The organism is Haloarchaeobius sp. FL176 (genome assembly GCF_024609245.1).
In the GTDB taxonomy this organism is placed as follows: domain Archaea; phylum Halobacteriota; class Halobacteria; order Halobacteriales; family Natrialbaceae; genus Haloarchaeobius.
In genome coordinates this window covers 272,048-453,165 of the sequence record NZ_JANJYH010000003.1, presented here as the reverse complement: position 1 = coordinate 453,165, position 181,118 = coordinate 272,048, and the positions used below count along the sequence as shown (strand labels likewise).

192 protein-coding genes and 2 pseudogenes (1 of these 194 cut by a window edge) are annotated in these 181,118 nt (G+C 68.5%); 90 read left to right on the top strand and 104 right to left on the bottom strand.

From position 1 onward, the window contains the following. From rpl10e to NO978_RS08490, 3 genes and pseudogenes are all read right to left on the bottom strand, one after another. Positions 1-184 (bottom strand): annotated as a pseudogene (rpl10e, locus tag NO978_RS08500) (50S ribosomal protein L16); the annotation flags it as partial. A 110-nt stretch (positions 185-294) separates the two neighbouring features. Beyond that, a complete protein-coding gene (locus tag NO978_RS08495) occupies positions 295-525 on the bottom strand; it encodes a helix-turn-helix domain-containing protein (RefSeq protein WP_257299134.1) in 231 nt (76 codons plus the stop codon). A gap of 615 nt (positions 526-1,140) precedes the next feature. Next, the gene (locus NO978_RS08490) at positions 1,141-1,335 is read right to left on the bottom strand and encodes a cold-shock protein (protein WP_089732034.1); all 195 of its coding nucleotides are present in this window, start codon (positions 1,333-1,335) and stop codon (positions 1,141-1,143) included. 106 nt (positions 1,336-1,441) lie between these two features. Here NO978_RS08490 and NO978_RS08485 point away from each other — a divergent pair, with 106 nt between their 5' ends. The 3 genes from NO978_RS08485 to NO978_RS08475 all read left to right on the top strand — a co-directional run bounded on the left by NO978_RS08485 (position 1,442) and on the right by NO978_RS08475 (position 2,514). Continuing rightward, positions 1,442-1,663, top strand: coding sequence for a hypothetical protein (locus NO978_RS08485; protein ID WP_257299133.1), 222 nt, complete (start codon positions 1,442-1,444; stop codon positions 1,661-1,663). 23 nt (positions 1,664-1,686) lie between these two features. Beyond that, entirely contained in the window at positions 1,687-1,926 is a 240-nt protein-coding gene (locus tag NO978_RS08480) for a hypothetical protein (protein ID WP_257299132.1), read from the top strand. A gap of 63 nt (positions 1,927-1,989) precedes the next feature. Next, complete coding sequence (locus NO978_RS08475; protein WP_257299131.1) at positions 1,990-2,514, top strand: hypothetical protein; 525 nt, start codon at positions 1,990-1,992, stop codon at positions 2,512-2,514. A gap of 3 nt (positions 2,515-2,517) precedes the next feature. Here NO978_RS08475 and NO978_RS08470 read toward each other — a convergent pair whose 3' ends face one another. From NO978_RS08470 to NO978_RS08450, 5 genes are all read right to left on the bottom strand, one after another. Next, positions 2,518-2,997 carry a cupin domain-containing protein gene (locus NO978_RS08470; protein ID WP_257299130.1) on the bottom strand — a complete coding sequence of 160 codons (480 nt, stop codon included), beginning with the start codon at positions 2,995-2,997 and terminating at the stop codon, positions 2,518-2,520. A gap of 62 nt (positions 2,998-3,059) precedes the next feature. Further along, the gene (locus NO978_RS08465; protein ID WP_303647249.1) at positions 3,060-3,515 is read right to left on the bottom strand and encodes a YbhB/YbcL family Raf kinase inhibitor-like protein; all 456 of its coding nucleotides are present in this window, start codon (positions 3,513-3,515) and stop codon (positions 3,060-3,062) included. 186 nt (positions 3,516-3,701) lie between these two features. Further along, the gene (locus NO978_RS08460) at positions 3,702-3,827 is read right to left on the bottom strand and encodes a hypothetical protein (RefSeq protein ID WP_257299128.1); all 126 of its coding nucleotides are present in this window, start codon (positions 3,825-3,827) and stop codon (positions 3,702-3,704) included. A gap of 58 nt (positions 3,828-3,885) precedes the next feature. Further along, the gene (locus NO978_RS08455) at positions 3,886-4,122 is read right to left on the bottom strand and encodes a hypothetical protein (RefSeq protein WP_257299127.1); all 237 of its coding nucleotides are present in this window, start codon (positions 4,120-4,122) and stop codon (positions 3,886-3,888) included. An 86-nt stretch (positions 4,123-4,208) separates the two neighbouring features. After that, entirely contained in the window at positions 4,209-4,601 is a 393-nt protein-coding gene (locus tag NO978_RS08450) for a methylglyoxal synthase (RefSeq protein WP_257299126.1), read from the bottom strand. Between the two features lie 81 nt (positions 4,602-4,682). On the opposite strand from NO978_RS08450, the gene NO978_RS08445 reads away from it, so the two are divergent. Continuing rightward, on the top strand, positions 4,683-6,113 hold the full coding sequence (locus NO978_RS08445; protein ID WP_257299125.1) for a right-handed parallel beta-helix repeat-containing protein: 1,431 nt from the start codon (positions 4,683-4,685) through the stop codon (positions 6,111-6,113). Positions 6,114-6,292: 179 nt separating this feature from the next. Here the strand turns inward: NO978_RS08445 and NO978_RS08440 are convergent, their stop codons facing one another. The 8 genes from NO978_RS08440 to NO978_RS08405 form a co-directional block, all read right to left on the bottom strand. Beyond that, complete coding sequence (locus tag NO978_RS08440) at positions 6,293-6,994, bottom strand: cytochrome c biogenesis protein CcdA (RefSeq protein ID WP_257299124.1); 702 nt, start codon at positions 6,992-6,994, stop codon at positions 6,293-6,295. Beyond that, positions 6,991-7,497: a thioredoxin family protein gene (locus NO978_RS08435; RefSeq protein WP_257299123.1), complete on the bottom strand. Its 507-nt coding sequence runs from the start codon at positions 7,495-7,497 to the stop codon at positions 6,991-6,993. Before NO978_RS08435 ends, NO978_RS08440 begins: the two co-directional genes overlap by 4 nt. Positions 7,498-7,618: 121 nt before the next feature. Further along, positions 7,619-8,758 (bottom strand): acyl-CoA dehydrogenase family protein, encoded by a 1,140-nt coding sequence (locus NO978_RS08430; protein ID WP_257299122.1) that lies wholly within the window; start codon positions 8,756-8,758, stop codon positions 7,619-7,621. A 66-nt stretch (positions 8,759-8,824) separates the two neighbouring features. Continuing rightward, a complete protein-coding gene (locus tag NO978_RS08425) occupies positions 8,825-9,523 on the bottom strand; it encodes an ABC transporter ATP-binding protein (protein WP_257299121.1) in 699 nt (232 codons plus the stop codon). Continuing rightward, positions 9,520-10,332, bottom strand: coding sequence for an ABC transporter ATP-binding protein (locus tag NO978_RS08420; RefSeq protein ID WP_257299120.1), 813 nt, complete (start codon positions 10,330-10,332; stop codon positions 9,520-9,522). Before NO978_RS08420 ends, NO978_RS08425 begins: the two co-directional genes overlap by 4 nt. Beyond that, a complete protein-coding gene (locus NO978_RS08415; protein WP_257299119.1) occupies positions 10,329-11,522 on the bottom strand; it encodes a branched-chain amino acid ABC transporter permease in 1,194 nt (397 codons plus the stop codon). The genes NO978_RS08420 and NO978_RS08415 overlap by 4 nt, the downstream gene beginning before the upstream one ends. Further along, positions 11,519-12,382 (bottom strand): branched-chain amino acid ABC transporter permease, encoded by an 864-nt coding sequence (locus tag NO978_RS08410; RefSeq protein WP_257299118.1) that lies wholly within the window; start codon positions 12,380-12,382, stop codon positions 11,519-11,521. Before NO978_RS08410 ends, NO978_RS08415 begins: the two co-directional genes overlap by 4 nt. Positions 12,383-12,384: 2 nt before the next feature. Continuing rightward, on the bottom strand, positions 12,385-13,728 hold the full coding sequence (locus tag NO978_RS08405; protein WP_257299117.1) for an ABC transporter substrate-binding protein: 1,344 nt from the start codon (positions 13,726-13,728) through the stop codon (positions 12,385-12,387). Positions 13,729-13,889: 161 nt separating this feature from the next. Here NO978_RS08405 and NO978_RS08400 point away from each other — a divergent pair, with 161 nt between their 5' ends. The 8 genes and pseudogenes from NO978_RS08400 to NO978_RS19950 form a co-directional block, all read left to right on the top strand. After that, positions 13,890-15,824, top strand: a complete 1,935-nt coding sequence (locus NO978_RS08400) for an acetate--CoA ligase (protein WP_257299116.1) — start codon at positions 13,890-13,892, stop codon at positions 15,822-15,824. 158 nt (positions 15,825-15,982) lie between these two features. Next, positions 15,983-17,632, top strand: coding sequence for a bacterio-opsin activator domain-containing protein (locus tag NO978_RS08395; protein ID WP_257299115.1), 1,650 nt, complete (start codon positions 15,983-15,985; stop codon positions 17,630-17,632). A gap of 219 nt (positions 17,633-17,851) precedes the next feature. Further along, positions 17,852-19,840, top strand: coding sequence for an acetate--CoA ligase (gene acs, locus NO978_RS08390; protein WP_257299114.1), 1,989 nt, complete (start codon positions 17,852-17,854; stop codon positions 19,838-19,840). A gap of 76 nt (positions 19,841-19,916) precedes the next feature. Continuing rightward, a complete protein-coding gene (locus tag NO978_RS08385; RefSeq protein ID WP_257299113.1) occupies positions 19,917-20,336 on the top strand; it encodes a DUF4212 domain-containing protein in 420 nt (139 codons plus the stop codon). After that, a complete protein-coding gene (locus NO978_RS08380; protein WP_257299112.1) occupies positions 20,333-22,054 on the top strand; it encodes a VC_2705 family sodium/solute symporter in 1,722 nt (573 codons plus the stop codon). The genes NO978_RS08385 and NO978_RS08380 overlap by 4 nt, the downstream gene beginning before the upstream one ends. A 2-nt stretch (positions 22,055-22,056) precedes the next feature. Next, positions 22,057-22,521, top strand: coding sequence for a universal stress protein (locus tag NO978_RS08375; protein WP_257299111.1), 465 nt, complete (start codon positions 22,057-22,059; stop codon positions 22,519-22,521). A gap of 1 nt (position 22,522) precedes the next feature. After that, the gene (locus NO978_RS08370) at positions 22,523-22,741 is read left to right on the top strand and encodes a hypothetical protein (RefSeq protein ID WP_257299110.1); all 219 of its coding nucleotides are present in this window, start codon (positions 22,523-22,525) and stop codon (positions 22,739-22,741) included. Positions 22,742-22,797: 56 nt separating this feature from the next. Continuing rightward, positions 22,798-22,929 (top strand): annotated as a pseudogene (locus tag NO978_RS19950) (MFS transporter); the annotation flags it as partial. On the opposite strand, the gene NO978_RS08365 reads toward NO978_RS19950, so the two are convergent. Then, positions 22,918-23,505, bottom strand: coding sequence for a hypothetical protein (locus NO978_RS08365; RefSeq protein ID WP_257299109.1), 588 nt, complete (start codon positions 23,503-23,505; stop codon positions 22,918-22,920). The pseudogene NO978_RS19950 and the gene NO978_RS08365 overlap by 12 nt on opposite strands. Before the next feature lie 104 nt (positions 23,506-23,609). Between NO978_RS08365 and NO978_RS08360 the strand changes: the two genes are divergently transcribed. Next, positions 23,610-24,599 carry a VOC family protein gene (locus tag NO978_RS08360; protein ID WP_257299108.1) on the top strand — a complete coding sequence of 330 codons (990 nt, stop codon included), beginning with the start codon at positions 23,610-23,612 and terminating at the stop codon, positions 24,597-24,599. 3 nt (positions 24,600-24,602) lie between these two features. Further along, positions 24,603-25,289 carry an alpha/beta hydrolase gene (locus tag NO978_RS08355; RefSeq protein WP_257299107.1) on the top strand — a complete coding sequence of 229 codons (687 nt, stop codon included), beginning with the start codon at positions 24,603-24,605 and terminating at the stop codon, positions 25,287-25,289. Between the two features lie 58 nt (positions 25,290-25,347). Here the strand turns inward: NO978_RS08355 and NO978_RS08350 are convergent, their stop codons facing one another. Then, positions 25,348-26,058: a TIGR00266 family protein gene (locus NO978_RS08350; protein ID WP_257299106.1), complete on the bottom strand. Its 711-nt coding sequence runs from the start codon at positions 26,056-26,058 to the stop codon at positions 25,348-25,350. A gap of 99 nt (positions 26,059-26,157) precedes the next feature. After that, positions 26,158-27,363 (bottom strand): CaiB/BaiF CoA-transferase family protein, encoded by a 1,206-nt coding sequence (locus NO978_RS08345; protein ID WP_257299105.1) that lies wholly within the window; start codon positions 27,361-27,363, stop codon positions 26,158-26,160. Here NO978_RS08345 and NO978_RS08340 point away from each other — a divergent pair. Then, positions 27,362-27,568, top strand: a complete 207-nt coding sequence (locus NO978_RS08340) for a hypothetical protein (protein ID WP_257299104.1) — start codon at positions 27,362-27,364, stop codon at positions 27,566-27,568. The genes NO978_RS08345 and NO978_RS08340 overlap by 2 nt on opposite strands. A gap of 29 nt (positions 27,569-27,597) precedes the next feature. On the opposite strand, the gene NO978_RS08335 is transcribed toward NO978_RS08340, so the two are convergent. From NO978_RS08335 to NO978_RS08325, 3 genes are all read right to left on the bottom strand, one after another. Then, the gene (locus tag NO978_RS08335) at positions 27,598-28,824 is read right to left on the bottom strand and encodes a molybdopterin molybdotransferase MoeA (protein WP_257299103.1); all 1,227 of its coding nucleotides are present in this window, start codon (positions 28,822-28,824) and stop codon (positions 27,598-27,600) included. A gap of 54 nt (positions 28,825-28,878) precedes the next feature. Beyond that, on the bottom strand, positions 28,879-29,301 hold the full coding sequence (locus NO978_RS08330; protein WP_257299102.1) for a hypothetical protein: 423 nt from the start codon (positions 29,299-29,301) through the stop codon (positions 28,879-28,881). 136 nt (positions 29,302-29,437) lie between these two features. Then, positions 29,438-31,108 carry a uracil-xanthine permease family protein gene (locus tag NO978_RS08325; protein WP_257299101.1) on the bottom strand — a complete coding sequence of 557 codons (1,671 nt, stop codon included), beginning with the start codon at positions 31,106-31,108 and terminating at the stop codon, positions 29,438-29,440. A gap of 282 nt (positions 31,109-31,390) precedes the next feature. On the opposite strand from NO978_RS08325, the gene NO978_RS08320 reads away from it, so the two are divergent. From NO978_RS08320 to NO978_RS08310, 3 genes are all read left to right on the top strand, one after another. After that, the gene (locus NO978_RS08320) at positions 31,391-33,313 is read left to right on the top strand and encodes a CocE/NonD family hydrolase (protein WP_257299100.1); all 1,923 of its coding nucleotides are present in this window, start codon (positions 31,391-31,393) and stop codon (positions 33,311-33,313) included. A gap of 80 nt (positions 33,314-33,393) precedes the next feature. Beyond that, on the top strand, positions 33,394-33,681 hold the full coding sequence (locus tag NO978_RS08315) for a DUF211 domain-containing protein (RefSeq protein WP_257299099.1): 288 nt from the start codon (positions 33,394-33,396) through the stop codon (positions 33,679-33,681). Positions 33,682-33,683: 2 nt separating this feature from the next. Beyond that, a complete protein-coding gene (locus tag NO978_RS08310; RefSeq protein WP_257299098.1) occupies positions 33,684-34,265 on the top strand; it encodes a VIT1/CCC1 transporter family protein in 582 nt (193 codons plus the stop codon). Here NO978_RS08310 and NO978_RS08305 read toward each other — a convergent pair. From NO978_RS08305 to NO978_RS08295, 4 genes are all read right to left on the bottom strand, one after another. Next, positions 34,243-36,936: a cation-transporting P-type ATPase gene (locus NO978_RS08305; protein WP_257299097.1), complete on the bottom strand. Its 2,694-nt coding sequence runs from the start codon at positions 36,934-36,936 to the stop codon at positions 34,243-34,245. The genes NO978_RS08310 and NO978_RS08305 overlap by 23 nt on opposite strands. 267 nt (positions 36,937-37,203) lie before the next feature. Beyond that, positions 37,204-37,698, bottom strand: a complete 495-nt coding sequence (locus tag NO978_RS08300; RefSeq protein ID WP_257299096.1) for a metallophosphoesterase family protein — start codon at positions 37,696-37,698, stop codon at positions 37,204-37,206. Between the two features lie 71 nt (positions 37,699-37,769). Beyond that, a complete protein-coding gene (locus tag NO978_RS19945; protein ID WP_369684127.1) occupies positions 37,770-37,949 on the bottom strand; it encodes an alcohol dehydrogenase catalytic domain-containing protein in 180 nt (59 codons plus the stop codon). Positions 37,950-38,036: 87 nt separating this feature from the next. Continuing rightward, a complete protein-coding gene (locus NO978_RS08295) occupies positions 38,037-38,801 on the bottom strand; it encodes a cyclase family protein (RefSeq protein WP_257299095.1) in 765 nt (254 codons plus the stop codon). Between the two features lie 153 nt (positions 38,802-38,954). Between NO978_RS08295 and NO978_RS08290 the strand changes: the two genes are divergently transcribed. Both NO978_RS08290 and NO978_RS08285 read left to right on the top strand, forming a co-directional pair. Then, positions 38,955-39,860, top strand: a complete 906-nt coding sequence (locus tag NO978_RS08290) for a xanthine dehydrogenase family protein subunit M (RefSeq protein WP_257299094.1) — start codon at positions 38,955-38,957, stop codon at positions 39,858-39,860. Further along, a complete protein-coding gene (locus tag NO978_RS08285) occupies positions 39,857-40,372 on the top strand; it encodes a carbon monoxide dehydrogenase subunit G (RefSeq protein WP_257299092.1) in 516 nt (171 codons plus the stop codon). Before NO978_RS08290 ends, NO978_RS08285 begins: the two co-directional genes overlap by 4 nt. Before the next feature lies 1 nt (position 40,373). On the opposite strand, the gene NO978_RS08280 is transcribed toward NO978_RS08285, so the two are convergent. Beyond that, positions 40,374-41,006, bottom strand: coding sequence for a hypothetical protein (locus tag NO978_RS08280; RefSeq protein WP_257299091.1), 633 nt, complete (start codon positions 41,004-41,006; stop codon positions 40,374-40,376). 134 nt (positions 41,007-41,140) lie between these two features. Between NO978_RS08280 and NO978_RS08275 the strand changes: the two genes are divergently transcribed. Beyond that, positions 41,141-42,493, top strand: coding sequence for an NAD(P)/FAD-dependent oxidoreductase (locus tag NO978_RS08275; RefSeq protein WP_257299090.1), 1,353 nt, complete (start codon positions 41,141-41,143; stop codon positions 42,491-42,493). A gap of 18 nt (positions 42,494-42,511) precedes the next feature. Here NO978_RS08275 and NO978_RS08270 read toward each other — a convergent pair whose 3' ends face one another. Both NO978_RS08270 and NO978_RS08265 read right to left on the bottom strand, forming a co-directional pair. Next, positions 42,512-44,962, bottom strand: coding sequence for a xanthine dehydrogenase family protein molybdopterin-binding subunit (locus tag NO978_RS08270; protein WP_257299089.1), 2,451 nt, complete (start codon positions 44,960-44,962; stop codon positions 42,512-42,514). Next, positions 44,963-45,508: a (2Fe-2S)-binding protein gene (locus tag NO978_RS08265; RefSeq protein ID WP_257299085.1), complete on the bottom strand. Its 546-nt coding sequence runs from the start codon at positions 45,506-45,508 to the stop codon at positions 44,963-44,965. Between the two features lie 229 nt (positions 45,509-45,737). On the opposite strand from NO978_RS08265, the gene NO978_RS08260 reads away from it, so the two are divergent. Both NO978_RS08260 and NO978_RS08255 read left to right on the top strand, forming a co-directional pair. After that, complete coding sequence (locus NO978_RS08260) at positions 45,738-47,162, top strand: dihydroorotase family protein (protein WP_257299083.1); 1,425 nt, start codon at positions 45,738-45,740, stop codon at positions 47,160-47,162. Positions 47,163-47,167: 5 nt separating this feature from the next. Next, positions 47,168-47,770, top strand: coding sequence for a nucleotidyltransferase family protein (locus tag NO978_RS08255; RefSeq protein WP_257299082.1), 603 nt, complete (start codon positions 47,168-47,170; stop codon positions 47,768-47,770). A gap of 169 nt (positions 47,771-47,939) precedes the next feature. Here NO978_RS08255 and NO978_RS08250 read toward each other — a convergent pair whose 3' ends face one another. After that, positions 47,940-49,085 (bottom strand): XdhC family protein, encoded by a 1,146-nt coding sequence (locus NO978_RS08250; RefSeq protein WP_257299081.1) that lies wholly within the window; start codon positions 49,083-49,085, stop codon positions 47,940-47,942. Positions 49,086-49,191: 106 nt separating this feature from the next. On the opposite strand from NO978_RS08250, the gene NO978_RS08245 reads away from it, so the two are divergent. Both NO978_RS08245 and NO978_RS08240 read left to right on the top strand, forming a co-directional pair. Further along, complete coding sequence (locus NO978_RS08245; RefSeq protein ID WP_257299080.1) at positions 49,192-49,770, top strand: hypothetical protein; 579 nt, start codon at positions 49,192-49,194, stop codon at positions 49,768-49,770. Position 49,771: 1 nt separating this feature from the next. Next, entirely contained in the window at positions 49,772-50,986 is a 1,215-nt protein-coding gene (locus NO978_RS08240) for a glycosyltransferase family 87 protein (protein ID WP_257299079.1), read from the top strand. Positions 50,987-51,090: 104 nt separating this feature from the next. On the opposite strand, the gene NO978_RS08235 is transcribed toward NO978_RS08240, so the two are convergent. Continuing rightward, positions 51,091-51,336 (bottom strand): UPF0058 family protein, encoded by a 246-nt coding sequence (locus NO978_RS08235; protein ID WP_257299078.1) that lies wholly within the window; start codon positions 51,334-51,336, stop codon positions 51,091-51,093. Between the two features lie 85 nt (positions 51,337-51,421). After that, entirely contained in the window at positions 51,422-51,616 is a 195-nt protein-coding gene (locus NO978_RS08230; protein ID WP_257299077.1) for a DUF5800 family protein, read from the bottom strand. A gap of 103 nt (positions 51,617-51,719) precedes the next feature. On the opposite strand from NO978_RS08230, the gene NO978_RS08225 reads away from it, so the two are divergent. Next, positions 51,720-52,574 (top strand): polymer-forming cytoskeletal protein, encoded by an 855-nt coding sequence (locus tag NO978_RS08225; RefSeq protein WP_369684123.1) that lies wholly within the window; start codon positions 51,720-51,722, stop codon positions 52,572-52,574. A 233-nt stretch (positions 52,575-52,807) separates the two neighbouring features. Beyond that, complete coding sequence (locus tag NO978_RS08220; RefSeq protein WP_257299076.1) at positions 52,808-53,230, top strand: hypothetical protein; 423 nt, start codon at positions 52,808-52,810, stop codon at positions 53,228-53,230. A 137-nt stretch (positions 53,231-53,367) separates the two neighbouring features. Here the strand turns inward: NO978_RS08220 and NO978_RS08215 are convergent, their stop codons facing one another. Beyond that, the gene (locus tag NO978_RS08215) at positions 53,368-53,877 is read right to left on the bottom strand and encodes a hypothetical protein (RefSeq protein ID WP_257299075.1); all 510 of its coding nucleotides are present in this window, start codon (positions 53,875-53,877) and stop codon (positions 53,368-53,370) included. Positions 53,878-54,042: 165 nt separating this feature from the next. Here NO978_RS08215 and NO978_RS08210 point away from each other — a divergent pair, with 165 nt between their 5' ends. The 4 genes from NO978_RS08210 (at position 54,043) to NO978_RS08195 (ending at position 56,929) form a co-directional block, all read left to right on the top strand. Beyond that, complete coding sequence (locus tag NO978_RS08210; protein WP_257299074.1) at positions 54,043-55,224, top strand: redox-regulated ATPase YchF; 1,182 nt, start codon at positions 54,043-54,045, stop codon at positions 55,222-55,224. 65 nt (positions 55,225-55,289) lie between these two features. Next, positions 55,290-55,745 carry a hypothetical protein gene (locus tag NO978_RS08205; protein WP_257299073.1) on the top strand — a complete coding sequence of 152 codons (456 nt, stop codon included), beginning with the start codon at positions 55,290-55,292 and terminating at the stop codon, positions 55,743-55,745. Positions 55,746-55,838: 93 nt separating this feature from the next. Next, the gene (locus tag NO978_RS08200; RefSeq protein ID WP_257299072.1) at positions 55,839-56,219 is read left to right on the top strand and encodes a hypothetical protein; all 381 of its coding nucleotides are present in this window, start codon (positions 55,839-55,841) and stop codon (positions 56,217-56,219) included. A gap of 47 nt (positions 56,220-56,266) precedes the next feature. Then, positions 56,267-56,929 carry a hypothetical protein gene (locus NO978_RS08195; RefSeq protein WP_257299070.1) on the top strand — a complete coding sequence of 221 codons (663 nt, stop codon included), beginning with the start codon at positions 56,267-56,269 and terminating at the stop codon, positions 56,927-56,929. A gap of 90 nt (positions 56,930-57,019) precedes the next feature. On the opposite strand, the gene NO978_RS08190 is transcribed toward NO978_RS08195, so the two are convergent. The 4 genes from NO978_RS08190 to NO978_RS08175 all read right to left on the bottom strand — a co-directional run bounded on the left by NO978_RS08190 (position 57,020) and on the right by NO978_RS08175 (position 61,747). After that, complete coding sequence (locus tag NO978_RS08190; protein ID WP_257299069.1) at positions 57,020-57,871, bottom strand: UbiA family prenyltransferase; 852 nt, start codon at positions 57,869-57,871, stop codon at positions 57,020-57,022. 111 nt (positions 57,872-57,982) lie between these two features. Then, complete coding sequence (locus NO978_RS08185) at positions 57,983-59,689, bottom strand: bacterio-opsin activator domain-containing protein (protein WP_257299068.1); 1,707 nt, start codon at positions 59,687-59,689, stop codon at positions 57,983-57,985. Positions 59,690-59,803: 114 nt separating this feature from the next. Beyond that, positions 59,804-60,925, bottom strand: coding sequence for a pyridoxal phosphate-dependent aminotransferase (locus NO978_RS08180; protein ID WP_257299066.1), 1,122 nt, complete (start codon positions 60,923-60,925; stop codon positions 59,804-59,806). An 84-nt stretch (positions 60,926-61,009) separates the two neighbouring features. After that, positions 61,010-61,747 carry a proteasome assembly chaperone family protein gene (locus NO978_RS08175; protein WP_257299065.1) on the bottom strand — a complete coding sequence of 246 codons (738 nt, stop codon included), beginning with the start codon at positions 61,745-61,747 and terminating at the stop codon, positions 61,010-61,012. 95 nt (positions 61,748-61,842) lie between these two features. Between NO978_RS08175 and NO978_RS08170 the strand changes: the two genes are divergently transcribed. Both NO978_RS08170 and NO978_RS08165 read left to right on the top strand, forming a co-directional pair. Next, on the top strand, positions 61,843-62,769 hold the full coding sequence (locus NO978_RS08170; RefSeq protein ID WP_257299064.1) for an RsmB/NOP family class I SAM-dependent RNA methyltransferase: 927 nt from the start codon (positions 61,843-61,845) through the stop codon (positions 62,767-62,769). Further along, complete coding sequence (locus NO978_RS08165) at positions 62,766-63,269, top strand: hypothetical protein (RefSeq protein ID WP_257299062.1); 504 nt, start codon at positions 62,766-62,768, stop codon at positions 63,267-63,269. Before NO978_RS08170 ends, NO978_RS08165 begins: the two co-directional genes overlap by 4 nt. 165 nt (positions 63,270-63,434) lie before the next feature. On the opposite strand, the gene NO978_RS08160 is transcribed toward NO978_RS08165, so the two are convergent. Then, positions 63,435-64,958 (bottom strand): DUF790 family protein, encoded by a 1,524-nt coding sequence (locus NO978_RS08160; protein WP_257299061.1) that lies wholly within the window; start codon positions 64,956-64,958, stop codon positions 63,435-63,437. Between the two features lie 89 nt (positions 64,959-65,047). Between NO978_RS08160 and NO978_RS08155 the strand changes: the two genes are divergently transcribed. Then, on the top strand, positions 65,048-65,518 hold the full coding sequence (locus NO978_RS08155) for a hypothetical protein (RefSeq protein ID WP_257299060.1): 471 nt from the start codon (positions 65,048-65,050) through the stop codon (positions 65,516-65,518). On the opposite strand, the gene NO978_RS08150 is transcribed toward NO978_RS08155, so the two are convergent. Continuing rightward, positions 65,469-66,833 (bottom strand): DEAD/DEAH box helicase family protein, encoded by a 1,365-nt coding sequence (locus NO978_RS08150; RefSeq protein WP_257299059.1) that lies wholly within the window; start codon positions 66,831-66,833, stop codon positions 65,469-65,471. The two genes, NO978_RS08155 and NO978_RS08150, sit on opposite strands and share 50 nt — an antisense overlap. A 122-nt stretch (positions 66,834-66,955) precedes the next feature. Between NO978_RS08150 and NO978_RS19940 the strand changes: the two genes are divergently transcribed. From NO978_RS19940 to NO978_RS08130, 4 genes are all read left to right on the top strand, one after another. After that, entirely contained in the window at positions 66,956-67,960 is a 1,005-nt protein-coding gene (locus NO978_RS19940; RefSeq protein WP_369684122.1) for a nucleotide exchange factor GrpE, read from the top strand. A 149-nt stretch (positions 67,961-68,109) separates the two neighbouring features. Continuing rightward, complete coding sequence (gene dnaK / locus NO978_RS08140; protein WP_257299058.1) at positions 68,110-69,993, top strand: molecular chaperone DnaK; 1,884 nt, start codon at positions 68,110-68,112, stop codon at positions 69,991-69,993. Between the two features lie 156 nt (positions 69,994-70,149). Continuing rightward, on the top strand, positions 70,150-71,322 hold the full coding sequence (gene dnaJ / locus NO978_RS08135) for a molecular chaperone DnaJ (RefSeq protein ID WP_257299057.1): 1,173 nt from the start codon (positions 70,150-70,152) through the stop codon (positions 71,320-71,322). Positions 71,323-71,604: 282 nt separating this feature from the next. Then, positions 71,605-72,321 (top strand): hypothetical protein, encoded by a 717-nt coding sequence (locus NO978_RS08130; RefSeq protein ID WP_257299056.1) that lies wholly within the window; start codon positions 71,605-71,607, stop codon positions 72,319-72,321. Positions 72,322-72,424: 103 nt separating this feature from the next. Here the strand turns inward: NO978_RS08130 and NO978_RS08125 are convergent, their stop codons facing one another. Continuing rightward, positions 72,425-74,428: an AMP-binding protein gene (locus NO978_RS08125; protein WP_257299055.1), complete on the bottom strand. Its 2,004-nt coding sequence runs from the start codon at positions 74,426-74,428 to the stop codon at positions 72,425-72,427. A 225-nt stretch (positions 74,429-74,653) separates the two neighbouring features. Between NO978_RS08125 and NO978_RS08120 the strand changes: the two genes are divergently transcribed. Continuing rightward, positions 74,654-75,724: a glycosyltransferase gene (locus NO978_RS08120; RefSeq protein ID WP_257299054.1), complete on the top strand. Its 1,071-nt coding sequence runs from the start codon at positions 74,654-74,656 to the stop codon at positions 75,722-75,724. 3 nt (positions 75,725-75,727) lie between these two features. Here NO978_RS08120 and folP read toward each other — a convergent pair whose 3' ends face one another. The 3 genes from folP to NO978_RS08105 all read right to left on the bottom strand — a co-directional run bounded on the left by folP (position 75,728) and on the right by NO978_RS08105 (position 79,692). After that, positions 75,728-78,202 (bottom strand): dihydropteroate synthase, encoded by a 2,475-nt coding sequence (folP, locus tag NO978_RS08115; protein ID WP_257299053.1) that lies wholly within the window; start codon positions 78,200-78,202, stop codon positions 75,728-75,730. Between the two features lie 146 nt (positions 78,203-78,348). After that, a complete protein-coding gene (locus NO978_RS08110; RefSeq protein ID WP_257299052.1) occupies positions 78,349-79,215 on the bottom strand; it encodes a hypothetical protein in 867 nt (288 codons plus the stop codon). Between the two features lie 45 nt (positions 79,216-79,260). Further along, complete coding sequence (locus tag NO978_RS08105; RefSeq protein WP_257299051.1) at positions 79,261-79,692, bottom strand: hypothetical protein; 432 nt, start codon at positions 79,690-79,692, stop codon at positions 79,261-79,263. A 124-nt stretch (positions 79,693-79,816) separates the two neighbouring features. Between NO978_RS08105 and NO978_RS08100 the strand changes: the two genes are divergently transcribed. From NO978_RS08100 to NO978_RS08090, 3 genes are all read left to right on the top strand, one after another. Then, positions 79,817-80,158, top strand: coding sequence for a winged helix-turn-helix domain-containing protein (locus NO978_RS08100; protein ID WP_257299050.1), 342 nt, complete (start codon positions 79,817-79,819; stop codon positions 80,156-80,158). 2 nt (positions 80,159-80,160) lie between these two features. Next, positions 80,161-80,478 carry a DUF5985 family protein gene (locus NO978_RS08095; protein ID WP_257299049.1) on the top strand — a complete coding sequence of 106 codons (318 nt, stop codon included), beginning with the start codon at positions 80,161-80,163 and terminating at the stop codon, positions 80,476-80,478. A 78-nt stretch (positions 80,479-80,556) separates the two neighbouring features. After that, entirely contained in the window at positions 80,557-81,174 is a 618-nt protein-coding gene (locus NO978_RS08090; protein WP_257299048.1) for a GNAT family N-acetyltransferase, read from the top strand. Between the two features lie 146 nt (positions 81,175-81,320). Here NO978_RS08090 and NO978_RS08085 read toward each other — a convergent pair whose 3' ends face one another. The 3 genes from NO978_RS08085 to NO978_RS08075 form a co-directional block, all read right to left on the bottom strand. Beyond that, the gene (locus tag NO978_RS08085) at positions 81,321-81,557 is read right to left on the bottom strand and encodes a hypothetical protein (RefSeq protein ID WP_257299047.1); all 237 of its coding nucleotides are present in this window, start codon (positions 81,555-81,557) and stop codon (positions 81,321-81,323) included. 413 nt (positions 81,558-81,970) lie between these two features. Continuing rightward, the gene (locus NO978_RS08080) at positions 81,971-82,264 is read right to left on the bottom strand and encodes a hypothetical protein (protein WP_257299046.1); all 294 of its coding nucleotides are present in this window, start codon (positions 82,262-82,264) and stop codon (positions 81,971-81,973) included. A gap of 173 nt (positions 82,265-82,437) precedes the next feature. Next, the gene (locus NO978_RS08075; RefSeq protein ID WP_257299045.1) at positions 82,438-83,136 is read right to left on the bottom strand and encodes a hypothetical protein; all 699 of its coding nucleotides are present in this window, start codon (positions 83,134-83,136) and stop codon (positions 82,438-82,440) included. A gap of 96 nt (positions 83,137-83,232) precedes the next feature. Between NO978_RS08075 and NO978_RS08070 the strand changes: the two genes are divergently transcribed. Further along, positions 83,233-84,915 carry a methylmalonyl-CoA mutase gene (locus NO978_RS08070; protein WP_257299044.1) on the top strand — a complete coding sequence of 561 codons (1,683 nt, stop codon included), beginning with the start codon at positions 83,233-83,235 and terminating at the stop codon, positions 84,913-84,915. 9 nt (positions 84,916-84,924) lie between these two features. Here the strand turns inward: NO978_RS08070 and NO978_RS08065 are convergent, their stop codons facing one another. The 5 genes from NO978_RS08065 to NO978_RS08045 all read right to left on the bottom strand — a co-directional run bounded on the left by NO978_RS08065 (position 84,925) and on the right by NO978_RS08045 (position 88,824). Beyond that, positions 84,925-85,239, bottom strand: a complete 315-nt coding sequence (locus NO978_RS08065) for a YbjQ family protein (RefSeq protein WP_257299043.1) — start codon at positions 85,237-85,239, stop codon at positions 84,925-84,927. Positions 85,240-85,317: 78 nt separating this feature from the next. After that, on the bottom strand, positions 85,318-86,244 hold the full coding sequence (locus NO978_RS08060; RefSeq protein WP_257299042.1) for a hypothetical protein: 927 nt from the start codon (positions 86,242-86,244) through the stop codon (positions 85,318-85,320). Between the two features lie 90 nt (positions 86,245-86,334). Continuing rightward, a complete protein-coding gene (locus NO978_RS08055) occupies positions 86,335-87,321 on the bottom strand; it encodes a hypothetical protein (protein WP_257299041.1) in 987 nt (328 codons plus the stop codon). An 87-nt stretch (positions 87,322-87,408) separates the two neighbouring features. Beyond that, positions 87,409-88,521: an aminotransferase class V-fold PLP-dependent enzyme gene (locus NO978_RS08050; RefSeq protein ID WP_257299040.1), complete on the bottom strand. Its 1,113-nt coding sequence runs from the start codon at positions 88,519-88,521 to the stop codon at positions 87,409-87,411. Positions 88,522-88,584: 63 nt separating this feature from the next. Further along, the gene (locus tag NO978_RS08045) at positions 88,585-88,824 is read right to left on the bottom strand and encodes a DUF2892 domain-containing protein (protein WP_257299039.1); all 240 of its coding nucleotides are present in this window, start codon (positions 88,822-88,824) and stop codon (positions 88,585-88,587) included. 117 nt (positions 88,825-88,941) lie between these two features. Here NO978_RS08045 and mce point away from each other — a divergent pair, with 117 nt between their 5' ends. Beyond that, on the top strand, positions 88,942-89,328 hold the full coding sequence (gene mce, locus NO978_RS08040; protein ID WP_257299038.1) for a methylmalonyl-CoA epimerase: 387 nt from the start codon (positions 88,942-88,944) through the stop codon (positions 89,326-89,328). Between the two features lie 24 nt (positions 89,329-89,352). On the opposite strand, the gene NO978_RS08035 is transcribed toward mce, so the two are convergent. The 3 genes from NO978_RS08035 to NO978_RS08025 all read right to left on the bottom strand — a co-directional run bounded on the left by NO978_RS08035 (position 89,353) and on the right by NO978_RS08025 (position 91,214). After that, on the bottom strand, positions 89,353-89,922 hold the full coding sequence (locus NO978_RS08035; protein ID WP_257299037.1) for an NUDIX hydrolase: 570 nt from the start codon (positions 89,920-89,922) through the stop codon (positions 89,353-89,355). Then, on the bottom strand, positions 89,919-90,503 hold the full coding sequence (locus NO978_RS08030; protein ID WP_257299036.1) for an NUDIX domain-containing protein: 585 nt from the start codon (positions 90,501-90,503) through the stop codon (positions 89,919-89,921). Before NO978_RS08030 ends, NO978_RS08035 begins: the two co-directional genes overlap by 4 nt. A 72-nt stretch (positions 90,504-90,575) precedes the next feature. After that, on the bottom strand, positions 90,576-91,214 hold the full coding sequence (locus tag NO978_RS08025) for an FAD-dependent oxidoreductase (protein ID WP_257299035.1): 639 nt from the start codon (positions 91,212-91,214) through the stop codon (positions 90,576-90,578). A gap of 124 nt (positions 91,215-91,338) precedes the next feature. Here NO978_RS08025 and NO978_RS08020 point away from each other — a divergent pair, with 124 nt between their 5' ends. Together NO978_RS08020 and NO978_RS08015 are read left to right on the top strand one after the other, a co-directional pair. Beyond that, positions 91,339-93,093, top strand: coding sequence for a 2-oxoacid:acceptor oxidoreductase subunit alpha (locus tag NO978_RS08020; protein ID WP_257299034.1), 1,755 nt, complete (start codon positions 91,339-91,341; stop codon positions 93,091-93,093). Continuing rightward, complete coding sequence (locus NO978_RS08015; protein WP_257299033.1) at positions 93,090-93,953, top strand: 2-oxoacid:ferredoxin oxidoreductase subunit beta; 864 nt, start codon at positions 93,090-93,092, stop codon at positions 93,951-93,953. Before NO978_RS08020 ends, NO978_RS08015 begins: the two co-directional genes overlap by 4 nt. Before the next feature lie 109 nt (positions 93,954-94,062). On the opposite strand, the gene NO978_RS08010 is transcribed toward NO978_RS08015, so the two are convergent. The 4 genes from NO978_RS08010 to NO978_RS07995 all read right to left on the bottom strand — a co-directional run bounded on the left by NO978_RS08010 (position 94,063) and on the right by NO978_RS07995 (position 98,354). Continuing rightward, positions 94,063-95,796: a hypothetical protein gene (locus tag NO978_RS08010; protein WP_257299032.1), complete on the bottom strand. Its 1,734-nt coding sequence runs from the start codon at positions 95,794-95,796 to the stop codon at positions 94,063-94,065. A gap of 663 nt (positions 95,797-96,459) precedes the next feature. Beyond that, positions 96,460-96,933 (bottom strand): hypothetical protein, encoded by a 474-nt coding sequence (locus NO978_RS08005; protein ID WP_257299031.1) that lies wholly within the window; start codon positions 96,931-96,933, stop codon positions 96,460-96,462. Between the two features lie 82 nt (positions 96,934-97,015). Continuing rightward, positions 97,016-97,672 carry a DUF6517 family protein gene (locus NO978_RS08000; RefSeq protein WP_257299030.1) on the bottom strand — a complete coding sequence of 219 codons (657 nt, stop codon included), beginning with the start codon at positions 97,670-97,672 and terminating at the stop codon, positions 97,016-97,018. Positions 97,673-97,721: 49 nt separating this feature from the next. Continuing rightward, a complete protein-coding gene (locus NO978_RS07995; protein WP_257299028.1) occupies positions 97,722-98,354 on the bottom strand; it encodes a rubrerythrin family protein in 633 nt (210 codons plus the stop codon). 110 nt (positions 98,355-98,464) lie between these two features. Between NO978_RS07995 and NO978_RS07990 the strand changes: the two genes are divergently transcribed. Both NO978_RS07990 and NO978_RS07985 read left to right on the top strand, forming a co-directional pair. Beyond that, the gene (locus tag NO978_RS07990) at positions 98,465-99,625 is read left to right on the top strand and encodes a rhodanese-like domain-containing protein (protein WP_257299027.1); all 1,161 of its coding nucleotides are present in this window, start codon (positions 98,465-98,467) and stop codon (positions 99,623-99,625) included. A gap of 66 nt (positions 99,626-99,691) precedes the next feature. Then, on the top strand, positions 99,692-100,558 hold the full coding sequence (locus NO978_RS07985; RefSeq protein ID WP_257299026.1) for an aminoglycoside N(3)-acetyltransferase: 867 nt from the start codon (positions 99,692-99,694) through the stop codon (positions 100,556-100,558). Here the strand turns inward: NO978_RS07985 and NO978_RS07980 are convergent. Further along, entirely contained in the window at positions 100,555-100,893 is a 339-nt protein-coding gene (locus tag NO978_RS07980) for a 2Fe-2S iron-sulfur cluster binding domain-containing protein (RefSeq protein ID WP_257299025.1), read from the bottom strand. The genes NO978_RS07985 and NO978_RS07980 overlap by 4 nt on opposite strands. A 109-nt stretch (positions 100,894-101,002) precedes the next feature. On the opposite strand from NO978_RS07980, the gene NO978_RS07975 reads away from it, so the two are divergent. After that, positions 101,003-102,373, top strand: coding sequence for a geranylgeranyl reductase family protein (locus tag NO978_RS07975; protein ID WP_257299024.1), 1,371 nt, complete (start codon positions 101,003-101,005; stop codon positions 102,371-102,373). 5 nt (positions 102,374-102,378) lie between these two features. On the opposite strand, the gene NO978_RS07970 is transcribed toward NO978_RS07975, so the two are convergent. From NO978_RS07970 to NO978_RS07950, 5 genes are all read right to left on the bottom strand, one after another. Beyond that, positions 102,379-102,939, bottom strand: coding sequence for a hypothetical protein (locus NO978_RS07970; RefSeq protein ID WP_257299023.1), 561 nt, complete (start codon positions 102,937-102,939; stop codon positions 102,379-102,381). 215 nt (positions 102,940-103,154) lie between these two features. Continuing rightward, positions 103,155-103,583, bottom strand: coding sequence for a hypothetical protein (locus NO978_RS07965; protein ID WP_257299022.1), 429 nt, complete (start codon positions 103,581-103,583; stop codon positions 103,155-103,157). Positions 103,584-103,656: 73 nt separating this feature from the next. After that, positions 103,657-104,097 (bottom strand): hypothetical protein, encoded by a 441-nt coding sequence (locus tag NO978_RS07960; RefSeq protein ID WP_257299021.1) that lies wholly within the window; start codon positions 104,095-104,097, stop codon positions 103,657-103,659. A gap of 81 nt (positions 104,098-104,178) precedes the next feature. Further along, on the bottom strand, positions 104,179-105,450 hold the full coding sequence (locus NO978_RS07955) for an amidohydrolase (protein WP_257299020.1): 1,272 nt from the start codon (positions 105,448-105,450) through the stop codon (positions 104,179-104,181). A gap of 219 nt (positions 105,451-105,669) precedes the next feature. Further along, positions 105,670-106,002: an uS10/mL48 family ribosomal protein gene (locus NO978_RS07950; protein WP_257299019.1), complete on the bottom strand. Its 333-nt coding sequence runs from the start codon at positions 106,000-106,002 to the stop codon at positions 105,670-105,672. Between the two features lie 101 nt (positions 106,003-106,103). Here NO978_RS07950 and NO978_RS07945 point away from each other — a divergent pair, with 101 nt between their 5' ends. After that, a complete protein-coding gene (locus tag NO978_RS07945; protein WP_257299018.1) occupies positions 106,104-106,550 on the top strand; it encodes a bis(5'-nucleosyl)-tetraphosphatase in 447 nt (148 codons plus the stop codon). Positions 106,551-106,637: 87 nt separating this feature from the next. On the opposite strand, the gene NO978_RS07940 is transcribed toward NO978_RS07945, so the two are convergent. Beyond that, on the bottom strand, positions 106,638-107,543 hold the full coding sequence (locus NO978_RS07940; protein ID WP_257299017.1) for an alpha/beta fold hydrolase: 906 nt from the start codon (positions 107,541-107,543) through the stop codon (positions 106,638-106,640). Between the two features lie 85 nt (positions 107,544-107,628). Between NO978_RS07940 and NO978_RS07935 the strand changes: the two genes are divergently transcribed. After that, on the top strand, positions 107,629-108,273 hold the full coding sequence (locus NO978_RS07935) for a helix-turn-helix domain-containing protein (protein WP_257299016.1): 645 nt from the start codon (positions 107,629-107,631) through the stop codon (positions 108,271-108,273). Between the two features lie 37 nt (positions 108,274-108,310). Here NO978_RS07935 and NO978_RS07930 read toward each other — a convergent pair whose 3' ends face one another. Next, a complete protein-coding gene (locus tag NO978_RS07930; protein WP_257299015.1) occupies positions 108,311-108,928 on the bottom strand; it encodes an HAD family hydrolase in 618 nt (205 codons plus the stop codon). 137 nt (positions 108,929-109,065) lie between these two features. Here NO978_RS07930 and NO978_RS07925 point away from each other — a divergent pair, with 137 nt between their 5' ends. The 3 genes from NO978_RS07925 to NO978_RS07915 all read left to right on the top strand — a co-directional run bounded on the left by NO978_RS07925 (position 109,066) and on the right by NO978_RS07915 (position 111,309). Beyond that, positions 109,066-110,127: a DUF5787 family protein gene (locus NO978_RS07925; RefSeq protein ID WP_257299014.1), complete on the top strand. Its 1,062-nt coding sequence runs from the start codon at positions 109,066-109,068 to the stop codon at positions 110,125-110,127. A 133-nt stretch (positions 110,128-110,260) separates the two neighbouring features. Then, on the top strand, positions 110,261-110,602 hold the full coding sequence (locus tag NO978_RS07920) for a glutaredoxin (RefSeq protein ID WP_257299013.1): 342 nt from the start codon (positions 110,261-110,263) through the stop codon (positions 110,600-110,602). 116 nt (positions 110,603-110,718) lie between these two features. Then, complete coding sequence (locus NO978_RS07915) at positions 110,719-111,309, top strand: hypothetical protein (protein WP_257299012.1); 591 nt, start codon at positions 110,719-110,721, stop codon at positions 111,307-111,309. Between the two features lie 37 nt (positions 111,310-111,346). Here NO978_RS07915 and NO978_RS07910 read toward each other — a convergent pair whose 3' ends face one another. Continuing rightward, positions 111,347-112,543 carry a DUF6498-containing protein gene (locus NO978_RS07910; protein WP_257299011.1) on the bottom strand — a complete coding sequence of 399 codons (1,197 nt, stop codon included), beginning with the start codon at positions 112,541-112,543 and terminating at the stop codon, positions 111,347-111,349. A gap of 143 nt (positions 112,544-112,686) precedes the next feature. On the opposite strand from NO978_RS07910, the gene NO978_RS07905 reads away from it, so the two are divergent. The 4 genes from NO978_RS07905 to NO978_RS07890 all read left to right on the top strand — a co-directional run bounded on the left by NO978_RS07905 (position 112,687) and on the right by NO978_RS07890 (position 115,089). Next, positions 112,687-113,517, top strand: a complete 831-nt coding sequence (locus NO978_RS07905; RefSeq protein WP_369684121.1) for an aldo/keto reductase — start codon at positions 112,687-112,689, stop codon at positions 113,515-113,517. Between the two features lie 55 nt (positions 113,518-113,572). Then, positions 113,573-114,295, top strand: a complete 723-nt coding sequence (locus NO978_RS07900; protein ID WP_257299010.1) for a hypothetical protein — start codon at positions 113,573-113,575, stop codon at positions 114,293-114,295. Between the two features lie 155 nt (positions 114,296-114,450). Continuing rightward, entirely contained in the window at positions 114,451-114,642 is a 192-nt protein-coding gene (locus NO978_RS07895; protein WP_257299009.1) for a hypothetical protein, read from the top strand. Between the two features lie 57 nt (positions 114,643-114,699). Next, positions 114,700-115,089 (top strand): hypothetical protein, encoded by a 390-nt coding sequence (locus NO978_RS07890; protein ID WP_257299008.1) that lies wholly within the window; start codon positions 114,700-114,702, stop codon positions 115,087-115,089. Here the strand turns inward: NO978_RS07890 and NO978_RS07885 are convergent. From NO978_RS07885 to NO978_RS07875, 3 genes are all read right to left on the bottom strand, one after another. Beyond that, positions 115,086-115,406 (bottom strand): transcription factor S, encoded by a 321-nt coding sequence (locus NO978_RS07885; protein WP_257299007.1) that lies wholly within the window; start codon positions 115,404-115,406, stop codon positions 115,086-115,088. The genes NO978_RS07890 and NO978_RS07885 overlap by 4 nt on opposite strands. Before the next feature lie 87 nt (positions 115,407-115,493). Then, on the bottom strand, positions 115,494-116,126 hold the full coding sequence (locus tag NO978_RS07880) for a DsbA family protein (protein ID WP_257299006.1): 633 nt from the start codon (positions 116,124-116,126) through the stop codon (positions 115,494-115,496). A 91-nt stretch (positions 116,127-116,217) separates the two neighbouring features. Beyond that, positions 116,218-116,487, bottom strand: coding sequence for a hypothetical protein (locus NO978_RS07875; protein ID WP_257299005.1), 270 nt, complete (start codon positions 116,485-116,487; stop codon positions 116,218-116,220). A gap of 91 nt (positions 116,488-116,578) precedes the next feature. On the opposite strand from NO978_RS07875, the gene NO978_RS07870 reads away from it, so the two are divergent. Next, entirely contained in the window at positions 116,579-117,085 is a 507-nt protein-coding gene (locus NO978_RS07870) for a DUF5797 family protein (protein ID WP_257299004.1), read from the top strand. 16 nt (positions 117,086-117,101) lie between these two features. Next, positions 117,102-117,920 (top strand): hypothetical protein, encoded by an 819-nt coding sequence (locus tag NO978_RS07865; protein ID WP_257299003.1) that lies wholly within the window; start codon positions 117,102-117,104, stop codon positions 117,918-117,920. Positions 117,921-118,064: 144 nt separating this feature from the next. On the opposite strand, the gene gfcR is transcribed toward NO978_RS07865, so the two are convergent. Together gfcR and NO978_RS07855 are read right to left on the bottom strand one after the other, a co-directional pair. After that, positions 118,065-118,712: a transcriptional regulator GfcR gene (gene gfcR, locus NO978_RS07860; RefSeq protein WP_257299002.1), complete on the bottom strand. Its 648-nt coding sequence runs from the start codon at positions 118,710-118,712 to the stop codon at positions 118,065-118,067. Further along, a complete protein-coding gene (locus tag NO978_RS07855) occupies positions 118,709-119,779 on the bottom strand; it encodes a glucose 1-dehydrogenase (protein ID WP_257299001.1) in 1,071 nt (356 codons plus the stop codon). Before NO978_RS07855 ends, gfcR begins: the two co-directional genes overlap by 4 nt. A 209-nt stretch (positions 119,780-119,988) precedes the next feature. On the opposite strand from NO978_RS07855, the gene NO978_RS07850 reads away from it, so the two are divergent. The 3 genes from NO978_RS07850 to NO978_RS07840 all read left to right on the top strand — a co-directional run bounded on the left by NO978_RS07850 (position 119,989) and on the right by NO978_RS07840 (position 122,942). Further along, positions 119,989-121,239 carry an HAD family hydrolase gene (locus NO978_RS07850; protein ID WP_257299000.1) on the top strand — a complete coding sequence of 417 codons (1,251 nt, stop codon included), beginning with the start codon at positions 119,989-119,991 and terminating at the stop codon, positions 121,237-121,239. Positions 121,240-121,357: 118 nt separating this feature from the next. Then, a complete protein-coding gene (locus NO978_RS07845) occupies positions 121,358-121,612 on the top strand; it encodes a hypothetical protein (protein WP_257298999.1) in 255 nt (84 codons plus the stop codon). A gap of 91 nt (positions 121,613-121,703) precedes the next feature. Beyond that, on the top strand, positions 121,704-122,942 hold the full coding sequence (locus NO978_RS07840; protein ID WP_257298998.1) for a mandelate racemase/muconate lactonizing enzyme family protein: 1,239 nt from the start codon (positions 121,704-121,706) through the stop codon (positions 122,940-122,942). Positions 122,943-122,953: 11 nt separating this feature from the next. On the opposite strand, the gene NO978_RS07835 is transcribed toward NO978_RS07840, so the two are convergent. From NO978_RS07835 to NO978_RS07825, 3 genes are all read right to left on the bottom strand, one after another. Further along, complete coding sequence (locus NO978_RS07835) at positions 122,954-123,544, bottom strand: hypothetical protein (RefSeq protein WP_257298997.1); 591 nt, start codon at positions 123,542-123,544, stop codon at positions 122,954-122,956. After that, positions 123,537-124,670 (bottom strand): DUF3179 domain-containing protein, encoded by a 1,134-nt coding sequence (locus NO978_RS07830; RefSeq protein ID WP_257298996.1) that lies wholly within the window; start codon positions 124,668-124,670, stop codon positions 123,537-123,539. Before NO978_RS07830 ends, NO978_RS07835 begins: the two co-directional genes overlap by 8 nt. 111 nt (positions 124,671-124,781) lie before the next feature. Continuing rightward, positions 124,782-125,750, bottom strand: a complete 969-nt coding sequence (locus NO978_RS07825; RefSeq protein WP_257298995.1) for a phosphoadenosine phosphosulfate reductase family protein — start codon at positions 125,748-125,750, stop codon at positions 124,782-124,784. Between the two features lie 502 nt (positions 125,751-126,252). Between NO978_RS07825 and NO978_RS07820 the strand changes: the two genes are divergently transcribed. The 3 genes from NO978_RS07820 to NO978_RS07810 all read left to right on the top strand — a co-directional run bounded on the left by NO978_RS07820 (position 126,253) and on the right by NO978_RS07810 (position 128,903). After that, complete coding sequence (locus tag NO978_RS07820; RefSeq protein WP_257298994.1) at positions 126,253-126,381, top strand: hypothetical protein; 129 nt, start codon at positions 126,253-126,255, stop codon at positions 126,379-126,381. 133 nt (positions 126,382-126,514) lie between these two features. After that, complete coding sequence (locus NO978_RS07815) at positions 126,515-128,320, top strand: S9 family peptidase (protein ID WP_257298993.1); 1,806 nt, start codon at positions 126,515-126,517, stop codon at positions 128,318-128,320. Between the two features lie 61 nt (positions 128,321-128,381). Further along, a complete protein-coding gene (locus NO978_RS07810) occupies positions 128,382-128,903 on the top strand; it encodes a hypothetical protein (RefSeq protein WP_257298992.1) in 522 nt (173 codons plus the stop codon). 69 nt (positions 128,904-128,972) lie between these two features. Here NO978_RS07810 and NO978_RS07805 read toward each other — a convergent pair whose 3' ends face one another. Then, positions 128,973-129,197: a hypothetical protein gene (locus NO978_RS07805; protein WP_257298991.1), complete on the bottom strand. Its 225-nt coding sequence runs from the start codon at positions 129,195-129,197 to the stop codon at positions 128,973-128,975. 136 nt (positions 129,198-129,333) lie between these two features. Here NO978_RS07805 and NO978_RS07800 point away from each other — a divergent pair, with 136 nt between their 5' ends. Further along, positions 129,334-130,419 carry a lysylphosphatidylglycerol synthase transmembrane domain-containing protein gene (locus tag NO978_RS07800; protein WP_257298989.1) on the top strand — a complete coding sequence of 362 codons (1,086 nt, stop codon included), beginning with the start codon at positions 129,334-129,336 and terminating at the stop codon, positions 130,417-130,419. A 1-nt stretch (position 130,420) separates the two neighbouring features. Here the strand turns inward: NO978_RS07800 and NO978_RS07795 are convergent, their stop codons facing one another. The 6 genes from NO978_RS07795 to NO978_RS07770 all read right to left on the bottom strand — a co-directional run bounded on the left by NO978_RS07795 (position 130,421) and on the right by NO978_RS07770 (position 136,776). After that, the gene (locus NO978_RS07795; protein WP_257298988.1) at positions 130,421-131,470 is read right to left on the bottom strand and encodes an NAD(P)-dependent glycerol-1-phosphate dehydrogenase; all 1,050 of its coding nucleotides are present in this window, start codon (positions 131,468-131,470) and stop codon (positions 130,421-130,423) included. A 301-nt stretch (positions 131,471-131,771) separates the two neighbouring features. Further along, on the bottom strand, positions 131,772-132,689 hold the full coding sequence (locus NO978_RS07790; protein WP_257298986.1) for a dihydrodipicolinate synthase family protein: 918 nt from the start codon (positions 132,687-132,689) through the stop codon (positions 131,772-131,774). A gap of 35 nt (positions 132,690-132,724) precedes the next feature. Continuing rightward, positions 132,725-133,363, bottom strand: a complete 639-nt coding sequence (locus tag NO978_RS07785; RefSeq protein ID WP_257298985.1) for a VTT domain-containing protein — start codon at positions 133,361-133,363, stop codon at positions 132,725-132,727. Positions 133,364-133,438: 75 nt separating this feature from the next. Beyond that, complete coding sequence (locus tag NO978_RS07780; RefSeq protein ID WP_257298984.1) at positions 133,439-133,852, bottom strand: EamA family transporter; 414 nt, start codon at positions 133,850-133,852, stop codon at positions 133,439-133,441. 58 nt (positions 133,853-133,910) lie between these two features. Next, entirely contained in the window at positions 133,911-134,783 is an 873-nt protein-coding gene (locus tag NO978_RS07775) for a hypothetical protein (protein WP_257298982.1), read from the bottom strand. A 64-nt stretch (positions 134,784-134,847) separates the two neighbouring features. Next, complete coding sequence (locus tag NO978_RS07770) at positions 134,848-136,776, bottom strand: beta-CASP ribonuclease aCPSF1 (RefSeq protein WP_257298981.1); 1,929 nt, start codon at positions 136,774-136,776, stop codon at positions 134,848-134,850. Positions 136,777-137,084: 308 nt separating this feature from the next. On the opposite strand from NO978_RS07770, the gene NO978_RS07765 reads away from it, so the two are divergent. Genes NO978_RS07765 through NO978_RS07750 form a run of 4 tightly spaced genes read left to right on the top strand, consistent with a single transcriptional unit; the run spans position 137,085 to position 139,155 of the window. Continuing rightward, positions 137,085-137,567, top strand: coding sequence for a hypothetical protein (locus tag NO978_RS07765; protein WP_257298980.1), 483 nt, complete (start codon positions 137,085-137,087; stop codon positions 137,565-137,567). A gap of 44 nt (positions 137,568-137,611) precedes the next feature. Beyond that, complete coding sequence (locus NO978_RS07760; RefSeq protein WP_257298979.1) at positions 137,612-138,097, top strand: hypothetical protein; 486 nt, start codon at positions 137,612-137,614, stop codon at positions 138,095-138,097. Next, entirely contained in the window at positions 138,094-138,630 is a 537-nt protein-coding gene (locus NO978_RS07755) for a hypothetical protein (RefSeq protein WP_257298978.1), read from the top strand. The genes NO978_RS07760 and NO978_RS07755 overlap by 4 nt, the downstream gene beginning before the upstream one ends. A 21-nt stretch (positions 138,631-138,651) precedes the next feature. Then, positions 138,652-139,155: an 8-oxo-dGTP diphosphatase gene (locus NO978_RS07750; RefSeq protein ID WP_257298977.1), complete on the top strand. Its 504-nt coding sequence runs from the start codon at positions 138,652-138,654 to the stop codon at positions 139,153-139,155. Positions 139,156-139,160: 5 nt separating this feature from the next. Here NO978_RS07750 and NO978_RS07745 read toward each other — a convergent pair whose 3' ends face one another. Then, entirely contained in the window at positions 139,161-139,850 is a 690-nt protein-coding gene (locus NO978_RS07745; RefSeq protein WP_257298976.1) for a hypothetical protein, read from the bottom strand. Between the two features lie 526 nt (positions 139,851-140,376). Here NO978_RS07745 and proS point away from each other — a divergent pair. The 5 genes from proS to NO978_RS07720 all read left to right on the top strand — a co-directional run bounded on the left by proS (position 140,377) and on the right by NO978_RS07720 (position 150,829). Then, positions 140,377-141,867 (top strand): proline--tRNA ligase, encoded by a 1,491-nt coding sequence (gene proS, locus NO978_RS07740; RefSeq protein ID WP_257298975.1) that lies wholly within the window; start codon positions 140,377-140,379, stop codon positions 141,865-141,867. A 134-nt stretch (positions 141,868-142,001) separates the two neighbouring features. Next, positions 142,002-143,510 (top strand): ATP-binding protein, encoded by a 1,509-nt coding sequence (locus NO978_RS07735; RefSeq protein ID WP_257298974.1) that lies wholly within the window; start codon positions 142,002-142,004, stop codon positions 143,508-143,510. 110 nt (positions 143,511-143,620) lie between these two features. Next, positions 143,621-148,168: a glutamate synthase large subunit gene (gltB, locus tag NO978_RS07730; RefSeq protein ID WP_257298973.1), complete on the top strand. Its 4,548-nt coding sequence runs from the start codon at positions 143,621-143,623 to the stop codon at positions 148,166-148,168. A 63-nt stretch (positions 148,169-148,231) separates the two neighbouring features. Continuing rightward, entirely contained in the window at positions 148,232-149,770 is a 1,539-nt protein-coding gene (locus tag NO978_RS07725; protein WP_257298972.1) for a hypothetical protein, read from the top strand. A 69-nt stretch (positions 149,771-149,839) separates the two neighbouring features. Continuing rightward, positions 149,840-150,829 carry an NAD-dependent epimerase/dehydratase family protein gene (locus NO978_RS07720; protein WP_257298971.1) on the top strand — a complete coding sequence of 330 codons (990 nt, stop codon included), beginning with the start codon at positions 149,840-149,842 and terminating at the stop codon, positions 150,827-150,829. Here the strand turns inward: NO978_RS07720 and nth are convergent, their stop codons facing one another. Further along, complete coding sequence (gene nth / locus NO978_RS07715) at positions 150,830-151,654, bottom strand: endonuclease III (protein ID WP_257298970.1); 825 nt, start codon at positions 151,652-151,654, stop codon at positions 150,830-150,832. A 90-nt stretch (positions 151,655-151,744) separates the two neighbouring features. Here nth and NO978_RS07710 point away from each other — a divergent pair, with 90 nt between their 5' ends. Beyond that, on the top strand, positions 151,745-152,338 hold the full coding sequence (locus NO978_RS07710) for a DUF2391 family protein (RefSeq protein WP_369684120.1): 594 nt from the start codon (positions 151,745-151,747) through the stop codon (positions 152,336-152,338). Position 152,339: 1 nt separating this feature from the next. Here the strand turns inward: NO978_RS07710 and NO978_RS07705 are convergent, their stop codons facing one another. Then, the gene (locus tag NO978_RS07705) at positions 152,340-152,753 is read right to left on the bottom strand and encodes a DUF371 domain-containing protein (protein ID WP_257298969.1); all 414 of its coding nucleotides are present in this window, start codon (positions 152,751-152,753) and stop codon (positions 152,340-152,342) included. A gap of 25 nt (positions 152,754-152,778) precedes the next feature. Next, positions 152,779-152,931, bottom strand: a complete 153-nt coding sequence (locus tag NO978_RS07700; RefSeq protein ID WP_257298968.1) for a hypothetical protein — start codon at positions 152,929-152,931, stop codon at positions 152,779-152,781. Between the two features lie 219 nt (positions 152,932-153,150). On the opposite strand from NO978_RS07700, the gene NO978_RS07695 reads away from it, so the two are divergent. The 5 genes from NO978_RS07695 to NO978_RS07675 all read left to right on the top strand — a co-directional run bounded on the left by NO978_RS07695 (position 153,151) and on the right by NO978_RS07675 (position 159,313). Then, on the top strand, positions 153,151-155,040 hold the full coding sequence (locus tag NO978_RS07695; protein WP_257298967.1) for a hydrolase: 1,890 nt from the start codon (positions 153,151-153,153) through the stop codon (positions 155,038-155,040). A 248-nt stretch (positions 155,041-155,288) separates the two neighbouring features. After that, complete coding sequence (locus NO978_RS07690; protein WP_257298966.1) at positions 155,289-156,179, top strand: coiled-coil protein; 891 nt, start codon at positions 155,289-155,291, stop codon at positions 156,177-156,179. Positions 156,180-156,363: 184 nt separating this feature from the next. Continuing rightward, positions 156,364-157,356 (top strand): signal peptide peptidase SppA, encoded by a 993-nt coding sequence (sppA, locus tag NO978_RS07685; protein ID WP_257298965.1) that lies wholly within the window; start codon positions 156,364-156,366, stop codon positions 157,354-157,356. A 42-nt stretch (positions 157,357-157,398) separates the two neighbouring features. Continuing rightward, positions 157,399-158,559 (top strand): DUF373 family protein, encoded by a 1,161-nt coding sequence (locus tag NO978_RS07680; RefSeq protein ID WP_257298964.1) that lies wholly within the window; start codon positions 157,399-157,401, stop codon positions 158,557-158,559. A gap of 31 nt (positions 158,560-158,590) precedes the next feature. Continuing rightward, positions 158,591-159,313, top strand: coding sequence for a diphthine--ammonia ligase (locus NO978_RS07675; RefSeq protein WP_257298963.1), 723 nt, complete (start codon positions 158,591-158,593; stop codon positions 159,311-159,313). A gap of 171 nt (positions 159,314-159,484) precedes the next feature. On the opposite strand, the gene NO978_RS07670 is transcribed toward NO978_RS07675, so the two are convergent. After that, entirely contained in the window at positions 159,485-160,453 is a 969-nt protein-coding gene (locus tag NO978_RS07670; RefSeq protein WP_257298962.1) for an NDP-sugar synthase, read from the bottom strand. Between the two features lie 96 nt (positions 160,454-160,549). On the opposite strand from NO978_RS07670, the gene NO978_RS07665 reads away from it, so the two are divergent. Then, positions 160,550-160,840, top strand: a complete 291-nt coding sequence (locus NO978_RS07665; protein WP_257298961.1) for a transcriptional regulator — start codon at positions 160,550-160,552, stop codon at positions 160,838-160,840. Positions 160,841-160,988: 148 nt separating this feature from the next. On the opposite strand, the gene NO978_RS07660 is transcribed toward NO978_RS07665, so the two are convergent. Next, complete coding sequence (locus NO978_RS07660) at positions 160,989-161,411, bottom strand: Rieske 2Fe-2S domain-containing protein (RefSeq protein WP_257298960.1); 423 nt, start codon at positions 161,409-161,411, stop codon at positions 160,989-160,991. Between the two features lie 81 nt (positions 161,412-161,492). On the opposite strand from NO978_RS07660, the gene NO978_RS07655 reads away from it, so the two are divergent. Continuing rightward, positions 161,493-162,548: a trans-acting enoyl reductase family protein gene (locus tag NO978_RS07655; protein WP_257298959.1), complete on the top strand. Its 1,056-nt coding sequence runs from the start codon at positions 161,493-161,495 to the stop codon at positions 162,546-162,548. Between the two features lie 106 nt (positions 162,549-162,654). Here the strand turns inward: NO978_RS07655 and NO978_RS07650 are convergent, their stop codons facing one another. The 6 genes from NO978_RS07650 to NO978_RS07625 all read right to left on the bottom strand — a co-directional run bounded on the left by NO978_RS07650 (position 162,655) and on the right by NO978_RS07625 (position 167,929). Beyond that, a complete protein-coding gene (locus tag NO978_RS07650) occupies positions 162,655-163,578 on the bottom strand; it encodes an aminotransferase class IV (protein WP_257298958.1) in 924 nt (307 codons plus the stop codon). Further along, positions 163,563-164,186, bottom strand: a complete 624-nt coding sequence (locus NO978_RS07645; protein WP_257298957.1) for an aminodeoxychorismate/anthranilate synthase component II — start codon at positions 164,184-164,186, stop codon at positions 163,563-163,565. Before NO978_RS07645 ends, NO978_RS07650 begins: the two co-directional genes overlap by 16 nt. Continuing rightward, positions 164,179-165,684 (bottom strand): aminodeoxychorismate synthase, component I, encoded by a 1,506-nt coding sequence (gene pabB / locus NO978_RS07640; protein WP_257298956.1) that lies wholly within the window; start codon positions 165,682-165,684, stop codon positions 164,179-164,181. The genes NO978_RS07645 and pabB overlap by 8 nt, the downstream gene beginning before the upstream one ends. Before the next feature lie 41 nt (positions 165,685-165,725). Next, positions 165,726-166,151, bottom strand: a complete 426-nt coding sequence (locus NO978_RS07635; protein ID WP_257298955.1) for a helix-hairpin-helix domain-containing protein — start codon at positions 166,149-166,151, stop codon at positions 165,726-165,728. A 35-nt stretch (positions 166,152-166,186) separates the two neighbouring features. Next, on the bottom strand, positions 166,187-167,002 hold the full coding sequence (locus tag NO978_RS07630) for a shikimate dehydrogenase (protein ID WP_257298954.1): 816 nt from the start codon (positions 167,000-167,002) through the stop codon (positions 166,187-166,189). 90 nt (positions 167,003-167,092) lie between these two features. Continuing rightward, on the bottom strand, positions 167,093-167,929 hold the full coding sequence (locus NO978_RS07625) for a universal stress protein (RefSeq protein WP_257298953.1): 837 nt from the start codon (positions 167,927-167,929) through the stop codon (positions 167,093-167,095). A 155-nt stretch (positions 167,930-168,084) separates the two neighbouring features. Between NO978_RS07625 and NO978_RS07620 the strand changes: the two genes are divergently transcribed. From NO978_RS07620 to NO978_RS07600, 5 genes are all read left to right on the top strand, one after another. Next, on the top strand, positions 168,085-169,494 hold the full coding sequence (locus NO978_RS07620; RefSeq protein WP_257298952.1) for a sodium:calcium antiporter: 1,410 nt from the start codon (positions 168,085-168,087) through the stop codon (positions 169,492-169,494). A gap of 45 nt (positions 169,495-169,539) precedes the next feature. Continuing rightward, on the top strand, positions 169,540-170,859 hold the full coding sequence (locus tag NO978_RS07615) for a D-aminoacyl-tRNA deacylase (RefSeq protein ID WP_257298951.1): 1,320 nt from the start codon (positions 169,540-169,542) through the stop codon (positions 170,857-170,859). Positions 170,860-170,977: 118 nt separating this feature from the next. Beyond that, entirely contained in the window at positions 170,978-172,132 is a 1,155-nt protein-coding gene (gene ftsZ / locus NO978_RS07610) for a cell division protein FtsZ (protein WP_257298950.1), read from the top strand. A 66-nt stretch (positions 172,133-172,198) separates the two neighbouring features. After that, on the top strand, positions 172,199-172,366 hold the full coding sequence (locus NO978_RS07605; RefSeq protein WP_257298949.1) for a protein translocase SEC61 complex subunit gamma: 168 nt from the start codon (positions 172,199-172,201) through the stop codon (positions 172,364-172,366). 3 nt (positions 172,367-172,369) lie between these two features. After that, positions 172,370-172,807, top strand: coding sequence for a transcription elongation factor Spt5 (locus NO978_RS07600; RefSeq protein WP_257298948.1), 438 nt, complete (start codon positions 172,370-172,372; stop codon positions 172,805-172,807). Positions 172,808-173,250: 443 nt separating this feature from the next. Here NO978_RS07600 and NO978_RS07595 read toward each other — a convergent pair whose 3' ends face one another. The 7 genes from NO978_RS07595 to trpC form a co-directional block, all read right to left on the bottom strand. Further along, the gene (locus NO978_RS07595; protein WP_257298947.1) at positions 173,251-173,553 is read right to left on the bottom strand and encodes a C2H2-type zinc finger protein; all 303 of its coding nucleotides are present in this window, start codon (positions 173,551-173,553) and stop codon (positions 173,251-173,253) included. A 62-nt stretch (positions 173,554-173,615) separates the two neighbouring features. Further along, positions 173,616-174,134 (bottom strand): hypothetical protein, encoded by a 519-nt coding sequence (locus NO978_RS07590; RefSeq protein ID WP_257298946.1) that lies wholly within the window; start codon positions 174,132-174,134, stop codon positions 173,616-173,618. Positions 174,135-174,174: 40 nt separating this feature from the next. Then, positions 174,175-174,747 (bottom strand): SprT-like domain-containing protein, encoded by a 573-nt coding sequence (locus tag NO978_RS07585; RefSeq protein WP_257298945.1) that lies wholly within the window; start codon positions 174,745-174,747, stop codon positions 174,175-174,177. A 32-nt stretch (positions 174,748-174,779) separates the two neighbouring features. Next, positions 174,780-175,577, bottom strand: a complete 798-nt coding sequence (locus tag NO978_RS07580; protein ID WP_257298944.1) for a 2-amino-3,7-dideoxy-D-threo-hept-6-ulosonate synthase — start codon at positions 175,575-175,577, stop codon at positions 174,780-174,782. Between the two features lie 27 nt (positions 175,578-175,604). Next, positions 175,605-176,426 carry a tryptophan synthase subunit alpha gene (gene trpA / locus NO978_RS07575; RefSeq protein ID WP_257298943.1) on the bottom strand — a complete coding sequence of 274 codons (822 nt, stop codon included), beginning with the start codon at positions 176,424-176,426 and terminating at the stop codon, positions 175,605-175,607. Beyond that, positions 176,423-177,727 carry a tryptophan synthase subunit beta gene (gene trpB, locus NO978_RS07570; protein WP_257298942.1) on the bottom strand — a complete coding sequence of 435 codons (1,305 nt, stop codon included), beginning with the start codon at positions 177,725-177,727 and terminating at the stop codon, positions 176,423-176,425. The genes trpA and trpB overlap by 4 nt, the downstream gene beginning before the upstream one ends. Continuing rightward, positions 177,724-178,476, bottom strand: a complete 753-nt coding sequence (gene trpC / locus NO978_RS07565; protein ID WP_257298941.1) for an indole-3-glycerol phosphate synthase — start codon at positions 178,474-178,476, stop codon at positions 177,724-177,726. Before trpC ends, trpB begins: the two co-directional genes overlap by 4 nt. Positions 178,477-178,587: 111 nt before the next feature. On the opposite strand from trpC, the gene NO978_RS07560 reads away from it, so the two are divergent. Beyond that, a complete protein-coding gene (locus NO978_RS07560) occupies positions 178,588-179,067 on the top strand; it encodes an MGMT family protein (RefSeq protein WP_257298940.1) in 480 nt (159 codons plus the stop codon). Here NO978_RS07560 and NO978_RS07555 read toward each other — a convergent pair. The 3 genes in view from NO978_RS07555 to lonB are tightly spaced (at most 52 nt apart) and all read right to left on the bottom strand, a layout consistent with a single transcriptional unit that may run on beyond the window. Further along, complete coding sequence (locus tag NO978_RS07555) at positions 179,064-179,780, bottom strand: hypothetical protein (protein ID WP_257298939.1); 717 nt, start codon at positions 179,778-179,780, stop codon at positions 179,064-179,066. The genes NO978_RS07560 and NO978_RS07555 overlap by 4 nt on opposite strands. 52 nt (positions 179,781-179,832) lie before the next feature. Then, positions 179,833-180,783, bottom strand: coding sequence for a CPBP family intramembrane glutamic endopeptidase (locus NO978_RS07550; RefSeq protein WP_257298938.1), 951 nt, complete (start codon positions 180,781-180,783; stop codon positions 179,833-179,835). 6 nt (positions 180,784-180,789) lie between these two features. Continuing rightward, a protein-coding gene (lonB, locus tag NO978_RS07545; RefSeq protein ID WP_257298937.1) for an ATP-dependent protease LonB crosses the window boundary here: on the bottom strand, positions 180,790-181,118 show its end. Its footprint extends 1,843 nt past the window's final position; only the last 329 of its 2,172 coding nucleotides appear in the window; the start codon falls outside the window, past its right edge; the stop codon is at positions 180,790-180,792.

The following is a 181,118-nucleotide window of genomic DNA, read 5'->3' as shown; positions in this document are numbered from 1 at the left end:
GACGGAGCTGGCACTCCTCTTCGAGGACCAGCGAGATCTGGACGGGCCAGTCGTCGGCGTCGCTGGCGGTGTCGCCCATCTTGTGCTGTGCGATCTTCGAGCCGGGGATGCCGGTGATGTACTCACGCCGGGTGTACGCGGGCTTGGAAATCTCCCGGTACATCGACGCCGGTTTGTCGGACATGGTTATTACGGGCAACTGAGGCCGAGCGCGCGAATAAAGGCTTCGAAGCGCAGTCACAGCGAAAAGCAATCGGTCGCAGAGTCGCAGAAGACGGAACCGGAACGGCGGGCTCAGCTGGCGGCGTAGCAGCCGCCGTCGCATTCGACGAGCCCGGAGTCGGTCAGCGAGCCGAGGACCGAGAACAGTGCGAGCTTCGGGATGTCGAGCGACTGCTGCATCTCGTCGACGGTCGACTGCCCAGTGGTGTCGAGGTAGAGGTAGATCAGCTTCGCGGTCGGCGAGGTCAGCTGGGTCGGAATCGGTTCGGTGGTCTGTCTGAGGACGGCGCGTTGGGTGCTCATCGTACTACAAGCGACGTCTGCATCGAATATAAAGTTATGCCCTATGCGATGAAAATACCTAATACTACCTTCGATACATAATGATACACTTTCTCACGAGCGGGTGTGTATCACACAGTAGCCGTCGGAAACTTCGAGGCCACAAGACGCGGTCGCTCGTCGATGTGTAGGACACGGGGACGGCGGCCGTGCAGCCACTCACGGCCGCCGTCAGAGCATGAGTGACGGCAGCACACGGAGACCCTGCGGACTCGCGTCGGCAGGTGCACTCCAGCGCACAGCGGGTCACCGCTGCACTCGACGATATGTGCCGGTGTATTAAAATCTTGCCCAATAGCGCAAGTTTGGACACTTATATTCCTATAATAGTTCTGGGACCGGGGGTAAAATCTACTAAATCTGGGTAAATGTGTCTGTGTGGGGTGCGCGAACTCGAGAAACTGTCCGTTCGTGTAGGAGCCCGGCGTGCCCGCCGTCGAGTGTCGTCACTCGCGGTCGAGCAGCCGTGCGGAGGATGGATGCGAGGAGCGGTGCTCCTCGTGGTCGAAGTTGTGGCTCGCGCCGAAAGAGGCGCGAGCGTGAATCGAATCGTGGTCGTCCGTTAGGAAGCGACGCTCAGAGACGGGTTACGTTCTTCGCGCGCGGGCCCTTCGGGGCGTCCTCGATCTCGAATTCGATCTCCTGTCCCTCTTCGAGGTCCGGTCCGCCAACGTCCTCCATGTGGAAGAAAACGTCCTCGTCCGCGTCCTCAGTCTCGATGAAACCGTAGCCGCCTGTGTCGTTGAAGAAGTCAACCTTGCCTTTCGCCATTGCAACCGGACCAACGAGCGGGAGACCGATAAGGCTTCCGCGTTCGGTTCGAGCGACCAGCTGGCCGGAGACCGGCTGATTTCGGGCGATTGAGTGCCTCTCGGCGATGTTCGTGCCGGAGACTGCCGCGAGTGACCGGCCGGAGGAGTCAGTAGGGGCCGGGACCGCCGGCGGTCGTCGTGCCGGTGGTCGTCCCCGTCGGCCGGACCCGGGAGCCATCGCTCGCGAGCTGGTTGGCGTTGCACGGCTGCTCGTCGAGCGCGCGGACGGGAAGGAGCCGCGTTCTGCCTCGCCGTGGAAAGGTCTCATCGACGACACATTTAAGTGACTAGTCTCTGATTTGAGCCCTGTATGGAGACGACATCCGAATTCGACGGAAGCATGGCCGGGCTAATCGTGGGGCTGCTGATCTGCCTGCCGGTTGGCATATACTACTACATCAGCAACAAAGAGGAGATGTGGGTCTGTCCCGAGTGCCGCGAGGCCGTCCGGATGGGTGCAGGTACCTGTCCGAACTGTGGCGAGAACCTCGACGATGTCGGTGGCATGGGCCACGAGCACGGCACCGAGAACGAGACAGAGGAGTTCTAGGACCGCCCGTCCGGCGTAGTTTTTTGTCGGTCGCCCTCCCGGTCAGTAACGGATACCACTCACATGTCGAACCCACTCGAACGGCTCGTGCAGTACGTCTGGCAGCGAAAGCCCATCGTACTCGCCCACCACCCGTCCTGTGCGTACTACTCGCACCACACGTTCGAGCTCTACGGCGCACAGCTCTGTCTGGGTTGCTTCGTCGTCTACCCGGTCGGTCTCGCCTCGCTCTCGCTCCTGTCGCTGCTCTACCTGATGGTCCCGAGTGTGTTCGTCGTCCCGACTGTCGCGCTGTACGCCGTCGCGGGGGCGCTGGCCGCCCCCCTGCTCGTCTCGAAGGCGCTGTTCGACGTCCGGAGCATCCGCTGGCAGATGGTGACGAAAGCACTGCTGGCGGTCGGACTCGCCGTCGCCGCCCTCCCGTTGCTCTTCCGGCCCGCCGACCGGCTGGTCGGTGCCGTCCTGTTCGTCGGCTTCCTGGTTCCCTACGTCGGCTACAAGGGGCTGACCGCACTCGACGACTGCCAGGGCTGTCCCGAACTCGAGGACCGGCCGCACTGCTCCGGGCTGGAGTTCGAGTGGGACTAGGCCTCACTCGCCCTCCCAGTAGTCCACGTCGTCGCCGACGCGGTAGTAGCCGTGGACGCTACGCTCGCCCGATCCGCCCGGCGGCGAGCCGGCGTACACGCCGATCTTCTCGGAGTCGGGGTACACCGTCACGTCCGGCTCCGTCATGGTCGACATCGCGAGGTACCTGACAGGTCCCTCGCTGTCGTTGACGACCCTGTGGGCGCCGCGTTCGTCCGCCGGGAGCGCCACGTAGTTACCCGCCTCGAGCGGGACCATCTCGCCGTCGAGCCGGAGCGTGCACTCTCCGTCGAGGACGTACATCGCCTCCTCGTTGCCCGTGTGGTAGTGGTAGGGCCACGACTTGCCGCCTGCGGGTAGCTCGTAGAGGCTGCAGCCCAGCGACTCGCCCCCGGCCGGCTCGGCCAGCTTCTTCCGCCGGAGGGCCTCCTCGCCGTCGCCGACCATCGTCCACTCCATGTCGTCGCCGTTGACGATTGGCATAGGTCGACGTTCTGGCAGTACCGGGGTAAGCGTTCGGACGACCGACGGGGGTCGTCCCGAACTCAGGCGGGGTAGGTCCCCTCGAGCTGGGTCTGCCCGACGATGTGGTCCGCCATCGCCTCGCCGAGCGCGTCGGCGTCGGTGTCGACCGGTAGCGACAGCGCCGAATCGAGCGCGAACAGTTTGAACCGGTAGCGGTGCTCGCGGTCCGGCGGGTTCGGGCCACCGTAACCCACCTCGCCGTAGTCGTTCGTGCCCTCCATCGCGTCGCTTGGCGTCCAGTCTTCGGGGACCTCCCGGCGGTCCGGCGGGACGTTCCAGACCACCCAGTGGTCCCACACCTTCCCCGCGGGCTCGACCGCGTCGGGGTCGTCCATCACTAGCGCGAGCGTGACCGCCTCGTCGGGCACGTTAGCGATGGCGAGCGGCGGGTTGACGTTCTCGGCTCGGTAGCCGTACTTCGCTGGAATCCGTTCACCGTCGTCGAACGCTGGGCTCGTGAGTTCGAGTGCTGTCATTTTGGTCACCTCTCCACGCGCGGGATTCCCGGGCGACGAGCCGTCGAGACCGATACAGCCGGTCGCGAGCGCACACGCTCCCGCGACGAGCGCTCGCCGCGTGACCGGTCGGTCGCGCCGCTCCTGCACGGTCGCCAGTTCGTCGTACTGGTACAAAAATACAGGAGCGTGTGTCGCGCGCGGGGGTTACGACCCGAGCCAGCGCGCGAGACCGCCGGCCAGCACGACCAGTGCACCGGTGATGAACGTACCGGGAATCGGGAGCACGAACAGTCCGAGACCAGCTGCGATGGCGACTGTGGATGCGTTCATGTTGTTGGACGGGTGGACGGCCGCGTGACAGTGACTACGGCCCGACACGAGCTACTCGCTACGACTGGAACGGCTCCCCGTCGCGGTGATTGTCGGGGTTCTCCTGCTCACTCGCCTCCTTCTCACGGAGTTCGGACTCCTGCTCGATATCGTGTTGCTGCTGTCGTTCCTCAGCTCGACGCTCCTCCTCGCGAGCCTGGGCCGCGGCCGCTTCGCGTTCCTCCTCGTCGGCGTCGTCGGCCGTCTCCAGGTCGGTGTCTTCCTCGATGTCGATGCCGTGGGATTCCTCACTCATGCATCGGAGGGACGGCTGCGAGCCGATTCAAAGCCGGGCCTACACAGAAAGCCACGGGAGCCCCGGCTGGAGAACCGACGACGCGTTCACCCGTCGAGGTCCACGCCATCCTCCTCGGCGACGCCGGCGAGCAGGTACTCCGCGCCCGACCGGGTCGTCGCCAGCGGCGTGTCGTGCACGTCACAGATACGCAACAGCGCCGAGATGTCGGGTTCGTGCGGCTGTGCGGTGAGTGGGTCGCGCAGGAAGACGATGCCGTCGAGGCGTTCGTCGACGACCTCGGCACCGATCTGGAGGTCGCCGCCCATCGGGCCGGACGCCTTGCGTTCGACTTCGAGCCCGGTCTCAGCCTGGATACGCGTGCCGGTCGTCCCGGTCGTCACGATGTCGATGGTCTCCAGGTACTCGCGGTGCGTGCCGGCGAAGTCGAGCATCTCCGGCTTCTCGTCGTCGTGGGCGATGAGCGCGATGCGTGTCATGTCTCCCGTGACGGGCGCTGCCGGCAAGAGCGTTCCTCCGACGGCGAAAACAGCTATACCCCGGACGCGACAGAGAGGCCCATGGGCAGAGATGTCACACGGCGGCGGCTGCTCGGCGCGGGAGCCACCATCGGACTGGGGAGCATCGCCGGCTGTTCCGGCGATGGCGACGCCGGGACGGCGACCGAGACGGCCGACCCGACCACCCGGGCGACGACCGCGCGGACCACCGAGGAGACGACGACGGAAGACGAGGAGCCAGTCGTCGCGGACGGCTCCGGGCTGCTGCCGGCCGCGTACGTCGTCACGAAGGAGGACGGCGAGATACGCGCCTACGACGGGCAGACGCTGGCAGTCGCGTTCAGCGGCGAGGCCGGCGCGGAGGACGGGCGCGTCCTGCAGGCGACGTTCGACGCGCTGGCGGACGCCCCCACCGAGGGCGGTCGGGTGTTCATCCGCCGCGGCGAGTACACGCCGGACCGCCAGCTGGACGTGGCCAGCAGCTACACCGAGGTCCGCTCGGAGTTCGCGAAGCTGACGTTCCAGGACCACCCCAGGGACGACGGCGAGTCCCAGACCGACTTCGCCATCGAGGCACGCGACGGACCCATCGAGCACGTCACGATTCAGGGACTCGTCCTCGACGCAAACAAGGACGAACGGTCGACCCGGACCCGGACGGCGGACGTCCGGGCCGACGTCAGTCACGTGACGTTCCGCGACTGCATCGTCTTCGGCGGCAGGAGCGTCGACGGCGACGGCGGCTACGGCATCGGCGAGGACGACGACGCCGACTACGTCACCATCGACAACTGCGTCGTCCGCGACAGCGACCGCCACGGCTACCACACGTCCGCGCCCCACCTCCGCATCGTCAACTCGACGTTCCTGAACAACGCGAGGGAGACCGGCGACGTGTTCGACCTCGCCGCGACCGACGCCGTCGTCGCGAACAACCACTTCGAGGGCAACGGCCACGGCATCAAGATCGACGACTCAGACCGGGCGGGCGGCAACATCGTCGTCACGGGCAACGTGTTCGTCGACAACTACCTGCCCGACGTCGCCTCCGGCCAGATAGAGTTCACCGACACGACCGTCGAGTCGGTCCAGATCTCGGACAACACGTTCGTCCTCCCGGACGTCGCCGCGAGCGAGACGTCGGCGCACGTCCTCTTCGACTCCGACGAGTCGCTCGGGAGCGTCCACATTCGGAACAACCACTTCGAAGGTGGCGGCCCCCAGACACTCACCTGGTTCCGGGAGACCGGCCGTCGGATTCGGACGCTCGTCGTCGAACACAACACGTTCGAGCGGATCCCTGACGACGTGGGGCTGCTCGCCAGCGCGGAGCGCCTCCTCGTCCGCGACAACCTGTTCGCGTGCAGCGGTGGCAGCGGGACGCTGGAGATCAAGGAGTGCTCGACGGGCGTCGTCTCCGGGAACGTGAGCTACGACGCCAGCATCGACGTGCGGGCGGAGCTCGTCGTCGAGCGCAACCACGAGTTCTGACGGCCGCGAAAAAATACAGTCGAAGGTGTTCTGCGAGCGTTACCCGGTGCTCCGGGGAATGGTTCGGCTGCCGGTCCCGGTCGCCGTGGGCAGGCAGTCGTGCCCACCGACGACCGTCGTCGCGTGCCACCAGGTCCTCGCGGGATACATCGTCGTCCGCCGTGACGTGTTCCGGCGAGTCACAGCCCAAACGTCGCCAGCCCGTCGAACACGAAGAGGTAGTAGTAGAGCTGGACGACGCCGGCGACGACGAGGACGACGCCAGCGACGCGGGTGAGCCGCCCCGTCGAGGCGGAGAGCCGCCGGAGGATGGCGGCCCGCCCAACTGCGGCGAGCAGCGTCACCGCGAGCATCAGCAGGCTCATGCCGGTCGCGTACGCGCCGAACAGGAGCACCGCGCCGGTCGGGCTCGCGTTCAGCGCGACCCCCGCGATGGCGACGAACAGCGGCGCGGTACAGCCGGCCGCGGCCGCGGCGTAGACGACGCCGAAGGCGAAGAAGCCGCCGACCGACCGCCGTCGCTCGGGCAGCGGGAGGTGCATCGTCGGCTGGAACCGGCCGGTGGCCATCCCCAGCCCGAGGCCGATCAGCACCACGCCGACGACGAGTTCGAGCGTACTCACGTTCGAGAGCGCGCTCGCTCCGAGGGCCCCGGCGACCCCGGCGAGGAGGGCGTACACGAGGAAGAAGCCGAGGCTGGTGACGCTCGCGACGACGACGGCCCGGCGCAGGCGGGTCGCGAGCGAGCGCGTGGTCGACTCCTCGTCGCCTTCGCCGAGGAAGTACGCGACGTAGCCGGGGAGCAGCGGGTACGCACAGGGGGCGAGGAACGTGAACACTCCGGCGCTGAACGCGAAGGAGAGCTGCGAGACCCCGATCACGACCGGGCACGCTCGACGGCGGCGGCGATGTCCTGCGAGCGGGCGAGGCCGGTGTGGTCCCACACCTGCTCGCCGTCGGCGTCGAACACGAACAGCGTGGGGAACCCGCGCGGGTCGTAGGTGCTCGACGCCTGCAGTTCGGGGTCGAGCAACACGGGCCAGTTCCCGTCGTGCTCGCGCCAGAACGTCCGGACGGCGTCGCGGTCCGACTCGGTCGTGATGGAGCGCATCGGGAGGTCGGGGAACTGCTCGCGGACCGCCCGAAGCTCGGTCATCTGGGGCTTGCACGGCTGGCACCACGTCGCGAAGAAGTCGAGCACGACCGTGTTGCCTGCGGGCTGGACGACGACCTCGTCACCGGGGGAGCCGTTGACGTCCACCGACGCCAGGGCGAGGTCGTCGCTCGTCCCGCTGCCGGGACGGAGCGAGTCGAGGCAGCCGGCCAGCCCGGTCGCCAGACCGAGGCCACCGGCGCGGAGGACCGACCGACGGGATGGCTGCATACGCGACAGTAGACGGAGCCCCCATCAATAGCCTTGCGCCGGTCGTGGGACGATATCTCACGACCGCGTTGCGGTTACGTCGCTGTCGTGCCCGCCGCCCACTCCGGGCTGGTAGGGTAGGCTACAGCAGCTGGTCGGCGATGATGTTCTTCTGTATCTCGCTGGTGCCCTCGTAGATCTTCGTGATGCGGGCGTCGCGGTAGAACCGCTCGACGGGGTGGTCGGTGACGAAGCCCGCGCCGCCGTGGACCTGGATGGCCTCGTCTGCCACGTCGACGGCGTGCTCGCTGGCGAACAGCTTCGCCATGCTGGCGAACTTCGCGGCCACGTCGTCGTCGCCCGACTCGACGTGGGTCGCGGCGCGGTACGCGAGCGACCGGGCGGCCTCGACGTTCGTCGCCATCTCGCTTATCTTGTGCCGGATGGCCTGGTACTCGCCGATGCGCTGGCCGCCCTGCTCGCGCTCGCCGGCGTAGTCGACGGCGGCGTCGAGGGCGGCCTGGGCCGTACCGATGGCCTGTGCGGCGACGTTCGTCCGGCCGTCGGCGAAGAAGGCCATGAGCTGGTAGAACCCCTTGCCGACCTCGCCGATGACGTTCTCGGCCGGAATCCGCACGTCGTCCAGCACGATCTCGGCGAGGTCCGATGCGCGGATGCCGAGCTTGTTGTCTATCTTCGTCGTCTCGAACCCGTCCAGCCCGGTCGGGACGAGGAACGCAGTGATGCCCCGGTGACCCGCCTCGGGGTCGGTCTTGGCCATGACGACGGCCACGTCGGCGACGGTCCCGTTCGTTATCCACATCTTGTTGCCGTTCAGGACCCACTCGTCGCCGTCCTCTTCCGCGCGCGTCTCGATGCCGGCGACGTTCGATCCGTGGGCCGGCTCGGAGATGCAGGAGCAGGTCGCGGACTCGCCCGACGCGACCCGGGGGAGCCACTCCTCTTTCATCCAGTCGTCGCCGAACTCCTGTATCATCGTCGAGCCGAAGCCCCGGGAGCCGATGGCGCTCCCGATGCCGGGGTCCGCCCGCCACAACTCCTCGGTGACGACGACGCTCTCGAGCAGGTCCATCCCGGCACCGCCGTACTCGGGGTCGATGGTCGGCGCGACGAGGTCGTACTCGGCGGCCTGCTGGACGAGGTCGTGCGGGTACTGCTTCTGCTCGTCGTGTTCGCGGGCGACGGGCCGGATCTCGTTCTCGCCGAACTCGCGGACCGCGTCGCGGATGGCCCGCTGTTCGTCGGATAGCTGGAACGACATACCGTAGCATGGGGTTCCATCGTAAAGAATCTGTGCCAAAAAGTTACGACTGTTAAACCCCCTGGCTCAGGTCCCGAGGTACACCTCGCGGACGTACTCGTCGTCGCGGAGCAGGTCCGGGTCGCCGTCGCGCTGTACCTGCCCGTTCTCCAGCAGGTAGACCCGGTCCGCGTGTCTGAGCGCGAACGTGACGTTCTGCTCGCAGAGCAACACGGCGACGCCGTCGTCGCGGATGCGTTCGAGCCCGTCGCTGATGTCGTCGAGGACGACGGGTGCGAGCCCCAGCGTCGGCTCGTCGAGCACGAGCAGTTCCGGGTCACCCATCAGTGCCCGACCGATGGCGAGCATCTGCTGCTCGCCGCCGCTCATCGTCCGCGCGGGCTGGTCGCGGCGCTCCTCGAGGCGCGGGAACAGCCCGTAGACGGCGTCGAGTCCTGCCCGCGCGTCCGAGCTTCCGTAGGCTCCCAGCGTGAGGTTGTCCTCGACGGAGAGGTAGCCGAACAGGTCCCGCGACTCGGTGCAGTGGATGAGGCCGCGCCGGACGAGGTCCTGCGTCGACAGCCCGGCGATGTCCTCGTCCCGGTAACTGATGCGCCCCGAGTAGGGCAGGAAGCCCGAGACGGTGTTGGCGAGCGTCGACTTCCCCGCGCCGTTCGGCCCGACGACGGCGACCATCTCGTCGTCGCCGACGGTGAGGGCCACGTCGCGCAGCGCGGTGATCTGCCCGTAGCGAACTTCGAGGTCCTCGACGGCGAGGGTCGTCACAGCCCGTCACCTCCGAGGTAGGCCTCCTGCACGGTCGGGTCGTCCCGTATCTCCTCCGGGGTGCCCTCGGCGATCTTCGCGCCGAACTGGATGACGACCGCGCGGTCGATGAGCGAGAGGAGGCCCCGCATGTTGTGGTCGACGACGACGAGCGTGATGCCTTCCTGGCGGAGCGACTCGAACAGCTCCGACAGCTCCGCGACCTCGCTCCCTGCGAGGCCGGCGAACGGCTCGTCGACCAGCAGCAGGTCGGGGTCGGTCGCGAGCGCACGGGCTAGCTCCAGCCGGAGCATCCCCGCGTGGGGCAGCTCCGACGGCGTCTGGTGGAGCCGGTCGCCGAGCCCGACGCGCTCGCACATCTCCACGGCGCGCTGGCGGGTCGTCCCGCGCAGCCCCGACAGCGAGAACAGCCGGTCGGGCGTCAGCGCGAGCGTGACGTTCCCGACGACGGTGCGGTCGCGGAGCGGTCGGAACGACTGGAACGTCCGTGCGAGGCCCCGGCCGACCAGCTGGTGCGTCGCGACCCCGGTCACGTCCTCGCCGCGGTACCAGACGGTGCCGCTCGTCGGTCGATAGGTGCCGGTCACGCAGTCGAACGTCGTCGACTTCCCGGCACCGTTCGGCCCGATGAAACCCAGTATCTCGCCCTCCTCGACGGCAAAGGAGAGGTCGTCGACGGCGGTCAGTCCGCCGAAGCGCTTCGTCAGGTTCTCGATGACGAGCAGGCCGTCGTCCGGGCCGTACGTGTCGGCCGCGTCGTCGCTTGCGTCGTCCCAGTCTGTCTCGGGGCCCTCGGAGTCCGTGCTCATCGGCGGTCACCTCCGGCGGACTCGTCGGGCCCGGGCTCTGCGCCGGGCACACGGGCCTGCATCGCGGCGACGTCCTCGCGCCACGACTCGCGGACGGCGGCGAGAGCGTCGCGGTCGGGCGGGTCGCGCCCGCCGTCGGTCGCCGTATCGCGTCCCCTGATGTTGTCCAGCGCCGCGCCGCCGCCGTGGACGGCCCAGCGGACGATGCCGCCCGGCAGCGCGAACAGCAGGACGAGCGTCACGAGCGAGAACAGCAGCAGGTCGACGTCGGCGACGGCGGTGTCGACGACGGGGACGACGTACTCGACGGTGCCGAGGTAGAGCTGGAACAGCCGCAGGAAGATGCCTGCGATGGCCGCGCCGACGATGGTGCCCATCCCGCCGAGGATGGCGGCGATGATGACCTCGATGCTCACCGTCAGTGCGAGCAGCTGTGAGGGGTTCGGGTTCCCGACGGGCGTGTGGACGAACACCGCGCCGGCGAGGCCGCCGACGGCGGCGCTCAGTGCGAACGCGAACACCTTGAACTTCGCCGGGTTGAGCCCGGAGGCGGCGACGGCGTCCTCGTCCTCGCGGATGGCGGTGAACACCGCCCCGGCGTCCGACCGGGTCACCGCGAGCAGCACGGCGAGGATACCGACGAACAGCGCGAACGCGAGGTAGTAGTTCGCGACCAGCGTGACCGCGAGGTCGTCGAAGTCGAGGATGGGAGCCGGCGAGTCCAGCCCGAGCTCGCCGCCGAACGTGTCGCTGAACAGGATGAACACGTTCAGGAGGATGGTCGGCGCGACGAGGGTCACCAGCGAGAAGTACGGCCCGCGCAGCCGCAGTGCGGGGACGCCGACGAGTAGCCCGGCGACGACGGTGACGACGACGGCGACCGGCACCGTCACGACCGGCGGCAGCCCCAGCTCGAGGTTGAGCAGGGCCGACGAGTAGCCGCCGATGGCGAAGAAGAAGGCGTGCCCGAAGCTGATCTGGCCGGTGTAGCCCGACACCACGTCCCAGCTCATCGCGAACATCGCGAAGAACAGGGCGATGGTGAGGTTGCGGACCCAGACCGTCGGCACGAGGTAGGGTGCGACGGCGAGCAGCACGAGGCCGACCACGCCGGCCTGGTGGCGGATTCCGTAGCGTCGCGGGTCGAGCAGCCCGACGAGGCCGCGGGTGGCGGTCGCGTCGGCGCTCATTCGGCGAGCTCCCTCCCGAACAGGCCCTCCGGTTTGACGAGCAGGACGAGGATGAGCAACAGCAGCGGGACGAGCCCGGTCAGGCGCGTGTTGATCGCGCCGGTCACCACCTCGGCGGTCCCGATGACGTACGCGCCGACGAGGCTGCCCTTCACGCTCCCGATGCCGCCGATGACGACGATGGCGAAGGAGAGCATCAGCGGCCCGCGGCCCATCGCGAAGTTCGCGGTCTGGAACGAGCCGAGGAACAGGCCGGCGACGCCGGCGAGCCCGCCCGCGACGACCCACGTGTAGAGGTTGACGCGGTCGCTCTCGATGCCGACGAGTGCGGCCCCCTTCGTCGTCATGCTCGTCGCGAGGATGGCCTTGCCCGTTTCCGTGTTGTTGATGGTGTAGAACAGCCCGGCGATGATGACCCACGAGAGCGCGAACACGACGAGCAGGTTCGTCTGGAACTTGCTCCCGCCGAGCGCGACCGTCCCGTCGAGCAGCGACGGGATGGACTTCGGCTGCGTGCCCTCGGCGACGAGGAACACCTGCTCGACCGCGATGGCGACGACCAGCGTCAGTATCATCACCATGACTGGCTGGTCCTGGATGCGCTCGATGAGCCCCTTGTAGACCGCCGCGCTGAACAGCGCCGGGACGACGATGGCGGCGAGGACGGCCCCGCCGACGCCCGCCTCGACGATGCCGCCGCTCGCGTAGTAGGCGGCGAACGCGCCGAGGGTGATGGTCGCGCCGTGGGAGAGGTTGAGGACGCCACCGACGCCGAAGATGAGCGTGAACCCGATGGCGACCAGCGCGTACAGCGCGCTGATGATGACCGAGTTCACGGCCAGTGTAGCCACGTCGACCATGCTCAGATCCAGGGCGGGCTGGCGTAGTCGGCGGTTGCGAGGTTCTCGGGGTAGATGACCTCCTGGCTGCCGTCCTGCCACTGCTGGAACAGCGGCCAGACCGTGTCCTGACCGTACTTCACGTCGTGGGCGTACTCGTGGTCGGGGCCGTAGTACTCGATGGTGCCCGCGGTGCCCCGGTAGGAGCTGTCCTCCAGTTCCGTGACGACCTCGTCGGAGCTGACGTAGCCCGCACTGGAGACCGCCTGTGCGTACTGCTTGACGGCGTCGAACGTGATGTAGCCGGTGTAGACGGGGGCGCTCCCGAACTCGGACTGGTAGGCGTTCGCGAACGGCACCGTCTTTTCGGTGACCTCGGACTTCGGGGTCGCCGAGTTCTGCGTGATGCCGAACTGGCACGCGCCCTCGGTCGCCGCCGAGTACGAGGGCAGCTGCATCGGCACGTGGATGCCGCCGAACTCGAAGCCACGCTGCTGTCGCGCCCACTGGACGACGGCGGGCGTTCCCGTGTGGGCCATCGCCGTCAGTACCGCGTCCGCCCCGGTCGACTCGACCTCGTCGTAGATGGGCGTGAAGTTCTCCGTGCCGCTGGCGTAGCGCTCGCGCATCACGACCTCGACGCCGGTGTCGCCCAGCTGGTCGTCGAGCGCCTGCGAGACGGGGCGGGTCCACTCGTAGTCCTCGACGAGGACCGCGATCTGTTCCCAGCCCATCTCGTCGAACATCGCCTCGCCGAAGTCGACGAGGTTCGTGCCGAGGTGGTAGGCGTTGATGGGCCCGGTCCGGAAGTGGTACTTGTACTCGTCGTAGTTCTCGTGGACCCGGGCACTCGCCTCGGGTGTCGCCGCGCCGGTCGTCAGGTGGACTTTCCCCTGGTCAGCGATGTCGTCGAGGACGTTCAGGAGCACCTCGCTGGTGAAGATGCCCGTGGTCGCGTGGACCTCGTCGTCGAGGATGAACTCCTGGTACTTCTGCTTGCCAGTGCCGGGGTTCTCCTTCGTGTCCTTGACGGTGACCTCCACGTCGTAGCCGTCGACGCCGCCGTTCTCGGTGAGCTGCTGTGCCGCGAGCCGCGCCCCGTTCGCGATGGACGCACCGATGGGGTCGTTTGCGGGTTCGGGGGCGAGAACGCCGATCTTGAGCGGCCCGTCGAGCTCCTGGCGTCCGCCACCGTCGCTCCCGGCGAAGCTGTCGAGACAGCCCGCCGTGAGAGCGAGTCCGGTCCCCGCCCCAGCCGCCTTCAGTAACGGCCGGCGACGGACGATGGCGTCGCGGGTGCCACCCTGTCCCGCATCTGTTTTGCCCTGTGAGTCTGCGCCCGTTTTTTGCTTACCATCGTTAACCATACTCGACTCACTGCTTTACCCTAATGATACTTAATACACGGGGTCTGTTGCCATGTAACATGGAATAGTTGGATGAGTGCAAGGAGATATTAGGGCGCTGCTCGTCGCCCGCTCCCCCGGTGGGCCGAAGCCTTATGCGGCCGAACCCGTATGTCCAACCGATGACTGAGCCGGACGGACCGCAGGATGGCGACGTGGTCGACCCGCCGGCCTCGTTCGTCGGGCAGGCGAACGTGGGGTCGGCCGAGGCGGCGTCGTTCGACGCGCCGTGGCCGGACTGCTGGACCGCGGCGGCCGACCGGCTCGACTGGCACCGCGGGTACGACACGGTTCTCGACTCGGCAGACGGCGGACCGCCGTTCCGCTGGTTCGGGGGCGGCGAACTCAACGCCTGTGTGAACTGTCTCGACCGCCACCTCGACGAGCGGGGCGACGAGGTCGCGCTCGTCTGGGAGGGCCACCTCGACGAGCGCGTCACGTACACGTACCGCGAGCTGTTCGACGAGGTGAACGCCGTCGCTGCGGGGCTACGCGACCTCGGCGTCGGCGAGGACGATGTCGTGACGACGTACCTCCCCTCGATTCCGGCCGCGGTCGCGGTGATGCTCGCCTGCGCCCGCATCGGCGCGGTCCACAACGTCGTGTTCGCCGGCTTCTCGGCGGACGCACTCGCCACACGGATGGAGCGTGCGGGCTCGCGCTACCTCGTCACCTGCGACGGCTACTACCGTCGCGGCGAGGCGGTGAACCAGCGCCGCCGCGCCGACAACGCGCGGATGGCGCTCCCGTACGACCTCGACGGGACGGTCGTCGTCGACCGGCTCGCGGCCGGGAGCAGCCACAGCCAGGACGAGGACAGCGCCCGCTACGACGACCTTCTGGCGGCACACGAGGACACGACCGTCGAGCCGGTGCCACGCGAGTCGTCCGACCCGCTCTTCAGGATGTACACCTCGGGCACGACGGGCGAGCCGAAGAGCGTCACCCACACCACCGGCGGCTACCTCGCGCAGGTGGTCTGGACGACCGAACGCGTCCTCGACGTCGACCCCGGGACGACCATCTGGGGGACCGCCGACCTCGGCTGGATCACCGGGCACTCCTACGTCGTCTACGGCCCGCTCTCGCTCGGCGCGACGACGGTCCTGAGCGAGGGGAGTCCGGACGCCGCCGACCGCGACCGCCCGTGGGAAGTCGTCGCGGCGAACGACGTGAACGTCCTCTACACCGCCCCGACGGTCGTCCGCTCGTTCATGAAGTGGGGGACGGAGTACCCCGAGGCCCACGACCGGTCCAGTCTGCGCCTGCTGGGGAGCGTCGGCGAGCCGCTGGACGCGGAGACGTGGCACTGGTACCACGAGCACGTCGGCGGCGGCGACTGTCCGGTGGTCGACACCTGGTGGCAGACCGAGACGGGGGCGGTGCTGCTGACGACCTTGCCCGGCGTCGATTCGATGAAGCCCGGGTCGGTCGGTCGCCCCCTGGCCGGCATCGAGGCCTCCGTCCGCGACGACGCCGACGCGGTCTGTGGGCCGGGCGAGCGAGGCTGGCTCTCCGTCGACCGCCCCTGGCCCGCGATGGCGCGCGAGCTCGCGACCGCCAGCGAGTGGGGTGCGGTGGCGGACGCCCCCGAGCGGTGGCGCTACCGCGTCGGCGACGAGGCGGTGGTCGACGAGGACGGCTACGTCACCGTGCTCGGCCGGGTCGACGACGTGCTCAACGTCGGCGGTCGGCGGTTCAGCACCGCCGAGATAGAGCACGCCGCCGTCCAGGTCGACGGCGTCGCCGAGGCGGCGGTCATCGGCCGCGACGACCCCGACATCGGGACCGCCATCGTCGCCTACGTCACCACGGAGGACGGGCCGGCGGGCGCTGCGGTCGCGCGTGACGACGTCGACGCGGCCGTCTCGGCAGCCATCGGTGCGGGCTCGACCCCCGACGAGGTCGTGTTCACGCCCGACCTGCCGAAGACGCGGTCCGGCAAGATAATGCGCCGACTGCTCGGCGACATCGCGAACGGCGAGGACTACGGCGACACGAGCGCGCTGCGCAACCCGGAGGTCGTCGGCGAGCTGGAGGCGCGCCAGCGCGAGTAGATCGCCTCGCCACGCCGACAGGGTTTCGTTGCTGACAGAGATGCGAACTGGTTGAGTGGCAGATGTGTTCGGACCCTGATTACTGACGATCTAGATACCCGAAATCGCGGTGTCTGTGGCGATACAACTATTTCGCTGGCTGTGGAAACACGAAACAGATGAGTCGACCTCTCGGCGACGCCGGCTACGAGCGACTGCGGCGGCACGCCGAGAGCCACCGCGAGGACCTCGTCTGCCGCCTCTGTGGCGAGGCAGGGCTCCGTCCGGCGGAGGTGACACAAGTCACACCGGACTCGGTCGTCCCGGTCGACGACGCGTTCCTGCTCGACATCCCGGACCGGACGGCGTTCCTGCCGGCCGACGTGGCGCACGACCTCCGGCTGTACGTCGACGCGACGGACTGCGCCCCCGACGAGCCGGTCGTCGACGTGTCGCCGCGGCGCGTCCAGATGCTCGTCCGCGAGGTGGCCGACCGCGCGGCTGAGGCGACGGGTGACGCCCGCTTTGCGGACGTGTCGAGCCGGGACCTCCGCGAGCAGTTCCTGCTCCGACACCTCCGGGCCGGCGTCGACCCCCGTGTCGTCGCCGAGGCGGCCGGGTTCGACAGCGTCGCCGGCCTCGCGCCCTACCTCGACGAGCCGTCGGGCGTCGAACTCGCGGCGGCGCTCGCAGCGGGTGACGGCAACGACGACGGCGAGCTGTCGGCCCGGTCCCGTGCGGCCGTGGCGCTCCTCGCGACGCTCGCCGGCGAGTTCGCGTCCGTGACGACGACGGACGAGTTGTTCACCGGGCTCTGTGACCGTCTCGTGGCGGTCGACGGCTACGGGTCTGTGTGGGTCGCTCGCGCGACCGACGACGGGCTGGAGCGCCGGGCACACGCCGGCTTCGACGGGGGCGTCGTCGACACCATCATCGCGGACCACGCCGACGACCTCCACGCGGTCCTGCGCTCCGGCACACACCGCGTCCTCGACCTCGGGGGCGACGACGCGGCCGTCTGTGTCCCCGTCGGCGCGACCGAGGGCGCGGAGCGGCTGCTCGGTGTCGGCGTCGCGGCTCCGGTCGGCGACGCCGAGACCGACGCCCTCGTGGCGATCAGCGGGCTGGTCGGCCGGGCCCTCGACGCCGTCCGTCGCCGTCGCCGGCTGGTCGCCGACGTGATTACCGAGCTGCGGTTCTCGGTCCGCGACCCCGGGGCCGTCCTCGTCGACCTCTCGGCCGGGCCGGCCGACCGCGTCGAGGTGACCGGCGTCGTTCCGGGCGGTCCCGGGCTGGTGCTGTACGCCGTCGTCGCGGGGGCGACACCCGGCGACGTCTCCGACGCATTCGCCGACGACGAGCGCGTCGAACGGGTGCGCTACGTCGACGACGCCGCCGACGGACCGGTCGTCGAGCTCGCGGTCGCGTCCTCGCCGGCGCTGACGCTCGCTGACCTCGACGCCCGCGTCGAGTCATACGTCGCCGAGGACGGTGCAGGTTCGCTCGTCGCGACCGTCGCGGCCGACGCCGACGTGCGTGCGGTGGTCGACGCCCTGACCGAGCAGTACCCGGCGGCGAGCCTCGGCGCGAAGGAGACCGTCGAGCGCACGGTCGACCCCGGCGCGGGGTTCTCGACGTCGCTACGTGACGACCTGACCGAGCGTCAGGCCGCGGTCCTCCGGGCGGCGTACCACGGCGGCTACTTCCAGTGGCCCCGCGAGTCGACCGCGGAGGAGCTGGCGGATTCGCTGGACGTCGCGTCGCCGACGCTGCACAACCACCTGCGCGTCGCCCAGTCGAAGCTGCTCGACGCGTACTTCGAGGGCTGACCGCTGCTCGGCGGCAGCGAGCGCGACCGGCGGCTAACTGTCTAGAGACGACCGGTGGCGAGCCGAAGCCAACGGTGACGGCCGGGAGAGAAACCAGCGACAACCGAAGCGGCGTTTGAGGCGCTGGAACGCCTGAAAACGGGGGTCACAGTGGGTTCGGGTAGCTTCCCGGTCCGATTAGCGCCCCCGCTTTTTACGTGGGATGTTGGCTGATGACGTATGTCGGACGACCCCGACGTCGACCTCGAGGCGCGGCTCGAGGAGACGGCAGCGTTTCAGCCACCGGAACAGTTCGTCGAGCAGGCAAACGTCTCGGACCCGGACATCTACGACGAGTTCGAGGCGAACTGGCCAGCGTGCTGGGAGGGCGCGGCCGACCTGCTCGACTGGGACGAGCCGTACGACCAGGTGCTCGACGACTCGAACCCGCCCTTCTTCGAGTGGTTCACGGGCGGCGAGCTGAACGCCTCGTACAACGCGCTCGACCGGCACCTCGACGACCGCGGCGACGAGGTGGCCATCGAGTGGATCGGCGAGCCGACCGCCGAGGCGAACCGGTCGTACACCTACGCGGAGCTGCATCGCGAGGTGAACGAGTTCGCGGCGGGCCTGCGCGACCTCGGCGTCGAGGAGGACGACATCGTGACGATGTACATGCCGATGGTGCCGGAATTGCCCATCGCCATGCTCGCCTGCGCACGCATCGGCGCGCCGCACTCGGTCGTCTTCGCCGGCTTCTCCGCCGACGCGCTCGCGACGCGGATGAACGCCGCTGACTCGGAGTTCCTCGTCACCTGCGACGGCTACTACCGCCGCGGCGACGCGCTCGAACACAAGGCGAAGGCCGACGACGGGCTGGCCGGCGTCGACCACGGCGTCGAGACCGTCGTCGTGGACCGCCTCGGCGACACCTACGACCACCCGACGAGCGCACACGACCACGCGTACGGGGACCTCGTCGCGGCGAACGAGGGGACGACCGTCGAGCCGGTGTCACGGGACGCCGAGGACATGCTGTTCCTGATGTACACCTCCGGGACGACCGGCCAGCCGAAGGGGGTGAAACACACCACCGGCGGCTACCTCTCGTGGGTGACATGGACGAGCCAGGCCGTCCTCGATATCGAGCCCGAGGACACGTACTGGTGTTCGGCGGACATCGGCTGGATAACCGGTCACAGCTACATCGTCTACGGCCCCCTCTCGCTTGGCACCACGTCGGTGATGTACGAGGGGACGCCGGACCACCCCGAGAAGGACCGGCTCTGGGAGATCGTCGACGAGTACGACTGCACGCAGCTGTACACCGCGCCGACGGCCATCCGGGCGTTCATGAAGTGGGGGTCGGAGTACCCCGAGGCCCACGACCTGTCGAGCCTGCGGCTGCTCGGCACGGTCGGCGAGCCGATCAACCCCCGGGCGTGGAAGTGGTACTACAAACACATCGGCGACAAGTCCTGCCCGGTCGTCGACACCTGGTGGCAGACCGAGACCGGCGGCATGATGGTGACGACACTGCCCGGTGTCGGCGAGATGAAGCCCGGCTCGGCCGGCCCGCCACTGCCGGGTCTCGACGTCCGCATCGTCGACGTGGACGGCGACCCCGTCGAGGAGGGACGGGCCGGCTACCTCACCGTGAACAGGCCGTGGCCGGGGATGCTCCGCACGCTGTACAACAACGACGACCGGTTCGTCTCCGAGTACTGGGCCGAGTACTCCGACACGGAGAGCGACGACCCTGACGACTGGGTGTACTTCCCGGAGGACGGCGCGAAGGTCGACGAGGACGGCTACATCACCGTGCTCGGTCGGGTGGACGACGTCGTCAACGTCTCCGGGCACCGGCTCGGGACGATGGAGATCGAGAGCGCAATCGTCGGCGTCCCAGGCGTCGCCGAGGCCGCCGTCGTCGGGGCCGACCACGAGCTGAAGGGCGAGGCCGTCTACGCCTACGTCATCACCGAGGACGGCTACGAGGGGGACGAGGAACTGCGGGAGGCCATCGTCGAGGGCGTCGAGGAGGCCATCGGCCCGATCGCCCGCCCCGAAGCCGTCGTCTTCACACCCGAACTGCCGAAGACGCGCTCGGGCAAGATCATGCGCAGACTTCTGGAGGACATCGCCAACGACGAGGAGCTCGGCGACACCTCGACCCTGCGGAACCCGGATATCGTCGACGATATCGCCGCGAGCGTGGGGGACGACTGACCGCCAGGGCTCGCGACCGTTCGCTTTCGCTGTTGCACCGCTCACGACCGCACGACACACGACCACGACACGAACCATGTCAGACACAGACACTCACGACACCGAGGCGCACGCACCCGTCGAGACTGACGGCGGCCACGACACCGCCGACTACCTCGACGCGGAGATACACCTGTTCAAACCCGCGACGCCGTTCATGCGGGACCACCTCAGGATCATCTGGACGATGTTCGCGGTGTGGACGCTGTTCGTCTTCGGCCCGGTCGTCGCGACCTATCTCGCGACCGACTTCATGACGAGCACCACGGTGCTCGGCTTCCCGCTGCACTACGCGCTGACGGCCATCGGCGCACCGGGCGGCGCGCTCCTGCTCTCGTTCGTCTACGCACGCCAGCGCGACAAGCTCGACACGAAGTACGGTATCGACCACTCGACGGGCACCGACACCAACAGCGGCGACGCCGTCGCCGCGACCGACGGAGGGACCGACGAATGACGGCCGTGGCCGGACAGGCGGCGCTCGAGCCGCTCCAGCTCCTGCCGGACGCGCTGAACGCCTCGTTCAAGCTCGTCCCGGCCATCATGGTCTCGCTGATGCTGCTGCTCTTTCTCGGCATCGGCTACGCCTTCCGCGTCGCGGACACGGAGGACCTCTGGGTGGCCGGGCGGTCCATCGGCAACGTCGAGAACGGCATGGCCATCGGCGCGAACTGGATGTCCGCCGCGTCGTACCTCGGGATGGCGGCGCTCATCGCCCTCTCGGGCTACTACGGGCTGGCGTTCGTCGTCGGCTGGTCGACGGGTTACTTCATCCTCCTCATCTTCCTGGCCGCGCAGATGCGCCGGTTCGGGAAGTACACCGCGCCGGACTTCGTCGGCGACCGCTTCGACTCCGACGCCGCCCGGGCCATCGCCGCGCTGACCACCATCCTCATCGGCTTCGTCTACTCCGTCGGCCAGGCCCGCGGGATGGGCCTCGTCGGCATCTACGTCTTCGGGGGTGACTACGTCACCATGGTCGTCCTGCTGATGGCCATCACGGTCGGCTACCTCGCCCTCTCCGGCATGCTCGGGGCGACGAAGAACATGGCGGTGCAGTACGTCATCCTCATCGTCGCGTTCCTCGCCGGCCTGTACGCCGTCGGCTTCAGCCAGGGCTACTCCACCATCGCACCGCAGATCGAGTACGGCGCACTGCTCTCGCAGCTCGACGCCGAGTTCACCGAGCCGTTCGCGACCGGTGGCATCTACATCTGGGTCGCCACGGCGTTCAGCCTCATCGTCGGTACCTGCGGGCTCCCGCACGTGCTCGTCCGGTTCTACACCGTCGAGAGCGAGCGCACCGCGCGCTGGTCGACCGTCTGGGGACTCTTCTTCATCTGTCTGCTCTACCTCTCTGCACCCGCGTTCGCCGCCTTCGGTACCGACCTCTACGCGAACAGCGTCGGCGACGTCTACGGCGCGAGCGGGATGTCCGGCGCAGAGGGCGACGTCATCGTCGTCATCGCCAGCCAGCTCGCGAACCTGCCGACCTGGTTCGTCGGGCTGGTCGCCGCGGGTGGTATCGCCGCCGCCATCGCGACCACTGCGGGGCTGTTCATCGCTGCCTCGTCGGCCGCCGCACACGACATCTACACGAACATCATCAACCCCGAGGCAAGCCAGCGCCAGCAGCTCCTCGTCGGCCGCGCGACCATCGTCGGTCTCGGTGCGGTCGTCACGCTGTTCGCGCTCGACCCGCCCGCACTGGTCGGCGAGCTCGTCTCCTACGCGTTCAGCCTCGCGGGGCTCGTCCTGTTCCCCATGTTCTTCCTCGGGCTCTGGTGGGAGAACGCCAACCGGCAGGGCGCGCTCGCCGGCATGACGACCGGCCTGCTCATCTGGGTCGCCGCCATCGTCAACGAGGTGCTCCCGGCGTACGTCGGCTTCCTCAGCGCCGGCGAGAGCGGTGCCATCGTCCCGCTCTACGCGGATATCTTCCCGGCCATCGGGGCCGCGCTGGCGGGCACGCCCATCGTCTTCGCGGTCACCATCCTCGTCTCGATGGCGACCGCCGAACCCGACGAGGAGATAAAGCGTATCGTCCGGCAGTGTCACAGCCCTGAGCCGATGGGCCAGCAGCAGTCGGCCGAGGAGGTCGCCGCCACGGACGGCGGCACCGACGCGGTGACCGACGGTGGCAAGTCGGTCGCCGATGGAGCCACGGAGGACTGACCATGTACGACAGAATCCTCATCCCCACGGACGGTAGCGAGACGGCCGAACTCGCCGTCGAACGTGCACTCGCCATCGCCGAGCAGTTCGACTCCGCGGTCGACACGCTGTACGTCGTCGACACCGACGCGCTCGAACTGAGCCTCGGCACCGAACAGGTCGACCGCGTCCGGTCGGGCCGCTTCGGCGAGATGGACGAACTCGAAGCGAAGGCCCGCGAGGCGACCGACCACGTCGTCGAGGCCGGCCGCGAGCGCGGCGTCGACGTGACCGCGCACTTCCGGGCGGGCCAGCCCCACAAGGTCATCGCGGACTTCGCCGAGGACCGGGACGTCGACCTCGTCGTGATGGGCAGCCACGGGCGCTCGGGCGTCCGGCGGGTGCTGCTCGGCAGCGTGACCGAGAACGTGCTGCGCTCGACGCACCGGCCCGTCATGGTCGTCGACGAGAACGGGGAGGGCGACTGAGATGGTCGACACCGCCACCCTCGTCGATCACGTGCGCGAACACCGGTCCGGGATGGCACTCGACCTCGCGTTCGCGGTCGTCTGGGTCGCCGTCGTGACCGCGCTGTTCCGGGGACTCGGTAGCCCGCAGTGGGCGTACCACCTCGCACTGGCCGGCGGTGTCGTCGCCTACTACGGCTTCTTCGGCTCGCTGGCGGGCGTGCGGGAGCGGGAGGCGTAGCGGAGCCCCCGCCCGGGACCGACGGACAGTTCTCCCACCCAGTCCACGGAGACGCCGTCTTCCCCATCCTGCCGAGCCTCGGCGCGGTGCTCGACATCTCGTCGTTCATCTTCGGGGGCATCCTGTGCGTGAACCGGTTCGTCCGGCTGGTCGACGAGGCGCCGGCTGACTGGGGCTCAGTCGTCGAGGTAGCTGACGAACACCAGCCCGTCGGTCTTCAGTTCGTACTCGACGTCGGTCGAAAGCCGGGTGTAGTCGAACGGCGCGGTGACGAGGTGGAAGCCGTTCGGCGTCTCCCGGCGCAGGTGGACCGTCGTCCGGTCGCGGAGCGTTGCCGCGAGCGCGTCGGCGTCGGCTACCGTCGCGTCGTCCAGGTCGAAGACGAAGTTCGCCTCGTCGCGGCAGCCGTCGGACTGCAGCGTGGACTTGAACTCGCTGTCGACCCGCCCGAACTTCCGCAGTACGTCCGTGGAGCCGTTGAGTCGCGCCTCCAGCCAGTCGTCCATCGACCGGCGGAGCGCGAACAGCGCCTGCTGGGTGTTGCGTGCGTTGGCGGTCAGGTAGAGCCGGTACGTCGCGTCGAACCGCGAGACGGCGTGGTCCAGCTCCGCGACGGCGGGTTCGAGCTCGTCCGCGTCCTGCACCACCGTACGGATCGCCGAGGGCCCGTCGAGCACGTCGTTCTCCTTCGACCGCGCCAGCGCGAGCAGCAGGTAGACGCGTTCGGGGCCGAACTCGCAGTACTCGCGGAGGGTCGATTCCATGGTGGCCGTCGGTTTCGGCGGCGGCCCCAAAGCTGTCCCGGGACCCCGTCACGGTGTCCCGAAGCGGCGGCAGGTACAACCGGTCGGCCCGCGAACCACGACCAATGGCGACGCTCACAGACTCGCCCGGTATCCACCACGTGACCACCATCGTCGGCGGGGCCCAGTCGAACGTCGAGTTCAACGTCGGGGTGCTCAGCCTGCGATTCGTCAAGCGGACCGTGAACTACGAGAACATGCTTGCCTACCACCTCTACTACGGCAACGGGACCGCCGACCCGGGCACCGTCCTCACCTGCTTCCCGTACCCGAACGACGCGCCCGCACGCCTGGGCAAGCCCCAGTGGGAGTCGGTGGGCTTCGCCGTGCCGCCCGGGTCGCTCGGCTACTGGGCTGACCGCCTCGACGACCACGACGTCGAGTTCACTGGGCCGGTCGACCGCTTCGACGAGCGCCTGCTCGGCTTCACCGGCCCGGCCGACACCAGCGTCGAACTCGTCGCCGCGGAGAGCCCGGTCGAGCCCTGGACCGACGGCTCAGTCCCCGAGGAGCACGCCATCCGGGGCATCCACGGGGTCACCGCGCTGTCGGCGAACCCGTACGCGACCGCCGGGATGCTCGACACGCTGGGCTTCGAGCTGGTCGGCGAGGAGCCGGCCGGGGTGGAGTCCGACGAGCGCGGCGGCGAGGCGGACTCCGAGGGCACCCGCGTCCGCTATCGCGCCGGCGGCGATCACGCCACCGTCGTCGACGTGCTCGACCGCGCCGCACCGTACGGCCGCGAGGGAATCGGCACCATCCAGCACGTCGCGGTCCGCGTCGAGAGCGTCGACGAGCTGTACGACTGGCACTCGCTGTTCCGCGAGCGCGACTTCGACGTCTCGCGGGTGCGGGACCGCAACTACTTCCACTCGCTGTACGTCCGCGACCCCGGCGGCATCCTGTTCGAGCTGGCGACCGAGACGCCGGGACTGGCCAGCGACGAGGCCGTCGAGACGCTCGGCGAGTCGCTGGTCCTGCCGGACTGGTTCGCGGAGGACCGCGAGCTCATCGAGTCCCAGCTACCGCCGCTCTCCGTGCCGGGGCTGGACTGAGCGATGGCGGGCGACGACCCCGACGCGGCCGCAGCCGGCGACGAGGGCCCGGACCCGCACGCAGAGCAGCCGGTCGTCACCGCCGGCGCACCGAGCATGGCGGCCGAGGTCGCGGTGGTGCTCGTCCACGGGCGCGGGGCGACCGCCGACGGCGTCGTCAACCTCGCCGAGTCGTTCTACCGCCACGGGGTCGCGTTCTTCGCGCCGCAGGCGTCCCGGAGCCGCTGGTTCCCGTACGCCGCCGCCGCGCCGGTCGAGCGCAACGAACCGCACCTCTCCTCGGCGGTCGATGCGGTCGAGCGGGCGCTCGATACGGTCGCTGACACCGGGATTCCACCGGAACGGACCGTCCTGTTCGGCTTCTCGCAGGGTGCGGCCGTCGTCACGGAGTGCCTCCGCCGCCGGCCGCGACCGCTCGGGGGTGTGGTCGTGCTCTCGGGCGGGGTCGTCGGTCCGCCGGATCGGTCGTCACCCGACGTTGCCGGCTCGCTCGGCGGGACGCCCGTGTTCGTCGGCTCGGGCGACGCGGACGAGTACGTACCAGTCGAGCGGGTCCGGGAGACAGCCGACCTGTTCCGCGCACTCGACGGCGACGTGACCGAGCGCATCTACGAGGGGCTGGAACACGGCATCAGCGAGGCGGAGTTCGACCTCGTGCGGTCGCTGCTCGACGACCTGCTCGACGGTTGAGGCGGCGCTGGTGGTCCGTCGGTGGCAGAGAGAAACGCGCCGGTTCGTGGCCGTCGCCTCAGATGAAGTCGGAGACGCTGGGGCTGTCGTCGCCGTTCTCCTCGTCGCCATCGCCCATGTTCTGGAAGACGATGGGGTCGCGCGTCTGGAGCCAGACGCGGCCGTCGCCGGAGAACTTCGAGACGTAACCCTCGCCGCCGAGCATGGCGGACTTGACGCCGCCGTCCCTCTGCCGGTCCAGGTTCAGCCCGTCCGTCCAGGCGACGAGGTGGTCCTCGTCGACGACGGTGGGCTCACCCGGCGACACGTCGGCCTCGTACACGGAGCCGTACGCCGAGAGGAACGCCATGCCGGTGCCGTCGAGCGCGAGCACCTTCAGCTGGCCCGAGGAGAACAGGTTCCCCGTCTCGTTCATCGCCGATGACTTGTTCACGTTCGTCCCCCAGGCGAGCGTCGAACCGGACTGGGACTTGATGCGACCCGTCTCGCCGAGGTCGAACGCGACGACGTCGCCGGGGTGGTCGGGTGCGAGCACGACGTTCGCGCCGGACTCCCGTGCCGTGAATTCGCTCGTGACGAGGTCCTTGCTGCTGCTGACGGCACTCTTGACCATGCCGCCGAGCCCGCCGTCTCCACCGACGTTGGCCTCGGTGTCCATCGTCTCGCTCCGGCTCACCATCGCGCCGGTCTTCGCCGTAATCGACTCCCCCCGGTCCATCGTGACCTGCAGTATCGCGTTGCTCGGTCGCTTCCGGATGTCGAACTCCATACGAGTGTAGTCGAGTGGCGGCCGACTAATATGTTTTCACACTGATGTCAATAGTGCTGATTTTTAATACTGATAACGAGAGTGTGAGGCTGTCGAGGCTCACTCGCCGTCGCCGAACGCGCCCACGGCGGCGAGTTCGTTCAGCCGTTCCTCGTCGTAGCCCACCTCGCGGAGCACCTCGCGGGTGTGCTCGCCGAGTTTCGGCGGCAACTGGTCGAAGCCGCTCTCGGACCGCCCGAAGTTCAGTGGGTGCTCGATGACCGGCACCGTGCGCTCGCCGTCAGAGAGCTCCGTCATCACCCCGCGGGCCTCGGTCTGTTCGTTGTACAGCGCGTCCTCGGGCTCGTTCACGGGTCCGGCGGGGATGCCGGCGCCCTCGACCAGCAGGTCCATCCACTCGTCGGTCGTCCGCTCGGCGAACGAGGGCGCGAGTTCGGCCTCCAGCTCGTCCATGTGCTCGACGCGGTCCGCGTTCGTCTCGAACCGGTCGTCGTCGGCCAGTTCGGGTCGCCCGATGGCCTCACAGAGCCCCCGCCAGAGCTTCTGGTTCAGGCAGGCGACGTTGAGGTAGCCGTCGGCCGTCTCGAACGTCTGGTACGGCGCGAGCACCGGGTCCTTCGTGCCCATGCGCTCCGGCTGCTCGTCCGCGAACACCTTCCCGGCCTGCTTCGTGAGCCAGGGCAGCGTCGCGTCGAGCATCGCGAGGTCGATGTACTCACCTTCCCCGGTCACCTCGCGCCGGTACAGCGCAGTGACGATCCCGAATGCGGCCCACATCGCGGTGATGAGGTCCGTCTGCGGCAGGCCCACCTTCACGGGCCGGCCGTCGGGCTCGCCGGTGACGCTCATGATGCCACCCATCCCCTGCACGAGCAGGTCGTAGCCCGGGCGCTGGCGCCACGGCCCCGTCTGGCCGAACGCCGAGATGGCGCAGTACACAACGTCCTCGTTCACCTCGCGGATGGAGTCATCGTCGACGTGCAGCTTCTCGGCGGTCCCGGGCCGGTAGTTCTGGACGAACACGTCCGCCTCGGCGACGATGTCGTACAGCGCGGCGAGTCCCGCCTCGTGCTTGAGGTTCAACTCGACGCTGCGCTTGTCGTAGTTGATGGTCCAGAAGTACGGCGACTCGCCGTCGACAAACGGCGGGCCAGAGTGCCGGTTGTCGTCGCCGACGTCGGGGCGTTCGACCTTGATGACCTCCGCGCCCTGGTTGGCGAGCATCAGCGACGCGAACCCACCCGTGACGAACGTCGTCAGGTCGACCACGGTGATGCCGTCGAGTATTTGCCCGTCGAGTTGCATGCTACCAATCCGCGTGCCCCTGGCGCAAAAAGGTTCGTCCCGGCATCCCGACGCCCGCTTCTTCACGCCGGAGGAGCTCGCGGCTTCCGAGCACGAGCTGACGGACACGCACGTCCAGCGCTCCGGCGGGAGTCTGACGTGGCTGGTCGCGGAGGCGACGGTCGCACTCGCCTCGTGCCGGCCGCCGTCGTCGGCGCCGCGGTAGTGTCGGCGTCCCCGGCGGCCACCCTCCCGTCAGGACTCCAGTGCCTCGTACGGCACCACGGCGACCGTCTCGCCCGCCGCGAACCCGTCCTGCGTGAGCACGAGGCCGTCGGCCCGGGTCGCGCGCGTGGAGGAGGCCAGCACGCTCGGGTCGAACGTCCGGTCGTAGATGTCGAGTCCGGAGTCGGGGTGCCCGAGCGGGGTCGCCCGACCATCGGCGAGCGTGACGGGGACGGCGTACTCGACGGCCTCGCCGGCGATGGCGTCCGTCTCGGGGGTGTCGAGGGCGACGGTCGAAGCCGCCGTCAGCGTCGGGAGCGACGCCGAGCCGGTGAACAGCGGCCGCGCGACGAGACAGGCGGCCGTGTGGGCGGCGACGGGCTTGCCGGGCAGCGCGACCGCCACGGCGTCCTGCTCGGGGAGCTGGGCGACGGTCACGGGCTTACCGGGCCGGAGCTCGACGCCGTGGACGACGAGCTCGCCGAGGTCGGCCAGCGCGTCGACGACGTGGTCGCCGTGGCCGACGCTCGTCCCACCGGTCGAGACGACGACGTCGTGGCTCTCGGCGGCGTCCGCCAGAAGGGCCCGCACCGCGTCGGGGTCGTCGGGTGCGGTGCCGGCGTGGACGGCGTCGTGGCCCCACGAGCGCGCCAGGCCGAGCAGCATGTTCGAGTCGCGGTCGGGCTGGGTGCCCTCGTGTATCTCGGTGCCGGTGGCGACGACGCCGGCGCTCGCGCGGTCGTGAACCCGCACGGACCCGACACCGAGGTCGTCGAGCAGCACGGCGTCCTTCGGGGAGAGGCGCTCCCCGGCTTCGAACACCGTCTCGCCGGCACGGACGGTGCTCCCGCGCTCGTAGACGTGCGTGCCGGGCGCGAGCGCTGGGCAGGTGAGTTCGCCGTCGGCAACCGTCGCGTCCTCGCGCTTGACGACGGCGGTCGCGCGCTCGGGCAGCGGCGCGCCGGTCGCGATGCGGACGGCCTCACCCGGCCCGAGTTCGGGCGGGTCGTCGTCGGGCGTCACCTCGTTCCCGACGAGGGTGAGGGGATAGTCGTCGGCGGCGTCGAACGCGAAGCCGTCCATCGTCGCGTAGTCGTGTGGCGGGACGGCTTCGGGTGCCACGACGGCGTCGACGAGGCTCCGGTCCGCGACGGCGTCGGCGGTGACGGTCTCGGTGTCGCGGGTCGCCAGTGCGTTGGCGTGGAGCGAGAGCAGGTGCTCGGCTGCGCGGTCGCGTGACGGGAGGTCGGCGGTCATATCGGCGCGTTCGCCGCCGCTCGTGTTAACCGTTGGCACGAAACGGCGGCCGGCTCAGTTCGTCCGGTTCCAGCCCGCCGACCCCTCGACGTAGGGGTCGAGCGCAGCCTTGAGCGCCTCGACGTCCTCCGGGTAGATGGTCAGGTCGGCAGTCTCGCCCTCGGCGGTGACGCGGACCCGGTCGCGCCGGCCGTACGTGATGTAGAGGCTGAGGCCGCCGGCGACGCAGAAGCCGACCCCGGCCAGCAGGTTCCGCGGGATAGAGAAGAGGCCGAAGCCGACGAGCGCGAGGCTCATGATGACGAGGAACCAGTCGAGCGGCTCGACCCGGATGGTCTCGATCTGGTCGAACTCGACGTAGATCGGGTCCTCGTTCCGATGGACGACGGCGAGCCTGTCGGGCGTGACGCCGACCCAGCCGCCGTCGCGAAGCTCCCCCCGGTACTCGAGGTTCGCGGTTATCTCCGACGCGTTCACGTTCCCCTCTCGCGCCCCCCAGGTCCCTGACTGTTGCGGTGGACGGGGGTGTCGCCAGGGGTGGGGCGAGGCGTCGCCGTCGCTGGTGGAGCACCCCCGAAAGAACAGGTGTGGATGTCCGTTCGTCCGCCCGCGGTCAGTCGCCGCCGGGCGCGGGGCGCTCGTCGTCGCTGCCGCCCAGACGCTCCCAGAACGGCTTGAACTCGTCGGCGTCCTCGGTGATGTCCTCCCAGGTCGTCAGCCCGCGCTCCTCGCGGGTGCCGGGGATGGTGTTGTCGAGGACGAACGCGACGATGCCACCGACGGCCATGCCGGTGCTGCCGATGACGAACGTCGTCGTCGCGATGATGCCAAGCGGCGAGACGCCGGCAACCTCGACGCCCTCAAGCAGGCTGAACGGGAACTCGCCAGCCAGCCCCGCTTGCAACGCGGTCGCACCGCCGACGTCCGACGCCGCGGCGACGTTCCCCATGTACGCCGGGATGGCGAGGCCGGCGAACAGCGCGATGCCGATGATGAACACGTTCCGGTTCTTGTCGAGGTCGACGAACTTCAGCTGCGAGAGGCCGACCGCCGCGATCTGCCCGAACATCGCCAGGAACAGCCCCCCGACGATGGGGTTCGGGATGGTCGCGACGAGCTGCCCGAAGTAGCCGACGAAACCGACGATGAGCATCACGACGGCACCGATCTGGACGACGTACCGCGAGGCGACGCCGGTGATGCCGATGGCGCCGACGTTCTCCGTGTACGAGGTCGAGCCGTTGCCGGTCCCCATGATTCCAGCCAACGTGTTGCCGATGCCCTCCATGCCGATGCCGTGGTTGACGCGCTGCGCGTTCGGTGCACCCTTGCCGGCCATGCGAGCGACGGAGTGGTAGTCACCGAAGCTCTCGATGACCGACGCGAGCATCCCGGCGAACATCCCGATGATGAACGAGCCCGTGAACTGCGGCATCCCCCACTGCAGCGGATAGATGGCGAGGATCGGCTCGGCGTTGGTCACGGTGTCGAAGTTGATGTACCCCGCCGTCCCAGTCGCGTAGATACCCGTCACCGACAGCGCGGCCGCGACGAGCCACGCCGCGACGAGCGCGAGCAGGACCGGAAACAGCCGGAACGCCCGGTTGTAGTCGTTGAGGTACTGCGAGAAGGCGACGATGAGCAGCACCGTCAGCCCGAGTAGCCACCAGTTCTGTGTCGCCGAGGTTATCTGCCCGACGCTGAACAGCGATAACCCGATGAGGGCGATGACCGGGGCGATGACGATGGGGCCCATGTGTCGCTTGAGCCAGCCCATGATGCCGAAATAGCCGATGAGCACCTCGGCGACGCCGGCGACGATGACCGCACCCTGTAGCTCGAGTATCATCGTCTCCCAGCCCCCACCGTTGCTGGCGATGACGCCGATGATGGCGAGTGCGGGTGCGAGCATCGAGAACGTTCCGCCCTGCACGATGGGATAGCGGTTCCCGAGCGTGGTCTGTGCGAGTGTGGCGACCCCGGACACCACGAAGAACGTCCCGATGAGTTTCGCGGTCTCCGTTCCGGGTGGTGCACCCGGAGCGCCGGACCCCGGCATCGCCATCGCCCCCGCGAGCACCAGCGGGATGGCGATGGTCGCACCGATCATCGTCAGGTAGTGCTGGATGCCCAGGAGGATCGACTCTCCGAGGGGTGGTTTGTCGTCGATTCCGTACTCGACGAAGTCGGACTGCTCCGCACCTCCCGCCGCGGCCCGTCCCTCCTCGGGAATCGGTGGTTCGTCGACGTCGTCGAAGTCGTCCGTGTTGTCTTCGTTGCTCATGTGTGCCTCCGATAGTGTGTTACGTGTCCCCTTGCCACACTATACCCCTTCAATCAGAAACATCGTAATTAAAACTGTCGTCGTTTCGAACGGTAAATTGGTCGTTCGACGCGTGACGCTGGAGGTATCGGCGGGTTACGGGGGCGTCGAGTCCGGGCCGGGGCCTCACTAGTTACCTATCGACGGTAGCAGCGGCCGTGAGACCGGAGCGCCGCCCACGCACGGTTTCCGGGCCACAGGGACGGGGCAAGCTATTTGCGAACTGTGGCGGTGTGTGGGTGTATGACAGACGAACCGCGCTACGCCGTCCACGCCGACCTGAACGTCATGATCGAGATGCGGGACGGGACCCGGCTCGCGACGGACGTCTACCGGCCCGCCGACCCCGACACCCACGAGCCAATCGACGAGCCGCGACCCGTCATCCTCGACCGGACGCCGTACGACAAGACCGGCGGGCGGACCCGGCACGGCGAGTGGTACGCCTCGCGGGGCTACGTCATCGCCATCCAGGACGTGCGCGGGCGCTTCGACAGCGAGGGCGAGTTCGAAATCCACGTCAACGAGGCCGAAGACGGCGCGGACACCGTCGAATGGCTGGCCGCGCAGGGGTACTGCGACGGACAGGTCGCCACGCTCGGCACCTCCTACGGCGCGTGGGTCCAGAGTGCGCTCGCCACGCAGGCCCCCGACGGCCTCGCCGGGATGTTCGTCAACATGGGCGCGGCCAACGGCCGGGAGAAGACGTTCCGGCACAACGGCGCGTTCGAGCAGCGCTGGCTCTCCTGGGCCTTCACCCTGGGTGCGGGCTTCGCCCACGAGAGCCTCGCCGACCCCGACGTGCAGCAGGTCTTCGCCGACGTCGACTTCCGCGAGGTGCTGGAGGACGCCCCGGTCGAACGCGGCGAGACCGCCCTCGCCGAACTCCCGGCGTACGAGGAGTGGGCGTTCGACATCATGGAGACCGGGAGCGCGAGCGACGACCGCTGGCAGAACCCCGGCGTCAACTTCGAGCGCCACTACGACGAGAGCGCGGACGTGCCCACCGTCTACTCGGGGGGCTGGTACGACTCCTACACCGGCGCTACCTGTGACAACTTCGTCGGCCTCGCCGACCGCAAGGAGTCGGACCACTACCTGCTGATGGGGCCGTGGACCCACCTCGCGCGGCTTCCCGGCGGGCACGACCACAGCGAGCAGCTGCTGTTCCCGCCGCTGACGTGGGAGCAGCCGACCGCCGGCGACCTCGCGTTCGGCGAGGACGCGACCCGGAAGTACCGCGAGACCCGCAAGCGCTTTTTCGACCACTACCTCCGCGGCGAGGCGTCGTGGGACCACCCCCGCGTGGAGTACTTCCTGATGGGAACCGGCGACGGCCACCGGTCCGACGACGGCCACCTGTTCCACGGCGGCGAGTGGCGCAGTGCCGACGCGTGGCCGCCCGCCGGCACCGAGATGACGACGTTCTACGCCCACGGCGACGGCACGCTCTCGACGGCGAAACCGACCGCCACCGACTCCGCGACCACCTACGAGTTCGACCCCGACGACCCCGTCCCGACCATCGGCGGCAACACCTCATCCTACCTCACCTACGAGCCGCGGGCGGAGTCAGTCGAGGCGTACCCGCTGGGCGACCGGAACATCATCGACTTCGCGGGACGGGGCGGCTACGACCAGCGGACCCACGAGGGAACCTTCGGCGCGAGCGAGCCCTACGGCCCCCTCGCCGACCGCGCCGACGTCCAGGTGTTCCGGACGCCGCCGCTCGACGAGCCGGTCGAGATAGCGGGCCCTATCCGGGTCCGCGTCTTCGGTGCGACCGACGGCCCGGACACCGACTTCACCGCGAAGCTCGTCGACGAGTACCCCGAGAGCGAGGACTACCCCGACGGCTACGCGCTCAACCTCTCGGACGCCATCTGCCGGGGGCGCTACCGAAGCTACCGCGACGAGCCCGATCTGCTCGACGCCGACGAGGTGTACGAGTTCTACATGGAGCCGTACGACACGGCGAACCGCTTCGACGCCGGCCACCGCATCCGGCTCGACATCTCCTCCTCGAACTGGCCGCGCTTCGACGTGAACCACAACACCGGCGGGCCGCTCTACGGCGGGGAGGAGACGCGCGTCGCCGAGAACACCGTGTTCCACGAGGCGGACAACCCGACCCACATCGAGCTCCCGGTCCAGCCGACGGAGTAGGCATACTGCCCGCGGCTGGCGACTCTCACGGCCTCGGAACCGAGGCTACGTTTTTCTCCTCGGGCCCGGAACGTGGGCGTATGGCTCCCGTCCGTCGTCTCGTCGTCGACGTGCTGAAACCGCACGAGCCACCGCTCGTCGAGTTCACCGAACACCTGTCCGAGCTCGACGGTGTCGAGGGCGTCACGTCGTCGCTCGTCGAACTCGACAAGGAGGTCCAGAACGTCAAGCTCACCTTCGAGGGCGAGGCCGTCGACTTCGGGGTGGTCGAGGAGACGGTCGAGACGCTCGGTGGCACCGTCCACTCGGTCGACGAGGTCGCCTGCGGGGAGCGGGTCGTCGAGGACCGCAGGACCCCACAGGACTGACCGTGCCCTCGACCTACCAGCGCCTCCTGCGGCTGCTCGGGAAGGAGGACGTCCGCTCCATCGCCCGGCGGTACTTCATCTCGAACGGGTTCGACGGGACCCTCACCAGCATCGGGGTCGTCGTCGGCGCGGTACTGACCGGGGTGCCGGACGGCATGGCGGTCGTGAAGATCGGCCTCGGCGCGGCGGTCGGCCTCACCACGTCGGCCGTCTGGAGCGTCTGGGAGATCGAACGCGCCGAGACGAGCGCGGAGAGACAGCGCATCGAGCGCGCGATGCTCACCGACCTCGACGACACGCGCATCCAGCGCGAGCAGAGCGGCGCACGACTGTTCCACGCCGTCGCGAGCGGACTCGGCCCGCTGATCGGCGTGCTCGTCCCGCTCTCGCCGTTCCTGTTCGAGGGGACGGTGTTCAGCATCGCCGAGGCCGCCGTCGTCGGCGTCGCCCTGGGCGTCGGCGTGCTCTCGACGTTCGGTGCGTACATGGGTTCCATCTCGGGCCACCGGTGGTACGTCTCGGCGGCGCGGATGGGGCTCGCTGGGCTCGCGGTCGCCGCTATCAACCTGCTGCTTCCGGGCTGAGTCCGCCTCCCTCGTCGTCGTCACCGTCGTCCTCGTGGTGGCGGCTGTGCCGCCGCACCAGCGAGCCGATGCCGAGCAGCGGGCCGAGACCGACGAGCAGCGCCGCGGCGAGGATTCCCCAGTCCGACAGGGTGAGCGCGACGGTGCCGAAGTACTCCGAGAGCGGCGTGTACAGCACCGAGAGGTGGAGCGCGAGCGACGTGCCGACGGCGAGCCCGAGCCACCGGTTCGAGACGAGTGGCGTCCCTCGTGACCAGCGCACGACGTACAGTTTCAGGAACTCGAAGACGACGAAGCCGGTGAACACCATCGTCATGGCGTAAGGCGTCACGCTGGCCGCGCCGTCGAGCACGTAGACGAGCAGGCCGAGCATCACGACGGTCACGGTGAGTCCCGCACCGCCGATGAACGTGAGCATCTCGCGGTCGATGATGCCGGCGGCCCGGCTGCGCGGCTCGCGGTCCATCACGTCGCCGGCGGGGTCGGTGCCGAGTGCGAGCGCCGGCAGTCCGTCGGTGAGCAGGTTGATCCAGAGCAGCTGGACCGCCGGGAGCACGAGGTAGCCAAAGAGCGACGCGATGAACACGAGCGCGACCTCGGCGGCGTTCGCGCTCAGCAGGTAGGCGACGAACTTCCAGATGTTGTCGAAGATCTTCCGCCCGCGGCTGATGGCGGTGCGGATGGTCGCGTAGTTGTCGTCGAGCAGGACGATGTCGCTGGCCTGCTTGGCCACGTCGGTGCCCCGGACACCCATCGCGATGCCGACGTCGGCGTTCTTCAGCGCCGGCGCGTCGTTGACACCGTCGCCGGTCATCGCGACGGAGTGTCCCGACGCCTGCAGCGCCGTGAGGATACGCACCTTGTGACCGGGGTCGGCGCGGGCGAACACGTCCACCTCCTCGACCCGGGCCCGTAGCTCCTCGTCGGAGAGTGCGGCGACGTCGCTCCCGGTCAGCACGTCGGACTCGATGCCGACCTCGCGGGCGATCGCGCCCGCCGTGACCGCGTTGTCGCCGGTGATAACCTTCACGTCGATGCCGGCACGGTTGGTGTCGGCGATAGCGTCGCGCACCTCCCTGCGGGGCGGGTCAAGCAGTCCCTGCAGACCGACGAGGACGAGGTTCTCCTCGGTGTCGCCGTCGTCGCTTCGGTCCTTGTACGCGAAGGCGAGCACCCGGAGCGCGTCGTCCGCGAACGTCTCGACCTGCTCGCTGACGCGGTCTCTGGTCGCCTCGTCCAGTTCGACTGGCCCGTCCGCGGTGAGGATTCTGGACGAGCGTTCGAGGACGACGCCCGGCGCACCCTTGACGTACACCACGTCGTCGTGGACGGTCGCCATGCGCTTGCGCTCGGACGAGAACGATATCTCGTCGACGCGCTCGCGCTCCTCCCGGAGCGCCGGGACGTCGATGCCGTGGTTCTCGGCGGCCGCGACGAGCGCGCGCTCGGTCGGGTCGCCGTCGTCGGCCGTCGCGTCGTTGCAGAGCGCGCCGATCTCCAGCAGGAGCCCCACGCGGTCGTCCGTCTCGGCGGCGGCGACCGGCTCGGCCGTGTCGGACACCTCGCCGCCGTCGCTGGCGGCCGGTCCGGCGGCGTCGTCCGCGCCGCTGGGCCCGTCGTCGGTACCGAGGTCGACCGTCCCGTCGGCTATCCAGCCGACCTGCACGCGCATCTCGCCCTCGGTGAGCGTGCCGGTCTTGTCCGTACAGACGACGTCGACCGCGCCGAGCGCCTCGACCGCCGGCAGCGTGCGGACGAGCGCGTTCTCGTCGGCCATCTTGCGCACCCCGAGCGCGAGCGTCAGCGTGACGATGGCCGGCAGGCCCTCGGGGATGGCCGCGACGGCGAGCGAGACGCCTGCCAGGCCGGCCTGCACCCACGACGTGCCGCCGTAGACGAGCACCGGGATGACGATGGCTGCGAGCGCGAGGACCGCAAACCCGAGGCGTCGGCCGAGCGCGTCGAGGCTGCGCTGCAGCGGCGTCTTGGTCTCCGCCGCGGTGAGCAGCTCGGTTGCGATGGCACCGACCTCGGTCTCCATCCCGGTGTCGACGACGACCGCGACGGCGCGGCCCCGGGTGACGCTCGTCCCCCGGTAGACGGTGTTCGAGCGCTCCGCGAGGGGCGTCTCCGCCGGCAGGGTACCGGTCGACTTCGAGACGGGGACGCTCTCGCCCGTGAGCGCGGCCTCGTCGACCTCTATCGAGTGCGTCTCCACGAGGCGCGCGTCGGCGGGCACCACGTCGCCCTCGCTGAGGACGACCATATCGCCCGGCACGAGGTCCGTCGCGGGGGCGGTCCGCTCCGCCCCGCCGCGCCGGACCACGACCTCCGGCGCGGACAGCTCCCGGAGCGCCTCCAGGCTCTGCTCGGCGCGGTACTCCTGGACGAAGCCGAAGACCCCGTTCGCGAGCAGGATGATGCCGATGAGGACGGCGTCGACGGCGTGGCCGATGACGAGCGAGAGGGCGGCCGCCGCGATGAGCACCCAGATGAGCGCGCTGGTGAACTGCGAGAGGAGCACCTGCAGCGGGCCGCGGGTCGCCTCGGTGTGTATCTCGTTCGGCCCGTGCTCCTCGAGCCGCGCTTCCGCCTCGTCCGGGTCGATTCCGTCGGGTGACGAGTCGAGCTCCCCGAACACCGCCTCGACGTCCTCGGTGTGCCACGCCATCTGGTGTCGGATGGGACGACGAGGGCCGGGAAGTTAGCGTTAGTGTCGCCGGCACGGGCTGCCCGTCCGGAGAGTCGGGGGTGCGTCGGGTCGAGTCATCGCCGGTCCAGCCCGACCGTGCGCGTTCCAGCCGAACGCCAGCACGCCGACGAGCGGGACGGCGTTCCCGGCGAGTAGCGCGGCGACGGCGAGCCGTGACCCCGAGAGACGACGTATACCCTCCGATTCGCGCGTTCGAAGATAGATGTCGGCTGTGCGGGGCGGGTCTCAGCGCTCGTGGACGGTCACGTCGACCTCGCCGTCGTCGACCTCGGCGGTGAGCATGGTCGCTGCCGTCGCGGGGTCGGCACCCGTCACCGACCCGGGGTTGAGCAGCCGGACGCCGTCGTGGACCTCGTCCTCCAGCCGGTGGGTGTGGCCGCCGACACCGACGCGGGGCTCGTCGGCGTGCTCACGGACGGTCTCGGCGACGGTGTCGTACCACGCCTCCAGCGACCGCACCGTCCCGTGAGTCACGACGAGTGTCACGCCGCCGAGTTCGACCGACGCAACGGACGGCAGGTCGATGTCCGGCGCGGCCATGTTTCCGTGGACGGCGGTCAGCTCGGCCGCCAGCTCGCGGACGTGGGAGAGCGTCTCGGTGCCCGTGAAGTCGCCCGCGTGGACGACGTGGTCCGCGGCGGCGATTCGCTCCTCGAACTCGTCGGGGATGGTCTCCTCCCGGTCGGGGATGTGAGAATCGGAGACGATGGCGACCTGCATACCAGTTGCCGGGTCCGTCTGCGTCAAAAGCGTTCCGTCGGCGTGGGCCGCGATACGTGACCCACCACCGCCTACGGCTTCAGCACGCCCATCCCGCTCGTTTCCCCGCGCCGCAGGCGTCGGTGGTAGTCGGCCACCCCGTCGAGCGAGAGGGATTCGCCCACGTCCGCATCGATGCGGGTCGGGTCGACGCCCTCGCCGACGGATTCGACGACGCCGGCGAACTCGTGCCCGGGAACTCCGGGAGGCAGGTCGGGGTCGGGTCGGTCGACCGTCTCGACCGCGAGGTCGCCGCCTCACTCGCCGAGGGCGACCGCGCGCTGGCCCGGCATGGCTGCTCAGGCCTCGGTGAAGGCGACGCACCGGGAGACCGAGGACTCGCCGCCGCGGAAGCGCCACGGGAACGTCCCGATCTGGCAGCGCTCGCCCAGCAGCTCCCCGGGCACCTGTGCGTTCTCGACGTGGACGATACCATCCGGGAACAGCTCGGTGTGCATCAGCTGGTAGCCCTCCGGCGGGAATATCTCGTCGAGGTCGTCGACGCCGTGCTTCTCGCGGGCCTCGCGGGCGAGCTCGGGGCGCACGTCACGGATGACCGTGTTCATCGGGTGGTCCGCGCTCCCGCAGTCGAGGACGAGGTAGTTCAGGTCCATCTCCTTGCACCACTCCGCGAACTCCATGTTCGGGCCGGGATGCTTGCAGAAGAACGCGTGCGGGTCGGCCTCCTCGCGGTGCCAGGCGTATCGCTGGTAGCCCGTGTGGATGAACAGGATGTCGCCCTCGCGCACGTCGCAGACCTCCTCTATCATCTCGCTGGTGTAGACGTCGTAGTCCCCGACCTTGTCGGAGATGTCGGCGACGACGGCGTCCCCGACGAGCTCGTCGAGCGGCATCGACTCGATGTCCCGCCCGTGGGCGATGAAGTGCTTCTCGCCGTCGAGGTGGGTACCCGTGTGGTTCATGAACTCGATCTTCTGGCCGTTGACTTTCTCCGTGTCCAGGCTCTTCTCGTACCAGATTTTCGGGTTGTCGTAGGTGGGCCACGCGGGCGTGTCCTGTGACCATGGCTGCGTCAGGTCGTGCATCTCGTAGCCGTCGAGCATGACATCGAATCACACAGGCAGAGGTAATGAAGGTTCGCCGTTGCACCGCCAAGATACATGCTCACATACACCAAGATTTAATACAGCGTCCAGCCGTGTTATTGGGTATCGTTCATCGAACGCCGCCACAGTCGGTCAGTCACAACAGCCACAATGAAGCCAGCCCAGTTCCAGTACCACCGTCCCACCTCGGCCGCTGAAGCAGTCGAACTCGCGACCGAGCTGGAGGAGGCAGAGTTCATGGCAGGTAACCAGTCGCTCGGCATAGTCATGTCGAACCGGCTGGCGACGCCCGCGAACATCGTCGACCTGAGCCGCCTCGACGAGCTCGAGTTCGTCGAGGTCGAGGACGACGCAGTCCACGTCGGCGCGCTGACGACACACCGCAGCATCTCGCAGTCGACGCGGCTCGCCGAGCACGTCCCGATGCTGCCGGCGGCGGCGGAGCAGATCGCCGGGCCGAGCGTTCGCAACCGCGGCACCCTCGGCGGGAGCCTCGGCGAGGCCGACCCGGCAGGGAACTACCCGGCGGCGCTGGTCGCGCTCGACGGCGACATCACGCTTCGTGGCCCCGACGGTACACGCGCAGTCGACGCCCGCGACTTCTTCATCGCGTACATGTTCACCGACATGGCCGAGGCGGAACTCATCGAGTCCGTCTCGGTGCCGCGGGCGCCGTTCCCGCCGGAACGTACCGGGATGGCGTTCGACGAGCTGAAACGTGCCGCACAGACCTGGCCGACTCTCTCGGCGGCTGCGTCGGTCCGCGTCGACGACCCCGACGCCGACGCGCCCGTCGTCGAGGACGCCCGGCTCGCGCTGGCGAACGCCGCGGACATCCCGCTACACGTGCCCGACGCCGAGACCGCAATCGAGGGTGAACCGCTCTCCGAGGCGACGCTCGAGGCGGTCGGCGAAGCCGCCCGCGAGGCGGCCGACCCGTCCGAGGAGATGCACGCCGACCACGAGTTCAAGCTCGAAATCGCCGCGGAGTACAGCCGACGGGCGCTCGAGACAGCGTACGACCGGGCCTGCGGCGCGGGAGGTGAGGCAGCGTGATCGAGTTCGAGGGCGATTTCGAGCTCGACATGCCGCCCGAGGAGCTGTGGCCGTACTTCACCGACCCCGACGTCATCGCCGACTGTGCGCCCGGCATGAAGGAGCTGAAGCTGAACTCGCCGTCCGATCTCGAGGCCGTGATGTCCGTGAAGGTCGGCAGCGTCAGCCCCACCTTCGACGTGGAGGTGACCGTCGTCGAGGCGACGAAACCCTCGACGCTCCGGATGAGCGCGGTCGGCAACGCCAGCCGGAACGCCTTCGAGACGGCCGCGCACATGGACCTCCAGCCGACGGACGAGGGCGGCACGCTCGCGACGTGGACGGCCAGCGCCGAGGTGTCGGGGCTCATCGCGAGCCTCGGCCAGCGCGCGCTCGGCGGCGTCACGACCCGGCTCGTCAACAACTTCTTCGACGACCTCCAGTCGGCCGCCGAGGAGGGCGAACCCGCCGAGTCGAAGATGCAGGGCGCCGAGGACGCCGAGCCGGTGGTCGAGGTCGACGCCGGGGAGTGACTCAGGCCAGCGAGAGCGAGAGCTCGCCGTCCTGACCGACGCGGAGCGTACACGCGACGCCCCGTTCGCTGCTGTCCGATTCGAGGTCCTGGTCTCCCCGGGGTCGTCCGACTTCGACGGCGACCTCCTTCCGGTACTCGCCAGCCGGGAGACAGCGGTCCGCCGGGCCGTGGTAGTAGACCTGGTGCCGGGCGACGTACGTCCCGCCGGCGGGGACGTGGACCGCCGGTGCCATGGCGATGAACGCGACGTAGGCCTCTCCGTCGCCGTCCACGACGCGCCAGCAGCCGTCGGCCCGTCGCTTCTCACCCCGACGGACGTCGACGTCCGGGGACTGTCCCGGGAGCAGCATCGTCTCGCCGTACGCGCCGGATAGCTCGGAGACGAACTCGAACGGCCTGGCACCGAGGTTCGCGCGCTTGACACCGAATTCGGTCCCGCCTGTGTTCACGACTCGAATCTCGGTGCGGGCCGGTGCGTCGGCGGACTGCTGGGCGACCACAGCGCCCTTGAACTGTGCGGCCTGTGGGTCGACGCCGTCTTCGCCGTCGGTGAGCAGGGAGCTACAGCCTGCGAGTCCCCCGACCATCCCACCGGCCGCCAGCCGGAGAAACCGCCGTCTGTGGCGGGACATGGGCCATCGTTCCACACGTCGGGGCAAGTGCTTTGTCCCGGATGCGCTCCCGATTCCAGTGCAGGTACCCCGTACTGGCCGGCGGTGTGCCGTTCCGTAACACTATACCCGGAGCCAGCCGTTATGTGGAGCAGATGACGCTGGCGAACGTCTCGCGCTACGACGAGTCGGCGGCGTCCCGCCGGGGCGGCCACGCCGTCGTCGTCGGCGCGAGCATGGCCGGGCTGGTCGCCGCCCGAGCCATCGCCGACGCTTTCGACCGCGTGACGGTGCTCGACCGTGACGCGCTCGTGGACGACCCGGTCACGCGCCGCGGGGTACCCCAGGGCCACCAGCCACACGTACTGCTCGAGGCCGGGCGGGCCACGCTGTCGGACCTGTTCCCGGGCTTCGCCGAGGAACTGCTCTCGAACGGCGGGCTGGTGCTCGACTGGACGAACGACCTGATTCACTACGAGGACGGCGGCTACCTCGCGCCCGGGCCGCGGCGACGGCCGATGTACGCGGCGAGCCGGCCGCTGTTCGAGGCGGTCGCACGGCGCTGTCTGGCCAGCGTCGACGGCGTGCGGCTCCGGCCGGAGTGCCGGTTCGTGGACTACCAGCTCGCGGACGACGGGACGGCGGTCGACGGCGTAGTCGTCGAGTCGGGCGGCCCGGACGACACCAGCACGCTCCCGGCTGACCTCGTCGTCGACGCGACGGGACGCACGTCGCGGACACCGGCGTGGCTCGCCGACCACGGCTTCGAGCGCCCGCCCGAGGAGGAGGTGACGGTGGACGTGCGCTACGCGACAGCGGTCGTCGACCGGCCTCCTGGGGACCGGCGGGCCTTCTTCCTCCCGCCGACGCCGCCACGGACCAGAGGCGGCGGTGCGTTCCCCGTCGAGGACGACCGCTGGCTCGTGACGCTCCAGGGCGTCCACGGCGACGACCCGCCGACGGAGCCCGGCGAGCTGTCCGAGTTCGCCGCGAGCCTCCCCGTCGACCACCTCGCGCGGCTGCTCGACGAGCGCGAGTGGGTCGGCGACGGCGTCGAGCGCTACCCGTTCCCGTCGAACGTCCGGCGCTACTACGAGCACCTCGACCGGTTTCCGGACGGGCTGGTCGTCCTCGGCGACGCCGTCGCGAGCTTCAACCCCGTCTACGGCCAGGGGATGTCGGTGGCGTCGCTCGAAGCCCTGGTGCTGCACCACACGCTCGCAGACGGCGGTCTCGACGGGCTGGGGGCGCGCTTCTTCGACCGGGCGAGCGACGTGGTCGACGTGGCGTGGTCGATGGCGGTCGGTTCGGACCTCGGCTACGCGGCGACGACCGGCTCGCAGTCGACGGTCGAGTCGCTGTTCACGCGCTACCTCGCCCGACTGGTCCGGACCGCACAGGACGACGGCCGCGTCGCCGACGCGTACGGCCGGGTCGTGACGATGGAGGAAGCGCCGACCTCGCTGCTCAGACCGGCCGTCGTCGCCCGCGTGCTCTCCCCGCGGTGACGGGCGTTCCGACCGGTCCTACTCCTCGGCCTCGCGAAGCCGCTTCCGTGCCCGGTGCGCGGTAAAGGGCAGGCGGTCGGCGGTCACGCCCAGCGGTTCGAGCGCGTCGTTGATGGAGCAGGCGATGGCCGCGGGGGCGTCTATCATCCCACCCTCGCCGACGCCCTTCGCGCCGGTCTCGGTGAACGGCGACGGGTGGACGGTGTGCTCCATCTCGATGTCGGGCATGTTCTTCGTCGACGGGAGCAGGTAGTCGAACATCGTGATGGCCTGGGGCTGGCCGGTGTCCTGGTCGTAGCCGAACTCCTCCATGAGCGCCGCCCCGACCCCTTGGGCGATGCCGCCGTGGGCCTGTCCCTCGACGATCATCGGGTTGAGCATCGTCCCGCAGTCGCGCAGGGTGTAGAACTTCAGCACCTCGACCTCGCCCGTCTCAACGTCCACCTCGACGATGGGCGCGTTGACGGCGTACGCCGCGGTCGGGTACACCGGGTACTTGCTCGTCAGCGCGTCGTCGAACTCCGGGAGACCCGTCGCCGGATGTTCGTAGTCGTAGCTGACGCGGGTCCGTCCCTCGTCGTCCAGCGCCGCGAGGTCGGCGAGCGAGAGCGCGTCGTCGGTGCCGCCTCGCTCGACCCGGCCGTCGCGGTAGTCGACCGCCTCGCGCTCGACGGCCCAGTGGTCGGCCGCGAGTTCGGCGAGGCGCTCGCGCAGCTGCTCGCCGACGCCGACGCTCGCACCGGAGAGCATGACGGCCATCCGCGAGGCCGCGCTGCCGTACTCGGTCGGGGCCTCGACGCTGTCGAGGTAGTCCACCTCGATGTCGCTCGGGAGCAGGCCGAGCTCGTCGGCCAGGAGCTGTGCGACGAGCGTCTGGTGGCCCTGCCCGGCGCTGTCGGTCGCGAGCCACGCGAGCACCGTGCCGTCCGGCTGTACCTCCGCGCGGAGGTGTTCGGGCAACTCGGCCACGTCGTCCCGGCTCCGGTTCGCGAGGGCTTCGTCGTCGGTGCGCTGGCGGTCGGTCCAGTCCGAACCGGAGACCCCCGGCTCGATGAGGACCGCGGTCTGGGTGCCCCGGTAGTAGCCCTCCTCGCGGCGCTGCTCGACGGCCGCCGGGTCGAGCAGGCCACCCTCGCAGCGCTCGTTCTCGTCGAGTATCTCGTCCATCCGGTCCATCGCGCCGGGGTAGTCGCCGGAGTCGTAGACGTTGCCCGAGGGGAGACGGTACGGCAGCTGGTCGGGCGTGACGAGGTTGCGTCGGCGGAACTCCGTCGGGTCGACACCGAGTTCGCGGGCGGCGTCGTCGACCAGCATCTCCAGCGCGTACTGGTGCGGGTCGACGCCGAAGCCGCGGTAGGCGGTCTGGGCGGTCTTGTTCGTCAGCACCAGGTCGTACTCGTACACCACGTCGTCGATGGCGTAGGCGTTCGTCAGCACCGACAGCGGCTTGAGCACCTGGTTGACGGGGTAGTGCGGCCACGCGCCGAAGTCGTCGACGAACCAGACGTCGAGCCCGCGCATGGTGCCGTCGTCGTCGCAGGCCAGGCGCATCTCGTAGGTGCGCTCCGAGCAGTGCATGTCGCCGCCCTGGAGGTTCTCGATGCGGTCCTCGACGAACTTGACCGGCTGGCCGAGCTGCTCGGCGGCCATCGCGGCGAGGTTGCAGTACCGGTGGATGGCGATCTTCGTCCCGAAGCTCCCGCCCACGTCGGCGGGGACGTTCAGCTCGACGCGGTCGGCCGGCCGCCCGAGCGTCTCGTAGACGGTGTCGTCGACGAGCGTGTGCAGCTGGATGTTGCAGTCGATGTGGAAGCTGTCACCGTCCTCGTCGTACCGGGCGACGACGCCCGCCGTCTCCAGCGGGACGCCCGAGACGCGACCCCACTCGTACGTGCCCTCGACGACGTGGTCGGCGTCCGCGAACGCAGCGTCGGGGTCGCCGAACGAGATGCGCTCGTTGTCGGCGACGTTCGACCCGGCGTCCTCGTGGACGAGCGTCTCGGCCTCGCGGGCGGCCATCCCGTCGACGACGGGGTCGAGCGTCTCGTACGTCACGTCGACGAGGTCCGCCATGTCCTCGGCGAGGTAGCGGTCCGCGGCGACGACGACGGCGATCGGTTCGCCGACGAAGCGGGCCTTCCCGTCGGCGAGCGACCACTCCTCGTACCCCTCCAGCCCGCAGGGCTGTGGGTTGTACGACTCCTCGATGTCGTCGATGGTGAGCACGCACTCGCAGTCCGGGTGGTCTTCGGCGGCGCTGGTGTCCACGTCGACGATATCCGCGTGGGCGTGGACGCTCCGGACGAGTGCCATCTCGAGGCAGTTCGGCGGCGTCACGTCGTGGATGTACTCCGCCTCGCCGGTGAGGATGCGCCGGTCCTCGAACCGCCGGACGCTCTGCCCGGTGAACGACCGGCCCTCCAGCTCGTCACCGGCCTCGTGGCCGACCTGCGGTTCGGACCCGGACATCTACGCTCCCTCCTCGCCGTCGTCCCGGACCGGCTCGAGGTCTGCGGCGAGCTTGTCGGCGGCGCGGTCGACCGCGCGGTAGATGTTCTGGTAGCCGGTGCAGCGACAGATGTTGTCCGCGAGGCCCTCCTTGATCTCCTCGCGGTCCGGGTCCGGGTTCTCCTCGAGGAGCGACTTCGTCGCCATGACGAAACCGCTCGTACAGAAGCCACACTGGAGCGCGTGCTCCTCGTGGAACGCCTCCTGGACGGGGTGGAGCTTGCCGTCCTCGGCGAGGCCCTCGACGGTCTCGACGTCGCGGTCCTCGGCCTGCACCGCGTACAGCAGACAGCTCTTGACGATGTCTCCGTCGAGAGAGACAGTGCAGGCACCGCAGACACCGTGTTCACAGCCGACGCGGACACCGCGGCAGCCGCACTCGTTGCGGAGGAAGTCGGAGAGCTTCAGTCGCGGCTCGACCTCTCGGGTCACCGCCTCACCGTTGACGGTGACCGCAACCTCTCGCGTCGGACGCTCCCCCGAATGAGGTGTGTCCTCGATACTCATGGTAGATACCACCGTACTTTCGGCGATTCGGTCTTAAGCCTTGTCGTGATTCGCGGTGAAAGCATCCGCTCCCAGGCCGCAGTGGGCGTTCGGCCCGTCCGGCGCTCCCCGGTCAGTCGCCGTCGCACGCCGTCGTCTCGGGGTGGAACTGGAGCAACGGTGCCCGGTACAGCGGGCCGCCGCCCTCGCTGGGATAGCTCTAAGTCCCCCGACTTTGTCTTTTGGTACCATGGCACGAGCAGACCTCTGCATCCACAACGCTCGCGTCGTCACGCCGTCCGGCACCATCCACGGCGGCGTGGCGTCGACCGATGGCACCATCGCGGCGGTCGGCGGCGACGCTTCGCTGCCCGACGCGGCCCGGACCATCGACGCCGGGGGGAACTACCTGATACCGGGGTTCATCGACCCGCACGTCCACTGGGGGCTCTCCCGCTACGAGTTCGAGTACCACGAGGGCCTCGAACACGACTTCGAGACGGAGACACGGGGCGCGGTCCACGGCGGCGTCACCACGGTCGTGAACTTCCTGCTCCAGCCCGAGCCCTACCTGCCGGACATGGAGTTCTTCCGGCGGGCCGGCGAGGATAACTCGTACATCGACTTCGCCTACCACGCTATCGTCCACAAGGACCACCACGTCGAGGAGATCGAGGGACTCGCCGCGGAGGGCGTCCGGTCGTTCAAGGTGTTCTTCAACTGGTACAAGCACGCCTCGCCCGAGCTCGGCATCGAGCACTCCGACGCCGGTCGCGTCTACCAGGTACTCGACGAGGTGAGCGAGATGAACGGCGGCGTCGTGATGTTCCACGCCGAGAACGAGGACCTCGCCTACGAGCGACGCCAGGAGCTCCAGGACGAGAGTCGTAACGACCTGGCGGCCTGGTCCGAGGGCGCGCCGAACATCTGCGAGGCGATGCAGATCGAGCAGATCGGCCGCATGACCGAGTACACCGACTCCCGCGCGTACATCGTCCACATGAGCACGGGCGAGGGCGTCGACATCTGCGAGCGGTTCCAGGACCAGGGCGTCAACCTCCACGGCGAGACGTTGCCGGCGTTCCTCACCCACACGAACGAGGAAGAGGAGCTGGGCGTGTGGGGCAAGATATCGCCGCCGCTCCGGGGCGAGGAGAGCAAGAAGCGCCTCTGGGAGGGGCTGCGCAACGGCACCGTCGACTACCTCGGCACGGACCACTGCCCGCACAAGATCGAGTTCAAGGAGAAGGACACGGGCAAGCACGGGGACATCTGGGACGCCATCCCCGGCGACAACAACGGCATCGAGTACTTCCTGCCGGTGATGATGAGCGAGGGCGTGAACCGGAATCGCATCAGCATGGAGCGCCTCGTCGAGATCTGCGCCGAGAACAACGCCAAGCGCTGGGGCCTGTATCCCAGAAAGGGGGCGCTCGTCGAGGGCAGCGACGCCGACATGGTCGTCGTCGACATGGAGAAGTCGAAGGTCGTCGACGACGACTTCTACCACACGATGGAGCCCCGCTACTCGACGATGCACGGGATGGAGCTGACCGGGCTGCCGACCCACACCGTCGTCGGCGGCGAGGTCGTCGTCGAGCACGACGAGCTGCAGGTCGAGCCCGGCGGCCGGAACTACCTCCACCGCGGCGACAGCGGCGTCAAACTGGAGTAGGCGGCGTGAGTGTCCCCAGCTCCGTCGTCGGCGTCCTCCTCGCGGCTGGCACCGCCTCGCGCTTTGGCGACGACCAGAAGCTCCTGGCCGAACTCGACGGCGAGCCGCTGGTCCGCCACGCAGCGCGGCCGCTCCTCGACGCGAACCTCGACGGCGTCGTCGCGGTACTCGGCGACGAGCGCGAGCGCGTCGCGGCGGCGTTGCCGCCCGACATCGAGACGGTCCACAACCCTGCGTACGCCGACGGCCAGGCGACGACGGTCGCCCGCGGTGCGCGAGCGGCCGCCGACCGCGGCGCTGACGCGGCCGTCCTCGCGCTGGGGGACATGCCCTGCGTCGACGCCGGCACCGTGGCTGCGCTCGTCGACGCCTTCCAGCGCACCGGGAGCGACATCGTCGTCCCGACGAACGAGGGTCGGCGCGGGAACCCGGTGCTGTTCGGTGCGGCGCACTTCGACGCGCTGCAGGCCGTCGGGGGCGACCGGGGCGGCCGGGCGCTGTTCGACAGCTATCCGGTCGAGCGCGTGGCGGTCGAGGACCCCGGTATCCACCTGGACATCGACACCGAGGACGACATGCGAACGCTGGCAGAACGGTGTGCGGAGTAGCCTCCCTACGACACGACGACGGCCCGGTACCGACCCTCGTCGGTCTCCATCGCGTGGGAGGCGGCTTCGGCGAGGGAGAACGTCTCGACGGCCTCGGTGGTACGTTACGGCCGTAGCAACCTCAGTGGTTCCGGGCGCGAGTTCACGCTCACGCAGCAGTGCCGACAGCTCAGTCGTCGACGATTATCTCCCGCTCGCCGTGGATGGCTCCCTCGCGGCCGCGGAGCCGGCCACCGTCCCGCCCGTTCAGCACGGCGAGCGCCTCGCTGACGATGCTGAGGGCGATCTGGACCGGCTCGCCGCCCCCGACGTCGAGGCCGACGGGCGTGGCGACGCGGGCCAGCTGCTCCTCGGTGAACTCGACCCCGTCGGCGGCGAGCTCCTCGCGGATCTCCTCGAAGCGCTCTCGCGGGCCCATCAGCCCGACGTAGGGCGCGTCCGTCTCCAGCGCCGACGCGAGCGCGAGCTCGTCGTCGAGCTTGTTGTGGCTCATCAGCACGACCGCGGTCCGCTCGTCGGCGTGCTCGCCGAGGTCAGCGGGCCGCAGCGACACCACCTCGTCGGCCGCGGGAAACCGCTCCGGGTCGGCGTGGCCGCCGCGGGCGGTCGCGACGGTCACCGCGAAGCCGACGTGCCGGGCGAGGTTCGAGACCGGCCCGGTGTCGGGCTGCCCGCCGAAGACGAGCATCTTCGGTGCCGGCTCGACGCCGTCGACGAACACCGTCACGTCGCCATCCTCGGTCGAGACGGTGCGGGCAATCCAAGTGCCCGTCTTCGCGCAGTCGACGGCCTCGTCGCGGATCGCCGCGACGACCGCATCCGGGAGTCCGGGCCGGTCCGACGGCGTGGTGACCGAGCCGTCGGTCTCGACCACGGCGCGCGCACCGAGCGGCGCGTCGCCGTCCACGGCGGTCACCGTCGCCACCGAGTCGCCCGCGTCGAGCGCCGCGAGCACCGGGTCCCACGAGTCGTCGACCGGCTCGACCAGCACGTCGATGACGCCGTTGCAGCCCAGCCCGAGCCCCCACTCCTCGTCGTCCATCAGGTCGAACGTCTCGCTGACCGGCTCGCCCGACTCGAACACCCGGCCCGCGAGGTCGACGACCGGCCCCTCCAGACAGCCCGCGGTGATGCCGCCGAGGTGGTCGCCCTCGGGCGTCAGTACCATCTTCGCCCCCGGCCGGCGGTACGCCGACCCCTCGACGTCGACCACCGTCGCCACCGCGCCCGCCTCGCCCGATTCGCGGAGCGACGTGAGCCGCCGCTTCACGTCGAGTGCGGTCGCACTCCAGGGGTCTGCCGCAGATTCGTGCATGGTATCATCTAGCAGTCGAGGTGGTTTAGCCGTTTTCCCGGCTTGCAGGCAACGCACCGTCGGACAACCCGACGTTTCAAATCCCACACCGTCCAACCCCTTCTCGATGGAGAAGACGCCGACGGGGACCTCCGTGGGGGTGGACGACCCGTACGAGCACGCCACCCTGTGCGACCACCTCACGGGCGAGGGCACCTGCCGGTACGCGTTCGAGCACCCCCAGCACGACCCCGAGTTCGCCCGAGAGCGCCGCGCCGACGAGTTCGCGTGCCCCGTCGTCAGCGACGACGCGGGGCCGGACTGGGACTGGGACGACTGCCCGCACTTCCGCGCGACGGCGACGGACCGGGAGTGCGCACGGTGCGGGCTGGAGGGCAAACCGATGCAACTCGACGACGAGCGGCCGCTACTGGAGGAGCACCACCTCTCCTACGCCGACGCGGGGCAAGAGGTGAGCCACGAGATCACGGTGTGCCTCTGCCGGTGGTGCCACGCGAAGGTGCACGACTCGTGGGCGCGGGTGACGGACGACGCGAACCCGGACCCGGCGGCCATTGCGGCGCTGGAAGAGCGCCGGAGCCGGGAGCAGCGCGAGCTGTCGTTCGACACCGCGCGGGAGCGGCGGTCGGGGGACGACAACGAGGGCGACGACCGGCGGGGTGGGCCCTCCAGCGACGGGGACTGAGATGGACCGGCGTACGGCCCCACGGCTGGTGCTGCTCTCGGCGGTCGTCGTCGGCTGCGTCATGCTCGGCTCGCTCTGGCTGAAACGCCCGGGAGACATCGGACTCGACCTCGCGGTGTACCGGACAGCCGCCGACGCGTGGCTCTCGGGCGGGGCGCTGTACGGGGTCTCGCCGGCCCGCGCCCCCGAGTTCACGTTCCTCTACCCGCCGGTTGCTGTCCTGCTGTTCGTCCCCTTTGCGGTCGTGCCCGAGTCGGTCGCGCTCGTGGCGTTCACGGGCCTGAACGTCGCGGCTGGGCTCGCGCTCGCCGGGGTGATCGTCCGCTACCTTCGCGAGCGTGGCGTCGCAGTGTCTCGGGTGGACGTTGGACTGCTCGCGGCGGCGTGTACGGTGTCGGGCTACCGTGGCGCGTCGCTGTTTTTCTCGCAGGTGAACGTGTTCCTGGCGCTGGCGCTGGCGGTCGGGTTCCTCGCGCTGGAGCACGAGCGGGAGACGCTGGCGGGCGCGGCACTGGCGCTGCCGGCGTTCATGAAGCTGTTCCCGGTTGTCGTCGGCGCGTGGCTGCTCCGGCGGCGGGCGTGGCGGGGGGTCGCGGCGGCGGTCGGCGTCGGGGTCGGGCTGCACCTGCTCGGGGCGGTGCTGCTCGGGCCGGACCTCGTCGCGACGTACGTCGAGGTCGCCCTGTCGGAGCGGACCGGCGTCGGGGTGTTCGCGGGTGGGCTCCCGGCGACGGAGACGTACCTGACGCTGCACCGGGCTGGCTCGCACCTCGTCGGCGGGGGCAGCCTGGCCCGATACGGCTTCGCCGCCGCGGTGCTGTTGCCGGCGCTCGCGGTCTGTTACCGGGACGTCTCGACGCCGGACCGGCGGCTCACCGCGTGGTTCGCGACGCTCGTCGCGATGCTGCTCGGCTTCCCGTCGTACCAGGTGTACGTCGGACTCGTCCTCTTCCCACTGTTCGCCCTGGTGTACGCGTTTCCGGGGGGCCGGGTCCGACAGCTGTTCCTCGTGGGGGCCGCGCTGTCGACGACGGTGTACGCCGGCGGGGAGTTCGTCGCGGCTGCGGGGGCCGTGCCCGCCGTCGGTGGACTGCTCGCTGCCGCGCTCCGCCCGGTGCTGACGCTCGCGGCACCGGCGACGTACGGCCTGCTGTGCTGTCTCGCTGCCTGCGTGGCGTTCCACCTGACGGCGGCCGCGGGTGGGACAGGCAGGTGAGGGCAGCGGCGGCTCTCGGGAGGGGGTCCGACGAACGGAGGAGGTCTGCCTAGTGGACCAGCGGCGGCTCTCGGGAGGGGGTCCGACGAACGGAGGAGGTCTGCCTAGTGGACCAGCGGCGGGTCGCTGGGTTCGTCTTCGGTGCGCGCCTCGATGGCGGTCTCGATGCCGGCGAGCAGGCGGTGGATGGCTGCTTCGTGGTCTCGTTTGTTCCGGTTGCACGCGTTCGGGCTCACGCCGAGTGCGTCGTACGCCGTGAACGCGTCCGGCGGCACCGACTCCCCCGTCTCGATGTCTCGACGCACCAGGCTCAACAGCTGGTGTACGTGGAGGAGTTCTTGTTTTCGCATCCAACAGTGATTGCTGTTCAAGCTGTGTAAAGGTGTAGCATCGTTTACGGGGCCTGGCACTACGGAGCCGCCCTGAGTGCGAGGGTCAGATGATGTCACCGAGGCGCCGCGGCTCGCCCCGCAGGTCGGGGTTCTCCTCGACCATCTGGAGCACCTCGTGGTCCGTCACGTCGCGGTAGTCCTTGCCTGTGGCTTCCTCGATGAGCGCGCTCTCGAGTCGGAACTCGGTGCCTTCGTACACTACGTCGCAGCCGTCGTCGTCGAACGAGAGTGTTGTCATGTTCGGACGGAGGTGACCCGACGGTAAAAACCCACAGAAGCGCGTCTGACGGGCGTCAGACGCGGACACGGGGTTTAAGAGGCCGTAGAGCCGATACGGCTGTGTGTCGCTGAGTACGGACCCACTCGACGAACTCTCCATTCCCGACGGGACGACGGTGGAGGAGCACGACCTCGTGACCGACGGCGACGTGCTCATGGGCGGTCGCTCGACCGTCGAGTTCGGCATCCGGGGACGGAACGTCCTCGCGGGCGAGGGAGTCCGCATCGGCGGTGGCGTCGAAGCAGAGGCGGACTGCCGCCTCGACATGTGGTCGGACGTGGCCGGGAACGTCCTCGTCGGCCGCGACGCGTTCATCGGCGAGCGGACCCACATCGGCGGCCAGCTCATGGTCTCGGGTGACCTCGACGTCGGCGACGACGTGGACATCGAGGACGGCTTCGAGGCCAACGGCTGGATCGTCATCCGGAACCCGATGCCGACGATCGTCTTCCTGTTCGTCTACCTCAAGCAGCTGATGCTGCTCGGGGAGGAGGAGGCCGCAGAGAACCTGGTGAACGAACTGTCCGACGAGGAGGACCCCGAGGAGCCGCCGCTCATCATCCCACGGGGCGCGACGGTGAGCGACGACGCGTGGCGCGTCTCGACGCCCGCGACGGTCGGCGACGACTGCCGGCTCCACGGCAACATCCGCGCGGAGTCCATCGAGGTCGGTCAGGACTGCAACATCTTCGGCAGCCTGCGCGCGAAGCACGACATCTACATCGGCGAGGGAACCCGCGTCCACGGCGACGTGACCACGCGCAAGGGCGAGGTCCGCATCGCCCCCGGCGCGCTCGTCCTCGGCGACGTCTCCTGTTCGGACCTCGAAATATCGAAAGGCGCGGAGGTCGACGGGACGATGCGCGCCCGCGGCAACATCACGATGCAGGGCATCGCGCGGCGGGACGTAGAGTAACGCGCGACCTCGGGTAGTTCCTCAGCGGTTTCGTAGAGTCCGTCCAATCGTCGAAAGCGTAGTTTTCACCCTGAATACAGCGTCACCTTCACAACCAACCAACGCGAGAGAACCAGGGTAGTGTCTACTCATAGACCGCGTTGCAGATGAAACGTCCACCTCACGGACCCATATCTTTTCAGTACAAGGTAGAGCACCGCCATAGTATGCAACGGAGAGGTCTATTGGCAACAATGACTTCGCTTGCCGTCTTGGGTAGCGGTTGCTCGTCAGACAGCCAGTCGGAATCACTTGAACCTGTAGAGAATCCCCCCGACTGGTTAACTGCGGGGGACGAGTGTGAGTCGTCATCGGCAGACGGCTATCTAAACCTGACTGGAAGGAAGGACGATGTAGCCGATTCTATCGCAGTAGTCGAATTTGAACGACTCTCCGAAGAATCTCAACTGATGGTTCGATTCGAAGTACAGCATGAAATTGCCAAAACTTGTACGGATGCTAGTGGATTTTCGACCCTCCTGGCAGAGATTGATAATATGGGGCGTGACCCATATCGGGAAGAGCACGGAGAGAGACCGGAGGCAACTGCTATCAAAGTTGGAAACGGGTACTACGAGATAATCCGGATGGTCGTCTACGACCAGGTCTTAGAGTAGGAAAGTTATCGTCGAGCTGTCGAGTTTACTCTGTACAGATCGCCATCTATAGTTGCCATTCTATTCTCTCTCGACGTCTCCGATAGAAAGCCTACGCGTTCTTCTCGATTCGTTCCGCTACTCGTCGATAGTCGTCTCTAACAGCACCTCGGGCTCGACGAACTCGCCCTCCCAGACGACGGTGACGGTCTGGCCGGCTTCGGCCTCGAAGAACACCTTGTTGCCGACGGAGATGGGGTAGTCGACGGGGCGGCCTGGCGCTCGCCCACCTGGTCGTCGTCGGCGACCCAGTACGTGAACGTCTCGCGCTCGTCGAGGGCGGTGGTGCCGACGAAGCTGCTGGTCGATGTGGCGTCGGGGACGACGGGGACCCGGTCGCCGTCGACGCGGACTTCGACGGCGGCGGTCGCGCCGGAGGTGATCTCGTCGCCGTCCATGTGGACGGCCTTCCGCCAGGTCTCTTCGGCGGTCTGGATGGCCATGTTCAGTTCCGGTGCGGCACGGGGGTCGGTGCGTGTCGTCCCCGTCTCGGTCGGGTCGGTCGGCTGGCCGCCGGGTCCACCCGTGTCGAGTGTGGAGACACAGCCGGCGAGGCCCAGCGTCGCCAGCGTCGCCGTCGTCGTGGTGAGGAGGTCGCGTCGTTTCATACGTGTAACCGTTCATACGATAGGGTTTTAGGAGGTTTCGGCTTGTCGCCGCTTCGTGTTGCGTTCTCTCGGTGCGTGCCAACCTGTCTCGTACTGTCACGGGGTTGATGCGAACTGTCTCACCGACCGAAAGGCAGTTTCCCGCGGCGCGAGTAGCCGCCCAGTATGCTCTCTATCGCGCTGGCGGGCAAGCCCAACGCGGGCAAGTCCACGTTCTACTCGGCGGCGACGCGGGCGGAGGTCGACGTGGCCAACTACCCCTTCACGACCATCGACGCGAACCGGGGGGTGACCCACGTCCGGACCGACTGTCCGTGTCTCGACCGCGACGAGCGCTGCGGGAACGACAACTGTCACGACGGCAAGCGCTACGTTCCCGTGGAACTGCTCGACGTGGCCGGTCTCGTCCCCGGTGCGCACGAGGGGAAGGGGCTCGGCAACCAGTTCCTCGACGAGCTGACGAACGCGGACGTCATCATCAACGTCGTCGACGCCTCCGGCGCGACCGACGAGAAGGGCGAGCCAGTCGAGGCTGGCAGTCACGACCCGCTCGACGACGTAGACTTCATCGAGGAGGAGATGGACCTCTGGCTGGCGGGCATCGTCGACCGCAACTGGGAGTCCGTCGAGCGCAAGTCCCGCTCGCCCGACTTCGACCTCGACGAGGCGCTCGCCGACATGCTCACCGGCTTCGGCGCGAGCATGGCCGACGTACAGGCCGTCATCCGCGGGCTGGACTACCCCTCGGACCCGATGGCCTGGACCGACGAGGACCGCGAGGCGCTCGCCCGCGACGTGCGCCGACGCACGAAGCCCATCGTCGTCGTCGCCAACAAGGCCGACGTCGCCCCTGCCGAGAACGTCGAGCGCCTCCTCGCGCTCGACAAGCCCGTCATCCCGGCGACGGCACAGGGGGAGCTCGCGCTCCGGAAAGGCGCTGATGCCGGTGCCGTCGACTACGACCCCGGCGACGACGCCTTCGACATCCGCGGGGAGGTGTCCGACGCCCAGCGCGAGCTGCTCGACGGGCTGCGCGACACCATGGCGGAGTACGGCGGGACGGGGGTACAGGCCGCTCTCGACTACGCCGTCTACGACCTGCTCGACCACCTGACGGCCTACCCCGTGCAGGACGCCTCGAAGTGGACCGACGCGAAGGGGAACGTGCTGCCTGACGCCTTCCTGTTGCCTCGGGGATCGACTCCCGTCGACCTCGCGTACGCGGTCCACTCCGACATCGGGGACGGCTACCTGCACGCGGTGGACGCCCGCAGCTCGCGGGAGATCGCGGACTCGTACGAGCTGGCGGAGGGCGACGTCGTGAAGATAGTCTCGACCGCGAAGTAGATCCGGTCCTGAGACCGCCCATCTCGGGAGTAAGCTATTCGCTTTCGGGGTCACAATTCGAAACGATGCCCTCCACCCGCCGCAACGTACTCCGAGCGACGCCGGTACTGCTCCTGTCCGGCTGTTCCGGAATCGATTCGTCGCCGGCGACCCCGTCGACCAGCGAACCGCAACCGTCGACTCCGCTAACCGCCAAGGTCCCACGTATCGAGTCGTACCCGTTCACGTTCGAGTCCACCGTCGAGGTGACCGACGGCGGAGTCCGTGGCTGGTTCTTCGACGGAACGTTCACGAAACATGCGACGGTGTCGGGAACGGTCGCCGACGGCGACCCGGTTTCGGTCGCGGTGACCGAGGAGGACGTCACGACTGCCAGCTGGCCAGCGTCGGTAGTCGCCGAGGAGACCGCCACCCAGTCGTTCGAGCTGGATGCGGAGGTGACAGACGGCCACGGCTCGGTCCTGCTGGACTGTGGCCCGGGCAACAGCGTCGAACTGCGTGTCGAGGTGACCACGATATAGGGCCGCGTTCTTCTCGGTCGGTGGACGCGCTGAGACCGCGAACAGCCAGCGAGCACCCAATCGCTTTTCTCCGCTTCCAACCACGGGCTCCACATGGTCGAGACGCTCTCCATCGACGAGCCGCAGCCGAGCCAGCTCTATCTGAGCCGGCGGAAGCTCGACGGTGTGCTCTCGTGGTTCGACCCCGACGAGCCCGACTACGACCCGTTACCGGTCATCGAGCTGGACGGCGAGTGGGTACTCATCGACGGCCACACCCGGGCGTTCGTCGCGAGCCTCGCGGGGGCCGAGGAGCTACGGGTCGTCCACGACACCGACGACCACCCGCGCGAGGTCTACCGGCGGTGCGTTGGGTGGTGTCGTGAGGCGGGTATCACCGGGGTCGCGGGGCTCCACGGGCAGCTCGTGAGCGAGGGTGCGTACCAGCGGCTGTGGGTCGACCGCTGTCAGCGGGTGGCGCGAGAGGAGGGCTGACGGGGGAAGCAGTACACTCAAGCACCGTCGCCGGTTATACAGGTCAGATGTCACGTCGAGACGAACGGCTCGCCCGCGACACCGAGGTCGACTCGGTGGCGACGCTGTTCCTCTGGGTCCGGGGCGGTGCGTTCGGCGCGTTCGCGTTCCTCTTCGGTGTCGGGTTGTTCCACTTCCTCCTCAGGTCCCGGTTCGCCGGCGAGGCGGGCGTCGCGGCCGCGGCCATCGGGCGGTGGCGCGTCTCGGCCTGGGTGTACTACAACGCCCATCTGGTCCCGACCGATGGGGTCGCTCTGGAGGCGGTCTCCGTGGTCGCGGATGGGGGGAACACGCTGCTCCGGCTCGCGGCCGCGGACCCGCTGCTGTACGGGCTCTGTCTCCTCCCACCCGCGATGCTCGTGGTCGGGGGCTACCGGACGGCAAAGCGCCGGCCGAAGAACACGCGGTGGCCCCGGGCGGGGGCCGCCGTCGCACTTGGCTACGGCTTCGTCGCGGCCGTGTTCCTCATGTTCGCGTCCATCCAGCCCGCGGGGCCGGTCCCGGGCGTGCCGGAGGGGACCCTGCTTCGGCCGAACCCCTTGCTCGCCATCGGGCTCGCCGCGTTGGCGTATCCCTGCGTGTTCGGGCTCTTCGGCGCGGTGCTCGGCCGACGTGCGCCGTGGACCAGACCGAGCAAGCAGCACCAGGACCGTCAGCGTCACCGGAAGTAGGCGGCCGCGCCGGCGCACCGCTTCGGCGACGACCCGTACCGACGGAGCCCGCGCTCCGGGGCACATCGAACGCCGCCGCAGTGGGGCCGGTCACGACAGCGGCTGGTAGTACACCGCGACGAGCAGTACGGCGAGGAACAGGTAGCAGCCCCGCACGAGTAGCATCGTCGCCAGCTCGTCGGTGCCGCGGCGGGCGAACGCCGCGACCGGCACGAACACGAGGACGGCAGCCGCGGCCGACGGCGGGAACACGCTGACGGCGGCGAACGCGAGGACGGCGACGAGTCCGACCGCCATCAGACCGAAGGCGACGGTCCGGGCGCGCTCGCGCCCGACGACGACGGCGACGGTGCGTTTGCGGATGGAGCGGTCGTAGTCGTAGTCCTTCGCGTCGTCGATGACCTTCACGCCCGACAGCAGCACGAGGAACACGACGGCGAAGGCGACCGGGACGGCTGCGAAGCCGGCGGTCTGGACGTAGTAGCCGCCGACGATGGCGACCGCGATACCGAGCGGGTAGCCCGTCGTCGCGGTGACTGGGTTCGTGTCGAGCTGTGGCGCGTGGAGGTAGGCGATGACCCAGCACGGGAGCGTGACGAGCGCGGCGATGGGGCCGACGAACAGCCACAGCGCGCCGAGACAGAGGAAGAACCCGCCGGTCGAGAGCGCGAGGGCGAGTCGGCAGCCACGCTCGGTCAGGGGATGGTCGTCGTCCTCGTCGCGCACGTAGAAGTCGACGTAGCCGTCCTTCACGTGGGCGGTGTAGACCGCCAGGAAGACCGCGACCATGTGGACCGCGCCGAGGACCACGTCGAACTCCCCGGCGAGGACGCTCCCGAACCACGACGCGGCGAGCGGCGGGAGCATGAACACGGGATGGACCTGCGAGGAGAGCGCACGAGCGTCGGCGACGACTCCGGAGTCGTGCCGGGAGAACGTCATGCGGTACCATTCGGCACCGACACCAATAACTCCGCGGGTGGGCGACGGGGCTGCCGGTGTGGGGTCGCGGTGTGGGCCAGCCGCCCGGAACGGCGGTCCTGGCAGGGTTTTTCAGACCGTCTCGTCGACGAACGACTCCAGCAGCTTGCGCTCGGCGGCGCGGAGGTGCTCGTGGAGCGTCGGCGCGGCGATGTCCATCGCCTCGGCGACCTCCTCGGCGGTGGAGTCGCGCGGCCACTCGTAGTAGCCTGCGGAGTAGGCCGTCTCCAGCGCTGCCTGCTGACGGTCGGTCAGCCGGTCGCTGAGGCCCTGCCGGAACGACTCCGTGGACTGGACCGAGCGCTCGACCTCCCGCTTCGAGACGAGGTCGGTGTCCGCGTACGCCGACTGGACGGCGCCCGCGATGGCCTTCAGATCGGCGTCGGGCGCAGCCTCGACGACGACGGTCCCCTCGCCGTCGGTGACGTCGAACGACCGGACAGTCGCACCGACGGCAGAGAGCGTCTCGATGGCGGCCTCGGTCACGGAGAGTTCGAGCAACGATTCGTCGCCGTCCGCCACGAGCCGTGCGTTCGCGATGGCGTCCAACTCGGCCGCGAGAGCGAGGGCCTCCTCGCCGTTGCCGCCGACGAGGTCGACGAAGCAGGTCAGTCCGGAGTCGTCGTTCGAGGCGACGCCACGCAGCGAGAGGTCGCCGCCAGTCTCGCTGGCGATGCGGACGAGCGGGTCCGACCGGTCGCTGTGGCGGAACTCCAGCTCGGCGACGGTGTCCGCGAGCAGGAGGCGGCGCTGCTCGACGGCCGTGATGCCGTTGGCGATGCGAGCGCCGAGCTGGGCGAACACGTCGGTCTCGTGGTCACTGACGGTGTGCTCCGGCGTCGTCCCGACGACGAGCGCGCCGTAGGACTTCTCTCGGTAGGACAGCGGCGTGACGAGGACGGTGCCGTCCGCGAACCCGTCCAGGTCCACATCGAGCTCGGGCAGCAGCTTGAGTTCGCCGTCGTCGACTGCCGATTCGACACCGGGGGCGAGCTCGTTCCCGGTGATGTCGGCGTCCTCCGTCACCGGACCGGCGGCCTCGCGGAGCCTGACACCCCGGCTGTGGTCGGTGTACTCCACGACCAGCGAGGCGCGGTACGGTTGGGTCCCGACGACGGCCTCGCAGACCGCGGCGTCGATCGCCTCCCGCGTGTCGGAGTCGACCAGCGCCCGGTCCACGCGTCGGATGACCCGGTTGACGTTCGTCAGTCGCTCGAGCTGTTGCTCGCGCTGTGCGATCGCCTCCTCGTTCGCCTCGTACGTCTCGTCCAGCTCGCTCTGGAGTTCGACGAGCTGGTTCTCGTCGCGGAGTGTCTCCCGTTCGCGGGTCGACAGTGCGGCCTCCGTCGCCTCCAGCGCGAAGTACTCGCGGACCTCCTCGGAGAAGTCCGAGCGCGCGAGCAGCTCGTCCGCGGTGTCGACCACGTCGTCGCGGTCGACGGGCTTCACGAGGTACTCGTCGAACGGCATGTCGACGATGTCGGTGTCGGGCGCGACGGCAGTCATCATCGCGACCGGGAACTCGTAACCCTCCTCGCGGAGGACGTCGAGCGTCTCATCGCCGGACTTGCGGGGCATCCGCCGGTCGAGGAGCACGAGGTCGACCTCGTCGTCGACCGCTTCGAGTGCGTCCTCGCCGCTGTAGGCGGTCCGGACGCGGTAGTCGTCGTCCTCCAGCCAGTATCGACACGTGTCCGCGAGGTCCTCGTCGTCGTCCACCACGAGGACTGTGGGTCGGGAGCCCCCCACCTCTGCGTCCCGCGACAGGTTCGTTGCCATTGAGGATAGGTATGGGACCGACGAGCAAATGGAGTCGGACCTAAACAGTTTGGTTCAGCCGTGGACAGTGCGGTTGGCTGACCAACTGCGGTGGGTTCGTGTGGTTCGTCCAGCTCAGCGGACTGCCTCGGTCGCCTCGCGCATCACGTCCAGCGCCTCCTCGAGCTCCTCCGTGCTCGTCGCGTAGGAGATGCGGGCGTAGCCCTCTCCGTGCTCGCCGAACGCCTCGCCGGGGACGACGACGACCCCACGGTCGAGTACCTCGTCGACCCAGCCCTCGGGGACCTTCGGCATGACGTAGAACGCGCCCTTCGGTTCGGGCACTTCGAGGCCCATGTCGGTGAGGCCGTCGACGACGAGGTCGCGGCGCTCCTCGAACGTGGCGACCATCTCGTCGACGACGTCCTGCGGGCCGTCGATCGCGCCCTCGGCGGCGTACTGTGCAGGTGCCGACGCGCAGGCCTGCACGTACTGGTGGACACGGAGCATGCGCTCGACGCGCTCGTTCGAGCCGACCACCCAGCCGAGCCGCCAGCCCGTCATCGAATACGTCTTCGAGCAGGCGGAGACGACGACGACGTTGCCGGAGTCGGTGTACTCCATCGGGGAGTGGTGCTCCCCGTCGAAGACGATGTGCTCGTACACCTCGTCGGAGACACAGAGCACGTCGTACTCCTCGGCGATGCGGGCGAACTCCTTCATGTCGGCCTCGGACTGGACCGCGCCGGTCGGGTTGCCGGGGCTGTTGACGATGAACGCCGCGGTGTCCTCGGTGATGTGCTCCTCGACCGTCGCGGGGTCGAGCGTGAGGTCCTCGCGGAGCGGCAGCGGTTTCGGCTCGCCGCCCGCGACGTGCGTGAGTGCCTCGTAGGCGACGAAGCCGGGGTCGGGGTAGATGACCTCGTCGCCCTGGTCGACGTGGGCCTCCATGACGAGGTGGAGTGCCTCGGAGCCACCGGCGGTCGCGATGATATCTTCTGGGTCGACCGCGAGGCCGCGGTCGCGCTCGAACTTCGCCGAGATGCTCTCGCGGAGCGATTCGGTGCCCTTGTTCGAGGTGTAGGCGTCGGTCTCGCCCGCCTGGATGGCCTCGACGGCGGCCGAGCGCGCGTGCTCGGGCGTCGGGAAGTCGGGCTGTCCGAGGCCGAGGTTGATGGCGTCCTCGCCGGCCGCCTCGAAGACCTCGCGGATGCCACTGATACTGACCTGTTCGACCCGTTTCGAGAACTCGGTCATACACCAACCAGCGTAGCGATTGCGGATAACTCTTGATGTGATTCGTGGTATCGAACCACACCGCAGCCACCGACGAGGGACTGGCTACTGGTACATCCGGAGCGGCTGGGCCTGCGAGCTCTCCTCGTCTTTCGCCTTGCGCATCTTCTCGGCGAGCTTCTCCTTCTGTTTTCGGATCTCCTCGGCGCGGTCGACCAGCTCGGAGATATCGACCTCGATGCCGGTCAGCGTCCCGATGCCGTGCTCGATGAGGACGCGAGCCGCCTCGGGGTCGGGGAAACGCTCGTTCGACTGCACGACGAGGCCGACACCGTCGAGGCCGACCTCGCCGGCCTCGTTGAGGAACGCACCGGTCGGTCCGCTGACGACACCGTTCTCTGGTGGCACGTCGATGTCGACGTCGTCGAGCTGTCCGCCGGCGTCCCCCGTCGCGATGCCGAACAGCTCGGGGACGCCCGACTTCTCGGCGGGGAGCCCGCTGAGGAAGATGGGGGTGACGTTCTCCTCGTCGAGCCAGCTCACCAGGCAGTCGGCGAACTCGGCGACTGCGGCGGAGTTCACCGGGATGTCGCTCTGGAGCGCGACGAGGTCCTCGTCCGGGGCGGCGTAGATGCGGACCGGCGGCTGGATGGTCCGCTCGCCCTCGTGGTAGACGCCGATTGGGGCGAGGCTGTCGCAGTGGACCGTGCCGTACAGCTCCATGTCGAACTCATCGACGAGGTGGTCGGTCGCTATCTTCCCGACGAGGCCGACGCCTGGCATCCCTTCGACGAGCATCGCACCATCCACGTCCATCTCCGCGTGCTGCTGGATGTGTCCCATATCCGGACCGACACACCGACGTGAAGTAAAAGCTCTCCCACCGGTGCGGTGGCCGTTCGAAACCGACAAACCGCTCCCCCGCGAAACCGTGCTCGATGGAGCCATTCCAGCGGTACCGGGACGTCGTCGACGACTTCGAGGCGTTCATCGACGCCTGTGAGCGGTCGCTTTCGATGGCGGTCCGCGTGAACACGTTGAAGGCGACGCCCGAGCAGGTCGAGCGCGCGTTCGACGAGGCGGGCATCGGCTACGAGCGCGCCGACTGGCACCCCCACGTCGTGCGCGTCGAGACGGATACACCAGGTGTGACCTGGCCGAGCATCCACGGCTGGGTCCACGGGCAGGAGGAGGTGTCGGCTATCCCGGCGTCCGTCCTCGCGCCGGAGCCCGGCGACCGCGTCCTCGACGCCTGCGCAGCCCCGGGGAGCAAGGCGACACAGCTCGCCGCGGAGATGCAGGACGAAGGGACACTCGTCGCGAACGACAACAACCTCGGCCGGCTCTCCGCGCTGCGGTTCAACTGCGAGCGCCTCGGCGTCACCAACGTCGCGGTCACGAACCGCGACGCGCGGAACTTCTCGCTGAAGCCCTTCGCCGCCGAGGACGAGCACGAAGGCCCGCAGTTCGACCGCGTACTCGTCGACGCGCCCTGCTCCTGTGAGGGGACCATCCGGAAGAACCCGGACGCCCTCGACGGCTGGAGCGAGGACCACGTCGCCGGCATCGCGGGCGTCCAGAAGGGCATCCTCCGGCGGGCAATCCAGGTTACCCGCGACGGCGGGCACGTCGTCTACTCCACGTGTACGTTCGCCCCCGAGGAGAACGAGGCCGTCCTGGACCACGTCCTCCAGAAAGAGGACTGCCGCCTCGTGGACTACGACCTCGCGCTCGAGCACGACGACGGGCTCACCGGATGGCGCGACACCGAGTTCGACCCGCAGGTCGCGAAGGCAAAACGGGTCTACCCCCACCAGAACGACACGGGCGGCTTCTTCACCGCGAAGCTGGAGGTGAGCGCATGAGCGAGAACGACGGGCAGCGCTTCGACCGTCTCCCCGCCACGGCGGCCGACCGCGAGGTCGACGGCCGGGCCACCCGCGAGGCGGTCGTCGACTGGTGGGAGAACCGGTTCGGCATCCCCGCGGAGACGTTCGACGACCACACGTTCTGGGAGAAGGGCGCGGGTAAGATCTGGATCTTCGCGGGCGACGCGCCGAGCCCCATCGCCATCGAGGGGCTCGGGATGACGTTCCTCCGCACGCGCCAGGAACACTGGAAGCCGACGACCGATGCCGTCCAGCGGTTCGGTCGACTCGCCACGAAGAACGTGTTCGAGCTGACCGACGAGCAGGCCGAGCGCTTCGTCGACGGTCAGGACCAGGAGATACCCTACGACGGCGACTGGGGCTACGTCATCGCCGCCCACGAGATAGCGGGGGACCGCGAGCCCATCGGTGTCGGGCTCTACGTCTACGGCGAGCTCAAGTCGACGGTGCCGAAGGGCCGCCAGCGCTCGGTCTGAGTCGTTTCGCCGTCCGACCCTTTTTATCCGGATCCGCGTCCAGACACGGCGTGCCCTGACCACGCGACGCGCGACGGCCGAGGCGGCTGCGTGACGCACCGTCGCGCGAACGAACGGCGTCGCCTGTTCGCCATCCCAGCCAGCGACGGTACGGCCTCCGCCCGCTCATCCTCCGCCGCTGTCGGCCTCTCGCACCGTCCCCCCGTCCAGTCCGGCCCACTCGACCCGGTAGCCCATGTGGGAGAGCGTCGCGCTCGCGTCGTCCAGCCCGAACTCGTCGAGCACCGCCTCCGCCTCGTCGAGCGTCATCCCTGCCACGACGCGCTCGCCCACCACGTCCAGCACGGCGGGCCGAACGAGCGTCCGCCCGACGCGCTCGTGCTCGGGGAACGACTTCCCCTCGACGGCGCTCTCGCTGACGCCGTGCCGGTCCGCCAGTGCCGACAGCGTCACCACGTCGTCGTCGGGAACGAGGGCGTCCGGTAACTTCTCGGCCGCCGTCGCGACCAGCTCGTCCTCGTAGTGCCGGAGGGCGTCGCGGACGTCCTTCACGCGGATGGTCCGCGAGTAGGTGATGACGCGGTGGTCCATCGCCGAGATCTCCTCGCCGACGCCGAGCGACTCGTCCACCGCGACGAGCATCTCCACGTCCTCCAGCTCGTCGAGCTGGGCGAGCTTCTTCGCGACGTACTCGGGCGTCCAGAACCCCATCACCTCGAAGTAGACCCGGAACTCGTCGTCGCCGGGACGCCAGTCGAACACGAAGTCCGGAATCATCACCCGCGAGCCGGTCGCGAGCGGTTCGGGCTCGCGGACGATGTCCCAGTCCAGCCCGAGGGACTCGAACCGCGTCGCCACGTCGCGCTCGACCTCGCTGTCGAACTCGACCTCCGCGACCGGTTCGGTGCCGGGCACCCGAACAGGGTCGTCGTCCGTCAGCACCAGCTCTCGCTCGGTGCCGTGGTCGTCGATGGTCGCCGCGAGTCGCCAGTCGTCGGTCTTCGCGACGGTGCGGAGCAGCCGGGCGAAGCGGGTCCCGTAGCGGCGCGAGCGGCGGAACAGCGCGTCGGGGCCGGTGACGACGACCTCGCGGCCGTCGTCGGTCCGGTGGATCTCGTACAGCAGCCGGAGGCGCTTGACCGCCGAGACGAGCGCCTTCGGGTCCGACGAGCGAACCCGGACCTCGGTCGCGTCGAACAGCGTCGTCTGTGCGAGCGAGAGGTTGTACTGCGCGACGAGCTCCGCTGGGGACCAGGGCGCGTCGACGCTCTCGAGTACCTGCCGGTCCTCGAGGTCGGCGTAGAGTGACCTGGCGAGGTCGTCGGCGTCGACGCCGCGCGCCGTCGCCGCCCGTCCAAGTGCCTCGTCCCGCTCCGCGGCGGTGACGACGCCGACCGTTTCGGCGGCCTCGAACGCCGCTCGCCGAGCACGCTCCGGCTCGACCGGTGCGCGTGTTTCGAACATCGTCTCCCGTTCGACGAGCTTCGCGAACCCCCGGACGAGCTTGAAGTCCGGCGCGTCGGCCTCCAGCTCGGCGAGTGCGTCCCGGAGGTCCCCGCGCTGTTCGCCGACGTGGCCCTGGAACACGCCGAGCGTGCGCGCCGCGAGTTCCTCGTGCTCCGGACGGGCGAACTGCGGGTGATAGCCGCCGCCGGCGCGTGACACCCGGAGCAGGTCCTTCGTCAGCATCGTCTGCTCATGGGAGACGGGCAGTGAAAAGCGCAACTCCCCGACCCGAGTCACAAAGGTTTCGTACCGACCCACCGAAGCCGCGGTCGATGCGACGGCGTGCCCTCTGCCGGAGCCTCGTCACCGGGGCCGTGCTGCTCGCGGGCTGTAGCCGCCGCCCTGGCGACCAGCCCGGCGCGGACCAGCGGCCGCCGGAGACCGAGCCCGACGTGCCGACCGAGGACGGGTCGACGCCGACGACGGCGGTGCCGACGACGCGGCTCGGTCGCGACCTGTCGGTCGGGCTGGAGACCGACGAGACCGACGACCAGTTCCTCGTGACCGCGGTGGTCGCCAACAACCGGGAGACGATGGTCGACCTGACGCTCGTGGCGGTCTGGACGCGTGACGGGGAACGACTGGAGCGGGCGCGTCGAGTGCGGCTCGCTGCCGGGGCGACAAGCCGGTTCGAGTTCACGTTCGACCGAGTCGGCTCCATCTCCTTCGAGTGGCGCGAGCCGGCCGGGAGTGCTACCCCCGACGGCGGCTCGCGACGCGCTCCTCGGCGGTCTCGGCGCTGACGAGTTCGTACAGCAGCGCGCGCCCCCCGTCGGCTTTCGGGCGGAGGATGCGCCCGAGTCGCTGGGTGAACTCGCGCTCGCTCCCGCTGCCGGAGAGGATGACGGCGACGTTCGCGTCGGGGACGTCGACGCCCTCGTCGAGGACGTTCGACGTGACGACCCGCGAGTAGGTGCCGTCGCGGAACTTCTCGAGCACGTCACGACGTTCGCTCGTGCCGGTCTCGTGCGTGATGGTCGGGACGAGGAACCGTTCCGAGATGTCGTACGCGAGCTCGTTGTGCGCCGTGAAGACGATAATGCGGTCGTCGCGGTGGTCGTCGAGGATGGATTCGAGTGCGTCGAGCTTCGCCTGGCTGCCCATCATGATGCGGCGGGCGCGCTGTTTCGCCAGCAGCGCCTCGCGCGCCTCGGGGTCGGTGCCGGAGCGCTTGACCAGCTCCTGGTAGTCGCTCCCGCTGGTGAACCGGATGTTGCTGCGGGCGAGGTAGTCGGTGAACGTGGACTGGTGTTCCTCGTAGCGCTCGCGCTCTTCGGGCGTGAGCTCGACGGTGAGCCGCTTCACGTCGTAGCTGGCGAGGTGGTCGCCGGCGAGGTCGTCGGCCGCGAGGCGGTAGACGAGCGGGCCGACGAGTTCCGCGATGACCTCGTGCGCGTCGTCGGGGCGCTCGAAGGTCGCGGTGAGACCCATCCGGGCGGGTGCGGCGAGTAGTCGCCCGATGTCGCGGTAGCCCTCGCCGCCGAGGTGGTGGACCTCGTCGAAGATCACGAGCCCGAATCGGTCGCCGATATCGGCCGCCTTGAGGTACGCCGAGTCGTAGGTCGAGACGGTCAGCACTTCCTCGCGTTGGTCGCCGCCGCCGAACTGGCCGACTGGCACGTCGAACTCGCGTTCGAGCTCGGTGCGCCACTGGTGGACCAGGTCGAGGGTTGGGACGACGACGAGCGTCGGCGTCTCGAGTCGCTCGATGGCACCGATGGCGACGACCGTCTTGCCGCTGCCTGTCGGGAGTTCGATACAGCCGCGGTTCGGGAGAGGTTCGTCGCCGTCGCCTCGTGCGGCCCACGCGTCGAGCGCGTCCTGCTGGTAGCTGCGGAGCTCGTAGTCGGACTGGAGTTCGGTCACTGGGTCGAGAGAGAGCGCGTGATCGTCGACCGCGCGGTCGTGGCGGGCCAGCCAGTCGCGAACCGCGGCGTACCGGTGCGCCGGCGCGCGGCCGGCGTCGCTCCGGGCGTCGTACTCGACGTCGGGAATCTCGTCGAGCCCGTCACCGTCTACCCGCAGCGTGCCGTCCTCGAAGCGGAGCGAGACCGTCACGGGCTGGTGATTGCCACCCGGGCGAGTTACGTGTTCCGGGTGGACGGGTGACCGACGACTTCGGCTGTGCCCCTCGCCGCGTACCTGAACCCTTTTGTTCACCCACCGGTTTTGTTTCGCACATGGACGAAGACGAGGATACGGAGCAGTCGGCCCGAGAGGAGGGGTCGGCAGCCGCGGACGAGCCGCCGGAGTCGCCTCCGGACGAGGTCGAGGAACCCACTGACGACGCGGCGGTCGACGAGGAGGAGACCGCCGACGCGTCGGCCGAGTCCGACGCGTCAGCGTCCACGGACGAGCCCGCCCCCGAGAGCGCACACGCCGACGAAGCGGAGTCGGCAGCGGACGAGGGTGAGGGCGCCGCTGCATCGGACGAGGAGGGCCAGCGGGTGGCCTCTCCCGTCGGTGAGGACCTCGTCGAGCGCGCCAGCCAGTACGACGAGGAGCTCGGGGCGGAAGTGGCGGCGCTCGTCGAGCGGGCGTTCGAGCTGAAGGACGACGCGGACGACCTGCATCGGCGGGTCGACGAGCTGGAGGACGAGGTCGAAGACCTCGAAGAGGAGCGCGAGGGTCTGAAACAGCGTCTCGTCCGGAAGCAGGCGGACTTCAAGAACTACAAGGAGCGCTCGAAAAAGAAGCAGGACCAGATTCGAGAGCGCGCCACGGAGGACCTCGTCGAGCGACTCCTCCCGGTTCGCGACAACCTCACCCGCGCGCTCGAACAGGACGGCGAGGACGCGGACATCCGCGGGGGTGTCGAGGCGACGCTGCGCGACTTCGACCGCGTGCTGGAGGACGAGAACGTCGAGGAGATCGTCCCGTCGGCGGGCGACGAGGTCGACCCGCAGCGCCACGAAGTGATGGTACGGGTCGACAGCGAACTCCCCGAGGGCGAGATCGTCGACGTCTATCGGCCGGGATACGAGATGGCCGACAAGGTCATCCAGACCGCGCAGGTGACCGTGAGCAACGGTGCCGACCACGAGCCCGACGAGGCGGTCGCACTGGGCGGCGAAGTCGAGGAGGGTGACGCAGCGGCCGAGGCGACCGACGGAGCGTCGGAGACATCGAACGACGAGGAGGCGCCGGCGGAGGAGGAAGCCGCCGCGGGCGACAACCGGCACTGACGGCGGTCAGTGGCCGGAAGCGTAAAGCCAATTCCGACGAACGCGAAAATTAGCCTTACGGCCGGTATGGTAGCGAGTAACGGCTTTAATTCGTTGCCGAGTCGAGTAAAGCAAGTTTTAAAAGCTCAAGCGAGTTAGTAGACCCTAACATGGCGAGCAACAAGATAATCGGAATCGACCTTGGGACGACCAACTCCGCGTTCGCGGTGATGGAAGGTGGCGATCCGGAGATCATCGTCAACAGCGAGGGCAACCGGACGACGCCCTCGGTCGTCGCGTTCACCGACGACGGCGAGCGACTCGTCGGGAAACCGGCGAAGAACCAGGCGATCCAGAACCCCGAGCGCACTATCGCGTCCATCAAGCGCCACATGGGCGAGGACGACTACACAGTCGATATCGACGGCGAGGACTACACGCCACAGGAGATCTCGGCGATGATCCTCGGGAAGCTCAAGCGCGACGCCGAGGAGTACCTCGGCGAAGAGGTCGAGAAGGCCGTCATCACGGTGCCGGCGTACTTCAGCGACCGCCAGCGCCAGGCGACCAAGGACGCCGGCGAGGTCGCCGGCTTCGAGGTCGAGCGCATCATCAACGAGCCGACCGCCGCCGCGATGGCGTACGGGCTCGACGACGACTCCGACCAGACCGTCCTCGTGTACGACCTCGGGGGCGGCACGTTCGACGTCTCCATCCTCGACCTGGGTGGCGGCGTCTACGAGGTCGTCGCCACGAACGGTGACAACGACCTCGGTGGCGACGACTGGGACGAGGCCATCATCGACTGGCTCGCCGACGAGTTCGAGGACGACCACGGCATCGACCTGCGCGAGGACCGCCAGGCGCTCCAGCGTCTGAAGGACGCCGCCGAGGAGGCGAAGATCGAGCTCTCCAGCCGGAAGGAGACGGAGATCAACCTCCCGTTCATCACGGCGACCGACGACGGCCCCATCCACCTCGAGAAGTCGGTGACGCGGGCGAAGTTCGAGAACCTCACGCAGGACCTCATCGAGCGCACGGTCGAGCCGACCGAGCAGGCTCTCGAGGACGCGAACTACGACAAGGCCGACATCGACGAGGTGCTGCTCGTCGGTGGCTCCACCCGGATGCCCCAGGTCAAGGAGAAGGTCTCCGAGCTCATCGGGCAGGAGCCCAAGAAGAACGTCAACCCCGACGAGGCCGTCGCGCTCGGCGCGGCCATCCAGGGCGGCGTGCTCGGCGGCGAGGTCGACGACATCGTCCTGCTCGACGTGACGCCGCTCTCGCTGGGTATCGAGGTCAAGGGCGGGCTGTTCGAGCGTCTCATCGAGAAGAACACGACCATCCCGACCGAGGAGTCGAAGATCTTCACCACGGCCGCGGACAACCAGACCTCCGTCCAGGTCCGCGTGTTCCAGGGCGAGCGCGAGATGGCCGAGGACAACGAGCTGCTCGGTGAGTTCCACCTGACCGGCATCCCGCCGGCGCCGGCCGGAACGCCGCAGATCGAGGTCACCTTCAGCATCGACGAGAACGGTATCGTCAACGTCTCCGCCGAGGACAAGGGCTCGGGCAACCGCGAGGACATCACCATCGAGGGTGGTGCGGGCCTCTCGGACGCCGAGATCGACCAGATGCAGGCCGAGGCCGAAGAGCACGCCGAGGAGGACCGCAAGCGCCGCGAGCGCATCGAGGCGAAGAACAACGCCGAGGCGACGCTCCAGCGCGCCGAGACGCTGCTCGACGAGAACGAGGACGCCGTCGACGACGACCTCCGCGAGACCATCGAGGCCGAGATGGACGAGGTCGAGGCGGTCATCTCCGACGACGACGCGAGCAAGGAGGAGATCGAGGACGCAGCCGAGTCGCTCTCGACTGAGCTGCAGGAGATCGGCAAGCAGATGTACGAGGGCGAGGCGGCCGCAGGCGGTGCCGGCGCCGCAGGCGGCGCGGCAGGCCCCGGCGGCGCAGCCCCCGGCGGTGACGCGGCCGAGGACGACGGGGAGTACGTCGACGCCGACTTCGAGGACGTCGACGAAGACGACGAGGAATAGGCCGTCTTCGTCGGCCCGTCAGACCCAGTCCGGCGGCGTTGACGAGGAGTACGCAGTCGAATCCGACGACGGCACCGCCGTCGTCCCCCGACGGGGACGCTCGCCAGCCGAACCCGTTCTTTTCAAGTGTTCCAATCCGCTACAGTGTGATAACCAATGAGTGAGGACTTCTACGACGTTCTCGGTGTCGGCAAGGACGCGTCCGAGGACGAGATCAAGCAGGCCTACCGAAAGAAGGCCGCCGAGTACCACCCGGACGTGTCAGATGCGGAGGACGCCGAGGAGAAGTTCAAGCAGGTGAAGAAGGCGAAGGAGGTCCTCACAGACGACCAGAAGCGCCAGGCGTACGACCGCCTCGGCCACGAGCGCTTCGAGCAGGCGGAGAAGCGCGGCGGCTTCGACCAGGGCGCCGGCGGTGCGGGCGGCTTCGGTGGCGGTCGCGGCGGGGACCCCTTCGGCGGCCAGGGTGGTATGGGCGGCATCAACGACATCTTCGAGCAGTTCTTCGGCGGCGGGCAGGGCGGCCAGCGCGGACAGAGCCGCGGGCCCCAGCCCGGCCGGGACCTCCGGACACAGATCAGCCTCGACTTCGAAGAGGTGTACGAGGGCGTCGAGAAGCAGGTGACGATCTCACGGCCCGGGCACTGCGACACGTGCGAAGGCGAGGGACACCCGCCGGACGCCGACGTCGAGACCTGTCCCGAGTGCAACGGCCAGGGTCGGGTCACGCGCGTCCAGCAGACCCCTCTCGGGCGGGTTCAGGAGACCCAGACCTGCCGCCGCTGTGAGGGCGAGGGTGAGCTGTACGACGAGCAGTGTGCCGACTGTGGCGGCGACGGCGTCGTCGCGGAGGAGGCCTCCCTCTCCGTCGAGATTCCCCCGGGCGTCCAGCACGGCCAGACCATCCGGATGGGCGGCGAGGGCGCGGTCGGCGAGCCCGGCGCGCCACGTGGCGACCTCATCATCGAGATCAGCGTCGCCGACCACGAGGACTTCGAGCGCGAGGGTGACGACCTCTACTACCGGCTCCCCGTCTCGTTCCCGCAGGCGGTCTTCGGCGACACCGTCGAGATCGAGACCCTCGGTGGTCGCGTCGAACTGGAGATACCCGAGGGCACCCAGAGCGGCGAGACCTTCCGCCTGCGCGACAAGGGGATGCCGCACCTCCGTCGCCGGGGCGAGGGGGACCTGTTCGTCCAGGTTCACGTGGTGACGCCGTCGGACCTGAACGAGGAGCAGCGCGAGGCACTGGAGGCGTTCGCCGAGGCCGGCGGCGAGGACATCGAGGTGAAGAAGGGCTTCTTCGAGAAGATTGAGAGCTTCTTCTGAGAATATCGGCGCTGTCTGTTTCAACCGTCGTTCGATCTCTCGAACGGACAGTCTCTATGCTGTCTGGAACGACTGGCGTCGACAACAGCCAGAAGGCCCCCGGGCGTCTCGACTCCCGGTCCTCGCTCCGCTCGTGGCGACGCGGAGAACGTCGCCCCGTTCAGTCCCATCCACACAGCACCGCAACTGCACCGCAGGCCTCCCCAGCCGATTCGCTCGGTGGCGCTCCCCCACCCTCGCGAACTCCACGCACTTTTGCCCGCCTGTACCCAACGCCGAGGTATGAATACGCTCGCCGACGTGCTGGCACGGGATCGACGGAGCGATTCGCCAGCGCTGTTCGCGGAGGGGCCGACGACCCAGCGTTACGACTACCGCCGCTTCCTGACGACGGCGTGGAAGACGGGCAACCTCCTGCACAAGCGCGGCGTGCGGACCGGGGCCGAGGTCGCAATCGTGTCGTCGCCGCGCGCCCAGCCCGTGCTGACGTTCCTCGGGGCGTCGCTGCTGGGCGCGGTGACGACGTTCGACCCGCCCACTGCGGTCGAGGCGCGGGCGTTCGTCGCGCCGACGGACCGGCTCGGTGCGTACGACATCGCGCCGGGGACGGCGACGGTGGGCTACGGCACGGAGCCGGAGACCCCGGCGCACGACTACTGGGAAGGCGGGGTCTGGAGCGAGAACCCGACGATGCCGCCCGAGCCGACGTCGCCGTCCGACGCGATTCTCGACGACGGCGACCGGCAGTACACGCACGGGGATCTGGTCACCGGGGCCGAGTGGGTTGCCGACGAGCTGGGCCTGACCGCCGACGACACGGTCGCGGTCAGCGGGACGGTGGCCTCGCCCGCGGTGCTCACGGCCGGCGTCGTCGCGCCGCTGGTCGCGGGGGCATCTATCCGATTCGACGGTGGCGACGAGGACGCCGTCGCAGTCGCGGACGGGACGAGCGTCGACGTGTCGCCCGGGTTCTTCGAGCGGGTCGAGACGTCGCGGTAGCGCGGGAGTGGGCGTTTCTGTCACTCAGAGAGATACGTCACCGCAGGTGAAAACGACCGCATCGGTCGAACAGTGAACGGGAGGTCGCCGTTCCGGGCCGCTCTTACCGCGCGTCCTCGAGGTGCTCCAGCGCCTCGGGGTTCTCGATGCTGCTCATGTCGCCGAGGTCCTCGCCCTGGTAGGTCGCCTCGATGGCGCGGCGGATGATCTTCCCCGACTGGGTCTTCGGGAACTCGTCGACGAACAGCACTTCACGCGGGCGGAACGGCTTGCCGAGCTCCTCGCCGACCTGTGCCCGGAGGTCGTCGCGGAGCTCGTCGGTCTCCTCGTAGCCTTCCTCGAGGATGACGTAGGTGACGACCGCGGTGCCGGTGGTGTCGTCGGGGGCACCGACGGCGGCGGCCTGGTTCACCGCGTCGTGGTCCATCAGCGCGCCCTCGACCTCGGCGGGACCGACCTTCCGGCCCGCCACGTTGAGCGCGTCGTCGGCGCGGCCGTGGAGGAACCAGAAGCCGTCCTCGTCTTTCTGGGCCCAGTCACCGTGGTCCCAGAGGTCGTCCCAGGAGGACCAGTACTCGTCGAGGTAGCGCTCGTCGCCCGACCAGAGGCTCCTGGTCATGCTCGGGCAGGAGTCACGCGCGACGAGGAAGCCGCGCTCGTTGGTGTCCATGATCGACTCGCCGTTGGCGTCGACGATGTCGATGTCCATCCCGAGGCCGGGGCCGCCCAGCGTGCAGGGCTTCAGGTCGTTGATTGGCATCGGCATGAGGAAGCAGCCACAGATCTCCGTGCCGCCGGAGATGTTGATGATGGGCGCTTCACCGCCGCCGACCGTCTCCAGGAACCACTGCCAGGACTCGGGGTCCCACGGCTCGCCGGTCGAGCCGAGGAGACGCAGGCTGGAGAGGTCGTGCTTTGCGACCCACTCGTCGCCGTGCTTGCGCAGCGCGCGGATGGCCGTCGGCGAGATGCCGAACTGGGTGAGCCCGTGGCGGTCGATCATCTCCCAGAAGCGGTCGGGCTCGGGGTGGTCCGGCGCGCCCTCGTACATGAAGATGGTGTTGCCGAACGTGTGGTTGCCGATGAGCGTCCACGGTCCCATCATCCAGCCGATGTCGCTCACCCAGAAGAAGCGGTCCGAGGGCTTGAGGTCGAAGCCGAAGTACAGCTCCTTCGCGCACTGGAGCTGGACGCCGGCGTGGGTGTGGACGATACCCTTCGGCTTGCCCGTCGTCCCCGAGGAGTACAGCAGCATCGACTCCTGCGAGGAGTCCAGCGACTTCGAGTCGTAGTCGTCGGACTGGTTCCCGATGGCGTCCGCCCACGTCTCGTCGCGGTTGGTCCACTCGATGGCCTCCTCCTCGCTCTCGACGAGGCCGAGGCGCTCGTAGACGACGGTGTGCTCGACGTGGCCGGCCTCGTCGATGGCGTCGTCGGCCGCGCCCTTCAGCCGGACCTCGCCGCCGCGGCGGTAGAATCCGTCGCCCGTAAAGAGCACCGAGCACTCGGAGTCGGAGATGCGCGTCGCCGTCGCGTCCACGCCGAACCCGGAGAAGATGGGCACCGCGATGGCGCCCACCTTGAAGCAGCCGTAGAGGATGGAGACGACCTCCGGCACCATCGGCATGTAGAGTCCGACGGTGTCGCCCGTCCCGACACCCACCGACTCCAGATAGTTCGCGACCTGATTGGACTGTCTGGCCAGCTCGTGGTAGGTGATCTCCCGGACCTCGCCGTCCTCGCCCTCCCAGATGGTCGCGACCTTGTTCCGAGTCTCGCTGTCGGCGGCCGCGTGGCGGTCGACGACGTTGTGCGCGAGGTTGAGCTCTCCCCCGGGGTACCAGTCCGTGAACTGCGGTCCGTCGCTGTCGTCGCGCACCGTGTCGTAGTCCTCGTAGAACTCGATGCCAAGATAGTCCACGAGCTCGTCCCAGAACCAGTCGACGCCCGACTCCGCGACGCCCTCGACCTCCGTGGTCGTCCGCTCGATGAGCTCGTCGTAGTCACCGATGTCGTACTCTTGCATGAACTGCCAGACGTTCGTCGACTCGACGAACTCCTGTGAGGGTTCGTACGCGACCTCGGATACATCTTCCAGTGATTCCATGTCGTGTGGTGCTTTTCGGGGACGGGTGATAGAAATTGCCCTCAACGTTCGTGCGGTTTCTGTCGGGGAGAGTCGCGGCGAGTGCCGGGGTTGTGACTGGTGTCCGTTCAAGCACTCGGGGCAATCGACTGCCCGAGCCACATCACCGCCAAGCGAGACGAACCCAGTCATCGCACGAGAGCCGGGGTCTTTATTACCGAACCGGATGCCTACTTCGCATAGACGATGCGTGTCGCGTTCGTCGCGCTGGAGACGGCACTCCACGTCGACAGCGAGGCGAACCGGCGGCTGAAGGGGCTCGCGGAGGACCTCGCGGCCCGCGGGCACGACGTCTGCGTGTTCTGTGCGAAGTGGTGGACCGGCGATATGGCCGAGTGGGAGCACGAGGACGTCGTCTATCGCGGGCTGGTCGACGAGTGCGAGTCCGAGCGGACGTTCCGGTACGCGCTCCCGATGGCGGTCCGCAAGTTCGGGGCGGAGGTCGTCCACGCCGCGGGACGGCCGCCGAAGCAGGTGTCGGCGGCGAAGAAGGCCGCGCGGGTCGCGAGGGCACCGCTCGTCACGGACTGGTACGGCGACTGCGACGAGTACGGGCGGGCCCACCGGAAGGCGCTGAAGAAGTCCGACCGGGTGATTACGCCGTCGGAGATGGTCCAGACGCACGTGTGGGAGCACGGCGCGAGCGAGGACGCGGTCGACGTGATCCCGAACAGCATCGACTTCGACCTGCTCCAGTCGGTCGAACCGCGCGAGGTGGCCGACGTGGTGTACGCCCGTCGCTTGGACGAGGGGGCGAACCTGGAGTCGGTGCTGCTCGCGCTCGCGGAGCTGCGACAGGTGGACTGGTCGGCGGTCGTCATCGGCGACGGGCCGGAACGGGCGGCGTACGAGCAGCAGGCGCGGGACCTGCGCATCGACGACCGCATCACGTGGCTGGGCGAGTGCGACCGCGAGCAGCGGGTCGCGGTGTACCGCGGTGCACACGTGTTCGCCCAGACCGCCCGCGAGTGCCTCTTTGCCACCGAGCTGCTGTGGGCGCTGGCGTGTGGCTGCATCGGCATCGTGGAGTATCACGCCGACTCGTCGGCGCACGAGCTGCTCGTCCGGCGCGACGCCGAGTTCGACCGCGGCTTCCGCACCACGAGCGAGCAGGAGCTCGCCGCCGCTATCAGCGAGGCGGCCGGGATGGAGCGTCTGGCCGTCGACGACCGGTTCGCCGAGTTCGACAGGCGAGAGATACTCGAACGTTACCTGCAGTGCTACCGTGAGGAGATGGAGTCAGTAGGGCTGTTCTGACCGTCAGCTATCGAGCGTCTCCGGGTCCCGAGTCCCCTCGGCGACCCGGACCGCGTCGACGTTCTCTCGGACGTCGTGTACCCGGATGACGTCCGCGCCGCGGTCCGTCGCGATGGCGGTGCCGGCGACGGTCGCCGGGAGCCGCTCGCCGTCTTCGCGGCCGATGGCCCCGAACATCGACTTGTGGGAGTGACCGACGAGGACGGGGCAGCCGAGCGCGTCGAACTCCTCGATGCGGTCGAGCAGTTCGAACGACTCGGCGGCTGTCTTGCCGAAGCCCAGGCCGGGGTCGACGACGATCTGCTCGCGGTCGAGGCCGGCCTTCTCGGCCAGCAGTACACGCTCGCGGAGCTGGTCGAGCACGTCCGTGACCACGTCGTCGTATGCGATGTCGTTCTCGGGGTCGACGGGCGTGTCGATGCTGTGCATGACGACCAGCGGAGCGTCGTACTCTGCGGCGACGAAGCGCATCTCGGGGTCGCCGAGCCCCGAGACGTCGTTGCAGATGTCCGCGCCGGCGTCGAGCGCGGCCCGGGCGACGTCGGCGCGGCGCGTATCGACCGAGATCGGCACGTCGATACCGGCGTCGCGGATGGCCTCGATGACGGGGACGACGCGGTCGCGCTCCTGTTCGATGGAGACTGGGTCCGCGCCGGGCCGCGTCGACTCGCCGCCGATGTCGACGATGTCCACGCCGGCGTCGACCATCTCCCGCGCCCGTTCCAGTGCGTCCGCGACGGCGTCGTACTCGCCGCCGTCGTGGAACGAGTCCGGCGTGACGTTCAGGATGCCCATGACGGCGGTGCCGTCCGTCCAGGGGTACTCGGCGTCGTCGGTCCCGCCGGCGTCGAGGTCCAGCGTCTCGCGGAGTTCGCGGGCGAACTGCGCGAGCCCGTCCGGGCCGTCCGCGATGTCGGCCGCGACTGCCTCGAACTCCGCGAGTGTACCCATGAGCACCACGTCGAGACGCTCGCCTTCGGTTTCGAGTCCCGAGACGCCGCACTGACCGCCGTGGGTCAGCAGTGAGTCACGGATCTTCGTCGCCTGTCTCCCCTGGAGCCGCGTCCGGAGCACGCGGTGCACGCCGTCGGCACGCAGCTCCCGAACCTCGTCGTCGGTGACGGCGGCCTCGGTCAGCACCTCGGTCGCGTCGTCGACGTCGCGGACCATCGTGGGGACCTGCACCCGGGTCCAGCGCGTGCGGGCCTCCGCGACGGTGAACAGCGAGCCCGTCACGAGCACGCAGTCGTCCGGGCCGGCGGCGTCGAGCGCCCGGTCGAGCGCCGAATCCACCGCGCCGCAGGGCTGTGGGTCGTCGACGCCTGCATCCGCGAACACCCGCGCGAGCACGGTGTCATCCTCGGCGCGCTGGAGGTCCGGCTCGCACGTGTAGACGGCGCTCGGGTCCGGCAGCCCGGCCGCCATCTCGCGGTGGGCCTTGTCGTGCATCGCGCCGAAGACGACGTGTAGCTCGTCGTAGTCGAACTCCGCGAGTGTCTCACCGGCGCGCTCGCAGGCAGCCGGGTTGTGCGCGCCGTCCAGCACCGTCACCGGGTCGTCGTCCAGCACCTCGAACCGCCCCGGCCAGTGTGCGTTCCGGAGCCCGCGGGCCAGCGTCGACTCGTCGACGGCCACCCCAGCCACGTCGCCGGCCTGTCGGGCCAGGGCGCAGGCGATGCCCGCGTTCGTCGCCTGGTGCGCGCCCAGCGTCGGGACGCGCGTCTCGACCCGCCACTCCGTGCCGTCACCATCCTCGCCCGCGATGGAGACCCCCGCCTCGACGTGGTTCTCGCGGCCGTCGTAGCTCGTCCGCACGGCCGCGTCGTCGCCGCCGACGGTGAGCACCGCCCCCGCCTGCTCACGAACCGCCACCAGTGCGTCCCCGGTCGCGCCCGTGACGAGCGGCCGGTCTGCCGGTGCGACGTGGGCCTTGTCCGTCGCGATCTCCTCGACCGTGTCGCCGAGCAGCTGCGTGTGCTCCAGCGAGACGTTCGTCACCGCGCTCGCGATGGGGTCGACGACGCTCGTCGCGTCCAGCTTCCCGCCGATGCCGACCTCCAGCACCGCAACGTCCACGTCCTCACGGTCGAAGTGCCAGCAGGCCATCGCCGTCATCGCCTCGAAGAACGTCGGCGACTCCCCGTCGGCCGCCCGCTCGACCACGTGCGGCTCGATGGTCTCCACGAACTCGCACATCGCCGAGCGCGGGACCGTCCGCCCGTCAACCCGGATGCGCTCGCGGACGTCCTCGAAATGCGGCGACGTGTACAGCCCCACCGTCAGTCCCGCCTCCCGCAGCACCGACTCCACCATCCGGCTCGTGCTGCCCTTGCCGTTCGACCCCGCAACCTGCACGCAGGCCAGGTTCTCGTGGGGGTCGCCGACGGTCGCGAGGAGGTCCGCCGTCGACTCCGTCCCCGGTTTCGCACCGTAGCGACGGAGGTCGAACAGCAGGCTCGCCGCCTCGTGATACTGCATACGCGAGCATTCCTCGGTGGGCGCTTTAGCGTGTCGGAGTCCGGATTCGTGTCGTTCGTGACTGGTGGTCGTTCGCGCAGTCGTTGGACTCGCTGGTGAGGACGACAACGCGAACAGGGGTTTACAAAAGTCGTAAACTTCAGGGGTCAGGACAGCCAGCCCTGCAGCCAGAACACGCCCTCGACGTCGTCGCCGGCCTCGGGCACGTAGCCGTCGCAGGCGTGCTCGGCGGCGTAGACGGAGATCTCGTAGTCGTTCCCGTGGGCGTCGCGGAACAGCGGGGCGCGACAGCGGTAGATGGTCGCGTCACCGAACTCGACCTGCTTCACCGACTCGATGCGGGTCTGGAACACGTAGTCGTCGGCGTCGCCACCGTCGAACGGGACGAAGCCGGCCATGCCCGCCGTGGAGAACTCGTGTTCGTCGTCGACGGTGAGGGTCTCGTCGTCGGCCGGGTTGAGGTCGTAACAGAGCGCCGCGAGTTCGACCTGTCGGGTCCCTTCGATGCGCTCGTCGATGGCGACGTAGTTCGTCGCGAACACCGAGACGGTCGAGTCGCCGAGCGCGCCGGTCAGCTGCGCCTCCACGCCGTTGGCCCAGGGGACGACCGTCTCGACGGCGAGTTCGTGCGTGATGCCTTCGGCGACGGGGTAGGCGGTCCACAGCTCGCCGCCCGGGTCGGTGACGACCAGCGTGGAGATGGGGCCGGCGCCGGCGCGGTAGCCGACGACCGTCTCGCCGTCGTCGGTGCGCCACTCGGTCGGCATCCCGGACTCGACCGCGCCCCGGATGGTGCTGATGACGTCCATCTGGCCGGTCGTCACGGTGTCCCAGTGGCTACCGTGGCTGCCGCTCTTCTCGCCGTCTGCGGCCTCGTTGACGCCGCTACGCCCCCGATCAGCGGGGTCGGTCGTCGGCTCCGGGGCGACCTCGGCGTCGTCGTGGCCGGTCGCTGGCTCCGGCTCGGCGTCGTCGCCGCCGAAGAGGCCGCGGACGCGGTCGAACAGTCCCATGAGCGAGACTGCGTGGCGACGCGTGAAGGGCTTTCCGTCGTCGGCTCAGCTCGCCGGCGAGCGGTCGGCCCGCAGCTCGGCCAGCAGCGTGGTGGAGCTCCCGGCCACGACCCCTCCGACGACCGCGAAGCCGACGAAGATGCCGCCCACGAGGGCGGCGATGCCGAGTTCCTGCCAGAGCGCCAGCGCGCCGGGAGCCATCGTGTTGATGCCGATGTGGACGCCGCCCTCGTGGTAGCCGACGGGGGCGAAGGCGCCCGCGCTGGCGAGGTAGACCAGCGCGGCCCACGGCAGGGAGCCGAGGAGGCCGGCGACGCCGCCGGCGACCGCACCGCGAACGGCGTCGGTCGTGCCGCGGCCGGCGAGCCAGCCGCCGAGGGTCACCCCGATACCCGTGGGCGCGGTCACCAGCACGGCGAGGCTGCCGAGGAGTACTCGTCCGATTCGCGTCGCGAGCGGTTGCGTCGAGCGTGTCATCTGTGTCTGGAGCGATGCGAAGGAGGCACATCTTCCCGCACGGCTGACTTCAGCGGTTGAAGCCAGCCGAAACGTGCAGGGTGGCCGAACAGTTATCATCGTCTGTGGAGATGACATATCCGCCGTGGCTGACCCGCCAGACGTCGACACCCTCACGGACCTGCTCGCCGACGACTGCGCCCGACAGATACTGGTGGAGACGAGGGAGGAGCCACTCCCGGCGGCGGCACTCAGCGAGCGGACCGGGAGCTCGGAGCCGACGGTGTACCGGCGGCTCGAGCGACTCCAAGCAGCCGACCTCGTCGCCGAGGAGGTGCAGGTGGTCACCGACGGGAAGAACTACAGCGTCTACCGCGCCCAGCTCGACGGCGTCGAACTCGACCTCACCGACGACGGCTTCGAGGTCACGATCACGCGTCGCGAGCGCATGGCGGACCGGTTCACGCGGCTCGTAGAGGAGATGTGATGATGCTCGAACCCCCACTCCAGTCGTTCGACATGGAAACGCTCAGCTTCGCCCGGCAGCTCAGCGAGATTCTCACGGTGCTGCTCGGGCTGGCTATCAGCTACATCGCCTACCGCGGCTATCGGCGAAACCGGAGCCGGCCGATGCTGTTCGTGGCCGCCGGCTTCGTCCTCGTGGTCGGCGTGCCGGCGCTCGTGACGCTCGTGCTCTACGTCCTGTTCGACGTGCCGGTCCCCGTCGTGAACAGCGTCGGTCAGGTGAGCGAACTCGTCGGGATGGTCGCCATCCTCTACGGGCTGTGGATGCCACGTAGCGGCTGAGCTCCGGGCTGGTCGACGGCGCGACCGACAGACGGAACCGGGACAACTCATATTGCGTTCGGCCTGCAACGTTGGGCCATGTACGTCCGGGACGCGAAAAACAGGGAAGAAGTGTGGTTGCTCGACCACATCGAGGCCATGGGACTCGACGACACGGCGTTCCGGTCGCGCGATTACGTCGTGGCCGTCGACGAGGAGGCCGGCTCGAAGGCCGGCTTCGGCCGCATTCGCGTCCACGTGGCGGGCGACGGCGAACGCACACAGAGCGGTCGGCGCGACCCCGACGACGAGGACGTCTGCGAGCTGACGAGCATCGGCGTCCTCGACGGCTGGGAGGGCCAGGGCGTCGGCGCACACATCATCGAGCGACTGGTCGAGTACGCGAGCGACGCCGGCTTCGGGCGGGTGCACGCACTCACCGACGAGGGGGGCTATCTCGCGCAGTTCGGCTTCGATGCCATCGACGCGGACGACCTGCCGCCGCTGCTCCAGGAGCGGCTGACGGAGAAGCGCGAGTCGACGACGCCCGAGGCGCGCCCGATGCGGCTCGACGTCGACGAGTTCGACGTCCCCGACCGGTTCCGCGAGCGGTTCAAGAACGCCGGCGAGGAGGAGTCCACCGAGGCGGAGGAGACGCCGGAGGACTTCGGTATCGACCCGGAGAAGGCGACCTACAAGTACGACACGGGGCGGTAGCTACCGGTACCGTTCCGAGGGAGCCCGCCGTCGCCGCTCGTAGTCGACGACCGGAGCGGGATAGGTATTCTCAAGGAGGGAGTTAGTCAAAGCATCTTGAGTAATTGTTAGAATAGGCTGCGGATTCTCACCGTGAATGGACAGCTCTACTCGGAGATTCCGCTCAGTGACGACATCGGGGTCGACCCAGCAACGATGGCGCCCGTAGCGAGTACCGCCGCCGAAAGCGCGATGAAATCGCCACTGGGTGAATAGCCGGCTAACCCCGCACCCATGTCCACGATGAACACGGTGACAAAGTAACTGAGGACGGCGAACATCAGTAAGATGAATGATGCGATGATGCTACTGACCAACGCGCCGAACGAGTCAAGAAGGCCCATAACACTTCATAGACCAGCGGTCCCTACTTAGAAGTTGGGATGCCGAACATAAGGCTGGTTCACAGTCCAGTTATCAGTAACAGTTCAAGCGCCTGACCGCTCACGAGTGCCCGAATAATCCGATTTCACCGGCGGTGCCGCGAGCGAGTCGGGTGCCGGGGGTAGTTCGTCGGTGAACCGCGCCTCGGCGTGCTCGCTACTGCCGTCGCGGGGGTCGTCGGCGTCACGCGGTACCGCTCGTCGAGGTCGGCCAGTGACTCAAGCGGGAACTCGAGGCGCGCGTCGCAGGCGAACCCGTCGCTCCCGAAGTAGGCCGGGTCGATGCAGAACGGGGTCGCCCGCGTCGGCCACGGCCGCCAGCACGGGGTTGTCGGCGAGTCGGACCTCGACCCGGTGCCAGACTGCCACCGGGTTCATTCGCCGACGGCGTCGCCCTCGTCGTCGGTGCGGTCGCCGACGAAGCCGTACTTGAACGCGATCCAGCCGAGGAAGCTGATGAAGAGGATTGGTGGGAGGATCATGAAGCCCCAGAGGGGATCGAGCCCCCAGCCGAGCAGCAGCACGACGTCTGCCAGCCCGAGCGCGAGGAACGGCGAGATGAACAGCGCGGCCTGCTTGCGCGACACCTCGTTATCCTCGTCCGGGATGGGCGCGCCCGCAGGGTCGACCGTCGCGTCCTCCCGCGCGCGGTCGTCGGTATCGTCCATGATTCGCTCTCGGGGGTGGACGAGCAAAAATGCCGCGGTCGGCGGTGGGTTCTCTCCTCTCGGCGGCGTAGCTGTCGTATGGACGCGAGCGTCGACGACGCTGCCGAGAGCCGCCGCGTGCGGCTCGTCGAACGCACCGATTCGAACGACGCGGTGTGAGTCCCCAGGGCGAGCTACTCGATGGTCCAGGACTCGCTGACCGATTCGACCCAGCCGGACTCGTCGCGCCAGCACACCACGCCGGTGCCGGGCCATTCGAAGCGGACGGTGTCGCCCTCGGTCACGGGGTCGTCCGGGCCCTTCCCGGTCAGTTCGTGCCAGCGCGCGGTGTCGAGCAGCCCCTCGTCGGTCCGGACGTTCCGTAACTGGAGCCTGCGGGCGGGTATCGACGCGGGCCCGACGTGGTGGACGACGACGGCCTCGCGCCCGTCCGACCGCACGTCGAACGTCGTCTCGGGCGGGGTGGGCACGGTCGGCGGCTCGCCTGCGGGACCCTCGTCGACCACCGTGGCGGCCTCCCCTCGGTGAACCGATAACCGGGGGATGCCCGTCTGCTTGGTCCTGTCCTCGTCGAGATAGCAGGTCGCCGCGACGCAGTCGCCCCGTTCGATATCCCCGGCTTCGTACTCGTCCGACGGGTCGAGCACCCCCCAGCCGGTACCGTCGGTCAGAACCAGCCGGTAGCCGACCCGGGCGACCTCCGCACGAATCCGGACGGTGTTCGGCGGGTGCTCCGTCGTGACAGCGTCGAGGAGAGACCCGAGCGTATCCTCGCCGGGGTGACAGGGCTGCGGTTCAGAGACCTCGGCGGCACCCAGACAGCCAGCGAGCGAAGCGGTGGCGATGCTCGTGAGGAGGGCACGTCGTCGCATCGTCCTGAACTATCGAAGAGCACACAAAAACACACCGCTCGGTCGTTTTCGTCGGTTCGTCAAAGGTTAATGCGGAGGCCGTCGTGGCTTCGAGTAATGTTCGACCAAGACGACCTCGACGCCATCCGGTCCGCCAAGGAGGAGTGGGAGGCGGACGAGGTCGAACCGGTCGTCGACCGGTTCGGCGAACGGAAGGAGACGTTCACGACAGACACGGGTGGCCACGAGGTCGACCGACTGTACACTCCCGACGACGTGAGAGACCTCGACTACGAGGAGGACACCGGCTTCCCCGGCGAGGAGCCGTACACCCGCGGCGTCTACTCCACGGGGTACAGGGGCCGACTGTGGACGATGCGCCAGTACGCCGGGATGGGCACGCCCGAGGAGACCAACGAGCGGTTCCACTACCTGCTCGACCAGGGCCAGACCGGCCTCTCGATGGCGTTCGACCTCCCCACGCAGATGGGCTACGCCTCCGACGCCGCCATGGCCGCCGGCGAGGTTGGCAAGTCGGGCGTCGCCATCGACACGCTCGCCGACATGGAGACGGTGTTCGAGGGTATCCCGCTCGACGAGGTCTCCACGTCGATGACCATCAACGCACCCGCGTCGGTGCTGCTCGCGATGTACATCGCCGTCGGCGACCGCCAGGGCGTCGACCGCGAGGAGCTCCGGGGCACCATCCAGAACGACGTGCTCAAGGAGTACATCGCCCGGAACACGTACATCTACCCGCCGGAGCCGTCGATGCGCATCATCACGGACATCTTCGAGTTCTGCGCCGACGAGACGCCGAAGTTCAACACCATCTCCATCTCGGGCTACCACATCCGCGAGGCCGGCTCGACGGCGGCCCAGGAGATCGCCTTCACCCTCGCCGACGGCATCGAGTACGTCGAGACGGCGCTAGACGCCGGGCTGGACGTCGACGAGTTCGCGCCCCAGCTCTCCTTCTTCTTCGCCTCCTACAACAACATCCTCGAGGAGGTCGCGAAGTTCCGCGCCGCCCGGCGGCTCTGGGCGAAGCTGATGGAGGAGCGGTTCGACCCCGACGACCCGAAGTCCAAGCAGCTGAAGTTCCACACGCAGACCGCGGGCTCCACTCTTACGGCCCAGCAGATCGAGAACAACATCGTCCGGGTCGCCTACCAGGCGCTCGCGGCGGTCCTCGGCGGCACGCAGAGTCTGCACACCAACGGGAAGGACGAGGCGCTCGCGCTCCCGACCGAGGAGTCGGTGCGGACCGCGCTACGCACCCAGCAGATACTCGCCCACGAGTCCGGGGCCGCGGACACCGTCGACCCGCTCGCGGGCAGCTACTACGTCGAGAACCTCACCGACGAGCTGGAGCAGGAGGCGATGGACATCATCGAGACCATCGACGGGAAGGGGGGGATGCTCGACGCCGTCGAGAGCCAGTGGGTCCAGCGCCAGATTCAGGACACTGCGTTCGACCGGCAGGAGGAGATCGAGGAGGGCGAGCGCGTCATCGTCGGCGTCAACGAGTACCAGGTCGACGAGGAGCCCGAGATGGACTTAGAGGAGGTCACCGAGGAAGACGAGCGCCGCCAGAAGGAGAGCCTCGCCGCGGTGACAGAGGACCGTGACGACGAGGACGTCGAGGAGACGCTCGACGCCCTGCGCGGGGCCGCCCAGGGCGACGACAACCTCATGCCGTACATCGTCGACTGCGTGAAGGCGTACGCGACGGTCGGCGAGATCTGTGACGTGCTGCGCGACGAGTTCGGGGAGTATCACCCCGGCAGCGCGCTCTGAGGAGCCGTTCTACTCCAGCTCGACCGCGGTGCCGTAGGCGAGTATCTCCGCGCCACCCTGCGTGATTTCGGAGGTCTCGAATCGGACGTTGACCACCGCGTCCGCGCCCAGCTCGCGAGCGTCCGCTGCCAGCCGTTCGAGCGCCTCGTCGCGGGCCTTCGTCATGAGCTTCGAGTAACCCTTGAGCTCGCCGCCGACGAGGTTCTTGAGGCTGGCACCGATGTCCGAGCCGACGTTCCGGGACTGGACCGTGTTGCCCTTCGCGATGCCGAGCGTGGTCGCGACCGTCTCACCGGGAACTGTCTCCGTCGTCGTGACTTCCATATCGATGTCTGGTCTGTGAAATTTTATAAATTTTCGTATTACTGTCGCCCGACGACGGGTATCGTCGTCTCGGGCACACTACAGGAGACCGTCGCCGCCGCCGAGGTCGACGTCGGCGTTCCAGGTCGCACGGGCGACTTCGGTGTCGCCGTCGGACTCGCGGTGGACGACGGCGACGTGTCCCGGGAAGCTGTACTCGAATCCGGCCGTGAGTTCGTAGTCGACAGCACCGACGCAGTCCGCACACGCACCGTCGTCCTCGATGGCGTCGAGGACGACCCGAAACAGGTCGTCGGCCCGACTGTAGCTGGACGCGACGACCTCGACCGAGTGACAGGGGTCGGGTGTGAAGAACGTGCCGTCGACGGTCACGTCGGTCTCGCCGTACTCGATACGTGCGTCGTGGTCGGCGCTGTCGGCGCAGTCCCCCTCGACGCGGTCGACCTCGGCACCCGTCACGGAGACCCCAGGACAGCCCGCCAGGGTGCCGCCGCCGACCATGTCGACCGACCAGTCGTCGTGGACCCGAATCACGCGACCGTCCGAGTTGCAGTCGAACTCCTGGTGGTCGAGGTCGTGCTCGTAGACGGTGCGACCGTCTCGCTCGACGGAGAGCGTGTACTCCATCGGGGTCAGGAAGTCGACAGCCACGTACTCCCACGGCCCGAGGGCGTGGCTGCCGAGGTCGCGTTCCGCCCACTCCGTGGTGACGCGGACGCGGAGCTCCCGGCCCGTCTCGGCGTGGTTCCAGACGACGCAGCCGATGGGGACGTCCTGTCGTGGGTCCTGCTCGGGGAACGCGCCATCCGCGACGGTTCCGACACCGTACCGGGAGACGGCGTCGTACCGGTCACGGCCGAACCGGGGGTCCTCGTGGGTCCGGCGGGGGTCGCGAGTCGGTGTCGATTCAGTGCCGAGGTCGCCGACGCCGGTGCCGGCGAGACAGCCCGCGAGGGAGCCGAGGCCGAGGCTACCGACCGTGGACAGGAGCGCCCGACGCTGCATACCGGGCCGTGGCACGAAGTGGAGATAAAATCTGTGACTGTTTCCGTCCGATACCGACCTACTACGACGGGAGTCGGGGTTACTGGAGCCCTACAGGAACGTGCCGACGTCCTCCTCGCCACCGAGCTCGAAGTCGGCGTTCCGGGTCGCACGGGCGACCTCGGTGTCGCCGTCGTCCGTTCGGTGGACGATGGAGACGTGGGCGGGGAAGTCGGCCTCGAAGCCGACGGTGGCCTCGTAGTCGACGACGCCGACGCACTCGGTGCAGGAGTCCACGTCGTTCGCGGTTGCCTCGAGGACGAGCTCGAAGACGCCGGACTCGTCGTCGTAGCTCGAGTCCGCCTGTTCGACGGAGTAGCACGGCGTGGGCGTGACGAACGACCCGTCGACGGTCACGTCGGTCTCGCCGTAGGCGACGCTCGCGGTGTGCTCCTGGGCGTCGGCGCACTGGCCCTCGCCCTGGCCGACTCCGATGGTCCGGGGGGACGGGCTGGGACAGGCCATCATCGTGCTGATGCCGCCGGTGTCGACGGACCAGTCCTGGTGGACCTGGACGGACTGGAAGCCGCTGTTGCAGGTGAAGTCGTCGTGTGCGAGGCGGTGCTCGTGGAGAGTCTCGCCGTCGCCTTCGAGGACGAGCGTGTACGTGGCGGGCACGTAGAACATGGCGGTCACGTAGGCGTCGGCCGAGAGCGTCGTCGTGCCGAGGTCGCGCACCTGAAGATCGTCGGTCGGGCCGGGCGTCGGCCTGGTCACGCTGAGCGCGAACTCACGCTCCTCGTCGGCGTCGTTGTGGACGTGGACGGGGACGGGGTTGTTGCTGTTGGCGAAGGCGACACCCTCGGGCGAGCCGATCTCGAAGCGGGTGGCCTCGGTCTGCCCGTCGGGGCTGAACTCCGAGTCGTCGCCGTCGTCGGTCCCATTCGGGGTGTCGGTGCCGCCGTCGGGGGTCGTGCTTGGGTCGTCTGTCGTCCCTTCGTCGGTGTCGGGGCTGCCGGAGCCGGTGTCGTCGATACAGCCGGCAACGGAGACCGCGCCGATGCCTGCGAGCGAGCTCAGGAGGGTTCGTCGCTTCATACACGGCCATACTCGCTCGGAGGGATTAACCCCTATCCAAGCTGAAAGCAGTGTTTCACCGGTCGAAAGTCCGGTCAAAGACGGCTTTCACCCATCGAGGGCGTCGAGGAGTGCATCCACGTCGTCGGCGGTGTTGAACACGTGGATAGAGGCACGGACGACGCCGGTCGTCGGGATGGAGCGGACCTTGATGCCCCGTTCGGCCACCTGTTCGACCGTCGCCTCGGGGTCGTCGTCCGCGAACGAGACCAGCCCGGTGTGGTACTCGCGGGGCGAGACGAGCCGGTCCTCGTCGAGGCCCTCCTTCAGCCGGTCGGTCAGGCGCTCGACGCGGGACTGGACCGTGTCGAGGCCGATCCCCTCGATGGTCTCGATGGCCGTCTGGAGTCCGGCGTACGGGGCGGGCGTGACCGTGCCGAACTCGAAGCGGCGCGCGCCCTCGGCGTACTCGTACGGGTCGGCGTACGGGTCGACGGTGTTCCGGTAGCCGAGCTGTGCCGGCGCGAGGGTCTCGGCGAACTCGGGGGCGACGTAGAGGAAGCCCGCGCCCCACGGACCGAGCAGCCACTTGTGGCCGGAGGCCGCGACCGCGTCGGCTCCCCACTCGGACACGTCGACGGGGTGCTGCCCGGGCGACTGCACGGCGTCGACCAGGACGCGTGCGCCGGCATCGTGCGCGCGCTCGGTCAGTTCACGGACCGGGGCGCGCACGCCGGAGGTCCAGCAGACGGAGCTGAACGTCGCGAGGGTCGCCCCCTGGACTGCGGCCTCCCAGTCGTCGGGATCGATCCAGCCCTGGTCGGTCTCCACGACGCGCACCTCGACGCCGTACTCGTCGCGGAGGCGACGCCAGGGAAGGATGCCGGCAGCGTGCTCCACGTCGGTCCGGACGACGACGTCGTCGGCGTCCCAGTCCATGGCGAGCGGGAGCCGGCTGATGCCGTCGGTCGTACTGCCGGTGAGTGCGACGTTGCCGGGCTCGGTGCCGATGTGTGCGGCCACGGTCGCGCGCGCCTCGTCGAACAGCTCGAACGCCGGCTCGTACATCCCCGGGCCAGCCGCCGACTCGAACTCGTGGAACTCGTACCACGACTCCGTCGATTCGACGACGCGGCGGGGACTGGGACCGCTCGCGCCGGTGTTCAGGTAGATCGTCTCGTCGAGGATGGGCATGTCGTCACGGAGCTGAGTTGGGTTCATGATGGGTGCTGTGTGTCCAGGGTACGTCTGCAGGGCCGAAAACGAGAGGGGTCCGCGGGCGGGTCAGTTCCCGCCGCGCAGGGTGCGGATACCGAGCAGGCTGTACGCCGGGCAGGTCTGCGTGTAGCCGGTGACGAGCAGGACGAGCCCGACGACGCCGAGCACGAGCGGCGCACCGACGGTGGCGACGGTGCCGCTGCCGACACTCAGGATACCTGCCCCGACGACCACTGCAGCGACGAGCATGACTGCCCCGAGGACGAGGCGAACGATGCGGTCCGTGGAGCCGACGTTGAGTTCCATGGATAGAGTATTGTACTATAAGGGGATAAATGTACAGCACTGTTCTCACTCTCCGGGAGTGACACCCCCGACGGCGGAGGCTGTACCTTCATGTCGGTGCGACGTGTCGGGTCGAGTATGCAGTTCGATCACGCTGGCGTCGCGACCGACGACGCGACGGGGATGGCGGAGCTGTACGGGGACCTGTTCGGGCTCGAGACGGTTCACGAGGAGGAGTTCGACGGGATGCACGTCGTCTTCCTCGACGTGGGGGACGGCTACTTCGAACTCCTCGAGCCGCTCGAGGAGGGTGGCGCTGTCGCGCGGTTCCTCGCGAACCGCGGCCCCGGCATCCACCACGTCGCACTCGCTACCGAGGACATCGACGCCGCACTCGAGAGGGCGCGGGAGTACGACGTCCGGCTCATCGACGAGGAGCCGCGTCAGGGTGCGTGGGGGCACGACGTGGCGTTCCTCCACCCGAAGGACACCGGCGGCGTGCTCGTGGAGTACGTCCAGCACTGAGCTGGCGACCCGGGAGACGACGCGCTACTCGTCAGCCCACCGCGCGACCCGGTCAGCGAACGGCTCGTACACCGGTGTCGGCGGGTCGTCGGGATGGAACCACCGGGCCTCGGCAATCTCGTCGTCCCCGACCGCGATGTCGGTTCCCCCGGTCGGGCGCGCCTCGACGTGCACCGTCAGCATCGTCAGCGTCCGCGCCGGGTTCTCGGCGTGGACGATGGTCTTCCGGACGGTCTGGAACACGTCGACGGCATCGGCGTCGATGCCGGTCTCCTCCGCCACCTCGCGGAGCGCCGTCTCGACGTGGTTCTCGCCGGGTTCGTGACCACCGCCTGGGAGGCCCCATATGTCGGGCGCGTCCTCGTGCCGGATGAACAGCGCGCGACCGTCCCCGTCGACGACGAATGCGCCGGCGTCGCCTCGCCAGCCGTCGCGGGCCAGCTCGACGCCGGACTCGAAGTAGTCGGGCTCGTTCTCGACGGTCTCTTCGTGGACCGGGACGTCGCCGAACCGGTCCCTGAGCCGGGCAAGCTCGGCATCGACGTCTTCGCACATCCGGTCGCCGAGACGGGTCGCCGGGTCGTCGTCGCTCATGGCCACTCGTGGGCGCGGTCCTCGATGGCCGGATGGAGGTCCGCCGGCAGCTCGCGGAACCAGCACGCGCCGTTGAGCTCGCCGCTCTGGATGGCGACCTCGCCGTCGACGTAGTCCGCCTCGAAGAACGCGTAGCAGAGGTGGACCTCGCTGCCGGTCTCCTCGTGTGTCCCCACGATGTGCTCGACGAACAGGACGTCGGAGACCGAACAGTCGATGGAGACCTCCTCGCCGACCTCGCGCTCGGCGGCCGCTTCGGCTGTCTCGCCGTCCTCGATGCCACCGCCGGGGACGCCCCAGTGGCCCGCACCGCGGCCCATGATGAGCAGAACCCGGTCGCCGTCGTCGGCCGCCTCCTCGGACATCGACTCGGAGAGCGGTGGGGCTTCGCTCTCACTGCGCCGAATCCAGCAGTACGCACCACCGATGTAGTCGTACGCTGCCACGTCGTCGGTCCACTCCGCGAACTGCTCCGCTGTGAGGGGCTCGCAGTTCTCCGCGACGGGGAACTCGCCGTATCGCTCGTGGAGCCGGTCGAGGCGGCGGTCGACCTCGTCGGCGTTGATTCTCTCGGGCGGCATGGACTGGGTACGAAAACGGATGAGTGACTAATAGCCGTCGGAATCCCGGCATCAGTCGGGCGACGGGACCGGTCAGCCGAAGCTCTCGACGTTGGCCTCGTCCGCGTCGAGGCCGGCCGCCTCGAGCGCGTCGGTCGCGAGCTCGCAGAAGTCGGCGAAGCCGAACACGTACACCTCGCCGTCGTCACCGTACTCGCCGACAGCGTCACCGAGGTCGGCGTCCGCGCCGTCGTCGAAGACGTGGACGGTCGCGCCGGCGGCTTCGAGTGGGTCGAGTCGGTCAGTGTGGGCCGGCCCGTCGTCCTGGTAGAGCACGACGGCACCGTGCCCGCGGTCGACAGCGCGCTCGGCGATGGCGACGGCGGGGCCGATGCCCGGCCCGCCCGCGACGACCACCACGTCGCCCTCGTCGTCGTACTTGATGTTCCCGAAGGGCCCCTCGATGGTGAGCTCCGCCCCGGCGTCGAGGTCGGCCAGCCACGGGGAGATATCGCCGTCGGGGTCGACGCCGACGGTCAGCTCGAAGGTCCCGTCGACGTCGGGCGAGGAGAGCGTGTAGTACCGCGACAGCTCCTCGCCATCGACCGTCGCCTGCACGAGCACGAACTGTCCGGGCAGCGCTTCGAACCCCTCGGGTGTCTCTACGTCTATCGCGACGGTACCCGGTCCGACCGTTTCGACTGCTGCAACCCTAACGACCCTCTCGTCCATGGCCGGCGGTAGCCATGGCATCGGTAAAGGCGTTCCTCTCCCGGCTTGCGGCAAAACCGCCCTCGGCCCGTCGTCGGGTGTTTCAGAAGCCTTTTGCTCCCACGCTCGGTAGCCTCAACACAACATGGCCGAGGACCTAAACTGGGCTATCGGTGGCGAAGCCGGCGACGGTATCGACTCCACCGGTAAGATATTCGCCCAGGCCCTCTCACGGGCCGGACGGCACGTATTCACCTCGAAAGACTTCGCGTCGCGTATCCGTGGCGGTTACACCGCCTACAAGATCCGCACGTCGACCGACCAGGTCCAGAGCGTCGTCGACCGCCTGGACATTCTGGTCGCACTGACACAGCGAACCATCGACGAGAACCTCGACGAACTCCACGACGAGTCCGCAGTCATCTACGACGGCGAGCGCTCCTGGGAGGCCGAGTACCCCGACCACATCACCGGGGTCGACGTCCCCCTCAAATCGCTCGCTGAGGAGGCCGGCGGCGCCATCATGCGCAACATCGTCGCGCTCGGGGCCGCCTGCGAGATCACGAACTTCTCCATCGAGAACCTCGACGAGGCCCTCGAGAAGCGCTTCGGCGCCAAGGGCGAGAAGATCGTGGAGAACAACAAGAAGGCCGCCCGACTCGGACAGGAGTACGTCGCCGAGAACTACGACCTCGACGTCGACTACGACATCGACGAGACGGACAACGACTACGTCCTGCTCAACGGCGACGAGGCCATCGGGATGGGCGCACTCGCCGCCGGCTGCCGCTTCTACGCCGGCTACCCGATCACGCCCGCGACGGACGTGATGGAGTACCTCACCGGCCGCATCGACGAGTTCGGCGGGCACGTCGTCCAGGCCGAGGACGAGCTCTCCGCGATCAACCTCGCGCTCGGCGCGGCACGCGCCGGCGCGCGCTCGATGACCGCGACCTCCGGACCGGGCATCGACCTGATGACCGAGACGTTCGGCCTCGTCGCGACCAGCGAGACGCCGCTGGTCATCGTCGACGTGATGCGCTCGGGCCCCTCGACGGGGATGCCGACGAAGCAGGAGCAGGGCGACCTCAACATGACCCTGTACGGCGGCCACGGCGAGATTCCGCGGTTCGTCGTCGCCCCGACGAGCATCGACGAGTGCTTCTGGAAGACCGTCGAAGCGTTCAACTACGCCGAGAAGTACCAGACGCCGGTCTACCTCGTCGCCGACCTCGCACTCGCCGTCACCGAGCAGACGTTCCCGCCGGAGACGTTCGACATGGACGAGGTCGAGGTCGACCGCGGCAAGGTCGTCGACGACGACACCGTCGACGAGTGGCTCGACGAGGAGGGCCGCTTCCGTGCCCACGCGAACACCGAGGACGGTGTCTCGCCGCGTGCGTTCCCCGGCACCATCGACGGTGCCCACATGTCCACCGGCCTCGAGCACGACGAGCTCGGCCGCCGGACCGAGGACACGGACGTCCGCATCGAGCAGGTCGACAAGCGCAACCGCAAGGTCGACACCGCGCGCGACCAGGAGAACTGGGACTACCGCGAGTTCGGCAACCCCGACGCCGACAACCTCGTCATCTCCTGGGGCTCGAACGAGGGCGCGATGGTGGAAGCCATCGACCTCCTCGAGGACCGTGGCGTCGACGTGCGGTTCCTCTCGGTGCCGTACATCTTCCCACGCCCCGATCTGACCGAGGATATCGAGGGCGCCGAGAAGACGATCGTCGTCGAGTGTAACGCGACGGGACAGTTCGCGGACCTCATCGAGCACGACGTGCTCCAGCGCGTCGACCGCATCAACAAGTACAACGGCGTCCGCTTCAAGGCGGACGAGCTGGCTGACGACATCGAGGCGACCCTCAAGACGGAGGCGAAAGCACAATGAGCTCAGACGTACGTTTCACCGACTTCAAGTCCGACAAGCAGCCGACCTGGTGTCCGGGGTGCGGTGACTTCGGCACGATGAACGGCATGATGAAGGCGCTGGCGAACACGGGCAACGACCCCGACAACACGTTCGTCGTCGCCGGCATCGGCTGTTCCGGCAAGATCGGCACCTACATGCACAGCTACGCGCTCCACGGCGTCCACGGGCGCGCACTCCCCGTCGGAACCGGCGTCAAGCTCGCCAACCCCGACCTCGAAGTGATGGTCGCGGGCGGCGACGGCGACGGCTACTCCATCGGCGCGGGTCACTTCGTCCACGCCGTCCGACGGAACGTCGACCTGACCTACGTCGTCATGGACAACCGCATCTACGGGCTGACGAAGGGCCAGGCCTCGCCGACCTCGCGGGAAGACTTCGAGACGAGCACCACCCCCGAGGGGCCGCAGCAGCCCCCGGTCAACCCGCTCGCGCTCGCCCTCGCTTCCGGCGCGACGTTCATCGCGCAGTCGTTCTCCAGCGACGCGCTCCGGCACGCCGAGATCATCGAGCAGGCCATCGAGCACGACGGCTTCGGCTTCGTCAACGTGTTCAGCCCGTGCGTGACGTTCAACGACGTCGACACGTACGACTACTTCCGCGACTCGCTGGTCGACCTGAAGGAGGCCGACCACGACCCGCACGACTACGACGACGCCAAGGAGAAAATTCTTGAGGGCGACAAGGAGTACATGGGCGTCCTCTGGCAGGATGAAGAGAGCGTCCCGTACCACCAGACCCACGGCGTCACCGAGGACATGACCGAAATCCCCGACGGTGCCGCCGACGGGACGATGGACCTGGTCCGGGAGTTCTACTAACGACCTTTTTCTTCGTCGGGTTCGCCGATTTTTCACGCCTCAACCCATTATTTATCGCGTCTACTGACGCCGTAGCGATCGGGCCCTTCAGGGCGGTCAGTCGGCCATTTCACTGCCTCCAAGTTGCAATTGTGCTGAGGCTCGATCCAAATCCAGCCTCCTCTTCGAACCGGACCTCAAAGTCATCTGCTGAATATTCAGCGGGTGCTTCGTGAATCTCCCAGCCACTCACTTCACCTTGTTCGTCGATATCACCCTCTACGGGGGTATACCAGTTCTCTCGAATTTCTCCGAGGTACCTGTCCGCACCAACAATATTGTCGTCGATGCATATGTCGAAGTCACCGGTCGACGGCGTGGTTACGTAATCTTTGGTCTCATCTCGCTTCGTGAATCTAACTCGGAATGCGACGAACTGGTTGCCGTCTTCGGGTTCCATCTCGACCTCTTCACTGTCCCAGTTGTTGTATCCCGTGATTGTCTCTTGCGTACGAATGTCCCTTACGATTATGTTTGCATTATTTTGCGATTTTAGTTGCTCTCCGAGGGAGAGCGTCGCCTCCTCGTGGGAAACTTGCCATTCCTGATCAAACGGTTGGAACCGGTAGGTGAACTCTCCATTCAGCACTGCAAAATTCGCCACTGTAATTTCTGTCGACTCACCTGGTTGTAGCTCTTGCTGAACCACACCACTCATCGGCCGGTCAGTTTCTATATTGGCATTACCCGATGCCGTTCCAAGCTGCTCCCACTCATCGCCTCCGGATTGAATCACGCCCCTGAGTGTGCCAGGGCTGTCGCCTTCGTTCGCGACCGAGAACATTATTTCATAATCCTGTCCCAAGGGTGTCGTCTCCGGGACCCCAATCGAATTGAGCGTCATGTTTGGGAGTTGCCGGGCTTCACCTTCTGGTGAAGCAGTCCAAACTCGTTCTGGGAGGGTTTCGGTTGCGTCCGCTTGCCCCGTGATTTCAATCGTGCCACGGGCGGTTTCCTGAGGTACCAGCGCGATGTAGTAGCCGCTTACCGATTCGCTAGGGTTGATTTCTGGTAGTTCGCCATTGTAGAACCGACTCTCCGACCGGCCGAGTACGGCATCAGGCAATCCCTCTCCAGATCCATACCATTCCGCGTCTCGAATCCCGATTGTTCCAGCGTCGGCCGAGACCACTGCTGTTCCTCGGTTCTCTGCTGTAATCGAGACGATTGCTAGCATGTGCCGCGAAGGAGCCATGAATGCTCCTACCTCCTCAGAAGTTGAAAGGCCAGAAACCCGGTCGATTGGGTGAAAAACCGATTCCTGAATGCTAACGTCTGTTATAGCGACTTGGAGGCTATTACCGATGGCGAACGTAGTACCCACAGAGCCAGTCATTGGCTCCGGCCGGACAGTTACTGTGGAATCAGCATCCGCGAGCGTGAACTCATAATCGTTGACCAAATCGAAGGCCGGCATAGTAATCGTCGCTTCACCAGTCTCTCCTGGTGCGACTGATTCGATTGTTACCGGTTCCTCGACCGCCGGCTCATTCTCCGGTTCTTCATCGTTCAAAGACGATGATAAGAGCTGGATGGTGTCCTCGTATGTTCCGGTTTCACCACCTGTATTCGTCGCTGAAACCGTGAGTCTGAATTCTGACTCTACTGTTACAGTTTCAGGTGAAGAGAGTGAAATGTCCTCAAACGATGGGGGGCCAGTCCGGCCATTCGTCGTCGTTTCTTCTGCATTGCCCGTCTGGCCATTTTTCTTTTCGTCTCCTCCTCCAAGGAGCATACTACATCCTGCAATTGCACTCGTAAGTCCAGCACTTCCTATCAAAACCAATTGGCGCCTACGCATCATGTCAAATAACTAATCGAGAGATGAAATAATTGTTGGCCAAATAACATAGTTTGGGAGCACACAACACATGTAAGAAATTACCTTTTTTGAAATTGATATTCGGGGTTTGTTGCGCATTGAAATATATGTATCTTCTTCGAATGTTTCAGGAATTCTAACACTACTACGTAAGTTAGGGAAGCGCATTGTCATCCCCGAACATTCATTGAGTAGCTGGGCGCAACGTCGTGACGTTTAGCACACCTAATTCGAAGTGCCTTGCATGCGCCCGCACTTTTTCAAGGTAATTCCTCACGCAACTGTACAACAGCGACGCGCAGTGGGTCGCCTCCTTCTACGGGAAGCGACCGGAGAAGATCGAGCGGTACGCGACACGTGTCCGAACACGGGCGACGGAGATCCGGGAGCAGGTCAGCGAGCGCGGGCTCGACTGAGCTACTCCTCGTCGCTGTGTTCGATGCTCTCGACGAGGTCGAGGACGTTGTCGCGTTCGTCGGGGGCCGGGTCGGGTGGCCGCCGATGGCCACGACGTAGTCGTCGCCTCGTTGGCGAACGGCTTGGAGCCCCGCGAGCCAGCTTCGCTCGCGTGAACATCTTCGAATGCTGTTCGGCCAACGTGTCGTCACGTTCCCGTCCGGTCAGCGTCACCGTCGGTTCGGCGGCTCAGGCGTGGAGCACGTCGACCTCGACCGAGCCGTCGTCGGCCGCCGTGACCCAGACCGAGTCGTCGAGCGAGTCGACCGAGACGGTGCTGGTTGTCTCCGCGCCGTCGCCGTCCGTGCTGGTGACGGTGTACTCGCCGGTGCTCGCCCAGACCTCGTCGTACTCCCGTGCGCTGCACCCGTCGACCGTCGCGGCGGCGTCGAGAACTCGGCTTCCGTCGGCCGTCCTGACCTCGACGGTCAGCTCGACCGCGCCGTCGTTCGCCCGGTTGCGGAGGGTCACGTCGGCGAACTCGCTCGCCATCGCGTCGCCGGCGTCGGCGACGAGGGCGTCGTCGTTGCAGTCGCCGCCATCGCCGAGGATCGAGGCACAGCCGGCCAATCCGGCGAGGGCTGCCGTCCCGCTAGCCGCGAGGAGGCGTCGGCGCGAGAGCGGTTGGGTCGAGTCGTCATCGTTCGTCGTGGCTCTCACCATGGCTACGGATTCAGGTGGGTTGTTCAAGAAGGGTGACGCACCGTTTCAGCGTCGGAAAATCAGGCCGGCAACTCCTTCCGGTTCACTCCTCGTCGCTGTGTTCGATGCTCTCGATGAGGTCGAGGATGTTGTCGCGTTCGTCGGGGAGCCGGGTCGGGTGGCCGCCGATGGCCACGACGTAGTCGTCCCCGTGCTTGACAACGGAGACGTAGACGTTCACCTCGACCTCGCGGCCGGCGAAGTTCGTCGTCGTGGTGAACACGGCGACGTCGGTCTGCTCGCCGAGCATCGTGGCCTGCAGGGTGTCAGTGCGTTCGGCGCCCGAGAGGTCGCCGTAGGACGTCTCGTACTGGCCGACGAGTTCGGTGAGCACCTCGCCTTCGCTCACGTTCGCGATGGGGTTCTGCGGTTCGCCCACCACGTCGACCTCGTGGGTCGAGACGACCGCGAACACCCCTACGGTCTCGTCGATGAACTCGTCCTGCTTCTCGTACCGCGCGAGCCAGTTCTCGACGACGACGGTCCGATTGCCGAGGTCTTCGCTGGTCCGTTCGATGACCTCCTGCTCGACGGAGCGCTCCGTGTAGCCCGTTCCGTCGTCGCCGAGTGCGCTGTCGGCGACGGTCGCCTGTTCGGCGCTGTAGGTCAGCGGCTCCTCGCCGGTGATGAAGCCGATACAGCCGGCACCGGTCAGCAGGAAGGTCACGGCGAAAACCATCGCGAGGCGTCTCGAAGCCATGCTTCGTCCCTCGCCACCTCCAGCAATCAAGGTTCCGGCCTTCGGGGACTCAACAGATGGGTTTCGGGTCGACGCCCATCTCGGTGAGCGAGTCGGCGTAGTCGTCGTAGGCGAGCTGGACGACGTACTCCGCGACCGCCTCGGCGCGCTCCCAGTCGGCGTCGTCCTCGCAGACCGAGTCGAGAAGGTCGAGGCCCGCCGAGAGGGACTCCTCGGTCTCGCTCCGGAGGTCGCGGAACAGGTCAGCCTTCGCCGCGTCCGCTTCGTTGACGAAGAAGCTGACGACCTGGAGGTGCGTCCGGAGGCTGACGAGGCCACGGCCGACGAGGCCCGCGGCAGCGCGTTCGACGGTGTCGTCGCGGTCGCGGAGGTAGGCGTGCATCGGGCCGACGCTCTCGGGTTCGACGGCCTCACCGAGGGCGTCGACGACGCGGTCGTAGTGCTCTGCCTCCTGTGCGGCCACGTCCGCGAACACCGCGCTCGCCTCGTCGTCGGACTCGTCGGCGGCCCACGATTCGAACGTCTCGCGCGCGAGGAACTCGCTGAAGGCGGCGGCTCGGAGGACGGCCTCCTCGGAGAGGGCCGCGTCGGTCAGCGCGATGAGCAGCTTCGAGGAGCCGAGTCGGTCGAGCTCGGTGGCTTTGGCGGCCTCGACTGACTCGCGGAAGGCGGTTGCGTCCATGCCTGACGTGTCGGCCGGTGGTCGCTTCAACGTTGTCCCACACCGGCCGTTCCGGCGGACCGAGCGGTCTACGCACGGTTTTTATCCTCCCGCCGGGCGTACGGTGGGGTATGAGTGTCCCATCCGAAGCCGACGACGCGCCGCCGTCGGTCTCCCCGCGAGCCCTCGACGAGCTGCTCCGGTCGGGCGAGCCGTTCACGCTGCTCGACGTCCGCGACCGCGACGAGTTCGAGGCGTGGCACGTCGACGGTCCCGGGGTCAGCGCGGTGCAGGTTCCCCACGTGAAGTTCGTGCAGGCACAGGTCACCGGCGACGTGGACTCGCTCGTCGGCGAGGACCCGGCCGAGCCCATCGTCGCGGTCTGTGGCCACGGCGAGGCGAGCGCGCACGCCGCCGAACTCCTCGTCGAGGCGGGCCACGACGCCCGGAACCTCGCCGGCGGGATGGACGCCTGGGCGCGTCTGCTCGTCGCCCGCGATGTCGAGGCTGCGTCGGGCACCGTCGTCCAGTACGACCGTCCCTCGAGCGGCTGTCTCTCCTACATGGTCGTCGACGGCGGGGAGGCGGCCGTCGTGGACCCACTCCGGGCGTTCGCCGACCGCTACGTCGCCGACGCGAACGAGCGCGGCGCGGACCTCCGCTACGCCATCGACACCCACGTTCACGCCGACCACGTCTCCGGCGTTCGGGCCGTCGCCACCGTGAGCGACGCCGAGCCCGTCCTCCCCGAGCTGGCCAGGGAGCGCGGCCTCGCGTACGACGTGCGCCCGCTGGCCGACGGCGAGACACTCACCGTCGGCGGCACCGACATCGAGGCCGTCGCGACCCCGGGCCACACGACCGAGATGACGACGCTCGCAGCCAGTGGCGTCCTGTTCACCGGCGACGGGCTGTTCGTCGACACCGTCGCCCGGCCGGACCTGGAGGAGGGCGACGAGGGTGCGGCCGAGCTGGCGGCCGAGCTCTACGACTCTCTCCAGGAAGGGTTGCTCAGGTTTCCCGACTCGATGGTCGTCGCCCCAGGCCACCGCGACGACGGGACGCCGCGAGCCGAGGACGGGACCGTCACCGCGACGCTCGGGACGGTGCGCGACCGCGTCGAGGCGCTCTCGCTCGGGCGCGACGAGTTCGTCGACTACGTGCTCGCGGCGCTGCCACCACAACCCAACGAGTACGAGCGAATCATCGAGACGAACCTCGGCCGCGAAACGCTGGACGACGAGGACGCCTTCGCGGTCGAGCTGGGGCCGAACAACTGCGCGGCGCGGTAGTGTGTGAACGAACCGCACGGCTGCTGAAGACTTTTACCGAGCGCCCATCGACTCCACGGCAAGCAGATGAGCGACGTGGAGCCCGACGCGATGAGCGACGAACCGATCACCGTCGAGCGGCTGGTCTCGGACCTGCGCGAGCTGGGGCTGTCGGCGGGCGACACCGTCTTCGTCCACAGTTCGCTGTCGGCGCTCGGCTGGGTCTGTGGCGGCCCGGCCGCGGTCGTGGACGCCCTCCAGCAGACCGTCAGCGCGGAGGGGACGCTGGTGCTGCCGACGTTCACAGGCGACTACTCCGACCCGGGTGGCTGGCAGGACCCGCCGGTCCCGGACGAGTGGGAGCCGACCATCCGCGAGACGATGCCGGCGTTCCGGCCCGGGTCGACGCCGTGTCCACGGATCGGAGCCATCCCGAACACGTTCCGGTCGTACCCCGGCGTCGTCCGGAGCGACCACCCCGTCGTCTCGTTCGCCGCGTGGGGTGCCGACGCCGAGGCGATCGTCCTCCCGCACCCGGACGACGAGCCGCTCGGTGAGGGAACGCCGCTCGCACGGCTCTACGACCACGACGCGTCGGTGCTCATGCTCGGCACCGACTACGAGACGGCCACTTCCTGCCACCTCGCGGAGTACCGCGGCGAGTTCCCGAAAGAGCACGAGACCGGTGGCGGCCCGGCCATCCGCGACGGCGAGCGGGTCTGGCTGGAGTTCGACGACGTTGCGCTCGACACGGCCGACTTCCCCGCCGTCGGCGAGGCGTTCGAACGCGAGCGGCCCGACGCAGTGGCCGTCGAGCAGGTCGGGGTGGCGGAGTCGCGGCTCGTCGACCAGCGCGCGCTCGTCGACTTCGCGGCGTCGTGGTTCGGCGAGAACAGGCCGGAATCGCTGGAGCAGGCTGATGAGGGCGCAGCGGCGCCCGCGGCCGAGGACTAGTCGTCGCCCGCGGCGGCCTCGCTCGACTCCGTGGCCACCGCGCCGTCGTCCTCGATGCTCGGCGGATACTTCCCGCGGTCGAGCTTCAGGTCCGAGACCGGGCGTGCCATGCAGGTCAGCGCGTAGTTCTCGCGCTCCTCCTCGGTGAGCCCGCGGGCGGCCGGCTGGGTCACGTCCCCCTCGACGATCTCGGCGGAGCAGGCCAGACACATCCCGACCCGGCAGGAGAACTCCTGTGCGATGCCCTCCTCGATGCATCGCTTCAGGATGGTCTGCTTGTCGGAGACGGTGATGGACTCACCGGTCCCCACGAACTCGACGGTGTAGTCGGTCATAGCTTCGGCTACAGCGGTTCCGGACTAAACTCTTTATCCTTTTCTGAGGCCAGCGAGGCGACAGAAATGGGAGTAAAACGTTTTTTCCCTGCGGCCGCGACGGGTGAACATGACAAGCCACGAGTTCGACGTCGTCGTCGCCGGTGCGGGGACGTCGGGGTGCTACGCGGCGGCGACAATCGCCCGAGAGGGATACGATGTCGTCATCGTCGAGCGCAAGGACGAGGAGGAAGCCGGGCACATCGCCTGCGGGGACGCACTCAAGGGCGCGGACGCGTTCCCCGAGGCCATTCCGAAGGAGAAGCTCGAACCGGCATTCACCAACACGGGTGTCGACCACGGGCGCTTCGAGATCCCCCAGGAGGACACGGTACTGGAGATTCCGGTGCCGGGCGAGCTGGCGGTCATCGACCGCTGGGAGTACGGCCGCTGTGTCATCGAGGGCGCGGAGGAGGCCGGTGCGACGTTCCACTACGACACCGTCATCCAGGACGTGAGACAGGACGACGACGGCGTCATCACCGGCCTCACGGCGAACCGGAAGGGCGACCCCGTCGAGTACGAGGCCGACATCGTCATCGACGGCGCGGGCTCGCTCTCGCTGCTGCAGGACAAGGTCGACTTCGCCGACGCGACGTTCGACACCAACGTCAACTACTCGCAGTTCTGCTCGGCCTACCGCGAGATCGTCCACGTCGAGGAGCCCGTCGAGTGGGACGACGCGCTGGTGTTCAAGCCGACCGACCGCGCCGCGGGCTACCTCTGGTACTTCCCGCGCACCGACACGGAGATCAACGCCGGCCTCGGCTTCCAGATGACCGAGGAGCCGATGGAGCTCGTCGACGACCTGAAGCAGGACCTCCGGAACCGCGAGGAGTTCGAGGGTGCGGAGGTAGAGGACAAGCTCGGTGCCGCCCTCCCGACCCGCCGACCCTACGACTCCGCGGTCGCGCCGGGCTACATGGCTGTCGGCGACGCGGCCGGCCACGTCAACCCGACTACGGGCGGTGGCATCGCTGGCGCGGCCTACGCGGGCAAGTACGCCGGCGAGCAGGCCATCGAGGCCATCGAGCAGGGCGACGTGAGCGAGGAGCTGCTCTGGGAGTACAACGAGCGCGTCATGGAGCACTTCGGCGCGCGCTACGCCGCCCTCGACGTGTACAACATCCTGTCGACAGCGGTCGACGTCGACGACCTGATGGGGCTGCTCGCCTCGCTTCCGGGCGAGAAGCTCGCGGAGGCGCTGTACGAGGGGAGCACCGAGATGAGCACGCTGTTCAAGGCCAAACTCGCCGTCAAGAGCTTCGGCTACTGGCGGAACATCCTCCAGTTCTACCGGACGAAGCAGTGTGCCGACGACCTGCTGGACCACTACGAGCACTACCCGAGCAGCCCCGGCGAGTTAGAGCTGTGGCAGTCCAAGCGCGACTCGCTGATGGAGGCCGTCTACGAGACGACCGGCGCGGAGCCGAAGTACTGAGCCGGTCAGTCGTCCGTTACCGCCAGTTCGAACCCGAACTCCTCGTTCGATTCCACCAACGACAGCCGGTCGACGAACCGGTACTCGCCGGTCGGGACACAGCCGGACCGATTCGACCACAGCCACATCTCGTTACTCCACGACTCGCCGGGCGCGAGTCGAACGTTCGTGTCGCAGTTATCGGACGCCAGCGGTCGGTCTCCGGTGCGTTGCCAGCATTCGCCCTCGAACCTTGCGCTCGGAAGTGTGAGCAGGTAGGTCCGGCCGGTGTCGAACACGATGGGGTCCAGCACCGACCGGCACGACAAGTCGAACGACCGCACCTCGTCGCCGTCGTTCCGGACCTCGACGCGGATTTCTACGGTCCGGTCGCTCGTGACGCGGCTGTGCATCAGTTCGACATTGACCGACGCCATCGGGGCCGACACCGAGTCGACGTGGGTGACCCGGACGGTCCGCGGGAGTGCTTCTGGCCCGGGACCGGACGACGCCGAGAGTGACGAGAGACAGCCACCGAGTGCCGCCGTCCCGGCCGTCGTCAGGAGCACCTCGCGACGGGAGGGCATGTGTCTCCAGTGGTACTAGCCTGCAAAAGAAGTTCACGTGGCCGTGGCGGCCGGCTGCCCCCGCGACGGGCCCTCCCGCGACCTCCTCCGGACTGCCGCTCCATCGTCCTCGACGGCCGTTCGCCCGTCGTTGGTCTCGAACGCGTACCGCTCACCGCCAGCCCGGCGACCGTCGACAGGTTGGCCGCGAGCATGACTCCGGCGAGGTCGCCGACCTATCGAGAGCCGGTCCCGATCTTCGTCGCGGGCTCGTCGCTGATGTCGGCGCTCTCGATGTCCGGCGAGAACGCGTCACCGCTCATCGCGAGTCCGACGAACGCGCCCCCGTTGGCGACGAACGCGACGATGCTCCCGCCACCACCGGTCGTGACGATACTCCAGATGTTGATCGCCGCTGCGAGCGCGAACAGCACCATCCCGACCGGGCGTGACCAGGTCCGCATCTGGAACAGGGCGCCGGCGAGGAGCATCCGAAGCAGGCCGAACAGGATCATCGCCCCGCCGACTACGACGACGACTGCCGAGTCGAACGATGCGCCGATGATGAACAGCAGGCCGCTGTCGATGAGCGTCCAGAACCCCCCGATGGCCGCGACGAACGCTGCGAACGTCACTGTCGTCGGCCGGTACGTCGGTCTCGCCATGCATAGTAGTTGGACTAATGAAATAAAAAAGTCTGTCCTAAAATTATTGGGTTCGCTGGAGTAGGATGCCGACTCAGCGGTAGCCGGTGCCGATATCGGTGGCGTGCATCTCGGAGGTGTCGGTGCGGCCGGTGTCGAACGCCTCGTCGGCCGTGAGCAGGCCGACCGTAGCGAAGCCGTTGGCGAGACAGAGCACCAGCGGGACGATGCTCACACCGACCGTGACGAGCGCGTAGCCGAGGGCGAGCGTCCACGCGAAGTGGAGCAACACACCCGGGGCGCGGGCCCAGCTGTAATGCTGGTGGGCAGCGGTCGTGACGAACGTCTGCAGGAAGCCGGCGGCCAGGGCGACCACGGCGAGCGTCCACGCGCCGTGGGTCGCGACGAACCCTTTCCCGGGGTCCACTCCGAACGGGCCGAGTACGAGTCCGACGACCACCAGAACGGACGCCGTGAGCGCCCCCACGAGGACCGCCGTCGAGAGGCCGACGGTTCGAACAGCTGTTTCTGACATTAATTTTGTACAGCACGCGGGAATCAAATAACACTTTCGGATAGCTATTCGAGAAAGAATGTGGGAAAATAACTCGCTGCGTCAGGGGCGCTCGTCGGCGATGGCCTCGATGGCCCCGGCGAGCACGTCGACACCGATGGGGAGGGAGTCCTCGTCCACGTCGAACGTCGCGGTGTGGTGGCCGCCGGGGTGGTCCGTGCCGACGCAGACGTACGCCGCGAGACCGCCGCGTCGCTGGACTGCCTGCATGAGGAACGTCGCGTCCTCACTCCCACCGAGGGCGTCGCGGTCGACCACGCGTTCCACGTCGGCGTTCCCGCCAGCGATGTGGCCCACGATGTCGACGAGTTCGTCGTCGCTCCGCGCGGAGGGAGCCTCGCCGGCGACGCTGGTCTCGGACTCGCAGCCGTGCATCGCCGCCGCGTTCTCGATGACGCGGTGGGCGCGCTCGTCCATGTAGTCCTTGAGCTTCGTCGTCACGCCGCGGACCTCGCACTCCATGGCGGCCGCCTCGGCGACGATGTTCGTCGCGTTCCCGGCCTCGAGCCGCCCGACGTTGACCCGCGTCGCGCCGTCTGAGTGCCGCGGTATCGCGTAGAGGTTCTGGATGGCGCTGGCGACCGCCTGCACCGCGTTCTCGCCCTCCTCCGGCTTCGCGCCGGCGTGGGCTGGCTCGCCCGTGAACCGGACGTCGATGTGCTTCACCGCGAGGAACTCGTCGATGCCACAGACGACCTCGCCGGTCGGGTGGTCCAGCCCGAGATGCAGCGCGAGCAGGTAGTCCACGTCGTCGAGATGCCCCGACTTCGCCATCGCCTTCCCGCCGCCGACGACCTCCTCGGCCGGCTGGAAGAACACCTTCAGCGTCCCCGCGAAGTCGCTCTCCTTCACGGCCTCCAGCACGCCGAGGCCGATCGTCGCGTGGCCGTCGTGCCCGCAGGCGTGCATCGCACCGGTCTCCGAGCGGAAGCCCTCCGTGGCCGGCTCGTGCGCCTCGTCCGTGGACTCCTCGCGCGGGAGACCGTCGATGTCGACCCGCAGGCCGACTGTCGGCCCCGCGCCCTGCTCGACGACCGCGACCGCCCCCGTGTGCCCGCCCCGGAGCTGTTCGAGGACTCCCTCGTCCGCACCGGCGTCCACTGCCCGGTCGTACCACGATTCGAGCTCCGCCTCGGGCGGCACTGCCATCCGCTCGTCCGTGTTCAGTGCGTCCGGGCCGACGTGGAGCTCGTCGACGCCGATGACCTCCAGCTCTTCGACGATGCGCGCGGTCGTCCAGTACTCGCGCCACGCCGGCTCCGGCTGGCGATGGAACGCCCGCCGCAACGCGACGAGTCTGTCTCTGTCTACCATGTCCGGGGCGACGCGCCCGAGGCACTTAACCGCGGAGTTGCCGCCGTGTGTTTCCGGCTGTGGCGTCGCTGGTCTCGACTCGGGAGTGTCCAGCCACTGTGAACGAGAGCGTGGGCGCGGCTGTCCCTCGGAATCGTCGAGAGAGCAGCAACAGCCGCGCTCGGCCGGACGCCTCGCGGTCCGGAACCGCAGTGAGATAAAACCGGGAGCGGAGACCGGTTACGAGCCCTGCGACCGGATCTGTTCGACCTCGGCGGCGACGTGGACGGAGTCGGGGAACGCCGAGCCGGCGGCGATGGTGTGTGCGAGGTCGTCGTGGCCGACGATCTCGATCTCGCGCCTGTAGACGGTGTAGTTCCAGGCGTCGAACTGGGCGGCGGTGTCGTCGGTCGGCTGTTTGTACTGCGGCACGCGGAGACGCTCCGGTGGAGCGGAGTGCGGGCCTTTCATCTCCGCACCCTTCCGGGAGACGCGCTCGCGGATGTCCTCGACGACGCTGTCGAGGGCGGCGCGGTCCCCGCTCTGGAGTGTGAGGCGTGTGACGAAGCTCATGGTCGTATAGGAACTGGTCGCGGCTGAGGGTGAAAAACCCATTGAGACGTGTCGCCGGCCGTCCGATATTCTCTTAACTGGTGACGCTTTACAAGGTGGTAATGGCAGTCGAAGCTACGAGCGCAGGTGCCATCCTCTTTCGCGACACGCGGGGCCGGCGCGAGTACCTTCTGCTAAAGAGCCGCCCTGGTGACTGGGAGTTCCCGAAGGGCGGTGTCGAGGGAGACGAAGAACTCCAGCAGACGGCTATTCGAGAAGTGAAAGAGGAAGCAGGCATCCACGACTTCCGTCTCATCGACGGATTTAGAGAAGAGTACGACTACGTCTTCGAGGCGGGTGGCGATACCATCCACAAGACGGTTCACCTGTTCATCGCCCGGTCGTTCGAGGCCAGCGCGGAGCTCTCGACCGAGCACCGCGACCTCCAGTGGCGGGACTACGAACAGGCGTTCAACACCGTCACGCAGGACGGTCCACGCGAAATCCTCGAAGACGCCCACGAGTTCCTGAACGAACTCGAAGCAGAGAAAGAAGCCGGCGACGACTAGTCGCCACCGGCTCCGCGAGCCGTCTCGCAATCGTCTCTCCCATTCTACCCCTCCAGCGACGGCCAAGTACCTCGCGACGGTCAGTGCTTACCCGTGACAGGCGTCGAGCAGCGCCCCCCGGAACTCGACCAGTGCGGTCGCGTGGTCGGCGTCGACGACGGTCAGCTCGGCGTCGGCGGCGTCCGCGACCCGCCGAGCGTCTGCAACGGGCACGTTCGCGTCGCGGTCGCCGTGCCAGCAGTGCAGCGGCACCGAGAGCTCGGCGGGCTGGACGGGCCAGGCGTGCCCGAGGAGGCGCGTTTCGTTGACCAGGCCCGTCCGCTGCGGGCCCACGCCGACGACGAAGTCCCGGCGGAACGTCTCCGCCTGGCTCTCGGACAGCGCGGCCGCGCCCTCGCTGTCGGTGTACTGCGAGACCACCACCGACGGGGAGCCACGGTCGGCGACCCAGGACTGTCCGCGGACGAGGCCGGACAGGAGGCGTGGCGTCCGGGTCGCCAGCGTCTCGAGCAGCCGCTGGACGGCTGGCTGCTCGGTCCGGAGCGACGGCGGTGCGACACCGGAGACGCTGTGGACCGCCTCGATGCGGTCGGGGTGGCGACCGGCCAGTGCGACCGCGACGGCCGCACCGCCGGAGAACCCGACGACCGGCGCGCGTTCGACGCCGGCGTGGTCGAGGACCGCGACGAGGTCGTCCGCGATGTCCGCGACGGTGACGTCCGGTGCGGGGTCCGAGTCGCCGTAGCCGGGGCGGTCCGGAGCGACGATGCGACAGTCCCGCTCGTGCGCCGCGTCGTCGAACAGCCGGCCGAGCACGCGCGAGCCGGGTGTGCCGTGGAGGAACACCAGGGGCGTGCCGTCCGTGGCTCCGTACTCCGCGTAGGTGACGGTGCGGCCGTCTGCGGTGGTGGCGGTGGCGGGTCCATCAGGTCTCGTGCCGGCGCTCCCGGCGTCGGTCGGCGGCGCGTCCTGCAGGTCCGGCGAAGTGCTCATACGAACACGTTCCCGCCGCGGCGGAGAGGCAGTTTGGCCGCATGGATGCGGCGTTTTAAATACTGTCGGCGTGCACCGTCCGTCCGTGCGACGCGTCACCTTCGCGGTCGACTACCCGCCGTCGCTGGCGCACCCGATGCATCGCCAGCTCGACGAGAGCCCGGTCTCGCGCGCGGAGCTACTGATGTGGGGACCGATGGACACGGTGACGACGCTGGCCTGGTACGGGGGAGAGCCCGATGCGGTCCGGTCGCTGCTCGACGCGGTCGGGAGCAGCACCGCCGTCGACCTCGTCACGGGCGACGGCGGCACCTACGCGTTCGTCCACCAGACGGAGTACGAACTCGGCGCGCCGGTGCTCGACCTCGTCGCCGATTCGGGCGTCGTCTTCCTGCCGCCGGTGACGTTCGAGCCGGGCGGTCGTGCCCGCTTCGAGGCCGTCGGGGAGAGCGAGTTCCTCGCGGCGTTCCACGCCGACCTGCGCGAGCACGTCGACGCGACCGTCGAGCGTGTCGCCGACTTCCGGCGGTGGACGACGCCCGCGGTCGACGTGACCGCGCGCCAGCGGGAGGCGCTCGCGGCGGCCGTCGCGGTTGGCTACTACGAGGTGCCGAGAACGGGGAGCGTCGCGGACGTGGCGGCCGAACTCGGCTGTGCGGGGAGCACCGCGGGCGAGCTCCTCCGGAAGGCCGAGGCGGCGCTCGTGCGGGGCTTCGTCGATGCCGGATAGTGGGTCTGTCCCGGGGCGACGAGCTATCGACCGACCGTTAGTTCTCGGCCAGAACCTCGGGCAGCTCGGCGAGCGTCGATATCGTGACGTCGGGCTCGCGGAACGGCGTCTCGTCGTCCTCGTTCTCGACCCAGACCGACGTCATCCCGAGAGACTCGCCCATCATGAGGTCCTCGTTGTACTCGTCGCTGACGAACGCGACCGGCTCGTCGCCATCGGGCAGGCACTCGACGTAGCCCCGCGGATGGGGTTTCGCGCGCTGGATCTCCGAGGAGACGACGAGTTCGTCGAAGCAGTCGAGGACGCCGTGCTCGGAGAGCACCGTCTCGACCCACGGGCGCGCCATGTTGCCGAAGAGGACGAGCGTGTGCTCGGCCGCGAGCGTCTCGAGGACAGCGACGTGTTCCGCGGGGAACTCGGGGTCGAGCCACGTCTGCTCGACGTACTCCCGACACGCGTCCTCGGACGCGCCCGCGAGCGTCGAGAGGAGGTCGACGTACCCGTCCGTGGTCTGGACGAAGCCGTTGCGGAACGCGAGGTAGGCGATCCAGCCCGGGTAGGGGTCCGCTTCGGGGTCGGCACCCAGCAGGTGCGCGTGCTCGCGTTCGTCGCCGTTTTGCACGATGACGCCGCCGTAGTCGAGGACGAGATGCATGGGACTCTTCTGGATTTTGTGTGCAGGCTTCAATCTATCGAAGGAATCACCGTCGACGTCCGGTACGCCCGGCCGAAGCCCCTCCCATCCGCCGCCGACCCGTAACGGCTTCGGCACTCGAACGCACAGGCACGAGCATGCTCCCCGGCGAGGACACCGAGTTCGCGTTCGAGCTGCGGGTCTGTCGCTGGGCCGAGCGAGCGTGGGAGCCCGCCCGCGACGACTCGGTCGTCGTCGTCGCGCGCCAGCTCGGCATCCAGGACCGGCGCTGGGACACCCTCGTTCTGGAGTGCGACCCCGAGGGCCTGCGCCAGCGGGCGAGGTTCGGACTGGACGCGCTCGACTCGGACCTCCTCCACGTGGTCCGGCACGCGCCCGAAGACTGGACCTACTACCGCGACGCGCTCCCCCACCCGGGCTACCCGTGGCGGTACGTCCGCGAGGCACTACACCGGGCCGCGGACCGCGGCATCGTCGAGACACGCAAGAACGGCAACCGGATCGAGTGCCGCCGGAAGTGGCCCTACCCGGACTGGTGCCGGCGCATCGTCGCCATCGAGAACAAGCCGGACCTCGACGCGAGCGCGGCGGACGCACTCGTCTCGCAGCTGGAGTACGACGTGGCGCTCTCGCTCGCCGACGAGGCCTGGGTGGCGACCCGCGCAACCGACGGGGCCGTCGAACCCGTGCTGTTCGAGGACCTGCCGGTGCAGGCCGGCATCGTCACCCTCGAGACGGACAACGCCGGTAGCGAGGACACCGGAACCGTCGCCTGGCACGCCCGCTCGCTGGCCGTCGCGGACCCCGGTACCCGCATCCTGGAGCGACCCGCCGGCTCCGCGTTCGACGCCTCCGCCGCGCGGTTCGAGTACGCCGACCCTCCGTGGAAGGCGGGGAAGCGCCGCGAGATCGCCGAGCGCGCCTACGCCCGCGGCTGGCGCTCCTACGTCGAGACGATGCGCCCGGACTGCCGGCACTACAGACCACGCGCGGACGGCGCGGTCCTGCCCTGGTGTGACGCGAAATCCCGCTGTCAGACCGCCGGCGAGTGCTCGGGGGGGTGTTCCGAGTTCGAGCCCGAACCGCCTGCGTGGCGGACCAAGGGGTGGCCCATCGAAGGCGGTCCGGGGGCCGCGACGAAGCGGTTCCTGGCACGGCGTCGGCGTCGCCGACGGCCGGGGACGGACGAGGCCGACTGAATCACTGGACAGGGCGGCGGTTCGGCTGCCGGCGGGCGCGAGTCTCGGCCTGCGAGCGCGGTGTCACCGCTGTCGAGCGCACGCGCACCCGCTGACGCAACTTCTTTCCGAGCGCCACCCCTACAGGACTGTAATGACATTCGACCCGAACCAGAGTCTTCCACAGGAGGAGGTCGACGAGCGCGTACAGACGGCCATCGATGAGAACGAGGTCGTCCTGTTCATGAAGGGTACGGAGATGATGCCCCAGTGTGGTTACTCGGAGCGTGCCCTCGGACTCATCGGCCAGTACCGCGAGGAGTTCGAGACGGTCGACACGCTCGAGTCGCTCGAGGAGTTCCGCGGTGCACTCGCGGACCACTCCGGCTGGGAGACCATCCCGCAGACGTTCGTGAACGGGGAGTTCGTCGGCGGTAGCGACGTCCTCGCGGAGCTCGACGAGCGCGACGAGCTCGAAGCCGAGCTCGCCGGCTGAGCCACAGAGTTTAACCGACGAACAGTCGGAAACAAACAGCAGGTCATTTAAGCGCAACGCCCCTACTAGGAACTGAGCGAACGGCCAGCGGACACGTCGTCACACCCCCATTTACCATGTCAGCAGAAAACTCCGGTCAGGTATTCAGGCTCCATTCGACACTGGAACTCCCCCTCGAAGACGTTCGGGAGTTCCTCTCGAGCGATCCGGAGCTTCCAGACGGCATCGAATCCGTAGACATCACCAGACGCAACAACACCCTCATCCTCAAGGCCATCTCGGCCGACAAATCGGTAAGCAAGTACACGCCGACCGCCCAGCTGAAAGCCAGCGTCACCGAGAACCGGGTGTACGAGGAGGAACCCGAGGACCAGCACCGCGGCCCGCGCTGGGGCGACGACGAGGACGAAGAGGAGGAGATTCCCTCCGAACTCGTCGAGTTCGCTGCGTTCAAGGGCGACCGCGAGACGGTGCTGCAGAACTCGCTGCTCCAGTACGAGATGTTCCTCGTGCTGTGTGCCATCGCCCGCGAGGCCGAGAAGGGGACGCTGACCGCCATCACGGCCCGCGACAAAGACCTCGACGCGACCCGCATCGTCGACGGCGAGGACCGCCCGGCCTCCATCGAGGTCGTCGAGGGGCGCTCCGAGGGCCAGGCCGCCAACAGCGGCGTCAACTGGCGGGACAACAAGTTCATTAGCGACTGAGTCGTTCTCCGCCGACAGTGCCGGAAGCGTCTTCTCGTCAGCGTCTGACAGTCGCCAGCACCTGCTCCGTGTCGTCAAGGAACACCAGCCGAGCGTCGGCACCATCGCGACGCTGGAGCCGGAGTACGCCGGTGCCGTAGCCGAACCGGTGCCCGAGCAGGCCGTCGCTGGTCCGGGTGTCGACGATGTCGTGCGTCGGGACGAACCACTGGGGCGTGTCGAGCAACCGGTCGTAGGCGAGGACACCCTCGTCGTAGATGCGGTACTCGAGGTGGCCGAACAGCAGCTCCTGTTCGACGACGCGTGCGAGGACTGCGACCGCGAGCACGGCGACGCCCAGCGCGACGGCCTCAAGGGTGCCGAGGAAGGCCCAGGTGAAGAACGCTCCCCCGAAGACCACCAGCCCGGACGGTGGCATGACCGCGGACACGAGCCCGAGGCCGACCGCCCGGAGACGGACCGCGGTGCGGTCGGTCCGGACACGGGCGGCGGGGTTGCCAGCCGGGACGTGGACGGACGCTTCGGGCGCTGATTCCTGGGTGCGTTCCGCGAGACGCGAGAGCAGCGGGACCGAGTCGCGCGTGGCGAGGAGCCCACCGACGTCGAGGAGAAGTTTCACCGCGACGACGACGCCGAAGACGAGGCTCGTCCCGGCGACAGTCGCTGTCCCGGGTGGGTTCGCGAACGCGCCCGCGGCCAGAATCAGGGCGACGAGGCCGATGATTCGCCTCTGGGGGATGGCCGCGTGGACGGGCCGGTCGTCGTACCGGCCACGCCGGACCGCGGTGGCGAGCTCTACCGCGTTGGACACGACGATGCCAGCGAGTGCGACTGCGACCGTCGGAGCGCTCCCGGGGGCGAGCAACCGGTCGGGGCCGACGATGGAGAGCCCGATGCCCCCCAGCGGCCAGACGAGGAGGACGAGCCAGAGCGCTTCCACGGCTGCCGGGACGTTCCGGGGATAGAGCGGTCCGAGCGCGTCGTGCAGGACGACACCGCCGCGCTTGTCGGCGAGCTCCTCGAACGGCGACAAGCCTCCGGTCTCGGCGGCGGGCGGACGGCCCGCGAACAGACCCTCGATGCCCCCGTGGGCGACGAGGACACCGGTTTCGAGCCAGTACAGGACGAGGACCGTCGAGACGGTCCAGTCGAGCGCGAGGACGCCGACGACTGGAAGCGCGTTCGCGACGAGGAGGGCTGCGAGCGGCCGTCGGTTCGAACGAGGGTGGGGCATGGGTGATGAGGTGCTGTGACCGCGTCGTCTCCAGTCTCGTGTCGTCCCACACGTGTTTTTTGCATCGATGTCACGACGGCACGGGGGACGCCCTCGCCGCATCCACAACCCATTTCCACGTCACACGCCTCGTACCGGACACGATGTCTCAGGACTCACTCACACCCGATAGCGTCCCTACCGCCGATGGAATGCCGATACTCGGCCTCGGCACCTGGGAGAACGAGGACCACGAGCAGTGCGCCGACAGCGTCGCGACGGCTCTGGAGATGGGCTACCGCCACATCGACACCGCCCAGGCCTACGGCAACGAGGCCGCCGTCGGCGACGGCATCGCGCAGGCCGACGTCGACCGCGAGGATATCTTCCTCGCGACGAAGGTCTGGATCAGCGAGCTCGCGCACGACGACGTGCTTTCGAGCACCGAGGAGAGCCTGGAGAAGCTCGGCGTCGACTACGTGGACCTGCTGTACGTCCACTGGCCGGCGGGCGAGTACGACTCCGAGGGCACGCTCTCGGCGCTGGACCAGCTCGTCGACGAGGGGAAAGTCGAGAACGTCGGCGTCTCGAACTTCGAGCCCGAGCACGTCGACGAGGCTATCGACACCCTCGACGCCCCGCTGTTCGCGAACCAGTTCGAATGTCACCCGCTGCTCCCGCAGGAGGAACTGCGCGCCCACTGCGAGGACGCCGGCGTGAACGTCGTCGCGTACTCACCCCTGGCCCGCGGGAAGGTGTTCGACGTGCCCGAGCTCCAGCGCATCGCCGAGAAACACGACGCCAGCGCGGCCGCGGTCAGCCTCGCCTGGCTCCGCGAGAAGGGCGTCACGACCATCCCGAAGGCGACGAGCGAGGACCACATCCGCGACAACTGGGGGTCGCTCACGGTCGAACTCGACGACGAGGACGTCGCAGCCATCGACGCTATCGACGAGCGCGAGCGCAAGGTCGACCCCAGCTTCGGGCCCTGGTAGCTGTCGCCCGGTGCCAGCCGAAAAGTAAAACGCTACGGGGCCGAACGCAGGTGATATGGCCGGGTTCGTCGGGGCAGTGGGCGTCGACCTGAAGCGACTGCACGAGACCTGGATGGAGCTGTTCTTTCCGCGGCAACGCGGCGCGGACCGGTCCGTCCTGGGCAAGTGGAAACCGGAGACGACGAGCGGCACGCTCGCGTACAACGGCTGGGCGGTCGTCGGCGCGCTCGCCGTCGTGCTCGTCTACCCGTTCGCGCTGGCCGGCGTCGTCGCCCGGTACAACGCGTACCGGCTGGACGACCTCGCCGGCGCGCTGGGGGCTGTCGGGACCGTGCTCCTCGTCGCGCTGCTCTGGGGTGCGCTCTCGGCGGCCGCGTGGGTTCGGTTCACGTTCACGGGCTTCCTCGCCGTCGTCGCCGCGGCCGGCGTCGCCACCCTCTCGACCGCGCTCGCGCTCGGGTTCTCCCGCGTCGGCGGCCGCGGCACGACGGTCGCGCTCGCGTACCCGTTCGCAACGACCGCCGTCTTCCTTCCGCCCGTGGTCGCCGCGTTCTACTCGCCCGCGCTCGGCGAGCTGGTGTTCGCCGAGAGCGAGTCGCTCGCGATCTGGTTCCTCGACAACGTGTTCGCCGTCGGCGGTATCAACGAGTACCTGCGCACCGAGTACGACCTGACGGGCGTCGCCTACGTGCTGCTCTGGCTCGGTGTCTCGGTGCCCGTCGGCTGGGCGCTCGGCGTGCTCGTGACGCTCGCGAACCTGGTCCGGCCGACGGAGTAGGCGTCGGTCGGCGCGCTCGCGGCGTTTTGGGTCCCCATTGTCGCACACCAGCGGCCGGGGGCTCCCTGGCTGTCCCGACCGTTACAGTGACCGACACGCCAACGACGATTGCGTGCTTCGTACTGATTATCTACCTCCAGCCCCCAGAACCGGGTATGGAACTCGACCAGACGAAGACCGCCGCAGCCTTCATCGCGCTCGTCGCAGTCGGTACAGTCGCGCTCGTGGTCGCGCCGATGATGACGACGGATACGGTCCTGATGATGGTCACACCGTCGATGCTCGTGTTCGGCCTCATCTGCCTGGCCATCGGCGTGGCCCACGGAGAGTACCGGGCGACGCACTGATACACGAACCGCCGCCGGAACGAAACCCATTCCTCGCACCCCGCCGACACTCCAGCTATGAGCGACGCCACCGAAGCCACGGGACTCCCAATCGCGCCCGAGACCGTCGGGCGCGCGTTCGCCGCGCTGTCGGGACTGCTCGGACTGGTCTTTCTCGTGACGCCGATCACGTCGGACCTCGGGTCGCGGCTGGACCCTGCCGGTGTCGTCCCGGTGGTGTACGGGCTGGCCGTCGGCTTCGGGCTCTGTCTCGTCGCAATCAGCTGGGTGGGCCGGGACGGACGGCGGCCGCTCGCGACGGTCGCGCCGGCGCTGCTGGCGATTTCGCTCCTCGTCCTCGGGCCGGGGCTGGGCTACCCGTTGAGCGCGTTCAACTGGGCGGGGCTGTTGCTCGCCTCGGTGGTGTTCGCCGGGCTCGGTGCGCTGTGGACGCTCGTGTACGGCTAGTGGTCGTCCTCCCGCCACTTGTGTTCGCACTCGGTGCAGATGAAGAAGCGCGTCTCCGACTCGTCCGCCGAGCGGATCTGCTGCATGTACCAGTAGGCCTCGTCGTTGTCACACTTCGGGCAGTGGGACTCCGTCGTCGGCAGGCCCTTGTTCTCGGCGTCGGAGACGTCGACGACCTCGGACTCCTCCTGACCCTGCGTGGTCACCATCGCCTGTTCGGCCTGGGCGTCGCGGGCCTTCGAGAAGCCACAGCTCCCACAGACCCACTCGTCGCCCTCCGTCTTCATCATTGAACCGCATTCGTCACAGAACTCCATCGTACCCGTCCGTTCGCCGGCGAACGGACTTAAGCGACCCGCTTGTCCGGCCACCCGACCAGTCTCCGCTATCCTCGCCGGACTCGCTCAGACGCCCTCGACGAGCCGTTCGAGCTGTTCGGGCGGCACCGCACCGCGGGCCTGGTGGCCATCGGAGACGAACGTCGGCACGCCGGTGACGCCGGCGGCCTTCGCGGCCGCGAAATCCTCGGCGAGTGCGTCGCGGTTCGCGTCGTCCGAGAGCGCGGTTTCGACCACGCGCTCGTCGAGCCCGACGCCTCGGGCCACGTCGGCGAGGACGTCCGCGTCACCGATGTCGCGGCCGTCGCGCCAGAGCGCCGCGAGCAACGCCTCGTCGAGCGCGCGCCAGGTTTCGTAGGACTCGTGCTCCTGTACGTACCGCGAGAACAGCTGTGCCCGGAACGAGTCGACGTCGCGGGAGACGTCGACGCTCATCTCGACGCCGTACTTCTCCTGGAGGCGCTCGACGCCCTCCCTGGCGCGCTCGTAGTACGCCTCGTCTTTCCCGTCGTCCACGCTCAGGTCGAGCTCGCCGTCGGGGCCACGCTGGGCGGCCCGGAGGTCGAACGGATGCCACTCGACCCGGAGTGGCTCTTCGCGGGTGTCCTGATAGAGCGACAGCGCGTGGCGTCCGAGGTAACAGAACGGACAGACGTAGTCGGCGTAGACCGTCACCGTGTCGGCGTGCTCGCGTGTCATGGACTGCGCTACGGGCCCGACGGTGAAAAACGAGAGCCAACCGTGCGTGGCTTGCGGACGACCGCGCCCGGCACCCGAGTTCGAGCGAGCCCTACCGCTCGTTGCCGTCGGTGTCGGTGCCGGGCGCACGGACCTCCTCGACCGCCACACCGAGTGCGTCCTCCAGCTCGAGCAGCAGGTCCTCCGGCGTCCGGAACGCGTCGCTGTCGGTCTCCGAGACGAGCGCCCCGAGATTGGTCTCGTCCTCGGCGACCACGAGCGTCACGTCATCGAGGTCCGCCGCGGCGTCGTGCCGGAGCACCGGGTAGGTGAGGTCGTCGAGTGCGGCCTCGAGCTGTGCGTACTCCACACGCCGTGTCATGTGTGCTCGTTCGACGCCCGCCCCCTTGAGGATGGTGTCGAAGCAGTGGGAGACAGAACGCCCAAATAGCGGCTGACCGTAGCGGCTCCCAATGACCATCTCGGAGGAGGCGCGCGAGCGTCTGGCCGACATCGTCGAGCTCCAGCCGACGAAGAACGGCGAGCTACAGGAGCGCTGGGGGATGGAGAGCGGGAGCGAGGTCCACGGCTTCCTCGAAAGCGAGCTGAAGGAGTACTACTTCCGAGACGACAACAGCCTCATCAGGGCGACCGAGGAGGCCGCCGAACTCGTCGACGTCGAGCCGGGCGTCACCGCCGGCGACGACCCCGGTGGCACGCCGAGTGCCGTCCGTGTGCCCGCGCTCCAGGCGGCCATCCTCGACAGTCTCGCCGGGCCGGACGAAGACGGCCAGAGCGTCGTCAGCGTGCTGCGGACGCTGCGCGAGACCGCGGACCTCGACCCGGACGTGGACGAGGTGCGCGACGCGCTCCAGTCCCTCCGCCGCAAGGACGTCGTCGAGGTCGTCTACACGACGGTGCCGACGTTCCGCCTCGCCGTCGCCCGCGACGAGTTCGAGGTCACGGTGAACGACTCGTGACCACTCCGGGCCCGCGATGACCGTCGTCTGCTGTGGCATCGGTGCCGACACCACCAACGTCGAGCTGCGGGACTCCAGGGTCCCGACGGTCGGCCCGGACGGCGAGTTCGAGTACCTGCCGATTCCGGAGAAGACCCGCGAAACGAGCGAGGACCGGCCGTACGGCGACCGACCGCTGCGCTACGGGGACGGGACGATGGCCGACCTGCTCGCCAGACTGGTCCCCGACCCCGGCGGCGACGCGGACGCGGTCACCGACCCGGACGCCGTCGCGGCGTATCCGCCCCACGACGACCCGAACCTCCACGCGCTGACCTACGGCGAGCACCGGCCGGGCTACGTGAACCGGCTGGCCGCGCTGGAGCCCGGCGGGGACGACGCAGTGGGCTTCTACGCCGGACTGGAGGGCGAAGACGGGCGGCTGCACCGGTACCTCGTCGGCTGGTTCCGCGTCTCACGGGTGACGGTCGTCGAGGCCGACGACGACCCGGAGACGAAGCGGGAGAAGCTGGTCCGGCACCCGGACAACGCCCACGCGAAGCGCGCCGTGGACGGCCGGCCGTACCGCGATGACCGCCGCGTCGTGCTGCTGGACGGGGACGAGGGCGGGCTGTTCGAGCGAGCCGGAAGGCCGATGAGTACGTTCGCGGCGTTCGACGGCGACCGGCGAGGCTACTTTCTGGACGACGAGTTCGTCCGCGAGTTCGCGGTCGCGAAGCCCGCGCACGACCCGGAGTCGACGGCCCGGGCAGACAAGGCCGGCGTGGTCCGGAAACCCGCCATCGTCTGTGCGCTGGACGCCGAGACGTTCCGGCAGCGCGCGACGGAGTGGTGAACGCGGGAGTCGTTCCGTGCGGACCTGCACGAGGTGGCCGACCTCCTGGACGACCCCGAGCGACCGGGTTCCGGGTGGTGTTGCTGCCGGAGACGCTCGCCATCGAGGAGCCGGACCGGCTGACCGAGCGGAGCGATATCCGCGCTACTCGTCGCTGCCGACGGAGATGACCTGGAACAGCGAGTACACCGGGACGCCCTGGACCTCGTCGAGTCCCTGCTTGTCGACGAGGACGCACGCGGCGACGGGGTTGCCGCCCTCGTCCTGGATGGCCTCGATGGTCTCGGTCATCGTCGTGCCCGAGGTGATGGTGTCGTCGACCACGTAGCAGTCGCGGTCGCGGATCTGCGCGAAGTTCCGGGAGAACGAGCCACCGACGTCGGTGTCCAGTTCGCCCTCGTCCCACTGGTGCTTGCTGGGGGCGTAGCTGGAGAGGTCGGTGTCGAGGTTGCTGGCGATGTGGGTCGCGATGGGCGCTCCGGCCTTCTCGATGCCGACGGTGAGGTCCACGTCCTCGCCCTGCTTCGCGAGCAGGTCGGCCATCGCACTGGTGACGGCCTCCAGGCGGTAGCTGTCGCGGCCGACCGCGGACCAGTCGACGTGGATGTCCTGCGGGCCGCCGGCGGGTGCGGTCGTGTCGGTCGTCGCCGGAGCCGCGGGCCCGTCGGCGCGCTCGACCAGCCAGGAGGCGGTCTCCCGGGAGACGTTCAGTTCGTCAGCAATCTCGCCCTTGGAGTGGCCGTGCTCGGCCAGCTCCGCCGCGCTCTCGATGAGGTCGTCGACGTTCTTCATATAGAGTCGAATTCGACGGCGGTTTTTATAGTGCTGTCGTCGGTCGCAAAAGCGGCGTCGAGCTCGTCGAGTCCGTAGACGCCGGTGACGAGATCGTCGAGGAACGCGTCGGGAAGGGCGTCGAGCCGGTCGATGGCCGCACCGAAGTGGCCGGTGTGGGAGTTGACGCTTCCGACGAGTGCCTTGTTGTGCAGGACGAACTCGCGGTGGAGCCGGCCGCCGTCGACCTCGAACTGCCAGTCCGTCGGGACGCCGAGGAGCGCGCCGACGCCGTTGGGCGCGAGCGCGTCGATGGTGTCGAAGGCGTGCTTCGCGTAGCCGGTGGCTTCGTAGACGAGGTCGACGGGCTCGTGGACCGACGGAAACTCGGCGACGGAGGTCTCCCGCGAGTCGACGTACGTCGCGCCGAGGTCCTCGATGATGTCGATAGTGGGGTCGGGGCGGTCGCGCCGGCCGAGGCAGTAGCATCGGTCGAACTGCTCGCTCCCGTCGAGCATCGCGAGCGTCAGGAGGCCCAGGCTCCCGTTGCCCAGCACGAGCGCGGAGTCGGGGGCCCAGTCGAACGCTGACCGGGAGGCGAAGGCGTGTTCGAACGCCTTCTCGGAGATGCTGATCGGTTCCGCCAGGAAGCCGAGGTCGGCCAGCTCGCGCGGGACGGGGACGAGACAGTCCGCGGGGCTGGTGAAGTACTCGCTCATGAAGCCGTGTGCGCCGACGATGCCGCGCTCGACGTACTCGCCGTCGGGCGCCATGTCGGGCTGGCCGCGCTCGAAGTACTCGTTCGTCCCGCTTGCCGGCGTGCGGCGGACCGTGGGGGCGACCACGTCGCCAGCCTCGAACTCGGTGCCGTTCGGGTCCTCGACGACGCCGACCGCCTCGTGGCCCAGTACGAGGTGGTCCTCGCCAGCGGGGTAGCCGCCGTGGGTGCCCTCGATGACCTCGTGGTCGGTGCCGTCGATCCCGACCCGGAGCGTGCGGATCAGCGCCTCCTCCGGCTCCGGCTCGGGGCGTGGCTTCTCCACCACTTCGGGGCTGCTTCCATCACGACGTACTGCGACTGCGTGCATGTCACCCCCAACGACCTACTGCGACAAAAGATTTATTCTGTTGCGAGTAAAGTATTAGGTACGGTGGACGGTCACCGCCTGTGACGCGAGTCCGACCCCGGCAGCACCCACAGCCACTCCAGTCACGGCCCGTGCCATACTGACCGGCCACCGTTTTTCCCCACTCCCCCCCAACCCCTTTCATACCACTTCCACTCAATGGGAGTCACATGGAACGATACGACCTGCTGTACAGACTGTACGACGAGTTCGATACGGAGGCCGTCCGGGAGTACCAGGAGTTCGTCGACCTCTTCCCGGCCGTCGACTCCCGGGTCGCCCTCGAACACTGGCAGGACGCCAGCGAGGAGCTCGACACCCGCAAGAGCGAGATTCGCGACTCGTTCGTCCCGGGGGAGACGTTCGCCGAGGTCGCCGCACACGCCACCCGCGACCAGGCCTTCACCGCGCTCGACCTCCTCTCGACCTACGACCGCGCCATCAACGTCCTCGTGCTCGACGTGGACGAGACCCTGCGCTCGGCCGGCAACACCGACAACGAGATCCCCCGGGACACGCTCCACCGGCTCACCGAGTTCTACGAGAGCGGCGTCCCGATCGTCATCTGCACCGGCCAGACCCTGGAGAACGTCAAGGGCTTCATGATCCAGGGGCTGGGCAGCGAGGTCGTCCACTCGGGCGACGTGAGCATCGTCTACGAGTCCGGCAACGGCGTGTTCACGCCCGGTCACGGCGCGGAGACCAAGCGACTGCTGTACGAGGGCCTCGACGAGTTCGTCCGGGAGGTGTTCGACGACGTGCGAGCCCGTGCGCTGACCGAGGCCCCCGAGGCAGTTCGCCACGGCTGTCACCTCCAGGGCAACGAGTTCAACGTCACGCTCAAGCCAAACTACGAGACCGGGAGCGAGCGCGCCCGCGAGATCATCGACACCGCGCTCGTCTACCAGCTCCACCTCCTGGGGACGGCGGTCGCCCGGGCAGCCGACGCCGACCTCGACGAGGAGGCTGCCGTGCGCTGGGCTCGCGCCTACTACGCCGACGCCGACCCCGAGATCCGCGGCGTGCTCGAACGCGAGGGCGAGTACGAGGCACGCGACCTCGGCGAACTCCCCGAGGTGCTCGCCGAGGCGTTCGACCGCGTCGACGTCGCCTACTACGAGGCCGATGCCGCCGAGATATCCAGTCTCGAACTCAACAAGGTCGCTGGCGTCGAGGCCGCACTCGAGGTACTCGGCGTCGATGACCCCTTCGCGCTCGTCATGGGCGACTCCAAGACTGACCTGCGGGTGATGCGCTGGGCCGAGGAGAACCACGCCGGCATCGCTGCGGCACCGAACCACGCGTCCTCTGACGTGCTCGAACACGTCCTCTCGACCGACGAACTCGTCTTCGACCGCGGGAAGTCTGCCGAACTACTGGGGACCGCGTACGCGATGAACTGCCTCGCGAGCCTCGACTGAACGGGGGCCGTCACCAGCTCCGGAACGCGCAGCAAGCTGTCCCTCGCCGGCGGTTGCCGTCCTCGCTGTGCTGAAATTTAAACCGAACAATCAAACCCGAAGGCGCCGAATCGCCGCTATGAGCGACCTCTTCGAGTACGTGCTGGGGTTCAAGCGACTGCTCGCGACCATCGGGGGGCTGGGGCTGCTCCTGCTGGTGCTGCTCGCGCTGGTCGTCGAGGGGCGGACCGCGACAATCGCCATCTACCTTGTCATCTCCGGCGTGCTGTTGCTGGCAGGTATCGCCGTGGTGTATCTCCGGGTGCTCTCGAAGGAGAGCTCGGAGATTCGAACGCCACCCGAGGAGTGGGAGCGTCGAGAGCCGAAAGAGTAGGGTGCGCAGCGGAGGGGGAGCCCAATCCGGACTGAACACTGTCGAAGCGCCGGAGAAAAGTTTTACTAAGGAGCGAGTAAACAGGTTTCGCATGGGTATCGATTACACGGAGCTTCACGACCCGAACGCGGAGTACACGATGCGGGACCTCTCCGCGGAGACGATGGGCGTGACACGCGAGCGCGGCGGCGGCCGGGACGTCGAGATAACCGACGTGCAGACGACGATGGTCGACGGGAACTTCCCGTGGACGCTCGTGCGAATCTACACCGACGCCGGCGTCGTCGGCACCGGCGAGGCGTACTGGGGCGCTGGGGTCCCCGAACTCATCGAGCGCATGAAGCCGTTCGTCGTCGGGGAGAACCCGCTCGACATCGACCGGCTGTACGAGCACCTCGTCCAGAAGATGTCCGGCGAGGGGAGCGTCGAGGGCATCACCGTCACCGCTATCGCCGGCATCGAGGTCGCGCTCCACGACCTCGCCGGCAAGATCCTGGAGGTGCCGGCCTACCAGCTGCTCGGCGGGAAGTACCGCGACGAGATGCGCGTCTACTGTGATTGCCACACCGAGGCGGAGGCAGACCCGGAGGCCTGTGCCGACGAGGCCGAACGAGTGGTCGAGGAGCTGGGTTACGACGCGCTGAAGTTCGACCTCGACGTGCCGTCGGGACTGGAGAAGGACCGCGCGAACCGTCACCTCCGCCCCGGCGAGATCCGTCACAAGGCCGAGATCGTCGAGAAAGTCACCGAGCGCGTGAAGGACCGCGCGGACGTGGCGTTCGACTGCCACTGGACGTTCTCCGGCGGCTCGGCGAAGCGGCTCGCCAGCGCCATCGAGGAGTACGACGTCTGGTGGCTTGAGGACCCCGTCCCGCCGGAGAACCTCGACGTGCAGGCGGAGGTCACGCAGTCGACCATCACCCCCATCACAGTCGGGGAGAACCGGTACCGCGTGACTGAGGAGCGCCGGCTCATCGAGGAGCAGGCGGTCGACATCGTCGCGCCGGACATGCCGAAGGTCGGCGGGATGCGCGAGACGCGGAAGGTCGCGGACGTGGCGAACCAGTACTACGTCCCCGTCGCGATGCACAACGTCTCCTCGCCGGTGGCGACGATGGCCAGCGCGCACGTCGGCGCGGCCATCCCGAACGCGCTCGCCGTCGAGTACCACTCCTACGAGCTGGGCTGGTGGGAGGAGCTCGTCGAGGAGGACGTCATCGAGGACGGCTACATCCAGATTCCGGAGGAGCCCGGGCTCGGCGTCACGCTCGACATGGACGCCGTCGCGGAGCACATGGTCGACGGGGAGACCCTGTTCGACGAGGCGTAGCGGCGCTCCCGCTATCCGGTCGTTCGGACGGCCGGATGCAGTCCGCCGCCCGTGTAGAGCAGACTCGCGAGCAGCAGGAGGACGCCGAGCGGGAGCAGCCACTCGAACACCGTCAGCAGCGTTCCCGACGCCGAGACGCCGACGGCGATGAGCACGGTCGGCCCGCAGCACGCCGTCCCCGAGAGGAGCGCGGGGATGGCCGCGAGGGCGCTGCTGCCGGCCCCACGCGAGCGCTCGACGCCACAGGCCCGCGGGTAGCGCCACGCGAGGTAGGTGAGCCCCACGTTCGCACCGACGAGGGCCGCCAGCACACCGCCGACGGCGATATTCAGCGGGGAGACCAGCCAGCGAGCGACGCCGAGGTCGACGAGCGCGACGGCCTCCCAGGCGAACGGTCCGGTCCGTTCGAGCATCCGCGAGACCGGGTCGGCGACGACGGTGCCGACCTCGACCGGCAGGCCGGTCCGGACCGAGAGGTCACCGAGCGCGACGAGGTATATCGCGAGGTACGCGGCCGCGAGCAGCACCGAGACCGCGAGCGCATCGCGCTGCCTGACGAGCAGGCCGAGCGAGCGGCCGGTACGGGCGAGTCGGTCAGGCATGGACCTCCGTGGAGGGGTAGAACGCGAACCACGCGAACCACATCGCGTCGAAGGACTGGACCGGGTCGAGCGGCAGGTCGCCCGCAGCGTACGTCTCGCCGTCGAGCCGGTAGCCACCGTCGATGGGCCTCGGGACGGCGGCATCGGCGCCCGGGAGCCGGTAGACGTGGTTCGTGTCGAGCACGCCGTCGTGGACGAAGGCGACGGGCACGTCGCCCGCCGTGCCGGTGACAACGCGCTCCGTACGGAGCAGTCGCTCGTGGACCGCGCTCGCGCCGGACGCCGTTCGCACGCCGTGGAAGACGTCCTTTGTTGGGTGCCGGTCGTCCTCTATCGCGGGGTCGAAGAGCGTGCTCTCGCGGGCGTAGTAGCCGCCCCGCGGGTTGTACGAGCCGTAGGGGTCGCGCTCGTAGTCGCGGACGTAACCGGTGTCGCGCGTGAGTACCCGGCCGTCGGGGTGCGCCTCGCGCCAGCTTCCCCACGTGGTCCACCGGACGGGGACGTGCTGGAGGCTCTGCCCCTCGTGCTCGCCCTCGATGGCGGTGCCGAGCACCTGCGGCCACCGGCTGTCGGTCCCGCGGTCGTACATCACGAGGTTCGAGTTCAGGAGGTTGCCCGAGACGCCGAGCTCGACGCCGCCGCGGCGGTAGCCGACGGCGGTGCCGGTCAGCGGGCAGTACGTGACGGCGACGGGCTCGCCGCCGACGGTGTCGTTGACGATCTCGTGCCAGACCAGGATGGACTGGGGGTACGCACGGGCGTCGCCGTCGACGACGACGGAGAACACGGGGTCGCCGTCGGCGATGCGGTCGCCCACGTCGTCGGTCGACTCGAACGACGGCTCGTCGACCGAGGGGATGCCGTCCTTCGGCGGGCCGCCGGAGCGGACCCAGTCCCGGAGCTGCCCGAACGACTCCTCGACGACGAAGGACTCGTTCGCGAGCGGGAGGTCGCCGCTCTCGCTGGTGGACCCACCGTCGGAGGGGTCGTCGAGCTGGTTCGGCGCCGGGGCGTCGGTGATACCGCCACCATCCGAGTCGGCGCTGGGGTCCAGACAGCCCGCCAGCGCGGTGAGGGCGGCACCGGTGCCAGCGAGGACCTGCCGGCGCGTGCTATATGTTACCATGGGTGACTGGACGGGACGCGCCGGATTAATCGTACGCTGGGCGTGCGTCGCCGCTGCACGAGCGTCGACGGGTGGAACGAACCGCAGAAGTGGGTGGTCGGCGAGCCGCGTCTACATGTAGCCGAGGTCGCGCAGGCGCTCCATCAGGTCCTCCTTGTCCTGGGCACGGCCGGCGCGCTCGGTCGTGTTCTCGAGGTCCTGCAGCCAGGCGGGGTCCTGTTCGGCCTTCTCCGTCGAGACCTCGCTGCCCAGGCTGCGGAAGCCCTCGAAGTACTTCGGCGAGACCGGGATGTCCTCGTGGGTCAGCCCGTTCGGCAGGTCGTCGTAGTCCTGCGGGACGTAGCCCTCGTCCGGGAACTCGTCGACCGTCTCCGGCACCACGAAGTGCCAGAACGCCTCCCAGACGTCGGCCTCGGCGAACTGGAGGATGGGCTGGATGCGGTCGTGGGGCGGGTAGATGTCGGGGTCGTGGCGCGGGCTGAAGAACGTCTCGTCGGCGCGGGCCTCCTGCTCGTCCCAGCGGATGCCCGAGATGATGCCGTCGATGCTCTCCGATTCGAGCGTGTCGTTCAGCGCCACCGTCTTCAGCAGGTGGTTGCCGACGTAGGTGTCGAGCAGGAACGGGAACGTGTCTTCCTCGTACTCGAGGATGTTGCGGATGTGGTGCTGGTTGTGCTCCGAGAGCGCGTCGACGGGAATATCGTCACCCGGCGTCAGGTCGTTTTCGTCGACGTACTCGCCCACGTCGCTGTTGCGGGCGTAGACGACCTCCAGGTCCCACTCGTCGGCCCAGTGCTCGACGAACTCCATCAGCTCGTCGAAGTGCTGGAAGTGGTCGATGAAGACCGTGGTAGGCAGGTCGTAGCCGTGCTTCTCGGCGACCTCCTTCACGAAGTACAGGGTGAGCGTCGAGTCCTTGCCGCCGGTCCACATCACGGCGGGGTTCTCGTACTCCTCGAGACCCTTCTTCGTGACTTCGAGTGCCTTCTCGATCTTGTGCTCGATGGACGGGTAGGTCGCGGGTGTCTCGCCCTCGCCGTCCGTGTAATCGACGTCGAGATAGTCGGGAAACTCGCTCATGTAATTAGATGTAATTACAGTCCCGCAAAAGTGTCTTTTGGGTTCGAATCGCTCGTCGGTCGCGGCAGTATTTGACATTTTAACGACGTGTCGCAAAAAGAATATGCCGGCGAGTATCGCTCCGCTAGGTGAACATCGATGAGAGCAACGAGGAGAGCATGACCAGAGAACGGTGTTACGCCTGTCCCTGATCGGTCTCCCACTGATCTCCGGCTGTATTGGAACCAATGACAGCCAGGGGACAACCAGTATCGAGACAAATACGTGTAGTGAACGGTATACTGTCCCAGACATTCAAATTGAGAATCAAACTAGCTCGGAGCGGACAATACACGTCGAAATTCGTGGTGAATCAGGACGGGAAAGGCAAGTTTTATTCTCGAACACGTATCGGGCACCGCCAGACACCGTCTCAGCGGAGTCGGAACGGATATTCAAAGACAACGGGGACCCGTTCGACACGTACCGGGCCGAAATCAGTTCGGGGAACGAAGAAGAGTCCATGGACGTCGGCTCGGTCGCAGCGGAACCATCCCTGCACAGCGTTCGCGTCATCCTGAGCGATTCCGGGATGGCCGTCCGGGACCATCACGCCGACCCGGGTGAGGACTACAACCCGAACTGCTACTGACTCTCGTTTCGGCGGTTCTCACGGCTCTCGGGCCGACCAAACCCACACTGAGTCTCACTGGACCAGAGGGTCAACCACGGCCCGCGGTTCCGCCACCAGAACCCATTAGCCCCGTCACGCCCACCTGCTTGGTATGCCATACGACATCGAGCGCTACCTCAACGTCCGGAGCGCCTACGGGGCGTCGTTCGGGCCCGAGGGCGAGCGCGTCTCCTTCCTGATGGACACGACCGGCACGCCGCAGGTCTGGTCGGTCGACGGCGCGGGCGAGTGGCCCCACCAGCGGACCTTCGAGGACGAGCGCGTCGGCTTCGCGACGTGGTCGCCCGAACGCGACGAACTGGTCTACGGGATGGACGAGGGCGGCAACGAGCGCATGCAGTTCTTCCGGATGAGCGGCGACGGGAGCGAGGAGGTCGCCCTCACCGCCCACCCGGACGCGAAGCACCGCTGGGGCGGCTGGAGTCACGACGGCGAGCGGTTCGCGTTCGCCTCGAACCGCCGCGACGAGTCCGTCTTCGACATCTACGTGCAGGGCCGCGACGAGACGGGCGACGACGCGACGTTGGTCCACGAGGGCGACGGGTGGCTGAGCGTCGGCGGCTGGAGCCCAGAAGACGACCGACTGCTCGTCTCGCAGGCGTACTCGAACTACGACCAGGACCTCTACGTGCTGGACATCGAGACGGGCGACCTCGACCACCTCACCCCCCACGAGGGGAACGTCCGGTACACCAGCGCGTCGTGGGGGCCCGACGGCGACGCGCTCTATCTCTGTACCGACGAAGACTCGGACACGCTCTCCCTCGCGCGCCTCGACATCGCGACCGGCGACATGGAGACCGTCGTCGACGGCGGCGACTGGAGCATCGACGGGGTGTCCCTCGACGACGAGACGGGCCGGCTGGCCTACTCGCGCAACGTCGACGGCTACACCGAGCTGACCGTCGGCGAACTCGCCGGCGAGACGGCGGTCGAGGAGTTCCCGTCGCCGGACCTCCCCGGCGGTATCGCGGGCGGTGTGTCTTGGGGGCCCGACGCCGAGCGGTTCGCTATCACCGCGACGGGCGCGGCCGTGAACACGAACGCCTACGTCGTCGAGACCGAGACCGGCGCGACCGAGCGCTGGACGTACGCTGCGACGGCGGGCATCCCCGAGTCGTCGTTCCGCGAGCCCGAGCTCGTCCACGTCGAGAGCTTCGACGGACTGGAAGTGCCGGGCTTCCTCACGCTCCCAGACGGCGCCTCGGAAGAGGACCCGGTGCCGGTCATCGTCTCCATCCACGGCGGCCCGGAGGCCCAGCGCCGTCCGTCGTTCAACCCTGTCAAGCAGTACTATCTGAACCGCGGCTACGGCTACTTCGAGCCCAACGTCCGCGGCTCCGCCGGCTACGGGAAGGCGTACAGCCACCTCGACGACGTGCGCAACCGGATGGACTCCGTCGCCGACATCGACGCGTGCGTCGACTGGCTGGCGGATCAAGACGCCGTCGACGCGGACCGCCTCGTCGCCATGGGCGGCTCCTACGGCGGGTTCATGGTGCTCGCGAGCCTCATCGAGTCGCCAGAGCGCTGGGCGGCCGGCGTCGACATCGTCGGCATCGCCAACTTCGTCACGTTCCTCGAGAACACCGGCGAGTGGCGGCGCGAGCTCCGGGAGGCCGAGTACGGCTCGCTGGACGAGGACCGCGAGTTCCTCCAGTCCATCTCGCCGATGGAGAACGTCGACGCCATCGGGTCGCCGCTGTTCGTCATCCACGGCGAGAACGACCCGCGCGTGCCCGTCGGCGAGGCCCACCAGATCGTCGAGGGCGCACGCGAACAGGGTGTCACCGTCCGCGAACTCGTCTTCGAGGACGAGGGCCACGGCCTGACGAAGCTGGAGAACAAGGTGGAAGCCCACACCGCTGTCGCCGAGTTCCTCGACGAGCACGTTTGAGCGGCCGGCGGCTGGCACGCAGAGAGTGACGTTAACAGGCCCGCGGCCGAACGGACGAGCGATGGATGGACGCTGCCGTCTCACTCGCCGTCGCCTGCTGGCCGGCCAGGCGGGTCTCTCGACACTCGGTGCGCTGGCGGGCTGTCTGGACGGGGACGACGCCGCTCCGGAGAGGACGACCGACGGCGCGGCCGACAGCACCGGCCCGGGCGACCGCGACCTGCGCGAGGCGAACGTCGTCGACGTCGACGCCGAGGCCGAGGACGGCAGGGACACGTTCGACGTCACGCTGCACCACGACGACGACGGCGAGGACGGCTACGCGGACTGGTGGCAGGTCGAACGGCTCGACGGGAGCCGGCTCGGCCGCCGCGAGCTGCTGCACGCCCACTCCCAGCAGCCGTTCACCAGGGCAGACACGGTCGAGATTCCCGCCGACGTGCCCTGCGTGGTCGTCCGCGGCCACGACCGGACACACGGCTACGGCGGGGTTGCGATGCTGGTGAACGTGGAGTCGGGCGTGACCCGACGGGTGGCGCAGGGCTCGGAACCACGGTCGTTCGACGCGAGTGACTGTCCCTGAGTGATCGGGGTCCCGGAGTGTGTCAGTTGACCCCCAGACAGTCTCGGCCACTCCCGTGCTTCCGGCCCGCTACTCGCCGAGGTAGTGGCGGTCGTAGAACAGCAACAGCCCGAGGAAGGCGACGACGAACGCGACGACAGTGAGGACGGCCACTGGCGTCCCGCGGCCGAGGGCAGTCCCGGCCACCACCACCTCCGTGACTGCTACGGCGACCAGTGCCGACGCGAAGAAGCTCCCGACGAGGAACAGTAGATTACCGAGAGACGACGGCTCCCCGGTCGCATCACCCGACATATCAATCGAGAAGGGTCCGTGGTGGCAAAAGACCCCCTGCTCGTGGCGACCCAGGCCGGCCCCGCACTGGACCGGGGCTCCGGTCGACGGTGGAACACCCGATGCGCTCTTGTGTCCCACGTGCGACTGACCCCACATGGGACTGCGGGAGATCGTCGCGGGTGTCGTCGCGGGCCTCGTCGTAGTCGCCCTGCTCGCCGTCGGCGTCGGCTGGGAGCAGGTGCTCGACCGGGTGCTCGCGGCCGACAAGCTCCTGTTCGGGCTGGCGCTGCTCGCCGGGTTCGGCTCCATCGCGGCCTGGGGGCTCTCCATCTACGCCCTCGTCCGCCCGATTCCGGATGCACCGGGGCTGCGTCGGTTCTCGGGCCTCTTCCTCGCCGCAGTGTTCGTCAAACAGGCGCTCCCTCTGGGCGTCGCTGGCGGCGCGGCCATCATCGCCTACGTCGTCTCGCGGTACTCCGACGCGACCATCGAACGGACGCTGCTCGCCACGACGGTCGCGGGCTTCCTCTCGACGGTCGCCTCGGCGCTCGTCGCCGGCCTCGGCCTGCTGTTCGTTCTGCTCACGCGTCCCGTCCCGCAGTGGATCATCCAGCTCACCGTCGTTCTGGCCATCGGACTGCTGGTGCTCATCACGGTCGTGACGGGCTTTGCCATCTGGCCCGGCATCCTCCGGCGTGCGACGCTCAGGTTCGCCGGCGCGGTCCACCCCACGGCTGCGTCCCTGTCGACGCGGCTTGGGAGGGTCGTCGAGCCGAGACAGGTCCGCGCACGTCTGGACCGCTTCGTCGACACGGGCGAGGTCGTCGCCAGACATCCCCGGGCCGTCGTGGCGTCGTTCGTCGCGGCGGTCTTCGCGTGGGTGTTCACCGCCGCCGCGTTGAGCTTCTCGCTGGCGGCGGTCAGCAGCCCCGCGCCGCTGTCGGTCTCCGCGTTCGCCGTCACGGTCTCCGGTGTCGCGACCGCGGTTCCGCTCCCGGGTGGCCTCGGCGGCGTCGAGGCGACGCTGTCGGCGCTCGTCACCGTGATGAGCGGTGACGCGGTGACCAGGGTCGGTGCGGGCGTCGTGCTGTTCCGGGTCGCGACCTTCTGGCTCCGGCTGGTCATCGGTGGCCCCGCCGGCCTGGCGGTGCTCGGACGCTACGGCTCGGGCTCACAGGCGCTCGACGAACTCGACGAGATAGAGGAGAGCGTGGGCGACGTCGGGCCGGCGAGCGAGTAGACTACTCGATGACGCCCGTCTTTCTGGCGGTCTCCCACGCCGCCTCCTCGCTCATGCCGTCACCGAGGATGGTGTACCGGTCGCGGATCTCGTGACAGGTCGTCAGCGCCTCGACGACCGTCTCCGGCGGGATACCGAGTTCCTCCGCGGTCGTCGGCGCGTCGATGCTCCGGAGCGCGTCCCGGATGTCCGTCCAGAAGCCGCGGTCGCCGCCGTGGAGGAACGCCGTCAGGATGGAGCCGACGCCGACCTGGTGGCCGTGCAACGCCGGCTCGGGTGCGACGCGGTCGAGCTGATGCGAGAACAGGTGCTCGGCACCGGAGGCGGGGCGCGACGAGCCCGCGATGGACATCGCGACACCCGAGGAGACCAGCGCCTTCGTCACGACCCACGAGGACTCCTCCAGTCCCGGGCGTACCGAGTCCGCGTTGTCGACGAGTATCTCCGCCGTCATCTCCGAAAGCGCGGCCGCGTACTCGGAGTACGGTACGTCCTTCAGCCGGTTCGCGAGCCGCCAGTCCATCACCGCGGTGTAGTTCGAGATGATGTCCGCACAGCCGGCCGTCGTCAGCTCCCACGGTGCCTCCGCGAGCACCTCGGTGTCGGCGACGACTGCCAGCGGCGGGTCAGCCGCGACGCTGTGACGGGTGTCGCCCTCCGGCACCGACCCGCGCCCGGAGACGATGCCGTCGTGGCTCGCCGCCGTCGGCACCGACACGAAGCCGAGGCCGACGTGGTCGGCCGCCATCTTCGCGATGTCGATCGCCTTCCCGCCGCCGACGCCGAGGAGGAACCCCGGCTCCGTCGCCTCCGCACGTTCGATGACGCGCTCGACCGACTCGAACGTCGCCTCCTCGACCACGACGACCGCCGAGTCCGCGAACTGCGACTCGATGGTGTCGCCGACCAGCTTGCGGGGGGTCGGGCTCGTCACGATGAGCGGTCGTCCCTGCAGGTGCAGGTCCTCGACGACCTCCGCCGTCCGGCCGACGACGCCGTGCCCGACTACCACGTTCCGGGGCAGTCGGATCCACGTCGATTTTGTGAACATACCCCAACGGACACCGGCCGTCGGGAAAGGAGTTACGCGACGCCCGAGGGTGGCGTATTCGGGAGCGAGCGGTTCCGAAACGGCTGAACCGGTGTCGACGCAACCGGCACGACGCTGTGGCAGGCACGGCATCCGGTTGAGGGTTCGGCTTCGCCTGAGGGTTTACAATATATGTAAACCCCGCTACCGGCGCGGCTGGCGAGCGAGCTTGCGAGCGAACGGGGGCGTGCTTGCAGTTGTGGTCACTGGCGAGTGGCGGAACAGGGTGCATACCGGTCGCGTCCGGAACGATACCGACGACTCAGTCGAGCAGTCCGAGTTCCCGAAGCTCCTCCCCTAGCGCGGCCTCGTCTCCGTCGTTCATCTGCCGCAGCGGGCTCCGCAGCGGCCCGGCGTCGAACCCCTGCAGCGAGAGCGCGGCCTTCACGCCGGCCATGTACGGCCCGCGCTTCAGCGCCGAACGCACGTCGTACACCTGACTCTGCAGTTCCCGCGCGCGGTCCTCGTCGCCGGCGTCGTAGGCCTCGTACAGGGACACGACGAGTTCGGGGAAGGCGTTGGCGACCGCCGAGACCATGCCCGAGCAGCCGATCTCCAGCCCGGGGAACAGCAGCGAGTCGGAGCCCGAGAGGAACGTCAGCTCGGGGTGGTCGTCGATGGCCTGCCCGAGCCACGGTACGTCCTTGCTGGAGTCCTTGACGCCGACGAGGTTCGGGATGTCGGCGAGTTCGTCGACGGCTGCCAGGGAGAGTTCGTTGCCGGTCTTCGAGGGGATGTGGTAGACGTACGTCGGCAGGTCGACGGCCTCGCAGACGCGCCGGTAGTGGTTCACGGCGGCGGTGTCGTCCAGCGGGTAGTAGAACGGCGTCACGACGACGATGCCGTCCGCACCGGCCTCGGCGGCGGCCTCGGCGTGGGCGACCGTGCGGTGGGTGCTGGGCGCGCCGACGCCCGCGATGACGGGCACCTCGTCGCCGACCTCGTCGACGACGGCGCGGACGACGCGGTCGCGTTCCGCGCCCGAGAGCATCGCGAACTCGCCGTTGGTGCCGAGCGGGAAGACGCCGTGTGCGCCGCCGTCGACGACGTACCGGGCGTGGGCCGCCGTCCCCTCGTAGTCGACCGACTCGTCGTCGTGGAACGCCGTCACTGTCGGTGGGACGACCCCGTGGATGCCGAGCGGGTCGTCGGAGCCGGGCGCGGGAGCATTGGAAGCCATGTGGCGAACTGTACGCGGATTCGAGTTAATAGTTCCTACGACGCGCGGCGCTCGACGTACCGCTGGTACAGCGGTCTGGCGACCAGCGCGAGCGCGAGAGCGCCGGCCCCGACGAGCACGAGCGGGTCGACGGAGCTGCCGGTGGTGACGTTCCGCGCGGAGACGCCGATCGCCATGATGGTGAGAATCCACGGGAGCTCGCCGATGAACGTCCCGAGGAGGAACGTCCCGAGCGGCACGTCCGCGAGTCCGGTGCCGTAGGCCACCGCGTCGGCGGGCGCGGGCGAGAGCCGGCCGGCGATGGTGCCCCGGAGGTCGCCCGTCGCGTCGAAGATCTCGTCGCCGGAGCGCCGGAGCCAGCCGAGGACACCGTCGTCGCGCTTGTACCACCGGCCCCCGTAGTACGCGGGGAGCGCGGTGAGGACGCCGCCGGCCAGCGCGATGGGGAGGCCGGGCCAGCCGAACCGGTAGCCGACGACGAGGGTGAACGCCGTGACGGGCACCGCGAGGAACGGCCGGACGAGGTAGCCGACCGCGAGGATAGCGACGAACAGCACGTCGTTCTCGACGGCCGTGAGGAGCCCCGGGAGGTCGCCTCCGACGGTCAGGCGGGCCAGCACGAGCAGCGAGAGCACTGCGAGCACGACCGCGGCCCGCCGGTATCTTCGGCGCACTACCTGAGCGAGGGGCAGTTCGCACTTGTGGGTTTCGAGACCGACCGGTGTCGATGACGGGTTCGAGCGACCGGCTCAGTTGGCCAGCAGCGCGACCGCGACGACCGCGAAGCCGACGCCCCCGAGCCGCTGGAGCGTCACGGGTTCGTCGAACAGGACGACGCCCAGCGCCGCCGCGACGACGAAGTACAGCGCGGAGACGGTCGTCACGACGCCCGTACTGCCGCGCTCCAGTCCGGCGTAGAACGCGACGGCCGCGATACCGGAGAAGACGCCGGCCGCGACTGCGAGCAGGAGTCCGTCACGGGTGTACGTGACCGGGTCCGGACGCGTGAGGACGTAGACGCCGGCGAGGGTCGTGCCGACGAGGTAGGAGACGATCATCGCGACGGTCGGCGAGGTGCTCTGCGTGGCGACGTCGGCGAGGACGGCCCAGAGCCCCCACGCGAGCATCGCCACCAGCGCGAGGACGACGGGCGAAGTGGCCATACGCCCGGCGAGACGCTCCGGGGTCGAAAGCGTTCCGAGGAACCGCGGGCGAACCTACCTACTCCACGGAGAGCCTGGCCGTCAGGTTGTGGAGCAAGACCGCGTCGAGCTCCCGGCCGAGCCTGACGAGACCGTCCGAGGGCTCGGGATTGTACTGGGGCGTCCCGTCGCTGTCCTCGACCAGCTCGGCGACCTGTGCTGCCGCTCCTGGGTCGGCTGGCGTGCAGTCGAGCACCACCGCGTCGTCAGCGTCGACCGGCTCCAGCGAGAGCACGTACCAGACCCGGTTCGCGAAGAACTCGGCGTCGGTCTGCTGCTGTTCGCGCCCGGAGTACACCGTGCCGTCGAGCCGGACGTAGCCCCCGTCGAGGACGGTCCGTGCGAAGGTACCGACCGGCGTCCCCGGGTAGGTCTCGACGACCCCGTCGCCCGCCGCCGCCCGGACGAACTCGCGCTGCTCGGCGGTCAGCTCGCTGCCGTCGACGACGGTCGCGTCGTCGGGCACCGACTCGGCGGGTGCTGCCAGGAACTGCATCTGGTAGCGCCCACCCGCCTGGACGCCGACCGCGTAGGTGCCGTCGGCGGCGTCGGTGCCGCGCAGTTCGACCCGGTCGAACGCGACGATGTCCGGCGACGGCGGCCGGTTCACCGAGAGCGGGTAGTGACCACGCACCACCCCGTCCGCGCGGGCGGCTTCGGCGAGCAAGCGCCGCAGCCCCTCGGGGAGCACGCGGATGGGGCCGTCGACCGCGGTGGGGTCGACGACGTCGAGGCTGACGGTGGAGGGTCGTGTCGTGGGTTCGGTGTCGTCGTCGGTCGGGTCCGTCCCGTCGCTCACCGCCGGGTCACTCCCGTCGCCGGAGCCGGCACAGCCGGCGAGGGTGACGGAGGCCGCGGCGACGCTGGCGACGAAGGTGCGTCTGGAGGGCATCACGTCAGTCGACCGCGAGAACGGATAAATGTCTTCTGCCGGGAGAGGTGGCCGGGTGGTCGCGTTACTTGAACCGGAACGTCTCCAGGTTCTTCGGCGCGAACGTCCGCATGTTGAAATCGTGGTAGAGCGCCGAGGAGAGGTCCTGCACGGAGGACTCGTCGCCGTGGACACAGAGCACTTTCTCGGGGCGGGGGTTCATCGTCCGGACGAAGTCTTCGAGGCCCTGTCGGTCGGCGTGGCCGGAGAACCCGTCGACGGTGTGGATGTCCATCTTCAGCTTCAGCGTGTTCGAGCGGCCGCCGTTGCCGCCGCGGTCGTTGATGGGTATCTCGTCCCAGCCGTTCTGGATGCGGCGACCCAGCGTCCCCTGAGCCTGGTAGCCGACGAACACCATCTTCGAGTCCTCCTCCTTGCCGACGTGGCGGAGCCAGGACATGATGGGGCCGCCCTCGACCATCCCGGAGGTCGAGAGGATGATGCAGGGGCCGCCGTCGGCGACCTCCTGTCGTTCGTCCTCGCCGCCGTCGATGTGGTTGAACTCGTCGGCGAGGAACGGGTTCTCGTCCTCGTGGAAGATGCGGTCGCGGAGGTCGTCGCGCAGGTACTCGGGGTACGTGGAGTGGATGGCGGTCGCCTCCCAGATCATCCCGTCGAGGTGGACCGGCATGGAGGGTATCTCGCCCTTCCGCATGGCCTCTTCGAGGACGAGCATGATCTCCTGGGAGCGCCCGACGGCGAACGCCGGGATGAGCACTTTCCCGTCCTGCTCGTGGGCCTCGTTGATGACGTCGACGAGCTTGCGTTCGGAGTCTTCCTGATCGGTCTGGTAGTCGTTCCGCCCGCCGTAGGTGGACTCGAGTACGAGCGTCTCGACGCGCGGGAAGTCGTTCACCGCGCCGTTGAACAGGCGGGTGTCCTTGTAGTGGATGTCGCCGGAGAAGGCGACGTTGTAGAGGCCGTCGCCGATGTGGAAGTGCGACACCGCGGAGCCGAGGATGTGGCCGGCGTTGTGGAACGTGAGCTTCACGTCCGGCGCGATGTCGGTCACGTCGCCGTACTCCAGCGGGATGGTGTGCTTGATCGCTTCGCGCACCATCTCGGACTCGTACGGCGGCGCACGGCCCTCCTTTGCAGCCACGTCGAGGTAGTCGAGCGTGAGCAGGCCCATCAGGTCACGCGTCGGCTCGGTCGTGTAGATGGGGCCGTCGTACCCGTACTTGAACAGCAGCGGGAGGAGTGCGGAGTGGTCGAGGTGGGCGTGGGTCAGCACGACCGCGTCGATGTTGGTCGCGCCCGCGCCGAGCGCCTCGGGCACCTGCAGGTAGGGGACCTCGTCCTCGGCACCGGGCTTGTCGCCGCAGTCGATGAGGATGCGCGTCTCCGGGGTCGAGAGGACGAACGAGGCGCGCCCGACCTCGCGACAGCAGCCCAGCGTCGTGATACGGACGTACTCGTCGTTCGACATCTCCTCGCGGTGGATCTGTCGGCCGACCCGTTCGAGGATCTGTCGGCGTTCGTCGCGCTCCTGCTTGAGGAAGTTGCGGACGTTCGAGACCGTCGAGGACTCGATGGGCGGCGTGCGGACGACCTCCGGGGTCCAGCCGACCTTCTTCGTTATCTCGCGCAGGGTCGAGCCGTGGCGGCCGATGACCATGCCCGGCTTCGCGGCTTCGATGACGACCTCGCCCGTGTCGGCGTGGAAGTCGAGGTCGGTCACGCCCGCGTCCTCGGGGATGACCTCCATGATCTCCTCGCGTGCGGACTCCGGTCGGGAGAGCACGTCGGGGTCGGGCCGGACCGTGATGCGCTTTCGTAGCTTCGAGGCGAGCTGGCGGATGAGGTCGCCCTGCTGGGCGAACTTCTTCGGGTCGCGTGTGTAGACGACCAGCTCAGGTCCCTCGTATTTGACGGCGGACACCGAGATGTCGCTCGGTATCTCGCTCTTTATCTCTGCTTCCAGTTCTTCGAGTTGTCGATCTACGGAACTCATATGTCGAGAAATTCAGTCGCGTCCGGACGGCGTGTTCCGCCCGTCCCGGCCGACCGTCTGCGCGACCCGCCCCGTCCGTCCCGGACGGAATCGCCACACCCCCCAGTGTCCGCACCGCTGTCGGACTGGTGACGTGCGTTGCCGCGCGTGTCGTATCGAGACATTGTCGGTGGAAACTGCGGTTCGAGCCCGTCCCGGTCGCTTGCTCGTCGGGAGGTCTCGGGGAGAACCCGCTTACTCGGTCGTATGCCGCCGCTGTTATAAAAGCCTTCGCAATACTCAGGGCAGGGCCGCCCGTAGCACGGCCCATGCAGGTCACGAAGGCCGTCGTCGAGCGCGAGTACGAGTGGGTCCGCGACCGGGCCGACGTCGTCGTTCCGCTGACGAATCGAGTTCGCACGGACCTCGGCGAGACGTTCGGTATCGACGTCGACCCGGTGACCGAAGCGCAGTACGTCGCGGTCGTGGACGAGACGTTCGCCGACGGCGACCGGGCGGTGAACGTCGCGGCGCTGGTCGGGCTCCTCCGCGACCTCGACGTCGAGGGGGACTACCCGGGCTTCGTCGTCGACGAGGTGCTCGGTCGGGAGCTGGCGGCGACCATCGCGGGCAGCCAGCCACTGCGGATGCTCGGCGAGGCGACGTTCCACTACGCCGACATCGTGACACACGGCGACGCCGACGATGCAGCCGGGGCAGACGACCTGGACGCCGCGCTCGCCGCCGGCACCCAGGAGCGCATCCCCGGGTGGGGCTGGAACGAACGCGAGAGCCCGTTCGCGGTCGACTGACAACCGAACGAGCTACGACCTTGCGGCGAGAAGCGTCTCGGCAGATGGAGCGACCGCTCGTCAGACTGCTCATGGTCGTCTGCTGTCTCGTGGCCGCTGGCTGGCTGGCCGTCGACTACACCGCCCAGGCCGACGACAGGGGGACGTACCCGAGCGACCGGGTGCTCGCCGCAGAGTTCGAGGCACACCACGGTGAGCACGTGTTCGTCTGGATCGATGTGACCGCGGTAACGTCCGACGGGGTCTCGGGCACCTTTGGGTCGGAGGACACGGCTGTCACCGTCACCGACATCGATACCGGGACCAACGTCAACGCCGGCGACGAGCTGCAGGTGTATGGCACCGCCCGATCGGACCACCGTATCGACGCCGAGCGGGTCGTCGTCTCCCACGGCGAGAACCGCACCTACATGTTCGTCGCCTCCGCGGCCGCGGCGCTGTGGGCGCTCGGGTTCTTCCTGCTGTACTGGCGGTTCAACCTCGCGCGCGGCGTTCTCACGCCGAGAACGGGCGGCGGGGGTGAGCCGTGAGCGACCTGCTGACCCATGCTCTCGCTGCCTTCGTCGTCGCCACGGTCGCGTCGTGGGTCGTCCCGTGGTTGGCCCGGCGACACGTCCCCCTCGCGACGGCGGGCGCGGTCGCCCCCGACCTGGCGAAGGGCGCCTTCGTGACGGGCGACACACAGGCCACGGTCGTGGGCGTCACTGGCTCGTGGTACGCGCTCCAGACCGTCGGCGTCGTCACCTGCCTCCTCGTCGCCGGGGTCGTGCTGGTCGAGCGCGCCGAGCGTCGGGTCGCACTGGCCGCGCTCCTCGGAGGAACGGGGCTCCACGTCGCCATGGACTACCTCGTCATCCGGGCCGGGGGCGTCGCGCCGCCGTACCTCTACCCGCTGACGTGGGCCGAGCTCCCGTCGCTCGACGTCTATCTGAGCTCGAGCATCTGGCCGTCGCTGGTGGCGCTCCCCGTCGCCGTGCTCGTCTGGTACGTCGACCGCCGGGGGCTGGCTCCCGGCGCTGACTCGACCGCTCCGGACCGTACCGACGGCGACAGAGCTAACTGACCGACGCGCCGTCAGGCAGGTATGGCCGACGACCGCGACGAGGCGACCCTCTGTTACCCCGTCCGGAGCGACCTCCCGCTCGCGCCCGACGACGAGCTGCTGATGATCCACAAGCGTCGCGGGCTCGGCGCGGACCTCTACAACGGTCCCGGGGGGAAGGTCGAACCCGGCGAGACGCCACGCGAGAGCGCGGTCCGGGAGACGCGCGAGGAGACCGGGCTCGACGTCGGGGACCTCACCAAGCGTGCGGAGTTCGACTTCTTCTTCGGCGAGGAGCACATCTTCCTGTGTCACGTGTACGTCGCCCGGGAGGTGGCCGGGACGCCCGAGACCACGCCGGAGGCCGTCCCCGAGTGGCGGTCCCGCGAGTCGGTGCCCTACGACGAGATGTGGCCGGACGACGAGCTGTGGCTCCCGCAGGTCCTCGACGGCGGCACCGTCCGCGCGACGTTCTACTTCGACGACGACGGCGACGAACTGCTGGACCACGAGCTACGCGAGGGCGTCGAGTTCAGCGAGAAGTAGCGGGGTCAGGCGACGACTTTCCCGCCGAGCCCGTCGGCAAGTTCGGCCAGTTCGGCGTCGATATCGACGTCCTGCCCGACCAGCCCGGCCGCGATGGCGAGCTGTCGGGCCGTCTGCGTGTCGTGCTCCGAGAACTTGACCACCCAGAAGTACGGGACGTTGGCGGGGTTGCCCGCGACGAACTCCGCCGGGCGACCCGGCGCGGTGTCGAACGAGTCGAAGAACGATTCCTCGACGCTCCCGCCGACGAACGCCCACCAGAGGTCGTCCTCGTCGCGTGCCGCGGACTGGGCGACGTACACCTCGGCGGTCCCTTCGGGTATCGAGAGGGACCGGCTCGCCGCGACGGGACCGTCGCCGGCGTGGCCCGCGGCGGCCTCGTTCCAGAGGCTCACCACGAAGTCCGGTGTGCGGGTCGGCCGGAAGCCGAGGACGAGCCGCTGGTCGTCGGTGCGCTCGACGGTCGTGAACCGTCCCGGCGTCCCAGGGTAGACGCCCGCTCTCACGCGGTTGCCGGGGTCCAGCTCGTCGACCACGCCCTGCAGCTCGCCGCCGTAGTTCGTCGTCGAGACAGCGACGGCCTCGCCGACACGCACCGCGGCTGGAATCTCCGTCTCGAACAGCGGGTGGACGAGCATCGTCCTCCCGTCAGAGCGCGTGCCGAGGACGCGCCACTCGCCGGTGCAAACCTTCATGCTGATTCCTCCCCTCTCATGCTTCCCCCGGATGTCATCGTACATCTACACGTCGGCCCCCGGCTTGGGTATGGTCACCCGACAGCGGCGGATAGGTGGGCCTACCAGCCCCGGAACCGGCGCGCGCTGGCTCGCGTGCCGAAGGCCGCGAGCCTCTCAGCGTGCGAGGGACGAGAAGCGCAGCGGAGCGAGCATCGCAGGAGGCTGGGGAGGCGTGAGGTGCAGTTGCTGTGGGTGGGACTGAAAGGGGCGGCGGGCTACACGAACCTCGGCGAAGCAAGCACCGAAGGAACGAGGGGCGCAGCGAGCCGCGGGAGTGTAGCCCGCCGGGGGTTTCTGGCTGTTCGCGGTCGAGTCTGTTCCCACAACCGCCAGGGCTTTCTGGCTGTTCAAGTCACGACGAGTTCCCACGAACAGGGGGACAGCCAGGTTGTTCGTAGTGACACCCGTTGCACCGAGAACGACACGCAGACGCAGTCGCACACCTTCAAGGGGTTTATAATCCAGACAGGAGTCCGTACAGACAATGAGTGGAGAACAGGAGCTCGGCATCACCGAGTCCAAGGAGTACAACACGGGCGAGTGGTACGCCGAAGTGGTCCAGAAGGCGAAGCTGGCGGACTACGCGCCGATGGGCGGGTTCATCGTCACCCGACCGCGGGGCTACGAGCTGTGGGAGCGACTGCAGGACCACCTCGACGGCTGGTTCAAGGAGACTGGCGTCACGAACAGCTACTTCCCGCTGTTCATCCCCGAGAGCTACCTCGAGCAGGAGAAGGACATCGTCGAGGGGTTCGACCCGGAGGTCGCGTGGGTGACCCACGGCGGCCACGACGAGCTGGAGGAGCGCCTCGCGGTCCGCCCGACGAGCGAGTCCATCATCACGCCCTTCATCAGTAACTGGGTGCGCAGCCACCGCGACCTGCCGATGCGGCTGAACCAGTGGGCGAGCGTCGTGCGGTGGGAGGCGACGGAGACGAAGCCGTTCTTCCGCACGAAGGAGTTCCTCTGGCAGGAGGGCCACACCGCCCACGCCACCGACGAGGGTGCGTGGGACGAGGTGATGACCCGCCTCGACCAGTACGCGAAGCTGTACGAGGACGTGCTCGCGATTCCGGTGCTGCGTGGCTGCAAGCCCGAGCACGACAAGTTCCCCGGTGCGGACACCACCACGTCGGTCGAGGCGCTGATGCCCGACGGGAAGTCGGTGCAGGGCGGCACCAGCCACCACCTGGGCCAGTCGTTCGCGACGGCGTACGACGTGACGTTCACCGACGAGGACGAGGACGAGCAGACGGCGTACACGACCTCGTGGGGGCTGTCGTGGCGGGCGCTCGGCGCGCTCATCATGACCCACTCGGACGACCAGGGGCTCGTGCTGCCGCCCGCGCTCGCTCCCGAACAGGTCGTCATCGTCCCCATCTACAACGACGAGAACCGCGAGGAGGTCATGCAGTACTCCTCCGAGATCGCCGCCGAGCTGCAGGAGGCCGGCGTCCGCGTCCACCTCGACGACCGCGACGAGCGCAACCCCGGCTTCAAGTTCAACGAGTGGGAGCTCAACGGCGTGCCCGTCCGGTTCGAGATCGGCGGCTACGAGGTCGAGGACGAGGAGGTCACCGTCGTCCACCGACCCGACGGCGAGGAGGTCGTCGAGGACCGCGCCGACATCGCCGAGGCCGTCGACGAGCACCTCGACGCGGTGTTCGACAAGCTGTACGCCGCGGCGGAGGAGAACCTCGTCGAGAACGTCCGCGCGGTCGAGGACGTCAACGAGATCCTCGGCACCATCGGCCAGCACGGTGGCTACGTGAAGACGCCGTGGTGTGGCGACGAAGCCTGCGAGGAGGCGGTGAAGGAGAAGGTCCACGCCGAGATCGCCCTCGTGCCGATGGACGACGAGGCCGTCCCCGAGGCTCAGCTCGACGACGGCGAGGCGCTCGAACTCGAGAGCGACGAGTGCACGATGTGCGGCGAGCCGGCCGAGGAGATCGCGTACTTCGCGAAGACGTACTGACGGCCTCGTTCCACGGGGGCGACCGTCACCCCCGAACACGGTGTCGTTCCGGGGTGTCGGGCCAGTACAGTCATACTCGTCCACAGCTATCGTTCTGATATCCGGGCCGAGCGACGGCCAGGGAGCAAAAACGCATGGTCGACAGCCAGACGCAGTCAGTCATCGAATCGTTGCCCGGCGCGGCGCTCGTCGTCGACCCTGACGGGCGGATCCGTGCTGGCAACGAGAGCACGCCCGTCGTCTTCGGGCTCGGCGTGCGAGAGATCGTGGGCGCGACCCTCTCCGAGCTGGTGGCTCGCGACGTGCTGCCGCGGGCGACCAGGGAGCGGTTCGAGCTGCTGACGGCCGACATCGGGACCGACTCCGAAGCCCGGACCTTCCGCTCGGAAGTCCGGCGTGGCGACGGCCCCCTGAAGCAGTACATGATGCGGCTGTCGCCGTACGTCGTCGACGGCGAGTTCGAGGGCGTGCTCTGGTCCATTCGCGACGTGAGCACGACCCAGCGCTACGACGAGACGGTCGATGCGCTCCAGCAGGCGACGCGCGAACTGCTCGCCGCGGAGACGCCGGAGTCGGTGTACGAAACCTGTGGGCGGGCCGCCAACGAGGTGCTCGGGTTCCCCGGTGTCGGCGTCCGCGAGTACGACCCCGACGAGCACGTCCTCCGGCACGTCACCTTCGGGGCGACCATCGAAGACGTCGGCAACCGGCCACCGTACGACATCGAAACGTCACCGCACGGGCGTGCGTTCCGGCGCGGCGAGACGGTCGTCGACGAGGAGATATCCCCCGAGGCGGACCCGTACGAACGTGAGGCGTTCACCGCGGCGATGTACCTCCCCATCGGACGCTACGGCATCCTCAGCATCGGCAAGGTCGCAGGCACCTTCGACGAGACCGACGTGCGGTTCGCGGAGATCCTCGCGGAGAACACGGCGGCCGCGATGCGACAGGTCGAGCAGACCCTCAGGCTGGAGGAGCAGCGCGAGCGGCTCATGCGGCAGAACGACCGGCTCGACGAGTTCGCGAGCGTCCTCGCACACGACCTTCGGAACCCGCTCAACGTCGGCGAGGGCTCGTTCGAACTGTACCGAGAGACGGGCGACGAGGACGCGGCGGCCGACGTCGAGTACGCGTTCGGGCGGATGCGAGAGCTCATCGACGAGGTGCTCGCACTCGCCCGTGATGGCCAGCAGGTGGACGACATGTCACCGGTGGAGCTCACGAACGTCGCCCGGAGCGCCTGGGCGAACGTCGACGCGGACGACATCTCTCTCGACGTCGAGACGGACGCGGTCGTCGAGGCGGACGACCGACGGCTCAAGCGGCTGTTCGAGAACCTGCTGCGGAATGCCGTCGACCACGGCTCGGCTGCCGACGGGGTCACGGCGGACGTGACGTCTGTCCGGGTCGACGACATCGATTCGGGCTTCTGCGTGGCCGACGACGGCGTCGGCATTCCCGCGGACGAGCGCGACACGGTCTTCGAGACGGGCGTCACGTCCAGCGAGACCGGGACGGGGCTCGGTCTCGCCATCGTCGAACAGATCGTCGACGCGCACGGCTGGACGGTCACGGTCACCGAAAGCGAGGCGGGTGGCGCGCGCTTCGCGGTCGGCGATGTGACCGTCGTCGAGGACTGAACCCGACGACGACGCGTGCGTACGTACTGTTAAATTCTCCTTATATGTGTTATTAATACCCTTAACCATTCAGGAGTAGCCTCTTATACCAGTCCGTGTCCCGTGTACACATGAATCAGCCACAGCGGGTCACCCCTGCCAGCCGGGGGCTCGCGGACCCGGACGACGAGCGGTCCAACTGCGGGGTCGGGATGGTGATGGACCTGGACGGCGGCAGCGACCACTCGGTCGTGGCCGACGGGCTCGAACTCCTCGAGAATCTCGAACACCGCGGGACGACCGGTGCCGAACCGAACACGGGCGACGGCGCGGGTATCCTGCTCCAGACGCCCCACGAGTTCCTCGCCGACGAACTCCCCGTGGAGCTGCCGGGGATCTACGCCGTCGGCTCCTTCTTCTTCCCGCAGGCCGCCGACGAACGCGAACCGATGCAGGAGCTCGTCGAGACGACACTCGACGACCGCGGCGTCGACGTGCTGCACTGGCGGGATGTCCCGACGGACAACGAGGGGCTGGGCCAGACCGCGCTCGACTCCGAGCCGGACGTCTGGCAGGCGGTCGTCGCGCCCGCCGACTCCGGTACCGACACCGAGACCTTCGACCGGTCGCTGTACGAGGCCCGCCGCGTCGTCGAGAAGACCGTCGACGAGGTCGAGTTCGAGGGGGCGGAGCGCTTCTACGTCTGCTCGCTCGACCGCAAGACGCTCGTCTACAAGGGGCTCCTGACGGGCGAACAGCTCCCGAACTACTACCCGGACCTGCGCGACGAGCGCGTGGACTCGACGTTCGTGCTGGTCCACGAGCGCTTCTCGACGAACACGCTCGGCGCGTGGCACCTCGCGCACCCGTACCGCGGCATCGTCCACAACGGCGAGTTCAACACCATCCAGGGCAACGTCAACTGGATGCGGGCCCGGCAGACGGACCTCGAGTCCGACGAACTGGACCTCGACGCCATCCGACCCATCATCCAGGACCCGGACCAGTCAGACACCGCGAGCGTCGACAACGCGCTCGAACTGCTCACCCAGGAACGCGACCTGCCTCACGCGCTGCGGATGCTCGTCCCCGAGGCGTGGCGCGGCGACGACTCGATGGACCCCGCCCGCAAGGACTTCTACGACTACCACGCGTCGCTCGTCGAGCCGTGGGACGGCCCCGCGCTGGTCTGTGCGACCGACGGCGACCGCGTCGGCGCGGTGCTCGACCGCAACGGGCTCCGGCCCTGCCGCTACGACGTGACGACCGACGACCGGCTCGTGATGGCCAGCGAGGCCGGCGCACTCGCGCTCGACGAGAGCGAGGTCAGCGAACGCGGCCGCCTCCAGCCCGGCCAGCTGTTCCTCGCCGACCCCGAGGAGGGCCGCGTCGTGCCCGACGAGGAGGTGTTCGACGACCTTGCCGACGGGAAGTACGGCAACTGGGTCGCCAAGGAGCAGGTCGACCTCGCGGACCACGCGGACGGCGACCCGCGCCCGACGCCCGCGGACGATGCCGCCGCGAGCGAGCTCCGGGCCCGGCAGACGGTGTACGGCTACACCCGCGACGAACTCGACAACCTCATCGAACCGATGAGCAAGAAGGGCAAGGACCCCGTCGGCTCGATGGGCGACGACACGCCGCTGTCGGTCCTCTCGGACTACAACCGGCCGCTGTTCTCCTACTTCAAGCAGCTGTTCGCGCAGGTGACGAACCCGCCGCTGGACTACATCCGCGAGGAGCTCGTCACCTCGCTGGAGACGCGGATGGGCTACCAGCGCAACCTGCTCGGCGAGAGCCCCCAGCACGCCCGCCAGCTCGTCGCCGACTCGCCCGTGCTGACCGACGCCGAGCTGGGTGCCATCCGGGACCTCGACGGCGGTGACGGGAGCGGCGGCATCGAGAGTCACGCCGTCGACATCACGTTCCCGCTCGACGGCGACCTCGAATCCGCCGTCGAACGCGTCCGGGCGGACGCCGTCGCCGCCATCGAGGCCGGCGCGGACGTGGTCGTGCTCTCCGACCGCGACGTGGACGACGACCGCCTGCCGGTCCCGAGCCTGCTCGCGACGGGCGCGGTCCACCACCACCTCGTTCGCAACGGCCTGCGGAATCACGCCGGGCTCGTCGTCGAGTCGGGCGACCCCCGCACCGTCCACCACACCGCGACGCTCGTCGGCTACGGTGCGGACGCGATCAACCCGTACCTCGCGTTCCGCACCATCGCCGACGTGACGAGAGGACCGGACGGCGCCGATCTCGCCGCGGCCATCGACGCCTACGTCGAGGCGGTCGAGGGCGGCCTGCTGAAGACGATGGCGAAGATGGGCATCTCGACGGTCGAGAGCTACCAGGGGGCGCAGATATTCGAAGCCGTGGGGCTCGACTCGGACTTCGTCGCCGAGTACTTCGAGGGCACCGAGAACCGCACGGAGGGCATCGGCGTCGGCGACATCGAGGCCGACCTGCGCGACCGGCACGCGACGGCTTACGACACCGAGGGCGCGCCCGACCTCGAACGCTCCGGCGAGTACGAGAACCGCTCCGGCGGCCTCCACCACCAGTGGAACCCGAACACCGTCGGCGCGCTCCAGCAGTCCGTGCGGGCCGGCGACTACGAGCACTACGGCGAGTTCGCCGAGATGATCAACGACCAGAACGAGCAGCTTCAGACCCTGCGCGGGCTGCTCGAGTTCGACAGCGACCGCGACCCCATCTCCATCGAGGAGGTGGAGCCGGTCTCGGACATCGTCGAGCGCATCTCGACGGCCGCGATGAGTCTCGGGAGTCTCAGTCCGGAGGCGCACGAGAACAACGCCGTCGCGATGAACCGCATCGGCGGGAAGGCCAACACCGGCGAGGGCGGCGAGCCCCCGGAGCGCTTCGACACCGAGAAGGAGTGTTCCGTGAAGCAGGTCGCCTCGGGCCGCTTCGGCGTCACCGCGACGTACCTCGCGAACGCCGACGAACTGCAGATCAAGATGGCACAGGGCAGCAAGCCCGGCGAGGGCGGCCACCTCCCGGGCGAGAAGGTCAACGAGATGATCGCCCACGTGCGCAAGTCGACGGCCGGCGTCGGCCTCATCTCGCCGCCGCCGCTGCACGACATCTACTCCATCGAGGACCTCAAGCAGCTCATCTACGACCTGAAGGCGTCCAGCCCCGACGCGGACATCAACGTCAAGCTCGTGTCGGAGGCCGGCATCGGCACCATCGCGGCCGGCGTCGCGAAGGCCAACGCCGACGTCGTCCACATCTCGGGCCACTCCGGCGGGACCGGCGCGTCGCCGCGGACCTCCATCAAGAACGCCGGCCTGCCGTGGGAGCTCGGCCTCGCAGAGGCGAACCAGACGCTCCGCCGGACCGGCCTCCGCGACCGCGTCCGGCTCACCGCCGACGGCGGCATGAAGACCGGCCGCGACGTGGCCGTCGCCGCACTACTCGGTGCCGAGGAGTACATCTTCGGTACGGCCGCGCTCGTCACCGGCGGCTGCGTGATGGCCCGCCAGTGCCACAAGAACACCTGCCCGGTCGGCGTCGCCACCCAGCGCGAGGACCTCCGGGCGCGGTTCCCCGGCACGCCCGACCACGTCATCAACTACGTCACGTTCGTCGCCCAGGAGCTCCGCGAGATCATGGCCGCGCTCGGCTTCGAGACCGTCGACGAGATGGTCGGCCGGGTCGACTGCCTCACCCAGCAGGAGCGTGACCACGAGAAGGCCGGCCAGCTCGACCTCTCCGCCGTCCTCGCCGACGTGGGCGACGGCCCGCGCCGGAAGGTCCGCGAACAGGACCACGAGCTCGACGGCCACCTCGACTACGAGCTGCTCGCACAGGCCGAACCCGCGGTCGACCGCGGCCAGCCCGTCGGCATCGCCACGGAGGTGTCCAACACCGACCGCACCGTCGGCGCTATTCTCTCGAACGCCATCGCCAGCGAGTACGGCGAGGCGGGCCTCCCCGACGGCACGGTCAACGTCTCGCTGCGGGGCACCGCCGGCCAGTCCTTCGGCGCGTTCCTCGCCTCGGGAGTCGCGCTCCACCTCGTCGGCGGCGCGAACGACCACGTCGGCAAGGGCCTCTCCGGCGGGCGGATCGCCGTCGAGACGCCCGCCGACGCCGGCTTCGACCCCGCCGACAACGTCGCCGTGGGCAACGTCGCGCTGTACGGCTCGACCGACGGCGAGTGCTACGTCAACGGCATGGCCGGCGAGCGCTTCGCCGTGCGCAACTCCGGCGCGACCGCCGTCGTCGAGGGCGTCGGCGACCACGGCTGCGAGTACATGACCGGCGGCGTCGTCGCCGTCCTCGGCGGCACCGGGAAGAACTTCGCCGCCGGGATGTCCGGCGGCATCGCCTACGTGCTCGACGATGACGACGCCCTCGAGAGCGACCTGAACACCGGGATGGTCCACCTCGAGCGCGACCTCGACGAGCGTGACCGCGCGATGCTCCGCCGCCTCGTGGAGAACCACGTCGCCTACACCGATTCCGAGCGCGGCCGTGAGCTGCTCGAGAACTGGGAGGCCGCGCTCGATTCGTTCGTGAAGGTCATGCCTGACGCCTACGAGCGCGTGCTCGCCGAGGAGGACGCAACCGACGTGCGCGAGGAGCTCCCCGAGAGCGCCGCCGCGATGGCAGAGGCCGGTGCGACCGGGTTCGCGTCGAGCGACGACTGAGCCATCGCCGGACGCTCCCGTGTCGGTCACTAGAATTTTACGTTCGATGGGCGAGGAGCCGGTATGGTCCCCCACGACGAGACGTACGCCAGATCCGAACTCGTCGCAGACGTTCGGCACCTCGCCGAGCAGCTCGAAACGGCACACCCGGACCCGTACGACGGCCACGGCGGCCGCGTCGACTTCCACCGATGTGTAGAGGAAGCCGTCCGTGCTATTCCCGACGCTGGAGAACCGTTGCACGAATTCTATCCGCGCGTCGCTGAACTGGTCGCGGGTGTCCGTGACGGCCATACTGACATCTCACCGCCCGACGATAGCGCTATCGACGGGGAGTTGCCCCTCGGGCTCCGCGTCGTGGGCGACGAACTGTACGTCGACGAGGTGTACGCCGACGCACACGCCGAGCTGCTCGGTGGCCGGGTGGTGTCGGCCGAGGGCGTGCCGGCCGACGAACTGTTCGAACGGATGCGATGGCTCGAGGGTTCGGACAACGTCTACCAGGACCGTGTCTCCCTCGCGCTCGCGCTCCGTGACGTGACCCCCCTCCGGTTCCTCGTCGGTCATCCCGTCCACGAGCCGACCTTCCGCATCGAGACGACCGACGGCTCGACAGAGGAGCGAGTGGTTGCCCCCACCGCCCGCGACGACCTGGTTGTAACGCTGGAGCGAACCGTCGAACCGCCCGAGACGAACGGGGAACCAGCCTTCCGCCTCCTCGACGACGGGTCGACGGCCCTGCTGGTGCTGCCCGATATGTTCTCCTACCGCGAAGCCGCCGAAATCCTCCGTAGTATCGGCCACGAGCAGGCCGTGGAGGTTGCCCGGAGTACCCACGACCGTGTCGTCGATGCCGCAGCCCCGGACGACATCGAGGCCGTCGTCGCCGACCTCCCGTCGGCTGTCGAGATACTGACCGACCTCGTCACCGAGATGAAAAGCGCGGGTACGGACCACCTCGTCATCGACACGCGAGCGAACACCGGCGGGAACTCCCTGCTCTCGAACCTGCTCACGTACGTCCTCTACGGGTGGGAGGGAATCGCGACGGGTGGGGAAGACCACATCCGGGTTCCGAAGGATTCGCCGCTGTACCGCGACTGCATCGACGACGAGGACCGCATCGGCGAGACGGACAACCCGGCCGGCTTCGACTTCGAGTCGTACTTCGAGACGGACCGTCAGCAACAGGTCGACCGACTGCGCGACTGGCTCAGCGGCAGCGAAACCGTCGCCGCGGAGTTCGAGGCGGGAACCCACGAGGCGTACTACGAGCCGGAGTGCGTGACGGTCGTAACCGCGGCGATGACGTACTCCGCCGGGGCGGAGCCGGCGTTCACCCTCTCGAAACTCGGTGCGTCGGTCGTCGGCGTTCCGCCCTCGCAGGCACCGAACGTGCCACGCGACACACTGACCGACGAGCTTCCGAACACCGGGCTCCGGTTCCGGACTGCGTACCGACACGTCGAGAGCCGTCCCGACGTCGACGGGCGGGTCTTCCCGCTGACGACTGAGCTCACCGCGGCGCAGTTCGAGTCGATGGGCCGACCGGCTGACGCAGGCATCCGGCTCGCAGTGGCGGAAGAATCTGGTTCGGACTGAGGGACGGTGGTCCTCGCTTGTCCTGCTGGAATCACCACGTTCATCCCCCGACCGACCCACCCATCGAGCATGGACACCGCACTCGTCATCGGCGGCACGCGGTTCATCGGCCGCCACGCCGTCGAGGAGTTCCTCGAACACGACTACGAGGTCACCGTCTTCAACCGCGGCAACCACGACAACCCCTTCGAGTCGGACGACCGCGTCGCCCACGTGCAGGGCGACCGGACCGACGACGCCGAACTCGCCGGCGCGGCACGCGAGGTCGAGCCGGACGTCGTCGTGGACTGCGTGGCGTACCACCCGCGGGACGTGCGCACGGCGTGTCGCGTCTTCGACGACGTGGACGCCTACGTCTACATCTCCTCGGGCTCCTCGTACGGCGAGGAGGTCATGCCGAAGCGGGAGGACGAGACGGCGCTCTGTGACTGCACCGAGGAGCAAGCGAGGGACGACTCCAGCGAGAGCTACGGCCCGCGGAAGGCCGAGGGCGACCGGGCGGTGTTCGCGGCGGCCGAGGACGGTGTGAACGCGATGGCTGTCCGGCCCTGCATCGTCTACGGCCCGCACGACTACACGGAGCGGCTGGACTTCTGGATCGACCGCGTGCGGAACTACGACCGCGTCGTCGTGCCGGGCGACGGGACGAACGTCTGGCACCGCGCGTACGTCGAGGACGTGGCGAGCGCGCTCCGCGTCGTCGCCGAGGAGGGCGAACCCGGCGAGGCCTACAACGTCGGCGACCGGCGCATGGTCACGCTGGAGGAGATGGTCGAGCTCATCGCGGACGGTGTCAGCACCGATGTCGAGGTCGTCCACGCCTCCGAGCGCGAGCTGGCCACCGGCGACCTCTCGCTCGACGACTACGTCCTCTACCGCGACTACCCGCACGTGCTGGACACGAACAAGCTCGCCGCGCTGGGCTGGACGTCGACGCCGGTCGACGAGGCGATGCAGGCCGCCGTCGACGACCACCTGGAGTCGGACCGCGACGGCAGCGAGCACGACCCCGGACGGGAGAACGAAGAACGCGTACTCGGCGTGCTGGATACGCTGTAGTCAGTCGGCCTCGGCCGCGTCCGCCGGGTCCACGAGCTCTTCCGTCTCCGGGTAGACACCGACCTGGTCGCACTGGTCCGCGAGCGGGCAGGCATCGGGGTCGTCCAGACACGCCGGCTTGCGGGCCGTGCAGTACTCGCGGCCGAACTGGATCATGGCGGTGTGGCCGAAGCCACATTTCTCGGCGGGCACCGCGGCCTCCAGCGCCGCCCGTACCCCCTCGTGGTCGGCGTCGGCGGGTGTGAGACCCATCCGACGGGCGATGCGGTGGACGTGCGTGTCGACGGGGAAGACGCCGCCCCGGCCGCCGGCGAACAGCAGCACGCAGTCCGCCGTTTTCGGACCGACGCCGGAGACCGACAGCAGCGTCTCGCGCACCTCGTCCGGGTCGCCCGTCGCGACGAACACGTCGAACGCCCCGGTGGAGCCGAACTCGTCGAGCACCCACGCGGCGGCGTCGCGGATGACCTCGGACTTCTGGTTGTAGAGGCCGGCCGACGAGATGGTCTCGGCGAGCTCGTCGTGGGCGGCGTCGGCGAGATTGGCGGCGAGGTCCTCGACGGGGCCGTACCGGGCCACCAGGTCGTCGTGGGCGGGCTGGCTCGCCACGTCGCTCGTGTTCTGGCTGAGGATGGTTCGGACGAGGCACTCGAAGCCGTCCTTCCCGCCGTAGGTCTTCTGCCAGTACCGCTCGCCGAGGCGGTCGACGACGGCCTCGGCGCGTGTCGCAGCTTCGTCGGGGACGAACTCGGCGGCGACGCCGCCGCCATCGTCGCCACCGGAGATGTTCTCGGTGGGTTCTCGGTCGTCTTCGTCGTCGCGCATGGGTATCCGTTGGGGAGACGGGCCCAAGTACGGTTCGCCCGTGGCGCCGACGGCGACGCCGTTACGTAGTTGCCCCGTCAGGGAACGGACATGAGCAAGTCAGGCGCGCAGTCGGTGCGGGAGAGCGACGGTGGTGTGGACGGACCGCCGGACATGGGCGACCTCTACGACGAACTGGAGGCGCTCGCGGCGACGGTCGACGACCCGGCAGAGCAGGAGCGGGTCGCGTCGGCGATGCGAACCGCCGCCGCGGTCGAGCCGGTGGGCGTGTTCGGGCGCGTCGTGAATGGGTTCGGGCGTGGCGACCTCGCCGAGGTGCTCCTCGGCAGCGCCCTCTTCGGCATCCCGATGCTCGTCGAAGGGGGGACGGCGGAGATCGGAGCGTACCTCGCGTCGCATCCGCTCTCGGTCGTGGGAACGCTCGCGTTCACCGTCGCGATGGTCGTCGGCATCCTCTACGTGAGCGACATCCAGGACGTGCGCGTTACTCAGACGTTCTTCGGGGTGGTTCCCCGCCGACTCGTCGGCGTGCTCGGCGGTTCGTTCCTGTTCGCGGTCGCGTCGATGACGGTGTGGGGGCGCGTCGCGTGGAGCGAGCCGACGCTGGCGCTCGCTACGGTCGCGGTGGCCTGGGTGCCGATGGCCATCGGCGCGGCGCTGGGGGACATCCTCCCCGGAACGTGAGTCACTCCACGGCCAGGGTCACGGTCACCTCGGCACCAGCAGCCAGTGCGGCGACGAGGTCGCGGTCGAAGCCCTCGGCCGAGATGCTGCTCGCGAGCATGACAGTCCGGTCGTCGACGTAGTCGGAGGTTCGCCCGACCATGCTGCGGTCGCTGTCGAACGCGAGGTCGGGGTGACCGACGCCCACGGCGGTCTCTCCGTGGCCGTCGACCTGGAGGGTACAGGTGATGGTCGCGCCGGGCTCGCGGCAGGCTGCGACGAACGCCTCGTCGAAGTCCGCGGGGGCGCGGTCGGCGTCGACGGCGAGGATGCAGTCGCCCGCCGGCGTGAGGTAGTCGTCGGTCGTCACCTCGAACGTGCTGGCGTGCTCGGCGGTGACGTTCTCGTGGCCGCGGGCGTGGATGACCTCCTCCATGCGCCGCCGTATCCGACGGGTGGCCTTAATCCTCGCGAACGACGGTGACGGTGACCGCGCCACAGCCGCACTCGTAGGCGTGGCGGGTGCCGGCGTCGGTGCGCATCGTGAGCATCAACTGGTCGCCGTCGAGCGGGCGGTCGCAGCCTTCGCAGGCGACCGTGAGCTGGTCGAGCATACCCGGTACTGTGTCCGCATCCCATATGAAGCGCAGCCAACCCCTCGGTGAAAGTGAAAGTGAAACGGATGGCCGACGGGAACGGGGTCGGTGTGGTTCAGGTTTGCTCTCGGCCCGGAACGCCGTCGACCGGCGACGACCAAGGGACCCGTGGAACCGCAACGACTCACTCGAACCGGCCGAAGACCTTTCCCCGTCACAGTCGGTGATTGCGGTCGTATGACGAGTCAGTGGGAGGGTGGTCGCGTCCTCGCCGACACGGTTGGCGGTGGCCCACCCGCGGTGCAGTCGTGGGAGCCGGTGTCGGTGCCGGGGCGACCCGAGCGCTTCGTGGGCGCGGACGCCGTCGCCTATCGCCTGCAGTTCGCGGACCCGCGGTCGACCCAGGCGCAGCGAACCCTCCTCGAGTTCCAGGGCCTGTACGGCCACACACGAGTGTGGCTGAACGGCGAGTTGCTCGGTACCCACCGGGAGTACTTCGCGCCCGCCAGGTTCGAGTTCGAACCGGCGGCGGAGAACGAACTGGTCGTGGAGTGCCATCGGCCTGAAGACGGGTTCGGTGGCGTGTACGAGACGGACCACGTGCGCGACGCGCTCGCGGTGCCCGGCATCTGGTGGGGTGTTCACCTCAGGCTCCGGCCGCCGGCGTTCCTGCGGGATCTGGTGGTGAACCCACGGCTCACCGACGACGGCGGCGCCATCGACGTGGCGGTATCGGTCGACACCACGGAGCCGGTGACAGAGCCGGTGACGCTGTCGCTGCGGCCCGAGGGGTTCCGCGGGGGCGGCGCGATGGAACGCGAGCAGGTCGAAGCCGGGCCGGGCGACCGGATCACGGTGACACGGACGCTGACGCTGCGCGAGCCGTCGCTGTGGTGGCCGCGAAACCACGGCGACCAGCACCGGTACGTCGTCCGCGCGAAGTTCCGCGACCACGAGATAACGAGGACGACGGCGCTCCGGTCGGTCGAGTACAGCGTCGACGACGGCCTCCGCGTGAACGGCAAGCGGGTCCGGGCGCGCGGGGTGAACATGCTCCCGAGCGGCGATCTGTTGGCGGACTTCGAGCACGTCGAGGAGGCGGGCTTCACGCTCGCTCGGTTGCACGCGCACGTCGCCCAGCCGGAGCTGTACGAGGCCGCGGACGAGGCTGGCGTGCTCGTCTGGCAGGACTGCCCGCTCTCGGGCGATGTCCGCGTGGACCCGGACCGTGGGCGAACGGTCGCGCGGACGCTCGCGAGCACGGTGGACCACCATCCCTCGGTGGCGCTGTTCGGCGTCCACGACGACCCGGAGCGGCCGTTCGATTCGCGGCTGAGCGGTGGGCGAATGGACCGGCTGCGGTTTCGGCGTCGGGTCGGCACGGGTACCGACGCACGAGCGTCGGCCGAGCGCATCGCCGACGCGCTCCCCGCCGACCGCCCGGCGTTCCCGGTGTGTGGGCAGCCCGGCACGGAGCCGGACGCGGCCCACCTCTACCCGGGCTGGACGTTCGGTGACGCCGACGCGGTGGACTGGCTCTGTGCGACCGTGCCGGCGCTGACCCGGGTCGTCACCGAGTTCGGTGCGGGGTCGCTGACGGAGGCCGGGGCGGAGCCGACGGGGCTCGACCGCGAGATCCACGACAGCGTCGTGGGCAGTGCCGACCCGGCTGTCTCGCAGGCGACCCAGACCCGAACGCTCAAGCGCGTGGCAGAGACGCTCCGTCTCCAGGGTGCGGACGTGCTCGCGGGCTTCTGCCTCAGAGACGCCGGGGCCGGCGGCGGGATGGGAGTGCTGGACGTGGACGGCGAGTCCAAGCCGGCGTACGACGCGCTGGCAACCTCGCTGCGGCCCGTCGTTCCAGTTCTCCGTGAGGTCCCTGCCCCTGGTGGTCGGGTGGAGGCACGGCTGCTCAACGACGCGCCGGCGGAGGTCCAGGGGACGGTTCGCTGGACCTTCCATGGCAGCCAGGCAGGTGACTCGGATGCTGGCGGTTCGATGTCGGTCACGGCACCGCCGTTCGAGAGCGTCGCGGCCGGCGAGGTTTCGGTACCCGCCGACGCGACGGCGCTGGAGCTGTCGCTCGAAACGGGAACTACGCCCGTAGTAAATCGATACCATTTATAATCCGCGAACAGGTGGTTTGGTAGTCGTTTACACGGGTGTTCCCCGCCACGTCTCCCGATTTCCGCAGTTCTCGCAACCGGCAGATTTAAATTATACAGGGTAGTAGTAGTTGATACCAGAACGCCGCCGGTGTTCCGGTAGCATCGCACGCCGACCAGAATGACACGGAACCTTATCACCGCGACGTCAGCAGTCGACAGCGATGCCTACCCTCCGGCGCGGGACGGAATCGAGGTACGAATACAACCATGGCAGAATCGATAGAGACATCCAAGAACGTAGAACTCACCGAAGACGACCTGCAGAACAAATCCAAAGGACAGCTAATCAAGCTCGCAGGGCAGCTTCGGGACCGACGTAACGACCTCAACCAGATGGCTTCTGAGCGCGCCTCCGAGCGCGACGACCTCAACGCGAAGACTCGCGAGAAGGTCGACGAAGCACAGGAGCACCGCGAGAAGCGCGACGAGCTCAACGAGCTGGTTCAGGAGCACAAGCAGAAGCGCAACGACCTGAACGCCGAGGCCAACGAGCTCTTCGACAAGGTCGAGGAGATGAAGTCCGACCTCGAGCTCGACGACGGCAAGGACCTAGAGCAGCTCGAGAGCGAGATCGAGGACCTCGAGTTCAAGCAGCAGACCGAGGTGCTCTCCTCCGAGGAGGAGAAGGAGCTCATCGAGAAGATCGAGTCCAAGCGCGAGGAGTACCAGTCGCGCAAGGAGAAGATGGGCCAGAACGACGACCTCGACGGGCTCGTCGAGGAGGCCGAGGAGGTCCGCTCCGAGGCGTCGACCCATCACCAGAAGGTCACCGAGCTCGCGGACAAGGCTCAGGAGCACCACAACCAGATGATCGAGGCCTACCGCGAGGCCGACGACATCCGTGACGAAGCCGACGAGATGCACGAGAAGTTCGTCGAGGCCCAGGAGGCGGCCGACCGCCACCACGAGGACTTCGTCCGCGTCCAGAAGCGCCTGCGCGAGCTCGACAAGCAGGAGGAAGAGGAGAAGCAGTCCAGCCGCGACCAGAAGCGCAAGGAAGCCGAGGAGGAGGCCGAGGAGATCTACCAGCGCTTCAAGGAGGGCGAGACCCTCGACACCGAGGACCTCATGAAGCTGCAGAAGGCAGGTCGTCTCTGATTCCGGTCCGGTAGTTCTGCGGTCTACTTTCGCGTTATTTTTCGAGTCCATAGCCGCAGCCCTGGCTCGTCGACCCTCCCACCGCTCGCCAGCCGCGCGATGGGGATTGGCCGATTCTCGTCGCATCTCGACGGGAGGACCAACCAGCACAACGGCTTTGACCCGATTGGCCCAAGGTGAGGCCATGGACGCAACGACGCGGTTCGGGCGGCTTGTCGTAACGGTGCTCGGGACGGTGTTCGGCGTGCTGGTCGGCCTGTTCCTGTTCCGACGACTCCCGGACACCGGGTTCGGGACCGTCGAAGTGCTGCTGACGCTGGCGACGACGATGCTGTTCGCGGTCGCGTCGGGACGGTTCGCCCGGAACGCGTTCCCGGCATACAACGTCGCTGAGGTCGCCGTGGAGGGGCCGATCACCCGGGACGGCGACGGCTCGCTGGTGAGCCCGCCGACGGGTGCGACGGCCGACGATATCGTCGAGCAGATCGACCGCGCGGACGACGACGGGGCGGTCGAGGCGCTGCTCGTGAAGCTGAACACGCCCGGCGGCGAGGTGGTGCCGAGCGACGACATCAGGCTCGCCGCGGAGCGCTTCGACGGGCCGACGGTGGCGTACACGAACGACCTCTGTGCCAGCGGCGGCTACTGGATCGCGAGCGGCTGCGACGAGCTGTGGGCGCGCGACGGCACGCTCGTCGGGAGCATCGGCGTCCGACTCGGGAACCTGAACCTCACGGAGCTGGGCGACCGGGTCGGCGTCTCGTACAACGAACTGACGGCTGGCGAGTACAAGAACGCCGGCTCCCCGTTCGAGGAGTTCACCGAGGACGACCGCGACTATCTCCAGAACCTCGTCGACAGCTGGTACGACGAGTTCGTCGACGTGGTCGCCGAGGGCCGCGGGCTCGACGACGAGGCGGTCCGCGACACCGAGGCACGGGTCTACCTCGGCGGGGAGGCGGCCGAGCTCGGTCTCGTGGACGACCTCGGGACGCGGGACGACGTGGAGGCCCGCGTCGAGTCGCTGCTCGGCGAGTCGGCCAGCGTCGAGGAGTTCCGACCGCAGCGACGGCTGCGGGCCCGGACGATGCTCGGTGCCACCCGGGTCGCGTACGCCGCTGGCGCCGGCGTCGCGAGCGTCCTCGGCAACGACGACGAGGTCGAACTGCGACTGTAGCGGGAGGCAGATTTTTATTCCCGTCGTGTGTCCCTACACGTAGTGGCTACCCTGGTCGTCTGCGTCGACCGTACCGACGATATCGGACGGAAGACGGGACTGAAGACGCCGGTCGTTGGCTGGGAGGCCGTTCGGTCGCTGGTCACCGACGTGGGGCTCGCCGACCCCGAAGATTCCAGCGTCAACACGCTGCTGGAGACCCTCCGCGTGGCCCGGGACCTCCGTGACGCCGACGAGGAGGCCATCGTGGCGGTCGTCTCGGGGGCGAGCGACTCCGTGGTCGGTGCCGACCGCGCTGTCGGGCAGCAGCTCGACGAGCTGCTGGAGACTCACGACATCGACTCCGCGGTCGTCGTCATCGACAGCGCGGAGGACGAACGGCTCGTCCCGGTCGTCGAGTCCCGACTCCGCGTCGACAGCGTCGACCGCGTCGTCGTCAGGCAGGCCCGGGACCTCGAATCGACGTACTACCTGCTGAAGCAGTTCCTCGCCGACGAGGAGCTCAGGCAGACGGTGCTCGTGCCGCTGGGCGTCGCGCTGGTCGCGTTCCCGGCGCTCGCACTCTGGCGAGGGCCAGCGGTCGGTGCGGCGACTATCACCGCCGTCGTCGGCCTGTTCCTGCTGTACAAGGGGTTCGCCGTCGACGACGTGATGAAGGACGTCACCCAGCGGACCCAGACTGCGCTCTACTCCGGGAACGTCTCCGTCGTCACCTACGTCGTCGCCGCCGGCCTGACGATGGTCGGCCTGTTCGTCGGCGCGCTCGGGGTCTCGAACCTGAACGATGCGGAGGGCGTCGTCATCCCGGCGATGCAGTTCGTCTTCGACGCCGTCCCGTGGCTGGCGATGGCGGGCGTCACCGCGAGCGTCGGCCGCCTGCTCGACGAGGCCATCGGGTCGGAGGAGGTGCCACGGGCGAGCATCAACATCCCGTTCCTCCTCGTCTCTGTCGGGCTGGTCGTCCGCGGGTTCGCGGCGTACTTCCTCGAGCGCGCGGCGTTCATCGGCCCCGTCCGCGTTCCCGAGGTGACCGTCGGTGCGAGCTCGGTCGGCCCGTTCGTCCTCAACGCCGGCGAGCGCCTCGCCGTGTTCGTCGTCGTGGCGGTCCTGCTCGCCCTGGTCGGCGTCCGCGTCGCCTCGGTGCTGTCGGCGAACGCCGTCGACGAGGCCGAAGCGGAGGCCGAGCTCGAACACGGTTCGTAGCTGGTTTACCCACCCGGCCGCTACGGCAGGTATGACCGACACCGGTTCGTGGGTGGGGCTGTTCTCCGGCGGCAAGGACTCCTCGTGGGCAGTCTACCGGGCGCTGGAGGAGGGCTTACCGGTCTCGCACCTCCTGACGGTCCACCCCGAGGGCGACTCGTACATGTACCACGTCCCGGCGACCGAGCTCACCGCGCTGGCCGCCGAGAGCATCGGCATCGAGCACGTGAACGTCTCGCCCGACGACTTCGGCGCCGCCAGCGCCGAGGACGCCGGCGAACAGGGCGACGCCGAGCTCGAACCCCTCGAAGCGGCGTTGACGGACCTCGCCGACGACATAGACGGCGGGCTCGCCGGCGTCACCGCCGGCGCCGTCGAGAGCGAGTTCCAGACCTCCCGCATCCAGGCGATGGCCGACCGCCTCGGCTGCGACGTGTTCGCACCGCTCTGGCAGGAGGACCCCGCCGAGCTCGCCGAGGCGATGCTCGACGCCGGCTTCGAGATCACCATCCTGCAGGTCGCTGCGCACGGCCTCGACGAGTCCTGGCTCGGGCGCACGCTCGACGCCGACGCCTTCGAAGAACTACAGGAGCTCAACGACGAGTACGGCGTCCACGTGCTCGGCGAGGGCGGCGAGTTCGAGACGTTCGTGACCGACGGGCCCCACATGGAGCGCGCCATCGAACTGGAGTACGAGACGGTGTGGGAGGGGACGCGGGGGTACATCGAGATTACGGACGCGCGGCTGGCGTGAGTTCGGCAGTCGGCCTGCACTGCGGTCTTTTTGGCCCAGCTTTTTGCCATCGAGTAGGACCGGCGGGACGGTAAGACGCGAAAAAGGTGGTGCCGGGAAGGACGCGGGGGTACATCGAGATGACGGACGCGCGGAGCAATAGACCCGGCCAACCGTCTCTCGTCGTCGATTTCAGTGTCCGTTCGTGATCTTCGTGTGCGCACCGATGAGCGCGCCGGCGAGGTCCAGGTTGTCGAGGTGGGTCTTCTCGTCGATGATGGAGTTACGGATGTCAGACTCGACGATGGTTGCGTCGGGGAAGACGACGGAGTTGTCGACGTGGCTGTCGACGACCTCGGCGTCGCCCATGATGTGGACGTTCTCGCCGAGGCTGGTGTCGGAGAGCGTTGCGGACTCGGCGATGTGGTTCTCGCCGTCGAGATACCACGCGACCGCGTCGAGGTAGGACTCGGGCGTGCCGATGTCGAACCACGCGCCCTCGAAGGTGAAGGCGTACGTCGGCTGGCGGGCCTGGAGCCACTGGACGAACCAGCCCGGCTCGTCCGGGTTGTTGTCGCCGGTAAGGTACTCCTCCAGCAGCCCGACGGACTCGGCAGTGAAGCCGTAGCAGGCGATGGAGACGAGGGTGCTCTTGGGGTCGTCGGGCTTCTCCTGGAAGTCGACGACGCGGTCGCCCTCGAGGTCGACCAGGCCGTAGGACTTCGCCCGGTCCTTCGAGCCGACGTCGTAGGCCGCGATGGTCGGGGCCGCCTTCGACTGGAAGAAGTCGACGAACTCGCTCACGTCGAAGCTGATGAGGTTGTCGCCAGCGACGACCAGCAGGTCGTCGTCGACGCCCTCGCGGTCGACGAGCTGGGCGAGCGCGCCGATGACGCCGAACTTCTCGTTCTCCTCGGTGGTGTCCTCGACCGAGAGCGTCGGCTTCTCGAACTCGCTCTCGGCGAGGTGTGTCTCGAACTCGCCGGCGAAGCGCTCGTTCGTGCTGACGAACACCTCGTCCACGCGGTCGTCCCGTTCGAGCTCCTCGAAGATCTGGTCGATGACGGTCGAGTCACCGACCGGGAGGAACATCTTCGGTCGATGTTTCGTGATCGGCCAGAGACGCGTCGCGTACCCGCCAGCAAGGACGACTGCTTTCATACACCCGGTTTCTGTAGCCGGTAGTAAGTCCTTTGTCTTTCTCTGTGAGAGGTTCGCCCGAAAAGACGTTTATCGAGGCAGGTCCGAATGGTCGGTATGCGTGAAGCAGACGAGACGACGCGACAGCGCATCACGGACAGGCTCCGAACCGAGGCGGCCACGCCGAGCGTTCTCGCGACGGAGTTCGACGTGACTGCCGGCGCGGCGATACGCCACGTCGAGCATATCTCGCAGTCGCTCGAACCGACCGACGAGCAGCTGCTCGTCGCACCGCCGGAGTGTCGCGACTGCGGGTTCACCGACTTCGACGACCTGCTCAACCGACCGTCGCGCTGCCCAGAATGCAAGAGCGAGGCCGTCGCGGAACCGACGTTCACCGTCCGATAGCGCGGCTGTCGGGACTGGTGGACGGTTCGAAAGGGGGGAAAGGGGGAGTTCGAAAGGTCGAGACCACGACCGCACCCGGACAATGTCGGGTACCAGTAAAGATTCTTGTGGCCGGGGACAACCGGCGGATACCGGCGGAGAGGCCCGGTCAGAACTCGACGTTCGAGGTCGAGGTCAGGTCGATGGCCCCGTCCGCCTCGACACCGCCGAGGCCGACGAACTCGTGTCCCTCCTCGTCGAGGTACACCGACCCGTCGGCGACGACGACGTCGAGTGCGTTGAGGTACGCGCCCTCGCACGGTCCGTACGTACACTGTCCCGTGTCAGATTCGAACATCGCGCCGTGGTTCGCGCAGACGAGTTCGTCGTCCCGCATCGGTGCACCCGACCCCTTGTCGATCTTGATGTGGGTGAGGTGCTGGCAGTAGTTGCGCCAGGCGACGACCCCGTCGTCCCGTCGGTGGAGGATGGCTTCCCGTTCCTCGTCGTCGTCCAGATCTCGGACGGTGAACAGGAGGGTCGACTCGGTGGGGACATCCTCGACCGCTGCGATGCAGCGTGTTTCGTCCATCGCACTGCCGTACCGGTGCAGACGGTTTGAACGCCACGGTCTCCGCCGACCTTTATGCTCTCGGCCGTACCCATGGTAGCTATGAGCGAACTCCTCGTCTACGGCTCGTACGGGTACACCGGCGCGCTCGTCGCCGAGCAGGCGGTTGCGGAGGGAATCGACCCTATCCTCGCTGGCCGGTCGCGGGAGGCGGTCGAGGAACAGGCCGCGGCGCTCGACTGCCGCGAACGCGTCTTCACGACCGAAAACTCCGCGACAGTCGCGGACTACCTGGAGGGGGTCGACGTGGTGTTGAACTGCGCTGGGCCGTTCGTCCACACTGCCGAACCGTTCGTCGAAGCCTGTCTCACGACGGGCACTCACTACCTCGACATCACCGGCGAGTGGCAGGTGTTCCGCGATATCGCCGAACACGACGACCGCGCGACCGAGTCCGGCGTGATGCTCCTGCCCGGCGTCGGCTTCGACGTGGTTCCCTCGGACTGTCTCGCGGCGCACCTCCACGACCGACTCCCGTCCGCGACGGAGCTCTCACTCGCCCTCGGTGGCCTGGGTGGTACCTCCCGCGGGACGGCGAAGACGATGGTCGAGAACATCGGCGAGGACGGAGTGGTCCGCCGCGACGGCGACCTCGTCCGGGTGCCCACCGCCCACGACGACCGCCAGATACCGTTCAGCTACGGCGACCGCACCGCGATGGCGATTCCCTGGGGAGACGTGGTGACGGCCTACCACTCGACGGGCATCCCGAACGTGACTGTCTACTCCGAGACCCACCCGAAGACGGTCGACCGACTCCGCAGGTTCCGCAGACTGCTCCCGCTTCTGTCCACCGCCCCGGCCCAGAAGCTCCTCAAGTGGCTTGTCGACCGCCGTGTCGACGGCCCCGACGAGCAGCGGCTCGATCAGGGCTCGGGGGAACTCTGGGGCGAAGCGACAGACGGTGAGGACCGTGTCGTCTCGCGACTCCGGACACCGAACCCGTACGCGTTGACCCGGGACACGGCACTGCTCACCGCAAGACGTGCACTCGATGGCGACGCACCGGCCGGATTCCAGACGCCCTCGACGGCGTACGGTGCCGACCTCGTCCTCGAGATGTCGGGTGTCGAGCGAACCGACGTTGGCGGCGTTTAAGTACGAAGCCGGGGGCAGGGGGAGCGTGTTCTGACCACGCGACGCGCGGCGGCCGAGGCAGGTGTGTGACGCACCGCCGCGCGAGCGACCGCGTCGCCTGTTCGCCCTACTCTGTAGCGGCGTCACCCGAGTCTCCACCGTCTCGCCCGGGGTCGGGAGACAGCCGTTCACCGCCGTAGTGGCGACGCTCGACCAGCGCGTCGAACCGCCGCCGTAACAGCGTCGTCACCGGCCCGGCCCCGATGTCGATGCCGTCGATGGTGGCGACCGGCCGCAGCTCCCACGTCGTGTTCGTGAGGAACACCTCGTCGGCCTCGCGGACCTCGCTCGGCTCGTACCGGCCCTGAAGCACCGGAATGCTCTCCTCCCGTGCGAGTTCGATCACGACCGAGCGCGTGATACCCGGCAACAGCGGCAGCTCCGCAGTCGGCGTGTGCAGACCGCTGTCGTCCACGAAGAACAGGTTGCTCGTCGTGCCCTCCGCGACGAAGCTGTCCCCGTCCCGGAGCAACGCCTCGTCGGCCTCGGCGACCAGCTCGTTCCGGGCGAGGATGCCGTTGAGATAGTTGTGAGTCTTCGCACCCGGCGGGAGCGCGTTCGCCGGCGGTTTGCGCGTCTTCGTGGTCTGGACGACCGCCGGGCCGTCCGGGACTGACTCGCCCCCAACCCCACCTCGTGGCAGCGGCTTCACGACGACGACCACCGTCGGGTCCACCTCGGCTTTCGCGGTCAGACTCCCTGATTGGATGCCACGGGTCACGGAGAGCTTGACGTAGGCGTCACCGAGTCCGTTCGCAGCGAGCGTTTCGTCGATGCGGTCGCGCAGGTCGTCGTCGGCCAGTCCGTGGTCCAGCGAGAGCTCGTCGCAGGTCGCAGCCAGCCGGTCGAGGTGTGCGTCCAGCTCGAAGATGGAGCCACCGTAGGCCCGCATCGTCTCGAACGCAGCATCGCCGTACTGGAAGCCGCGGTCGCGGACGTTCACGGTCGCCGATTCGGCCGGGACGAGGTCGCCGTCTACGTGGTACTGCATCTGTCGAGGAAGTTAGCAACGAGTTGTTTCCCGATCCGGAGCGAGAGCGCCTGCCCCGTCTCGCGTTCGGTCGCCGCGCCGGTGAGGATGCTCTCCGGATGGAACTGCACGCCGACGTGTGGTCGCTCGCGGTGGCGGACCGCCATCAGTACGTCGCGCTCGTCGTCCGTGGCCGCCGTCTCGACCAGGCCGTCGGGGAGGTCGTCACGCTCGACCGCGAGCGAGTGGTACCGCCCGACCCGGATGCGCTCGGGCAGACCGGCGAAGATACCGGCGCCGTCGTGCCGGACGATGGACGGTTTCCCGTGGACGACCTCGGACGCGTTCACCACTGCCGCCCCGTTGGCCGCACAGAGCGCCTGGTGGCCGAGACAGACGCCGAGTGTCGGGTACGCGAGTTCGGCGAAGATGGGGACGGAGACGCCTGCATCCGCTGGCGTGCCTGGCCCCGGCGAGACGACGATGGCGTCCGGGTCTAGCTCGCGAACGTCGGCCACGTCGACGGTGTCGTTCCGACGCACGACCACGTCGTTCGCGAGCTCGCCGACGTACTGGACGAGGTTGTACGCGAAGGAGTCGTAGTTGTCGACGACGAGCACCTCAGTCATCGGCCACCTCCTCTTCGGCGACGGTCATAGCGGCCCTGTCACCGAGTGCGTCGTCGACCGCGGTCACGAGCGCCCGCGCCTTGTCCAGGGTCTCGGCGTACTCGCGCTCGGGGACGGAGTCGTGGACGACGCCGGCACCGACCCGCAGATGGTACTCGTCGCCGTGACGGACGAGCGTCCGGATGACGATGTTGAGCGTCGCGCGGCCGTCGAAGCCGAACAGTCCGATACTGCCGGTGTACGGTCCGCGACGGGTCGATTCGAGCTCGTCGATGATGGCCATGGTCCGCGGCTTCGGGGCACCGGTGATGGTGCCACCGGGGAAGACCGCCGCGACGGCGTCGGCGAGTGACGCATCCGGCCGGAGCTCGCCGACGACGTTCGAGACGAGGTGCATCACCTCGGCGTAGCGGTCGACGCGGCGGTACTCGGCCACGTCGACGCTGCCGTAGCGACACACCTTCCCGAGGTCGTTCCGTTCAAGATCGACCAGCATCGCGTGCTCGGCACGCTCCTTCTCGTCGGTCGTCAGGTCGGCTTCGAGGTCGGCGTCCTCGCCGCCGGTCGCACCGCGTGGTCTGGTGCCGGCGATGGGTTCGGTCCGGACGTCGTCACCGTCACGCTCCAGCAGCAGCTCCGGGCTCGCGCTGACGAGGTCGACGCCGGGGAACTCGACGAGCGCCGAGTAAGGGGCCGGATTCACGCGTCGGAGCGCGTCGTAGGCCCGGACCGGATGGACGGCCGCCGGTGCGACGAGCCGCTGGGAGATGTTCGCCTGGAACGTGTCGCCGTCGTGGACGTACCGCTGGACAGCTCTGACGCGGTCGGCGTAGGCGGCCTGGCCGCAGTCGCTCTCGAATGTCACGTGGTCTGCGTCCACCGGCGGGTCCGGGTACGCGGGCTCGCCGGTGGTCGCGCGCCGGGCGAGGTCGAGTGCCCTCTCGCGGCCGTGCTCGAAGGCGGCTTCGGGGTCGTCGCCGACTCGGGGGCACGCCGTGATGGTGAGCGTGGTCTCGGTCCCGTCGTCGCGCGGCTCGCGCCAGGTGGCCAGCCGGTCGTAGACGCCGACCTGGAGCCGTGGAAGCCCCCGGTCGTCGTCGGCGTCCCCGGGCAACGACTCGAGTTCGCGGGCGATGTCGTAGGAGAGCCAGCCGATGGCCCCGCACGGGTACGGCACGTCGCAGTCGCCGCGCCGGAGCGACTCTCCACCGAGCAGGCCGTCGAGCGCGTCGAGCGACGGCGACGTGCCGTCGAGCGACCGAGCGTCGGGGGCGACGGTGAGCCGGTCGACCGGGTCGACCGCGAAGTGACCCCAGCCGGACTGACCGCCGGTTGTCTCGAGGTAGGCATCCCACTGGCCTGTCCGTGCCCGTCGGTAGGCGACGAACGGATCTGCCACGGTGACGGTCACCTCGACGGGGACCCGCGCGTCGGCGGGCGCGTCGACGGCGGTCGCGACGAACGGTTCGCGGTCCGTCACGACCTGGGGTGTAGTCATGAGAGGAGGATAGCAGCGCCCAACTAATCGTGTTCCGGTCCTCAGCTGCGGGCCTTCGCGCGCTTGACCCACTCCGTGACGCGGGTGTCCGAGATGTCGGTCTCGGCGGCGACGGCCTCCGGGTCGGCGTCGGCGAGGTCGGCGATGGTCTCGATGCCGACGGTACCGAGGCGGTCCGCGTACGCGGGGCCGATACCCTTGATCTCCTGCACGGGGTCGGATTCCTCCTCCTCCTCGTCCGGTTCGTCGTCCACGTCGGGCGCTGGTTCCGGCTCGGTCGTCTCCTCGGCGGCCTGGTCCGTCGGCTCGTCGGTCGCGTGCTCCCCGGTCGAACCGCCGTCGTCGCTCTCGGCCGTCGCTCCGGCCTGCCGTTCCTTCTCGACCGTGACGCCGACGTCACGGGACGACTCCGGCTCCGACCCGTCGCCGAGTCCGAAGAGCGACTTCAGCTTCTTGAGCAGTGCCATTGGCGGTACGTAGCTGTCGGTGCCACTTAAACCCGCTACCTGTCGTCTCGAAGGCGTGTCCGTAGCGCGTCGTCCATGGCGGCAACGGGAGCCCGTCGGCCCGTCCACAGCTCGAACGCCTCCGCTCCCTGATACAGTAGCATCCACGCGCCGTCGACCGTCGTCGCGCCCGCAGTGGCAGCGTCGCGCAGAAGTCGCGTCTCGAGTGGCGCGTACACCGCGTCGAGGACGACGAGGTCGCCGTGGAGCGCGTCGGCAGGGACCGGCGTCTCGTCGGCCTCCATGCCGACGCTGGTCGCGTTCACGAGGACGGTCGCATCGCCGAGCAGGCCCGGGAGCACGTCAAGCCCGTGCCCGGTCGCACTCGGGACGTCGGCGGCGAGGTCGACGGCCCGCTCCTCGGTCCGGTTCGCGATGGCGACGGCCGCCCCCCCGTCGGCGAGGCCGTGCGCGACGGCACGGCCGGCCCCACCCGCGCCGACGACGACGGCGTCGGCACCGTCGAGGTCGGCGTCGCCCTGTACCTCCAGCGCGCGACGGGCACCGGCAGCGTCGGTGTTGTGGCCCGTCGGCTCGTCGCCGCCGAAGTCGACGGTGTTGACCGCGCCGATGCGTGCGGCGAGGTCGTCGACCGCGACGAGGTCGCGGACGCGTTCCTTGTACGGGACAGTGACGTTCAGTCCACTGACGCCGAGCGCCCGTGCACCCTCGACGGCAGCCGCGAGGTCGTCCGCCGCGGGCTCGAAGGTGACGTACCGGGCGTCGATGTCCCGGGTCTCGTACGCCGCCTCGTGCATCGGTGGCGACAACGAGTGGCCGACGGGGTTGCCGACGAGTCCGAACACCTGCATGGCTGGAGGCGAGGCGGCCGTGGGTGAAAAGTCGTCCGGGGCTGGAAGCGTTCGTGCGACGGTACCGGCCGGCGTCAGTGGCCAGCTGGCTCAGGGATGGACGACGAGGACGGGCTCGTCGATGGTGCGGAGCACGCGGTCGGTCGTGCTTCCGAGCAGCTGCCCGGTCAGGCTCGACTGACCGCTGGAACTCATGACGACGAGGTCGACCCCATTGTCCTCGACGTACTCCACGATGGCCTCGCTCGGGGTACCCGTCACGGCCGCGCGTTCGATCGACAGGCCGTCCCCGGCGCGGTCGGCACAGTCGTCGGCGAGCGCGTCCACGCCCTCGCGCTCCGCGTCGAGGAGCCGGTCGATGTACGCCTGGTCGACGCCGCCGGCGCTGAACGGGCCAGACTCGCGGACCACGTCGACGACGCCGAGGACGTGCAGCGTCGCGCCGTAGGTGCTGGCGAGGTCGGTCGCCGGGTCGGCGGCCGCGGCGGCGTCCTCGCTGCCGTCGGTGGGGAGGAGGATGTCGGTGTAGTCGTCGGCTGACTCGCCGCCGGCCGGGACGGTCAGGACGTGGCGGTCGGTGTTGCGGAGCACGCGCTCGGTGGTGCTCCCGAGGAGCCGCTCGCGGAAGCCCGAATGCCCGTGGCGGCCAACCACGATGGCGTCCGCGTCGACCTCGTCGGCGAGGGAGACGACGGACCGGGCAGGTCGGCCGGTCACGACGTGGGACGAGACCGTGACGCCGGCGTCCTCGCCGATGGCTTCGACGTCGGCGAGCACCTCCTCGGCATCGTCCTCGTCGAGTTCGTCGTGAGCCGCGGCGACGGCGTCGACCGTCGCGCCGTACGTCGCCGCTACTTCTACACCCACGCGGGCGGCCCGTGTCGCGCAGTCGCTACCGTCGACCGCGATGAGAAGTCGCTCGAACATGTCTCTGCTCGTGGATTCGAAGACTCGGTACAAAAGTGATGCGTCGCCGTCCCGTCGTTCGAGCGACTTCCTACCGTGAGGTGTGGAAACGACTGCCAGCGCGTTTTGCTCCTGAAACCACAAGCGTTACCTACGCAATAGTGAACCGTTGAGGTATGTTGAAGGACCGGATCCAGCATCCGCTGGCCGCCCTTGCCTTCGCCGCCCTGCTCACCGTTCCGTGGGTCGGAGTGGTGCTCCTCGGGGGGGCGAAGGCTGTTGGACTCTCTCACATCGGAACAGTCGCGGTGAGTGGACTCTCCGTCCTCGGTGCCTCGTTCATGCTCGCCTGGGGTGCGGAGACGGCCGAGAAGGACGTCCCCCGCGCGTTCGCCATCGCCGTGCTCGCCGTGCTGGCGGTCGCGCCCGAGTACGCGGTCGACGCGCTCTACGCTTTCGGTGCCGGCAACGGCGGCGCGACGGCCGAGGCGTGCGCACAGTTCTCCACCCAGCAGATCGAGGGTGCTGCCGACGGAAGCGTCGCCGCGGCCTGTCACGACGCGAACCTCGCCGTCGCGAACATGACTGGTGCGAACCGCATTCTCATCGGTCTGGGCTGGGCCGGTATCGCCCTGTTCACGGTCTACCGCGCCGGCAGCGGCAGTGATCCGGCCGTCCAGGAGGAGGACGGCTTCCTCGCAAACCACGTCAAGCTCGACCGCGACCTCGGACTGGAGATCGTCTTCCTGCTCGCGGCGACCCTCGTCGCGTTCTTCGTCCCGCTGAACGGCGGCATCGGCATCGCCGACACGCTCGTTCTCATCGCTATCTACATCGGCTACATCGCGATCATCATCCGCGGTGACGTCGAGGAGCACGAGGAACAGGTCGGTGTCCCGGCGTACCTGCAGCAACTTCCCTTCGCTTACCGGACGCTCTCCTCTATCACGTTGTTCCTCTACTCCGGTCTGATGATCTACACTGCCGTTCACCCCTTCGCACACGGGCTGGAGGAGATCGGGCTCTCGCTTGGCATCCCCGAGTTCTTCATGATCCAGTGGATTGCCCCACTGGCATCCGAGAGCCCGGAGCTCATCGTCGTCGCCTACCTCGTGAACAAGGCGCGCTCGACGGCGGGCTTCAACGCACTCATCTCCTCGAAGCTCAACCAGTGGACGCTGCTCATCGGGACGCTCGCGGTCGTCTACAGTCTCGCACTCGGCAGCGTCGGCACGCTCCCGTTCGACGAGAAACAGACCGCGGAGATCTGGATTACGGCGGCCCAGAGTCTCTTCGCCATCTCCATCATCACGAACTTCGATATCTCGGTGCGTGAGGCGGTGGTGTTGCTCCTGCTGTTCGCCTCGCAGGTGGTCATCGAGTTCGGAGCTATCGTGACGATGACCGAGAGCGGGGCGGAGGAGTTCAGCATCGCCATGCTCCACGTCTACACGGTGCTGTACGTCGCCATCTCGGTCGTCCTGTTCTACCGGCGGCGCGAGGCGCTCGTCGACATCTTCCAGACGACGGCTGCTACCGCCCGGGAGTCGGTGACCGGCACGACCCCGGCCGACCACTCGGACTGACCGGGACCCGACACCGACTTGTTCTCGCCCCCGTAACGCCGAGCCATGATCGGCATCGTCGTCAGCCGTGCGGACTCGGCCTCCGAGCACATCGGCGAGCACCTGCTCGACCTCGCCGACTGGGACACGACGGTCGACGATACCCGCGCCGACGCCGACGGCGGCGGGACGGTCCACCGCACGAACGGCTTCGAGCTCCGGACCTTCGACGAGCTGCACCTCCACCTCGACGGCGTCGCCGCGGCGTTCGACGACCCCGACCTGGTGCTGTTCGCGTCCCGACACTCGGGCGACACGGGGGCGTTGCTGACGGCCCATTTCACGGGGAACTTCGGCCCCGCCGAGTACGGCGGCGAAGACGACGCACTGGCGGCGGCCTGCCCGAACGCACAGGCGGCACTGCTGTCCGCGTTCGACCGGCACGCCCCCGACGGCTACGAGGTCGGCATGGAGTGTACCCACCACGGCCCGAGCGACGTCGGCGTCCCGTCGATGTTCGTCGAGCTCGGCAGCGGCGAGGCCGAGTGGGCTGACCCCGCGGGTGCTCGCGCGGTCGCCCGGGCAATCCTCGACATCGCGGGAGTCGACCCGACCTGCGAACGGACCGTCGTGGGCTTCGGTAGCGGCCACTACGTCCCGCGGTTCGAACGCGTCGTCCGCGAGACCGACTGGACCGTCGGGCACGTCGCCGGCGACTGGTCGCTCGACGCGATGGGCCACCCCGAGGAACACCGCGAGGTCGTCGACCGTGCGTTCACCGCCAGCGACACCTCGCTCGCGCTCGTCGAGGGCGATCGCCCCGCGCTCGTCGACACTATCGAGGATCTCGGCTACCGGGTCGTGAGCGAGACGTGGCTGCGCGAGGTCGACGACCGTGACCTCGACCGGGTCGCCGAGCTGGAGGAAACCATCACGAGTGTCGACGATGGCCTCCGGTTCGGGACGCAGTTCGCCGCCGACGACTGGTCCGTCCGGGAGCTGCCCGGGGACCTGGTCGCGGCTGCGCAGGCCATCGACCGCGAGACGACGTACGACCTCGTCGCGTCCCACGCGGTCGCGCTCGGGACCGAGAACGCCGGCAGCCGGGTCGGCAACCGGGCGGCGTTCCCGCCGGGTGAGTTCGACACCCTCGTCGACGACCTCTGTGAGCTGCTGGCCGAGAAGTACGAGACGGTCCGGCGGGAGGATGGCGCGGTCGTCGCGCAGGAACGAGCGTTCGACCCCGCGCTCGCCCACGAGGCGGGCGTGCCGGAGGGGCCGAAGTTCGGCAAGCTCGCCGGCGGACAGCCGGTCGAGGTCGAGGGCCGCACGGTCGAGCCCGGGGCGGTCCGGACCGAGCGAACCGACCGGTTCGAACTGGGATAATTTCACTGCAGAAGCCGACCGGGTAATCATTCGTTAGATGTTTCGGAAATTTCGTCAGACGGTCGTCAGACACCAGGGGAAAGGTAATTAACCTGCATAATATAAAGGAGGGCTAAGGATGGATTCGATCGTTGAAGACGCTATCGACGAGGCCGAGGGGGAGGCCGAGGCCCCCGACGAGGGTGGTCTCCCGGGAGCCACCCACCAGGAGGAACCGGCGCATCGAACGGGCAAGATGACCGACGACGAGCTGGAGGACGTACTCGAGGACCTCCAGACGAACATCACCGTGGTCGGCTGCGGTGGCGCCGGTGGCAACACCATCAACCGGATGCACGAGGAGGGCATCCACGGGGCGAAGCTCGTCGCCGCGAACACCGACGTCCAGCACCTCGTCGAGATCGACTCCGACGAGAAGATACTGATGGGCGAACAGAAGACGGGCGGGCGCGGCGCGGGCTCGCTTCCGCAGGTCGGCGAGGAGGCAGCCCTCGAATCGCAGGAGGAGATCTACGAATCAATCGAGGGCTCGGATATGGTGTTCGTCACGGCCGGCCTCGGCGGCGGCACGGGCACGGGCTCCGCGCCGGTCGTCGCCAAGGCCGCACGCGAGTCGGGCGCACTGACCATCGCCATCGTCACGACGCCGTTCACGGCGGAGGGCGAGGTTCGGCGGACGAACGCGGAAGCCGGCCTCGAACGGCTCCGCGACGTGAGCGACACGGTCATCGTCGTCCCGAACGACCGGCTGCTCGACTCCGTCGGCAAGCTCCCCGTCCGGCAGGCGTTCAAGGTGAGCGACGAGGTGCTCATGCGGTCCGTGAAAGGCATCACCGAGCTCATCACGAAGCCCGGCCTCGTCAACCTCGACTTCGCCGACGTTCGCACCGTCATGGAGCGCGGGGGCGTCGCGATGATCGGCCTCGGCGAGTCCGACTCCGACGCGAAATCAACCGACTCGGTGAAGGCCGCGCTCCGGTCGCCGCTGCTCGACGTCGACATCTCCGGTGCGTCCTCGGCGCTGGTCAACGTCACCGGCGGCTCGGACATGAGCATCGAGGAGGCCGAAGGCGTAGTCGAGGAGATCTACGACCGCATCGACCCCGACGCCCGCATCATCTGGGGCACGTCCATCGACGAGACGCTGGAGGGGAGCATGCGTACGATGATCGTCGTCACCGGCGTCGACTCGCCGCAGATCTACGGCCAGCCGGGCGACGAGACGGCCGACCCCGACCCCTCGGCCCAGCAGGACATCGACTTCGTCGAGTAATTCTCCGACCGCGGTTGGTTGGCTCGCATCAATAGATAGAAAAGCGCTGATACCGAATCGTCGCCCATGAACGTTCCAAAGGACCTCAACTCCTACGTGCGTGTGCTCAAGATGGCGAGCACACCATCGCGCGAGGAGTTCTCACAGATCGCCAAAATCGCCGGTGCAGGGATTCTGCTCGTCGGCGTTCTGGGCTTCACCATCGCACTCGTCATGGGGTTCCTCCCCGCCTGAACCATGCCCATCTACGCAGTCAAGACGACCGCGAGCCAGGAGCGAACGGTCGCCGACATGATAATGAATCGCGAGGAAGAGAGCATCCACGCAGCGCTCGCACCCGACTCGCTGACGAGCTACGTGATGGTCGAGGCGGAGGACTACAACATCATCGAGCGCGTACTCGACGACATCCCGCACGCCCGCAGCGTCATCCCCGGCGAGTCCGACATCACGGAGGTCGAGCACTTCCTCTCCCCGAAGCCGGACGTCGAGGGCATCGCGGAGGGCGACATCGTCGAGCTCATCGCCGGCCCGTTCAAGGGCGAGAAGGCGCAGGTCCAGCGCATCGACGAGGGCAAGGACCAGGTCACCGTCGAGCTGTACGAGGCGACGGTCCCGATTCCGGTCACCGTGCGCGGCGACCAGATCCGGGTGCTGGACTCCGAAGAGCGCTGACGCGCTCTTCGTGCTCCCGTTCGTTCGCTAACGCTCTCTCACGGGAACAGCGAGGAACGCTGAGCGCTAGCGACGTTCCTCGAAATGCGAACGGCGAGTGCCAGCGACCCGCGAACAGACTCCAAAGAGCGCTAGCGAAGCGTCCGTCTGAAAGCAAACGGCGGTCTCGCCGCCGTGAGCAGGCTCCGAACCGACGGTTTCGTGTCTCCGTCACGACGCTCGGCGGGCTGACAACAGAATCGTGCGGAGCGACGCAGCCACGCGAAAATGCCGGTTAGCGTGGTGTGCTGCGAATCCGGGGCAGACCGTCCCGACGTACTCGTCCGGATAGCCCAAGTCGCGTCTCCCCCTAGCCACGACTCAGGCACGTTGCCCGAGTAGGGGATAAGGAATAGAGGAACTACCTAACGAGGTAGGTATCGGATATCGCGGGACGTTGGCGGTCAGGACTGGATTGTCTCGCCGCCGAGCCGTTCGACGACCGTCTGGAGGTCGGCCTCTTCCTCGACGAGCTCCTTGATCTCCTCGCGCTCGCGGACCTCCTCGGAGCTCGCGCCGTAGGCCCGGACGTACTCGGCGCGGGAGTGCTCGTTGAACGCGTGCCGGATTGCGAGGTAGCCGTCGGGGACGACCACGCCACAGACCTGGCACTCGCTGCGCTCGTGGTCGGTGCTCTGGTGGACCACGAGGTCCTCGGGCGTGCCGAACCGCTCGCCGCAGCCGTCGATCCCGCATTCCCAGGGCATCGGTTGGCCGGATGTACGCGAGTCCGGTATTTTACTGTTGTCCCCTGGGCTCGTGGCGGTGCTCACGGGTCGTCGACGACGGTGACGGCGAGGCCCTCGGGAGCGTCGGCGTTCGGGTCGGTGACCGCGAGGAACAACGTGTGTATCTGGAGGTCGTCGGCGTAGCTGCCGTTGCTGGGCGGGAGCTGCGTCACGACGCGGAACCGCAGGCCGTCGCCGTCGCGCTCGACCCGGTCGAGTTCCAGGTACTTCGCCGACTGAGTCCCGTACTGGACGACGAGGAGGAACGACTCCTCGAAGTCGGTCTCGGCGAGGAAGTCGTCGGGGGCACGGTCGGATGCGATGGACGCGGTCGCGTCGTCCCGCTCGGTGAACAGCCGGTGGACCGTCTCGCGGTCGTAAATCCGCTTTCGTCGCTCGCGCGAGTCGGGGAGTACGTCACCGGGCACGTGTGCCTCCCGGACCGACATCCCCGACGGCAGCGACGGCGGGTTGTCGGGGGACGACGAGAGCGCGAAGCAGCCACCGAGGAGGGACGTGAGGGCGACACCGCTGCCCGCGAGGACCGTTCGACGGCGCATGTCAGACTGTACGCAGCCGGACAACATGTCGCTTGTCCCGTCACCAGTCGTCGTCGTCGAGCTCGGCCCGGACCCGCTCGTAGCCCGCGCCGTCATCCCACGTCCGACCCGAGTCTGCGTGCTCGACGACGTACCGGTCGCCGCAGTCACCACAGCGGTACCGGGCTGGCTCGGTGACGGTCTTCGAGGCGCGGTAGCGGCGGGCGGTCCAGTCGCAGCCCTCGGTACGGCACCGGAGGACGTACCGGGGGTCGGCGAACGGCTCGCAGTGCCGCGGCGCGTCGACGGCGTCGGCCTGCTCCCTGAAGCGGGGGCCATGTCCGGACTCGTCGAAGTGCTGGAACTCCCAGGCGTGGACGAGCTCGTGGCGGACCGTGTCAGCGACCTCGGCCCAGCCGTGGGTCAGATACGAGTGCCAGGAGAGGACGATGGTGACGCCCTCCTCGGGGTCGTAGCGGCAGGCGCCGGCCCGCCGGCGCGCGTGCTTCGAGATGTCCCAGTCGACCGCGTCGAGTGCCACGTCGATGTCGACCGTACTCGCGTAGGTGCGGGCCCACGCGAGCAGCTCTTCGGGGCTGTCGGGGTCCGGTGCGCCGGTGCTGTCGCTGGCCACGGTGGAGTCTCGGAGGAGCGGTGCAAAAGCGTTCAGGCTTCGACGACGAAACCGCCGCGTTCGAGCGCCTCGTCGACGCTCGCATCGTCGTGGACGATGGCCGAGACGGCGGTCGTGATGGCGGCCGGGTCCTCGTGCTGGAAGATGGACCGGCCCATCGAGACGCCGGCTGCGCCGCCGTCCATCGCGCCGCGGACCATCGCCACTGTCTCGCGGTCGCTGCCGCGTGCGCCGCCAGCGATGAGGACCGGGAGCCGGGTCGACTCGCAGACGTGCTCGAAGGACTCGCCGTCGCCGGAGTAGCCGGTCTTCACGAGGTCCGCGCCGAGCTCCTCGGCGAGGCGGACCGCGTGGCCGAGGGACTCGGGGTCGGTGCTGTCGACGCCGGGGCCGCGGGCGTACGCCATCGCGAGGACGGGGATGCCGAAGCGCGAGGCAGTCTCCGTGACAGCTGCGAGGTCCTCGATCTGCTCCGGCTCGTGGTCGCTGCCGACGTTGAGGTGGAGCGAGACGGCGTCTGCGCCGACCCGGATGGCCTCCTCGACGGTGCCGGTGAGGCGCTTGTCGTTCGTGTCCGGGCCGATGGCCGTCGAGGCGTTGAGGTGGACGATGTAGCCCGCGTCGTTCTTGTTGTCGTGGACTCGCGGTGCGATGCCCTTCTGCGTGAGGACGGCGTCCGCGCCGGCCCGCGTCACTGCGTCGATGGTCGATTCGATGTCCTTCAGCCCCTGTACCGCGCCGAGTGTGATACCGTGGTCCATCGGGACTATGAGGTAGTTCCCCGCTGTCCCGACGCGACCGAGGCGTGCGTGTGTTCCTGGTGTCGTCATTGGTTGTCAGTAGTTAGCATATCGCATTTATTGGCCTTCCGGTTTCGCCATATTTTCCGCCCCGGCTGCGACGCCCTCGCTGAGTTCGCGAGCCTTCGATTCGAGACGCTCGGGCACGTCGTCGCCCTCCGGGTCGCCGTGGTCGGCGACGATGTCGACGAGTGCACTGCCGACGATGACGCCGTCAGCACCGGCTTCGACGATGTGCCGCGCCTGGTCGCCACTCGACACGCCGAAGCCGACCGCCTTAGGAATGTCGTACTGACTGACCTTCGCCAGGGACGCCTCGGTCTGGTCGCTCACGTCGGCCTTCGCCCCGGTGACGCCGAGTCTCGCCTGCACGTAGAGGTAGCCGGAGGACAGCCCGGCCATCCGTTCGAGGCGCTCGCCCTCGGTCGTCGGCGCGACGATGAACACGAGGTCGAGCCCGTGGTCGTCGCAGGCCGTCCTGAGAGGCCCGGCCTCCTCGGCGGGCAGGTCAGGGATGACGAACCCCGAGATGCCGACCTCGGCGGCGCGCTCGACGAACGAGCCCGGGCCGTCGCTGTCTCCGTACTGGTAGAGCAGGTTGTAGTACGTCATGCAGACGACCGGTACGTCCACGTCGAGCGAGTCGACGAACTCGAAGTACTGTTCGGGTGTCGTCCCCGCCTCCAGCGCGCGGACGACGGAGCCCTGGATGGTCGGCCCCTCCGCGATTGGCTCCGAGAACGGCAGCCCGAGTTCGAGTACGTCCGCGCCGCCGCGGACGAGCGCCTGCACGTACTCGCGGGTGCGCTCGACGCTCGGGTCGCCGACACAGAGGTAGGGGACGAACGCCGGCTCGTCGAAGGCCTCGGCGAGGCTCATATTCCACCCTCCGTGTCGCCCGCCGCACGCTCGAAGATGTCCATGCTGGGGGCGTTCTCGAGCTCGCGTTGCTCCGTCTCCTCGATGACCGATTCGAGGTCCTTGTCCCCGCGCCCCGAGACGTTGATGACAGTCAGTTCACCCAGCTGCTCGGGGTTCGCCCGCGCGAACGCGATCGCGTGAGCCGACTCCAGCGCCGGGATGATGCCCTCCTCCTGAGAGAGCAGGTGGAACGCCTCCAGTGCCTCGTCGTCGTCGACGTTGACAGGTGTCACCCGCTCGGTGTCGACGAGGTGGGCCAGCTCCGGTCCGACACCGGCGTAGTCCAGCCCGGAGGAGACGCTGTGGCTCTCGACGACGTTGCCGTCCGAGTCCTGCAGCAGCTTCGTCCGCGCGCCGTGGAGCACGCCTTCGGTGCCGGTCGACAGGCTCGCCGAGTTCGGTGCGACGCCGGTCTCCTCGTCGACCGCGAGCGAGGAGCCACCGGCCTCGACGGCGAACAGGTCGACCGCCTCGTCGCCGACGAACTCGTGGAAGGTGCCCATGGTGTTCGAGCCGCCGCCGGCGCAGGCGACGACCGAGTCCGGAAGCCGCCCCGCCTGCTCCCGTATCTGCCCGCGAGCTTCCTCGCTGATGACCGACTGGAACGTGCGGACCATCTCGGGGAACGGGTGCGGCCCGACGACGCTCCCGATGACGTAGTGGGTGTCCTGGACGTTCGTCGCCCAGTCGCGCATCGTCTCGTTGATGGCCTCCTTCAGCGTGCCACGCCCGGCGGAGACGGGGTTCACCTCGCTCCCGTTCAGCCGCATCCGGAACACGTTGGGGCGCTGGCGCTGGATGTCGCGCGTGCCCATGTACACCTCGCAGGGCATGTCGAGGTGTGCGGCCGCCATCGCCGTCGCGGTGCCGTGCTGGCCCGCGCCGGTCTCGGCGACGATGCGCTCCTTGCCCATGTACTTCGCGAGGAGCACCTGTCCGAGCGCGTTGTTCAGCTTGTGCGCGCCGCCGTGGAGCAGGTCCTCCCGTTTGAGGTACACCTCGCGGTCGAGCCGGTCGCTCAGGCGGTCCGCACGCTGGAGCGGCGTCGGGCGACCGCCGAAGTCCCGCAGGCGGCGCCGGAACTCGTCCACGAAGCCGTCCTCCTTCTCGAGCACGTAGCGCTCGTATGCATCCTCCAGCTCCTGTACCGCGGGCATCAGGGCCTCGGGCACGTACTGGCCGCCGTAGCGGCCGAACGTCCCCGGGCGGTCCTCGTCCGTGGTGCCCGTCTCTCCATCCCGTCGTGTCTCGTGGCTCACGCGTACACCAACTCCTCGGTCGACTCTCGGGGCTCGCCGGCCATAATCGCACTGCCGACCAGCAGGCCGTCGGCGCCGGCGTCGCGCATCCGACGGGCGTCCGCGGGCGTCCCGATGCCGGACTCCGCGACGAGCGTCACGTCTTCGGGGGCCTGCGGTGCGACACGCTCGAACGTCGACAGGTCGACGGTCAGGCTGGCGAGGTCGCGGTTGTTCACGCCGACGAGTGTCGCGCCGGCCGCGAGCGCCGTCTCGAGTTCGGCCTCGCTGTGGACCTCGACGAGCGGCTCGAAGCCGCGCTCGCGTGCGGCAGCCACCATCTCGCCCACGTCGTCGACGAAGCGGGCAATGACCAGCGCCGCGTCGGCCGCGACGGCGTCGAGGTGGCCCGGTTCGAGCAGGAAGTCCTTGCGCAGCACGGGCACGTCGACGGCCCCGCGGATCCGTTCGAGGTTCTCGACGCTGCCGCCGAAGTGCTCGGGCTCGGTCAGCACCGAGAGCGCGGCCGCGCCGCCGTCGACCATCGCCCGCGCGAGGTCGACCGGGTCCTCGGTCCGTGTGCCCGCTGTCGTGGGACTCGTCGGTTTCACCTCCGCGATGAGCGGCACCCGTCCGTCCGCGTCGGCCGCCGCGAGCGCGTCGGAGAGCGACGCACCGTCGACGCTGACCCGGCTTTCGGACACCGGTCTCCGCGCCGCGGCGTCCAGAATGGAGCGGACAGCGGGGTCGAACTCCTCAGTAGCGTTCATTATCGTACATCAATGTGCTAATCTGTACATAAGGTTTGCGTCATCGACGGGCCGGCCAGGACTGCCGGCGGCACGCGAACCTTCAAGACCGTCTCCACCCTCGATGCCGGTATGGACGCTGACGACGACGGCGTCGCTGGAATCTACGCGCGACACTCGCCGTTCCTCGAGCGGGACGTACAGGTCGGAGTCGCGAGCGGCCGGGTCATCTCCGTCTCCTTCCCCAGGGATGCCGACGCCGACGCGGGTGCGGACCACCCGGTGCTCGACAGCATCGACGAGTACCTCGACGGCGTCACACCGGTCGCCTTCGACGACGTGGAAGCGGCGCTGACGCTGCCGACCGACCAGCGCACCGTCCTCGAAACACTGCGCGAGCAGGTCCCTTACGGCGAGGACGTCTCGGTCGCCCAGCTCGCACGGCTGACCCCCGGCCTCGACGGCGAGGACGACGACGATCTCATTCTCGTGCGCACTGCACTCGACGCCAACCCGGTGCCGCTGCTCGTGCCGGACCACCGCGTACGTGACGGCCCAAGCGCAGCCGAACCGCACGTCGAACAGAAGCTCCGGTCGATAGAGGGGCTCTAGTCGGACGTCACTGCCGTCGCGTCCCGTTCGGCCGTGCCGGTCCGGAACCCGAAGATACCGTTGTTCACCAGCACTGCGACCGCGACCACGAGCCACGAGCGCGTCAGTACGAACGCGACTCCCACGACGAGGTACGTCACAGAACTCCAGACGGCCGTTCCTGGCCCGTCGGACAGGCCCTTCGTTCCGGCGACGAGCGCCGTGAGGACGGCCAGCCCGAGCGCGACTGGGGTCCGCCCCGTCGTCAACCCGCCCACGACGAACACGACGTACAGCGTCGTGTCGGCCGTCGCGGAGAGCCACGACGCCGGCAGGTAGACTGCCCACTCAAGGGGTGAGTCGGGACGAAGCGTCGCCCACACAGCCGACGTTGCGTCCCAGCCGAACCGGTCGACGGCCGCACTCGATGCGACCGCCGCGAGAACGAGTCCGGCACCCGTCACGAGGCCCGCGACCGCGAACTTCGGGGTGATCGACTCGGGGCCCAGACCGACGGCGTCGGGGCTCGCTCCGACGAGGACGAACAGGAAAACCAGTGACACTGCCAGTCCGACCCCGCGGGCGACGAGGTGCTTCGCTGCCGTACGGAAGGTCCATCCCTCGACGTCGTAGGCGTCCGGGTTCACACGGTCTCGGACGAGGATAGCGGCCGTCGATGCCCCGTTGATGAGCAACGCGACCGCGCCGAGGACGAGTTCAGGGTGGTCGAACATGTCAGTCTTCTGTAGTCGTTCGGAGCCGAAATGCGTGCCGGGTTCGTCTCCGTCAGACCCACTCCACGCCCAGCCCCTCGTGCACGCCGAACTCCAGCGCGTTCACGAGGTAGTGCGCGACGACGACAGTGAGGAGGCTCCCCGTCAGCACGAACGCCGCCGCGAGCACGAAGCCGAGCGCACCGGTGACGGCGACGCCCGCCGGCCCCTGGAGGCCGTGGCCCGCGGCGAACAGCAACGAGGAGCCGGCGACGAGCAGCCAGGGCGAGACCCCGAAGCCGGCGGCGAGCACGCCGACTATCGCCGCCCGGAACAGCACCTCTTCGAAGACGGCGACGAGCGGAAGGACGAACCCCAGCAGCACCGCCCAGCCGCGGGCGTTGTCGGGTGCGAGCACGGCCCGGAGGCGCTCGTCGTACTCGATGCCCGCGCCCTCGGCGACGGCTGCGCCGAGCTCGTTGGCGACGTAGAGTGCGACACCGAGGCCGATGCCGAAGAGGAGCGGCACAGGGCCGAGCGCGGCCGGCGAGAGCCCCATCGCGGCCGCTGGGACGCCGGTGAGCACCGCGGCCCCGACGACCGCGACGAGGAACACGCCCTGCGTGATGGCGACGTTCGCGAGCAACATCCCCGTCGTCATCGTCGCGAGCGGGTCGGTCTCGTCGTCGTCGTCCTGCCACGGGGGGTAGTTCTCCGGCGGGCCGACAGCGCGGTCGAGTTCCGCCCCCGTCGTCCCGTCCCTCTCGACCGGCCGCTCGTGCTGGGCGTCGACTGCTGACGCGTCGTCCGCGGCGCCGGTGCTGGCGTCGGTCTGGGGCGCCGCCACTCCGCCCCCGGCCGACCCACCTGTCATCGCCTGCGTCGTCGAGTACGACAGCACGAGCATCAGCCCCGTGATCAGTGCAAGAGCGGCCGCGAACGACACCGCATCGAACGACGAGCCGGCGGCTGTGGACTGGAAGAACGGAAGAAGGCCGACGGCCGCTGCCGCCGGGGCGGACATCGGCGGTTACTGCGGGCTCGGGGAGCCACCGCGGCCGATGTCGTGCTCCAGCGCGGAGCCCGTGATCGACTTCAGCCGGTCGACCAGCGAGTCCTTGTCGGGCTCGCCGGCCAGCGCCACGTCAAGCACCTCGCTGATGTGGCTGACCGGGATGATCTCGATCTGGTCCTTGTACTCGTCCTCGATCATCACGTCCTGCTCGTTCGCCTTCGGGATGATGACCCGGTCGAGGCCGGACTTCGCGGCCGCCTCGATCTTGTGGGTCACGCCGCCGACGGGCAGCACGTCGCCACGGACCGACAGCGAGCCGGTCATGGCGAGGTCCTGCGCGACGG

What these genes read in the sequence shown, in the direction of transcription:
- NO978_RS08495 (WP_257299134.1), bottom strand. Translation starts at nt 525, where the DNA reads ATGAGCACCCAACGCGCCGTCCTCAGACAGACCACCGAACCGATTCCG.
- NO978_RS08490 (WP_089732034.1), bottom strand. Translation starts at nt 1,335, where the DNA reads ATGGCGAAAGGCAAGGTTGACTTCTTCAACGACACAGGCGGCTACGGT.
- NO978_RS08485 (WP_257299133.1), top strand. Translation starts at nt 1,442, where the DNA reads ATGTTCGTGCCGGAGACTGCCGCGAGTGACCGGCCGGAGGAGTCAGTA.
- NO978_RS08480 (WP_257299132.1), top strand. Translation starts at nt 1,687, where the DNA reads ATGGAGACGACATCCGAATTCGACGGAAGCATGGCCGGGCTAATCGTG.
- NO978_RS08475 (WP_257299131.1), top strand. Translation starts at nt 1,990, where the DNA reads ATGTCGAACCCACTCGAACGGCTCGTGCAGTACGTCTGGCAGCGAAAG.
- NO978_RS08470 (WP_257299130.1), bottom strand. Translation starts at nt 2,997, where the DNA reads ATGCCAATCGTCAACGGCGACGACATGGAGTGGACGATGGTCGGCGAC.
- NO978_RS08465 (WP_303647249.1), bottom strand. Translation starts at nt 3,515, where the DNA reads ATGACAGCACTCGAACTCACGAGCCCAGCGTTCGACGACGGTGAACGG.
- NO978_RS08460 (WP_257299128.1), bottom strand. Translation starts at nt 3,827, where the DNA reads ATGAACGCATCCACAGTCGCCATCGCAGCTGGTCTCGGACTGTTCGTG.
- NO978_RS08455 (WP_257299127.1), bottom strand. Translation starts at nt 4,122, where the DNA reads ATGAGTGAGGAATCCCACGGCATCGACATCGAGGAAGACACCGACCTG.
- NO978_RS08450 (WP_257299126.1), bottom strand. Translation starts at nt 4,601, where the DNA reads ATGACACGCATCGCGCTCATCGCCCACGACGACGAGAAGCCGGAGATG.
- NO978_RS08445 (WP_257299125.1), top strand. Translation starts at nt 4,683, where the DNA reads ATGGGCAGAGATGTCACACGGCGGCGGCTGCTCGGCGCGGGAGCCACC.
- NO978_RS08435 (WP_257299123.1), bottom strand. Translation starts at nt 7,497, where the DNA reads ATGCAGCCATCCCGTCGGTCGGTCCTCCGCGCCGGTGGCCTCGGTCTG.
- NO978_RS08430 (WP_257299122.1), bottom strand. Translation starts at nt 8,758, where the DNA reads ATGTCGTTCCAGCTATCCGACGAACAGCGGGCCATCCGCGACGCGGTC.
- NO978_RS08420 (WP_257299120.1), bottom strand. Translation starts at nt 10,332, where the DNA reads ATGAGCACGGACTCCGAGGGCCCCGAGACAGACTGGGACGACGCAAGC.
- NO978_RS08415 (WP_257299119.1), bottom strand. Translation starts at nt 11,522, where the DNA reads ATGAGCGCCGACGCGACCGCCACCCGCGGCCTCGTCGGGCTGCTCGAC.
- NO978_RS08410 (WP_257299118.1), bottom strand. Translation starts at nt 12,382, where the DNA reads ATGGTCGACGTGGCTACACTGGCCGTGAACTCGGTCATCATCAGCGCG.
- NO978_RS08405 (WP_257299117.1), bottom strand. Translation starts at nt 13,728, where the DNA reads ATGGTTAACGATGGTAAGCAAAAAACGGGCGCAGACTCACAGGGCAAA.
- NO978_RS08400 (WP_257299116.1), top strand. Translation starts at nt 13,890, where the DNA reads ATGACTGAGCCGGACGGACCGCAGGATGGCGACGTGGTCGACCCGCCG.
- NO978_RS08395 (WP_257299115.1), top strand. Translation starts at nt 15,983, where the DNA reads ATGAGTCGACCTCTCGGCGACGCCGGCTACGAGCGACTGCGGCGGCAC.
- acs (WP_257299114.1), top strand. Translation starts at nt 17,852, where the DNA reads ATGTCGGACGACCCCGACGTCGACCTCGAGGCGCGGCTCGAGGAGACG.
- NO978_RS08385 (WP_257299113.1), top strand. Translation starts at nt 19,917, where the DNA reads ATGTCAGACACAGACACTCACGACACCGAGGCGCACGCACCCGTCGAG.
- NO978_RS08380 (WP_257299112.1), top strand. Translation starts at nt 20,333, where the DNA reads ATGACGGCCGTGGCCGGACAGGCGGCGCTCGAGCCGCTCCAGCTCCTG.
- NO978_RS08375 (WP_257299111.1), top strand. Translation starts at nt 22,057, where the DNA reads ATGTACGACAGAATCCTCATCCCCACGGACGGTAGCGAGACGGCCGAA.
- NO978_RS08370 (WP_257299110.1), top strand. Translation starts at nt 22,523, where the DNA reads ATGGTCGACACCGCCACCCTCGTCGATCACGTGCGCGAACACCGGTCC.
- NO978_RS08365 (WP_257299109.1), bottom strand. Translation starts at nt 23,505, where the DNA reads ATGGAATCGACCCTCCGCGAGTACTGCGAGTTCGGCCCCGAACGCGTC.
- NO978_RS08360 (WP_257299108.1), top strand. Translation starts at nt 23,610, where the DNA reads ATGGCGACGCTCACAGACTCGCCCGGTATCCACCACGTGACCACCATC.
- NO978_RS08355 (WP_257299107.1), top strand. Translation starts at nt 24,603, where the DNA reads ATGGCGGGCGACGACCCCGACGCGGCCGCAGCCGGCGACGAGGGCCCG.
- NO978_RS08350 (WP_257299106.1), bottom strand. Translation starts at nt 26,058, where the DNA reads ATGGAGTTCGACATCCGGAAGCGACCGAGCAACGCGATACTGCAGGTC.
- NO978_RS08340 (WP_257299104.1), top strand. Translation starts at nt 27,362, where the DNA reads ATGCTACCAATCCGCGTGCCCCTGGCGCAAAAAGGTTCGTCCCGGCAT.
- NO978_RS08345 (WP_257299105.1), bottom strand. Translation starts at nt 27,363, where the DNA reads ATGCAACTCGACGGGCAAATACTCGACGGCATCACCGTGGTCGACCTG.
- NO978_RS08335 (WP_257299103.1), bottom strand. Translation starts at nt 28,824, where the DNA reads ATGACCGCCGACCTCCCGTCACGCGACCGCGCAGCCGAGCACCTGCTC.
- NO978_RS08325 (WP_257299101.1), bottom strand. Translation starts at nt 31,108, where the DNA reads ATGAGCAACGAAGACAACACGGACGACTTCGACGACGTCGACGAACCA.
- NO978_RS08320 (WP_257299100.1), top strand. Translation starts at nt 31,391, where the DNA reads ATGACAGACGAACCGCGCTACGCCGTCCACGCCGACCTGAACGTCATG.
- NO978_RS08315 (WP_257299099.1), top strand. Translation starts at nt 33,394, where the DNA reads ATGGCTCCCGTCCGTCGTCTCGTCGTCGACGTGCTGAAACCGCACGAG.
- NO978_RS08305 (WP_257299097.1), bottom strand. Translation starts at nt 36,936, where the DNA reads ATGGCGTGGCACACCGAGGACGTCGAGGCGGTGTTCGGGGAGCTCGAC.
- NO978_RS08300 (WP_257299096.1), bottom strand. Translation starts at nt 37,698, where the DNA reads ATGCAGGTCGCCATCGTCTCCGATTCTCACATCCCCGACCGGGAGGAG.
- NO978_RS08295 (WP_257299095.1), bottom strand. Translation starts at nt 38,801, where the DNA reads ATGCTCGACGGCTACGAGATGCACGACCTGACGCAGCCATGGTCACAG.
- NO978_RS08290 (WP_257299094.1), top strand. Translation starts at nt 38,955, where the DNA reads ATGAAGCCAGCCCAGTTCCAGTACCACCGTCCCACCTCGGCCGCTGAA.
- NO978_RS08280 (WP_257299091.1), bottom strand. Translation starts at nt 41,006, where the DNA reads ATGTCCCGCCACAGACGGCGGTTTCTCCGGCTGGCGGCCGGTGGGATG.
- NO978_RS08275 (WP_257299090.1), top strand. Translation starts at nt 41,141, where the DNA reads ATGACGCTGGCGAACGTCTCGCGCTACGACGAGTCGGCGGCGTCCCGC.
- NO978_RS08270 (WP_257299089.1), bottom strand. Translation starts at nt 44,962, where the DNA reads ATGTCCGGGTCCGAACCGCAGGTCGGCCACGAGGCCGGTGACGAGCTG.
- NO978_RS08265 (WP_257299085.1), bottom strand. Translation starts at nt 45,508, where the DNA reads ATGAGTATCGAGGACACACCTCATTCGGGGGAGCGTCCGACGCGAGAG.
- NO978_RS08260 (WP_257299083.1), top strand. Translation starts at nt 45,738, where the DNA reads ATGGCACGAGCAGACCTCTGCATCCACAACGCTCGCGTCGTCACGCCG.
- NO978_RS08250 (WP_257299081.1), bottom strand. Translation starts at nt 49,085, where the DNA reads ATGCACGAATCTGCGGCAGACCCCTGGAGTGCGACCGCACTCGACGTG.
- NO978_RS08245 (WP_257299080.1), top strand. Translation starts at nt 49,192, where the DNA reads ATGGAGAAGACGCCGACGGGGACCTCCGTGGGGGTGGACGACCCGTAC.
- NO978_RS08240 (WP_257299079.1), top strand. Translation starts at nt 49,772, where the DNA reads ATGGACCGGCGTACGGCCCCACGGCTGGTGCTGCTCTCGGCGGTCGTC.
- NO978_RS08235 (WP_257299078.1), bottom strand. Translation starts at nt 51,336, where the DNA reads ATGCGAAAACAAGAACTCCTCCACGTACACCAGCTGTTGAGCCTGGTG.
- NO978_RS08230 (WP_257299077.1), bottom strand. Translation starts at nt 51,616, where the DNA reads ATGACAACACTCTCGTTCGACGACGACGGCTGCGACGTAGTGTACGAA.
- NO978_RS08220 (WP_257299076.1), top strand. Translation starts at nt 52,808, where the DNA reads ATGACTTCGCTTGCCGTCTTGGGTAGCGGTTGCTCGTCAGACAGCCAG.
- NO978_RS08215 (WP_257299075.1), bottom strand. Translation starts at nt 53,877, where the DNA reads ATGAAACGACGCGACCTCCTCACCACGACGACGGCGACGCTGGCGACG.
- NO978_RS08210 (WP_257299074.1), top strand. Translation starts at nt 54,043, where the DNA reads ATGCTCTCTATCGCGCTGGCGGGCAAGCCCAACGCGGGCAAGTCCACG.
- NO978_RS08205 (WP_257299073.1), top strand. Translation starts at nt 55,290, where the DNA reads ATGCCCTCCACCCGCCGCAACGTACTCCGAGCGACGCCGGTACTGCTC.
- NO978_RS08200 (WP_257299072.1), top strand. Translation starts at nt 55,839, where the DNA reads ATGGTCGAGACGCTCTCCATCGACGAGCCGCAGCCGAGCCAGCTCTAT.
- NO978_RS08195 (WP_257299070.1), top strand. Translation starts at nt 56,267, where the DNA reads ATGTCACGTCGAGACGAACGGCTCGCCCGCGACACCGAGGTCGACTCG.
- NO978_RS08190 (WP_257299069.1), bottom strand. Translation starts at nt 57,871, where the DNA reads ATGACGTTCTCCCGGCACGACTCCGGAGTCGTCGCCGACGCTCGTGCG.
- NO978_RS08185 (WP_257299068.1), bottom strand. Translation starts at nt 59,689, where the DNA reads ATGGCAACGAACCTGTCGCGGGACGCAGAGGTGGGGGGCTCCCGACCC.
- NO978_RS08180 (WP_257299066.1), bottom strand. Translation starts at nt 60,925, where the DNA reads ATGACCGAGTTCTCGAAACGGGTCGAACAGGTCAGTATCAGTGGCATC.
- NO978_RS08175 (WP_257299065.1), bottom strand. Translation starts at nt 61,747, where the DNA reads ATGGGACACATCCAGCAGCACGCGGAGATGGACGTGGATGGTGCGATG.
- NO978_RS08170 (WP_257299064.1), top strand. Translation starts at nt 61,843, where the DNA reads ATGGAGCCATTCCAGCGGTACCGGGACGTCGTCGACGACTTCGAGGCG.
- NO978_RS08165 (WP_257299062.1), top strand. Translation starts at nt 62,766, where the DNA reads ATGAGCGAGAACGACGGGCAGCGCTTCGACCGTCTCCCCGCCACGGCG.
- NO978_RS08160 (WP_257299061.1), bottom strand. Translation starts at nt 64,958, where the DNA reads ATGCTGACGAAGGACCTGCTCCGGGTGTCACGCGCCGGCGGCGGCTAT.
- NO978_RS08155 (WP_257299060.1), top strand. Translation starts at nt 65,048, where the DNA reads ATGCGACGGCGTGCCCTCTGCCGGAGCCTCGTCACCGGGGCCGTGCTG.
- NO978_RS19940 (WP_369684122.1), top strand. Translation starts at nt 66,956, where the DNA reads ATGGACGAAGACGAGGATACGGAGCAGTCGGCCCGAGAGGAGGGGTCG.
- dnaK (WP_257299058.1), top strand. Translation starts at nt 68,110, where the DNA reads ATGGCGAGCAACAAGATAATCGGAATCGACCTTGGGACGACCAACTCC.
- dnaJ (WP_257299057.1), top strand. Translation starts at nt 70,150, where the DNA reads ATGAGTGAGGACTTCTACGACGTTCTCGGTGTCGGCAAGGACGCGTCC.
- NO978_RS08130 (WP_257299056.1), top strand. Translation starts at nt 71,605, where the DNA reads ATGAATACGCTCGCCGACGTGCTGGCACGGGATCGACGGAGCGATTCG.
- NO978_RS08125 (WP_257299055.1), bottom strand. Translation starts at nt 74,428, where the DNA reads ATGGAATCACTGGAAGATGTATCCGAGGTCGCGTACGAACCCTCACAG.
- NO978_RS08120 (WP_257299054.1), top strand. Translation starts at nt 74,654, where the DNA reads ATGCGTGTCGCGTTCGTCGCGCTGGAGACGGCACTCCACGTCGACAGC.
- folP (WP_257299053.1), bottom strand. Translation starts at nt 78,202, where the DNA reads ATGCAGTATCACGAGGCGGCGAGCCTGCTGTTCGACCTCCGTCGCTAC.
- NO978_RS08110 (WP_257299052.1), bottom strand. Translation starts at nt 79,215, where the DNA reads ATGGGACTGTTCGACCGCGTCCGCGGCCTCTTCGGCGGCGACGACGCC.
- NO978_RS08105 (WP_257299051.1), bottom strand. Translation starts at nt 79,692, where the DNA reads ATGACACGCTCGACGCAACCGCTCGCGACGCGAATCGGACGAGTACTC.
- NO978_RS08095 (WP_257299049.1), top strand. Translation starts at nt 80,161, where the DNA reads ATGCTCGAACCCCCACTCCAGTCGTTCGACATGGAAACGCTCAGCTTC.
- NO978_RS08090 (WP_257299048.1), top strand. Translation starts at nt 80,557, where the DNA reads ATGTACGTCCGGGACGCGAAAAACAGGGAAGAAGTGTGGTTGCTCGAC.
- NO978_RS08085 (WP_257299047.1), bottom strand. Translation starts at nt 81,557, where the DNA reads ATGGGCCTTCTTGACTCGTTCGGCGCGTTGGTCAGTAGCATCATCGCA.
- NO978_RS08080 (WP_257299046.1), bottom strand. Translation starts at nt 82,264, where the DNA reads ATGGACGATACCGACGACCGCGCGCGGGAGGACGCGACGGTCGACCCT.
- NO978_RS08075 (WP_257299045.1), bottom strand. Translation starts at nt 83,136, where the DNA reads ATGCGACGACGTGCCCTCCTCACGAGCATCGCCACCGCTTCGCTCGCT.
- NO978_RS08070 (WP_257299044.1), top strand. Translation starts at nt 83,233, where the DNA reads ATGTTCGACCAAGACGACCTCGACGCCATCCGGTCCGCCAAGGAGGAG.
- NO978_RS08065 (WP_257299043.1), bottom strand. Translation starts at nt 85,239, where the DNA reads ATGGAAGTCACGACGACGGAGACAGTTCCCGGTGAGACGGTCGCGACC.
- NO978_RS08060 (WP_257299042.1), bottom strand. Translation starts at nt 86,244, where the DNA reads ATGCAGCGTCGGGCGCTCCTGTCCACGGTCGGTAGCCTCGGCCTCGGC.
- NO978_RS08055 (WP_257299041.1), bottom strand. Translation starts at nt 87,321, where the DNA reads ATGAAGCGACGAACCCTCCTGAGCTCGCTCGCAGGCATCGGCGCGGTC.
- NO978_RS08050 (WP_257299040.1), bottom strand. Translation starts at nt 88,521, where the DNA reads ATGAACCCAACTCAGCTCCGTGACGACATGCCCATCCTCGACGAGACG.
- NO978_RS08045 (WP_257299039.1), bottom strand. Translation starts at nt 88,824, where the DNA reads ATGGAACTCAACGTCGGCTCCACGGACCGCATCGTTCGCCTCGTCCTC.
- mce (WP_257299038.1), top strand. Translation starts at nt 88,942, where the DNA reads ATGCAGTTCGATCACGCTGGCGTCGCGACCGACGACGCGACGGGGATG.
- NO978_RS08035 (WP_257299037.1), bottom strand. Translation starts at nt 89,922, where the DNA reads ATGAGCGACGACGACCCGGCGACCCGTCTCGGCGACCGGATGTGCGAA.
- NO978_RS08030 (WP_257299036.1), bottom strand. Translation starts at nt 90,503, where the DNA reads ATGCCGCCCGAGAGAATCAACGCCGACGAGGTCGACCGCCGCCTCGAC.
- NO978_RS08025 (WP_257299035.1), bottom strand. Translation starts at nt 91,214, where the DNA reads ATGGACGAGAGGGTCGTTAGGGTTGCAGCAGTCGAAACGGTCGGACCG.
- NO978_RS08020 (WP_257299034.1), top strand. Translation starts at nt 91,339, where the DNA reads ATGGCCGAGGACCTAAACTGGGCTATCGGTGGCGAAGCCGGCGACGGT.
- NO978_RS08015 (WP_257299033.1), top strand. Translation starts at nt 93,090, where the DNA reads ATGAGCTCAGACGTACGTTTCACCGACTTCAAGTCCGACAAGCAGCCG.
- NO978_RS08010 (WP_257299032.1), bottom strand. Translation starts at nt 95,796, where the DNA reads ATGATGCGTAGGCGCCAATTGGTTTTGATAGGAAGTGCTGGACTTACG.
- NO978_RS08005 (WP_257299031.1), bottom strand. Translation starts at nt 96,933, where the DNA reads ATGGTGAGAGCCACGACGAACGATGACGACTCGACCCAACCGCTCTCG.
- NO978_RS08000 (WP_257299030.1), bottom strand. Translation starts at nt 97,672, where the DNA reads ATGGCTTCGAGACGCCTCGCGATGGTTTTCGCCGTGACCTTCCTGCTG.
- NO978_RS07995 (WP_257299028.1), bottom strand. Translation starts at nt 98,354, where the DNA reads ATGGACGCAACCGCCTTCCGCGAGTCAGTCGAGGCCGCCAAAGCCACC.
- NO978_RS07990 (WP_257299027.1), top strand. Translation starts at nt 98,465, where the DNA reads ATGAGTGTCCCATCCGAAGCCGACGACGCGCCGCCGTCGGTCTCCCCG.
- NO978_RS07985 (WP_257299026.1), top strand. Translation starts at nt 99,692, where the DNA reads ATGAGCGACGTGGAGCCCGACGCGATGAGCGACGAACCGATCACCGTC.
- NO978_RS07980 (WP_257299025.1), bottom strand. Translation starts at nt 100,893, where the DNA reads ATGACCGACTACACCGTCGAGTTCGTGGGGACCGGTGAGTCCATCACC.
- NO978_RS07975 (WP_257299024.1), top strand. Translation starts at nt 101,003, where the DNA reads ATGACAAGCCACGAGTTCGACGTCGTCGTCGCCGGTGCGGGGACGTCG.
- NO978_RS07970 (WP_257299023.1), bottom strand. Translation starts at nt 102,939, where the DNA reads ATGCCCTCCCGTCGCGAGGTGCTCCTGACGACGGCCGGGACGGCGGCA.
- NO978_RS07965 (WP_257299022.1), bottom strand. Translation starts at nt 103,583, where the DNA reads ATGGCGAGACCGACGTACCGGCCGACGACAGTGACGTTCGCAGCGTTC.
- NO978_RS07960 (WP_257299021.1), bottom strand. Translation starts at nt 104,097, where the DNA reads ATGTCAGAAACAGCTGTTCGAACCGTCGGCCTCTCGACGGCGGTCCTC.
- NO978_RS07955 (WP_257299020.1), bottom strand. Translation starts at nt 105,450, where the DNA reads ATGGTAGACAGAGACAGACTCGTCGCGTTGCGGCGGGCGTTCCATCGC.
- NO978_RS07950 (WP_257299019.1), bottom strand. Translation starts at nt 106,002, where the DNA reads ATGAGCTTCGTCACACGCCTCACACTCCAGAGCGGGGACCGCGCCGCC.
- NO978_RS07945 (WP_257299018.1), top strand. Translation starts at nt 106,104, where the DNA reads ATGGCAGTCGAAGCTACGAGCGCAGGTGCCATCCTCTTTCGCGACACG.
- NO978_RS07940 (WP_257299017.1), bottom strand. Translation starts at nt 107,543, where the DNA reads ATGAGCACTTCGCCGGACCTGCAGGACGCGCCGCCGACCGACGCCGGG.
- NO978_RS07930 (WP_257299015.1), bottom strand. Translation starts at nt 108,928, where the DNA reads ATGCATCTCGTCCTCGACTACGGCGGCGTCATCGTGCAAAACGGCGAC.
- NO978_RS07925 (WP_257299014.1), top strand. Translation starts at nt 109,066, where the DNA reads ATGCTCCCCGGCGAGGACACCGAGTTCGCGTTCGAGCTGCGGGTCTGT.
- NO978_RS07920 (WP_257299013.1), top strand. Translation starts at nt 110,261, where the DNA reads ATGACATTCGACCCGAACCAGAGTCTTCCACAGGAGGAGGTCGACGAG.
- NO978_RS07915 (WP_257299012.1), top strand. Translation starts at nt 110,719, where the DNA reads ATGTCAGCAGAAAACTCCGGTCAGGTATTCAGGCTCCATTCGACACTG.
- NO978_RS07910 (WP_257299011.1), bottom strand. Translation starts at nt 112,543, where the DNA reads ATGCCCCACCCTCGTTCGAACCGACGGCCGCTCGCAGCCCTCCTCGTC.
- NO978_RS07905 (WP_369684121.1), top strand. Translation starts at nt 112,687, where the DNA reads ATGTCTCAGGACTCACTCACACCCGATAGCGTCCCTACCGCCGATGGA.
- NO978_RS07900 (WP_257299010.1), top strand. Translation starts at nt 113,573, where the DNA reads ATGGCCGGGTTCGTCGGGGCAGTGGGCGTCGACCTGAAGCGACTGCAC.
- NO978_RS07895 (WP_257299009.1), top strand. Translation starts at nt 114,451, where the DNA reads ATGGAACTCGACCAGACGAAGACCGCCGCAGCCTTCATCGCGCTCGTC.
- NO978_RS07890 (WP_257299008.1), top strand. Translation starts at nt 114,700, where the DNA reads ATGAGCGACGCCACCGAAGCCACGGGACTCCCAATCGCGCCCGAGACC.
- NO978_RS07885 (WP_257299007.1), bottom strand. Translation starts at nt 115,406, where the DNA reads ATGGAGTTCTGTGACGAATGCGGTTCAATGATGAAGACGGAGGGCGAC.
- NO978_RS07880 (WP_257299006.1), bottom strand. Translation starts at nt 116,126, where the DNA reads ATGACACGCGAGCACGCCGACACGGTGACGGTCTACGCCGACTACGTC.
- NO978_RS07875 (WP_257299005.1), bottom strand. Translation starts at nt 116,487, where the DNA reads ATGACACGGCGTGTGGAGTACGCACAGCTCGAGGCCGCACTCGACGAC.
- NO978_RS07870 (WP_257299004.1), top strand. Translation starts at nt 116,579, where the DNA reads ATGACCATCTCGGAGGAGGCGCGCGAGCGTCTGGCCGACATCGTCGAG.
- NO978_RS07865 (WP_257299003.1), top strand. Translation starts at nt 117,102, where the DNA reads ATGACCGTCGTCTGCTGTGGCATCGGTGCCGACACCACCAACGTCGAG.
- gfcR (WP_257299002.1), bottom strand. Translation starts at nt 118,712, where the DNA reads ATGAAGAACGTCGACGACCTCATCGAGAGCGCGGCGGAGCTGGCCGAG.
- NO978_RS07855 (WP_257299001.1), bottom strand. Translation starts at nt 119,779, where the DNA reads ATGCACGCAGTCGCAGTACGTCGTGATGGAAGCAGCCCCGAAGTGGTG.
- NO978_RS07850 (WP_257299000.1), top strand. Translation starts at nt 119,989, where the DNA reads ATGGAACGATACGACCTGCTGTACAGACTGTACGACGAGTTCGATACG.
- NO978_RS07845 (WP_257298999.1), top strand. Translation starts at nt 121,358, where the DNA reads ATGAGCGACCTCTTCGAGTACGTGCTGGGGTTCAAGCGACTGCTCGCG.
- NO978_RS07840 (WP_257298998.1), top strand. Translation starts at nt 121,704, where the DNA reads ATGGGTATCGATTACACGGAGCTTCACGACCCGAACGCGGAGTACACG.
- NO978_RS07835 (WP_257298997.1), bottom strand. Translation starts at nt 123,544, where the DNA reads ATGCCTGACCGACTCGCCCGTACCGGCCGCTCGCTCGGCCTGCTCGTC.
- NO978_RS07830 (WP_257298996.1), bottom strand. Translation starts at nt 124,670, where the DNA reads ATGGTAACATATAGCACGCGCCGGCAGGTCCTCGCTGGCACCGGTGCC.
- NO978_RS07825 (WP_257298995.1), bottom strand. Translation starts at nt 125,750, where the DNA reads ATGAGCGAGTTTCCCGACTATCTCGACGTCGATTACACGGACGGCGAG.
- NO978_RS07820 (WP_257298994.1), top strand. Translation starts at nt 126,253, where the DNA reads ATGGACGTCGGCTCGGTCGCAGCGGAACCATCCCTGCACAGCGTTCGC.
- NO978_RS07815 (WP_257298993.1), top strand. Translation starts at nt 126,515, where the DNA reads ATGCCATACGACATCGAGCGCTACCTCAACGTCCGGAGCGCCTACGGG.
- NO978_RS07810 (WP_257298992.1), top strand. Translation starts at nt 128,382, where the DNA reads ATGGATGGACGCTGCCGTCTCACTCGCCGTCGCCTGCTGGCCGGCCAG.
- NO978_RS07805 (WP_257298991.1), bottom strand. Translation starts at nt 129,197, where the DNA reads ATGTCGGGTGATGCGACCGGGGAGCCGTCGTCTCTCGGTAATCTACTG.
- NO978_RS07800 (WP_257298989.1), top strand. Translation starts at nt 129,334, where the DNA reads ATGGGACTGCGGGAGATCGTCGCGGGTGTCGTCGCGGGCCTCGTCGTA.
- NO978_RS07795 (WP_257298988.1), bottom strand. Translation starts at nt 131,470, where the DNA reads ATGTTCACAAAATCGACGTGGATCCGACTGCCCCGGAACGTGGTAGTC.
- NO978_RS07790 (WP_257298986.1), bottom strand. Translation starts at nt 132,689, where the DNA reads ATGGCTTCCAATGCTCCCGCGCCCGGCTCCGACGACCCGCTCGGCATC.
- NO978_RS07780 (WP_257298984.1), bottom strand. Translation starts at nt 133,852, where the DNA reads ATGGCCACTTCGCCCGTCGTCCTCGCGCTGGTGGCGATGCTCGCGTGG.
- NO978_RS07775 (WP_257298982.1), bottom strand. Translation starts at nt 134,783, where the DNA reads ATGCCCTCCAGACGCACCTTCGTCGCCAGCGTCGCCGCGGCCTCCGTC.
- NO978_RS07770 (WP_257298981.1), bottom strand. Translation starts at nt 136,776, where the DNA reads ATGAGTTCCGTAGATCGACAACTCGAAGAACTGGAAGCAGAGATAAAG.
- NO978_RS07765 (WP_257298980.1), top strand. Translation starts at nt 137,085, where the DNA reads ATGCAGGTCACGAAGGCCGTCGTCGAGCGCGAGTACGAGTGGGTCCGC.
- NO978_RS07760 (WP_257298979.1), top strand. Translation starts at nt 137,612, where the DNA reads ATGGAGCGACCGCTCGTCAGACTGCTCATGGTCGTCTGCTGTCTCGTG.
- NO978_RS07750 (WP_257298977.1), top strand. Translation starts at nt 138,652, where the DNA reads ATGGCCGACGACCGCGACGAGGCGACCCTCTGTTACCCCGTCCGGAGC.
- NO978_RS07745 (WP_257298976.1), bottom strand. Translation starts at nt 139,850, where the DNA reads ATGAAGGTTTGCACCGGCGAGTGGCGCGTCCTCGGCACGCGCTCTGAC.
- proS (WP_257298975.1), top strand. Translation starts at nt 140,377, where the DNA reads ATGAGTGGAGAACAGGAGCTCGGCATCACCGAGTCCAAGGAGTACAAC.
- NO978_RS07735 (WP_257298974.1), top strand. Translation starts at nt 142,002, where the DNA reads ATGGTCGACAGCCAGACGCAGTCAGTCATCGAATCGTTGCCCGGCGCG.
- gltB (WP_257298973.1), top strand. Translation starts at nt 143,621, where the DNA reads ATGAATCAGCCACAGCGGGTCACCCCTGCCAGCCGGGGGCTCGCGGAC.
- NO978_RS07725 (WP_257298972.1), top strand. Translation starts at nt 148,232, where the DNA reads ATGGTCCCCCACGACGAGACGTACGCCAGATCCGAACTCGTCGCAGAC.
- NO978_RS07720 (WP_257298971.1), top strand. Translation starts at nt 149,840, where the DNA reads ATGGACACCGCACTCGTCATCGGCGGCACGCGGTTCATCGGCCGCCAC.
- nth (WP_257298970.1), bottom strand. Translation starts at nt 151,654, where the DNA reads ATGCGCGACGACGAAGACGACCGAGAACCCACCGAGAACATCTCCGGT.
- NO978_RS07710 (WP_369684120.1), top strand. Translation starts at nt 151,745, where the DNA reads ATGAGCAAGTCAGGCGCGCAGTCGGTGCGGGAGAGCGACGGTGGTGTG.
- NO978_RS07705 (WP_257298969.1), bottom strand. Translation starts at nt 152,753, where the DNA reads ATGGAGGAGGTCATCCACGCCCGCGGCCACGAGAACGTCACCGCCGAG.
- NO978_RS07700 (WP_257298968.1), bottom strand. Translation starts at nt 152,931, where the DNA reads ATGCTCGACCAGCTCACGGTCGCCTGCGAAGGCTGCGACCGCCCGCTC.
- NO978_RS07695 (WP_257298967.1), top strand. Translation starts at nt 153,151, where the DNA reads ATGACGAGTCAGTGGGAGGGTGGTCGCGTCCTCGCCGACACGGTTGGC.
- NO978_RS07690 (WP_257298966.1), top strand. Translation starts at nt 155,289, where the DNA reads ATGGCAGAATCGATAGAGACATCCAAGAACGTAGAACTCACCGAAGAC.
- sppA (WP_257298965.1), top strand. Translation starts at nt 156,364, where the DNA reads ATGGACGCAACGACGCGGTTCGGGCGGCTTGTCGTAACGGTGCTCGGG.
- NO978_RS07675 (WP_257298963.1), top strand. Translation starts at nt 158,591, where the DNA reads ATGACCGACACCGGTTCGTGGGTGGGGCTGTTCTCCGGCGGCAAGGAC.
- NO978_RS07670 (WP_257298962.1), bottom strand. Translation starts at nt 160,453, where the DNA reads ATGAAAGCAGTCGTCCTTGCTGGCGGGTACGCGACGCGTCTCTGGCCG.
- NO978_RS07665 (WP_257298961.1), top strand. Translation starts at nt 160,550, where the DNA reads ATGCGTGAAGCAGACGAGACGACGCGACAGCGCATCACGGACAGGCTC.
- NO978_RS07660 (WP_257298960.1), bottom strand. Translation starts at nt 161,411, where the DNA reads ATGGACGAAACACGCTGCATCGCAGCGGTCGAGGATGTCCCCACCGAG.
- NO978_RS07655 (WP_257298959.1), top strand. Translation starts at nt 161,493, where the DNA reads ATGAGCGAACTCCTCGTCTACGGCTCGTACGGGTACACCGGCGCGCTC.
- NO978_RS07650 (WP_257298958.1), bottom strand. Translation starts at nt 163,578, where the DNA reads ATGCAGTACCACGTAGACGGCGACCTCGTCCCGGCCGAATCGGCGACC.
- NO978_RS07645 (WP_257298957.1), bottom strand. Translation starts at nt 164,186, where the DNA reads ATGACTGAGGTGCTCGTCGTCGACAACTACGACTCCTTCGCGTACAAC.
- pabB (WP_257298956.1), bottom strand. Translation starts at nt 165,684, where the DNA reads ATGACTACACCCCAGGTCGTGACGGACCGCGAACCGTTCGTCGCGACC.
- NO978_RS07635 (WP_257298955.1), bottom strand. Translation starts at nt 166,151, where the DNA reads ATGGCACTGCTCAAGAAGCTGAAGTCGCTCTTCGGACTCGGCGACGGG.
- NO978_RS07630 (WP_257298954.1), bottom strand. Translation starts at nt 167,002, where the DNA reads ATGCAGGTGTTCGGACTCGTCGGCAACCCCGTCGGCCACTCGTTGTCG.
- NO978_RS07625 (WP_257298953.1), bottom strand. Translation starts at nt 167,929, where the DNA reads ATGTTCGAGCGACTTCTCATCGCGGTCGACGGTAGCGACTGCGCGACA.
- NO978_RS07620 (WP_257298952.1), top strand. Translation starts at nt 168,085, where the DNA reads ATGTTGAAGGACCGGATCCAGCATCCGCTGGCCGCCCTTGCCTTCGCC.
- NO978_RS07615 (WP_257298951.1), top strand. Translation starts at nt 169,540, where the DNA reads ATGATCGGCATCGTCGTCAGCCGTGCGGACTCGGCCTCCGAGCACATC.
- ftsZ (WP_257298950.1), top strand. Translation starts at nt 170,978, where the DNA reads ATGGATTCGATCGTTGAAGACGCTATCGACGAGGCCGAGGGGGAGGCC.
- NO978_RS07605 (WP_257298949.1), top strand. Translation starts at nt 172,199, where the DNA reads ATGAACGTTCCAAAGGACCTCAACTCCTACGTGCGTGTGCTCAAGATG.
- NO978_RS07600 (WP_257298948.1), top strand. Translation starts at nt 172,370, where the DNA reads ATGCCCATCTACGCAGTCAAGACGACCGCGAGCCAGGAGCGAACGGTC.
- NO978_RS07595 (WP_257298947.1), bottom strand. Translation starts at nt 173,553, where the DNA reads ATGCCCTGGGAATGCGGGATCGACGGCTGCGGCGAGCGGTTCGGCACG.
- NO978_RS07590 (WP_257298946.1), bottom strand. Translation starts at nt 174,134, where the DNA reads ATGCGCCGTCGAACGGTCCTCGCGGGCAGCGGTGTCGCCCTCACGTCC.
- NO978_RS07580 (WP_257298944.1), bottom strand. Translation starts at nt 175,577, where the DNA reads ATGACGACACCAGGAACACACGCACGCCTCGGTCGCGTCGGGACAGCG.
- trpA (WP_257298943.1), bottom strand. Translation starts at nt 176,426, where the DNA reads ATGAGCCTCGCCGAGGCCTTCGACGAGCCGGCGTTCGTCCCCTACCTC.
- trpC (WP_257298941.1), bottom strand. Translation starts at nt 178,476, where the DNA reads ATGAACGCTACTGAGGAGTTCGACCCCGCTGTCCGCTCCATTCTGGAC.
- NO978_RS07560 (WP_257298940.1), top strand. Translation starts at nt 178,588, where the DNA reads ATGGACGCTGACGACGACGGCGTCGCTGGAATCTACGCGCGACACTCG.
- NO978_RS07555 (WP_257298939.1), bottom strand. Translation starts at nt 179,780, where the DNA reads ATGTTCGACCACCCTGAACTCGTCCTCGGCGCGGTCGCGTTGCTCATC.
- NO978_RS07550 (WP_257298938.1), bottom strand. Translation starts at nt 180,783, where the DNA reads ATGTCCGCCCCGGCGGCAGCGGCCGTCGGCCTTCTTCCGTTCTTCCAG.